Annotated in this window: 223 protein-coding genes, 4 tRNA genes and 1 riboswitch (1 of these 228 only partly in view); of the genes, 81 read left to right on the top strand and 146 right to left on the bottom strand. The window is 69.0% G+C overall.

Features of this window, described 5'->3' with window-relative positions:
* Nucleotides 1–2,170 carry the 5' portion of an ATP-binding protein gene (locus AC1Q87_RS01135; RefSeq protein ID WP_492607200.1) on the bottom strand. The gene continues 248 nt to the left of window position 1, outside the view, so 2,170 of the gene's 2,418 nt are visible here — the first part of the coding sequence; the start codon lies at nt 2,168–2,170; its stop codon lies beyond the left edge, outside the window.
* Between the two features lie 92 nt (nt 2,171–2,262).
* Nucleotides 2,263–3,240: a LysR family transcriptional regulator gene (locus AC1Q87_RS01130; RefSeq protein ID WP_492607199.1), complete on the bottom strand. Its 978-nt coding sequence runs from the start codon at nt 3,238–3,240 to the stop codon at nt 2,263–2,265.
* On the opposite strand from AC1Q87_RS01130, the gene AC1Q87_RS01125 reads away from it, so the two are divergent.
* From AC1Q87_RS01125 to AC1Q87_RS01105, 5 genes are all read left to right on the top strand, one after another.
* Complete coding sequence (locus tag AC1Q87_RS01125) at nt 3,217–3,903, top strand: hypothetical protein (RefSeq protein WP_492607198.1); 687 nt, start codon at nt 3,217–3,219, stop codon at nt 3,901–3,903. The genes AC1Q87_RS01130 and AC1Q87_RS01125 overlap by 24 nt on opposite strands.
* Nucleotides 3,903–4,535 (top strand): GNAT family N-acetyltransferase, encoded by a 633-nt coding sequence (locus tag AC1Q87_RS01120; RefSeq protein ID WP_492607197.1) that lies wholly within the window; start codon nt 3,903–3,905, stop codon nt 4,533–4,535. Before AC1Q87_RS01125 ends, AC1Q87_RS01120 begins: the two co-directional genes overlap by 1 nt.
* Nucleotides 4,532–5,065: a cysteine hydrolase family protein gene (locus AC1Q87_RS01115; protein ID WP_492607196.1), complete on the top strand. Its 534-nt coding sequence runs from the start codon at nt 4,532–4,534 to the stop codon at nt 5,063–5,065. The genes AC1Q87_RS01120 and AC1Q87_RS01115 overlap by 4 nt, the downstream gene beginning before the upstream one ends.
* On the top strand, nt 5,062–5,319 hold the full coding sequence (locus AC1Q87_RS01110; RefSeq protein ID WP_492607195.1) for a hypothetical protein: 258 nt from the start codon (nt 5,062–5,064) through the stop codon (nt 5,317–5,319). Before AC1Q87_RS01115 ends, AC1Q87_RS01110 begins: the two co-directional genes overlap by 4 nt.
* 163 nt (nt 5,320–5,482) lie before the next feature.
* On the top strand, nt 5,483–5,896 hold the full coding sequence (locus tag AC1Q87_RS01105; protein ID WP_492607194.1) for a helix-turn-helix domain-containing protein: 414 nt from the start codon (nt 5,483–5,485) through the stop codon (nt 5,894–5,896).
* Here the strand turns inward: AC1Q87_RS01105 and AC1Q87_RS01100 are convergent.
* The 3 genes from AC1Q87_RS01100 to AC1Q87_RS01090 all read right to left on the bottom strand — a co-directional run bounded on the left by AC1Q87_RS01100 (nt 5,893) and on the right by AC1Q87_RS01090 (nt 10,290).
* Complete coding sequence (locus AC1Q87_RS01100; RefSeq protein WP_492607193.1) at nt 5,893–6,651, bottom strand: TrmH family RNA methyltransferase; 759 nt, start codon at nt 6,649–6,651, stop codon at nt 5,893–5,895. The two genes, AC1Q87_RS01105 and AC1Q87_RS01100, sit on opposite strands and share 4 nt — an antisense overlap.
* Nucleotides 6,652–6,707: 56 nt before the next feature.
* A complete protein-coding gene (locus AC1Q87_RS01095) occupies nt 6,708–8,822 on the bottom strand; it encodes a M13 family metallopeptidase (protein ID WP_492607192.1) in 2,115 nt (704 codons plus the stop codon).
* Between the two features lie 118 nt (nt 8,823–8,940).
* A complete protein-coding gene (locus AC1Q87_RS01090; RefSeq protein ID WP_492607191.1) occupies nt 8,941–10,290 on the bottom strand; it encodes an FAD/NAD(P)-binding protein in 1,350 nt (449 codons plus the stop codon).
* A gap of 185 nt (nt 10,291–10,475) precedes the next feature.
* Here AC1Q87_RS01090 and AC1Q87_RS01085 point away from each other — a divergent pair, with 185 nt between their 5' ends.
* From AC1Q87_RS01085 to AC1Q87_RS01075, 3 genes are read left to right on the top strand one after another with little or no spacing between them, the layout of a single operon-like run.
* Nucleotides 10,476–11,732 (top strand): cytochrome P450, encoded by a 1,257-nt coding sequence (locus AC1Q87_RS01085; protein WP_492607190.1) that lies wholly within the window; start codon nt 10,476–10,478, stop codon nt 11,730–11,732.
* Nucleotides 11,733–11,789: 57 nt separating this feature from the next.
* Nucleotides 11,790–12,239 carry a nuclear transport factor 2 family protein gene (locus AC1Q87_RS01080; RefSeq protein ID WP_492607189.1) on the top strand — a complete coding sequence of 150 codons (450 nt, stop codon included), beginning with the start codon at nt 11,790–11,792 and terminating at the stop codon, nt 12,237–12,239.
* A 28-nt stretch (nt 12,240–12,267) separates the two neighbouring features.
* On the top strand, nt 12,268–13,083 hold the full coding sequence (locus AC1Q87_RS01075; RefSeq protein WP_492607188.1) for a phytanoyl-CoA dioxygenase family protein: 816 nt from the start codon (nt 12,268–12,270) through the stop codon (nt 13,081–13,083).
* Here the strand turns inward: AC1Q87_RS01075 and AC1Q87_RS01070 are convergent.
* Genes AC1Q87_RS01070 through AC1Q87_RS01060 form a run of 3 tightly spaced genes read right to left on the bottom strand, consistent with a single transcriptional unit; the run spans nt 13,080 to nt 15,167 of the window.
* Nucleotides 13,080–13,814, bottom strand: a complete 735-nt coding sequence (locus tag AC1Q87_RS01070; protein WP_492607187.1) for a dienelactone hydrolase family protein — start codon at nt 13,812–13,814, stop codon at nt 13,080–13,082. The genes AC1Q87_RS01075 and AC1Q87_RS01070 overlap by 4 nt on opposite strands.
* Nucleotides 13,811–14,386, bottom strand: coding sequence for a hypothetical protein (locus AC1Q87_RS01065; protein ID WP_492607186.1), 576 nt, complete (start codon nt 14,384–14,386; stop codon nt 13,811–13,813). Before AC1Q87_RS01065 ends, AC1Q87_RS01070 begins: the two co-directional genes overlap by 4 nt.
* Before the next feature lie 10 nt (nt 14,387–14,396).
* A complete protein-coding gene (locus AC1Q87_RS01060; protein WP_492607185.1) occupies nt 14,397–15,167 on the bottom strand; it encodes an SDR family NAD(P)-dependent oxidoreductase in 771 nt (256 codons plus the stop codon).
* 95 nt (nt 15,168–15,262) lie between these two features.
* Between AC1Q87_RS01060 and AC1Q87_RS01055 the strand changes: the two genes are divergently transcribed.
* Entirely contained in the window at nt 15,263–15,832 is a 570-nt protein-coding gene (locus AC1Q87_RS01055; RefSeq protein WP_492607184.1) for a TetR/AcrR family transcriptional regulator, read from the top strand.
* Here AC1Q87_RS01055 and AC1Q87_RS01050 read toward each other — a convergent pair.
* A complete protein-coding gene (locus AC1Q87_RS01050) occupies nt 15,829–16,833 on the bottom strand; it encodes a SphA family protein (RefSeq protein WP_492607183.1) in 1,005 nt (334 codons plus the stop codon). The two genes, AC1Q87_RS01055 and AC1Q87_RS01050, sit on opposite strands and share 4 nt — an antisense overlap.
* A gap of 169 nt (nt 16,834–17,002) precedes the next feature.
* Between AC1Q87_RS01050 and AC1Q87_RS01045 the strand changes: the two genes are divergently transcribed.
* Nucleotides 17,003–17,818: an alpha/beta fold hydrolase gene (locus AC1Q87_RS01045; RefSeq protein ID WP_492607182.1), complete on the top strand. Its 816-nt coding sequence runs from the start codon at nt 17,003–17,005 to the stop codon at nt 17,816–17,818.
* On the opposite strand, the gene AC1Q87_RS01040 is transcribed toward AC1Q87_RS01045, so the two are convergent.
* Nucleotides 17,793–18,317, bottom strand: a complete 525-nt coding sequence (locus AC1Q87_RS01040) for a GNAT family N-acetyltransferase (RefSeq protein ID WP_492607181.1) — start codon at nt 18,315–18,317, stop codon at nt 17,793–17,795. The genes AC1Q87_RS01045 and AC1Q87_RS01040 overlap by 26 nt on opposite strands.
* 159 nt (nt 18,318–18,476) lie before the next feature.
* Here AC1Q87_RS01040 and AC1Q87_RS01035 point away from each other — a divergent pair, with 159 nt between their 5' ends.
* Nucleotides 18,477–19,466, top strand: a complete 990-nt coding sequence (locus tag AC1Q87_RS01035; protein WP_492607180.1) for an aldo/keto reductase — start codon at nt 18,477–18,479, stop codon at nt 19,464–19,466.
* A gap of 40 nt (nt 19,467–19,506) precedes the next feature.
* Here the strand turns inward: AC1Q87_RS01035 and AC1Q87_RS01030 are convergent, their stop codons facing one another.
* On the bottom strand, nt 19,507–20,760 hold the full coding sequence (locus AC1Q87_RS01030) for an MFS transporter (RefSeq protein WP_492607179.1): 1,254 nt from the start codon (nt 20,758–20,760) through the stop codon (nt 19,507–19,509).
* A gap of 92 nt (nt 20,761–20,852) precedes the next feature.
* Between AC1Q87_RS01030 and AC1Q87_RS01025 the strand changes: the two genes are divergently transcribed.
* Nucleotides 20,853–21,620 (top strand): AraC family transcriptional regulator, encoded by a 768-nt coding sequence (locus AC1Q87_RS01025; RefSeq protein ID WP_492607178.1) that lies wholly within the window; start codon nt 20,853–20,855, stop codon nt 21,618–21,620.
* A gap of 108 nt (nt 21,621–21,728) precedes the next feature.
* Here AC1Q87_RS01025 and AC1Q87_RS01020 read toward each other — a convergent pair whose 3' ends face one another.
* The 3 genes from AC1Q87_RS01020 to AC1Q87_RS01010 form a co-directional block, all read right to left on the bottom strand.
* On the bottom strand, nt 21,729–22,556 hold the full coding sequence (locus AC1Q87_RS01020; protein ID WP_492607177.1) for an alpha/beta hydrolase: 828 nt from the start codon (nt 22,554–22,556) through the stop codon (nt 21,729–21,731).
* A 78-nt stretch (nt 22,557–22,634) separates the two neighbouring features.
* Nucleotides 22,635–24,035: an AMP-binding protein gene (locus tag AC1Q87_RS01015; RefSeq protein WP_492607176.1), complete on the bottom strand. Its 1,401-nt coding sequence runs from the start codon at nt 24,033–24,035 to the stop codon at nt 22,635–22,637.
* Nucleotides 24,036–24,206: 171 nt separating this feature from the next.
* The gene (locus AC1Q87_RS01010) at nt 24,207–24,671 is read right to left on the bottom strand and encodes an Lrp/AsnC family transcriptional regulator (protein WP_492607175.1); all 465 of its coding nucleotides are present in this window, start codon (nt 24,669–24,671) and stop codon (nt 24,207–24,209) included.
* Nucleotides 24,672–24,788: 117 nt separating this feature from the next.
* Between AC1Q87_RS01010 and AC1Q87_RS01005 the strand changes: the two genes are divergently transcribed.
* A complete protein-coding gene (locus tag AC1Q87_RS01005) occupies nt 24,789–25,025 on the top strand; it encodes a DUF6356 family protein (protein ID WP_492607174.1) in 237 nt (78 codons plus the stop codon).
* Entirely contained in the window at nt 25,022–26,020 is a 999-nt protein-coding gene (locus AC1Q87_RS01000; RefSeq protein WP_492607173.1) for a YeiH family protein, read from the top strand. Before AC1Q87_RS01005 ends, AC1Q87_RS01000 begins: the two co-directional genes overlap by 4 nt.
* 32 nt (nt 26,021–26,052) lie before the next feature.
* On the opposite strand, the gene AC1Q87_RS00995 is transcribed toward AC1Q87_RS01000, so the two are convergent.
* From AC1Q87_RS00995 to AC1Q87_RS00985, 3 genes are read right to left on the bottom strand one after another with little or no spacing between them, the layout of a single operon-like run.
* Complete coding sequence (locus AC1Q87_RS00995; RefSeq protein WP_492607172.1) at nt 26,053–27,327, bottom strand: N-succinylarginine dihydrolase; 1,275 nt, start codon at nt 27,325–27,327, stop codon at nt 26,053–26,055.
* Complete coding sequence (gene astD, locus AC1Q87_RS00990) at nt 27,324–28,733, bottom strand: succinylglutamate-semialdehyde dehydrogenase (protein WP_492607171.1); 1,410 nt, start codon at nt 28,731–28,733, stop codon at nt 27,324–27,326. Before astD ends, AC1Q87_RS00995 begins: the two co-directional genes overlap by 4 nt.
* A complete protein-coding gene (locus tag AC1Q87_RS00985) occupies nt 28,720–29,733 on the bottom strand; it encodes an arginine N-succinyltransferase (protein WP_492607170.1) in 1,014 nt (337 codons plus the stop codon). The genes astD and AC1Q87_RS00985 overlap by 14 nt, the downstream gene beginning before the upstream one ends.
* A 114-nt stretch (nt 29,734–29,847) precedes the next feature.
* Between AC1Q87_RS00985 and AC1Q87_RS00980 the strand changes: the two genes are divergently transcribed.
* From AC1Q87_RS00980 to AC1Q87_RS00960, 5 genes are all read left to right on the top strand, one after another.
* Nucleotides 29,848–30,333 (top strand): Lrp/AsnC family transcriptional regulator, encoded by a 486-nt coding sequence (locus tag AC1Q87_RS00980; protein WP_492607169.1) that lies wholly within the window; start codon nt 29,848–29,850, stop codon nt 30,331–30,333.
* A gap of 451 nt (nt 30,334–30,784) precedes the next feature.
* Nucleotides 30,785–32,212 carry a CoA transferase gene (locus AC1Q87_RS00975; protein WP_492607168.1) on the top strand — a complete coding sequence of 476 codons (1,428 nt, stop codon included), beginning with the start codon at nt 30,785–30,787 and terminating at the stop codon, nt 32,210–32,212.
* Nucleotides 32,212–33,543 carry a carbohydrate porin gene (locus tag AC1Q87_RS00970; RefSeq protein WP_492607167.1) on the top strand — a complete coding sequence of 444 codons (1,332 nt, stop codon included), beginning with the start codon at nt 32,212–32,214 and terminating at the stop codon, nt 33,541–33,543. The genes AC1Q87_RS00975 and AC1Q87_RS00970 overlap by 1 nt, the downstream gene beginning before the upstream one ends.
* Before the next feature lie 97 nt (nt 33,544–33,640).
* Nucleotides 33,641–34,945, top strand: a complete 1,305-nt coding sequence (locus tag AC1Q87_RS00965; protein ID WP_492607166.1) for a tetratricopeptide repeat protein — start codon at nt 33,641–33,643, stop codon at nt 34,943–34,945.
* A 133-nt stretch (nt 34,946–35,078) separates the two neighbouring features.
* Entirely contained in the window at nt 35,079–37,478 is a 2,400-nt protein-coding gene (locus AC1Q87_RS00960) for an ATP-binding protein (RefSeq protein ID WP_492607165.1), read from the top strand.
* A gap of 2 nt (nt 37,479–37,480) precedes the next feature.
* On the opposite strand, the gene AC1Q87_RS00955 is transcribed toward AC1Q87_RS00960, so the two are convergent.
* Nucleotides 37,481–38,242 carry a GNAT family N-acetyltransferase gene (locus AC1Q87_RS00955; protein WP_492607164.1) on the bottom strand — a complete coding sequence of 254 codons (762 nt, stop codon included), beginning with the start codon at nt 38,240–38,242 and terminating at the stop codon, nt 37,481–37,483.
* Between the two features lie 21 nt (nt 38,243–38,263).
* Nucleotides 38,264–38,605 carry a DUF2200 domain-containing protein gene (locus AC1Q87_RS00950; protein ID WP_492607163.1) on the bottom strand — a complete coding sequence of 114 codons (342 nt, stop codon included), beginning with the start codon at nt 38,603–38,605 and terminating at the stop codon, nt 38,264–38,266.
* A gap of 110 nt (nt 38,606–38,715) precedes the next feature.
* Between AC1Q87_RS00950 and AC1Q87_RS00945 the strand changes: the two genes are divergently transcribed.
* Nucleotides 38,716–39,603 (top strand): DMT family transporter, encoded by an 888-nt coding sequence (locus AC1Q87_RS00945; protein ID WP_492607162.1) that lies wholly within the window; start codon nt 38,716–38,718, stop codon nt 39,601–39,603.
* 9 nt (nt 39,604–39,612) lie between these two features.
* On the opposite strand, the gene AC1Q87_RS00940 is transcribed toward AC1Q87_RS00945, so the two are convergent.
* The 5 genes from AC1Q87_RS00940 to AC1Q87_RS00920 form a co-directional block, all read right to left on the bottom strand.
* The gene (locus AC1Q87_RS00940; RefSeq protein WP_492607161.1) at nt 39,613–40,539 is read right to left on the bottom strand and encodes an aminoglycoside phosphotransferase family protein; all 927 of its coding nucleotides are present in this window, start codon (nt 40,537–40,539) and stop codon (nt 39,613–39,615) included.
* A 50-nt stretch (nt 40,540–40,589) separates the two neighbouring features.
* On the bottom strand, nt 40,590–41,384 hold the full coding sequence (locus AC1Q87_RS00935; protein ID WP_492607160.1) for a TSUP family transporter: 795 nt from the start codon (nt 41,382–41,384) through the stop codon (nt 40,590–40,592).
* A 181-nt stretch (nt 41,385–41,565) separates the two neighbouring features.
* Nucleotides 41,566–41,940: a VOC family protein gene (locus tag AC1Q87_RS00930; RefSeq protein WP_492607159.1), complete on the bottom strand. Its 375-nt coding sequence runs from the start codon at nt 41,938–41,940 to the stop codon at nt 41,566–41,568.
* Nucleotides 41,941–42,023: 83 nt separating this feature from the next.
* Entirely contained in the window at nt 42,024–42,683 is a 660-nt protein-coding gene (locus AC1Q87_RS00925; RefSeq protein WP_492607158.1) for a peroxiredoxin, read from the bottom strand.
* A 142-nt stretch (nt 42,684–42,825) separates the two neighbouring features.
* Entirely contained in the window at nt 42,826–43,479 is a 654-nt protein-coding gene (locus tag AC1Q87_RS00920; RefSeq protein WP_492607157.1) for a Crp/Fnr family transcriptional regulator, read from the bottom strand.
* Nucleotides 43,480–43,580: 101 nt separating this feature from the next.
* On the opposite strand from AC1Q87_RS00920, the gene AC1Q87_RS00915 reads away from it, so the two are divergent.
* A complete protein-coding gene (locus AC1Q87_RS00915; protein ID WP_492607156.1) occupies nt 43,581–44,366 on the top strand; it encodes a class II aldolase/adducin family protein in 786 nt (261 codons plus the stop codon).
* 38 nt (nt 44,367–44,404) lie between these two features.
* Here AC1Q87_RS00915 and AC1Q87_RS00910 read toward each other — a convergent pair whose 3' ends face one another.
* Nucleotides 44,405–45,793 carry an MFS transporter gene (locus AC1Q87_RS00910; protein WP_492607155.1) on the bottom strand — a complete coding sequence of 463 codons (1,389 nt, stop codon included), beginning with the start codon at nt 45,791–45,793 and terminating at the stop codon, nt 44,405–44,407.
* Between the two features lie 186 nt (nt 45,794–45,979).
* Here AC1Q87_RS00910 and AC1Q87_RS00905 point away from each other — a divergent pair, with 186 nt between their 5' ends.
* The gene (locus tag AC1Q87_RS00905) at nt 45,980–46,117 is read left to right on the top strand and encodes a hypothetical protein (protein WP_492607154.1); all 138 of its coding nucleotides are present in this window, start codon (nt 45,980–45,982) and stop codon (nt 46,115–46,117) included.
* Nucleotides 46,118–46,160: 43 nt separating this feature from the next.
* Here the strand turns inward: AC1Q87_RS00905 and AC1Q87_RS00900 are convergent, their stop codons facing one another.
* Entirely contained in the window at nt 46,161–46,526 is a 366-nt protein-coding gene (locus tag AC1Q87_RS00900) for a hypothetical protein (RefSeq protein ID WP_492607153.1), read from the bottom strand.
* Nucleotides 46,527–46,602: 76 nt separating this feature from the next.
* Nucleotides 46,603–47,082, bottom strand: coding sequence for a hypothetical protein (locus tag AC1Q87_RS00895; protein WP_492607152.1), 480 nt, complete (start codon nt 47,080–47,082; stop codon nt 46,603–46,605).
* A 207-nt stretch (nt 47,083–47,289) separates the two neighbouring features.
* Here AC1Q87_RS00895 and AC1Q87_RS00890 point away from each other — a divergent pair, with 207 nt between their 5' ends.
* Complete coding sequence (locus tag AC1Q87_RS00890; RefSeq protein ID WP_492607151.1) at nt 47,290–47,544, top strand: hypothetical protein; 255 nt, start codon at nt 47,290–47,292, stop codon at nt 47,542–47,544.
* 132 nt (nt 47,545–47,676) lie between these two features.
* Here AC1Q87_RS00890 and AC1Q87_RS00885 read toward each other — a convergent pair whose 3' ends face one another.
* Nucleotides 47,677–48,918, bottom strand: coding sequence for a hydrolase (locus AC1Q87_RS00885; RefSeq protein ID WP_492607150.1), 1,242 nt, complete (start codon nt 48,916–48,918; stop codon nt 47,677–47,679).
* A gap of 65 nt (nt 48,919–48,983) precedes the next feature.
* Here AC1Q87_RS00885 and AC1Q87_RS00880 point away from each other — a divergent pair, with 65 nt between their 5' ends.
* Entirely contained in the window at nt 48,984–49,868 is an 885-nt protein-coding gene (locus tag AC1Q87_RS00880; protein ID WP_492607149.1) for a 2-hydroxyacid dehydrogenase, read from the top strand.
* A gap of 68 nt (nt 49,869–49,936) precedes the next feature.
* Here the strand turns inward: AC1Q87_RS00880 and AC1Q87_RS00875 are convergent, their stop codons facing one another.
* Nucleotides 49,937–50,419 (bottom strand): Lrp/AsnC ligand binding domain-containing protein, encoded by a 483-nt coding sequence (locus tag AC1Q87_RS00875; protein WP_492608261.1) that lies wholly within the window; start codon nt 50,417–50,419, stop codon nt 49,937–49,939.
* Nucleotides 50,420–50,521: 102 nt separating this feature from the next.
* On the opposite strand from AC1Q87_RS00875, the gene putA reads away from it, so the two are divergent.
* Complete coding sequence (putA, locus tag AC1Q87_RS00870) at nt 50,522–53,599, top strand: bifunctional proline dehydrogenase/L-glutamate gamma-semialdehyde dehydrogenase PutA (protein WP_492607148.1); 3,078 nt, start codon at nt 50,522–50,524, stop codon at nt 53,597–53,599.
* 65 nt (nt 53,600–53,664) lie between these two features.
* Here putA and AC1Q87_RS00865 read toward each other — a convergent pair.
* The 4 genes from AC1Q87_RS00865 to exbB all read right to left on the bottom strand — a co-directional run bounded on the left by AC1Q87_RS00865 (nt 53,665) and on the right by exbB (nt 55,972).
* Nucleotides 53,665–53,741: transfer RNA gene (locus AC1Q87_RS00865), tRNA-His, on the bottom strand.
* Nucleotides 53,742–53,905: 164 nt separating this feature from the next.
* Entirely contained in the window at nt 53,906–54,610 is a 705-nt protein-coding gene (locus AC1Q87_RS00860; protein ID WP_492607147.1) for an energy transducer TonB, read from the bottom strand.
* 13 nt (nt 54,611–54,623) lie between these two features.
* Nucleotides 54,624–55,055: a biopolymer transporter ExbD gene (locus AC1Q87_RS00855; protein WP_492607146.1), complete on the bottom strand. Its 432-nt coding sequence runs from the start codon at nt 55,053–55,055 to the stop codon at nt 54,624–54,626.
* Nucleotides 55,056–55,060: 5 nt separating this feature from the next.
* On the bottom strand, nt 55,061–55,972 hold the full coding sequence (gene exbB / locus AC1Q87_RS00850) for a tonB-system energizer ExbB (RefSeq protein WP_492607145.1): 912 nt from the start codon (nt 55,970–55,972) through the stop codon (nt 55,061–55,063).
* Between the two features lie 821 nt (nt 55,973–56,793).
* Here exbB and AC1Q87_RS00845 point away from each other — a divergent pair.
* Nucleotides 56,794–57,303 (top strand): DNA-deoxyinosine glycosylase, encoded by a 510-nt coding sequence (locus AC1Q87_RS00845; RefSeq protein ID WP_492607144.1) that lies wholly within the window; start codon nt 56,794–56,796, stop codon nt 57,301–57,303.
* Nucleotides 57,304–57,313: 10 nt separating this feature from the next.
* Here the strand turns inward: AC1Q87_RS00845 and AC1Q87_RS00840 are convergent, their stop codons facing one another.
* From AC1Q87_RS00840 to AC1Q87_RS00770, 15 genes are all read right to left on the bottom strand, one after another.
* Nucleotides 57,314–57,613, bottom strand: a complete 300-nt coding sequence (locus AC1Q87_RS00840) for a hypothetical protein (RefSeq protein WP_492607143.1) — start codon at nt 57,611–57,613, stop codon at nt 57,314–57,316.
* A 36-nt stretch (nt 57,614–57,649) separates the two neighbouring features.
* Complete coding sequence (locus AC1Q87_RS00835) at nt 57,650–58,633, bottom strand: hypothetical protein (protein ID WP_492607142.1); 984 nt, start codon at nt 58,631–58,633, stop codon at nt 57,650–57,652.
* Nucleotides 58,634–58,779: 146 nt separating this feature from the next.
* Nucleotides 58,780–58,855, bottom strand: a tRNA-Phe gene (locus AC1Q87_RS00830).
* A gap of 98 nt (nt 58,856–58,953) precedes the next feature.
* Nucleotides 58,954–59,118, bottom strand: a complete 165-nt coding sequence (gene yacG / locus AC1Q87_RS00825; protein ID WP_267232264.1) for a DNA gyrase inhibitor YacG — start codon at nt 59,116–59,118, stop codon at nt 58,954–58,956.
* On the bottom strand, nt 59,115–60,152 hold the full coding sequence (locus AC1Q87_RS00820; protein WP_492607141.1) for a ribonuclease E/G: 1,038 nt from the start codon (nt 60,150–60,152) through the stop codon (nt 59,115–59,117). Before AC1Q87_RS00820 ends, yacG begins: the two co-directional genes overlap by 4 nt.
* A complete protein-coding gene (locus tag AC1Q87_RS00815; protein WP_492607140.1) occupies nt 60,149–60,739 on the bottom strand; it encodes a Maf family protein in 591 nt (196 codons plus the stop codon). Before AC1Q87_RS00815 ends, AC1Q87_RS00820 begins: the two co-directional genes overlap by 4 nt.
* 5 nt (nt 60,740–60,744) lie before the next feature.
* Entirely contained in the window at nt 60,745–60,963 is a 219-nt protein-coding gene (infA, locus tag AC1Q87_RS00810; RefSeq protein ID WP_012522747.1) for a translation initiation factor IF-1, read from the bottom strand.
* Between the two features lie 120 nt (nt 60,964–61,083).
* Nucleotides 61,084–61,545, bottom strand: coding sequence for an arsenate-mycothiol transferase ArsC (locus tag AC1Q87_RS00805; RefSeq protein WP_492607139.1), 462 nt, complete (start codon nt 61,543–61,545; stop codon nt 61,084–61,086).
* Between the two features lie 2 nt (nt 61,546–61,547).
* Entirely contained in the window at nt 61,548–62,027 is a 480-nt protein-coding gene (locus AC1Q87_RS00800) for a UPF0262 family protein (protein WP_436060790.1), read from the bottom strand.
* A gap of 142 nt (nt 62,028–62,169) precedes the next feature.
* Nucleotides 62,170–62,805 carry an SH3 domain-containing protein gene (locus tag AC1Q87_RS00795; protein WP_492607138.1) on the bottom strand — a complete coding sequence of 212 codons (636 nt, stop codon included), beginning with the start codon at nt 62,803–62,805 and terminating at the stop codon, nt 62,170–62,172.
* Nucleotides 62,806–62,933: 128 nt separating this feature from the next.
* Nucleotides 62,934–64,214, bottom strand: coding sequence for a histidinol dehydrogenase (gene hisD, locus AC1Q87_RS00790; protein ID WP_492607137.1), 1,281 nt, complete (start codon nt 64,212–64,214; stop codon nt 62,934–62,936).
* A 158-nt stretch (nt 64,215–64,372) separates the two neighbouring features.
* Nucleotides 64,373–65,020 carry a hypothetical protein gene (locus AC1Q87_RS00785; protein ID WP_492607136.1) on the bottom strand — a complete coding sequence of 216 codons (648 nt, stop codon included), beginning with the start codon at nt 65,018–65,020 and terminating at the stop codon, nt 64,373–64,375.
* 21 nt (nt 65,021–65,041) lie between these two features.
* Nucleotides 65,042–65,467 (bottom strand): DUF2948 family protein, encoded by a 426-nt coding sequence (locus AC1Q87_RS00780; protein ID WP_492607135.1) that lies wholly within the window; start codon nt 65,465–65,467, stop codon nt 65,042–65,044.
* A gap of 1 nt (nt 65,468) precedes the next feature.
* On the bottom strand, nt 65,469–66,758 hold the full coding sequence (gene murA / locus AC1Q87_RS00775) for a UDP-N-acetylglucosamine 1-carboxyvinyltransferase (protein WP_492607134.1): 1,290 nt from the start codon (nt 66,756–66,758) through the stop codon (nt 65,469–65,471).
* Nucleotides 66,759–66,856: 98 nt separating this feature from the next.
* Nucleotides 66,857–66,979 carry a hypothetical protein gene (locus AC1Q87_RS00770; RefSeq protein ID WP_492607133.1) on the bottom strand — a complete coding sequence of 41 codons (123 nt, stop codon included), beginning with the start codon at nt 66,977–66,979 and terminating at the stop codon, nt 66,857–66,859.
* Between the two features lie 125 nt (nt 66,980–67,104).
* Between AC1Q87_RS00770 and AC1Q87_RS00765 the strand changes: the two genes are divergently transcribed.
* Nucleotides 67,105–67,179: transfer RNA gene (locus tag AC1Q87_RS00765), tRNA-Thr, on the top strand.
* A 64-nt stretch (nt 67,180–67,243) separates the two neighbouring features.
* Here AC1Q87_RS00765 and AC1Q87_RS00760 read toward each other — a convergent pair.
* The 8 genes from AC1Q87_RS00760 to AC1Q87_RS00725 all read right to left on the bottom strand — a co-directional run bounded on the left by AC1Q87_RS00760 (nt 67,244) and on the right by AC1Q87_RS00725 (nt 78,389).
* A complete protein-coding gene (locus AC1Q87_RS00760; protein WP_492607132.1) occupies nt 67,244–68,680 on the bottom strand; it encodes a basic amino acid/polyamine antiporter in 1,437 nt (478 codons plus the stop codon).
* 15 nt (nt 68,681–68,695) lie between these two features.
* Nucleotides 68,696–69,550, bottom strand: coding sequence for a hypothetical protein (locus tag AC1Q87_RS00755; RefSeq protein WP_492607131.1), 855 nt, complete (start codon nt 69,548–69,550; stop codon nt 68,696–68,698).
* Nucleotides 69,551–69,556: 6 nt separating this feature from the next.
* Nucleotides 69,557–70,798 (bottom strand): arginine deiminase, encoded by a 1,242-nt coding sequence (locus AC1Q87_RS00750; protein ID WP_492607130.1) that lies wholly within the window; start codon nt 70,796–70,798, stop codon nt 69,557–69,559.
* Nucleotides 70,799–70,822: 24 nt separating this feature from the next.
* Nucleotides 70,823–72,244, bottom strand: a complete 1,422-nt coding sequence (locus tag AC1Q87_RS00745; RefSeq protein ID WP_492607129.1) for a basic amino acid/polyamine antiporter — start codon at nt 72,242–72,244, stop codon at nt 70,823–70,825.
* 149 nt (nt 72,245–72,393) lie between these two features.
* On the bottom strand, nt 72,394–73,458 hold the full coding sequence (locus AC1Q87_RS00740) for an AI-2E family transporter (RefSeq protein ID WP_492607128.1): 1,065 nt from the start codon (nt 73,456–73,458) through the stop codon (nt 72,394–72,396).
* Nucleotides 73,459–73,628: 170 nt separating this feature from the next.
* Nucleotides 73,629–75,839 (bottom strand): Ig-like domain-containing protein, encoded by a 2,211-nt coding sequence (locus tag AC1Q87_RS00735; protein ID WP_492607127.1) that lies wholly within the window; start codon nt 75,837–75,839, stop codon nt 73,629–73,631.
* 161 nt (nt 75,840–76,000) lie between these two features.
* Entirely contained in the window at nt 76,001–77,173 is a 1,173-nt protein-coding gene (locus tag AC1Q87_RS00730) for a carboxynorspermidine decarboxylase (protein ID WP_492607126.1), read from the bottom strand.
* Nucleotides 77,174–77,183: 10 nt separating this feature from the next.
* The gene (locus AC1Q87_RS00725) at nt 77,184–78,389 is read right to left on the bottom strand and encodes a saccharopine dehydrogenase family protein (protein WP_492607125.1); all 1,206 of its coding nucleotides are present in this window, start codon (nt 78,387–78,389) and stop codon (nt 77,184–77,186) included.
* Nucleotides 78,390–78,645: 256 nt separating this feature from the next.
* Here AC1Q87_RS00725 and AC1Q87_RS00720 point away from each other — a divergent pair, with 256 nt between their 5' ends.
* Together AC1Q87_RS00720 and AC1Q87_RS00715 are read left to right on the top strand one after the other, a co-directional pair.
* Nucleotides 78,646–79,107: an outer membrane lipoprotein gene (locus AC1Q87_RS00720; RefSeq protein WP_492607124.1), complete on the top strand. Its 462-nt coding sequence runs from the start codon at nt 78,646–78,648 to the stop codon at nt 79,105–79,107.
* An 80-nt stretch (nt 79,108–79,187) separates the two neighbouring features.
* Nucleotides 79,188–80,813, top strand: a complete 1,626-nt coding sequence (locus AC1Q87_RS00715) for an alpha/beta hydrolase (RefSeq protein WP_492607123.1) — start codon at nt 79,188–79,190, stop codon at nt 80,811–80,813.
* Here the strand turns inward: AC1Q87_RS00715 and AC1Q87_RS00710 are convergent.
* The 5 genes from AC1Q87_RS00710 to AC1Q87_RS00690 form a co-directional block, all read right to left on the bottom strand.
* On the bottom strand, nt 80,810–81,940 hold the full coding sequence (locus AC1Q87_RS00710; RefSeq protein WP_492607122.1) for a PepSY-associated TM helix domain-containing protein: 1,131 nt from the start codon (nt 81,938–81,940) through the stop codon (nt 80,810–80,812). The two genes, AC1Q87_RS00715 and AC1Q87_RS00710, sit on opposite strands and share 4 nt — an antisense overlap.
* 2 nt (nt 81,941–81,942) lie before the next feature.
* Nucleotides 81,943–84,270: a TonB-dependent receptor gene (locus AC1Q87_RS00705; protein WP_492607121.1), complete on the bottom strand. Its 2,328-nt coding sequence runs from the start codon at nt 84,268–84,270 to the stop codon at nt 81,943–81,945.
* A 70-nt stretch (nt 84,271–84,340) separates the two neighbouring features.
* On the bottom strand, nt 84,341–85,285 hold the full coding sequence (locus AC1Q87_RS00700) for a FecR family protein (RefSeq protein ID WP_492607120.1): 945 nt from the start codon (nt 85,283–85,285) through the stop codon (nt 84,341–84,343).
* Nucleotides 85,285–85,800 carry a sigma-70 family RNA polymerase sigma factor gene (locus AC1Q87_RS00695; RefSeq protein ID WP_492607119.1) on the bottom strand — a complete coding sequence of 172 codons (516 nt, stop codon included), beginning with the start codon at nt 85,798–85,800 and terminating at the stop codon, nt 85,285–85,287. Before AC1Q87_RS00695 ends, AC1Q87_RS00700 begins: the two co-directional genes overlap by 1 nt.
* 87 nt (nt 85,801–85,887) lie before the next feature.
* Nucleotides 85,888–86,088, bottom strand: coding sequence for a hypothetical protein (locus tag AC1Q87_RS00690; RefSeq protein WP_492607118.1), 201 nt, complete (start codon nt 86,086–86,088; stop codon nt 85,888–85,890).
* A 608-nt stretch (nt 86,089–86,696) separates the two neighbouring features.
* Here AC1Q87_RS00690 and AC1Q87_RS00685 point away from each other — a divergent pair.
* Nucleotides 86,697–86,972 carry an HU family DNA-binding protein gene (locus AC1Q87_RS00685; protein WP_293406690.1) on the top strand — a complete coding sequence of 92 codons (276 nt, stop codon included), beginning with the start codon at nt 86,697–86,699 and terminating at the stop codon, nt 86,970–86,972.
* Nucleotides 86,973–86,998: 26 nt separating this feature from the next.
* A complete protein-coding gene (locus tag AC1Q87_RS00680; protein ID WP_492607117.1) occupies nt 86,999–87,727 on the top strand; it encodes a phytanoyl-CoA dioxygenase family protein in 729 nt (242 codons plus the stop codon).
* A 12-nt stretch (nt 87,728–87,739) separates the two neighbouring features.
* Here the strand turns inward: AC1Q87_RS00680 and AC1Q87_RS00675 are convergent, their stop codons facing one another.
* A complete protein-coding gene (locus AC1Q87_RS00675) occupies nt 87,740–88,477 on the bottom strand; it encodes an IclR family transcriptional regulator (RefSeq protein ID WP_492607116.1) in 738 nt (245 codons plus the stop codon).
* A gap of 172 nt (nt 88,478–88,649) precedes the next feature.
* On the opposite strand from AC1Q87_RS00675, the gene AC1Q87_RS00670 reads away from it, so the two are divergent.
* The 6 genes from AC1Q87_RS00670 to AC1Q87_RS00645 all read left to right on the top strand — a co-directional run bounded on the left by AC1Q87_RS00670 (nt 88,650) and on the right by AC1Q87_RS00645 (nt 97,810).
* A complete protein-coding gene (locus AC1Q87_RS00670) occupies nt 88,650–91,622 on the top strand; it encodes a TonB-dependent receptor (protein WP_492607115.1) in 2,973 nt (990 codons plus the stop codon).
* 157 nt (nt 91,623–91,779) lie between these two features.
* Nucleotides 91,780–92,499 carry an IclR family transcriptional regulator gene (locus AC1Q87_RS00665; protein WP_492607114.1) on the top strand — a complete coding sequence of 240 codons (720 nt, stop codon included), beginning with the start codon at nt 91,780–91,782 and terminating at the stop codon, nt 92,497–92,499.
* Nucleotides 92,496–93,884, top strand: coding sequence for an MmgE/PrpD family protein (locus tag AC1Q87_RS00660; protein WP_492607113.1), 1,389 nt, complete (start codon nt 92,496–92,498; stop codon nt 93,882–93,884). The genes AC1Q87_RS00665 and AC1Q87_RS00660 overlap by 4 nt, the downstream gene beginning before the upstream one ends.
* A gap of 10 nt (nt 93,885–93,894) precedes the next feature.
* Nucleotides 93,895–95,415 (top strand): carboxylesterase/lipase family protein, encoded by a 1,521-nt coding sequence (locus tag AC1Q87_RS00655; protein WP_492607112.1) that lies wholly within the window; start codon nt 93,895–93,897, stop codon nt 95,413–95,415.
* 20 nt (nt 95,416–95,435) lie between these two features.
* Nucleotides 95,436–97,040: a carboxylesterase/lipase family protein gene (locus AC1Q87_RS00650; protein ID WP_492607111.1), complete on the top strand. Its 1,605-nt coding sequence runs from the start codon at nt 95,436–95,438 to the stop codon at nt 97,038–97,040.
* A 5-nt stretch (nt 97,041–97,045) separates the two neighbouring features.
* Nucleotides 97,046–97,810: an alpha/beta hydrolase family protein gene (locus AC1Q87_RS00645; RefSeq protein WP_492607110.1), complete on the top strand. Its 765-nt coding sequence runs from the start codon at nt 97,046–97,048 to the stop codon at nt 97,808–97,810.
* Nucleotides 97,811–97,817: 7 nt separating this feature from the next.
* Here AC1Q87_RS00645 and AC1Q87_RS00640 read toward each other — a convergent pair whose 3' ends face one another.
* A complete protein-coding gene (locus AC1Q87_RS00640) occupies nt 97,818–98,816 on the bottom strand; it encodes an asparaginase (protein ID WP_492607109.1) in 999 nt (332 codons plus the stop codon).
* Between the two features lie 185 nt (nt 98,817–99,001).
* On the opposite strand from AC1Q87_RS00640, the gene AC1Q87_RS00635 reads away from it, so the two are divergent.
* Together AC1Q87_RS00635 and AC1Q87_RS00630 are read left to right on the top strand one after the other, a co-directional pair.
* Nucleotides 99,002–99,196 carry a hypothetical protein gene (locus tag AC1Q87_RS00635; protein ID WP_492607108.1) on the top strand — a complete coding sequence of 65 codons (195 nt, stop codon included), beginning with the start codon at nt 99,002–99,004 and terminating at the stop codon, nt 99,194–99,196.
* 101 nt (nt 99,197–99,297) lie between these two features.
* Nucleotides 99,298–99,510, top strand: coding sequence for a hypothetical protein (locus tag AC1Q87_RS00630; RefSeq protein ID WP_492607107.1), 213 nt, complete (start codon nt 99,298–99,300; stop codon nt 99,508–99,510).
* A 134-nt stretch (nt 99,511–99,644) separates the two neighbouring features.
* Here the strand turns inward: AC1Q87_RS00630 and nagE are convergent, their stop codons facing one another.
* From nagE to AC1Q87_RS00610, 4 genes are all read right to left on the bottom strand, one after another.
* Nucleotides 99,645–101,324, bottom strand: a complete 1,680-nt coding sequence (gene nagE / locus AC1Q87_RS00625; RefSeq protein ID WP_492607106.1) for an N-acetylglucosamine-specific PTS transporter subunit IIBC — start codon at nt 101,322–101,324, stop codon at nt 99,645–99,647.
* A complete protein-coding gene (gene ptsP / locus AC1Q87_RS00620; RefSeq protein ID WP_492607105.1) occupies nt 101,324–103,831 on the bottom strand; it encodes a phosphoenolpyruvate--protein phosphotransferase in 2,508 nt (835 codons plus the stop codon). The genes nagE and ptsP overlap by 1 nt, the downstream gene beginning before the upstream one ends.
* Entirely contained in the window at nt 103,821–106,115 is a 2,295-nt protein-coding gene (locus AC1Q87_RS00615; protein WP_492607104.1) for a family 20 glycosylhydrolase, read from the bottom strand. Before AC1Q87_RS00615 ends, ptsP begins: the two co-directional genes overlap by 11 nt.
* Before the next feature lie 236 nt (nt 106,116–106,351).
* Complete coding sequence (locus AC1Q87_RS00610) at nt 106,352–109,003, bottom strand: TonB-dependent receptor (protein WP_492607103.1); 2,652 nt, start codon at nt 109,001–109,003, stop codon at nt 106,352–106,354.
* 245 nt (nt 109,004–109,248) lie between these two features.
* Between AC1Q87_RS00610 and AC1Q87_RS00605 the strand changes: the two genes are divergently transcribed.
* The 4 genes from AC1Q87_RS00605 to AC1Q87_RS00590 all read left to right on the top strand — a co-directional run bounded on the left by AC1Q87_RS00605 (nt 109,249) and on the right by AC1Q87_RS00590 (nt 113,116).
* Entirely contained in the window at nt 109,249–109,986 is a 738-nt protein-coding gene (locus AC1Q87_RS00605; protein WP_492607102.1) for a GntR family transcriptional regulator, read from the top strand.
* A 70-nt stretch (nt 109,987–110,056) separates the two neighbouring features.
* Complete coding sequence (locus AC1Q87_RS00600) at nt 110,057–111,052, top strand: SIS domain-containing protein (protein WP_492608260.1); 996 nt, start codon at nt 110,057–110,059, stop codon at nt 111,050–111,052.
* Entirely contained in the window at nt 111,052–112,170 is a 1,119-nt protein-coding gene (nagA, locus tag AC1Q87_RS00595) for an N-acetylglucosamine-6-phosphate deacetylase (protein WP_492607101.1), read from the top strand. The genes AC1Q87_RS00600 and nagA overlap by 1 nt, the downstream gene beginning before the upstream one ends.
* A gap of 37 nt (nt 112,171–112,207) precedes the next feature.
* Nucleotides 112,208–113,116 (top strand): siderophore-interacting protein, encoded by a 909-nt coding sequence (locus AC1Q87_RS00590; protein WP_492607100.1) that lies wholly within the window; start codon nt 112,208–112,210, stop codon nt 113,114–113,116.
* A gap of 3 nt (nt 113,117–113,119) precedes the next feature.
* Here AC1Q87_RS00590 and AC1Q87_RS00585 read toward each other — a convergent pair whose 3' ends face one another.
* From AC1Q87_RS00585 to AC1Q87_RS00545, 9 genes are all read right to left on the bottom strand, one after another.
* Entirely contained in the window at nt 113,120–114,244 is a 1,125-nt protein-coding gene (locus AC1Q87_RS00585; RefSeq protein WP_492607099.1) for an AAA family ATPase, read from the bottom strand.
* Nucleotides 114,245–114,290: 46 nt separating this feature from the next.
* The gene (locus AC1Q87_RS00580; RefSeq protein ID WP_492607098.1) at nt 114,291–115,352 is read right to left on the bottom strand and encodes a threonine aldolase family protein; all 1,062 of its coding nucleotides are present in this window, start codon (nt 115,350–115,352) and stop codon (nt 114,291–114,293) included.
* 24 nt (nt 115,353–115,376) lie between these two features.
* A riboswitch (SAM-I-IV-variant riboswitch) is annotated at nt 115,377–115,484 on the bottom strand.
* An 89-nt stretch (nt 115,485–115,573) separates the two neighbouring features.
* On the bottom strand, nt 115,574–115,771 hold the full coding sequence (locus tag AC1Q87_RS00575; RefSeq protein ID WP_492607097.1) for an SHOCT domain-containing protein: 198 nt from the start codon (nt 115,769–115,771) through the stop codon (nt 115,574–115,576).
* A gap of 88 nt (nt 115,772–115,859) precedes the next feature.
* A complete protein-coding gene (locus tag AC1Q87_RS00570; protein ID WP_492607096.1) occupies nt 115,860–117,161 on the bottom strand; it encodes an O-acetylhomoserine aminocarboxypropyltransferase in 1,302 nt (433 codons plus the stop codon).
* A 217-nt stretch (nt 117,162–117,378) separates the two neighbouring features.
* A complete protein-coding gene (locus AC1Q87_RS00565; RefSeq protein ID WP_492607095.1) occupies nt 117,379–117,750 on the bottom strand; it encodes a Rieske (2Fe-2S) protein in 372 nt (123 codons plus the stop codon).
* A complete protein-coding gene (gene fahA, locus AC1Q87_RS00560) occupies nt 117,747–119,042 on the bottom strand; it encodes a fumarylacetoacetase (protein WP_492607094.1) in 1,296 nt (431 codons plus the stop codon). Before fahA ends, AC1Q87_RS00565 begins: the two co-directional genes overlap by 4 nt.
* Nucleotides 119,039–120,334: a homogentisate 1,2-dioxygenase gene (hmgA, locus tag AC1Q87_RS00555; RefSeq protein ID WP_492607093.1), complete on the bottom strand. Its 1,296-nt coding sequence runs from the start codon at nt 120,332–120,334 to the stop codon at nt 119,039–119,041. The genes fahA and hmgA overlap by 4 nt, the downstream gene beginning before the upstream one ends.
* A gap of 142 nt (nt 120,335–120,476) precedes the next feature.
* The gene (gene hppD, locus AC1Q87_RS00550) at nt 120,477–121,550 is read right to left on the bottom strand and encodes a 4-hydroxyphenylpyruvate dioxygenase (RefSeq protein ID WP_492607092.1); all 1,074 of its coding nucleotides are present in this window, start codon (nt 121,548–121,550) and stop codon (nt 120,477–120,479) included.
* Between the two features lies 1 nt (nt 121,551).
* Entirely contained in the window at nt 121,552–122,751 is a 1,200-nt protein-coding gene (locus tag AC1Q87_RS00545; protein WP_492607091.1) for an amino acid aminotransferase, read from the bottom strand.
* Nucleotides 122,752–122,865: 114 nt separating this feature from the next.
* Between AC1Q87_RS00545 and AC1Q87_RS00540 the strand changes: the two genes are divergently transcribed.
* The 6 genes from AC1Q87_RS00540 (at nt 122,866) to AC1Q87_RS00515 (ending at nt 125,728) form a co-directional block, all read left to right on the top strand.
* The gene (locus AC1Q87_RS00540; RefSeq protein ID WP_492607090.1) at nt 122,866–123,336 is read left to right on the top strand and encodes an Lrp/AsnC family transcriptional regulator; all 471 of its coding nucleotides are present in this window, start codon (nt 122,866–122,868) and stop codon (nt 123,334–123,336) included.
* A gap of 58 nt (nt 123,337–123,394) precedes the next feature.
* A complete protein-coding gene (locus tag AC1Q87_RS00535) occupies nt 123,395–124,264 on the top strand; it encodes an alpha/beta hydrolase family protein (RefSeq protein ID WP_492607089.1) in 870 nt (289 codons plus the stop codon).
* A gap of 76 nt (nt 124,265–124,340) precedes the next feature.
* Complete coding sequence (locus tag AC1Q87_RS00530) at nt 124,341–124,664, top strand: ArsR/SmtB family transcription factor (RefSeq protein ID WP_492607088.1); 324 nt, start codon at nt 124,341–124,343, stop codon at nt 124,662–124,664.
* Nucleotides 124,661–125,071: an SRPBCC family protein gene (locus AC1Q87_RS00525; RefSeq protein WP_492607087.1), complete on the top strand. Its 411-nt coding sequence runs from the start codon at nt 124,661–124,663 to the stop codon at nt 125,069–125,071. Before AC1Q87_RS00530 ends, AC1Q87_RS00525 begins: the two co-directional genes overlap by 4 nt.
* 23 nt (nt 125,072–125,094) lie before the next feature.
* Complete coding sequence (locus AC1Q87_RS00520; protein ID WP_492607086.1) at nt 125,095–125,331, top strand: hypothetical protein; 237 nt, start codon at nt 125,095–125,097, stop codon at nt 125,329–125,331.
* On the top strand, nt 125,318–125,728 hold the full coding sequence (locus AC1Q87_RS00515; protein WP_492607085.1) for a DUF1801 domain-containing protein: 411 nt from the start codon (nt 125,318–125,320) through the stop codon (nt 125,726–125,728). Before AC1Q87_RS00520 ends, AC1Q87_RS00515 begins: the two co-directional genes overlap by 14 nt.
* Before the next feature lie 7 nt (nt 125,729–125,735).
* Here AC1Q87_RS00515 and AC1Q87_RS00510 read toward each other — a convergent pair whose 3' ends face one another.
* Nucleotides 125,736–126,098 carry a hypothetical protein gene (locus AC1Q87_RS00510; RefSeq protein WP_492607084.1) on the bottom strand — a complete coding sequence of 121 codons (363 nt, stop codon included), beginning with the start codon at nt 126,096–126,098 and terminating at the stop codon, nt 125,736–125,738.
* 203 nt (nt 126,099–126,301) lie between these two features.
* On the opposite strand from AC1Q87_RS00510, the gene AC1Q87_RS00505 reads away from it, so the two are divergent.
* Nucleotides 126,302–127,324 carry a methyltransferase gene (locus AC1Q87_RS00505; protein ID WP_492607083.1) on the top strand — a complete coding sequence of 341 codons (1,023 nt, stop codon included), beginning with the start codon at nt 126,302–126,304 and terminating at the stop codon, nt 127,322–127,324.
* Nucleotides 127,325–127,327: 3 nt separating this feature from the next.
* Here the strand turns inward: AC1Q87_RS00505 and AC1Q87_RS00500 are convergent, their stop codons facing one another.
* The gene (locus AC1Q87_RS00500; RefSeq protein ID WP_492607082.1) at nt 127,328–127,780 is read right to left on the bottom strand and encodes a GFA family protein; all 453 of its coding nucleotides are present in this window, start codon (nt 127,778–127,780) and stop codon (nt 127,328–127,330) included.
* A gap of 135 nt (nt 127,781–127,915) precedes the next feature.
* Between AC1Q87_RS00500 and AC1Q87_RS00495 the strand changes: the two genes are divergently transcribed.
* Complete coding sequence (locus AC1Q87_RS00495) at nt 127,916–128,560, top strand: FABP family protein (protein WP_492607081.1); 645 nt, start codon at nt 127,916–127,918, stop codon at nt 128,558–128,560.
* Between the two features lie 4 nt (nt 128,561–128,564).
* On the opposite strand, the gene AC1Q87_RS00490 is transcribed toward AC1Q87_RS00495, so the two are convergent.
* Genes AC1Q87_RS00490 through AC1Q87_RS00480 form a run of 3 tightly spaced genes read right to left on the bottom strand, consistent with a single transcriptional unit; the run spans nt 128,565 to nt 132,146 of the window.
* Nucleotides 128,565–130,004 carry a cryptochrome/photolyase family protein gene (locus tag AC1Q87_RS00490; RefSeq protein WP_492607080.1) on the bottom strand — a complete coding sequence of 480 codons (1,440 nt, stop codon included), beginning with the start codon at nt 130,002–130,004 and terminating at the stop codon, nt 128,565–128,567.
* Between the two features lie 37 nt (nt 130,005–130,041).
* A complete protein-coding gene (hutC, locus tag AC1Q87_RS00485; protein WP_492607079.1) occupies nt 130,042–130,779 on the bottom strand; it encodes a histidine utilization transcriptional repressor HutC in 738 nt (245 codons plus the stop codon).
* Entirely contained in the window at nt 130,776–132,146 is a 1,371-nt protein-coding gene (locus tag AC1Q87_RS00480) for a formimidoylglutamate deiminase (protein ID WP_492607078.1), read from the bottom strand. The genes hutC and AC1Q87_RS00480 overlap by 4 nt, the downstream gene beginning before the upstream one ends.
* A gap of 65 nt (nt 132,147–132,211) precedes the next feature.
* On the opposite strand from AC1Q87_RS00480, the gene hutI reads away from it, so the two are divergent.
* The 5 genes from hutI to AC1Q87_RS00455 are packed head-to-tail and all read left to right on the top strand — an operon-like array spanning nt 132,212 to nt 137,976.
* Complete coding sequence (gene hutI, locus AC1Q87_RS00475; RefSeq protein WP_492607077.1) at nt 132,212–133,417, top strand: imidazolonepropionase; 1,206 nt, start codon at nt 132,212–132,214, stop codon at nt 133,415–133,417.
* A complete protein-coding gene (gene hutH / locus AC1Q87_RS00470; RefSeq protein WP_492607076.1) occupies nt 133,414–134,946 on the top strand; it encodes a histidine ammonia-lyase in 1,533 nt (510 codons plus the stop codon). Before hutI ends, hutH begins: the two co-directional genes overlap by 4 nt.
* Nucleotides 134,946–135,755 (top strand): N-formylglutamate deformylase, encoded by an 810-nt coding sequence (gene hutG / locus AC1Q87_RS00465; RefSeq protein ID WP_492607075.1) that lies wholly within the window; start codon nt 134,946–134,948, stop codon nt 135,753–135,755. Before hutH ends, hutG begins: the two co-directional genes overlap by 1 nt.
* A gap of 8 nt (nt 135,756–135,763) precedes the next feature.
* A complete protein-coding gene (gene hutU / locus AC1Q87_RS00460; protein WP_492607074.1) occupies nt 135,764–137,431 on the top strand; it encodes a urocanate hydratase in 1,668 nt (555 codons plus the stop codon).
* Nucleotides 137,431–137,976 (top strand): HutD/Ves family protein, encoded by a 546-nt coding sequence (locus tag AC1Q87_RS00455; RefSeq protein WP_492607073.1) that lies wholly within the window; start codon nt 137,431–137,433, stop codon nt 137,974–137,976. Before hutU ends, AC1Q87_RS00455 begins: the two co-directional genes overlap by 1 nt.
* On the opposite strand, the gene AC1Q87_RS00450 is transcribed toward AC1Q87_RS00455, so the two are convergent.
* Together AC1Q87_RS00450 and AC1Q87_RS00445 are read right to left on the bottom strand one after the other, a co-directional pair.
* Nucleotides 137,973–138,416 (bottom strand): FKBP-type peptidyl-prolyl cis-trans isomerase, encoded by a 444-nt coding sequence (locus tag AC1Q87_RS00450; RefSeq protein WP_492607072.1) that lies wholly within the window; start codon nt 138,414–138,416, stop codon nt 137,973–137,975. The two genes, AC1Q87_RS00455 and AC1Q87_RS00450, sit on opposite strands and share 4 nt — an antisense overlap.
* A gap of 12 nt (nt 138,417–138,428) precedes the next feature.
* The gene (locus AC1Q87_RS00445; RefSeq protein WP_492607071.1) at nt 138,429–140,306 is read right to left on the bottom strand and encodes a M1 family metallopeptidase; all 1,878 of its coding nucleotides are present in this window, start codon (nt 140,304–140,306) and stop codon (nt 138,429–138,431) included.
* 171 nt (nt 140,307–140,477) lie between these two features.
* Here AC1Q87_RS00445 and AC1Q87_RS00440 point away from each other — a divergent pair, with 171 nt between their 5' ends.
* A complete protein-coding gene (locus AC1Q87_RS00440) occupies nt 140,478–141,032 on the top strand; it encodes a DUF2239 family protein (protein WP_492607070.1) in 555 nt (184 codons plus the stop codon).
* A 181-nt stretch (nt 141,033–141,213) separates the two neighbouring features.
* Here AC1Q87_RS00440 and AC1Q87_RS00435 read toward each other — a convergent pair whose 3' ends face one another.
* The 16 genes from AC1Q87_RS00435 to AC1Q87_RS00360 form a co-directional block, all read right to left on the bottom strand.
* Nucleotides 141,214–141,558 carry a hypothetical protein gene (locus AC1Q87_RS00435; protein WP_492607069.1) on the bottom strand — a complete coding sequence of 115 codons (345 nt, stop codon included), beginning with the start codon at nt 141,556–141,558 and terminating at the stop codon, nt 141,214–141,216.
* A gap of 50 nt (nt 141,559–141,608) precedes the next feature.
* The gene (locus tag AC1Q87_RS00430) at nt 141,609–141,986 is read right to left on the bottom strand and encodes a hypothetical protein (protein WP_492607068.1); all 378 of its coding nucleotides are present in this window, start codon (nt 141,984–141,986) and stop codon (nt 141,609–141,611) included.
* Complete coding sequence (locus AC1Q87_RS00425; protein WP_492607067.1) at nt 141,974–142,168, bottom strand: hypothetical protein; 195 nt, start codon at nt 142,166–142,168, stop codon at nt 141,974–141,976. Before AC1Q87_RS00425 ends, AC1Q87_RS00430 begins: the two co-directional genes overlap by 13 nt.
* Before the next feature lie 58 nt (nt 142,169–142,226).
* The gene (locus AC1Q87_RS00420; protein WP_492607066.1) at nt 142,227–143,153 is read right to left on the bottom strand and encodes a hypothetical protein; all 927 of its coding nucleotides are present in this window, start codon (nt 143,151–143,153) and stop codon (nt 142,227–142,229) included.
* Nucleotides 143,153–143,485, bottom strand: a complete 333-nt coding sequence (locus AC1Q87_RS00415) for a hypothetical protein (RefSeq protein WP_492607065.1) — start codon at nt 143,483–143,485, stop codon at nt 143,153–143,155. The genes AC1Q87_RS00420 and AC1Q87_RS00415 overlap by 1 nt, the downstream gene beginning before the upstream one ends.
* Nucleotides 143,482–145,503, bottom strand: a complete 2,022-nt coding sequence (locus AC1Q87_RS00410) for a hypothetical protein (RefSeq protein ID WP_492607064.1) — start codon at nt 145,501–145,503, stop codon at nt 143,482–143,484. Before AC1Q87_RS00410 ends, AC1Q87_RS00415 begins: the two co-directional genes overlap by 4 nt.
* Nucleotides 145,503–146,270 carry a hypothetical protein gene (locus tag AC1Q87_RS00405; protein ID WP_492607063.1) on the bottom strand — a complete coding sequence of 256 codons (768 nt, stop codon included), beginning with the start codon at nt 146,268–146,270 and terminating at the stop codon, nt 145,503–145,505. The genes AC1Q87_RS00410 and AC1Q87_RS00405 overlap by 1 nt, the downstream gene beginning before the upstream one ends.
* Nucleotides 146,270–147,262: a hypothetical protein gene (locus AC1Q87_RS00400; protein ID WP_492607062.1), complete on the bottom strand. Its 993-nt coding sequence runs from the start codon at nt 147,260–147,262 to the stop codon at nt 146,270–146,272. Before AC1Q87_RS00400 ends, AC1Q87_RS00405 begins: the two co-directional genes overlap by 1 nt.
* Entirely contained in the window at nt 147,262–147,501 is a 240-nt protein-coding gene (locus tag AC1Q87_RS00395; RefSeq protein WP_492607061.1) for a hypothetical protein, read from the bottom strand. The genes AC1Q87_RS00400 and AC1Q87_RS00395 overlap by 1 nt, the downstream gene beginning before the upstream one ends.
* 3 nt (nt 147,502–147,504) lie before the next feature.
* Nucleotides 147,505–148,794 carry a hypothetical protein gene (locus AC1Q87_RS00390; RefSeq protein WP_492607060.1) on the bottom strand — a complete coding sequence of 430 codons (1,290 nt, stop codon included), beginning with the start codon at nt 148,792–148,794 and terminating at the stop codon, nt 147,505–147,507.
* Nucleotides 148,795–148,798: 4 nt separating this feature from the next.
* A complete protein-coding gene (locus AC1Q87_RS00385) occupies nt 148,799–149,224 on the bottom strand; it encodes a hypothetical protein (protein WP_492607059.1) in 426 nt (141 codons plus the stop codon).
* Between the two features lie 18 nt (nt 149,225–149,242).
* Nucleotides 149,243–149,878, bottom strand: a complete 636-nt coding sequence (locus tag AC1Q87_RS00380; RefSeq protein WP_492607058.1) for a phage adaptor protein — start codon at nt 149,876–149,878, stop codon at nt 149,243–149,245.
* 77 nt (nt 149,879–149,955) lie between these two features.
* A complete protein-coding gene (locus AC1Q87_RS00375) occupies nt 149,956–151,140 on the bottom strand; it encodes a P22 phage major capsid protein family protein (RefSeq protein WP_492607057.1) in 1,185 nt (394 codons plus the stop codon).
* A gap of 140 nt (nt 151,141–151,280) precedes the next feature.
* Complete coding sequence (locus tag AC1Q87_RS00370; protein WP_492607056.1) at nt 151,281–151,556, bottom strand: hypothetical protein; 276 nt, start codon at nt 151,554–151,556, stop codon at nt 151,281–151,283.
* 42 nt (nt 151,557–151,598) lie between these two features.
* The gene (locus AC1Q87_RS00365; protein WP_492607055.1) at nt 151,599–151,805 is read right to left on the bottom strand and encodes a hypothetical protein; all 207 of its coding nucleotides are present in this window, start codon (nt 151,803–151,805) and stop codon (nt 151,599–151,601) included.
* Complete coding sequence (locus tag AC1Q87_RS00360) at nt 151,805–152,563, bottom strand: hypothetical protein (RefSeq protein ID WP_492607054.1); 759 nt, start codon at nt 152,561–152,563, stop codon at nt 151,805–151,807. Before AC1Q87_RS00360 ends, AC1Q87_RS00365 begins: the two co-directional genes overlap by 1 nt.
* A gap of 268 nt (nt 152,564–152,831) precedes the next feature.
* Here AC1Q87_RS00360 and AC1Q87_RS00355 point away from each other — a divergent pair, with 268 nt between their 5' ends.
* The gene (locus AC1Q87_RS00355) at nt 152,832–153,239 is read left to right on the top strand and encodes a hypothetical protein (RefSeq protein ID WP_492607053.1); all 408 of its coding nucleotides are present in this window, start codon (nt 152,832–152,834) and stop codon (nt 153,237–153,239) included.
* Here the strand turns inward: AC1Q87_RS00355 and AC1Q87_RS00350 are convergent.
* From AC1Q87_RS00350 to AC1Q87_RS00275, 16 genes are all read right to left on the bottom strand, one after another.
* Nucleotides 153,233–153,937, bottom strand: coding sequence for a hypothetical protein (locus tag AC1Q87_RS00350; protein ID WP_492607052.1), 705 nt, complete (start codon nt 153,935–153,937; stop codon nt 153,233–153,235). The genes AC1Q87_RS00355 and AC1Q87_RS00350 overlap by 7 nt on opposite strands.
* 91 nt (nt 153,938–154,028) lie before the next feature.
* A complete protein-coding gene (locus tag AC1Q87_RS00345; protein ID WP_492607051.1) occupies nt 154,029–155,918 on the bottom strand; it encodes a portal protein in 1,890 nt (629 codons plus the stop codon).
* A gap of 160 nt (nt 155,919–156,078) precedes the next feature.
* Nucleotides 156,079–156,771, bottom strand: a complete 693-nt coding sequence (locus tag AC1Q87_RS00340; protein ID WP_492607050.1) for an RES family NAD+ phosphorylase — start codon at nt 156,769–156,771, stop codon at nt 156,079–156,081.
* Nucleotides 156,768–157,205, bottom strand: coding sequence for an antitoxin Xre-like helix-turn-helix domain-containing protein (locus AC1Q87_RS00335; protein WP_492607049.1), 438 nt, complete (start codon nt 157,203–157,205; stop codon nt 156,768–156,770). The genes AC1Q87_RS00340 and AC1Q87_RS00335 overlap by 4 nt, the downstream gene beginning before the upstream one ends.
* 65 nt (nt 157,206–157,270) lie before the next feature.
* A complete protein-coding gene (locus AC1Q87_RS00330; RefSeq protein WP_492607048.1) occupies nt 157,271–157,591 on the bottom strand; it encodes a hypothetical protein in 321 nt (106 codons plus the stop codon).
* A 45-nt stretch (nt 157,592–157,636) separates the two neighbouring features.
* Nucleotides 157,637–158,341 carry a hypothetical protein gene (locus tag AC1Q87_RS00325; RefSeq protein ID WP_492607047.1) on the bottom strand — a complete coding sequence of 235 codons (705 nt, stop codon included), beginning with the start codon at nt 158,339–158,341 and terminating at the stop codon, nt 157,637–157,639.
* The gene (locus AC1Q87_RS00320; protein ID WP_267232195.1) at nt 158,338–158,643 is read right to left on the bottom strand and encodes a hypothetical protein; all 306 of its coding nucleotides are present in this window, start codon (nt 158,641–158,643) and stop codon (nt 158,338–158,340) included. Before AC1Q87_RS00320 ends, AC1Q87_RS00325 begins: the two co-directional genes overlap by 4 nt.
* Before the next feature lie 39 nt (nt 158,644–158,682).
* A complete protein-coding gene (locus tag AC1Q87_RS00315; RefSeq protein WP_492607046.1) occupies nt 158,683–158,871 on the bottom strand; it encodes a hypothetical protein in 189 nt (62 codons plus the stop codon).
* A 417-nt stretch (nt 158,872–159,288) separates the two neighbouring features.
* Entirely contained in the window at nt 159,289–159,873 is a 585-nt protein-coding gene (locus tag AC1Q87_RS00310) for a hypothetical protein (RefSeq protein WP_492607045.1), read from the bottom strand.
* A gap of 32 nt (nt 159,874–159,905) precedes the next feature.
* On the bottom strand, nt 159,906–161,234 hold the full coding sequence (locus tag AC1Q87_RS00305; protein WP_492607044.1) for a hypothetical protein: 1,329 nt from the start codon (nt 161,232–161,234) through the stop codon (nt 159,906–159,908).
* 106 nt (nt 161,235–161,340) lie between these two features.
* Nucleotides 161,341–161,472: a hypothetical protein gene (locus AC1Q87_RS00300; RefSeq protein ID WP_492607043.1), complete on the bottom strand. Its 132-nt coding sequence runs from the start codon at nt 161,470–161,472 to the stop codon at nt 161,341–161,343.
* A gap of 14 nt (nt 161,473–161,486) precedes the next feature.
* A complete protein-coding gene (locus AC1Q87_RS00295) occupies nt 161,487–162,107 on the bottom strand; it encodes a terminase small subunit-like protein (protein ID WP_492607042.1) in 621 nt (206 codons plus the stop codon).
* Between the two features lie 62 nt (nt 162,108–162,169).
* Complete coding sequence (locus AC1Q87_RS00290; RefSeq protein ID WP_492607041.1) at nt 162,170–165,754, bottom strand: Ig domain-containing protein; 3,585 nt, start codon at nt 165,752–165,754, stop codon at nt 162,170–162,172.
* 785 nt (nt 165,755–166,539) lie between these two features.
* Nucleotides 166,540–167,121, bottom strand: coding sequence for a hypothetical protein (locus AC1Q87_RS00285; protein WP_492607040.1), 582 nt, complete (start codon nt 167,119–167,121; stop codon nt 166,540–166,542).
* Complete coding sequence (locus AC1Q87_RS00280) at nt 167,118–167,333, bottom strand: hypothetical protein (RefSeq protein WP_492607039.1); 216 nt, start codon at nt 167,331–167,333, stop codon at nt 167,118–167,120. The genes AC1Q87_RS00285 and AC1Q87_RS00280 overlap by 4 nt, the downstream gene beginning before the upstream one ends.
* On the bottom strand, nt 167,330–167,548 hold the full coding sequence (locus AC1Q87_RS00275) for a hypothetical protein (protein WP_492607038.1): 219 nt from the start codon (nt 167,546–167,548) through the stop codon (nt 167,330–167,332). The genes AC1Q87_RS00280 and AC1Q87_RS00275 overlap by 4 nt, the downstream gene beginning before the upstream one ends.
* 169 nt (nt 167,549–167,717) lie before the next feature.
* Between AC1Q87_RS00275 and AC1Q87_RS00270 the strand changes: the two genes are divergently transcribed.
* The gene (locus tag AC1Q87_RS00270; protein ID WP_492607037.1) at nt 167,718–168,362 is read left to right on the top strand and encodes a S24 family peptidase; all 645 of its coding nucleotides are present in this window, start codon (nt 167,718–167,720) and stop codon (nt 168,360–168,362) included.
* Between the two features lie 53 nt (nt 168,363–168,415).
* Nucleotides 168,416–168,817 (top strand): hypothetical protein, encoded by a 402-nt coding sequence (locus AC1Q87_RS00265; RefSeq protein ID WP_492607036.1) that lies wholly within the window; start codon nt 168,416–168,418, stop codon nt 168,815–168,817.
* On the opposite strand, the gene AC1Q87_RS00260 is transcribed toward AC1Q87_RS00265, so the two are convergent.
* Nucleotides 168,814–169,002: a hypothetical protein gene (locus tag AC1Q87_RS00260; RefSeq protein WP_492607035.1), complete on the bottom strand. Its 189-nt coding sequence runs from the start codon at nt 169,000–169,002 to the stop codon at nt 168,814–168,816. The genes AC1Q87_RS00265 and AC1Q87_RS00260 overlap by 4 nt on opposite strands.
* A gap of 116 nt (nt 169,003–169,118) precedes the next feature.
* Here AC1Q87_RS00260 and AC1Q87_RS00255 point away from each other — a divergent pair, with 116 nt between their 5' ends.
* From AC1Q87_RS00255 to AC1Q87_RS00245, 3 genes are all read left to right on the top strand, one after another.
* On the top strand, nt 169,119–169,556 hold the full coding sequence (locus tag AC1Q87_RS00255; RefSeq protein WP_492607034.1) for a MarR family winged helix-turn-helix transcriptional regulator: 438 nt from the start codon (nt 169,119–169,121) through the stop codon (nt 169,554–169,556).
* Nucleotides 169,553–170,980, top strand: a complete 1,428-nt coding sequence (locus AC1Q87_RS00250) for an MFS transporter (RefSeq protein ID WP_492607033.1) — start codon at nt 169,553–169,555, stop codon at nt 170,978–170,980. Before AC1Q87_RS00255 ends, AC1Q87_RS00250 begins: the two co-directional genes overlap by 4 nt.
* Before the next feature lie 61 nt (nt 170,981–171,041).
* Nucleotides 171,042–171,467 (top strand): OsmC family protein, encoded by a 426-nt coding sequence (locus AC1Q87_RS00245; protein WP_492607032.1) that lies wholly within the window; start codon nt 171,042–171,044, stop codon nt 171,465–171,467.
* On the opposite strand, the gene AC1Q87_RS00240 is transcribed toward AC1Q87_RS00245, so the two are convergent.
* Both AC1Q87_RS00240 and AC1Q87_RS00235 read right to left on the bottom strand, forming a co-directional pair.
* Nucleotides 171,464–172,849, bottom strand: a complete 1,386-nt coding sequence (locus AC1Q87_RS00240) for a sensor histidine kinase (RefSeq protein ID WP_492607031.1) — start codon at nt 172,847–172,849, stop codon at nt 171,464–171,466. The two genes, AC1Q87_RS00245 and AC1Q87_RS00240, sit on opposite strands and share 4 nt — an antisense overlap.
* A 69-nt stretch (nt 172,850–172,918) precedes the next feature.
* A complete protein-coding gene (locus AC1Q87_RS00235) occupies nt 172,919–174,271 on the bottom strand; it encodes a dicarboxylate/amino acid:cation symporter (protein ID WP_492607030.1) in 1,353 nt (450 codons plus the stop codon).
* Nucleotides 174,272–174,640: 369 nt separating this feature from the next.
* On the opposite strand from AC1Q87_RS00235, the gene AC1Q87_RS00230 reads away from it, so the two are divergent.
* Nucleotides 174,641–175,474, top strand: coding sequence for a flagellin (locus AC1Q87_RS00230; RefSeq protein WP_492607029.1), 834 nt, complete (start codon nt 174,641–174,643; stop codon nt 175,472–175,474).
* A 70-nt stretch (nt 175,475–175,544) separates the two neighbouring features.
* Here the strand turns inward: AC1Q87_RS00230 and AC1Q87_RS00225 are convergent, their stop codons facing one another.
* Complete coding sequence (locus AC1Q87_RS00225) at nt 175,545–176,552, bottom strand: NAD(P)H-dependent flavin oxidoreductase (RefSeq protein WP_492607028.1); 1,008 nt, start codon at nt 176,550–176,552, stop codon at nt 175,545–175,547.
* 134 nt (nt 176,553–176,686) lie between these two features.
* Between AC1Q87_RS00225 and AC1Q87_RS00220 the strand changes: the two genes are divergently transcribed.
* From AC1Q87_RS00220 to hmuQ, 3 genes are all read left to right on the top strand, one after another.
* On the top strand, nt 176,687–178,117 hold the full coding sequence (locus tag AC1Q87_RS00220) for a methylmalonyl-CoA mutase family protein (RefSeq protein ID WP_492607027.1): 1,431 nt from the start codon (nt 176,687–176,689) through the stop codon (nt 178,115–178,117).
* Nucleotides 178,114–180,264, top strand: coding sequence for a methylmalonyl-CoA mutase (gene scpA, locus AC1Q87_RS00215; RefSeq protein ID WP_492607026.1), 2,151 nt, complete (start codon nt 178,114–178,116; stop codon nt 180,262–180,264). The genes AC1Q87_RS00220 and scpA overlap by 4 nt, the downstream gene beginning before the upstream one ends.
* Before the next feature lie 65 nt (nt 180,265–180,329).
* Nucleotides 180,330–180,653 carry a heme-degrading protein HmuQ gene (gene hmuQ / locus AC1Q87_RS00210; RefSeq protein WP_492607025.1) on the top strand — a complete coding sequence of 108 codons (324 nt, stop codon included), beginning with the start codon at nt 180,330–180,332 and terminating at the stop codon, nt 180,651–180,653.
* Here hmuQ and AC1Q87_RS00205 read toward each other — a convergent pair.
* The 7 genes from AC1Q87_RS00205 to AC1Q87_RS00175 form a co-directional block, all read right to left on the bottom strand.
* Nucleotides 180,650–181,018 carry a VOC family protein gene (locus AC1Q87_RS00205; RefSeq protein ID WP_492607024.1) on the bottom strand — a complete coding sequence of 123 codons (369 nt, stop codon included), beginning with the start codon at nt 181,016–181,018 and terminating at the stop codon, nt 180,650–180,652. The genes hmuQ and AC1Q87_RS00205 overlap by 4 nt on opposite strands.
* Before the next feature lie 18 nt (nt 181,019–181,036).
* Nucleotides 181,037–181,468, bottom strand: a complete 432-nt coding sequence (locus AC1Q87_RS00200; RefSeq protein WP_492607023.1) for a DUF4112 domain-containing protein — start codon at nt 181,466–181,468, stop codon at nt 181,037–181,039.
* Nucleotides 181,469–181,507: 39 nt separating this feature from the next.
* A complete protein-coding gene (dgcA, locus tag AC1Q87_RS00195; protein ID WP_492607022.1) occupies nt 181,508–182,491 on the bottom strand; it encodes an N-acetyl-D-Glu racemase DgcA in 984 nt (327 codons plus the stop codon).
* Nucleotides 182,488–185,013, bottom strand: coding sequence for a coiled-coil domain-containing protein (locus AC1Q87_RS00190; protein WP_492607021.1), 2,526 nt, complete (start codon nt 185,011–185,013; stop codon nt 182,488–182,490). Before AC1Q87_RS00190 ends, dgcA begins: the two co-directional genes overlap by 4 nt.
* A gap of 139 nt (nt 185,014–185,152) precedes the next feature.
* Complete coding sequence (locus tag AC1Q87_RS00185) at nt 185,153–185,404, bottom strand: hypothetical protein (RefSeq protein ID WP_436060700.1); 252 nt, start codon at nt 185,402–185,404, stop codon at nt 185,153–185,155.
* 107 nt (nt 185,405–185,511) lie between these two features.
* Nucleotides 185,512–186,039, bottom strand: a complete 528-nt coding sequence (locus tag AC1Q87_RS00180; protein ID WP_492607020.1) for a methylated-DNA--[protein]-cysteine S-methyltransferase — start codon at nt 186,037–186,039, stop codon at nt 185,512–185,514.
* Nucleotides 186,023–187,519: a DNA-3-methyladenine glycosylase 2 family protein gene (locus tag AC1Q87_RS00175; RefSeq protein WP_492607019.1), complete on the bottom strand. Its 1,497-nt coding sequence runs from the start codon at nt 187,517–187,519 to the stop codon at nt 186,023–186,025. Before AC1Q87_RS00175 ends, AC1Q87_RS00180 begins: the two co-directional genes overlap by 17 nt.
* Before the next feature lie 251 nt (nt 187,520–187,770).
* On the opposite strand from AC1Q87_RS00175, the gene cysD reads away from it, so the two are divergent.
* Complete coding sequence (gene cysD / locus AC1Q87_RS00170) at nt 187,771–188,700, top strand: sulfate adenylyltransferase subunit CysD (protein ID WP_492608259.1); 930 nt, start codon at nt 187,771–187,773, stop codon at nt 188,698–188,700.
* Nucleotides 188,700–190,604, top strand: coding sequence for a sulfate adenylyltransferase subunit CysN (cysN, locus tag AC1Q87_RS00165; protein ID WP_492607018.1), 1,905 nt, complete (start codon nt 188,700–188,702; stop codon nt 190,602–190,604). The genes cysD and cysN overlap by 1 nt, the downstream gene beginning before the upstream one ends.
* A 35-nt stretch (nt 190,605–190,639) precedes the next feature.
* On the opposite strand, the gene AC1Q87_RS00160 is transcribed toward cysN, so the two are convergent.
* A complete protein-coding gene (locus tag AC1Q87_RS00160) occupies nt 190,640–191,125 on the bottom strand; it encodes a hypothetical protein (RefSeq protein ID WP_492607017.1) in 486 nt (161 codons plus the stop codon).
* Between the two features lie 126 nt (nt 191,126–191,251).
* Between AC1Q87_RS00160 and AC1Q87_RS00155 the strand changes: the two genes are divergently transcribed.
* Nucleotides 191,252–192,811, top strand: coding sequence for a DUF389 domain-containing protein (locus AC1Q87_RS00155; RefSeq protein ID WP_492607016.1), 1,560 nt, complete (start codon nt 191,252–191,254; stop codon nt 192,809–192,811).
* Here AC1Q87_RS00155 and gdhA read toward each other — a convergent pair.
* Nucleotides 192,808–194,151, bottom strand: a complete 1,344-nt coding sequence (gdhA, locus tag AC1Q87_RS00150; protein WP_492607015.1) for an NADP-specific glutamate dehydrogenase — start codon at nt 194,149–194,151, stop codon at nt 192,808–192,810. The genes AC1Q87_RS00155 and gdhA overlap by 4 nt on opposite strands.
* A 179-nt stretch (nt 194,152–194,330) precedes the next feature.
* Here gdhA and AC1Q87_RS00145 point away from each other — a divergent pair, with 179 nt between their 5' ends.
* A complete protein-coding gene (locus tag AC1Q87_RS00145; RefSeq protein WP_492607014.1) occupies nt 194,331–194,753 on the top strand; it encodes a CBS domain-containing protein in 423 nt (140 codons plus the stop codon).
* Nucleotides 194,754–194,806: 53 nt separating this feature from the next.
* On the opposite strand, the gene AC1Q87_RS00140 is transcribed toward AC1Q87_RS00145, so the two are convergent.
* The 4 genes from AC1Q87_RS00140 to AC1Q87_RS00125 all read right to left on the bottom strand — a co-directional run bounded on the left by AC1Q87_RS00140 (nt 194,807) and on the right by AC1Q87_RS00125 (nt 198,258).
* Complete coding sequence (locus tag AC1Q87_RS00140; protein ID WP_492607013.1) at nt 194,807–195,445, bottom strand: carboxymuconolactone decarboxylase family protein; 639 nt, start codon at nt 195,443–195,445, stop codon at nt 194,807–194,809.
* 5 nt (nt 195,446–195,450) lie between these two features.
* Nucleotides 195,451–195,981, bottom strand: coding sequence for a VOC family protein (locus AC1Q87_RS00135; protein WP_492607012.1), 531 nt, complete (start codon nt 195,979–195,981; stop codon nt 195,451–195,453).
* Between the two features lie 14 nt (nt 195,982–195,995).
* The gene (locus tag AC1Q87_RS00130; protein ID WP_492607011.1) at nt 195,996–197,015 is read right to left on the bottom strand and encodes a zinc-dependent alcohol dehydrogenase family protein; all 1,020 of its coding nucleotides are present in this window, start codon (nt 197,013–197,015) and stop codon (nt 195,996–195,998) included.
* 82 nt (nt 197,016–197,097) lie between these two features.
* Nucleotides 197,098–198,258 (bottom strand): MFS transporter, encoded by a 1,161-nt coding sequence (locus AC1Q87_RS00125; protein ID WP_492607010.1) that lies wholly within the window; start codon nt 198,256–198,258, stop codon nt 197,098–197,100.
* Between the two features lie 111 nt (nt 198,259–198,369).
* On the opposite strand from AC1Q87_RS00125, the gene AC1Q87_RS00120 reads away from it, so the two are divergent.
* Nucleotides 198,370–198,993, top strand: coding sequence for an exopolysaccharide biosynthesis protein (locus tag AC1Q87_RS00120; protein WP_436060688.1), 624 nt, complete (start codon nt 198,370–198,372; stop codon nt 198,991–198,993).
* Here AC1Q87_RS00120 and AC1Q87_RS00115 read toward each other — a convergent pair whose 3' ends face one another.
* On the bottom strand, nt 198,994–200,004 hold the full coding sequence (locus AC1Q87_RS00115; protein ID WP_492607009.1) for a DUF1176 domain-containing protein: 1,011 nt from the start codon (nt 200,002–200,004) through the stop codon (nt 198,994–198,996).
* A 75-nt stretch (nt 200,005–200,079) separates the two neighbouring features.
* Between AC1Q87_RS00115 and AC1Q87_RS00110 the strand changes: the two genes are divergently transcribed.
* From AC1Q87_RS00110 to AC1Q87_RS00100, 3 genes are read left to right on the top strand one after another with little or no spacing between them, the layout of a single operon-like run.
* Nucleotides 200,080–201,351, top strand: a complete 1,272-nt coding sequence (locus tag AC1Q87_RS00110) for an aminotransferase class III-fold pyridoxal phosphate-dependent enzyme (protein WP_492607008.1) — start codon at nt 200,080–200,082, stop codon at nt 201,349–201,351.
* A 22-nt stretch (nt 201,352–201,373) separates the two neighbouring features.
* Nucleotides 201,374–202,798, top strand: a complete 1,425-nt coding sequence (locus AC1Q87_RS00105; protein WP_492607007.1) for an amidase — start codon at nt 201,374–201,376, stop codon at nt 202,796–202,798.
* A 52-nt stretch (nt 202,799–202,850) separates the two neighbouring features.
* On the top strand, nt 202,851–203,183 hold the full coding sequence (locus AC1Q87_RS00100) for a hypothetical protein (protein ID WP_492607006.1): 333 nt from the start codon (nt 202,851–202,853) through the stop codon (nt 203,181–203,183).
* Nucleotides 203,184–203,330: 147 nt separating this feature from the next.
* On the opposite strand, the gene AC1Q87_RS00095 is transcribed toward AC1Q87_RS00100, so the two are convergent.
* The 6 genes from AC1Q87_RS00095 to rlmJ form a co-directional block, all read right to left on the bottom strand.
* Nucleotides 203,331–204,002, bottom strand: a complete 672-nt coding sequence (locus AC1Q87_RS00095; protein ID WP_492607005.1) for a cytochrome b/b6 domain-containing protein — start codon at nt 204,000–204,002, stop codon at nt 203,331–203,333.
* A gap of 2 nt (nt 204,003–204,004) precedes the next feature.
* Nucleotides 204,005–204,469, bottom strand: coding sequence for a c-type cytochrome (locus AC1Q87_RS00090; protein ID WP_492607004.1), 465 nt, complete (start codon nt 204,467–204,469; stop codon nt 204,005–204,007).
* 91 nt (nt 204,470–204,560) lie between these two features.
* Nucleotides 204,561–206,570 (bottom strand): AsmA family protein, encoded by a 2,010-nt coding sequence (locus AC1Q87_RS00085; protein ID WP_492607003.1) that lies wholly within the window; start codon nt 206,568–206,570, stop codon nt 204,561–204,563.
* A 64-nt stretch (nt 206,571–206,634) separates the two neighbouring features.
* Entirely contained in the window at nt 206,635–207,198 is a 564-nt protein-coding gene (locus AC1Q87_RS00080; protein ID WP_492607002.1) for a sugar transferase, read from the bottom strand.
* A 73-nt stretch (nt 207,199–207,271) separates the two neighbouring features.
* The gene (locus AC1Q87_RS00075) at nt 207,272–207,769 is read right to left on the bottom strand and encodes a hypothetical protein (RefSeq protein WP_492607001.1); all 498 of its coding nucleotides are present in this window, start codon (nt 207,767–207,769) and stop codon (nt 207,272–207,274) included.
* A 79-nt stretch (nt 207,770–207,848) separates the two neighbouring features.
* Nucleotides 207,849–208,670 (bottom strand): 23S rRNA (adenine(2030)-N(6))-methyltransferase RlmJ, encoded by an 822-nt coding sequence (gene rlmJ / locus AC1Q87_RS00070; protein WP_492607000.1) that lies wholly within the window; start codon nt 208,668–208,670, stop codon nt 207,849–207,851.
* A 95-nt stretch (nt 208,671–208,765) separates the two neighbouring features.
* Here rlmJ and AC1Q87_RS00065 point away from each other — a divergent pair, with 95 nt between their 5' ends.
* The 4 genes from AC1Q87_RS00065 to AC1Q87_RS00050 all read left to right on the top strand — a co-directional run bounded on the left by AC1Q87_RS00065 (nt 208,766) and on the right by AC1Q87_RS00050 (nt 212,191).
* Nucleotides 208,766–209,785, top strand: a complete 1,020-nt coding sequence (locus AC1Q87_RS00065) for a DNA topoisomerase IB (protein WP_492606999.1) — start codon at nt 208,766–208,768, stop codon at nt 209,783–209,785.
* Nucleotides 209,786–209,856: 71 nt separating this feature from the next.
* Entirely contained in the window at nt 209,857–211,074 is a 1,218-nt protein-coding gene (locus tag AC1Q87_RS00060; RefSeq protein ID WP_492606998.1) for an LLM class flavin-dependent oxidoreductase, read from the top strand.
* Between the two features lie 2 nt (nt 211,075–211,076).
* Nucleotides 211,077–211,889 carry an arylamine N-acetyltransferase family protein gene (locus tag AC1Q87_RS00055; protein ID WP_492606997.1) on the top strand — a complete coding sequence of 271 codons (813 nt, stop codon included), beginning with the start codon at nt 211,077–211,079 and terminating at the stop codon, nt 211,887–211,889.
* Nucleotides 211,890–211,981: 92 nt separating this feature from the next.
* A complete protein-coding gene (locus tag AC1Q87_RS00050) occupies nt 211,982–212,191 on the top strand; it encodes a hypothetical protein (RefSeq protein ID WP_492606996.1) in 210 nt (69 codons plus the stop codon).
* Here AC1Q87_RS00050 and AC1Q87_RS00045 read toward each other — a convergent pair.
* Together AC1Q87_RS00045 and AC1Q87_RS00040 are read right to left on the bottom strand one after the other, a co-directional pair.
* Complete coding sequence (locus tag AC1Q87_RS00045) at nt 212,188–213,168, bottom strand: aldo/keto reductase (RefSeq protein WP_492606995.1); 981 nt, start codon at nt 213,166–213,168, stop codon at nt 212,188–212,190. The two genes, AC1Q87_RS00050 and AC1Q87_RS00045, sit on opposite strands and share 4 nt — an antisense overlap.
* A gap of 67 nt (nt 213,169–213,235) precedes the next feature.
* The gene (locus AC1Q87_RS00040) at nt 213,236–213,508 is read right to left on the bottom strand and encodes a hypothetical protein (RefSeq protein WP_492606994.1); all 273 of its coding nucleotides are present in this window, start codon (nt 213,506–213,508) and stop codon (nt 213,236–213,238) included.
* 324 nt (nt 213,509–213,832) lie between these two features.
* On the opposite strand from AC1Q87_RS00040, the gene AC1Q87_RS00035 reads away from it, so the two are divergent.
* Nucleotides 213,833–214,108 (top strand): hypothetical protein, encoded by a 276-nt coding sequence (locus AC1Q87_RS00035; protein ID WP_267233152.1) that lies wholly within the window; start codon nt 213,833–213,835, stop codon nt 214,106–214,108.
* A 57-nt stretch (nt 214,109–214,165) separates the two neighbouring features.
* Here the strand turns inward: AC1Q87_RS00035 and AC1Q87_RS00030 are convergent, their stop codons facing one another.
* Both AC1Q87_RS00030 and AC1Q87_RS00025 read right to left on the bottom strand, forming a co-directional pair.
* Entirely contained in the window at nt 214,166–214,375 is a 210-nt protein-coding gene (locus AC1Q87_RS00030) for a YbdD/YjiX family protein (protein ID WP_183777152.1), read from the bottom strand.
* Between the two features lie 5 nt (nt 214,376–214,380).
* Nucleotides 214,381–216,438 carry a carbon starvation CstA family protein gene (locus tag AC1Q87_RS00025; RefSeq protein WP_492606993.1) on the bottom strand — a complete coding sequence of 686 codons (2,058 nt, stop codon included), beginning with the start codon at nt 216,436–216,438 and terminating at the stop codon, nt 214,381–214,383.
* Nucleotides 216,439–216,529: 91 nt separating this feature from the next.
* On the opposite strand from AC1Q87_RS00025, the gene AC1Q87_RS00020 reads away from it, so the two are divergent.
* Complete coding sequence (locus AC1Q87_RS00020; RefSeq protein ID WP_492606992.1) at nt 216,530–217,000, top strand: hypothetical protein; 471 nt, start codon at nt 216,530–216,532, stop codon at nt 216,998–217,000.
* Here the strand turns inward: AC1Q87_RS00020 and AC1Q87_RS00015 are convergent.
* From AC1Q87_RS00015 to AC1Q87_RS00005, 3 genes are all read right to left on the bottom strand, one after another.
* Nucleotides 216,997–217,803 (bottom strand): acyl-CoA thioesterase, encoded by an 807-nt coding sequence (locus AC1Q87_RS00015; RefSeq protein ID WP_492606991.1) that lies wholly within the window; start codon nt 217,801–217,803, stop codon nt 216,997–216,999. The genes AC1Q87_RS00020 and AC1Q87_RS00015 overlap by 4 nt on opposite strands.
* 47 nt (nt 217,804–217,850) lie before the next feature.
* Nucleotides 217,851–218,321, bottom strand: a complete 471-nt coding sequence (locus AC1Q87_RS00010) for a hypothetical protein (RefSeq protein ID WP_492606990.1) — start codon at nt 218,319–218,321, stop codon at nt 217,851–217,853.
* Nucleotides 218,322–218,483: 162 nt separating this feature from the next.
* Nucleotides 218,484–218,560: transfer RNA gene (locus tag AC1Q87_RS00005), tRNA-Met, on the bottom strand.
* Nucleotides 218,561–218,649: the final 89 nt, after the last annotated feature.

Raw genomic sequence — 218,649 nt, 5'->3', positions numbered from 1 at the left:
GGATCACGTCCCACTCTCCGCTTTCCCAGGCGCGGACGGCCTCGACACCGTTCTCGACGATGTGCGGGTCAACGCCGATCTGGTGCAGCAGGGTCTTCAGGACCAGTTGGTTGACGGTGTTGTCCTCGGCCGCCAGCACCCGCAGCGCCGAACAGGCGCAGGCTTCGATCTGCTGGGCCTCGGCGCTCGGCGGCGTCGGCAGCGCCGCGCTCGCCCCGACCCAGTTCAGCGGCAGGGTGACCACGAAGGTAGTGCCCGCGCCGACCTCGCTGGTCGCCTCGATCGCCCCGCCCATCAGCCCGGCCAGTTCGCGGCAGATCGCCAGCCCCAGACCCGTGCCGCCATAGCGCCGGGTGGTCGAGGCGTCTGCCTGCTCGAACTTCTGAAAGAGCGCGGTCAGGCGATGGGACGGAATGCCGATCCCGGTGTCCGACACGCTCAGCCGCAGGCCTCCCGCGTCGCGGTCAACGCTGACCCGCACCTCGCCCTGCTCGGTGAACTTCAGGGCGTTGGAGACCAGGTTGTAGAGGATCTGCCGCACGCGGGTGGAATCCCCGCGATAGACGCCCAGCGCCGCCGGTTCGATGCCCAGCGCGAACGACAGGCCCTTCTTGTTGGCGATGGCGGTGAAGGCCGCATGCGCCCCGCGCGCCAGGGCGGCGACGTCGAAGTCCGCCTCCTCCAACTCCAGCTTGCCTGCCTCGATCTTCGACAGGTCGAGCACGTCGTTGAGGATCGCCAGCAGCGTCTCGCCCGACTGGCGGATCACTTCCAGCCGCTCGCGCTGGATGTCCGACAGCCCGTTCTCGGCCGCCATCGCCTGGGCCATGCCCAGCACCCCGTTCAGCGGCGTGCGGATCTCGTGGCTCATGGTCGCCAGGAAGGTGGACTTGGCCCGATTGGCGGCCTCCGCGTCTTCCTTGGCCTGGACCAGGGCGCGCTCGGCGGCCTTGCGCTCGCTGATGTTCTGCAACGCGCCGATCACCCGCAACGGCCGGCCGCGCTCGTCGGCGATCAACCGCGTCGAACCCATGGCCCAGACCTCGCGATCGTCGCGGCGGACCAACCGGTACTCGGGGCTGTACGGCTCGCCGGTGCGTAGGTGCTCGCGCCACGCCTCCTCGACCCGCACGCGGTCGCGCGGATCGATGGTTCCGAAGATGTCGCGGTGCAGTTCGTCGTATGTCTTGGGTTCGGTGAAGAAGGTGTCCTCGGCCCCGGTCTTGATCAGCTCGCGGCGCGAATAGTCCATCTCGAAGACATGGATGTCGGCGATCTCCATCGCCAGCATCAGTCGCTGCTCGGAGCGTTCGGTCGCCTCCAGCGCCTCGACCATGTCGGTGATGTCGTAGCTGGCGATGATCAGACCGCCGACGCCGCCGTCGGCGGCGTACCAGGGCGCCAGCTCAGCTCGAAACCAGCGGACCGCGCCGCTGGGCTCGTTCACCTGGATGCGATCGGCCTTGATGCTCTCGCCGCAAAGCACGCGGTCGTAGGCTTCCTGCCAGCGCGCATACATGTGCGGCGCCAGTTCCTGGATCGTGTGGCCGTAGACGATCGGCTGCCCCAGCTCGAGCGTGCGGATCCAGCGTGGGCTGGCGCCGATCACGCGCATCTCGCGATCGGTCAGCACCAGCGCGACCGGCATGGCCTCGACGATGGCGGCCAGGGTCGATTGAATGGCGTCGCGTTCGCGGCGGCTCTGCTCGCGCGCATGGCTGGCCTGGGCGCGCGACCACTCGTCGGCGACGAACTCCGCCAGGTCGCCCAGCCGCCCGGCCAGGCCGGCGTCGAATGCGCGCGGCGCATCGCCGAACACCGCCAGGACGCCCGGCGTCGTGCCGTCGGCCAGGCGGATCGGAACCCCGACATAGGACCTCAGATAGGGCGGGCCCACCACCGCCGGGCTGTCGGCGAAGCGCGGATCAAGGTGCGCGTCCTCGATCCACAACAGCTCGCCGCTGGCCTGCACCAGCTCGGCGGCCTTGTCGCGCTGGCGCACGATCTTCGAGTCCGGATCGCGACTGCGCCAGACCTCGCCGTCTTTCAGGAAAATGATCTGCGCCTCGAGCGCACAAAACATGGTCTTCGCGAGCCGCGTCGCGCGGTCGCAAACCGCCTGGGAGATCTCCAGGCCAAACGGACGCGACTCGGCCGTGCCGCCCGCCATGCTGATCCCCCCGTTTCGTTTTTGATATCAGCGGGATGAGCGTGAGGGACTAAAGTTAAGGCTCAATTGAAGCGGTTGTGACGCGCTGGCGCTCAACCGCGGGCCGTCGCCGCCGGCCAGGCCCAGTCGCGGAACTCGCTGGGATGGATGAACTCGGGTCGGAACCACGGGCGCTCGCGGGCGTCGAAGATCGAGCCCAGCCATTCGGCGACCCGCGCCACGCGGCCGGTCTTGGCCGTTTCGCGGTGATGGCAGAGCCACACTGTGGAACTGGCCAGCGGTGGGATGTCCAGCATCACCAGATCCGGCGCCACCGCCACGATGGCGGTCGGAATGGCCCCGATCCCGGCGCCGCGCTGGATGGCGTGCAGCATCACCGTCGACGAATTGACGACCATCGCCGGCTCGGCCAGCTCCATGAACGCCGAGGTTTTCGCGCCCCAGCGCCCGCGTTTGCTGACCTGCGCCGAGTGATAGATGAACCTGTGGCCTACCGCCGCCTCGATCCGCGTGGGGGCCCCATACGTGTCGAGGTACTCACGCGAGGCGAACAGCGCGTAATGCAGCGTCGCCAGGGGCGAAGCGGTCAATTCCGGCACCCCGCTGGCGTCCATCAGCTGGATCGAGAGGTCCACCTGACTGTCGACCGGGTTCTCAGGATAGAATCCGCAGTCCAGGCCCAGCTTGATGCCGGGGTTCTCGCGGACGAAGTCGGCGACCTCCAGGCCGGTCACGTAGCCGCCGATCCCCTCGGGCATCGCCACGGTCACTTCACCCGCATCGGGGGTCTCGTGGTCCAGGCTCAGGCGCTCGATATCCTGCGACGCGCGCTGCATGGTCAACGCCCGGTCGTAAACCATCTCGCCGGCCCGGGTCAGTGAAACCCCGCGCAGTCCACGGTCGAACAGCTTGGCCCCGAGGCGAAGCTCCAGGTCGTCGATACGGCGTGTGACCGTGGGTTGAGTCGTCTTCAGGCGGCGGGCCGCGGCGCCGAAACTACCCGTCTGAGCAGCCGCTACGAAGGTTTTGATATCGTCCCAGTCGGCATGTCCGCCGTCGCCATTGTCCATCCGGCACCCAAAAGGCCGTGGGGCCCCCATACGAACTTCGAGGCTGCACACTCGAACATTGACGCTCTACCAAATCACATCTTCGCACAAGAAGGCGATGTGATGATGAACATTCGCGATTTCGCCGAACGCTGTCATCGAGGACTGAGCGAACTCGGTATGACTCTCGCCACCCACGACGACATCGTCGAGGGCCGCGCACTCGCCGCCCGGACTGTCAGTCCGAACATCGCCACGGTCGAAACCCTTGCGCAGCTACAGGATCTCACCCAGGCGTCCTCGTTTACCTTCCGTGGCGTCAATGGGCAACTCGCCGGGGTCATCGCGGTCATCCCGCTGACCCCCGCGGCGCTGCCCGGCCTCGCGGCGGGCGTGTTCGATGGCGTCAATCCACCGCAGGATCAGGCCGCCCGTCCGGGGGAGCCGGTCGTCGCCATCTACGGCTGGGGAATGGCGGGGACCACGCTGCGCGGTCGTGCGACGGTGATGGCCGGGGCGGTGAAGCTGCACCGCGACCTCTTCCCGACCATCCCGTTGTATGGCCGCGCAGCGACGCCGGGCGGCGAGCGCACGCTCCTCAAGCGCATCGGCGCCCGGCCGGTCCCCGGCCCCGGCGGCCTGGTCGTCGCCGACGCCTGGGCCCGCATCGGGAGGGCCGCCTAATGAACGCCAACGTCCGCATGCCGATGGACGCCCGCGCCGTCACAGACATCGACGACGCCGAGCTCGAAATCGTCATCTGCCGCACCCTGCCCGACATCATGCAGGCGATGGCGGTCCGCTCGCTGGTCTACCTGGGGGAACAGGCCTGCCCGTATGACGAGGAGTACGACGGCAACGACTTCGCCGGGACGACGCACCTGGTCCTGCGCCGCAACGGCGAGCCCATCGGGACGCTGCGGGTGCGTTGGTTCGCCGAGTTCGCCAAGGTCGAGCGGGTCGCCGTACGGCGCGAGTATCGCGGCGGGCGCGCGACCTTGATGCTGATCCTCGCCGCCAAGCGCCTGGCCGAAAAGAAGAACTACCGGCAGATCCTCGGCTACGGCCAGGTCCGGCTGATCCCGTTCTGGGAACAGTACTTCAACGCTCGCATCCGTCCTGGCCGCGAGGGCTTCGCCTTCTCGGACCACGACTATGTCGAAATGGTCGTCGAGGGCGCGCCGCCGCCCGACGCCCTGACCCTCGAGAGCGATCCCATGGTGCTGCTGCGCCCCGAAGGCGCCTGGGACGAGGCCGGCGTCCTCGATCGCTCGGTCGCCCGTCCCGCCACCAATCTCGGCGCGCACGCCCGATGAGTTCACCGCCACCTGCGGCCCTGGTCTGCCTCGACCTGCAGCGCGCCCGGCTTTCCGCCGCTCCCAGCGCGGCCGACGTCGCCACGGCGTGTCGACGGGTGCTGGAACAGGCCAGGGCGCGCGGCTGGCCCGTGCTACACGTCCACCGCCGCGAAGGCGCCCCCGAAGCCGCCCGGCCGATCGCCGGCCTGGAGCCGCTGCCGTCCGAGCCGGTCTATGTGCGACCTGGCCCCTCGGCCTTCTCGCACCCGGCCTTCGCCCGCCACGCCCGGGGGCTAGGCGGCCCGCTGGCGCTGATCGGCTTTTCGATGGCCGATGCTGTGCTGGCCACCGCCTTCGCCGCGGCCGACCTGCGGCTGCCCGTCGAGGTGTTGAGCGACGCGGTCGCCACCGGCGGCGACGACGCCCCCGACCTGCGCCGCGCGCTCTGCACGCCGCTGACTTCGCTTTTCCCCCTTTGTCGGCTCATCGCGGCCGACGACCTGTTGAAAGAGGAGGCCGCGGCGTACGCTGCGGCCAATGCGCCATGAGTGAGATCAAGATCACCCAGACCGATCGCGAGGCCGGCGACTTCCGCCGCATTCTCGACGGCGACGAGCGCATGGATCCCGACGCCCGCGAGCTGCTGCAGATGGCCGCCCTGCTCGGGCCGCGCGACCGCGTCGCGCTCAGCCACATCATCAAACGCGCCGGAGAGATCTGCGACCAGCAGGGCGAGGACGTCGCCCTGGCCGTGCTCGATCAGATCGAAGCCATCCTCCAGGGCCGCAAGGCCGACGCCTGACCCGCGCCAAGCGAGTTGACGCAACCAAGACTCGCGCCATAAGCGAAGATTAACTTTCTGTTGCAGTGCAGCGGCCGTTTCACGATATAGGTGTGGCGGGGCGCGATACGCCTATGGCAGATAGCCAATGTGCGTTTTGGTACGTGATTAGGGACGTTTTTCAGTGAACGAGAACTCCGAGGACCAAGGACCGGACCCGATCGACGTTGCGGTGGGTCACCGCATTCGTGTGCGTCGCAAGTGGCTCGGCATTTCCCAATCGACCCTCGCCGACCACCTGGGGGTGAGTTTCCAGCAGGTGCAGAAGTATGAGCGCGGGGCCAACCGCGTCTCGGCGTCGATGCTGGTGCGCATCGCTCAGAAGCTCGACACCACTGTCGGCGAACTGGTCGGCGAGACCCCGACCCCGATGAGCGACGAGAGCCTGTTCGAAAAGTTAGCCGTGCCTGGCGCGGTGCAACTGCTCGAGGCCTTCGCCAGCGTTCAGCAGCCCTCGATGCGCACGGCGATCCTGAACCTGACGCGCTCGCTGATCGAGGACTCCGAAGAGACCGTCGGCATCCGCCGCGCCCGCTAGTCGGGCGCGCGCCTCGCCGCAAAGGCGAGGTGATGCAGCACCACCCCAGCGGTCACCGCTACGTTCAGCGAGTCGAAGCCGTCCGCCATCGGAATGCGGACGGTTTTCGCGCATTCCAGCAACGCCTTCGACAAGCCAGGCCCCTCGGCCCCCAGCACCACCGCGGTGCGCGGCGCGCGCGCGGTCTGCGCCAGGGTCGTCTCGCCGGCCGGGCTGAGCGCCAAGGGCTGAAAGCCGCGGCGCTCCAGCACCTGGAGCAGGTCCTCGCCCTCCCCCAGCCGCGCGAACGGCTTGAGCAGCGCGGCCCCGACCGACACCCGGATCGCCTTGCGGTACAACGGATCGCAGCAGGTCGGGTCCAGGATCACCGCATCGGCCCCGAACGCCGCGGCGTTGCGGAACAGCCCGCCCATGTTGTCGTGGTTGGCGATGCCGCTCAGCACCAGCACCAGCGCGTCGGCCGGCAGACCGGCCAGCAGTTCGTCGGCGCTCGGCTCGGCCGCGCGCCGGCCCAGCGCCAGGATGCCGCGGTGGATCGGGAAACCCACCACCGCGTCCATCACCGCCTGGCCGGCGGCGTAGACCGGTACGTCGTCGGGTATCGCCGCGATCACGTCGGACAGCGCCGCCACGCGCTTGTCGGCCAGCAACAGCGACTGCGGGCGAACCAGCGGCGAGCGCGCCAGCACCCGGACCACCACCTCGCCCTCGGCCACGAACAGGCCCTGGCGGCCCACGAGGTCACGCTCGCGCACATCGCGATAGGCCGCGATGCGCGCGTCGTTCGGATCCTCGATCGTGACGACTTGAGCTACCAGATCTTTACCCGCTGCTCAGGCGCCAGGTAGAGGCCCTGCCCCGGCTTCACCTCGAAGGCCGGATACCACGGATCGAGATTGCGCACCGTTTGCGCTCGGTATTCGCCCGGCGAGTGCACGCCCGACAGCACGTTGCGGCGCAGAGAGGCCTCACGGAACTTGCTGCGATAGTTCTGCGCCCAGCCGAAATAGAACCGCTGGTCGGCGGTGAAGCCGTCGATCACCGGCGCGGGCTGCCCCTTCAGCGACAGGTGGTAGGCGTCGTAGGCGCTGGCCAGGCCGGCCAGATCGGCGATGTTCTCGCCCAGCACCTGGTTGCCGTTCAGGTGCAGGCCCGGCAGCGGCTCATAAGCGCTGTACTGCGCCGCCAGCGCCTGACCGCGGGCCTTGAACTGGGCCATGTCGGCTGGCGTCCACCAGTTCTTCAGATCACCCTTCACGTCGAACAGCGCCCCGGTGTCGTCGAACCCGTGAACGATCTCGTGGCCGATCACCCCGCCGATGGCGCCGTAGTTCACCGCCGCGTCGGCGTTGGGGTCGAAGAAGGTCGGCTCCAGGATCGCAGCCGGGAACACGATCATGTTCTGCATCGGCAGGTTCAGGGCGTTGACCGTCTGCGGCGTCATCCACCACTCGTCGTGGTCGACCGGCCCCTTCAACTTGGCGACGTTGCGCTGGTAGTCGAACAGTTCGCCGCGCCGCCAGTTGCCGTAGGCGTCGCCGCGCACGATCTGCAGGCCCGAATAGTCGCGCCACTTGTCGGGATAGCCGACCCCGACGCGGAACACCGCCAGCTTCTCCTTGGCCTTGGCCTTGGTCTCGGCGCTCATCCAGTCCAGCCGATCGATGCGCGCGTCGAAGGCGGTGAGAATGTTCTTCACCATCTCCTGCATCTGCGCCTTCGCCTCCGGGGTGAAGTGACGCTCGACATAGAGCTGGCCGACCGCGTCGCCCAGGGCGGCGTTGGCGTTGTCCACTCCACGCTTCCAGCGCTCGCGCTGCTGCGGCGTGCCGGCCAGCCCCGTGCCGTTGAAGGCGAAGTGCTCGTCGGCGAACGCCTTGGAGAGATAGGGCGCGCCGCGCTCGATGGCGTGGAACGCCAGATAGTCCTTCCAGGTCTCGATCGGCTGGCCGCCGACCAACTGGGCGATGCCGGCGATGGCGCTGGGCTGCCAGGCGCCGAAGGTCGGCTGCTCGCTCATCCCCGCGCCCTGAAGCCAGGCGGTCCAGTCAATGCCGGGCGCCTTCTTCTGCAGGTCGGCGCGGGTCCAGACGTTGTTGGCCTTGGCCACGTCGCCGGTCTCGTCGACGGAGAGGTGCGTCTTGGCGATCGCCGTCTCCAGCGCCAGGATCCTGGCCGCCCGCGCCTCACCGTCGGAATAGCCGGCCAGCGCGAACATCGCGGCGATGTGCGCCTTGTACTTGGCCCGCAGGTCCTGGAAGCGCGCGCTGTCGTCCAGGTAATAGGCGCGGTCGGGCAGCCCCAGCCCGCCCTGCATGATGTAGGGCCGGTACTTGGACGTATCGTTCATGTCCTCGGCGACCCACAGGCCGAACAGCCGGTCGGTCGTGTAGTCGGTCATGTTCAGGGCGTCGACGTCGGCCCGCAGGGTCGCGCCCAACTCACGCGACAGGTCGGCGCGCGTCTTGATCGCCGCGATCGCCGCCAGTTCGGGCTTCAGCGGCGCGGCGCCGGCCGCTTCGATCGCCGCCTCGTCCATGAAGCTGGCGTAGTAGTCGCCGATCTTGCGGGCGTTCGTGCCGGCCGCCGCCTCGGACTTGGCCGCGTCCTCCAGGATCGCGCGGGTCCGCTCGGCGGCCAGGTCGCGCAGCACGGCGAAAGTAGCGTAGCTGCCGCTGTCGGCCGGGATCTCGGTGGTCTTCATCCAGCCGCCGTTGGCGTAGGCGTAGAAGTCGTCGCCAGGCGCGACCGATGTATCCATACCCGCCACGTCGAAGCCGAACGTGCCGTACTTGGGCTTGGGCTTGGCCGCCTCGGCGACCGAGGCCGGGGCGGCCTCGGGAGCAGGCGTCGGCGTTGTCGTCGCGCAGGCGGCCAGCACCAGCGGCGCGCACGCGCCCAGCAGCAGAGTCTTCCAGGTGTTCATCGAGCGCTCCCATACCCGGCGCCGTTCCCCGGCGCCGCAGCCTTTGGAGCCCTTATGACACTTGCCGCCGGCCAGCGTAGCGGCCAACGCATTAAACTTACGTCATATGTGACGCTTGTTACGCCGCCCGCGCGCGCCGCACGCCGCTGAGGATGGTCTGCGCCGCGCCGGCCGCCTGGCTGCGGATGTCCGGAACCGAGGTGATCTCCCAGAACGCCCCGCGGGTCAGCGGCCCCACGGCGAACAGGCCCGGCTCGGCCCGTCCGCTGGCCCCGATCAGCCGCGAACCGACGTCGACCTCGGCGCCGAGCCGACAGGGGTCGGGGCGGATCAAGCCGCGCGCCAGCAGCTTCCGCAACAGCGGTTCGCTGGCCCGCTCCAGGTCGCCGAGCAATCCGGCGCAGTTGACCACCGCCGACACGCTCAGCCGCCGCATCAGATGGCCGCCGCGCGGACGCCACGCCACCTCGACATTGTCGCGGGTTAGGGTCAGCGAAGTCACCTCCCCGGCCCGCACGACCAGTTCGCGCCCCCGCATCAGCAGCCCGATCCGCCGCGCCACGCTGGGCGCAAGCCGGTGGCGGTGCACGTCCCACCAGGGCCGCAGGTGGCGCAGGAAGGCCTGCCGCTCGGCTTGGCTCCAGCCGAGCCAGATCGCCTGCACATGCGGCCGCAGGCTGTCGATCGCTTCTCGCCAGCGCCCGCCGTCCGACGCCTCGCGGATCGCCGCCAGCAGCTCGCGCGGCGTTCCCCTCGGAGCGACCTCGCCCCCGTGCTCGCTCGTCGGGGCGTGCTGGCGCGGGGTCAGGCCGCGGCGCGAAATCGCCCAGAACCGGCGCCCCGGACGCCACAGGCTGACCGCCGCGTCGACCATCGTCAGGCCGGTCCCGAGCAGAAGGACGTCGTCCCACTCCGGATCCAGCTTGGCCTTCGGATCCCAGGGGTCGCCGATGTAGCGGGCCGAGGACAGCAGCGTCTCACCCGCCGTGGCCGGGGCCGCCGGCCGCAGCACGCCTAGGGCCAACACGACGGCCGAAGCGTCGAGCTCGCGGCCGAGCGCCAGCCGCACCCGCCACCCCTCGCCCGCCCGTTGCACGTCCACCGCCTCGTCCTGCTCCAGCAACAGACGCCCCGGCGCCATCGTCTCCAGCGCTTCGCGCAGCAGGTCCTGCAAATAGTCGCCATAGACGCCGCGGGTCACGAAGCCGCCGTGCGAACTCCAGCCCTCGTGCCGCGCCAGCCAGCGGGTGAAATGCTCGGCGTCGTCCGGATAGGCGCTCATGTTCGCCACCCGCACGTTCAGCAGGTGATCGGGATTTGCCGTGGAATAGGCCGCGCCGCGACCGAACGCCTTGGCGCGCTCGATCAGCCGCACCGTCGGCCCATCGGGATCGGCGGCCAGATGCAGGGCCGTCAGCAGTCCCGAAAACCCTGCTCCGATCACCACCACTGTGGGCCGCTGACTCATTGATCCGAACTCCAAAATACGTAGGCCGACTTAATTCCTATCACTTTTATGGAGTTTAAAACGACAGAAAAACTGCATTCGAACGCAGATCGGATGAGACGGCTGTGGAAAGTCGCGCTAAAACTTGACGCCTGCGTCATCTTTGGCTGAGACCGAGGGCGCAATCGGACTGGAGGAGGATTCACATGAGCGACGGCAATATCGATCTGAGCAAGGACGCCCGCGCGCTGGCCTATTCGACGCCGCTCGACCAGATCAATCCGGCCCAGCCGGCTCTCTTCCAGTCGAACGAGATGTGGTGGAACTTCGAGCGCCTGCGCAAGGAGGACCCGGTCCACTACACCGCCGAGAGCGAGTACGGCCCGTACTGGTCGATCACCAAGTACAACGACATCATGGCGGTCGACACGAACCACCAGGCGTTCTCGTCGGAGCCGGGCATCACCATCGCCGACCAGAACGGCGACGAAGGCCCGCTGCCGATGTTCATCGCCATGGACCCGCCCAAGCACGACATCCAGCGCAAGACGGTCAGCCCGGCGGTCGCGCCAGCCAACCTCGCCATCCTCGGCCCGCTGATCCGCGAACGCGCCGCCGCGATCCTCGACTCCCTGCCGATCGGCGAGGAGTTCGACTGGGTCGACAAGGTCTCGATGGAACTGACGGCCATGACCTTGGCCACCCTGTTCGGCATCGACCAGGCCGACCGCCGCAAGCTGACCTACTGGTCGGACGTGGTGACCGCGGTCCCCGGCCACGGCCTGATCGACACCCTCGAGCAGAAGATGCAGATCTTCCTCGAGTACCACGGCTACTTCACCGAGCGCTGGAACGAGCGGGTCAACGCCGAACCGACCGGTGACCTGATCTCCATGCTGGCTCACGGCAAGGACACGCGGGACATGTCGCCCCGCGAGTACTTCGGGAACGTCGTGCTGCTGACCGTCGGCGGCAACGACACCACCCGCAACACCATCTCCGGCTCGATCCTGGCGCTGAACCAAAACCCGGATCAGTACAAGAAGCTGCGCGAGAACCCCGACCTGATCCCGTCGATGGTCTCTGAGACCATCCGCTGGCAGACGCCGCTGGCCCACATGCGCCGCCGCGCCACCCAGGACATCGAGATCGGCGGCAAGCTGATCCGCAAGGAAGACAAGGTCGTCATGTGGTACGTCTCGGGCAACCGCGACGAAGAGGTCATCGAGCGGCCGAACGACTACATCATCGACCGCGCCCGCCCGCGGAACCACATGTCGTTCGGCTTCGGCATCCACCGCTGCGTCGGCAATCGCCTGGCCGAGCTTCAGCTGCAGATCATCTGGGAAGAGATCATGAAGCGCTTCCCCGACATCCAACTCGTGGAAGAGCCCAAGCGCATCTACTCGACCTTCGTGAAGGGCTACGAGTCGATGAAGGTGGTCATTCCGAAGCGCGCCTGACCGCTTTCGTCGCGCGACGATTGGAGAGCCTGGGCCCCGCGCCTAGGCTCTCTTCGTATGAGAACCCTGCCCTTCGACCCCACCGACATCGGCGCCGTCGTCGACGCCATGTACGCCATGATCTCCGGCCCCCAGGGCCCTCGCGACTGGGCGCTGCAGGCCGAGATCTTCCATCCCGACGCCCGCCAGATGCGCACCTGGATCGGGGAGGACAGGCGTCCGAACATCAAGATCATGGACCCCGCCGCCTACCAGGCCGACGTCGAACCGTTCTTCGCCGCGCACGACTTCTATGAGGTCGAGATCGCCCGCCGCATCGACGTGTTCGGCAACATGGCCCAGGTCTGGAGCGCCTACGAGGCGCGCACCGAGCCCGGCGAGGCCCCGCCCGACCGGCGCGGGATCAACTCCATCCAGCTCTACTGCGAGGCCGATGGCCGCTGGCGCATCGTCTCGATGATCTGGGACAACGAGCGTCCTGGACTTGCCCTTCCGTCATTCGAGTAGACACTCGCCTCCAAACAGGGAGGCGGCCATGTCCGAGCCGTTCGACATCGAAGCCCACGTCCGGCGTCTGACCGACGACGGCTACACCGTGATCGAGGACTTCGCCGACGCCGCCGCCTTGACCGCCGCACGCGCGGCCCTGGCCCCGCACCTCGGCTCCCATCACGGCCGCAACGCCTTCGAAGGCTTCTCGACCGAGCGCGTCTACACCCTGGTCGCGCGCGGCAGGGTGTTCGAGCACCTGACCGCCGAGCCTCGCCTGCTCGCCCTGCTCGACCGCTTCCTACAGCCGAGCTACCTGCTGACCGCCAGCCAGGCGATCTGCATCTACCCAGGCGAGGCGGCCCAGGCGCTGCACACCGACGACGGCTTCTACCGCCAGCCGCGTCCGCGCCCGGCCATCAGCCTTTCGCTGATCGGCGCGATCGACGCCTTCACCGACACCAACGGCGCGACCGACATCATTCCGGGCAGCCATCGCTGGAGCGACGCCGACATCGCCGCCCTCTCGCCGGAGAAGGCTCTGTCGATGCTGCGGCCTGTCGTCATGCCCGCCGGCGGCGCCATCGTCTTCCAGGGGACGCTCGTGCACCGCGGCGGGGCCAACCGCAGCGACGCCCCGCGTCTGGCCTTCACCAACCAGTACTGCGAGCCCTGGGGCCGCACGCAGGAGAACTTCTATCTCGGCGTCCCGCGCGAACGCGTGCAGGCGATGTCGCCGCGCCTGCAGGACCTGCTCGGCTACAACATCTGGCCGCCGTTCATGGGCCAGGTCACCGGCTCGCACCCGCTCAAGAGCCTCGAGGACGACTGGGTGGCGCCGGTGGAGCGCCAGGCCCTCTAGCCGAGGTTGCGGCGGTAGAGCGCATTCAGCCGCTCCCAGTGCCGCTCGGCGCCCTGCTTCTGGTAGAGCGCCCGCTGCGGGAAGGTGAAGCCGTGCTCGGCGCCCGGATAGATCTCGACCTCGGCCCGCGCCCTGTCGGCCTTCAGCGCTTTGGCCAGCGCCGCCACCGTTTCCAGCGGCGCCCAGCGGTCGGTCTCGGCGCAGGCGAAGTAGAGCTCGGCCGAGCTCTTGCGCGCCGCCAGATGCGGGCTGTCCTCGGCCTCGGTGACCAGATAGGTGCCGTGGATCGAAGCGGCGGCCTTCACCTGCGGCACGCGCACCGCCGCATTGATCGCGAACTGTCCGCTCATGCAGTAGCCGACCGTGCCGATGCGGCTGGCGTCGGCGCCCAGCTGGCCGGATGCGAACGCGACCATCGCCTCGACGTCGTCCATCACCATCGGGATGGTGAGCCCGTTCATCAGGCCCATCATCCGCTCGCGCAAGGCGTCGTCCATCGCCCCGCCCGGCGGGACCAGCTCCAGCACGCCGGCCCGGTAGTAGAGGTTGGGCAGCATCACGTAGTAGCCGGCGCTCGCGAGCCGCCGGGCCATGTCGCGCAGCTCCTCGCGGATGCCCGGCGCGTCCATCAGAAACAGGATCAGCGGATGGGGCCCGTCACGCTCGGGATGAACGATGAAGGTCGTGCTCGCCCCGTCGCTCAGCGGGATTTCCAGCGTCTGCTCGATCATTTGCCCACCTCCCTCGGCATCAGCACGCAGGCCCGCGCCAGCGACACCCGCGTCAGTTCGCGCCGCCGCAGGAACACGGCCATCGCATCGGTGGTCGGGTCCCGCGACGTCTGCCATTCGCCGAGATCCCGATAGCGGGTCATCAGCAGCAGCCGGCGCGCGCCGGCCTCGCGGTCGGCCTCGTCCTCCTCGGCCAGGAACAGGCCGAAGATCTTGGTCTCGAACCGCGCCTCGAAGTCGGGCCAGGCCTCGCCCGACAGCCGTACGAACTCCTCGACCGCGCCGCCGTCGATCGTGAACCAGTTGTGGACGTAGATCCCGCCCAGCTCCGGCGGCGTCTCGTCGACCGGCCGCAAGGTCGGCGTCAGCCGCACCCGGTCGCTGGCCACGATGCCCGGCGTGAACGAGACCCGGGTCCCGGCCGCAGCCAAGACCAGCGCCTGGTCGGACGCGAACCCCAGCAGCGGCGCGAACACCGCCCGCACGCCGGCCGAGCCGTAGAGGTGATCGGCCAGCACCCGCTGGGCCGCGCGCTCGCGCCCCAGCGTCAGCTGAAAATAATCGTATTCCAATGACTTGGCCCTAGTAGTTGACGCGCGTGGAGATCGCGCCATCGACCAGCATGTTGATCCCGGTCGTGAAGGCCGAGCGCGGGCTGGCCAGGAACACGGTCGCCGCCGCCACCTCTTCCGGCGTCGCCATCCGGCCGGTCGGATTGCGCTTGATCATCTGGTCGAAGAAGCCCGGCATCCCGGCCTTGACGTTGCCCCAGACGCCGCCTTCGAAGAACACGGTGCCAGGCGAGACGACATTGGCGCGGATGTGCTTGGCCGCGTTCTCGCGCGCCAGGCCCTTGGCGTAATGGATCAGCGCCGCCTTCATCGCCCCGTAGGACGAGGCGTTCGAGGCCTCGGCCGCCGACACCGACGAGGTGATCAGGAACGCCGCGTCGCCGTGCGTCTCGCCGGCCTTCTCCAGGAACGGCCGCGCCGCCTCGAACGTCCGCACCGCGCCCAGGATGTCGATCTCGAACATCGCGCGCCACTCGTCCTCGCCGGCGCCCTGCACCAGGGCGCTGGCGTTCGAAACCATGACGTCTATGCCGCCCAGCGCTTCGCCGGCCGCCGCGACGAAGGCGCGGATCGCCGGGCCGTCGGCGATGTCCACGGCCTGACCGAAGGCCTTCACGCCCTTGGCTTCCAACGCCTTGACGGCTTCAGCCACCTGGTCGGCGTTGCGCGCGCAGATCGCGACGTCCGCGCCCTCGTCGGCCAGCAGGTCGGCGATCGCCCGCCCGATGCCGCGCGATCCGCCGGTGACGACCGCCTTCTTGCCCTTCAAACCCAGATCCATGTCCCGCTCCCTTGTTCGTTGGACGCTGTTCTAACCTGAAGCTGCGACGCTTGCGCAGACTTGACAGAAGGTCTCGCCCGACAATTTGTGAGCCGATGCTCACGACGCCTGCCTCGACCAAGGACAAGCTGGTGCGCGCGGCCCTGGAAATCGGCGCGCAGGACGGCCTGGAATCCGCCACCACCGCGGCCATCGCCGCGCGCGCCGGCGTGGCCGAAGGCACGCTCTATCGGCACTTCCCGTCCAAGGACGACCTGCTGATCGAGGTCTATCGCGGCATCAAGCGGCGCATCTTCGAGGCCATCATCGACGGCGAAGACAGCGACGAGGCTCCCGACGCCCGCCTCAAACGGGTCTGGCGTCTGCTCTACGAGGCCTACCGGGCCGACACCCTGTCGTTCATGTTCGGCCAGCGCTTCGCCGAGTCCTCGCTATCCAAGCGCGAGGGCGGCGCCGCCCACGAGCAGATCTCCTCCGCCGTCGGCCGGCTGCGCCGCGATGGGATCGAGAGGGGCGTCTTCAAGAACCTGCCCAGCGACCTGATGGCCAGCCTGTTCTTCGCCCCGGTCGGCTACATGCTGAAGTCGGAGCTCAAGGGACGCACCTGGACCGATGCCGAACTCGACGCCGCGGCCGAGGCGGTGCTGGACTCGATCCGGGCCTAGGAGCCCGCGCCGGGCGGCATGTTCACCCAGAGCGGCATGCTGAAGTCGAGGAAGATCGACTCGCCCTCGAGGCGGTTCCTCGCCTCGAACTCCTTGATTGCGTGCAGCCGCAGGGTCGCCGGCGCCTTGCCGAACAGCAGGAAGTTGTAGGCCCCGGTCACGCCCAGGCCCGCCACCCGGCCCTTGAAGGATCCGAGCCTGGCGCCCGCGCCGGAGTCGCCGCTGACCTGTTCGAAATAGTAGCCCTGCACGCCGGCCGACCAGGTCTTGTTGAACTTCTTCTCGACCGCCGCCTCGGCGTGGAACTCGGTTCCGGTCTCGTAGCTCGTGTAGTCGTTCTCGCCGTTGAAGGTGAAGCCGGCCTTGCCAGAGACGTCCCAGCCCGCCTCCTCGTCCAGATAGGTCCCCGCCAGCGACACGTCGGCCGCCCAGCGATGGAAGGCCAGGTTGGCCAGCTTGTCCTTGCGGTACTGGCCGACGGGTACGTTGATCAGGGTGCTGGCGGCGATATGGGTCTTGCCGCTCTTCCAGCCCCAGATCGCGGTCAGCAGCGGATCGCCCATCACGAAGGCGGAGTCGCTCTTGCTGCGCTCGATCTGCCGTCCGCCCGGCCCGGTCAGGGTCGCGGACACCTCGACGTCCGGGCCGCCGATCGGCAGCGCCAGCCCCACCGCCAGCGTGCCGCCGGCGAGGTCGGTGGTCGGCACCCACAGGACGGTGGCGAAGTTCGCATTGACCGTGGCGTCCAGCCCGGCGACCACGTTGCCGCCGATCACGAACTCCCGTTCGCCGCCGGCTTCGCCGCTGTAATAATATTGGGTGTCGGCCAGGAAAACGCCCTCGATCGGCGGCACGATCGCCGCGCCCGGCCCGCCCGATCCCAGCAGATAGACACTAGCCCCGCCCTCCGAGGCCTCGGCATGACCGGCCACGAACGCCAGCGCGACGCCGCTCGCGGCGGCGGCGATCCACCGCGCCCTCGTCCTCTTTGAATTGCCCATCGCGACTTCCCCTTGTGGCGGCGATCCTGGGCGGTGATCGTGGCGGCGGGGTCCGACGGCGCCCATGAGGTGAAACCCGCGGTTGCTCCTCGGCAGACCAATGACGCGCCATTGTCGGAATTGGCCGGCTGACGACGTCCTTGGGGTAGGCGAACCTCGGAGATCTGCGATGCAACCAACCAGCGGCCATGCGTCCCGCGCCGGCCTCAACGTCTACTACGAGATCCACGGCGGACCGCTGCGCGCCGACGCAACGCCTTTTGTGCTGCTGCACGGCGGGCTGATGACCGTCGAGATCGGCTTCGCCGGCCGGCTGCTGCCGGCGCTGGCCGCCCTCGCCCCGGTCATCGCCGTCGAGCTCCAGTGTCATGGCCACACGGGCGACCGTGAAGGTCCTATGCGCATGGACGACCTCGCCGACGACGTCGCCGCGGTGCTCGATCATCTGAAGGTCCCCGCCGCCCACCTGGCCGGCTTCAGCCTCGGAGCCATGGTCGCCTTCGGCGTGGCGATCCGCCATCCGGCGAGGGTCGCCAGCCTCTCGGCGCTCGGTGCGTCCTACACCTTCGACGGCATGCAACACGACCTGATCAGGCTGCAGCGCGAGCCCGGACATATCCCGTCCGAAGCGCTGATCCCGCTGCTGCCGACCGAAGAGGACTTCGCTTCGTGGCGGGCTAGCTTCGAGGCTGTCGCCCCCGATCCCACCGCCTTCGACCGCAGCGTCGAGCGCATCAACGTCATGGTCTCGAGCTGGGAGGGCTGGGCGAAGGCCGAGGTCGCGGCCATCGCCGTCCCGGCCCTGCTGGCCATCGGCGACAACGACTTCGTGCGCATCGACCACGCCGCCGAGACGGTCGCCCTCTTGCCCGACGCACGGCTCGCCGTCCTGCCCGGAACCACCCACACCGGCCTGCTCGACCGCGGCGACTGGCTGGTCCCGATGATCGCCGAGCGGATTACAGCGCCTTTTCCAGCACGATGAACTCTAGGTCGTCGCGCGCCGGCTGGCCGAAGCGCAGGTCCGCATAGGGGAACGGCCGCGTCTCCCCCGTGCGGGCGTAGCCGCGCCGCTCGTACCAGGCGATCAGCGTGTCGCGGATCTGGATGACCGTCATCCGCACCCGCTGCGCGCCCAGCTCGCGCACGTGCGTCTCGGCCGCCGCCAGCATGGTCCGTCCCAACTGGCGGTCCTGCAGGTCCGGGCGCACCGTCAGCATGCCCAGGTACCAGGCCCCGCCGTCGGTCGGCTCCAGCCAGACGCAGCCCACTAGCGGTGCGCCGGCCTCGTCGCGCAAGGTCATCACCATCGCCTGCGGATTGGCGGCCAGGTCGCCGGCCAAGGTCTGCGCGTCGGTGCGCTGGCCGTCCAGATAGTCGGCCTCGGTGGTCCAGCCCTGGCGCGAACTCTCGCCCCGATAGGCGGAGTTCACCAGCGCGGCGATGGCAGGCAGTTCGGACGGATCGGCGGGAGCAAAATGCATGGCCTTCGGTAATCCATAAGCTGCGCCTTCCCGCCAGCCGAAACTTCCGGGCCCTGTCGGAAGGCCGTCGATCGCTTGACGCTTTCCACGCCAGCGCCTAATTATCCGCATGTGAGTGAACGCTCACAACACCCCACAATCCAATCTGCGGAGTTCCCCATGATCCGTCGCCAGATCGGCCGTACCGGCCGGGACGTGAATGCTATCGGCCTGGGCTGCATGGGCATGTCGATCGCCTATGGCGAGCCGATGAACGAAGCCGACGCCGTCAAGCTGCTGCACGAAGCGCTGGACCTCGGCGTCGACCACTTCGACACCGCCGAGCTCTACGGCTTCGGCCACAACGAGAACCTGCTGGGCGCGGCTTTCCACGACCGCCGCGACAAGGCGTTCATCGCCACCAAGTTCGGCCCGGTCGCCGACCTCGCCACCCGCACGATCACCGGCGTCGACGGCTCGGAAGCCAACATGCGCCGCGCCGTCGAGCAGTCGTTGCGCATGCTGCGGACCGACCACATCGACCTCTACTACCTGCACCGCAAGGATCAGAGCCGCCCGATCGAAGAGACGGTCGAGGCCATGGCCAAGCTGGTCAAGGAGGGCAAGGTCAAGGCCATCGGCCTCTCCGAGGTCAGCGCCGACACCCTGCGCCGCGCCCAGACGGTGCACCCGATCGCCGCCGTCCAGTCGGAGTACTCGATCTTCACCCGCGACATCGAGCAGGACGTGCTGCCGCTCTGCCAGGAGACCGGCGTGACCCTGGTCGCCTACTCGCCGCTCGGCCGCGGCATGCTGACCGGCGCCTTCTCCCGCGACAACCGCCCGACCGGAACCGACTATCGCGCCGGCCAGTCCCCGCGCTTCCAGGGCGAGGCCTACGAGGCCAACTTGGCCCTGGTCGAGGAGATCGAGAAGCTCGCCAAGGCCCGAGGCGCGGCCGCCTCGCAGGTGGCCCTGGCCTGGGTGCTGGCGGCCAGGCCCAACGTCGTCGCCATTCCCGGCACCACGCGGCTGGCGAACCTGAAATCCAACCTCGGCGCTGCCGACGTCGCCCTGACGGCCGCCGAGACCGCCGGCCTCGACGCCCTGGCCGCCAAGGTCGCCGGCATGCGCTACACCGAACGCGGCATGACCATGGTCAACGCCTGACCGGAGTTCGCCTCCGCCCTCGCGGGCGGAGGCGTCCGTCCTAGACCGCTTCCGGCTCGAGCCCCGGCGGGGTCGGCGGCAGCGGCGGATGCTTCTCGATCTTCGGCAGGAACGCCGCCAACAGGCCGATGGCCGGCAGGAAGGCGCACAGCCGGTAGACCGTCTCGATGCCGGTCTTGTCGGCCAGCACGCCCAGGATCGCCGCGCCCAGGCCGCCCATTCCGAACGAGAACCCGAACAGCATCCCCGACATCATGCCCACCTTGCCGGGCGCCAGCTCCTGGGCGAACACCACGATCGCCGGGAAGGCCGAGGCCAGGATCAGCCCGATGATCACCACCAGCGGCCCGGTCCAGAACGCGCCGGCGAATGGCAGCAGCAGGCTGAACGGCAGCACGCCCAGGATCGAGAACCAGATCACGTACTTGCGCCCGAACCGGTCGCCCAGCGGGCCGCCGGCCACCGTCCCGGCCGCCACCGCGCCCAGGAACAGGAACAGGTGCATCTGCGCGCCCTGCACCGACGAGCCGAACTTCTCCATCATGTAGAAGGTCAGGTAGTTGGTCAGGCTGGCCAGGTAGACGTACTTCGAGAAGATCAGCGCCAGCAGGATCGAGACCCCGACGACCACCTGGCGGCTCGGCGGCGCGACCGGCTGCGGGCCCTTGGCCGCCGCGCGCATCCGCGCCAGCCCTTGGGTGCGATACCACTGGGCCACGTTCCACAGAATGCCGCCGGCCAGCAGCGCCAGCAGCGCGAAGAACATCAGGCTCGACTGCCCCCAGCGCACGACGACGACCGCCGCCGCCAGCGGCCCCAGGGCCGAGCCGGCGTTGCCGCCGACCTGGAACAGCGACTGCGCCAGGCCATGCCGGCCGCCCGCCGCCATCCGCGCCACGCGGCTGCTCTCGGGGTGGAACACCGACGAGCCCATGCCCAGCAGGCAGGCCCCGACGACCACCAGGCCGTAGGTGTGCGCCACCGACAGCACGGCCAGCCCGGCCAGCGAGAACAGCGTCCCGAACGGCAGCGCCATCGGGGTCGGCCGCTTGTCGGCATAGAGCCCGATCATCGGCTGAAGGATCGAGGCGGTCACCTGATAGGCCAGGGTTACGATCCCGATCTGCCCGAAGGTCAGCCCTAGCTCGGCCTTGAGGTTCGGATAGATGGCCGGAAGCAGCGCCTGCATCATGTCGTTGAGCAGGTGGCAGAAGCTGATCGCCAGGATCACCCCGAATGCCGTCTCGCTAGTCGCCTGAACCTGTCTGTTCGCCGTGATCGTCCGTCCGCCCATCTGAGCTGCTCCATACTTCGAGCGGCCCGGATAGGCGCTTCGCCGCGCGCCCGCATTCCTGTATGGGTCTTTCACTTTCGCGAGTGGGACACATGGCCGTTTGGATCGATCCCGGTGACGTCGAGGACACGCCCCGCCCCGTCGTGGCCATCGCCAACGACTACCCGCCGCACTTCGAGCTGGAATGGCACCGCCACCGCCGCGGGCAGCTGCTCTACGCCGCCAAGGGCGTCGTCGTCGTCTCGACGCCGCACGGGACCTGGGTTGCCCCGCCCGAGCGCGCGGTCTGGACACCGCCCACGGTCATGCATGCGGTGAAAATGGTCGGTTCGGTCAGCACCCGTGGCATCCTGATCGAGCCGGGCGGTTGCGACGCGCTCGGCGACGCCAGCCGGGTGATCGAAGTCTCGCCCCTGCTCCGCAGCCTTTTGCTCGCGGCCAGCGAACTGCCGCGCGAGTATGACCGCGACGGCCGCGACGGCCTGGTCATCGAGCTGTTGCTGGCCGAACTCGGCCGCGCGCCGGTGGTCCCGCTGGCCGCGCCGTTCCCGCAAAGTCCGGCGCTCGCCGCCAAGTGCCGCGCCTTCCTCGAGGCCCCCAGCCCGCACGACACCATCGACCGCTGGAGCGACGACCTCGGCATGGGCCGGCGCGCCTTTACCCGCGCCTTCCGCCGCGAGACAGGCATGAGCTTCGCCGAATGGCGCCAGCAGGCCTGCGTCCTCGTCGCCCTGCCCCGTCTGGCGGCCGGCGACCAGGTCACCGCCATCGCCCTCGACCTCGGCTACGAAAGTCCCGCCGCCTTCGCCACCATGTTCAAGCGCCTCGTCGGCGTGGCGCCCAGCAAGCACCAGGGGTGACCCCGCAAACCGCTCGTCCCGGCGAAAGCCGGGGCCCAAGCGGGATGTCGGCGCCGCGAGCGGTTGCTCAGCTTGGATCCCGGCTTTCGCCGGGACGAGCGGACTTGATCAAATCCGCGCCTCGATCCAACCGACGATATCCCCCAGCACGCCCTCCTTGCCGATGTCGGCCAGCAGGTCGTGATAGTGGCCCTCGTACAGCTTCAGCGTCTTATCCTTCGACCCGGCGTGGTCATAGAAGAACTGGCTGCCCTTCGGCAGGGTCGCCTTGTCCTCGGTCCCGTGCATGATCAGCACCGGCAGGGTGATTGTCGGGATCTCCTTGGTCAGCCGCTCGTCGGCCCGCTGCAGCGCCGCCACCGTAATGCTCGGCTGGGTCTCGTCGTGGATCAGCGGATCCTCGTTCATCGCCTTCACCACCGCCGGATCGCGCGAGAAGTCGACGTTCTTCAGCTTCAGGATCGGAATGTCCGGCGCGATGTGGCTGACGCCCTTGATCACCTGCAGGGCGATGTCCGGCGCCGGCACCCGGAAGGCGAAACTCTCGCAGACCAGCCCGGCGATGTCGGCTTGGTGGTCCAGGGCGTAGGTGCTGGCGATCACCCCGCCGGCGCTGTGACCCAGCACATAGACCGGCAGCCCCGGATCGCGCGCCTTGGCGATGCCCACCACCTGCACCAGGTCGCCGACATATTCGTCGACGTGCTCGACGTGGAACCGCTCGCCTTCCGACAGGCCGCGCCCGCGATAGTCGTGTGCGTAGACCGCAAAGCCCTTGGCCGCCAGCTGCTCGGCGACCCAGGCGTACTGGCCGCTGTGCGAGTTGAACCCGTGGCTGATGACCACGATCGCCTTGGGCGCGCCGACCGGCCGCCACGAGCGCATGAAGATCTTGAGGCCGCCGGCCCCTTCGAAAGTTTCTTCCTTCGGTGCCATTGAGCCCTCGCTGAGTTGAGGGGCGCAACCTAACCTCGAAACGACGAACGCCGCTATCCGAAAGAACCTGGAGCCCGGCTACCCCGCGAACGTGCCCGCATAACGTTCACGCAGCAGGTTCTTCTGCACCTTGCCCATGGCGTTGCGCGGCAGCTCGTCGACGAAGAACACCTTCTTCGGCGTCTTGAACGCCGCCAGCTTCTCGCGCAGCGCGGCGATCATCGCCGCCTCGTCGCCCGAGCCGATCACCACCGCCGCCACCGCCTCGCCGAAATCCGGGTGCGGCAGGCCGATCACCGCGCTCTCGGTCACGCCGTCCATCTCGTCGAGGATCAATTCGATCTCCTTGGGATAGACGTTGAAGCCGCCGGAAATGATCAGGTCCTTGGCCCGGCCGCTGATCCACACCCGGCCGTCGGCGTCCTGGCGCCCAACGTCGCCGGTCTTGAAGAACCCATCGGCCGTGAATTCCTCGGCGGTTTTCTCCGGCATCTGCCAGTAGCCGCTGAACACGCTCGGCCCCTTGATCTCGATGACCCCGGTCGCCTCGCCCCCGCCGATCCGCAGCTCCACGCCCGGCAGCGGATAGCCGACGCTGCCGGCGATCCGCTCGCCCTCCAGCGGATTGGAGGTGATGATCACCGCCTCGCTCATGCCGTAGCGTTCCAGGATGCGCTGCCCCGTCCGGGCCTCGAACTCGGCGAAGGTCGATTCCAGCAGCGGCGCCGAGCCGCTGATGAACACCCGCATGTGCGCAGAGGCCTCGCGGGTGAAGGCCCGATTTGCCAGCAGCCGGGTGTAGAAGGTCGGCACCCCCATCATCACGGTCGACTTCGGCAAGCCGGCCAGCACCTGTGCATCGTCGTACTTGGCCAGCCACACCATCGGCGCGCCCGACAGGAACGCGCAGTGCAGCGCCACGAACAGCCCGTGGACATGGAAGATCGGCAGGGCGTGCAGCAGCACGTCGTCTTCGCTGAACCCCCAGGCCGCATGCAGCGCCAGCGCATTGGCCGCCAGGTTGCCGTGGCTCAGCATCGCCCCCTTCGAGCGCCCGGTGGTGCCCGAGGTGTAGATGATCGAGGCGAGGTCGTCCTCGCTGCGCGCCAGCGTCTCAGCCAGCGGCTGACGGCTGCGCGCGTCGGCGACCAGCTCCACCGCGTCCTCGACGAACAGCACCGGCTGCGCGTCGTCGATGAAGTAGTCGATCTCAGCTTCGGTATAGGCGGTGTTCAGCGGCAGGAAGACCGCCCCGACCTTCAGCGTCGCCAGGTAGACGACCACCGCCTCGACGCTCTTCTCGGACTGCAGCCCCACCCGGTCGCCGGGCTCGACCTCATGCTCGACCAGCAGCGCCGCCGTCCGCGCCACATCGTCCTCCAGCGCCTCATACGACACCTCCCGCCCGTCCGGCAGGATGAACGCCGGCTTGGACCGATCGGCGGGGAAACGCGAAGCGAGCAGCTCGTAGAGGTTCATGGCTCCTGCCTAGCGGGTCTCATGAACCGCGAGAAGCCCCACCCCATACGCTCGTCATCCTCGGCCGCGTCAGCCTGCCGGGGATCCATACGCACCGGCGATGTCGGAGAGGGCTGAGAGTATGGATGACCGGGACCTGCCGGCCCGGCCATGACGAGCTTTTGGGCAGTCCTAAACCGGCAGCGCCGTCGTGAACTTGATCTGCTCCATCGCGAAGGCCGAGCTCACGTCGTTCAGCGGCGCGGCGGCGATCAGGCGCTTGTAGAACCGGTCATAGGCCGCGATGTCCGAGACCACGACCTTCAGCAGGTAATCGGTCTCGCCGGCCAGCCGGTAGATCTCCACCACCTCGGCCAGGGCTGAGGCTCCCTTCGCGAACTGGGCCAGCCACTCCTCGTCGTGACGGCTGGTCTTCAGCGACACGAATACTACCAGCCCCAGGTCGAGCTTCTCGCGGTTGAGCAGCGCCACCTTGCGGTCGATCACCCCCTCGTCGGTCAGCCGCTTGACCCGCTTCCAGCACGGCGTCTGCGATAGCCCCACGCGCTCGGCCAGCTCGGCCACCGGGATCGTGGCGTCGGCCTGCAGCTCGCGCAGGATTCGCCGATCCGTCGCATCCAGGAGAACAGAACCCACAATCGACACCCCTCAGGAAGAACAGTCTTCTCCACATTGGCCGAATGACGACAACTTCGACAACGCCTTTCTCCCCTCCAGCGGCCATCCTGACGGTCGATAGCGTGGGAGAGTTTCATGTTGGACGCGTTCAACCGGCATCCGAGTTCCATCGGCGAGAGCTATGGCGAGCACCTCGCCCAGGCCTCGGGCTTCGGCATGACCATGATCACCGCCGGTGCGGCCTGCCTCGTGCACGCGATCTTCCCGTTCTGGTTCGAGAAGACCGCCAGCCACTGCGTCCAGCGGCTGCACGCCCAGATGGCCGCCCGCGGCCGCGCCGATACGTCCGCTTCCAAGGCGCTGCAGGCGTGACCCACCTCCCGCTCACCGCGGGACACGTGCGCCATCCGCTGGTCGGCTTACTGGGGCTTGGCCTGATCGCGCTCTGCGCCCTCATGCTCGGCCGTGCGACGGGCTTTCCGGCGCCGGTGATCGCCGCCGTCGCCGGCATGGGCCTTGGCCTCGCCGGCTGGTCAGCCGCGCTGGGCCCGGCGCTCTGCTGGTGGTCGAAGCCTGGCCTGAAAACCGGTGTCGCGCTGCTGGGCGCCCAGATCGCCTTCGCCGAACTCGCCGCGCTCGGCCTGCCGGTCGCGCTGGCCAGCGGCGGCGTGGTGATGGCCAGCCTCGGCGCAGGCACCGGCATCGGCCTGCTCGCCGGCCTGCCGCTGGTGGAGGCGCTGATCGCCGCCAGCGCCGTCTCCATCTGCGGCGCCTCGGCGGCCATGGCCGCGTCCAGCGCCCTGCCCGACAGCGACGCCAGCCGCCGCACCACCGCCCTGGTCGTCGTCGGCGTGAACCTGCTCTCGACCCTCGCCATGGTCGCCTATCCGCTGATCGCCCGGCATTTCGGCTTCAGCGAGCGGCAGACCGGCGTCTTCCTCGGCCTCTCGATCCACGACGTCGCCCAGGTGGTCGCCGCCGGCCAGTCGGTCTCGCCGGGCGCTGAGGCCTCGGCCGCGCTCTCCAAGCTCTCGCGCATCCTCTGGCTCGGCCCGGTGATCGTCGCCGTGGGGCTGTCGATGGGCATGCAGGCGCGTTCGCGCCGCCTGCCGCTGCCGCCGCTGTTCGTCTGGGCCTTCGCCGCGCTGATGGCCGCGCGCAGCTTCGGCCTGATCCCGGCGGCCCTGCTGCCGGCCCTGACCCTGACCTCGCAGCTGCTGCTGCTCGGCGGCGTCGCCGCCATCAGCGCCCAGGTCGCGCCGCGCGACCTGCTGCGCATCGAGCCGAAGCTCGCCTGGACGCTCGTCGCCGCCACCGGCGTCATCGCCCTGCTCGCCGCCGCGACCAGTCTGACGCTGGTGCATTAGGCCAACAGATGCTCCCCCGCTGGGGGAGCATCTCAAGAGATCGCCGCCTCCAGCGCCGCATGCGCCTCACGCGCCTGGGCCCACAGCTCGGGCTTCGTCAGGTCCTCCGGCGCGATCTTCTCGGGCCAGTGCGAAACGACCACCTTGGCCAGGCTCGTCCAGCGCGCCTCGTCCAGAATGAAGCGCGGATCGATCCCCGCCAGCCCCGGCCCGTCGACCGGAACCCGCAGCCGCAGGCACGCCGGTCCGCCGCCGTTGCGCATGCTCTCGCGCACGTCGACCACCACCGCCCGCGTGATCGGATTGTCGCCGGCCAGCACCGCCTCGACCGCCGCCCAGGCAGCCGTGCTCTCCTGCGCGTCCGACGGCAGGATCAGCGCCATGCCGCCATCGGGAAGGCTCACCAGCTGCGAATTGAACAGATAGGACGACACCGCGTCGGCCAGGCCGACCCCGAAGGTTTCGACCACATGCAGGTTCGGCAGCCGCCCGCGCAGCTCGCGATAGAGCCGGGCCGGATCGGCGAAGGCCTGCGGATGGGCCAGCAGCACATTGGCGTTGGCGACCGCCACCACGTCGTTGTGGAAGGCGCCGGCCTGCACCGCGCCCTCGTTCTGCAACGCATAGAAGGTCCGCTCGCCTGACAGGCCGCTCAGCCGCGCGACCGCCTGGCTGGCCCGCAGGCTCTGGCGCTCGGGGAACACCCCGCCGCGGCTCGGCTCGCCATGCACGAACACGTTCAGGCCCGGCGCGCCGTGGCTGGCGGCCAGCCGCATGTGGTTGGCCGCGCCTTCGTCGCCGAAGTGCCGCCCGCTCGGCAGCGGCCCGTGCACGGCGAACCGGTCCTGGCTGGCGAAGACCCGCTTCAGCAGCGCGAAGGTCTCCGCGCCCTCGAAGCTCCGGTGCAGCATCCCGCCCAGGTTCGCGGCCACCAGATGCACGCGCCCATCGGCCGTGTCCGGCGCGGCGAGCACGGTCGCCGCATTGGCCCGCCACATGCTCGAGGCCGAGCATGCGGCCCGGAACAGCGCCAGGTCCTGCTCCGCCGCCGCCGCCAGCACTTCATCGTCGGATCCGGAGAAGCCGAACCCGCGCAACGCCTGCGCCGCCGGGCGCAGGGGCGGCGGCAGGAAGCCCTGGGTCAGGCCCAGTTCCATCATCGTTCGCATCTTGGCCAAGCCCTGCAGGGCCGCGGCGCGCGGATACGAGACCTCGCCGAAGTTGTTCTGGCTGGCGACGTTGCCGACCGACAGGCCCGCATAGTTGTGGGTCGGTCCGGGCAGTCCGTCGAAATTGACCTCGATCACGCGGTCAGCCCCGTGGAGATGCGGAATTCCGCCTGGCCCGCCTCCATGCTCGCCACCGGATAGGCGCAGTAGTCGGCGGCGTAGTAGGCGCTGGGACGATGATTGCCCGACAGGCCCGGCCCGCCGAACGGCGCGGTCGCCGCCGCCCCGGTGGTCGGCCGGTTCCAGTTGACGATGCCGGCCCGCGCCCGGCTCCAGAAGTCGCGATAGCGCGCCTCGTCGTCGCTCAGCAGCCCGGCCGCCAGCCCGAACCGCGTGGCGTTCGCCGCCGCGATCGCGCTGTCCCAGTCGGCCGCGCGGGTGACCTGCAACAACGGCCCGAAGTTCTCGCTGTCAGGAACCGCCAGGCCGGTCACATCGACCAGGCCCGGGGTCAGGAACGGCCTGCCGGCCGCCAGCCGCCGCATGTGGCGGATCGCCTTGCCGCCGAGCCGCCCCTGCGCGTCCAGCAGCCCTTGCGCGCTGACCATGTCGATCACCGGGCCCATGAACGGTTGCGGCTCGTCGAACGGCGCCCCGACTACGACGCGGTCGATCAGGACGGCCAGCGCCTCGACCACCCGCTCGCCGTCCGCGCCCTGCGGCACGATCAGCCGGCGTGCGCACGAGCAGCGCTGGCCGGCCGAGACATAGGCCGACTGCACGATCAGGTGCGCGGCGCTCTCGGCGTCGGCCACGTCCCAGACCACCAGCGGATTATTGCCGCCCAGCTCCAGGGCCACGATCTTCTGCGGTTGGTCGGCCAGGGCCATGTGGATCGCCCGCCCAGCCGCGACGCCGCCGGTGAACAGCACCCCGTCGATCCCGTCATGAGCGACCAGCGCCTTGGCTGTATCCGCGGCCCCGATCACCACCTGCAGCGCCTCGTCAGGCACGCCCGCCTCACGCCACAGGTGGGCCAGCAGCAGGCCGCTGGCCGGCGTCTTCTCGCTCGGCTTGAACACCACTGCATTGCCGGCGATCAGCGCCGGGGCGATGTGCCCGTTCGGCAGATGCATCGGAAAGTTGAACGGCCCGATCACCGCCAGCACGCCGTGCGGCCGGTGCGCCAGCCGCGCCTGGCCGCCGGGAATATCGCTGCTCCGCTCGCCGGCCCGCTCGGCCTGGGCGCGGATGGAAACCTCGACCTTGCCGGCGACGGTGTCGGCCTCGGTCAGGGTCTCCCAGAACGGCTTGCCGGTCTCCTGGCTCAGCAGCCGGGCGATCTCCTCGCGCCGCGCCTTGGCCATGTCGGCGAACGCGCGCGCCACCGCATGGCGCTCCTCCAGCGGCCGGCGCGACCAAGCTTCGAAGCCGGCTCGCGCCCGCGCCAGTACGCCGTCCAGCGTCGCCGGATCGGCGGCCGGACCGCGCCAGATCACTTCGCCGGTGCAGGGATCGGTGGAGACGATCTCAGAATTCGACATGACGGATGACGTCTCCTGCTTGCACGTTCAGAACGGCCGCCAGCTCGGGACTGATCCGCAGCCCCGCCTCGCCGACCAGCACCCGCCCGCGCGAGGCCCGAAAGCCCTCGACCGCGCCGGCGCAGGCCAGCACCTCGACGCCGTCGTCGCAGGGTCCGATCTCACCGATCGTTCCGAACCGGCTGTCGCGGACGGCTTTCAGGCTGTCGATGTCGGCGACCATGGTCGGACCGGCGTCGAAGATGTCGATGCAGCCCTCGAACTTGAAACCTTCCTCGGTCAGCAGCGCATGGGCCCGCGCACCGTCCGGATGGAACTGGCCCACCGACAGCGCCGCGTCGGTCGGCAGCAGGTTCAGGTACAGCGGGTACTTCGGCCCCAGGTCGGCGATGACCTGCTTGCCGGCGCCGACGCTGATCCGGTCGGCCTCTTTGAACTCCAGGCCGTAGAACTTGCGGCCCACCGCTTCCCAGAACGGCGAGCGGCCGTCGGCGTCCTGATAGCCGCGCAGCTCCGACACCACCCGGTCGCCGAACCAGTCGCGATGCTCGGCCATGAACAGATAGCGCGAGCGCGCCATCAGCCGCCCGCCAGCCAGTCCGCGCAGCCCCGGCCGCACGAACAGCCCGCCGACCTCGGCCGAGCCGTCATAGTCGTTCACCGGCGTCAGGATGGTGTTCTCGACCACCTTGCCCAGCGCCTGCGAGGTCTGGCGCAGGCGGCCGATCCGGTACGAGTAGAACGGCCAATCTCCGCCCACGCTCGGGAAGATACAGCCCGTGCCCACCACCTCGCCGCCCGCTTCCATCACCAGCAGGATCTGGCTGCCGGCCTTGCGGTTTCCGGCCAGCGCGTCGGCGCTGGCGTTCAGCAGGCCGAGCAGGCGCTCGCGGCAGGGCGGCAGATTGGTCATGCCCAGCCCGGCGCTAAGCGCCAGGGCGTGCAGGGACTCAAGGTCGGTAAGGGCGGCCGGGCGGATAACGACGCCGGGATTGATCATGGCATCCTCCGCAGAAATCATCGAAGCCTTAGCCTCTTATTGTGCTAGGGATTCTGCGAAATGGGCGGCGGAAGACCAGGTCTTGCCCCGCAGATACTGCGGCGGGAACAGGCCTTGGACGGATATCCTTCGCTCGATCGGATCGACCTCAAGATCCTGGCGAATCTCCAGGCCGACGGCCGCATCACCAACCAGGCCCTGGCCGACAAGGTCGCCCTCTCGCCCAGCGCCTGTCTGGCCCGCGTACGGCGACTGGAGGCGGAAAAATTGATCCTCGGCTATCACGCCCGCCTGGACATCGAGCGCATCCGCCCGACCGTCACCATCTACGGCGAGGTCACGCTCAAGAGCCACCGCCCCGCCGACCTGCTGCACTTCGAGGCCGTGCTCTCGGAAATCCCCGAAGTGGTCGAGGCCGCCCAGGTCTCGGGGCCCTTCGACTACCTGATCAAGGCCGTCTGCCCCGACGTCCGCGCCTGGGGCGAACTGGCCGACCGCCTCCTCCAGGAAGGCCTCGGCGTCGACAAGATCGCCTCCCACATCCTGATGAAGGACGCCAAGCCGTTCGCTGGCGCCCCGGTGTCAGCGGGCAAGCGCTAGGCGCTCATCCATGCAAGATCGGAACTCACGGCTCCGCCCAAGTATAATTTGAACTGGAACGCGGCCGCCAAGAGCAGCACTTGGCGCCGCGCTGCATAGGGCGACCCGCGCACCGCATGCTCAAGGTTGAGCAAATAGTCAGAAATTCATACAATAGTATTATATTTCAATTGCATAAGCTTGAGCAATTCCCCTCAGGTCAATGCCTGATAGTCGATATATTGCATTGACGCGTGCAATGCACAGACATCCCTAATCTCTGAAATCGGGGACGCCGACGGAGAGTCTGATGTCTCAATCAAGCGATTTGTCCCGCCGTTTTGTTGTTCAAACCGGCGCGCTTGCATTGGCCGCGGGGACCTCTGCCTTGACGTCCACATCGCAGGCGGCTGATCGCGACTTCGATATCCAGCGAACATTCGCCGAGTTCATGCGCGATATTGGCGGCGATGTGTCCGATGCCGGCGGACGCGTCACCTTCACCGGCGCCGATCCAATCATCCGCAGTCACTTTCGGGTCGGATCCTGCATGGCGATCGCCGCCATGGGTGCGGGGCTGGGCGCGGCGGCGATCTGGCGCGAACGGACCGGCGAGAGCCAGGATCTGACCGTCGATCTTCGCGAGGCAGTCTACAACGTCAATCCGCTGATCGGAGCCATCCTCCTGATGGCCCAGCGCGACGGTACGATCCCCGCCGCCGATCCGGTGCCGCGCGACTTCGTCATTCCGACGGTGAACGGCCTCATGCTCCAGGCTCCATTGGGCCTCGGCAATCCGCTGACCTTCGTGCCCTTCGAAACGCGAGACGGCCGATACCTGAACGTGACCGGCGCCTATCCCCACCTGGAGGCGCGCGCCCTCAAGACGATGAAGTCTCTCCCCGGCCGCGAGAACATCGTGAAGGCGCTCAAGCAGGTGAACGCCTTCGAATTCGAGGAAGAACTGAACGCGGCAGGCGGCGTCGGAGTCGTCCACCGCACCAAGGAAGAATGGCTGGCGCATCCAGAAGGTCAGGTGCTGGCCCGCACGCCCCTGATCGAAATCATCAAGCTCGCCGACGGCGCGCCGGTTCCGTGGGCTGCGGCTCCCGCCGCCCAGCCCCTGTCAGGCCTTCGCGTGCTCTCCAACACCCACGTGATCGCCGGCACCTGCTCGTCGCGCACCTTGGCGGAGTATGGGGCCAACGTGCTGCATGTGGCGCGCGATCAGTCCTTCGAGCACGAAGCTCTGGTCGTCGACGTCAATGTCGGCATGCGCTCGACCTTCGTCGACCTTCGCAACCCCGACCAGAACAAGCGGCTCAAGGCGCTCACGCCCCAGGCGGACGTGTTCGTGGAGAACTACCGCGTCGGCGCGCTCGATCGCCTCGGCTTCGGGCCTGCGGAGCTCGCAAGCGGGCATCGCGGGCTCATCTACCTGTCCTGCAACGCCAACAGCGCGACAGGACCTTGGGCGAACCGCGGCGGCTTCGACATGGAAGGCTTGTCCGTCTCGGGGTTCACCATCGCCGAGGGGGCCGGAGGCGTGCCGCGCTTTCCGCCGACCTTGGTGATGAACGACTACATCGCCGGCTATCTCGGAGCGTGCGGCGTCATCGCCGCCCTGCGCCGGCGCGCCAAGGAAGGCGGCAGCTACCACGTCCGGGTCAGCCTCACGCGTGCGGCCATGTGGTACGCCAGCCTCGGCCGCTTCCCGAACACCCAGTTCGACCTGTCAGGCCCCCAGAACCGGCTGATCACGCCCGAACTCCTGGTCGCCCAAACCCCCTATGGCGAGGTGCGCCGCCTTGGTCCGCAAGTGAAGCTCAGCCGCACGCCAGGTCGTTGGCGCACGCCGTTGGTCGCGGTGCGCGGGTCGGACAAGGTGGCCTGGGTGTGATGCGCGCGCCTCTGATCGCACTGGCCTTTTTCGCGACGGCCGCGGCCGCCCAGGCGCAAACCCCGGCCGCCGAACCTGCACCCGCAGACGAAGCCGAACTCGGCCCCTACCCGGAACTGTTGGAGACCCCGCTGTCGACCGAGGGCGACATCGCCGAGGACAAGCGCCTGGCGCAGGCGGCGTCCGACACCCCTGAGCTACAGCCCTGGTTCGCCTTCAAGCAACGGTTCGAGGACCGCACCGGGATCAGCTTCGGCGGCTCCTACGGCATCCTGGCCCAAAGCTATTCCGACAGCCTGGTCGACCAAGACTGGGCCGCCGGCCACAAGTTCACCTTCAACGCCTCGGCCGCCCTGCTCGATCGCGGCCAGCCGAACGCGCTGCACTTCGACATCACGGTCGAGGACAGACGGCCGATATTCGGGTCGGACCGCGCGCCGCTGGCGGCCGGCGTGCTGGCGGGGTCGGGCGTTCCGACGGCGGCGACCTGGGGCGACTTCGAGCTCGGGATCACCCAGGCCTATCTACGCCAAACCCTTGCCGGCGGCCGGTTCCAGTACACGATCGGCAAGGTGTTCGCGCCGAACTTCGTGAACCCTTACCCCTTCTTCGACGACAATCGCCAGTTCCTGAGCCTGGCCTTTTCGACCAGCCCGACCATCGCGGTGCCGCTTCGCGGGGCGGGCGCGGTCGCGGCGGTCTATCCCGGCAAGGGCAATCTCTACATCAAAGGCGGCGTGTTCACCGCCAACTCCAGCGACACCGGCTGGACGGTCGATGACTTCTTCGGCCGCAACGAACGCTTCTATTTCGTCGAGGTCGGCTCAACCAGTTTCGCCCGGCGGCCCATCCCGATCCACGCCCGCGGTCCCATGGACGCCAACAACTTCCACGTCACCTTCTGGTATCGCGACCCGCTGGAGCGCCGCAGCCCGCAAGACATCACCCGCCCGCAGGACGAGGCCTACGGCGTCGCCTTCAACATCAACCAGATGGCGGGCGAGAACATCATGTGGTTCGTGCGCGGCGGTCTTGGGACCGGCGGCTTTGCGAAGGTGAACCTGACGGCCGGAATGGGCTACCGGCCGCCCGCACGCCAGGCCGACCTGTTCGGCTTCGGCGTCGGCTGGTCCAAGCCGGACGACGCCCAACTCCCGCAACAGCTTCCGTTGAACCTGCGAGACCAGGCCACGGTGGAGGCCTTCTACAGGTTCGCCCTGACGCCCAACGTCGCGATCACGCCGGTCTACCAGCTCGTGGTCAATCCCAGCCTCAACCCGACCGTGGACACGCTTTCCGTATTCAGCTTCCGGGCGCGGCTGGCGTTCTGAGATCGCCTCCTCCATCCTCACGAAGGACGCCAAGCCGTTCACCAGCGCCCTGGCGGGCGCGGGAAACGCCACACCTCATGCCTGCAGTCTCCGGCCCATGCTTTTCGACACCCACGACCTGCCGCTTTCGACCGCCTCCGCCGAGGCAGCGGAGCGCTATCGCAACGGCGTGCGGCTGATCCTGGCCACCTGGCCCGGGGCCGACGTCGAACTCGACCTTGCGATCGCCGCCGATCCGGACTTCGCGATGGCCCACGCCGCCCGCGCACGCGTCCACGCGCTGAGCGCCCAGCCGCGGCAGGCCCACGAACGGGTCGCCGCGGCCCGCAGCCTGGCCGCACGACACGGGACGGAACGCGAGCAGAGCCACATCGACGTCCTCGACCTCGCCTTCTCTGGCCGCTCGGCCGAGGCGCTGAGCGCGGCCCTCGCCCACACCGACCGCTGGCCGCGCGACGTGCTCGTGCTCGCCATGCCGCTCGGCGCCTTCGGCTTGTTCGCGTTCTCGGGGATGGCCGATCACGATCAGGCCCGCGTCGATCTCTGCGGGCGCCACGCCGCTCACTTCGCCGACGACGACTGGTGGTTCCTGACCAGCCACGGCTGGGCTCTGGCCGAGAATGGCGAGGTCGCCCGCGGCCGCGCGATGATCGAGCGGGCATTCGCGCTGCACAGCGCCAACGCCAACACCGTCCACGCCCTGGCCCACGCCCTCTTCGAGGGCGGCGCCGGCGACGAGGCCGAGGCCTTGATCTCCGGCTGGCTGCCCTCCTACGACCGCGCCGGCGTCCTGCACGGCCACCTCGCCTGGCACGCCGCCCTGGCCGCCCTGGAACGCGGCGACGCGGCGACCGCGCTCGGCATCTACGAGGCTCAGGTTCGTCCGGGCGTCTCCCAGGGGTTGCCGATCAACATCGTCAGCGACGCGGCCTCGTTCCTCTGGCGGCTCGATCTCTACGGCCACGGCGCGCCGCAGGCCGGCTGGGACCAGATCGCGCGCTATGCCCGCGACGCCTTCCCCCGCCCCGGCCACGCCTTCGTCGACGCCCACTTGGCGCTCATCGAGGCGGCGACCGACGGCCGCAAGGCGTTGGACCGCCGCATCGCCAGTCTGGAGGCTGGCCAGGGCGGCGTCGCCCTGGCCGAAGTGGTCCCCGCCGTCGGCCGCGCCGCCAGGGCATTCGCCCAGGCCGACTACGACGCCTGCGTCCGGACGCTCGAGCCGGTTGCGGGCGCCGTCGTCCGGATCGGCGGCAGCGGCGCCCAGCGCGAAGTGATCGAGGACACGCTGCTGGTGGCGCTCATGCGCGCCGGCCAGGCCGCCAAGGCCCAGGCCCTGCTCGAGCGCCGGCTGCACCGCCGCCCCTCCCCGCGCGACGCCGCCTGGCTGGCCGCGCTCTAGGCCTCGGCCGCCGGCAGCCTCGATTGTAACGCAGCCTTCCGCGCGCCGGCGCGTTCCTGGCCTAACTTGACCGGGGAGGTGCAGCTTGATTGATCGCAGCGTCGCAATGCGGGTCTTTCCGGGCGACAGCGCGATGGCCGATCTCATGCGCGAGACCGACTGGTCGGCCTCGCCGCTGGGTCCGCCCGAAGCCTGGCCCCAGGGCCTCACCACCCCGCTGGCGATGATGCTCACCTCTCGCTTCGAGATGTGGCTCGGCTGGGGCGACGATCTCCGCTTCTTCTACAACGACGCCTACATCCCCACGCTCGGAAGCAAGCACCCGGCCTCGCTGGGACAGCCGTTCCGCGACGTCTGGCGCGAGGTCTACGCCGACGTCGAGGACCAGGTCCACTCGGTCATGGTCGAGGGCAAGGCCACCTGGAACAAGGCGTTGCTGCTGCTTCTGGAGCGCAACAACTACCCGGAGGAGACCTACCACACCTTCTCCTACAGCCCGCTGCGCGACGGCGAGGCCATCCGCGGGATGATGTGCATCGTCACCGAGGAGACCGAGCACGTCATCAGCGAGCGTCGGTTGGAGACCCTGCGCCGCCTGAGCGAGAGCCTGATCGAGGCGCCGTCGCAGGAGGCGGTGATCCAGGGCCTGTGCGACGCCCTGGCGGCCAACACGCAGGACTTTCCCTTCGCCCTGGCCTACGTGCAGGACCCGCTTGGCGGCTGGGTCGGTTGTTCGGCCACCGCCCCGGGGCGCGGCCTGCTGAACCTCCCCTGGCCGCTGGAGCAGGCGGTCGACGGCTGCCAGGACTTTCCGCTCGATCCACAGGTCGACTACCCCACCGGCGCCTGGTCCATCCCGCCGGCCCGAGCCTTGATCCTGCCCATCCCCGGCCTCCATGGCGCGCCGGCCGCCACTCTGGTGCTGGGCCTTAACCCGCATCGGCGCGGCGACGTCGGCCTGCACGATCTGGCCAATCTCGTCGCCGATCGCGCCGCCGGCGCATTCGCCCAGGCCCACAGCGTCGAGGCCGAGCGCCGTCGCTCGGACCGCATCTGGACCAACGCCCGCGACCTTATGGTGGTCGTCGATGGCGAAGGTCTTTTCCGCGCGGTCAGCCCGGCATGGACTCGGATCCTCGGGCACCCGGTCGAGGAGGTTGTCGGCCGCCCGATGTCGGCCTTCGTTCCCGAGGAGGAGCACGACGCCACCTACGCCGCCCATGCCAGCGTGCTGCACGGCGAGCAGGTCACGGGCTTCGAGAACCGCTACCGCACCAAGGACGGCGGCTGGCGCTGGATCTCCTGGAACACCGCCGTCGAAGACGGCTTGATCTACGGCTATGGCCGCGACGTCACCGAGGAAAAGCAGCAGGCCCGACAACTCAACGAGGCCGAGGAAGCCCTGCGCCACGCCCAGAAGATGGAGGCGATCGGCCAGCTCACCGGCGGCGTCGCCCACGACTTCAACAACCTGCTGACCATCATCCGCTCCTCGGCTGACCTGCTTCGCAAACGCGAATTGCAGCCCGAGCGCCGGCGGCGCTATCTCGACGCGATCTCCGACACCGCCGACCGTGCCGCGAAGCTCACGGCGCAGTTGCTCGCCTTCTCGCGGCGCCAGGCGCTGAAGCCCGAACGCTTCGACGTCGCGGCCAAGGTCGACGCCCTGACCGACATGCTGCGCTCGGTGCTGGGCGCCCGCATCCGCCTCGACATCCTGGTCGATTGCGAGAACTGCGTCGTCGAGGCCGACGTCGCCCAGTTCGAAACCGCCCTGATCAATCTGTCGGTCAACGCCCGCGACGCCATGGAGGGCGCAGGGACGCTGGCGATCCGCATCAACACCGCCGAGACGATCCCCGCCCTGCGCGGCCACATCGCCAGTCCCGGCGAGTTCGTGACCATCACGGTCATCGACCACGGATCAGGCATCGAAGACGACGATCTCGCGAAGATCTTCGAGCCGTTCTTCACCACCAAGGAGGTCGGCCGGGGCACGGGCCTCGGGCTCAGCCAAGTCTACGGCTTCGCCAAACAGTCCGGCGGCGACGTCGATGTCCACAGCCGTCCCGGCGAAGGCTCGACCTTTACGCTCTTCCTGCCGCGGTCGCGTGGGCCGCTCGCGCCGCCCGGCCCATCGTCGGAAACGCCGCAGACCTATCACAGGGGCCGCATCCTGGTGGTCGAGGACAACGCCGCGATCGGCGAGTTCGCGACCCAGCTGCTGTCGGACCTGGGCTACCGGACCGAATGGGCCGCAAACGCCGCCGACGCACTGGACCGGCTGGAACAGGACAGCGACTTCGACGTCGTGTTCAGCGACGTTGTGATGCCGGGGCTCGGCGGCGTGGAGCTCGCCCGCGCGATTCAGAGCCGCTGGCCCGGGACGCCGATCGTGCTCACCAGCGGCTACAGCCATGTCCTGGCCACAGACGCACGGCACGGCTTTCCCTTGCTGCACAAGCCCTACTCGGTTGAAGAGCTTGCGCGGATACTCCGCCAGGTCGCCTTGGCTCCGGCGAAGACGCCGTAGACCTAGTCCTCGGCGGCCAGCAGCCAGACCGGCAACTCGGCGACCGTCCGGAAGCCCAGGCTCTCATAGAGCGGCAGGCCCGCCTCGGTGGCGCCGAGATGGAACCGCCGGATGCCGCGCCGACGATAGTCGTTGATCACCTGGCTCAGCAGCGCGCGGCCCAGGCCCTTTCGTTGGTGTTCCGGCGGCGTGGCCATCAGCGAGATCGCGCCCGTGTCGCCGGTCGGCGTCACCGAGACGGTGCCCATCGCCCCGTCGTCGCCATACCCGACATAGGTCTCGACGCCCGAGGTTCGCGTCATGCCGACATCGATGTACCGGGCGATGACCTCCCGCGGCTCGTCGAAGGCCGCCGCGATCAGATCGCCGGCGATGGCGACCACCTGCGGCTCCAGCGCGCGAACGACCTTCAAAGGGCGGCTAACCCCGACGGAAACGTCCGGGTCGAGCACCATGAGCGGCGAAGACCCGACCTCCGCAAAGCCCAGCCGCGTGATGACCGGCGCCAGAGTCCGCCCCGCCCGAGGGCTCGTCGTCGCCACCAGCGGCCGGCGCCGTTCCTTCGCCCGCGCCACGGCCCGCACCAGAAAGCCTTCGGCGTCGGCGTCGGCGCCCAGGATCAACCGGTTGAAGTCGGCCAGCGGCTCGTCGGTCAGCCCCAGAACGCAGCCGCGGGTCACGCGCAGCTCGACGCCCGGCGCCGCGATCATCTGTGAGACCAGCGCGCGCACGCACAGCTCGATCAGCTCGTCGGCCTCGTCCATATCCGCCGCCCCCAAACGCCGCTAGGCCCGCAAGATCTTCGCCATCGCCTTGCCCTTAGCGAGTTCGTCGACGAGCTTATCGAGATAGCGGATCTCGCGCATGGTCGGCTCCTCGACGTTCTCCACCCGCACGCCGCAGACCACCCCCGTGATCAGCGCGCGCGCCGGGTTCATCGCCGGCGCCTGGGCGAAGAAGTCCTCGAAGCTGGCCTTCATCGGCTCCTCCAGCGCTTCGGCGTCATGCCCGGTCAGCCAGGCGATGATCTCGTCGACCTCCGCCTTCGTGCGCCCCTTCTTCTCGGCCTTGGCGACATAGTGCGGGTAAACGCTGGCCACGCTCACGGCGTAGATCCGATGGCTCATGCTGGTCTCCCGAGGATTTCGCCGGCCAGCCTAGCGGTTCGCGGACATGGTTGTCGCGCCCCGGGCAAGACCTCTCGCCTTCGCCCCGCGAATAGGGCACGAAGCGCCGCATGAAGCGCCTCGCCTTTCTCGCTCTTTTCGCCGCGGGCGCATTCTGGGGGTTGGGTTTCCCTCTCGGCAAACTGGCCCTGCGCGAGACCGACGCCGCCCACATGGTGCTGCTGCGCTTTGCAGTCGCGGCGCTCGCCGCCGCCCCGTTCGCGTTCCGCGACGCCCAGACCCGGGCGCTGTTCCGCTCGCCGCCGGTGCTGGCGGCCGGCGCGCTCTATGGCGTGGCCTTCATGGTCCAGTTCGAGGGCCTGGCGCATGTCAGCGTCACCCTGGCGGCGCTGCTGGTCGGGGCCATGCCGGCCCTGATCGCGGTCTCCGCCCGCCTGCTCGGCGAAAAGGTCAGCCGCGCCTCCTGGGCCGGGGTCGCGGCCGCCACCCTCGGCGCGGCCCTGATCGCCGGCAAGCCGGACGCCGGCTCCTCGCCGTTCGGCGTCGCCCTGTCGCTGTTCGCCCTGCTGATCTTCCTGGCTTGGCTGCTGGTCCTGCGGCGCGCGCCCAAAGCGGCCGGCCCGATGGCGATCCCGGCCGTCACCGTGGTCGTCGCCGCCCTGACCATCCTGCCGATCGCGATCGTCATGCACGGCCCGCCACGACTCGACCTCAGCGGCGCGGCCTGGGCCGGCATCGTCGGCCAGGGCGTGCTCTCGACCCTCGTCGCCACCGCCGCCTGGCAGTTCGGTTCGGCCCGCGTCGGCGCGGCCAGCGCCGGGGTGTTCATCAACATCGAGCCGCTGATGGGGGCCGGCATCGGCGTGGCGCTCTTCGGCGACCACCTCACCTACGCCCTCGCCGCCGGCGGACTGCTGATCGTCGTCGGCAGCTTGGCCGTCGTGCTCGGCGAGCGCTCGACCCCGGCCATCGACACTCCCGCCCCGACGCCGGCCTAGCCAAAGACCCTAGTCTGCCAGCCCGCCCGCCCCCCAGGCGTCAGCCACGGCCAGCATCTCGCGCCCCTCGGCTATGCCGAGCTTCAGCGCCATCAGGCCCGTCGAGGTCCGCTCCATGAAGCCCCATTGCCAGATCGGCTCGGGCTCGACCCCGGTCAGCTCCGCCAGCCGCGCGCAGCGCCGGGCGCCCAGCCCGATCGGATCGCCGGCCAGCAGGTCCTGCGCCCACTCGCGCATCGCGATCCCCAGGTCGTAGGCCGGCTCGATGAACAACCCGTCGGGGTCGACGAACTTGAAACCCTCGGCGCCGGGGACCTTCAGCGCATTCCAGGCGTGGGCGTCGCCGTGCCCCAGCACCGCCCGGGCCGGATCGAACGCCGCCTCACGCAGGCCTGCATAGCTGAGCGCGGTCTCAATAGTCCGTTCGGCGCAGGGCCGGCCCAACTCCTCCCAGGTCTGCACCGTGAACGCCGCCAAGTCGCGCGCCTTCCCGGCCCCGGTCTGGAAGCCGGCGCCGCTGGCCGGAACCGACCAGGCCGTCTTCAACGTCTCGCAGAGCGCCGCGATCTGGCGCGCGACGCTCCAGCCCATCTGCGCCAGCTGCGGCCCCAGCCGTTCCAGCAGCAGCGCCCCGCGCGCTTCATCATGGGCGTAGACCTGCGCATAGCCGCGTCCGCCCGCCGCCAGCAGCACCGCCAGTTCCTGCGCCTGGCTCCCAGGCGGAAACAGCTTTAGCACCGCCTCGCGCCCATCGGCCATCCGCGCCTCGCGCACCAGCGCCTCCGTGCCGCCGCCCAGCGAGCCGCCCAACGTCAGCTCCCACTCGCGCGCCAGATCGGCGGCCAGGCCGGGCAGCGCCCCAAGCCAGGCCTGGCCTTGCGCGCCGCCTGCGTTCGCCCGCGCCAGGGCCGCCGCCGAGAGATCATGCTCGCTCATGACGCCTACCCCGCCACGCGGCGGGGCTGCGCGCAACTGCGGCGAGCCGCCTAGCCCAGCAGGCCTGCGATCATCTCGCGCAGCGGATTGGCTGGATCGGCCAGCAGCTTGGCGGTCATGGCCAGCGAGATCGCCACCAGCAGCGGCCGGATCAGCCGCGGCCCCCAGCGCATCGCGGCGCGCGAGCCCAGCCGCCCTCCGATGAACTGGCCGACCGCCATCGCCCCGCCCAGCGCCCACAGCACGTGGCCGCCCAGGCCCAGCACCACCACCGAAACCAGGTTGCTGGTCAGGTTCAGCACCTTGGTGTGCGCCGTCGCCCGCACCAGCCCCATGCCCAGCAGGGTCACCAGGCTGAGCGTGTAGAACGATCCCGCGCCGGGACCGAAAAAGCCGTCGTAGAAGCCGATCCCGCCGGCCACCAACCCGTAGCCCAAGGCGCTCAGCCGCGCGTGCTGGTCCTGCTCGCCGATCTTCGGCCCCAGCAGGAAGTAGAGCGCGATCGCGACCAGCATGATCGGCAGCAGCAGCATCAGCCAGCGGGTGTCGACCACCATCACCGCCAGCGCGCCTGCGACCGCGCCGACCAGCGCCATGACCAGCGCGACCTTGATCGCCTGCAGGTCGATCCGTCCGGCCCGCCAGAAGGTCCAGGTCGCCGAAGCGGTGCCGACGCTGCCCTGCACCTTGTTGGTCGCGATCGCCGTGACCGGATCGACGCCGGCGGCCAGCAGCGCCGGCACGGTGATCAGCCCGCCGCCGCCTGCGATCGCATCGACGAACCCCGCCGCCAGCGCCGCGACGCACAACAGCGCCACGGCCTGCGGCCCCAACTCAGCAAACAAACCGGCCCCTCCGAGAGGCCGCTGCTATAGGCCCGCGACGGCTGGGCCTCAAGTTGCTCCCCCGCTGGGGGGCTGTCAGCGAAGCTGACTGAGGGGGACTTAGACTCCCGCAGGCGCCGTCCCCCTCCGTCTCGATGCAGTGCATCGATCCACCTCCCCCAAGAGGGGAGGATCTAGTGTCCTACATTCGGTGCAGGGCGCAGAGCTTGTTGCCGTCCGGATCGCGCAGGTAAGCCAGGTAGAGCTTGCCCGTCGTGCCCGAGCGCACGCCCGGCGGCTCCTCGATGCTGACCCCGCCGGCGGCCACGCCCGCGGCGTGCCAAGCGTCGGCCTGTTCGGAGCTGGCGCAATTGAAACCGACGGTGCTGCCGTTGCCGATGGTGGCCGCCTCGCCGTCGATCGGCAGCGACACCGCGAACACCCCGGTCGGGGTCATGTAGAACACCCGGTGGCCGTCGACGAAACCGGGCGACACGCCCAGCGCGCCCAGCAGCGAGTCATAGAAACCCTTGGCGCGGTCGAGGTCGTTGGTGCCGACCATCACGTGCGAAAACATTGGCGTTCTCCCCTTTTCGATTCCGGCTCACCGGCCGGCGGCGGACGCTATCACCACCGCCTGCAAGAGGAGAAGGCCGCCCGCTACTGCGGCTGCGGCACGATCCGCAGATACGGCCGCGGGGCGTCCCAGCCGTCGGGATAAAGGGTCTTGGCCTCGTCGTCCGACACCGAGCCGGCGATGATCACCTTCTCGCCGGACTTCCAGTTCACCGGCGTCGCCACCCGATGCTTGGCGGTCAGTTGCATGGAATCCAGCACCCGCAGGATCTCGTCGAAGTTCCGGCCCGTGGTCATCGGATAGGCCAGCATCAGTTTGATCTTCTTGTCGGGGCCGATGATGAACACCGTGCGCACCGTGGCGTTGTCGGCGGCCGTGCGCCCGTCCGACCCGCCGGCCGTCTCCTCTGGCAGCATGTTGTAGAGCTTGGAGACCGCCAGGTCGGTGTCGCCGATCATCGGATAGTTCGGCGCCGTGCCTTGCGTCTCGGCGATGTCCTGCGCCCAGCGCGCGTGGTTTTCGACCGGGTCGACCGACAGGCCGATGACCTTGGTGTTGCGCTTGTCGAACTCGGGCTTCAGCTTGGCCATGTAGCCCAGCTCGGTCGTGCAGACCGGCGTGAAGTCCTTGGGGTGAGAGAACAGGATCGCCCAGCTGTCGCCGATCCAGTCGTGGAAGTTGATCTTCCCTTCGGTGGTCTCGGCGGTGAAGTTCGGCGCCTCGCCGTTGATACGCAGTGACATCGCCCGTTCCTTTCGTTGAGCCCGAGGCAGCTCGCGGCTCCCCGACATGCCCTGCCAATGCCGCCCGCGAGTCAAGACCGACGGCGGGCGTTCAGCTAAGGACGCGGCCAAAGCGCGACTATGCAATTCCCGCATGAAACCCTCAGGCTTCGCCGACCGTGCGCAGCCGTTGGGCGTCGCGCACCACGATCCGCCCATAGGCCAGCTGCACCATCCCGGCCCGCTCCAGCGCCTTCAGCTCCTTGTTGATGGTCTGTCGTGAGACCCCGATCATCGCGGCCAGGTCCTCCTGGCGCACATGCAGCTCCGAGCCGCCGGAACTGCGCGCCGCCCCGGCCAGGGTGCGGGCCAACCGCACCCCGATCGGCTGGGCGATGCTGTGGGCCATGAAGTTCAGCGCCGAACGCTGGCGCGAACAGATCAGCACGCCGAGGTCGCGGTAGAGCAGCGGGTGCGCCTGGGCCACCTGCTCGACCGCCGCCAGCCCGACGTGCAGCAGCCGCGCCGGCTTGACCACCACGGCGTCGTGCGGCCGCGGCCCGCCATCGATCACCGACAGCTCGCCGAACCAGGCGCCGGGCCCCAGGATCATCGCCACCGACTCCATGCCGACGGCCGGATACGACACCAGACGCACCTCGCCTTCGGCCACCGCCCACAACCCGTCCGGCGGATCGCCCAGGCCGTAGACCCGCGCCCCGGCCCCCGCCGTGCTGGCCCGCGCCCGCGCCAGCAGCGCCTCGCGACGCGCGGCCGGCAGCGATGAGAACCAGGGATCGGGCGGCAGGTCGGTCATGGCGCGAAAAGATCGCGCAGCGCCGCCAATTGTCAATTCGGCGACAATCTGCGCCCCGCGCCCGTGCGAGGACTGACGCCAACAGAAGGAGGAGACTGGCCATGATGACCATGACCGAGACGTGCGAAGGCCCGTCGATCCGCGACCAGGTGTCGGAGGAAGAATGGGCGCTGCGCGTCGATCTCGCCGCCGCCTACCGCCTGGTGGCGCACTATGGCTGGGACGACCTGATCTTCACCCACCTGTCGGCGCGGGTGCCGGGTCCGGAACACCACTTCCTGATCAATCCCTACACCCACATGTTCGACGAGATCACCGCCTCGTCGCTGGTCAAGATCGACGTCGACGGCAACCGGGTGATGGAAGCGCGCCAGCCGGTGAACAAGGCCGGCTTCGTGATCCACTCGGCGATCCACATGGGCCGCGACGACGCCCACGCCGTCCTGCACCTGCACACCCCGCACGGCCAGGCGGTCTCGGCCATGGCCGAGGGCCTGCTGCCGCACACCCAGACCGCGATGATCGCCCGTCACGACGTCGCCTATCATGACTTCGAGGGCATCGCGACGGACCTGGATGAGCGCGAGCGCCTGGTCGCCGACCTCGGGACCAAGAACGCCATGATCCTGCGCAACCACGGCACCCTGACCGTCGGCGAGAGCGTCGCCCACGCCTTCCTGCGCATGTACTACCTGGAGCGCGCCTGCGAGGCCCAGGTGCTGATGCTCAGCGCCGGCCGCGACGGGCTCTACAACCCGCCGCAGGGCGTCGAGGAAAAGGTCGAGCACCAGACCGCGCCGGCCGGCATGAAGCGCCTGGCCGAGGGCCTGGCCTGGCCGGCCCTGCTGCGCAAGCTGGACCGCATCGACCCCAGCTACCGCAACTGACGACCGGTTCCGATGCGCCGCCCCGCGGCGCATCGGCGCTAGGCCGCCGCCGGCTGCTCCTCGCCCTCGGCGTAGGCCCGCGTCAGCTGGCGGTAGTAGTTGGAATTGAACGCCATCAGCGTCACGATCACCCCGGCCACCCCGGCCAGGGTGAAGACCAGCGCGATGCCGCGGTCCTCCCCGCGCCCGAACCAATCGCCGATCGCGTCGGCGCCGGCCCCCGTGGTCATCAGCGGAATGAAGATGAATTGGGTCAGCGGCCCGATCAGGAAGGCGGTCAGCGGCGAGGCCGCCTGCTCCACCGACTGGGCGAAGCCGAACACCCGCCCCTGGCGCTCGAACGGCACCACCTTCTGCAAGGTCGTCTGCTCGGCCGCCTCGGCGTAGGGGCCCAGGAACATCCAGACGAAACAGCCGGCGATCAGCAGCCAGATCGACGGCTGCAGGGTGAACACGCAGCACACCGCCCAGCTGATCAGGTTGACCAGCAGCAGCGTGCGCAGCGGGCTGCGCCCCAGACCAGTGCGCGCGATCAGCAGGCCGCTGATGATGAACGCCGTCGACAGCAGCCCCCAGAGCAGCCCCCAGGTCTGCACGTTCACCAGCGACAGGCCGTAGGCGTCCATCAACGCCATGAAGATCCCGCCGAGGAAGTTGTTGAAGGTCGCAAAGAAGATCAGCGCGAACAGCCCCGGCACCGCGGCGATCACCTTGATGGTGCCGGCCAGGTCGACCTTCCGGTGCTCGTGCGGCGTGGCCGGCGCGGCCGCGTCCTCGTCCAGCCGCACGAACAGCAGGTGCGCGAACACCGCGGCCGTGAACACCAGCGCGAACACCAGGGTCGAGACCATGCCCCCCCAGGCGACCAGGAAGCCGCTGATCACCGAAGTGGTCAGGAAACCGACGCCCGAGACCATGCCGACCAGCCCGTTGGCCTTGTCGCGCCGATCCTCGGGGATCATCAGCGTCACCAGGGTCGGCAGCGCGATGCCGCGGATGTTGCCGGCGATGACGCCCAGCATGACCAGCGACACCAGGATCCACACCGGCGCGCCGTAGGGATCGGCCAGGCTGCCCTTCGGCGCCAGGCCATAGGCGGCGAACGCCAGGGCGTAGAGCCCGAACGAGACCGCGCTCGAGGCCAGCATCACCGTCCGCTTGCGGTGATGATCGACCAGGCTGCCGAACCAGATGCCGGTGCTGGCCGTCAGCACCAGATAGATCCCCGCCACCATGCCGGTCGCGAACACCGACTTGGTCTCCAGATAGATCCAGAAGGTCAGCGCGAACCACACCGTGAAATTGGTGACGTTGGCGACCAGATTGTTGGCCAGCAGCTGATAGAAGCGGTTCACCGCGCGGCCCTCTGCGTACCGCGAGACGCGCCGCGGAGCCTGTGACTTAGGCGCCGGCGGGCTCCGGCTCAAGCCCGCCGCCCGCAACCAGCAGACGAGCCAGTTTGCCAAGCCCCCGGCATGGTCGTACGGACATCGGGCAGCACCTCCCTCCCCGCTCGGCGAGGACGTGCGCGAGGGGCCGCGCCCGGAGGTCGATCCCGCCCTGCGCAGCATGCTCGCCCGCGGCGCGCTCGGAGCATCACCACGGCCGACCGTATGTCGTTCGGCTATCCGCCGGGCGCGTTCAAGCCCGACGGCAACACCGACTTCGTACTGCGCCTCGATTACCTGGTCCCGAGCTCGGCCGTGCCCGAACCGGCGACCTGGGCGATGATGATCGCCGGTTCGGCCTGACCGGCGCGGCGCTGCGCCGGCGGCGCCTGGCGATCGACGCCGCCTAGCGCCCCTGCCGATACACGATGTCCGACGTCACCGAGCTGAAGCTGGCGACCTTCTCGGACTTGGCGGCCGCGCTCAGGCTGCGGTCGTCGCGGATCACCGGGCAGAACATCGCCGTCAGGTAGTTCACCGTATCGGCGTCGGAAAAGCCGTGCTCGCGGAAGAGGCCCACGGCGCGGGTCAGTCCGTCGACGTCGTTGAGCGCTCGCGGGTCCGGGACTAGGTCGGACGCAAGCTTCCCGCTGGCGTCTGGGCCGAGCTTGGACAGGACCGGGCACTCCAGCGGCTCGGCGGCGAACGCGGCGTGCGGCGCGGTCAGGACGAACATCCCGGCCAAGACCGCGATCAGAGACTGCTGCTGCATGTCTGGCCCTCGAGGCAGGCTCGGAGTTATGCGCCCCCGGCCGACGCCGCCTCAAGTCACACGCCCGCGATTGGCTTCAGAACACCTCGATCCAGCGCTCGTTGTCGGCGTCGGGGTTCGATTTGCCGCGGCAGACCAGGCCGTCCCGCGTCCTGGTCTCCTTGCCGCGCGTCAGCTCCCAGCGCAGCTGCTTGCAGGCGAACGGCCCCACCGCGTCGGCGCTGATCGCGGTTATCTTCCCGACCCCGGCGCGGCCGCGCCAGTTCAGCGATTGACCGACGTCCAGCCCGCCCAGCGCGCTGTCGAACGCCCACATGTCCCGCAGACCGAGGAACTTCTTCGCCGCGGTGTCGAAGCTCACCCCGCCCTCGCAGTCGTTGCACGACACCTCGCCGAACTTCCGGAAAGCGTCCGTCTGCGCCTCCAGCGCCGGATCGAACTTCAGCTGGCCCGGGCGCTTCAGCTTCGGATCGCCCAGATTGATCGGCTGCGGCGCGGCGGCGTGCGCGGCCGACGCGGCCAAGGCGACCACGGCCGCCAACATGAAACCCTTCACGAAAACCTCCTCGGAATTGCCCATGGAGGTTGCGCCAGCCGGGAGCCCGACGCCCGCGCCCATCGACAGACGCCGCCCACAATCGACCGAGCGACGAAGGCGGCCCAGGGGTCGTTGAAGTCGCCTCGCGCCTAGGCTTGGCCCCCCAACGTGTTGATCTACACTCCCCGCGAGTGCTGAACCTTCAACGAGCAAGGGGATCTGCGCGTGGCGAATGCTGCGATCTATATTGCGCTGGTCGCCGCGATGGCGGCGGCGAACCCGGCCTTTGCGTGCCGGACCGCAAGCTCCCAGACAGGCTACTTCCATCCGCAGAGCGGCGCTCCGGCGCCCGGCTTTGTCGCGGCCGAGGTCGAAATCATCGCCAAGCCTGCGCCCATGGTGTTCGAGGCGAAGATCCTCAGGACCATTTGGGGCGACGCCCCAAAGCGGACACGATGCTCATCCGCCCGTCGCTGGTGACGAGTTGCGATGTGCTCCCAAGAGTCAGGCAGCGCGGGATCATCATCGGTCGCTGGACGCCATCGACTGACGGTTCACTGACGATCGATCCCGTCTCCGCTCCAACAGCGCCCGAAGTTGAACCGCGCGAGATCAGCCCATCGCCGCCTTGATCTGCGCCGCCGGGATCTCGCCGCTGGCCAGCTTGGCGAGGATCAGCGCCGACAGTTGCGCGCGTTCGACGAAGCTCTCGGGCCAGGCGTATTCGTCGTGCGAATGGATGTCCCCGCCGCGCACCCCGAGCGTGTCGACATTGGGCAGGCCGGCCGCGAACAGATTGTTGCCCTCGCAGACCCCGCCCGACGGCGCCCAGGTGATCTGCTGGCCGATCAGGGCGCCGGCGTCCTTCACCGCTCCGAACAGCTGCTGCTGGGCCGGCGTGAACGGCTTGGCCGGGCGCGTGAAGCCGCCGTGCAGCTCCGCCGCGATCCCGTCGGCGGCCGTCGCGGCGACCTCGCGCTGCACATGGCCCAGCGCCCAGGCGGCGGCCTCGGCGTCGGGCAGACGGATGTTGAAGCGCACCACGGCCACGTCCGGCACCATGTTCAGCGGCCCGCCGCCGTCGATGCGCGCCACGTTCAAGGTCACGCCCTCGCGCTGACCGTTGGCCGCCGCCAGTCTCACCGCCAGGTCGGCCGCCGCGGCGATGGCGTTGCGGCCCTTGTCGAAGTCGCGCCCGGCATGGGCCGCGCGCCCCCGCACCACCGCGTGGAAGTTGCCCGAGCCCTTGCGCTGGGCGGCCAGAGCCCCGCCGGCCATCGCCGGCTCGTAGGTCAGGCCGACATGCCCGCCGGCCGCCAGCCGCGCCAGCACCGGCCCCGAGGCCAGCGAGCCGATCTCCTCGTCGGGCGAGAGCAGCACCCTGTAGCCGACCTCGCCCTTGTCCGGATGGTCCTCGAACGCCCGCAGCGCCGCCAGCATGACGCTGATCCCGCCCTTCATGTCGGCCAGGCCCGGCCCGTTCAGGGCCCCGTCGGCGCGTTTGCTCACCGTCGTGAACGGCGTCCCAGCCGGATAGACCGTGTCGTAGTGGCCGGTCAGCACCACCTGCACCGAGGCCTGCGGGCGCACGGTCAGCATCAGCGCGTCGGGATGCGCCTGGGCCGAAAGGCTGCCGTCGGCGGCGACCTCGTGGCTGTCGGCCAGCGCCACGTTCTCCACCTCGCCCGGCAGTCGGCTCATCACGCCTTCCAGCACGGCGCGCTGCGCCTCCAGTCCCGGCAGGTTGCGGCTGCCTGACGATAAGGCGCACCATTCCACGGCGCGGCCCAGAATGTCGTCTTCTTCGCCGGCTAGACGGCCAAGCATGGATGAATCTTGCGCGGTGAGTTTCATGTGCGCGAGCCTCGCCCCCAAAACCGCGCTCGCGCAAGGCCCCTTCGGGAGGTTACTGGAAGCCCATGGCCATAACCTTCCTGAATCGCCTCTCCCCCGACGCCCAGAGCCGCTGGCTGGAGGCGCTGCGCGCGGCCCTGCCGGGCGAAACGATCGGGACCGATCCCTCGCCCCAGACCGAGATCGCCATCGTCGCCAATCCGGGCCGCGGCGTGCTGGCCAGCCTGCCGAACCTCGCCTTCGTGCAGTCGGCCTGGGCCGGCGTCGACAGCCTGCTCGACGACCCGTCGCTGCCGCGCGTGCCGCTGGCCCGGCTCATCGATCCCGGCCTCGCCGCCCAGATGGCCCAAGCGACCGCCGCCCACGTGCTCTACCTGCACCGCCAGGTTCCGGCCTACGCCGCCCAGCAGCGCCGGGGCCTCTGGCGCCAGCTGCCGCAGCCGGCCGCCGCCGAGCGCCAGGTCGGCTTCCTGGGCTATGGCGAGCTGGCCGGCGTCGCCGCCAACCTTCTGGAATCCATCGGCTTTCGGACCTACGGCTGGAGCCGCCGGCTCGGCGACCTCGACACCCTGCTGGCCACCAGCGACATCATCGTCAACCTGCTGCCGCTGACCGACCGCACCCGCGGCATCCTCAGCGCCCCGGCCTTCGAGCGCATGAAGCGCGGCGCGGCGATCGTCAATCTGGCGCGCGGCGCCCATGTCGTGGAAGACGACCTGATCGCCGCCCTCGACGCCGGCCAGCTGTCGCATGCGGTGCTCGACGTCTTCGAGGCCGAGCCGCTGGAGCGCAAGCACCCGTTCTGGTCCCACCCGCAGATCACCGTCACACCGCACGTGGCGGCGATCACCGACCCGGTCAGCGCCAGCGCCGTCATCGCCGCCAACATCGCCCGCTTCCGCGCCAGCCAGCCGGTCGAAGGCCTGGTCAACCGCAAGGCGGGGTACTGAACCGAACCAGTTGCTCCCCCTCTGGGGGAGCTGTCGGCCCCTGGCCGAATGAGGGGGACTTTGACTCCCTACACCGGCAACTCGGTCACCGACTTCACTTCTTCCAGCACCGCATAGGTCCGGGTCTCACGCACGCCTGGCATGGCGACCAGCACCTCGCCGAGGAACCGGCGATAGGCCTCCATATCGCTGACCCGCGCCTTGATCAGATAGTCGAAGCCGCCCGCCACCATGTGGCACTCGAGGATTTCCGGCGTGCGCTGCGCGGACTGGGCGAACTCGCTGAAGGTGTCGCCCGTTGTACGGTCGAGCTGAACCTCCACGAAGATCAGGAGCGCGCGGTCGATGGCCTTCGGATCGAGGATCGCCGCAAATCCGGTGATCACCCCGCGCTCGCGCAGCCGCCGCACCCGGTCCGAACAGGCCGACGGCGACAGGTGGCATTGCTGGGCCAGGTCCAGGTTGCTGATCCGCCCATCCCGCTGCAGCACGCGAAGCAGCCGCCGGTCAGTATCGTCCAACTGCACAGTCTCCGCCACATCGCCCTCCATGGACGTTTCCATCCGGCCAAGATGCCAAAGGTCCGTCGGACATCCGACATCATAAGCGATACGCCGGACGACAGGAAACAACCCCCACGAAGGCCCGCCGCCATGACCTCCTGGACCGCCCTGGACGATCCCGCCGCCAAGTACCGCGACGAAACCGAGGCCGTGACCGCCCTGCTCGCCGCCCGGCCCTTGAGCGCCGACCAGCAGATCGCCGTCCGCGCCCAGGCCGAACACCTGGTCCGCACCGCCCGCAAGGCCGCCAACCGCCAGGGCGTGGTCGAGAGCTTCCTGCAGGAATTCAGCCTCGGCACCCGCGAGGGCCTGGCCCTGATGTGCTTGGCCGAAGCGCTGCTGCGCACGCCCGACGCCGAGACCCGCGACCGGCTGATCGCCGAGAAGATCGGCGGCGCCGACTGGGCCAGCCACCTCGGCCAGTCCGAGAGCCTGTTCGTCAACGCCTCGACCTGGGGCCTGATGCTGACCGGCCGCTTCGTGGAGGTCGACGACGAAGCCCGCCGCGATCCGCCGGGCTTCCTGCGCCGGCTGGTCGAGCGGATCGGCGAGCCGGTCGTGCGCCGCGCCGTCGCCCAGGCGATCGGCATCATGGGCGAGCAGTTCGTGCTCGGTCGCACCATCGAGGCGGCCTTGAAGCGCGCGGCCAAGGAAGGCCAGGTCTGCTCGTTCGACATGCTGGGCGAAGGCGCCCGCACCGCGGCCGACGCCGCCCGCTACGAGCAGGCCTACGCCGAGGCGCTGGAAGCGGTCGGCAAACACGGCAAGGGCGCGGGCCCTGAGGCCGGCCACGGCGTCTCGGTCAAGCTCTCGGCCCTGTCGCCGCGCTACGAGGCCACGCACGAGGACCGGGTCTGGACCGAGCTCTATCCCCGCCTCAAGCGGCTGGCGCTGATCGCTGCGCGCCACGACCTCAACTTCACCATCGACGCCGAGGAGGCCGATCGCCTGGTCATCTCGCTGAAGCTGCTGGAGCGGCTGGCCGGCGAGAAGGAGCTGGGCGACTGGCGCGGCCTTGGCCTCGCGGTTCAGGCCTATCAAAAGCGCGGAACCCTCGCGGTCGCCCGCGTCGCCGAGATCGCTCGCGCGACCGGCCGGCGGCTGATGGTCCGCCTGGTCAAGGGCGCCTACTGGGACTCGGAGATCAAGCGCGCCCAGGTGGGCGGGCGGCCCGACTACCCAGTCTACACGACCAAGGCCGCCACCGACCTGTCTTACCTCGTCTGCGCCCGTGCGCTGATCGAGGCCAGCCCGCACGTCTTCACCCAGTTCGCCACCCACAACGCCCACACCTTGGCGGCCGTCCACGCCATGGCCCAGGCGGCCGGCGTGAAGATCGAGTTCCAGCGCCTGCACGGCATGGGCGAGGCGCTGTACCGCGCCGCCGACACCCTGCGCGAGGGCGCCGTGGTGCGCACCTACGCTCCCGTCGGCGGCCATGAGGACCTGCTGCCCTACCTGGTCCGCCGGCTGCTCGAGAACGGCGCCAACACCTCGTTCGTCCACGCCCTGCTCGACGAGAGCGTGCCGGCCGAAGACGTGGTCGTCGATCCGATCGTCGCAGTCGAGAAGGCCGGCGTCGGCCCGCACCCGAAGATCCCGCGCCCGGCCGACATCTACGGGGCCGAGCGCCGGAACTCCGCCGGCTTCGACCTCTCGATCCCCGAGGAGGCCGCCCGCCTGCACCACGCCGCCCGCGCCCTGGCCCCGCTCAGCGCCGGCCCCCCTGCCGGCGACGCGCAGCAGGTGCTCAGCCCCTCCGAGACCGGCGTCGTCGTCGGCCAGGTGCGCGAGGCTTCGGTCGCCGAGATCGACGCCGCCTTCGCCGCCGCCAAGGCCGCCCAGGGCGCCTGGGACGCCCTCGGCGGCTTCCGCCGCGCCGAGGTCCTGCGGGACATGGCCGACGCCCTGGAGGCGAACGCCGAGCGTCTGATCGCCATCTGCGCGCGCGAGGCCGGCAAGACCCTGGCCGACGGCGTCGCCGAGGTGCGCGAGGCCGTCGACTTCTGCCGCTACTACGCGCACCTCGCCCAGACGAAGTTCGCCGGTCCCGAAACCCTCAAGGGTCCGGTCGGCGAGACCAACAGCCTGGAACTGCACGGCCGCGGGGTCTTCGTCTGCATCAGCCCTTGGAACTTCCCGCTGGCGATCTTCACCGGTCAGGTCGCCGCCGCCCTCGCGGCCGGCAACGCCGTGCTCGCCAAGCCGGCCGAGCAGACGCCGCTGATCGCCGCCCAGGCCGTGGCGCTGTTCCACGAGGCCGGCCTACCCCCGGCCCTGCTGGCTCTGTTGCCCGGCCGGGGCGAGACAGTCGGCGCGGCCCTGACCGCCCACCCGCACTGCGACGGCGTCGCCTTCACTGGCGGGACCGACACCGCGCGACGGATCAACCAGACCCTCGCCGCCCGTCAGGGACCGATCATTCCGTTCATCGCCGAGACCGGCGGGCTCAACGGCATGTTCGTCGACACCACGGCGCTGAAGGAACAGGTCGTCGACGACGTGGTGCTCTCGGCTTTCGGGTCGGCCGGCCAGCGCTGCTCGGCCCTGCGCATCCTGTTCCTGCCGCACGACACCGCCGACCTGGTCATCGAGACCATCAAGGGGGCCATGGACGCTCTGGTGATCGGCGATCCGGCCGATCCGGCCGTCGACGTCGGCCCGGTGATCGACGAGGAGGCCCGCGAGACCCTGGCCGCGCACCTGCAGCGCCTGGAGCGCGAGGCCAAGGTGCTGCACCGCCTGGCCGCCCCCGAGGCCGGGACCTTCTTCGGGCCCGTGCTCGCCGAGATCCCTTCGGCGAAGTTTCTCGAGCGCGAGGTGTTCGGCCCCATCCTGCACGTGGTCCGCTACGAACCGTCCGAGCTCGCCAAGGTCGCCAGCGAGCTGGCCGGCCAGGGCTACGGCCTGACGCTCGGGGTGCACTCGCGGATCGACGCCTTCGCCGGGGAAGTCCGCGAGCTGGTCCCGGCCGGCAACGTCTACGTCAATCGCTCGATCATCGGGGCGGTGGTCGGCGTCCAGCCGTTCGGCGGCGAAGGCCTGTCGGGCACCGGGCCCAAGGCCGGCGGTCCCAACTCGTTGTCGCGCTACGCGATCGAGCGGGCGCTCAGCGTCAACATCACCGCCCAGGGCGGCGACCCCGCCCTGCTGAACCTCAGCCTCTAGCGCGGGTCCATGCCTGAAACGAAGAAGCCCGGGGCTCGCGCCCCGGGCTTTTTCACATCCGGCGATGGTACCACCTCTCGGATTCGAACCGAGGACCTCTAGAGCCACAATCTAGCGCTCTAACCAACTGAGCTAAGGCGGCGCATCGCGGAGCGGCCGTTCTAGTCGCACCGCGCCCCGCGATCAAGGGCTCCGGCCTGCGGCCATGCGTTCTCCCCGAAAGATTTTCGCAAGCCCGCGTTTCGGCAAAGAAAAAGCCCCGGAGCCGAAGCTCCGGGGCCTGATCTTAGGCGTATCCGAGAGGGCTTAGCCCTTCGGCAGGTTGAAGCGGATCGGGATCCGCACGCTGCCGCCTTCGACGGGCGCGCCGTCTTGGGTCTTCGGACGCATCCGGAAGAGCTTGCTCATCCGGAGGGCCGCTTCACCGAAGCCCATGTCGGCAGGCTCTTCAGACTGCACGTCACAGGATTCAAGCGTCCCTTTCGCCGTAACCGTGCAGCTGATCGTCGCACGGCCTTCCACGTTCATCCGCATCGCACGATCCGGGAAGTACCGCGCCATGTCCTCAGCCGAGGGACGACGGGCCCAGTCCGGGTTCGTGATGACCGACGGACGCGGCGGGGCCGGCGGGGCGGCCTTCGGCGGTTCCGGGGTCTCGATCCGCTTTTCAACCGGCGGAACCGGCAGCGGAGGGATAGTCGGCAGATCCGCCGGCACGTTCACCGGAGGCCGCGGTTGCAGCTTCGGCGGAGGCGGAGGCGGAGTGTTCGGCGGCGGCGGCGGGGGCGGCGGCGGCGGCGGCGGAGCGGGCTTGATGATAGCCACGTCCGTGACGTCGTCCGTGTATTCCCGATACTTGGGCTCGAACTTGTTCTTGTACAGATAGTAACCGAGGACAGCGTGGACGATGATCGAGCCAACAATGGCCGCGGTCACCGCCGGGTTACGCTTCTTCTTCGGCGCGTCGAAGACACTGCGATGTTCGTGGGTAGTGTCGGTGGTTTCAGCCATTCGTCACCCCCTTCTAGTTCTTATCTTCGCCGATCAGGGCCACGCTGTAGAAACCGTTGTCCTGAAGCATGTTCATCACACCCATGAAGTCCCCGTAGAGGACGTCCTTGTCGGCGCGGATGAAGATGCGTTCCTTCTCCGGATTACGTTGCCCGATCGTGCTGCGCAGATTGTCTCCGATGTCCGCCAGCTCCACGTTGGTGTCGCCGATGTAGATCGAGCCACCTGGTTGGATGCTGATGTAAACGGGTTTCGGAGGGTTCGTAGAAGGTTTGGCGACCGCGGGCGGAAGATTAACTTTCACAGTCACGGCGGCCATGGGCGCCGCAACCATGAAGATGATCAGGAGCACCAACATAACGTCCACAAAGGGCGTCACGTTGATTTCGCTGTTCGCCTCGACCGCGTACTTGCCACCCCCAGAACCTGAGAGTTTGGCTCCCATGTGGGTTACGCCCCTTTGTCGAGCTGCCGGGAAATGGCGTTCATCAGTTCAGCAACGAAGCCTTCCGTACGAGCACCAAAAGCCGAGATGCGGGTCTGGAAGTAGTTGTAGAAGATAACGGCCGGGATAGCGGCGAACAGACCAATACCGGTGGCGAGCAGCGCTTCGGCGATGCCGGGGGCGACGACGGCCAGGTTGGTCGTGTTGGTGTTCGCGATGCCGATGAAGGAGTTCATGATCCCGTAAACGGTACCGAACAGACCGATGAACGGACCCGACGAACCGACCGAGGCCAGGAACTGCATGCCGCCCGACAGGCGCTTGGCCATCAGGGCTTGCACCGCGCCGACCGCGGCTTCAGCCCGGTGCAGCGTGGTTTCGCGGTGAGCGCCCGAGACGGCCAGGCCGGCTTGACGCGACAGTTCGACTTCTTGGGTCGCCGCAGCGGTCATGTCCGCCAGCGGGTTGCCTTCGTACTCGTCAGCCATCGCGATGCGGTTCATCTCGGTGACCGACTTGGCGCCGCGGAAGGCTTCGATGAAGCGGTCCGAGGTGCGGTTCAGCGAGCCGAACTCGAGCAGCTTGGTGACCAGCAGGGTCCAGGAGAGGATCGAGGACAGCACCAGGCCGATCATCACGACCTTAACGACCGGGTCGGCGTCCATGAACATCTGCATGACGGTCAGCTTGCCGGCATGTTCGATGGTGGCCGGAGCTTCGTCAGCGGCCGGAGCGGCCGGGGCGGCGGCGTCAGCGGCCGGAGCGGCGGCGGCGTCAGCAGCCGGGGCGGCCGCGGCGTCGGCGGCGGCCGGAGCAGCCGGAGCGGCCGCGTCCTGCGCGAACGCCGGCGCGCTCGCCATCAGCGCGACGGCGCCGATGAGAGCGATGAAAGGGGTCTTTCGTTTATTGTCGAGCATCTGTCGCCAGTTCCTGATTGGTCTAGCACGTTTGGACCGAAGGGTCGTCGCGCGAGAGCGTCTCCTACCCTAACTAAATAGCCCGTCGCCCTGTCTGGTCGCCCAGTCAAAGCGCGAGAGCCGCTTCGCTGCGCCCGACCCTTGCGCCGACTTCCACGTACGTGAAACCGGGCGTTCGGATACGGGAGCGAAATCGAGCTTCCCGAGGGGAACCCGAATTCTTACCGCAATGTTAGACGTGCGGCAGGGGTCCTTTGGCAACCCCTATTCCAAGCGTCAAGAGGCCATGCAGAGGGGTGCGACCCCAAGAAGTCTGGGGTGAGACGCGCTTTGCTGCGACGCACAACGGCCCAGCCAAGCAAAGCGCGGCGATTTTTCATTTTTGGCGGCGATTTTGCGCTGCATCGCAGCAATCGTCGCGGAACACGGATCTCAAAATAACCGGCGCCAGCCTGCCCTTTCGGCGCCGGCCAGCACGAATTTCGGTCATCGAACTGTCGCGCCGGGGAAATGAGAGTCCGCGCCCCCCGAGTCAACCAAGGTTCGGCGTTTGCAGGCCAATCACGCGCAGGGCGTGTCCCTGGCGCCATGGCTGCGCTCTGCCCTAGGGTTTCGCGCGAATTCACCGATTCCGGCCCATAACCGCCGCGACTGCCCCATTGCGGAAACGGAAACCGCCCTCGCAGGCGCCAAAACGCAAACTTGGCCGCCGGAATCGCTGCGGGTGCGGCCTTTTGGGCCGCCGGCTAGAATCGAACCCGGACCGGATAGCGCCCCGCGCAGCACTGGCGTCATCGGATCTGGCGGGCCACTATCGCCCCATGACCTCGCCCGCCGACGCCGGCCGCAAGGCCTCGTTCGCCCCCGTGGCCGACGCCCGCACCCGCCTGCTCGTGCTCGGCAGCCTCCCGGGCGAGAAGTCGCTGGCCGCCGCTCAATACTACGCCAACCCGCAAAACCAGTTCTGGCGGCTGATGCAGGCGGTGACCGGCTCGCCGCTGCTCTCCCTGCCCTATGGCGAGCGGCTGGAGCTGCTGCTCGCCGCCGGCGTCGGCCTCTGGGACGTGGTCGGCTCGGCGGTCCGGCCCGGCAGCCTCGACACCGCCATCCGCGACCACCAGCCCAACGCCCTGCCCGAACTCTGCGCCAGCCTCCCGGGTCTGCGCGCCGTCGCCTTCAACGGCGGCAAGGCGGCCAAGCTCGGGGTCAAGATCCTCGCCGACCACCCCGGCCTCGCCCTCATCCCCCTCCCCTCCAGCAGTCCGGCCCACGCCGTCCGTTTCGAGCGCAAGCTGGCGGCCTGGGAGGTGCTGGGCGTGCACCTCGACTGAGGCGGATGCGTCAGGCCGCCTCGTAGTCGGTGCGGACCAGCGTCTTCAGATAGTACTCGACGCGGACCGGCGCGGCCGTCCGTAGCTCGAACCAATAGGTGTCGCCACAGAGCGCCTGCGTCCCGCGGGTCAGGCCGCTCAACCGCCACCCCGCCCCGTCGCGTTCGCACACTTCAACTTTCCAGCGCAGCACGCCGCCAGGCAGCCGCGCCTCGACCTCGCCTTCGTCGCCGTTCGGCGTGAAGGCCAGCTCGTACAGTCCGTGCGGCCCCGTCATCCGCGCCGCGAACGGCTCAGGCTGCTCGACCAACAGCTTCTCCCTCTCCAGAAGGTCGACCGCCCGACCTCACTCGTTGGGCTCCGCATACGCGGCCGCGCGTTCGGGCTTCACGACATAGGCCTCGCCGGTCCAAACCAGATCGTCCGCCGACGGCAGGCTGCCGCTCGGCATCACGGGCACGTCGCGGGCGTCCGGCCACCGCGCCCTGATCTTCGCCTGGAGCCGGAGCCGCGCGCCGGTCGCCACGTCGGGTCGCTCGCCTCGGAAGAACATCAACCAAGGGCGCCCCTGGTGGCCGCCGTCGTCCACCGACACTTCCTGGTCCTTGTCGTCCCGATCGCGCCAGACGCTCGCATAGATGGTCTTGTTGAGCGGGCTGGAGGCTTCACGGTGTTTGGAATCGAGGTCTCGCTGAAACGCGATCCACTCTTCGCTCCCGTCGTCCACATGCTGCCCCTCCTCGCTCGCGTGCGCGTGGAGCATGGCGAGCAGGTCCGCCCGATCGGTCGCGCTGCGTAGGGGGACCTCGACGACGGCGACCACGCGGCTGCTTTCGGACCTCCCACGGGGAAGAAGCCATTGCGCCAGCACGACGAGCACGCCGAGGATCAGCAGACCGGCGACCGCGTAGCGCCCGATGCGCCGATAGCGCTTGGGAAGCAGGCGCATCGACGCCCGCTGGGCCTTGACCAGCGCCCAGACAAGCAAGGCCCCGACAAGACCGAACCCGAGAACGGCGCCAGCCGCCGCTAGCGGCCCTGTGGCCAGCGCGCCCAAGGCGAGGGGCGCGGCGAGGCCGGCTCCCCAGGCCATGGCCGCAAGCGGCCCATGGTGCCCGCGCGCGCGGGCGATCGTCGCAGCCGGCCACGCCACGATCAGACCGACGAACAGAAGCAGCAGCGGGACGGCGCCGGCGACGATCGGGCTTATCCCTCTCGAGACCGCGATGCCCAACCCGAGCGAGATCGTCGCGATCACCGCGCCGTCCCCGAGGAAGACGGAGCCGCTCAAACCGCGATCGTGCGAGGCGTCAGCCGACGAAATCGTCACCTCCCCAAGCTTGGCCTTACAAGCCTAGACCGCTCGGCCGCGCGGCCGCCAGCCTTTCCGCCGCGATCTGGCGGGAGATCGCCACCCACGCACGGCGAAGATCGGCCGGAGTCGGACCGCATGACATCAAGGATTGGGGAGAAAAATGGTGCCTGGGGGCGGATTCGAACCACCGACACGCGGATTTTCAATCCGCTGCTCTACCAACTGAGCTACCCAGGCGCCGGGCCGTTCCGATCAAATCGGAGGGCGAAGCGAGGTCCCGCCTGCGCGGGAGCCGCGTCTATAGAAGAGGCGTTCGCCCCTGTCCAGCGGCGGATTCAGTCTTCTTCGCTTCCGTCGCCTTCCGCCTCGTCGTCGGTCGAGGGAATGGCGTAGCGGCCGCTCAGCCAGCGCTGCAGGTCGACGTCCGCGCAACGCTTGGAGCAGAAGGGCCGGTACTCCTGCTGGGCTGGCTTGCCGCAGATCGGACAGGGCGCGCTCACGCCGTCCTCACGTCGAAGCGGGTGCGGGCCAGGCCGTCCTGCGGCGTGATCGTAAAGCGCGCGCCGATCTTGCCGGCCAGCCGCTCGGCATAGGGCGCGGCGGCCTTGGCGGTCGCCGGATGGCAGCGGGCTGCCAGCCGCGCGCCCGGCTGGCTGGCGCCCTCCGTCTCGATCGCCCGGATCAGGCGCAGCGCCAGCGTCAGGTCGCTGAGGCCGCCGCCGGCGTCGCAAAAAATGTCGGTCAGCGCCGCGGTCCGGCGCGGAATGGTCATCTCCATGGTGCCGAAACGCCCGACCGGGCCGATCGCGACACCGGGATTGTCGGGGCCGAACGCGGCCCGCGCCGCGGTCAGCAGCGCATTGCCGTCATGGCCGCGCCCGACCAGGTCGAAAACCACGATGCCGCCCAGGCCTTTCAGCCGCAGCAGCCGCGCGCCCTGGGCCAGCGCCGCATGGTTGGCCGCGCGGGTCACGCGCTTGACGTCGTTGCCCTTGCGCTCGCCGATGTCGACGTCGATGGCGACCAGCGCCCGAGTCGGCTCGATGGCGATGTCGCCGCCGCCAGGCAGCTTGTGAACCACCGCCAGCGCCTCGTCCTGCGCCTCGTCGGCGACCAGCCGCGCCTCGCGGCCGAGGGTGATCTCGGCGTCCCGCGCAAAGGCGGCCAGTTGTTCTTCCAACGCCGGCGCGGCGGCCAGCAGCTTCGGCGCGCCCTGCGCCGGGCCCAGCACCCGCACGGTCGCCAGCTTGCCATCGCGCGGCTCGCTGCGGATTTCGACTTCCAGCGACGACCCTTCGACCGGCCGCGCGTCCGGCTTGAACGACAGCATCGCCTCGACGCCGCCGAGGTCGACGAAGGCCGAGGCGAAGGCCGGCTCGACCTTGCGCACCCGCGCCACGTGCCGCGCGCCCAGCCGGGTGCGGGCGTCGTCGCCGTCGCGGACGATCAGCAACCGCTCGGGCGCGCCGTCCAGCAGCACCACCCCGCGGCTCTCGCCGATCCCACGATCCAGGAAAAGAGTGCGCTCGCTCATGCCGTCGCGAATCCCACGCCGCGCAGAAGGTTCAGGGTCTCGTAGAGCGGCAGCCCGACCACCGCCGGATACGATCCCTGGATCGACATGACGAAGGCGCCCGCATGGCCCTGGATCCCATATCCGCCGGCCTTGCCGACGCCCTCGCCGCCGTCGAGATAGGCCTCGATCTCGGCGTTCGTCAGGCGCTTGAAGTGCAGACGCGTCTCGACCAGCCGGCTGGCGGTCCTGCCGCCCGGACCATGCGCGGCCACGCCGGTCAGCACCTTGTGGGCGCGGCCCGACAGCAGCTGCAGGCAGCGGCGGCCCTCCTCTCGGGTCTCCACCTTGGGCAGGATGCGGGTCCCGACCGCGACCACCGTGTCGGCGGCCAGCACGAAGTCGTCCGGACACGCCTGCGCCACCTTCGCGGCCTTGCCGACCGCGAGGCGCAGCGCCGTGCGGCGCGGGGTCTCGTCTTTGAGCGGGGTCTCGTCGATCTCCGCGGCGATGATCGCGTCGGGCTCGAGCCCGACCTGGCGCAGGAGATCCAGCCGCCTGGGACTTGCTGAAGCCAGCACCAGGCGCTGAAGGGGCGGCGTGGCCAAGCGGCCTAGCGGACGCGGAAGGTGATGCGGCCCTTGGTCAGGTCGTAGGGCGTCATCTCGACCAGCACCTTGTCCCCAGCCGAGACGCGGATGCGGTTCTTGCGCATCTTGCCGGCGGTGTGGGCGATGATCTCGTGGTCGTTCTCGAGTTTCACGCGGAAGGTCGCGTTGGGCAGGACTTCGCTGACCACGCCCGGAAACTCCAAAAGCTCTTCTTTAGCCATGCAGGCTCCCAAGTGGTGTTTATCGAATCACCAACGGCCCGCGCAGTGGGTCTCGGCGCGAGCCGCGGCGTGCAATCCAATTATAGCGCGTTGCCCTTTACGCCCTCACAGCCCGGAAGGCTAGCGCGGGAAGCGCTCGGCGATCCGCTTGGCCAGATGGTCCCGCACCTCGCGATAGGCGGCCAGCCGCGCCTCGCGCGATCCTTCGGCCAGGGTCGGGTCGAAGGTCGGCCAGTACTCGATCTCGGCCGCGCGGCCGCGGGTCATCTCCACCGCCCGGTGCTGCGCCTCCGGCGTCAGCGAGATGACCAGGTCGAAAGAGGCGTCCTCCAGCTGATCGAAGGTCTTGGGCGCGTGGCGGGCCAGGTCGACGGAGATCTCCTCCATCACCGAGCGTACGAACGGGTCGGCCCCCTCGCCCGCCTCGCCGGGCTCCTGTTTGAGGCCGCAGCTGTCGACATAGACCCGGTCGCCCAGCGCCCGCTTCAGCAGCGCCTCAGCCATCGGCGAGCGCACCCGGTTGAAGTTGCATGCGAACAGGACCGCGCCCGGCAGCGGCGCGCGTGTCGAAGCTGACGCCACCGCTAGCCTCGCCAGTGCAGGGCGCAGATCAGCGTGAACAGCCGGCGCGAGGTGTCGAGGTCGGTCTCGATCTTGCCCGCCAGCCGCGTGCGCAGCAGTTCGGACGCCTCGTTGTGCAGCCCCCGCCGGCCCATGTCCAAGGCCTCGATCTGCTGGGGCGAGGAGTTGCGGATCGCCTGGTAGTAGCTCTCGCAGATCATGAAGTAGTCTTTGATCAGCCCGCGGAACGGCGACAGCGACAGGATGTGGCGCTTCTCGTAGGCCGGGCCGTGGACGTCCAGCACCAGCCGGTTCTCCATGAGCCCCATGCGCAGGTCATAGGGGCCGGCCTCGGCGCCTTCCGGATAGAAATAGTTCGCCTCCAGCAGGTCGAAGATCGCGATCTGCCGTTCCTGCTCTTGGTCGCGCGAAACCGCGGCGAGGGACTCCTCGTCGATCTCGACAGACTGCAGTCGATGCTTGGTACGGTCTTCGTCGGCCATGGCGCTGCGGGAGAGGCTTGCCCCGAGCTTTATTGCAAACCAACCCCTAACGTCATCCTGCCGCGTGCGATCTTGTGGGCTGTGCACAAGAAAAGACGCCCGGCGTGGCCGCCGGGCGTCAGTGCTCTCCATTTTTCCGCTTTTAGTAGCGGGCGTACTGGTAGCTGCCGGCCGGCCGGACATAGGCGCCGTGGACGTAGCCGACGCCGACGCCGTTCTGGCCGACCAGGATCCAGTCGGTGCCGCGCACCCGGGCCAGGGCCTGGAAGCCCTCGCCGGCCCGCAGCGAGCCCACGCGGGCCGAGCTGGTGGTCGGCGCAGCGCGCAGGTTCAGCGTCGAGTTGGCGACAAAGGCGCCGCCGTCACGCTGGAAGTTGGCCGGGGCGATGTCGCCGCTCAGGCGATAGCCGTTCTGGCTGTAGGTCGCCGGGCGATACGAACCGCCGCCCTGCTGGGCGTAGCCGGCCCGGACCGCGTCGTCCCGCTGCATCTTGCAGCCGACATATGAACCGGTGGCCGCGCCGGCGACGGCGCCGATGGCGGTGCCGGTGCCACGGTCGTTCTTGGCCAGGTTCGAGCCGGCCGCCGCGCCCAGCAGGGCGCCGATCAGCGCGCCGCCGACTTGCTTGTTGCCTTGGGCGTCGCAGCTGACGATCGAGCCCGGCCCGCCGCCGGTCGGCGTGCGGTACTGCTGGGCGTTGGCGGTTCCAACAGCGCCCGCCGCGATCACGCCGGCCAGGGCGACCACAGCCATCTTGCTGTTCATCAGGTTGCGCATTGCGGGTCTCCGTTCTTCATCTCGTTGGGGCCGCTGCGGCCCCGATGAAGGAGACCCTAGAGGGCGCTACCTGAACGGCCTCCGGGACGGAATTGACAGGAACTGTTCAGCTTCGTTTTCAGCGGTTCCTACTGACCCAGCCGGATCGCCGCCGAACGGGCGTGCGCCGGCAGGCCCTCGGATTCGGCCAGCGCCACGGTGTGCGGCCCCAGCACCGCGAACGAGGCGGCGTCGCACTTCACGATCGAGGTGCGCTTGATGAAGTCGTACAGCGACAGCCCCGATGAGAACCGCGCCGCGCGGCTGGTCGGCAGCACGTGATTGGAGCCGGCCACATAGTCGCCGATCGCCTCGGGCGTCACCCGGCCCAGGAAGATCGCCCCGGCGTGGCGTACGCGGTCCGACAGCCGCTCGGGATTCTCCATCGCGAACTCGACGTGCTCGGGCGCGATCAGGTCGACCAGGCGCGGGGCCTCGTCCAGCGGCGCGATCACCACCGCCCCGTGGTCGCGCCACGAGGCCGCGGCGTCCTCCCCGGTGCTCAGGGTCGCCAGTTGCGCCTGGACCTCCGCCTCGACCTTGGCGGCGAAGGCTTCGTCGTCGGTGATCAGGATCGATTGCGCGGCCGGATCGTGCTCGGCCTGGCTCAGCAGGTCGGCGGCGATCCAGTCGGCGCGGTTGTCCCCGTCGGCCACCACCACGATCTCGGACGGACCGGCCAGGGCGTCGATGCCCACCGTGCCGTAGACCCGCCGCTTGGCGGCCGTGACATAGGCGTTGCCCGGCCCGACGATCTTGTCGACCGGCTTGATCGGGCCCGCGCCATAGGCCAGCGCCGCCACCGCCTGGGCCCCGCCCACGCGCCAGATCTCGGTGACGCCGGCTTCCTTCGCCGCGGCCAGCACCGCCGGCTGCAGGCGTCCGGGCGGGGTCACCATGGCGATGCGCTCGACGCCGGCCACCTTGGCCGGCACGGCGTTCATCAGCACTGTCGAGGGATAGGCCGCGCGCCCGCCGGGCACATAGATCCCGACCGCCTCCAGCGCCGTCCAGCGCCAGCCCAGCTCGACCCCGGCCTCGTCGGTGAACGCCTGGTCGGTCGGCCTTTGGCGGGCGTGATAGGCGCCGATCCGCGCGGCGGCGAAGGCGATGGCCTCGCGAACCTGGGCCGGGCACTGGGCCGCGCCCTCTTCGATCTCGTCGGCCGAAACGCGGATGTTGCTCTCGTCGATCTCGACCTTGTCGAACTGCCGGGCGAAGCGCAGCAGCGCCTTCAGCCCCTCGGCCCGCACCGCGGCCAGCACGTCGCGCACGGCGGCGTCGACCTCTTCCGGCGTCTCGCGACGCTCGTCGATGAAGGCGGCGAAAGCGGCCTCGAAGCCGGGATCGGAGAAGGAGAAACGGCGCATGGGCGCTCTTTAAACGCCGGGGCCTTACGGCGCTAGGGCCGCCGCCCTCCCCCGCTCATCCCGGCGAAGGCCGGGACCCAAGCGGAATCGCAAACAAGCCAGCGACGATCCCGCGAGCCCGCCTTCGTCGGGACGAGCGAATGGGACGCCGATAGAGTTCACTCGACCCAAACTTGGAAACCGAAGCAGCCGTTCTCGCGCCGCGAGAGCGCCAATATCTCGGCCACGTCCCGCCCGGCCTGCTCAATGCGTTGGCGGACCGGCAGCGCCTCCTCCTCGTCAGCACCGTAGATGCCTAGGTCGATCCGCGGAATCTGCATCACTCCGCGCAATTCGTACGTTTCCACGAACGTGACCGCGCTGTTGCGGCTCGCCGCGTATCCGACCAGGTGGTCTAGCTCCACGCTACTGATCAATCTTGAGCCGCGAGCGGTTTCGGCCTCGGCGAAGACCGCCGCCAAATCGAACGGTCGGCGCTCGTAGCGCAACCGCCCCTCGACGGAGCTATTCACCCGTCCCTCATGCAGGGCAGGAGAAGTTGGCGGAAAGTGGAACTTCCTGACCTCCACGACGCCAGAATCCGCCCAGCCAGTTCCAGCGCCTACCAGGACAAGATGAAGACCGACATCGTCGTCGAGACCACAGACCGGGGATGCAACAAGGCGAACCACAAATGCAGCGTCTTCAACGCCCAGGATCGCAACGACGCGCGCCTCGACTTCCGCATCCGCCGGAAACCACGTCGGAGCATCACCCGCCCCCCTCAGCACCAGCGGGTCTCGGGCCGTCAAATAGCGCCAGGCCATGTCGTTCGCGCCGCCCGCCGCCTAAACCTCGTGCTTCGGCGTCCGCGGCGTCGCCCAGGGGGCGCTGACGTCGGCCAGCACCACGTCCAGGCACTCGACTTGCGCGCGCAGATCGCCGCCGCCGGCGAAGGTGAAGATCACGGCGCCGCCGGGCGCCTCGCCGGGCTCGAAGGCGACGTCCAGCAGTTCGACCACCGCGTCCTTGGCCGTGCGCCGCAGCTTGCGGGCCTGGACCTTCTGCACCGACCCCAGCTGCAGCGCCGCGCGCACCCGCTCGGAGCCCTTGGCCTCCCAGCGATAGCGGTTGAGCGCCAGGGTCAGCCGCCGGGCCGCCGGCTCGTAGGAGATGTCGCCGATCTTGCCGACGGCGTCCTGCAAGGCCGCCGCGATGACCTTCAGGTCTTCGGCGTCTTCAGCCAGCAGCCTCAGCGGAGCAACGCGCGTCATCTCAATCCTCGGGCTCGCCGTCGCCGACGATCCGGCGGACGTTCGCGCCACAGGCGCTCAGCTTCTCTTCCAGCCGCTCGAAGCCTCTGTCCAGATGATAGACGCGGCTGACGGTGGTTTCCCCATGCGCGGCCAGGGCGGCGATCACCAGGCTGACCGAAGCGCGCAGGTCGGTGGCCATGACCTGCGCGCCTTCCAGCGCCTCGACGCCGGACACCCGAGCCTCGCCGCCTTGCACGGCGATCTCGGCGCCCAGCCGCGACAGTTCCGGGGCGTGCATGAAGCGGTTCTCGAAGATGGTCTCCTTGATCACGCTCTCGCCGTCGGCCAGCGTCATCAGCGCCATGAACTGCGCCTGCAGGTCGGTGGCGAAGCCCGGATAGGGGTCGGTCTCGACCTCGACCGCCTTCAGCCGCGACCCGTTGCGTCGGATGGTCATGCCGTCGGCATGGCGTTCGACCTCGACCCCGGCCTCCTCCATCTTGATCAGCAACGCGTCGATGAAGTCGGTGCGGGTCTTGGTCAGCCGCACCTCGCCGCCGGCCATCGCCGCGGCCAGGGCGTAGGTGCCGGTCTCGATGCGGTCGGGGATCACCGAATGCGTCGCCCCGTGCAGGCGCTCCACGCCCTCGATGACGATGGTCGAGGTCCCCGCCCCCGACACCTTCGCGCCCATGGCGTTCAGGCAGTCGGCCAGGTCGCCCAGCTCCGGCTCGCAGGCGGCGTTCTTCAGCACGCTGGTCCCCTTGGCCAGCACCGCGGCCAGCATGGCGTGCTCGGTCGCCCCGACCGAGACGAACGGAAAGACGATCTCCGCCCCGATCAGCCCGCGCGGCGCCTGGGCGTAGACGTAGCCCTCGTGCAGGTCGATCGACGCGCCCAGCGCGCGCAGCGCTTCCAGGTGCAGGTCCACCGGCCGGGCCCCGATGGTGCAGCCGCCGGGCAGCGAGACCTTGGCGTGGCCGGTGCGCGCGATCAGCGGCCCCAGCACGTTGAACGAGGCCCGCATCTGACGGACCAGGTCGTAGGGAGCCAGGGCGCTGACGATCTCGCGGGTGTGCAGCACCGTCTCGGGGCCGTCTTCCCCGTCCTGCTCGACGACCTCGGTCCCCAGCCGCCGCAGCAGCCGCGCCAGCAGCCGGGTGTCGGCCAGCCGGGGCATGTTGGTCAGGCGCAGCGGTTCGTCGGTAAGCAGACTGGCCGCCATCAGCTTGATGGCGGAATTCTTGGCGCCGCTGATGGGGATTTCGCCCATCAGCCGTGCGCCGCCGGTGATGGCGATGCGATCCAAACGTGTCCCTCGGCGGGTCCTGGCGCGATGCTCGCGCTTGTCGAACCCTTTGGGCGCTATCTATCGCGCTGCTGCGGCGCCGAAAAGCGGGCGGCCCATCACGAGACCTTGTCCGAATCGTCCGTCTTCGGCGCGGGCGATTGCGCCGGTTTCGGCGCAGCTTTGCGTCGGCGCAGGTTGGCGCGCAGCGCCGCCGCCAGTTTCGCCTCGCGCTCGTTCACCGGGGTTTTGTCGTGCTTTCCCATCTAATCCGGGGGTGCGGCGAGACGCTCCACAGGTCAAGGACAGTTTCTTCAGATTGGGGCTTTCCACCGGCCACGGGTTTGGCTATAGCCCGCGCCTCGTCGCCGCCGTAGCTCAGTGGTAGAGCGCATCCTTGGTAAGGCTGAGGTCGGCAGTTCAATCCTGCCCGGCGGCACCATCACCCCCCAGTCCAGCGAAGGGCTGGGGGGTGACCACACTCTCCAGACATCACAGACGACCGTTCAGAGCGTGATCGCGCCTGTCGATAGCCCATAGGCGCCGACGGCCGCTCCGACGACGATCAGGCCGAACAGCAGCAGCTCCACCCGGCTGAACACCCTCATCTTCTGCTCGCGCATCGCGTGGAAGAACAGGATCGTGGCCGGCAGGTAGAGCAGCGTCGAAAGCACCACGTACTTGCTGCCGCCGACGACGATGATCAGCGCGATGTAGACCGTGGCCACGAGGCTGCGGATCAGGTCCTGCCGCCGCGACGTCGAGCCGGCTTCATAGGTCCGGCCGCTCCAGGCCAGTTGAAGTCCGTAGGCGGCGACCAGCAGGTACGGGATCAGCACCATCGCGCTCGTCATCTTCAGGGCCATGACGAAGGCCTGCTCGGCGAACCACGAGATGATCAGGAACAGCTGGATCACGCCGTTGCTGAACCACAGCGCCGCGGCCGGCGCCCCGGCGGCGTTCTCCTTGCCGAGATAGGACGGCAGCGTCCCATCCTGGGCGGCGACGTGCATCACCTCCGCCGACAGCAGGCACCAGGACAGGTAGTTGCCCAGCACCGAGATCAGGAGGCCGATGCTGACCAGCAACGCGCCCCAGGGCCCGAGCAGGTAGTCCATGATCCCGGCCATCGACGGCTCGGCCAGCGCCGCCAGGTCAGGCCGCAGCATGACCCCGAACGACAGCAGGGTGACCAGCACCAGAAGGCAGAGCACGCCGAGGAAGCCGAGCACCGTGGCGACGCCGACGTCCTCGCGCCGCTTGGCGTAGCGCGAATAGACGCTGGCCCCTTCCAGCCCGACGAAGACGAAAACCGTCAGCATGAGCGTGGCCCGCACTTGGCTGGCCAGGGTTCCGAGCCCGGGGGGCTCGCCGCCCCAGAAGTTGAGCGCGAAGATGTCGGCCCGGACGCCGGTGACGATGACCAGCAGGAACAGCCCGATCGGGATCATCTTGGCGTAGGTGGCGATGGTGTTGAGCAGCGCCGCGCTCTTCACCCCGCGCAGCACCAGGAAGTGGACGGCCCAGACGATCAGCGAGGCGCTGATGATCGCCACCACCGTGGTCCCGTCGCCGAACACCGGGAAATAGATCCCCAGCGTGGACTTGATCAGGATCAGGCACGCGGTGTCGGCGAAGCAGGCGCCGATCCAGTAGCCGATCGCGGCGATGAAGCCGAGATAACGGCCGAAGCCAGCCTTGGCGTAGGCGAAGATCCCCGCCTCCAGATCCGGCCGGCGCTGCGCCAGCGACTGGAAGACGAACGCCAGCATCAGCATGCCGACGCCGGAGATCGCCCACGCGACCATCGCACCCGCGCCGCCGGTCGTGCGCGCGAACGTGGCCGGCAGCGCGAAGATGCCCGCACCGATCATCGAGCCGATCACCAGGGCGATCAGCGCCTTCAGCGACAGTTTCTGGTCGGCGGCGGGGTCGGGCGTCATGGCGGACCTGTCGGGTTAGAAGGCCTTTGCAATCTCGACCCCCACGTCCAAGGCGGTGAAGCGGGACCGCTCGCGGTTGGAAAAGCGGTTTACGAACGCCGCCTCCCAGGTCAGCGAGACGCCCCGGCCCAGTTCGCGCTCGGCGCTCAGCACCAGCGCGGCGGTCACGTCGTTGCGGTTGGTGTTCGCCCCGCTCGTGAAGTCGGAAAACGCCAGGTCGCCCTCGATGGTGATCTCGTGGCCCAGCTGCGGTTCGGCCAGGGTGTGCCCGATCATCGCGGTGAGCCGCGTGCGGCGCAGCTCCGGCACGTCGGAGTCCTGGTATTCGGCCGACACGTCGGCGTCGATCGCGCCCAGGCTGGCGCTGTAGGTCATGTCGAAGATCTGCAGGTCGAAGTCGTGGTCCGAAAAATCGTTCTCATAGGTTCCGACATAGATGAACTCGGCCGTGAAGGTCCCCGCGCCCAGCGGCCGCTCGGCGAAGACGAACGCCTCGGCGCGCCCCTGCCCCAAGTCGTCGTCATAGTCGCTGGAATAGTAGTCGCCATCGACCATCGCCCCGCCCCCGACCTCCCAGCCGGCGACGGGGACCGGCGTGACGCTCAGGCCCAGCGCCGGCGTCACGTATCCGGTCTCGACGCGGTCCCAACGGCTCGTCCCGGCGTTGGTCGAGAGCGTCCCGCCCACCGACGCGTCGAACGTCACGGCCCGCCCGCGGGCCGCCTCGACGCTCGGCAGCTCGGACACGTCGTGCGGGCGGCGATGCAGGGCGTCGTCGATGTCGTACCGGGCGCTGGGATCACGCTCCTGCGCCTGAGCGCCCGCAGACGCGCAGAAGGCGGCCGCGGCGAGGGCTGCCGCAACGCGCATGGCGCCCTAGAACTCCACCGCGTCGCGCTGCAGTGGGCAAGTCATGCAGTGCCCGCCGCCGCGCCCGCGCCCGAGCTCGGCTCCGGCGATGGTGATCACCTCGATCCCGGCCTTGCGCAGCAGGGTGTTGGTGTAGGTGTTCCGGTCGTAGGCGTAGACCACGCCCGGTGAGGCGCAGACCAGGTTCGCGCCGCTGTCCCACTGGGTGCGCTCGCGCTGGTAGGCGGTGCCGCCGGTCTCGACGACCCGCATCGCCTTGACGCCCAGGGCCTCGCCGATGGTCTCGACCAGGGTGCCGCTGTCGCGCCGCAGGTCCAGCGTCCCGGCCTTGTCGCCCGGCCGATAGGAGTAGGCGTGGATGTTGTCGACGATGTCCGGATAGATCAGCAGGCAGTCGCGGTCTGCGAACGTCAGCACCGTGTCCAGGTGCATGGCCGCGCGCAGCTTGGGCATGGCCGCCACGACCACCCGCGTCGCCGCGCCCTCCTCGAACAGCCGCGTCGCCAGCTGGCCGATCGCCTGGCGCGAGGTGCGCTCGCTCATCCCGATCAGCACATTGCCCTTGCCGATCGGCATGACGTCGCCGCCTTCCAGCGTCGCCAGCCCCCAGTCGGCGGTCGGATCGCCCCACCACACCTTCACCTTGCCGGCGAAGTCCGGATGGAACTTGTAGATCGCCGTCGTGAGGATCGTCTCCTCGTGCCGCGCCGGCCAGTAGAGCGGGTTGAGCGTCACCCCGCCATAGATCCAGCAGGTCGTGTCGCGCGTGTAGAGCGTGTTGGGCAGCGGCGGCAGCAAGTACTCCGCGACCCCGGCCGCGTCGCGGATCAGCGGCAGCATCGCCCCGCCGTGCTCGACGGGAAACTCCTCGGTCGACAAGCCGCCGATCAGCACCTCGGCCAGCTCGCGGTCCGGCAGACCGTCGAGATAGCTCCGCACCTCGCCCAGCAGTTCGACCCCGACCTGGTTGGCGATCACCTGGTTGTCGAGGATCCAGGCCCGCCCCTCCGGGATCCCCGCCACCGTGGTCAGGAGATTGTGCATCTCCAGCACCTCGATTCCCCGGTCGCGCATCTTCTGGGTGAAGTCGAAATGGTCGCGCTTGGCGTTCTCGACCCACAATACGTCGTCGAACAGCAGGTCGTCGCAATTGCTGGGGGTCAGCCGCTGATGGGCGCGGCCCGGGGCGCAGACCATGACCTTGCGCAGCTGGCCGACTTCGGAATGGACGCCGTACTCGCCTGCCATGAGGAATGCCTCCGTTCAGCGTTTTCAGAGAGTGATCCGGCCGGAAATCAGGGCGTAGACGCCGTAGGCGGCGCCGATGACGGCGATGGCCAGCAGCGCCCAGTCGAGCCCGCGGAACACCTGCCGGCCCTGCTCGCGCCGGGCCCAGAGGTAGAGCAGCGTGCCCGGGGCGTAGAGCACCGCCGACAGCAGCAGGAACTTCAGCCCGCCGGCCAGGATCATGAAGATCGTGTAGAGCGTCGCGATCCCGGCGAAGATCAGGTCGCGGTTCCGCTCCTGCGGCCGCGTCTCGTAGGTCAGCCGCCCGCGCGCCAGCTTCAGCCCGTAGGCGGCCACCAGCATGTAGGGGATCAGCGACATCGCGCTGGTCAGGCTGAGCATCAGCGCGAAGGCGTCGCTGGACCAATAGGTGCTGATCACGAACAGCTGCACGACGGCGTTGGTCATCCAGAGCGCCGCGGCCGGGACCTGGTTCTGGTTCTCGGTCGCGAAGACCTTGGGCATGTCCTGGTTCTTCGCGGCGACGAACAGCACCTCGGCGGCGATCAGCGACCAGGCCAGGTAGGCGCCCAGCACCGACACCACCAGGCCGACGCTGACGAACACCGCGCCCCACGGCCCGACCACGGCCTCGAGCAGCGCGGCCATCGACGGCTGGCGCATCTCGGCGATCTCCGCCCGCGGCAGGACGGCGAACGGCAGCATGGTCACCAGCACCATCAGGGCGGTCACGCCGATGAAGCCGATAATGGTCGCTGCGCCGACATGCGAGCGCTTCTGCGCGTACCGCGAATAGACGCTGGCCCCTTCGATGCCGAGAAACACGAACACCGTGACCAGCATGGTGGCGCGGACCTGCTCGAACAGGCTGGTCTGCGGCATGCCGACGCCGCCCCAGAAGTTCTCGCGGAACATCCCCGCCTTGATCGAGAAGGCCAGCACGACGACGAACACCAGGATCGGGACGATCTTGGCGACGGTGACGACGGTGTTGACCAGGGCCGCGTTCTTCACGCCGCGCAGGATCATGAAGTGGAACAGCCAGATGCCGACGGACGCGACGACGATCGCCGTCACCGTGTTGCCGTCGCCGAACACCGGGAAGAACGCGCCCAGCGTGGCCTTGATCAGCACCCAGTACGAGACATTGCCGATGCAGCTGCCGATCCAGTAGCCGAACGCCGACAGGAAGCCCGGATAGTCGCCGAACCCGGCCTTGGCGTAGGCGAACACCCCGGCGTCGAGATCGGGCTTGCGCTCGGCCAGAGCCTGGAAGACGCGCGCCAGCATGTACATGCCGCCGCCGGCGATGGCCCAGGTGATCAGCACCCCGACCGGCCCCGACGCGGCGCCGAAGGTGCGCGGCAGCGAGAAGATGCCGGCTCCGACCATCGACCCGACCACCATCGCGGTCAGCGCCGGCAGGGACAGCTTCTGTGACGACATGGCGGCTCCCAGGCGAGCCGCAACGCGCGCCGGCGCACGCGATTGCGGGTCGTTTCCACCGTCGGGGTCGGGCCCGGCGCTGCCCATCGGGCTTTAACCCCAACTTCGGCTTTGGGGGGGCCTGAGGCCGGCCAAGCTCGATCGCGCGCTCAGCCGTGCTCCGGCCCGTCGCTTGCGTCGTCCATCTCCGGCAGCGGGTCGCCGTCGTTCGACATGAGAATCGCCAGCCATTTCAGGCGGTTGGAGCCGGCCAGCATGTAGATCAGCGCCAGGGTCAGCGGGATCGCCAGGAACGCGCCCGGCAGCCCCCAGAGGATGCTCCACACCCCAACCGCGATCAGTCCCGCGCAGGGGTCGATGTTCTGCTGCGAGGCCTGCATCTTCGGCGCGATCAGATTGCCGACCACGAAGGCGATGACCTGGATCCCGAGAAAGATCACCAGGCCGGGCATCGGCGACGGGAACTGGATCAGCGCGAACAGCGCCGGCCCGACGCTGCCGACCGCGACGCCCAGGAACGGGATGTAGGACAGCAGAAACAACGCCACCGACCAGAACAGCCAATGGTCGAGCCCCACCGCGGCCATGACCAGCGCGGACGCCCCGCCGTTCATCACCCCTGTGACGGTTTGGATCCACATGTACGACTCCACCCCGCGGATGGAGCGTTGCAGCACCTGGATCGGCGCCTCGCCGTGCGGCTCAGCCGCCAGGCGGACCCGGCGCGCGATGGTGTTGCGCATGGCCAGCAGGAACACCAGGAACAGCGCCGTCAGCACGAAGCCGGAGGTCAGGCCGCGAAGGCTGCTCAGCCCCCAGGACGCGACGAGCCGCAGGTCCAGCCCGCCGATCAGCCCCCCGACCGTGACCGGGTGCTCCATCCCGAACCGTTCGCTGCCCGCGATCAGCAGGCGGTCGAGCCGCTGCTGCAGCAGGGGCGCCTCGCCGCCGAGCGCCGTCAGGCTCGGCAGCATGAACAGCCCCGCCGCCAGCAGCAGCCCCAGCATCGCCAAGCTGCAAAGGATCAGGGCGACCTGCTGGTTCACCCACGGAAACAGTCGGATGACGGGGCGGACGAAGGCGTCGATCAGGACCGCCATCACTACCGCGAAGGCGAACGGCCAGAGGATCGAGCGGAAGACGTAGAGCAACGCCACCGCCGCGGCCGCACCGACCAGGTCCATGGCCACGCTGTCGTTTGGTCGACCTCGCATGGCGGGCCCCTTGCTGCCTGAGCCCGCCATGCTGGTTGTCGCCGCTGGCGGCCGCAATCAGGCGGCCACCTGAGTGAGCGGCGCTGGCCTCGACGCTGCTCGAACCATCGCGCAGGCAGATGCCGGATCGCCTCGCACCAGGCCGCGGCGAACCCCCGGAGCATCGGCCGTCAGCTGAACAGGAAGTCCTGCGCGGTGAGGCTGCCCATCGAGACGCCCGCCAGCACGATGGTCTGCGCGCCAAGGCTGATGACGGTGTCGGCGCCGACCATCGCCATCTTCGCGGCCAGGGCCTGGAAGTTGGCGACTTGGCTGGTCGACAGCACGATGACGTCGCCCTCGGCGCTGCTGAAGTCCGTCACGACGTCGCGCCCGCCGCCATCCCGGAAATAGAACAGGTCGCCCCCCGCGCCGCCGGTCAGCACGTCGTCGCCGAGGTCGCCGGACAGCAGGTCCCTGCCCTCGCCGCCCTGGATCACGTCGTCGCCTTGCCCGCCGAGCAGACTGTCGTCGCCGAGATCGCCGATCAACACGTCGTCGCCGGCGTTGCCGTGCAGGAAGTCGTTCCCCTGCCCGCCGGCGACGCTGTCGCGGCCCATGTCGCCGAAGATGACGTCATCGCCCTGGTTGCCGTGCAGGAAGTCGGCCCCCTGGCCGCCCAGCACGGTGTCGGCGCCCTGACCGCCGAGGATGTAGTCGTCGCCCTGGTTGCCGTGCAGCAGGTCGGCGTGCTCGCCGCCATAGACCCGGTCGTCGCCGGCGCCGCCGGACACCCTGGCCGGGGCCATCCCTCCCACCAGGATGATGTTGGCGGTCGCATCGCCCGTGTAGATCGTCGCGCTCGGCGTCACGTCGACGACGACGCTCGGCGGCGGAGGCTCAGGCTGCGGAGCGACCGTTCCCTCGATGGTCACCGACAGGGCGCCGCTGGCGACCGACACGTTGCCGGCCGCATCGAACGCCTTGGCTGTGATGGTGTGGGCCCCCGCCGACAGCGTCGACGACGTGATCGACCAGGTCCCCCCGGTGGCGACGGTCGAGCCCAGGACCGTCGTCCCGTCGGTGTCGTACAGCCGGACGGTGGCGCCGGCCTCCGCCGTACCGGTGAACGTCGGCGTGTTGACCGTGGTGACGTCGTCGGCGGCCGACGCCCCGTCGTCGGACGCCGCGTCCAGGTCCGGCGTCGACGGCGCGGTCGGCGCCAGCGTGTCGAAGGTCAGCGACGGCGAGGCCCCAGCGCCGCCGGCGTTGCCCGCCGCATCGGCGTAGCTGCCCGCCGCGACGGAGATGCTGGCCACGCCGCTGTTGACCCCCGTCGTGGGCGTGAAGGTCGCGGTGTAGACCACGCCTGACCCCGACAAGGCGCTCAGCGTCCCGCCAGCTACCGAAATGTCGCCGATGTCGAAGTCCGAGGGAGCCTCGCTAAAGGTGAAGCTGATGGTCGCGCTCTCGCCCGCCTTCAGGATGGAGGCGCTGCTGGTGATCGCCAGCGTCGGAGCGGTGGTGTCGATACTGACCTGCAGTCCGGAACCGGCGACCGAAGTGTTGCCGGCCGCGTCGGTCGCCTTGGCCGTGAGCGTGTGCGTTCCTTGGCTCAGCGCCACACTGGTGATCGACCAGGTCCCGCCCGTGGCGACGGCCGATCCCAGCACTGTCGTCCCGTCGGTGTCATAGAGAACCACCGTCGAGCCGGCCTCCGCCGTCCCGGCGAAGGTCGGCGCGGCGGTCTTGGTGATGTTGTCGGTGCTGTAGGTTCCGCTGTCGCTGCCGGAGGTCATGTCCGGCGCCGAGGGCGCCGCCGGCGAACTCGTGTCGATCATCACGACCAGCCCCGCCGAAAGCGGACTGGCGCTGCTGGCGCCGTCGACCTGAACGACCTTGAGCGTATGAGATCCCTGGCTCAGCGCGCTCGAGGTGATGCTCCAGGCGCCGGAGCCGTTCGCCGTGGTGGTCCCCAGCAGCGTCGTCCCGTCCGTGTCGTAGAGCTTGACGGTGTTGTACGCGCCCGCGGTTCCGCTGACGGTCGGGGTCGTGTCGTTGGTGATCCCGTCGCCCAGGACCCCGCTGTCGCTGCCGGCGTCCAACGTCGGCGCGGCCGGTGCAGACGGTCCGGGACGCCCGATGGAGGCGATCAACGACAGGCTGAAGTCGCCGGCGTCCGTCCCATCGAGGCCCTGGATGGCGAGGAGGTCGTCGCCCGCGGTCGGATCCGTATAGACGACATCGACGATATCGCCGGCCAATAGGCCGCCGCCGGAGAAGCCCACCTTCACCGCCTGCGCGTCAGTGTCGGCGACGACGCTCGTGACGGTGACGCCCGTTCCATTGACCAGCACCTGGAACGCCGACGCATTCGGCAGGGCGCCGCCGTCGATCGGCACATCGAACTTAAGCGTTACAAACGACTCGCCGATATAGCCATTCGAACTCGAATACGCGGGACCAGGCACTAGACGCTCCACTGGAAACTAGATCACTCGTTTCGAGCAGGCATCGCACGCGAGGGTTAAGAGCTCCCAACTTTCGCAACTTTAGCGAGACGTCAGGACAGCCGGTCGCGGAAGGCGGCGTAGTCGAACTGGCGCACCAGCCGCAGCGCGTCGGTCTGGCTGTTCCACAGGGCGATGGCCGGCAGCGGCACGCCGTTGAAGGTCGTCGTCTTGACCATCGAATAGTGGGCCTGGTCCAGGAACGCGATCCGCGTGCCCGGCGCCGGCGACGCCGCGAACCGGTAGTCGCCGATGACGTCGCCCGCCAGGCAGCTCGGCCCGCCCAGCCGCACCTCTACGCCGGCGTCCGCTTCGTTCAGCATCGCCGGCCGATAGGGCGCCTCCAGCACGTCGGGCATGTGGCAGGTCGCCGAGATGTCGGTGATCGCGACGTGCACGCCGTTGTCGAAGACGTCGAGCACCTCGCCGACCAGGATCCCGGCGTCCAGCGCGATCGCCTCGCCCGGCTCCAGATAGACGTCGATCCTGTGTCGCTCGCGGATCTCGCGCAGGAAGCCGATCAGCTCCTCGCGTTCGTAGTCGGCGCGGGTGACATGGTGGCCGCCGCCGAGGTTCACCCACTTCAGCCCCGCCAGCAGCGGCCCGAGCCGCGGCTCCACCGCGTTCCAGATCCGCTGCAGCGGCGCGAAATTCTGTTCGCAGAGGGCGTGGATGTGCACGCCGTCCACGCCGTCCAGGTGCTCCGGCCGCAGCTGCGACACCGGAAAGCCCAGCCGCGATCCGGTGCAGCACGGGTCGTACTTGGCGACCTCGGCCTCGCTCCACTCCGGGTTCAGCCGCAGCCCCACCTCGAAGACCTCGCCCTGCGCGCGGGCCTCGGCGATCAGGCCCGCGAAGCGCGCGATCTGCGCCGGCGAGTTGAAGATCACCGTGTCGGACAGGCGCAGGATTTCGGGCAGGTCCTCGGCGCGATAGGCCGGCGAATAGGTCGTCAGCTCGCCGCTATAGTGCTCGCGCGCCAGCCGGGCCTCCCACAGCCCCGAGGCGCAGGTCCCATGCAGATGCTCGCCGACGAGATCGGCGACCGCCCACATCGAGAACGCCTTCAGCGCCAGCAGCACCTTGGCGCCGCTGGCGTCGGCGATGTCCTTCAGGACGATTAGGTTGCGGCGCACCGCCGCCTCGTCGACGACGAAACAGGGCGACGGCACGCGGCCGAGGTCGAATTGGGCGAAGGCGCCCGGGCCGCCGGCTTGGGTCTCCATGAGGCGGCGATCAGAAGGCCAGCGGCGCGGGCAAGGTCTCGACCTTCCAGGGCAGGCCCTGGCTGTTCATGAGGGCCATGAACGGATCCGGGTCGAGTTGCTCCATGTTGAACACGCCGGCCCCCTTCCAGGCGCCGCTCAGCATCAGCGAGGCGCCGATCATCGCCGGCACGCCCGTGGTGTAGCTGACCGCCTGGTTGCCGGTCTCGGCATAGGCCTCTTCGTGGTCGCAGACGTTGTAGACGTAGACGGTCTTCTGCGCGCCGTCCTTCTGGCCGGTGGCGATGACCCCGATGTTGGTCTTGCCGCGCGTCACCGCGCCCAGCGTCGAGGGCTCGGGCAGCAGCGCCTTCAGGAACTGCAGCGGGATGATCTCGACGCCCTGGAACTTGACCGGGTCGATGCGGGTCATGCCCACATTGCCAAGCACTTCCAGGTGCTTCAGGTAGCTGTCGCCGAAGGTCATCCAGAAGCGGATCCGCTTGATTTCCGGATAGAATTTGGCCAGCGACTCCAGCTCCTCGTGGTACATCAGGTACATGTTGCGGGTGCCGACTTCGGCGAAGTCGAACGGCTGCTTGTGGGCCAGGGCCGGCCCCTCGACCCACTGGCCGTTCTCCCAATGGCGGGACGGCGCGGTGACCTCGCGCAGATTGATCTCGGGATTGAAGTTGGTGGCGAACGGGTGGCCGTGGTCGCCGCCGTTGCAGTCGAGGATGTCGAGCGTGTCGATGCGGTCCAGCAGGTGTTTGCGGACATAGGTGGCGAACACCGACGTCGCGCCGGGGTCGAAGCCGCAGCCGAGCACCGCCATCAGGCCGGCGTCCTTGAACCGATCCTGGTACGCCCACTGCCAGCTGTATTCGAACTTCGCCTCGTCCCGCGGCTCGTAGTTGGCGGTGTCGAGATAGTTCGCGCCCGCCTTCAGGCAGGCGTCCATGATCGACAGGTCCTGGTAGGGCAGCGCCAGGTTTACGACGAGCCCGGGCTTCACCTGCTCGATCAGCGCGGCGGTCGCGGCGACGTCGTCGGCGTCCAGTTCGGCCGTGCGCACGTCGACGCCGGTGCGCGCCTTCACCGACGCGGCGATCGCATCGCACTTCGAAAGCGTACGGCTCGCCAACGTGATCTGCGAGAACACGTCGGGGTTCATCGCCATCTTGTGGACCGCAACCGAGCCCACGCCACCGGCTCCGATCACAAGCACCGTGCTCATTTCTATGTAACTCCGACCTCAATATCGCTGGCGACGGGCCCATTCCGCTGCGTCGCCGCGCGCTTATACGTGGTCCGAACGGGCCGTGCCCAGACTCGTTGCAACTGCAAGCATTCCTGCGCCTCGCCGCCGGGCGGCGGGCTTCCGGATTCAACCTGATAGCGTCCTGCGCCTACCTGCGGTCCAATTCGGCTCGGGGATAACCAGCGCCGCAATCGTCAGACCCGGCCACAGCCCGTCCTGGAGACGCGCCGAAATGACCAAGTATCAATATCTTAGCCTGCCTCTCCTCGCATCCGTCGCCCTGCTCGGCGCCTGCACGCCGCAACCCACGCCCAACAGCTACAGCCGCACCGAGACGATGCGTCCGCAGACCGTCGAACTCGGCACGCTGCAGAGCATCCGGCCGGTCAACATCCGGCCTGGCGAAACCCGGCTGGGCATGGGCACGGGCGCGATCCTGGGCGGCATCGCCGGCAGCCAGATCGGCGGTGGGACGGCGGCGAACGTCGCCGGCGGCGTCGCCGGCGCGGTCGCGGGCGGCGCGCTGGGCAGCGCGCTTCAGGGCTCGCAGAGCACGGCCGGCCTGGAGCTGACCGTCCAGCTCGACTCCGGCCGCCTGATCGCCATCGTGCAGCCCGGCGGCCCGAACGACTTCCGGATCGGCGACCGCGTGCGCGTCGTCGGCAACGGCGAGAACACCCGCGTCACCCGCTAGGCCGCGCGTCCTACGCAGCTGGCGATTGCGTCTGACAAGCGTTTGCAGGACCCTGGGCTGAACACCCGGGGGACGCTGACGTGACTGCTACCGACATCCTGCTGACCGCCGCCCTGGCGGCGTTCGTCCTGGCCGTGTGGCTGCCGCGGCTGCCGGGCCGCGGCCGGGTGCTGTTCGGCGCGGCCCTGGCGGCGCTGGCCGTCGGCGTCGTCGGCGTGCTGGACGCGCGCTGGCAGAGCGCGCTCGGCGTCGTGGTCGCCCTGCTCCTGTTGGCCGGCCTTTGGATCGCCCGCCTGCGCCGCCGCCCCGCCTCCGGCCGCGTGGCCTACGTGTCGGGCGTGCTCTCGGCGCTGCTGGCCGGCCTGGCGGTCGCCCCCCTGGTCCTGTTCCCCGTCGGCGCCCTGCCCCGGCCCAGCGGCGAGCGCCCGGTCGGCGTGCGCACCTTCGAGGTGACCGACGCCAGCCGTCCTGGCCTGCTGGCCGCCCCCGCCGGCCAGCCGCGACGCCTGCTGGTCCGGGTCTGGTATCCGGCCGGCGACACGCGCGGGCTCAAGCCCCGCCCCTACTTCACCGACGAAGAGGCCCGCACCACCGGCGCCAGCCTGGGCGCGCTGTTCAAGTTCCCGCCCTTCTTCACCTACCTCAAGCACGTGCGCACCAACTCGTACGAGGACGCGCCGCTGGCCCCCGGCGCGGCCGCCCTGCCGGTGGTCATCTACAGCCACGGCTTCACCTCGTTCCTCGGCCAGAACACCGTGCTGATGGAGGAGCTGGCCAGCCACGGCTACGTCGTGTTCTCGCTGCAGCACACCTACGACTCGGCCGCGACGCTGTTCCCCGACGGGACGCTCGCCCCGATGGATCCCGACCTGTTCAAGCGCGACGAAGACGCCGCGGCCCCCGCCCAGGCCCAGATCGACGCCATCGCCGGCAAGGATCTCGACGCCCGCCTCGAAGGCCAGTTGCAGCTTCGCGAAGCCGGGCTCGCAAAGGCCGAGCGCATCACCCGCAGCGGGGTGATCTGGGCCGCCGACCGCATCTTCCTGCACGACCAGCTGCAGGCCGGCCGCGTTCCCGACGCCATCAAGCCGATCCTGGCCGCCAGCGACCTGAACCGGGTCGGCGAGATGGGCATGTCGTTCGGCGGCGCGACCTCGGGCAGCGTCTGCATGGTCGACCGCCGCTGCGCCGCCGGCATCAACCTCGACGGCGCCGACTTCCCGTTCCAGGCGTTCGATGCGGCCATGCCGGTCCCGTTCCTGATGTTCCACTCGGACATGCGCACGATCTATCAGGCCATGGGCGTGGAGCCGCCCGGCGGCCAGGCGCGGGCCTTCAACGACTTCTCCTACGAGACCTTCGCCACGGCCGGGACCGACCCCAAGGTCCATCGCCTGCAGCTGCGCGAGGCCAAGCACCTGGGGCTGTCGGACTTCTCGCTGTTCATCCGCCGGCCCGTGCGCGACCCGCTGCTGGGCTCCACGCCCGCCAGGGTGATGATCGGCGCCCAGAACGACTACGTCCGGGCCTTCTTCGACCGCCACCTGCGCGGCCGCAACGCCGTCGACCTGCCGTCGAAGACCTACGCCGAGTGGATCCTGCCGGCCGACAACAGCGACGTGCGCACCTGGTGGGGCGGCAAGAGCCCGGCCGAGCAGCAGGCCATCGAGGCGCGGATCGCGCGGCTGCGCGGCGTGACGCCCTAGCGGCGGGAGGGGCGTCGGCGCGCGAACAGCCAGATCCCCGTCGCGCAGAGCGCCGCCGTCGCCAGTCCGCCGGCGAACACCAGCCAGCGGCCGGCCATGCCCAGGCCCTTGCCCGAGTGCAACGGATACTGCCAAGCGAAGAACGCGTCGCCCGGCCCCTCGCCGTTGTCGTGCCGCTGGCCGACGATCGATCCGTCGGCCATGGCGACGTAGGTCCACAGCCGCCCCATGCCGTCGATGTCGCGCGCATCGAAGCTGCGCACGCCGTAGACGCCCAGCCGGCGCAGGACGAGCACGCTGTCGGCCGCCGCCCCGGTGCGCGCCGCCGCGCTCGCCAGCGCCGCGTCCAGGCCGATAGGTTCGGCGACCTCGACCTCCGGAAACGTCTCGTGCAGCCGCTCGGAGACCGGCGTCACCAGCCGCGCCGCCGCCCGCGTCTCCTCGTGCCAAGCCAGGGTCACGCCGGTGAACGCCAACACCAGGGTGACCGGAAAGAACCAGACCCCCGGCGCGCGATGCAGGTCGAAGATCCGCCGCAGGTTCAGGCCCCGTCCGGCGACGAGGAACGACTCACGCCACTTGGCGATCCGCGGAAAGGCCAGCACCGCCGCGGCGATGTGGTCCAGCGTCCAGGCCAGGGCCACCAGCCCGAGGAACCACGCCATCGCCTCGCCCAGCATCAGGTCGATGTGCAGCCCATAGAGCGTGTCCATCAGGTGCCGGCGGTCGAAGGCCGCCACTTCGCTGCGCCGCCAGCCCAGCAGCTCGCCGGTGGCGGGATGGCTGAACACCTGGACGGACGCGACCTCGCCGCCCGGCCCGAGCGGCGCGGTTCCCAGCGTCATGATCGACTGGCCAGGCCCGTTGGGCAGGTCCACGAACCGCGGCTCGAAGCCCAGCGCCGCGTGCGCTTTGGCCAGGGCGACGTCCGCCGCGACCGGCCCGCCGGCATGGCTGCTGGTCCGCCAGTCCGGGTTCAGCCAGGTGTCGAGCTCGTCATAGAACGTGATCGGCGCCCCGGTCAGCGCCAGCGCCAGCAGCCACAGCGCCGCCGCCAGCCCGAACCATCGGTGCCAGACGCGCAGCGCCTTGCGGACCGCCGCCGACGCTCTGCCCGGCGCTCCCACCGCTAGAAGCGGAAGGCCGCCGTCACCCGGATGTCGCGGCCGGGCTCGTAGACCCCGGCGACGCCCTCATAGTCCGGGATCGCGCCGTAGTCGGCGACGCTGGAATGGCTGCGATAACGCTCGTCGAACAGGTTGTAGACCGCGGCCAGCAGGGTCAGGCGCTCGTCGCCGAACGGCCGCCAGCTCGCGACCAGGTCGACCACCGTATAGCCGGGCTTGTCCACGAACTGGGTGCGGTCGATCCAGCCGATCTCCACGTTCCGCTGCAGCACCTCGATGTCGTTCAGCGGCGCATAGTGGGTCACGCTCGCTTCCAGGCGCACGTTCGAGGTCGGCTCGTAGCCGCCGGTCAGGTTCCAGTTGTCGCCGACCGAGTTGGCCAGGCCGATGTGCTCATAGCCTTCGACCGTGTTCCCGTTCAGCTCGGAGCGGTAGTGGTTGTAATAGGCGTCGACCGAAAACGGCCCCGACGCATAGCCAGCGCGCAGCTCCACCCCGTCGGCTTTGAACTTGCCGACGTTCTCGTAATAGACGGCGTCCTGCGGCGGGCGGCCCGACCCGATCTGGTCGAAGATCACGTCGTCGATGGTCATCGTGTAGTAGACCGCCGAGGCGCGCCACGGACCACGGTCATAGGTGAAGCCGACCTCGTAGTTGTCGACCCGTTCGGGCTTCAGGCCCGGCGCGATCGAGATGCGGCCCGGACGCTTCTCCAGCGTGAAGGCGTCGCCGATCTCCTTGCCGCGGAAGGCCTGGGCGAAGCCGGCGTTCAGCACCACCGCGTCGGTCAGCCGATAGTCGAAGCCGGCGTTGAAGCTGAAGCCGTCGCTCTTGGTCCCGTTGTCATAGGTCCGCTGGTGCACCTCGTAGCGGTCGTAGCGGCCGCCGAGACTAATCAGCAGCGCCTCGCTCGCCTGCCAGTGGTCCTGCACATAGAGGCCGAAAACCTCGCCCTTCTCGCTGAAGCGGCCGATCGCCGGGGTCCAGGCCCAGGGCTGCCAGCGCGCCGGCTCGTCCAGGTACTGGCTCATCACCCGGTCGTTGCGATACTCGGCGCCCGCCGTCACGTCGTGCTGCCCCAGGGCCATGCGGCCGCGCAGGTCGACGCCATAGGTCTCGATCTCGGCGCCGTAGAGGCCCCAGCGGTCGGTCCGGTCCTGGGTGAACTTCGAGCGCGTCCAGTAGCCGGTCGCCTCCAGCGAGGCGGCCTCGGTGACGTCGTAGCCATAGTTCAGCACCGCCGTCTGGCGAGTGCCCTCGGCCGGGAACAGCGGGTTGCTGGCCAGCACCGGCCAGTTCGGGCGCTGGGCGAAGGCGGCCTTCTCCTCGCGCTGCTCGTAGCTGACCATGAACCGGTGGCCGCCGCCCAGATCGCCGCCGACCTTCAGGTAGCCCAGCTGCTGCTTGGCGTCGGTGCCCAGCAACTTGTCGCCGCCGCCGTCCTTCATGTCGTTGCGGTCGACATGCACCAGCGAGCCGACGAAGCCGACGTCGCCGAACAGCTGGCCGAACACCGTGCCGCTGAGCTTGTAGCCGTCGTTCGAGAAGTAGCCCGCCTTCAGGATGCCGCCGAATTTCTGGCCGGGCTCCAGCAGATCCTGGGCGTCCTTGGTGCGGAACCGGATCGCGCCGCCGATGGCCCCGAAGCCCGCGGTCGCCTCGCCCGCGCCGGCCTGCACGTCCACGGTCTTCAGCAGCTCAGGCTCGATCGAGACGCGGCCGATGTGGTGGAACAGGGTGCCGCGCTGCGGCGCGCCGTCCACCGTCACGTTCAGCATCGAGTCCTCGAGACCGCGGACATAGATCTTCTGGGCGATGCCCACCGACCCGCCCACCGACACCGACGGCACGTCGCGGAAGATGTCGGCCAGGTCGTTGGCCTGGCGGAACTCGAGCTCGGCGCCGACGACCTCGACGTCGGTCAGCGCGCCGACCACCACCAGCGCGTCCAGATCGGTAGCGGTCGAGACGGCGTCGGTCCCGCGCACGACGACCGGCGGCGCCGCCGCCGCGGGCTGCGCCACCACGCGGAAGCCTCCGCGCCCGTCGCTCTGCGCGGCCAGCGGCTGCCCGGCCAGCAGCCGCTCCAGCGCCTGTTCGGTGGTGAACTGGCCCTTCAGCCCGGGCGTGCTGCGGCCGCGGACCAGGCTGGCCTCGGCGGTGACCACCGCCCCGCCCTGCCGGCCCACGCGCGCGATCGCCGCGCCCAGCGATCCGGAGGGAATGTCGAAGCTGCGCGCCGCCGCCGCCTGGGCGTAGGCGCTCGGCGCGGCCCCCAGGGCGACGGCCAGCGCGGCCACGGCGGTCAGGCTCAGTCTGTTGCAGATCATCGGAAATCCCCCGGCTACGTGTCGTCTTGCCTGTGGGACGGACGAGATCTCGAAACGGGCCAGATTATTTTCAGCGGCCGACGCGCAGGCTACCGTCCGGCCCGCGCATGACGCGCAGCCCCGCCGCCTGGGCGATGCTCTCGGCGGCCCGGTCGGTGTCGCCCAGCGGATAGGCGCCGCTCACCCGCGCCCCGCCCAACGCCTGCGCCTCGAAGGCGATCGGCTCGGCGCGATAACGGTTCAGCTCGGCCAGGACCTGGGCGGCCGGCAGGTCGTCGGCCTCCAGCCAGCCGCTGGCCCAGCCGCCCGCCGACGCCGGCTCGACCGGCGCCAGCCGCGTCACCCGCCCTGCGTCGACCCGCGCCCGCTCGCCGGCTGTCAGCACCTCGCAGCCCTCGTCGGTCCGGCGCGGACAGACCCGCACGGTCGACTCCGTCACCGTCACCAGCATCGAGGCCCCCTCGTCGCGGACCAGGTAGGCGGTGCCCAGCGCCGTGGCCCGCCCGTGCCGGGTCTCGACCACGAACGGCGCGCCCGGAACGACGTGCACAAGCGCCTCGCCGCGATAGAGCGTGACCCGCCGTCGGCCGCCATGGGTGTCGAAGTCCGCGATCGAGCCGGCGTCGAGATCCAGGCGCGATCCGTCCGGCAGCGTCAGGTGCGCGACCTTGGTCTGCGTCGCATGGTCGGCGAACGGCTGGCGCAGGGTCATGCTCTGGCTGCCCGCCCATCCGGCGATCACCAGCATCAGCGCCAGCGCCGCCGCGCCCGCCGCACGTCGGCGACCGTCGGCGCGACGCGCCAAAGTCCGGCGCAGCACCCGACGCCCGGCCCGGTCCAGCCGCTCCAGCCGGTCGTCCAGTCCCAGCATCCGCTCCAGCACCAGCCGGTGGCGAGGATCGCGCGCGCACCAGTCCTCGCAGGCGCGGCGGCGCGCGTCGCTCACCTGCCCGCCGTCGAGCTCGGCGGCCCATCGCGCGGCGGCCGCGACCATGGCGGGGGTCGGCGCCTCCATCAGACCCGCCCGTCCGGATAGGCCAGCAGGTAGCAGCGCTGATAGGCGTCGGCGACGCGGCGCTTGACCGTGCGCAGCGAAACGCCCAGCCGCTTGGCGATGTCCTCGTGGCTGAGCCCCTCCAGCCGCCGCAGCAGGAACGCCTCGCGGGTGGCCGCCGGCAACTGCGCCAGCAGCGCGACCAGGCCGTCCAGCAGTTGCACGGCCTCCAGCACCCGCTCGGGCGTGCGCAGATCTTCCAGGTCCTCGGCGACCAGCGCCGCCAGATAGGCCCGCTCCAGTTCGCGGCGACGGACGTCGTCGACCAGCAGCCGCCGCGCCACCGTCGCCAGATAGCGGCGCGGATCGTCGAGGCTGGGCAGGTGCTCGCGCTCCAGCAGCCGGCAGAAGGTGTCGTGCGCCAGGTCGTCGGCGCGGTCGCGGCAGGCCGTGCGCCGCACCAGCCAGCCGCTCAGCCAGCGGCCGTGCTCGCTGTAGAGCTGCCCGATAGAGAAGTTGATCGCCGCCTGGCCCATCTGCGCCCCTGGCCCCGCGGGCCGCTCCAGGCCTTATCGCACATGCGATACATTCGCAACTACTGCGGCAGGGGCCAGGGACGCGCCCTAGCGGCGATAGGCGGCGCCGGCCGGTTCGCCGGTCAGGAGATCGGCCGCGCCGCGCGCGCCGCGGGCGCGAAGCCGGCGCACGACCTCGCCAAGCTGCGCTCGCCCGTTCGGGTGGGTGGAAATGGTCTCCACCAGGGCCTGCAGGACGACCTCGAGGTCGTCCAATCGCTGCTGGTGGTCATAGAGGGTCATCGCCATGCGAGGCTCCTGATCAGGGATTTGGACCGCCCGCGCGCAGGAGCCGCCAGGCGCACGCAGGGCGTCACGCGGCCGACTCAGGGCTGGTTTTTGCAGGCGGATTCGGGATTCGGCCGGCGGCCGAACCGCGGAAGCGGGGCGAAATCGCCCCGCGCTGGTGACCCCGGACCGTGGCGAGCGCGCCTAGACCCGGGGGTTATTGCCTTCGACGCGAAGGCGCGCGCGGCTGGCGCGACAGAATTCCCGCAAGTTCGACATGCCCCCAGCATGCCCGAATGGCTCAATAAGTCAAAACGTTCGGAAAACGCACTAACCCGCGACAGGAACGTCGCTCGTCGTCGCAGGCATTTTTAGAAAAACGTTCCATCCCCAGTTACTTCACTTCTCTTGCTCGAGCCCGATTTGCACACGAAGGTTGTTTTTCGGGCGCGCTCGCGCCGCATGACAGTTTTTCAATCTCGAAATATTTACTGACGGCTGACGAACCCCGTGACGCGCCCGCTGGCCCGCCGCGCGCGCTGGTCTGCGACAGCTCCTTCCAAGCGCGGATGGACAGCGGCGGCCGCGCGGTGAAACCTCCCCTCACCGATTCCGTAGGAGAGCACTGCATGAACACCACCGATCTCGCCGAGCGGCTCGCCGCCGACGGCAAGCTCACCAAGGCTCAGGCCCGCGAAGCCGTCGACACCCTGCTGGGCGCCGTGCGCGAAGCCCTCGTGCTTGGTCACGAAGTCAACCTGCCCGGCTTCGGCAAGTTCAAGGTCCAGGACAAGCCCGCGCGCACCGGCCGCAACCCGGCCACCGGCGCGGCGATCGAAATCGCCGCCTCCAAGAAGGTGGCGTTCGCGGCGGCCAAGGCCCTCAAGGACGCCGTCGCCGGCTGACGTTCCGGTCGCATCGCGGCGACGCGATGCGACCCACCTTTTTCTGTCGGATTACAGCCCTGACCTACGACTACGCCCAGGACGGCTATGCAGTCGCCCCGGTGTTCGCCGCCGACGAGGTGCGCGCCGCCCAGGCCGACATCACCGAGCAGCTCGACCGGGTCGCCCGGGCCCTGCACCACCCCTTCGAACACAGCCGCCCGGACCTGCCGCTCGTCGAGCGGCTCGACGCGGTCGCCGCCAAGGAGAAGGCCTACGCCAACCTCCTGCGCCTGGCGGTGCTGACCGACGCCCACCGCGGCCCGCGCCTCACCCGCCTCGCCGAGAGCCCGCAGCTGCGCGCCGCCGCCGAACGCCTCGCCGGCCGCCCGCTGCAGGAGAGCGGCCACACCATCCGCCTGCGCGCCAGCTTCGCGGGCTTTCCCGAGCACTGGCACAACTGGCACTCCGACGTCGCCATCGACGACGGAACCGAGTGCGGCCGGCTCAACGTCGCCGCCTGGATCCCGCTGATGGACGCCGGCCCGAACCAGGGCGGGCTGGAGATCGCCGTCGGCCGCCAGCCGGCGCCGTTCCCCCATGTCCGCGCCGCCGACTTCCACATTCCGCCGGCCGACCTCCACCACCTGCCGCGGGCGACGCCGTCGTGCCCGGCCGGCGACGTGCTGTTTCTCGACCGCTTCACGCCGCATCGCACGCTGCCGAACAGCGGCGCGGCGCGCTTCGCCCTCGTCGTCTGGCTGAAGGCGGCCTGAGGCCGCCCGGCCTCAGCCGTCGCCCAGCACCCCGATCTCGTTGGAGATCGCCAGCAGCGCCTCGGAAACATCGCGCAGGTGCGCGCCGCTCATGCGCTCGGCCATGGCCGAGACCGAGATCGCCCCCACCGGCGCGCCGTCAGGCCCCTCGATCGGGGCCGAGACCGAGCGCGAGCCCGGCAACAGGCCGCCGTCCAGCACCGCCAGGCCGCTCGCGCGCACCTCCGCCAGCCCCGCCGTCACGCTCTCGGCGCTGAAGTCGCGGTCGGCCGGGTGCTCGGCCAGGCCCCTGGCGATCGCCGGCGCCGGATCGCTCATCGCGCTCAGGAAGACGCGGCCGGCCGCGGTCAGCGTCATCGGCGCCCGCGTCCCGTTCATCGGCGTGTAGCGCAGCGCCCGCGCCGGCGCGACGCGGTCGAGGAACAGCACTTCGTGCCCCACCGGCGCGGCCAGCAGGACAGTGTCCTGGGTCTGCTGGTGCAGTTTCTGGAGATAGGGCGAGACCGTGCGGCGCAGGCTGTTGGTCGAGATGATCGCCACGCCCAGCTCCCACGCCTTCAGCGACGCGAAGTAGCGCGCGGTCTCGGCGTCCTTCTCGACATAGCCGAGCTCGATCAGCGTGCTCAGCAGCCGATGGACGTTGGATTTCTGCAGTCCCAGCGCCTCGGTCAGCGCGCTCAGCCGCATGGGCCGTTTGGCGCGCGCCAAGACTTCCAGGACCGCAAAGCCCTTCGCGACCGTGGTGTCCATCGAGCCCCTCCGACGGCGCAGCCTAGCTGATCCGTTCCAAATACTGAAACGTACATTTGTTCCATATAATGGAACATTGATCTATTATGTAGACGCTCGATCTGATCGCTGCCTATCCTGCCGCATAACTTCCGTCACCGAATGACGGTCGGCCAATGCATTAGGGGGCACCATGTTGAAGACCGAACGCCTTTGCGGCGTCTCGGCCCTGGCGATCATGCTCGGGCTCGCGACCACCAGCCACGCGCAGGACAAGCCCGGCGAAGTCGCCGAGGTCATCGTCACCGGCTCCTTCATCCGCGGCACGCCCGAGGACGCCGCCCTGCCCGTCGACGTGCTCTCGGCCCAGGACCTCCAGAAGCAGGGCGCGCCGGCCATGGTCGACGTGATCAAGGCCATTCCCGGCGTGCAGAGCGTGCTCGGCGAAACTAACCAGTTCGCCAGTCAGGCCACCACCGGCTCGGGCAACGTCAACCTGCGCGGCCTCGGCGCGGTCCGCACCCTGGTGCTGCTCAACGGCCGGCGCCTGACCAGTTCGCCGGGCGGCTCGGGGGTCGACACCAACCTGCTGCCCACCGCCGCCATCGGCCGTATCGAGGTGCTCAAGGACGGCGCGGCCGCCACCTACGGCTCGGACGCCATCGGCGGGGTGGTCAACTTCATCACCCGCAGCGACCTGAACGGCCTCGAGGTCAACGCCGGCTACACCTTCATCGACGGCTCGGACGGCGACTATACGCTCAGCGCCAACTACGGCTGGGTCGGCGATCGCGGCGACGCCCTGATCTCGGTCGGCTATCGCCACCGCTCCGAACTCGACACGCTCGAGCGGGACTGGGCGGTCAACAGCTACCTGGAGAACCCCAACGGCAGCTGGTCGGGCTTCGGCAATCCCGGGACCTACATCTCGGGCACGACCCGCTTCATCGATCCGGGCTGCACGGCGCTGGGCAACACCATCGTCACCGCCGCCGCCGGCACCCAGAGCTGCTACTTCCAGTTCGGCCGCTTCAACAACCTGGTCGAGGAAGAAGAGCACTACCAGATCTACGGCCAGTTCAACTGGGACCTGACCGACAAGACCCGCTTCCACGCCGAGGCGCTCTACGCCGCCCACGACGTGCCGCATGAAGGCACCTCGCCCTCCTACGGCCCGACCCAGGCCTTCGGCCCCGGCGCGGCTTCCGGCTCGTTCATCATCCCGCGCACCAATCCGGGCCTCTGCGGGACCGCGGGTCTCGCGACCTGCCTGCCCGGCAGCCTGCTCCCGCAGTTGACCGCCGCCCAGCAGGCCGCCGTCAACACCGCCGGCTTCACCGCCGCCAACATCCTGCTCTGGCGGCCCTACGGCGTCGGCGGCAACCCGCTGACCGGCGACTCCAAGCCCGACCAGCGGTTCTTCGAAGGCTTCCGGGTCTCGGCCGGGCTCAACGGCGAATTCGACAACGGCATCGGCTGGGACGTCGCCGTCACCCACATGATCAACCGCAGCGACATCGTCACCTACGACATCCCGGTCGCGCGGCTCTACTACGCGCTCAACGGCCTCGGCGGTCCCGGCTGCGACACCGATCCGGTGACCCCGGGCGTCCAGGGCGGCGTCGCCGGCGTCGGCGCCTGCCTCTACTACAACCCGTTCTCGACCGGCGTCGCGGCCAACGCCGCCTCGGGCGAGACCAACCCGAACTACGTCGCCGGGTCGGCCGCCGCCAACGCCAACAGCCGCGCCATCGGCCAATGGCTGTTCCAGCCCTACGGCTATCAGTCCGAGACCACGCTCACCGTCGTCGACGCGGTGATCAACGGGCAGTCGAACCTCGACTTCGGCGGCGGCCCGATCGGCTGGGCGGCCGGCGCCCAGTACCGCGACAACACCTTCAGCCGCGCGGTGAACGACATCAACAACATCGCCCTGAACCCCTGCCCCGAGGAGAACGTCACCACCTGCGCCACCGGCCGCGGCAACGGCGTGTTCGGCTTCCTCGGCCCGCTCTCGGAGCAGGATCTCGGCAGCGACGTCTGGGCGGTGTTCGCCGAAGCCCAGGTCCCGATCACCGACACCCTCTCGTTCCAGCTCGCCGTCCGCCACGAGGACTACGGCGGCGCAGTCGGCGCCACAACCAATCCCAAGCTGGCGGTCCGCTGGCAGGCGACCGACTGGCTGGCGTTCCGCGCCTCGGCCGGGACCACGTTCCGCGCCCCGACCGACCTCAACCTGGTGCCGGACGCCAACACCACCCAGGCCTTCATCACCCAGACCAGCGGCTACCGCGCCTTCGACACCACCGGCAATCCGAACCTGAAGCCCGAGACCGCCGACACCCTGAACATCGGCGCCATCGTCGACTTCGGGGCCTTCAAGGCGACGGTCGACTACTGGTCGTTCGACTTCCAGGACACCATCGAGGCGGAGTCCGGCTCGGGCCTGCTCTCGACCGTGTTCCCGAACGGCTCCTCGACCACCCTGCCGAACGGCTGCGCCAACCCGGCGCTGGCGCCGCTGGTCGCCCGCTTCGTGTTCCAGGGCGGGATCTGCGCGCCCGGCACGATCCAGCGCGTGCGGCTGAACACCATCAACGGCACCGGGACCAAGACCTCTGGCGTCGACTTCTCGGCGACCTTCCGCGCGGCCGAAGTCTGGGGCGGGGCGATGAACTTCGGCCTCGATGGCTCGTACCTGCTGAAGTACGACACCGGCCCGGCCTTCATCGAAGGCATCCAGGTCGAGGCGGGCCAGGAACTGGCCGGGACCCACGGCGGCACGGCGGGCGGGACCTCCTATCCCAAGCTCCGCGCCAACCTCTACGCCGAGTACGCCCGCGACGTGCACAACCTGCGCCTCACGCTGCGCTACATCGACAGCATGGCCGACGTGCGCGACGGCCGGTTCGGCGGCACCAACATCTTCGGCCCGAACGGCGCGGTGTTCGGCTACATCCTGCCCCAGGGCGCCAAGCTCGACGCCTTCGTCACCCTCGACGCCGCTTACCGCGTGCTGCTGCCGTGGGACACCACCGCCACGCTGACGGTCGGCAACCTGCTCGACACCGATCCGCCGTTCGCCCGCCGCGACCTCAGCTACGACCCGGCCACCGCCAACCCGCTCGGCCGCACCTTCAAGCTGGGCGTGACCAAGCGCTTCTGACGGAGACGTTTCCTTCCCACCCTCCCCTGGCCGTCCCGTTCTCGGGACGGCCTTCTTTTTGCGCGAAGATGTTCCGCACAGCGGAACATCATTTCATATATTGGAACAACACGAATATCTGTGGCATAGCTGGCGCACCACGAGGGCGGCGGCGACCATGGACCGGGCGGTTACGCGCAGTTTCGAAATCCTGGAGTGCCTGGCCCGCGCCCGCCAGCCGATCCGGCTGTCCGACGTCGCCGCGGCGACCGGCCTGCAGAAGAGCACCGTCCACCGCATCCTCGGCACGCTCTGCGCGCTCGGCCACGCCCGCCAGGACGACAACGGCCGCTACGGCCCCACCCTGCGCGCCTGGGAGCTGGGCGCCGGCGTGGTCTCGGCGATGCCGATCTACCAGGTCGCCTCCGGCTATCTGCAGGCCCTGCATCGGGCCACGTCCGAGACCGTCAGCCTGACCATCCTGTCGGGCGACGACGTGCTCTATCTCGAGAAGATCGTCGCCGCCCGGCCGGTGCGCTTCCACACCCGCGTCGGGTCGCGCGCGCCGGCCCCGCTGACCGCCAGCGGCAAGGCGATGCTCGCCTTCCGGCCCGACGCCCGATCCGTCGTGGACCGCCTCGCCGCGGTCCGCGAACTAGATGTCCCCGCACTGATGACGGAACTCTCGCAGGTCCGTCAGCGGGGCTACGCGCTCTCCGGCTACAGCCCCGGCGTCACGAGCATCGGCGCCGCGGTTGCAGCCGGAGGCGCACCCCCTTCCGCGGCGCTGTCGATTTCCGCGCCCACCGAACGCCTGACCGCCCGCAAGCGCGAGGCGTTCATCGACGCCCTGCTCGAAACCCGCGCCCGCATGACCGAGGCCTTGGACCAGGCATGACAACCCAGGCCTTCATCCCGGTCGGCGACGCGCTCGCCGCCTACGTCGCAGGCGCCCTGACGACGCCGGCCAGCGCCGGCGACCGTGAGCTCGGCCGCCTGCATATCCTCGACACCCTGGCCTCGATCGTCGCCTGCCGCGACCTCGAACCGGCCGTGCTGGCCCGCGACTACGCGCTGTCGCTGAGCGGCGGGGCCGAGCGCAACGCCGCCACCATCCTCGGCACGCATCTGCGCGCCGGGATCGTCGACGCCGCCTTCGCCGGCGCGATGACCGGCCACGGCGCCGAGATCAACGACTTCATCCCCTCGGCCTTCGTCCAGCCCGGCCCGGCCGTGCTCAGCGTCGCCCTGGCGGTGGCCGAGACCCGCGGCGCGAGCGGGGCCGAACTGCTTGCCGCGGTCATCGCCGGCTACGAGATGGCCGGGCGCATGCCCAAGGCGCTCGGCGTCGACAATCTGCGCCGCGCCGGGATCGCCAATCACGGGATCGGCCCGCAGTTCGGGGCGGCGACCGCCGCCGCGATCCTGCTGCGCCTGCCGCGCGCGATGATCGCCGACGTCTTCACCTTCTGCGCCCAGCAGGCCTCCGGCTCCTGGCAGTGGCTGCTCGACGTCGAGCACATCGAGAAGGCCTTCGTCTTCGCTGGCATGGGCGCGCGCGACGGCCTGCACGCCGCCCTGATGGCCGCTGCTGGCTTCCGTGGCGTGCGCGAGGCGCTGGACCATCCCGGCGGCTGGATGCGCGGCCCGCTGTTCGCCGGCGGCGACGCCGACCGCGCCTATCTGGTCGAGGACCTCGGCGCGCGCTCGGAACTGCCGCACACCGCCTTCAAGCGCTATCCGGTCGGCGGCCCGACCCAGCCGGCGGTCGAGGCGCTGCTCGACCTGACGAAAGAGGTCGCCGGCGCCGAGGTCGCCTCGGTGCAGATCGAGATGCCGGGCCGCTGGCAGGCGTTCCGCGACGCCGCGATGCCGGCGCTGAACCTGCGCTACCTCGCCGCGATCATCCTGCTGGACGGCCGCCTGGACTTCGTCGGCGCCCAGAGCCTGCAACGGATGGGCGGGGACGCCGCCGCCCGCGCCCTGATGGACAAGGTCGAGATCCGCCACGACCCGGCCCAGGAGGCCGCGCCCGGCCAGCCGCGCACTGAGTCCGCCCGCGTCGCCGTCCTCCTGGCCGACGGCCGGCGGCTCGAGCGCTACGTCCCGCACGTGCTCGGCTTCCCGTCGCATCCGATGAGCGCCGCCGACGTCGAGGCCAAGGCCGCCGAGCTGATGGCCCCAGCCCTGGGTCAGGCGCGCGCGAGCGCCGTGATCGAGGCCGTCCGCGACCTCGAAGCCCTGCCCGACGCCGGCGCGCTCATCGGCCTGATCGCCCGCTGAGGAGACCGCGATGAGCGAGAGCACCGCCCCCGTCGCCACCGCCCACGGCCTAGTCCGCGGCCTGCGCAAGGCCGGCGTCAGCGTCTTCAAGGGTCTGCGCTACGGGGCCGACACCGGCGGCGGCGCCCGCTTCCGCCCGCCCCAGCCGCTCGCGCCCTGGACCGGTGTGCAGGACGCCTTCGACTTCGGTCCGCAATCGCCGCAGATGCGCAGCCCGCTCGCCGACAAGGGACCGATGAGCGAGGACTGCCTGCGGCTCAACATCTTCACCCCGGCCGCCGACGCCGCCGCCCGCCCGGTCATGGTCTGGTTCCACGGCGGCGGCTTCGAGGCCGGCTCCGGCTCGCAGAAGCTCTATGACGGCACCGCCCTGGCGCTGCGCGGCGACGTCGTCATGGTCAGCCTCAACCACCGCCTCAACGTCTTCGGCCACTGCTATCTCGGCGAGCGGCTGGGCGAGGCCTACGCCCAGGCCGGCAATGTCGGCTATCTCGACCTGATCGCAGCCCTGCGCTGGGTGCGCGAGAACATCGCCGCGTTCGGCGGCGACCCCGCCAACGTCACCATCTTCGGCCAGTCCGGCGGCGGCCGGAAGGTCAGTCTCTGCTACGCCGGCGAGGACGCCCGCGGCCTCTTCCAGCGCGGCGTCGTGCAGAGCGGCTCGCACCTGCGCGTCCAGGCGCCCGAGGAAGCCGCCCGTCTGACGAGCGCCCTGCTCGCCGCCCTCGACCTCGGCCCCGGCGACGCCGCCCGGCTGCTGGAGGTTCCGATGGACGCCCTCAGCGTCGCCCAGCTGAAGGTCATGCGCGAGACCCGCTCGCGCTTCTCGCCGGTGCTCGACGGCCTGGCGTTCAAGGACCACCCGTTCCTGCCGAACGCCCCGGCGATCTCGAACCATCTGCCGATGATGGTCGGGACCACCCGCACCGAGCTTTCCAACCAGCTCGGCTACGAGCCCGGCGCCTTCGAGCTCGACATGCCCGAGCTGCGCAAGCGGCTGGTCCGCCACGTCGGCGAGGCCGACGTCGAGGCCGCGATCGCCGAGTTCAGGACCAGCAACCCGGCCGCCTCGCCGTCCGAGCTCTACTTCCTGATCACCTCGGCCCGCGGCTACATCCTCGACCAGACGCTGATGGCGGAGCAGCGGGTCAAGGCCGGCGGCGCCCCGACCTATGTCTACCAGCTCACCTGGCGCTCGCCGGCCGAGGATGGCCGCCGCATCAGCCAGCACACCCTCGACCTGCCGTTCATGTTCGACAACGTCGCCGCCGCGCCGCACCTGACCGGGCCGCAGACCGACGACACCCGCGCCCTGGCCCAGGCCATGTCCGAGACCTGGCTCGCCTTCGCGCGCACCGGCGATCCGAACAACGCCGCCATCCCGGCCTGGACGCCCTACGACCTCGCGGATCGGCCGATGATGCTGTTCGACGTCCCGGCCCGCCTGGCCGACGACCCGTTCGCCGGCGAGCGCGCCTTCATGAGCCGCTTCCCGACCCAGCAGATGGGCAAGACCCTGCACCGCCAATAGTTCAGCCCGGAGGAAACGCCATGACCTCAGACCGCCGACAATTCCTCGCCGCGGGCGGCGCGGCCCTCGGCCTGGCCGCCGCCGGCCCCGTGCGCGCGGCCGAAGCCGACCTGTTCCCCATCGTCGAGACCGCCGAGGGCAAGCTGCGCGGCCTGGCCAGCGGCGGGATCAGCGTCTTCAAGGGCGTCCGCTACGGCGCCGACTCCGCCGGCGCCAACCGCTTCCGCCCGCCCCAGCCGGTCCAGCCCTGGAGCGGCGTGCGCGACGCCCTCGACTACGGCAACATCTCGCCGCAGATCCCCGGCAGCCGCCGCCACGCCTATGCCGACCTGATCCTCAACGACCTCCAGCCCAGCGGCATGGGCGAGGACTGCCTGGTCCTGAACCTCTGGACCCCCGACCCCAGCCGCCGCGCCAAACGCCCGGTCATCGTCCGCTTCCACGGCGGCGGCTTCTACGGCGGCTCCAGCAACAACCCCGGCGGCGACGGCGAGATGCTGTCGCGGTTCGGCGACTGCGTGGTGGTGACGGTCAACCACCGCCTCAGCGCGCTCGGCTACCTCTACCTCGGCGACGACGGCGAGTTCGCCGACTCCGGCGCGGCCGGCATCCAGGACCTCGTCGCCGCCCTGCAATGGGTGTCGCGCAACGTCGAGGCGTTCGGCGGCGATCCGAAACGGGTGCTGATCGTCGGCCAGTCGGGCGGCGGGGCCAAGGTCAGCCATCTGATGGGCATGCCCGGCGCCAAGGGCCTGTTCTCCAGCGCCGGGGTGATGAGCGGCTCGCGCCTCAACGCCATGACCCGCGAGGAGGCGCTCAAGGCCTCCGACCAGCTGCTGGCCCAGCTCGGCCTGCGCCGCGACCAGATCCGCGAGCTGCAGCAGGTCCCCTACACCACCCTGCTCGCCGCCCAGGCCCAGGTCGAAGCGGGCGACCGCGCCCGTGGCGAGGCCCCCCGCTCCTTCGCCCCGGTGCTCGGCGCGGCCATCCCGCACCATCCGTTCGCGCCGGGCGCGCCGGTCGAAAGCCGCGACGTGCCGCTGGTCGTCTCGACCGCCCTCGACGAGCGCGCCTATCGCGAAGTGAAGTTCGACATGACCTGGGAGGAGGTCCAGCAGCGACTCGAAAAGCGGGTCGGCAAGGACGCCCCGGCCCTGCTCGCCGCCTATCGCGACGAGGATCCCAAGGCCACGCCCTTCATCATCAACGCCCGCATCGTCAGCGACGGCTCGTTCCGGCTCGGCGCCGACATCATGCTGGAGCGGCGAGCCGCAGCCGGGGGCGCCAAGACTTGGTCCTACCTCTGGACCAGCCCTAGCCCGGCCTTCGGCGGCCGCTATGGCGCGGTGCACGGAATCGACGTCGCCTACTCGATGCACGACATCCGCTTCCCGTTGGCCGGCCCGACCGCCGACAACCTGCGGCTGGCCGACGAGATCGCCTCGGCCTGGGTGGCGCTGGCCGCCGCCGGCGATCCGAACAACCCCAAGACCCCTGCCTGGGCGCCCTACGACATGACCGACCGCACGACCCTGGTGTTCGGCCCGACCACCGCCGCCGTGAACGACCCGCGCCGCTACTTCCGCGAATACTGGGCCGCGCGCACCGCCGCCCGGTCGGCGTAACGGTCATGGAGTTCATCGCCGAGAAGAGCGCCGACGGCGTCACCCGCCGCGAATTCCGCCTGGAGGTCGCCGGCGACCTCGTCCCCGGCTGCCTCTGGCATCCGCAGGGCGCCGTGGGCGCCCGGCCGCTGATCCTGCTCGGTCACGGCGGCTCGCAGCACAAGAAGACCGCCAACATAGCCGAGGCCGCGACCAGCCACGCCCGCGAGCTCGGCTTCGCCACCCTGGCCATCGATGCCCCCGGCCACGGCGACCGCATCACCCGCGAGGAGGCCCAGGCCGCCCGCGCCGCCGCGCTCGAAGCCGGCCGCCGGGCGCGCGAAGGCGCCACCGCGCCGGCCCGGGTCTCGCGCATCCCCGGCAATGCGCCCAAGGCGGTCGCCGAATGGCGCGCGGCCCTCGCCGCCGTGCAACAGCTAGACGTCGTCGGCGACCATCACCGCGTCGGCTATTGGGGCGTCTCGATGGGAACCCGCTTCGGCGTCCCCTTCGTCGCGCAAGAGCCGAAGATCGCCTGCGCCATCTTCGGCCTGTTCGGGGTGTTTCCGGGCCTGGAGGACCACCGCGCCGCCGCCGCGCAGATCCACGTCCCGCTGATGTTCGTGTTCCAGTGGGACGACGAGCTGATGACCCGCCAGCAGGGCATGGACCTGTTCGACGCCTTCGGCTCGGCCGACAAGACTATGCACGTCAATCCGGGCGGCCACGTCGGCGTCCCGGCCCGCGAGCGCGAGGCCTGGCTGGCGTTCTGGAAACGCCACCTCAGCTGAAGGCCGCCTAGGCGCTGGCGCGGGCGAAGGTCGCGGCGATCTCCTCGCGGCTGGCGCCTGCCCCGAGCAGCAGGCTCAGCAGCAGCCGCGCCTTGCGCGCGTCCAGCACGCCGGCCCCGATCAGGCCGCGGCCCAGCAGGTCGATTTCGCCCCCGCCGTAGCCGTAGGTCTTCGTCAACGTCTCGCCCGCCCCGGCGCGCGTGGCCAGCACCACCGGGATCTTCGCGGCCAGCTCGCCCAGCGGTTCGACCATGCTGGACGGCGCGTGGCCGCCGCCGACCGCCTCGACCACCATCCCGGCCAGCGGCCCGCGGCTCAGGTCGTGCAGGCTCTGGAGGTCGCCGCCGAACACGATCGGCAGCACGGCCACCCGCGGCGGCGCGCCCTTCCAGGCGATCGTCGGCGAACGCTCGGCCGGACGGAACGCGATCCGCACCCGGTCCTCGACGACCCAGCCCAGCGGGCCGGCGGTCTCCGACCCGAACGCCGAGGTCTTGTGGGTATGGCGCTTGGCCACGTAGCGGGCGGCGTGCACCTCGTCGTTCATCACCGCCACCACGCCGAGGCCGCGGGCCGCCGGGCTGGCGGCGACGCGGATCGCCGCGGCGAGATTGGCCGGCCCTTCCGCGCCCGCCTTGGTCGGATCGCGCATCGCGCCGGTCACCACCACCGGTTCGGCCAGGTCCAGCAGCAGGTCGAGCAGATAGGCCGTCTCCTCCAGGGTGTCGGTGCCCTGGGTGACGACCACGCCGGCCGCGCCGCCCGCGACCGCGGCTCGGATCCGCTCGGCCAGGACGGCGATATCGGCGAAGCCGAGCTCGACGCTGGCGGCCTTCGACACCGTCTCGCCGGCGACCTGGGCCACCGCCGCCAGATGCGGGAGTCCGGCCAGTAGATCGTTCGCGTCCAGCTTGGGGACCACGCCGGAGCCCGCGCCGCCTTCCATGGAGATCGTGCCGCCCAGCGAGAAGAGCGTGATGCGCGGGCGTTGGGGGGCGGACTGCAAGAGGGACCTCGGGGGACAGGTGCTGAACGGCTCTCTTGGCGCGCTTGAGGCTGACGCGCCAGCCCTGATGCGTCGCCGCAGGACAAGACCCGATGCGCGCGGCTCGGCCCTCCGCGGCCGTCTTCGTCTGCTATGATGGACTATCGCTCCCCGGCCGCTCCAGGGCGGCGCCTCAGGACGATCCCATGCCGAGGGAACTGCACTACATCGGTCGCCAGGATCACGAGCCGATCGACGACGCCCGCCACTTCCACGTCTGCGCCCGCTGCGGCCAGCCGGTCGACAAGCGCGACCCTGGGGCGGTCGCCCGGCACGAGGCTCGCGGTCACGATCCGCCGCCCCGCGAGACCGCCGCTCCGCCGCCCTCGCCCGCCAACTGAAATAGGCACGCGCGATGTCGGCATCTTGCCGCCGCCCCGGGCAGGCCGTACTATTGAGGCCTCCCCCGATCATGCGCCGCAACCGCGGCGATCGGGGTCGTATGCGCATCTATTCCTTTTCCCTGGTCAATCATCTCGGCGAGCGGTTCGGCACGCGCACCGCGGCCTGCGCCGACGATGCGGCCGCCATCGCCCATGGCCGGAGCTTCGAGTCCGACGGCTATCCCGTCGAGGTCCACATCGAGGGCCGTCGCCTGGCGCTGTCATCGACGCCCTCCTGGAGCGCCGAGCCCTGGCTGCGCCACCTGCTCTGATCGGCATCGGCAGGTTAGCGGCCCCGAACCTGCCGATGGTGACGATAGACCCGCCTTTTCGGGCCTCTGAACCCGCCGCGCTGACCCTACCGTGAGTATTCCTGCAAGGCGCGGGCGGAAAATCTGCCGATAGCCTAGCTCGGACGCAGCAGAATCTGCACTTCTCCGCCCGGCAGCCGCGCCACGCCGCGCGCCCCGCGGGCCAGCAACAGCGCCTCGTCCAGCGCCGCCGGATCGACCAGCCGCGCGCAGACCCGGCCGGCCTTCAGCCCGGCCTCGACGACATTGCCCGCCCCGCCCAGGCCGGCCAGCCAGGGCCCGACGTCGAACGCCGCCTGGGGCGCGGCAACCGCCGGCGCCGCAAGGGTTTGCCCGCCGGCGATGGCGGCCCGGATCTCGCCCGCCACCTGGTCGGCGATCGGGCCCAGCACCACCTGCAGCGCCTTGTCCGAGGGCCGCACCATGCCGCGCGAGCCCAGGGCCTTCAGCGCCGCCTCGTCGACCGCGCACTGGTCGGCCACCACCAGCCGCAGCCGCGTCGTGCAGGCGTCGACCCCGATCAGGTTGCCCGCCCCGCCGAGCGCGACGACGAAGTCCTCGCCGCGCTTGCCGCTCAAGGGCCTGGCCGCCGCCGCCGCCGCGGGCTCGGCGTCGCGGCCGGGCGTCTTGAGGTCGAAGCGCGCGATCGCCCAGCGGAAGACCACGTAGTAGAGCGCGAAGTACGCCGCCCCGATCGGCAGCAAATACAACGGGTTGGTCGCCTTTCCGAAGTTCAGCGCATAGTCGAAGAAGCCGGCCGAGAACCCGAAGCCGAGCTTCACGTCGAGCAGGCCCATGACGATGAACGACAGCCCGGTCAGCAGCGCGTGGATCGCGTAGAGCACCGGCGCCAGGAACATGAAGCTGAACTCGATCGGCTCGGTCACCCCGGTCAGGAAGGTGGTCAGCGCCATCGAGCCGAGCATCCCGCCCACCGCCTTGCGCCGGTGCGGCGGCGCGGCGTGATACATCGCCAGGCACGCCGCCGGCAGCCCGAACATCATCACCGGGAAGAATCCGGCCATGAAGGACCCGGCGCTCGGATCGCCGGCGAAGAACCGGTTCAGGTCTCCCGTCGCGCCGTGGAAATCGCCGACGATGAACCAGGCGATGTTGTTGAGGATGTGGTGGAGCCCGGTGATGATCAGCGCCCGGTTCAGCACCCCGTAGATGAACAGCCCCGCCTCGCCCGAGCCGACGATGGCCCGGCTCGCCGCGTCCATCCCGGCGTCGAGGCCCTCATAGGTGAAGCCGACCAGCGCCCCGAGGATCAGGCCGGCCAGTCCGGCGACGATCGGCACGAACCGCCGGCCGCCGAAAAAGGCGAGATATTCCGGCAGCTTGACGTTCGAAAACCGGTTGTAGAACTGCCCGCCGATCAGCCCCGATAGGATGCCGATCGGCACCGAGACCTTGGCGATCGCCTTCTCCTTGAAGGCCGCCGTGGCTAGGCCCACGGCGTCGCCGGCCATGCCCTTCAGCACGTCGGGCGGTACGTGCAACAGCACCTCGGCGCTGCGCGTGGCGATCAGAAAGCAGACCACCCCGGCCAGGCCGGCCGCGCCGTTGTTGTCCCGCGCCAGCCCCACCGCCACGCCGGCCGCGAACAGCAGGCCGAGGTTGGCGAAGATCGCCTCGCCCGCCGCGGCCATGAACGGCACGTCGAGCAGGTCGGGCTGGCCCAGCCGCAGCAGTAGGCCGGCGGCCGGCAGCACGGCGATGGGCAGCATCAGCGCCCGTCCGAGGGACTGCAGCGCTTCGAGGGGCGAGGCCATCAGGCTTCTCCGGTCAGGAAGGTGTTCGACAGGGCGCGCACCGCCTCAGCCGACGGTTCGTCCAGCGCCTTGCGAGCGAGGTCGGCGCAGGCCTGCGGCGACAGGGTGCGGATCAGGGCCTTGGCCTCGGGAATCGCCGCCGAGGGCATCGAGAGCTCGCTGACCCCCAGGCCGATCAGGATCGGTACGGCCGCGAGGTCGCCGGCCAGGCCGCCGCAGACCCCGGTCCAGAGGGCGTGCTTGCGGCCGCCTTCGCTGGCCTGGGCGATCATCCGCAGCACCGCCGGATGCAGGGCGTCGATCTCTCCGGCCAGGTCGGGATTGCCGCGGTCCATGGCCAGCGCGTACTGGGTCAGGTCGTTGGTGCCGACCGAGAGGAAGTCGGCTTCGGCGGCCAGCAGGTCGGCGATCGCCGCCGCCGCCGGGGTCTCGATCATCACTCCGAGATCGGAGCGACCGACCCGGCCCATCTCGCGCCGGGCCTCGTCCAGGGCGGCGCGCACGGCGCGCAACTCCGACAGGCTGGCGACCATCGGGACCATGATCTTGGCGTGCGGCGCGCCGCGCAGGATGGCCCGCAACTGGGTCTTCAGCACGTGCGGACGACGCATCAGCACCCGCACGCCGCGCACCCCCAGGGCCGGATTTTCTTCAGGCCCGATAGGCAGATAGCTCGCTGTCTTGTCACCGCCGACATCGAGCAGGCGGATGATCAGCGGCCGCCCGCCGATCGCCGCGGCGATGGCGCCGTAGCGCTCAGCCTGCTCGTCCTCGTCGGGCGCGGTCTCGCGTTCCAGGAACAGGAACTCGGTGCGCAGCAGGCCGCAGCCTTCCGCGCCGGCGGCTTCGGCCGCCTCAGCGTCGGCGACCGAACCAAGGTTCGCATAGACCTTGATGCGCGTGCCGTCGGCCATGCGGCAGTCCTCGCGCGAGGCGAGCCGGGCGGCCGCCCTGCGCTCGGCGCGAACCGCCAGCGTGGTCTGCGCCGCCTCCAGCGCCTTGGCGTCCGGCGCGACGTGCAGCAGGCCGGCGTCGGCGTCGAGGATCAGACTGGTCCCCTCATTGATCGCCGCCACGCCCTCCCCGGCCGCCACCACCGCCGGCACGCCCATCGAGGCGGCGAGAATGGCGACGTGCGAGGTCGGCCCGCCCCTGGCCGTACAGATGCCCGCCAACCGGCCGGCGTCCAGGCCCATCAGCTGCGAGGGCAGCAGTTCCTCGGCCAGCAGGATCGCTCCGGGCGGCAGGTCGGGCCCGCGGTCCTCCTCGCCGGCCAGCACCAGCAGCACCCGCCGCTCAAGGTCCAGCAGGTCGTCGACGCGCTCGGCGATGCGCCGGTCGCCCAGGCCGCGCAGCGCCTCGACATAGGCCCCGATGGCCGCGCGCCACGCATAGCCGGCGCTCTTTCCCTCGCCGATCAGCCGCGCGGCCTGGCCGGTCAGCTCGGGATCTTCGAGAAACGCCGCGTGCGCGCCGAGGATCGCGCGCCGCGCCTGGCCCTCGCCGCTCTCGGCCTCGCGGGCGATGCGGCCGGCGACGGCGGCGATCGCCGCGTCCAGGGCCGCACGCTCGTGCGCCGCGCCCTGGCCGGTTTCCACGACGGCCAGCTCCTCGACGAACAGCCGCACGGCCTTGCCGACCGCCAGTCCGGGCGAGGCCATGACGCCCTTCAGCTGCGCCAGGCCCGCCCGCCTGGCAGGCGCGCTCTCGGGCGTCGGCGCGGCAGCCGCCTTGCGGATCGGCGCGCCCTCGCCCATGCCGCCTTCGATCAGTTCGGCCAGCGCCTCCAGCGCCGCGGCCGCATCGGGGCCGGCGGCGGCCAGGGTGGCGCTGTCGCCGTGGCGCAGGCCCAGCGACATGATCCCCACCGGACTGCGAGCGTTGGCGCGGCGGTTGAGCGCCAGCAGCGAGACCTCGGCCTGGAAGCGCTTGGCGACTTCCGCCACCCGCGCCGCCGGCCGTGCGTGCAGCCCGTGGACCAGCGGCACGACGATGGCGCGGGTCAGCTCCGGGCCGGCCACAGCGGCTGTCTCCACGACGCCCGCAGGCGCCGACAAGGTCAGTAAGGGTTCCCCGACCTTGACCGCAGTCCCGGTGGTCCGCGCCGCGATCGTGCGCCCGGCCGCGTCGGTGACGACGATCGGCGTGATCAGGCTCTTGGCGCCCTCGGCCAGCACCGCCAGGTCGAAGGAGATCAGCCGCTCGCCGGCCCGAACCGCCTGGCCCTCGACGACGTGGGCCTCAAAGCCCCTCCCGCCCAGAGTCACGGTGTCGAGCCCGACATGCATCAGAAGCTCCACCCCGCCCTCGGCCCGCAGGCTTACGGCATGGCGCGCGGCGTGGACCGAGATGACCACCCCGTCGCACGGCGCGTGCAGCACCGAGCCGGTCGGGTCGATGGCGGCGCCGTCGCCCAGCATAGCCTGCGCGAACACCGGATCGGGAACCTCCGCGAGCGGCGCGGCCCAGCCGTCGAGCGGCGCAAGCAGGATCAGGTCAGCGGACATCGGCGCCTCCCGCGACCAGGGTGACCCGGTCGATCACCCACATCGGCTCGACGGCCTTCTGGGTGAAGGTGAAGCAGAGGTCCTGCGGTCCCGCCGCGCCGGCGATCTTGCCCGTCAGGACAGTAACGCCCTGCGAGCGGGTCGCCGGGGCCAGCGGCAGGGTGGCGACCACCGCGCCCTGGCAGGAGCCCTGGCGGATCTCCAGCTCGCCCTCGGGCGTCGCCGGCGGCCGGAACTTGATCTTCTCGATGTCCTTGCCGATCTGGAAATTGAACGGGATCTGGCCGACCGCGACCTCGATCTGCGAGACCCCGGCCAGGTCGGCGCCTTCGTAGAGCCAGCAGGGGCTGAGGATATCGACCAGGAAGCGGGCCCGCTCGCCCTGGATCGGGGCGTCGTCCTCGAGGTTCAGCACCAGCGCCCCGTGGCAGCTCTTCAGCTCCTGGCTGGCGCGCGTGCGGATGCTGCGCGCGTCGACGGCGATGTCGGACGCCGCCGCCAGCGGCTGGCCGCCGCGGAACGCCTGGGCCCGGATGCGGGTCCCCAGCGGCGTCTCGAACGGACCGCTGTAGAGCGTCGCGCCGGCGCCGGGCGCCGAGCCGTCCAACGTGTAGCGGATCTCGCCGACCTGCTCGGCGCCCAGCAGCGAGACGCGGGCCCCGGCGCCCTGCGGCGCGCTCAGGGCCCGCACCTTCAGCGGGGTCTCGTCGAAGGTCAGGCCCAGCGCGCGATAGCGGCCGAGTTCGGCCGGCAGGCGGTCGGCGAAGCTCTTCCAGTCCTTGTTCGCGGGCGGCGACCAGGCGGTCTCGGCGACCGCCGCGACACGCGGGAACAGCATCTTGGAGACCCGCTCCTCGGTCCGAGCGTGCTCGGTCCAGATGTTGCCCTGCATGCCCAGCACGTGTCGCTGCTCGTCGGGATTGAGCGCCGCCGGCATCGGCTCGTAGTCGTAGACGTCCTTCAGCGTCACCACCCCGCCTCGGCCCGGCGGCTCGTCTGGCGCGGCGCTCTGGCGGTAGTTCAGGTACATCATCGGCTCGGGGCTGAGGATCGTGTCGTGACCCAGCTTGGCGGCGATGATCGCCCCGTCGATCCCGCGCCAGGACGTCACCGTCGCCGTCTCCGCGACGCCACCCTCGAGGATCTCGTCCCAACCGATCAGCCGGCGGCCCTTGGCGTGCAGCATCTGCTCGACGCGCGAGATGAACCAGCCCTGGAGCTGGCGCTCGCTGGCGATATGGAGCTCCTTCATCCGCGCCTGCACGGCGGGATTGGTCTTCCACTGGTCCTTCACCGCCTCGTCGCCGCCGACGTGGACGTAGGTCCCCGGGAACAAGGCCACAACCTCGGTCAGCACATCGTCGAGGAAGGCGAAGGTCTGCTCATCGACATTGTAGAGATACGGGAAGACGCCCCAGTCCGAGGACGTCGCGGTCGGCGGCGTGGCGGCCGAACCCAGCTGCGGATAGGCGACGATCGGCGCATGAGCGTGGCCCGGCGTCTCGATCTCCGGGACGATGGTCACGTGCCGGGCGGCGGCATAGGCGACGATGTCGCGGACCTGATCCTGGGTGTAGTAGCCGCCGATGACCCGCGGCTTGCCGGTCTTGGGATCGATGTCGGCCGCGGCGGCCGGGCCAGCCGGCACGCGCCAGGCGCCGATTTCGGTCAGCTTCGGATACTTCTTGATCTCCAGACGCCAGCCCTGATCGTCGGTCAGGTGCCAGTGCAGGGTGTTGAGCTTGGCCAGCGCCATGCGGTCGATCAGGCCCTTCACATAGTCGACGCTCTGGAAGTGGCGGGCGCTGTCGAGCATCACCCCGCGCCAGCCGAACCGCGGCGCGTCGTCGATCTGGCGGGCCCAGATCACGGCCGGTCCCTTGCCGGCTTCGGCGGTCGCCAGCTGCCAGGCGCTGACGGCGCCGTAGAACAGCCCCGCGTCGCCGGCCGAGGCGATGGTGATGCGCTGAACGCCGACGTCCAGCTTGTAGGCTTCGCCGGACGGTCCCTGGCGGCTGAGCACGATCGCCCGCTCGCCGGTCTTGGGGGCGCGGATCGCGAGCTTCAGCCCACGGCCGCGCTCCAGGAGATCGGCCAGGTATCTGGCGCTGGCCAGGGCCTGGCCGTCATCGGCCGGGACGCTGATCACCGTGCGCGCGTCGAGCTGGAAGGCCCCTTCGCGGGGCGTGTCGGACACCGGCGCGGGAATGATCGGGGCGGCGGCGAACGCGGTCCCGGCGACCATCGCCGCGGCGGCCGTGGCCAGGAGTAGAGAACGGATCATCGGCCGGACTCGCACAAAAATAAGGGCGGAGCGGCAAGCCGCCCCGCCCAGTGGCCTCGACGAGGCGGGGTTCGGGGGAATCTCGGCGCGGCGGGTCATCATGGACGCATCCTGTACCGGCCGAGGCGGGAAGCGAAGGCGCGGACGGGGCTCCCGGGCATGGGCTCCCCGTCCGCCGCGGGCGCAGCTCAGAGACCGAGCTGCTTCCACGTTGGGGCTTCGCGCTCTCGCGCGGATCAGAAGCTCAGGCTGACCGTCGCCATGTACTTACGGCCCGTGCGGTACGACGCGCGCGGCATCGCCTCGACATTGGCGTAGGCGTAGTACTCGGAGTCGGTGAGGTTCATCCCGGCCAGGGTCAGGCTGACATTGTCGGTGAAGTTGTAGGTTCCCGAGATGTCGAGGTTGTCCGAGTCCTTGACATACATGTTGTCGCCGCGGTCGACGCCGGTGAAGTACTCCGAACGCCAGGTGTAGGTGGCGCGCAGCTGGACCGGACCGTTCTCGTAGAACGGGCTGACGTTGATCTGGTGCTTGGAGTTAAAGGGCAGATCCTGGCCCTCGCTGCCGTTGCCGTCGGCATAGGTGTAGTTGGCCAGCAGGCCGAAGCCGTAGGCGTAGTTCTGCTGGTAGGCGATCGACACGCCCTTGATGTCGGCCGTGCCGGCGTTGTGCGGACGGCTGATCTGGTAGGTCGTGACCCGGCCCTGCGACTGGTTGAAGTACTGCTCCGGCGCGGTCTGCTGCAGGATGTAGTTGCTGATGTCCTTGTAGAAGAACTCGACCGCCACGATGGCTTCCGGCTGGAAGTACCACTCCGCCGACATGTTGAAGTTGCTGGACTTGTAGGGATCCAGATTCGGGTTGCCGCCCGACCCGATCAGGATGCCGTCCGACAGCTGGAAGAAGTTGGTCATGTCGGCGTAGTTCGGCCGCGCAATCACCTGAGCGGCCGCGAAGCGCAGCAGCAGGTCGTCACGGACGGTGTAGACGAGGTTCACGCTCGGCAGGAAGTTGTCGTAGCTCTTCTGCGAGGACTTCCAGGTCCAATCGGCCGGAGCCGAGCAGGCCGAGCCCGGGTTGCAGACGTAACCGGCGCTGTCGACGTCGGTGTAGACGTAGCGAACGCCGAAGTTGCCGCGCAGCTGGCCTGAGTCGATCTCGGCCTGGGCGTAGAGGGCGTTGATGTCCTCCTGGATCGCCCAGTTGCCGGCCGTGAACTCGGGCGCCGCGAAGATCGAGGGCGTCGGCATGGCCCGGCCGGGGGCCAGCCAGGTCCCGCCTTCGACGTAGCTGACCATCGCCCCGCCATCGATGCGGAAGCGGTTCTTCATCTGCTGGTTGGAGTTGAAGCCGTCGAGATAGTTGCCAGGCACGGTCGACGGGTTGAACAGGCTGGCCGGAGCCGAGACCCCGGTGACCGCGATGCCCGCATATTGCTGGGTCGTCTCGTGGCGGCGGAACTTGTAGCCGACCTGGACGCGCTTGATGACGCCGTCGAGGTCATAGCCGAAGTCGGCCTGAGCGTACTTCTCTTCGTCGGTCGTCGGCTTTTCGACCAGGTTGCCGCTCCAGCCCGGATCGGTGGCGAAGGCGGCCGGATTGCCCTGGACGTTGTTGGCGTAGGTCAGCTGGCCGGGCACGCCGCCGATGTCGACGGTGTAGTCGGCCCAATTGAGGAACTCGAGGAACACCTGCTTCTTGGTGCCGCCGTCGGCCTTCGAGAAGCCGACCGCGCCCGACAGATCCCAGCCCTCGCCCTGATACTTCCCGCGGAAGTCATAGGTGTCGGAGTTCATCTCGGCTTCGCGGGACTGGACGTCCAGCACGCTGAGGGCGTTGTGGAAGCTGGCCGACGTGACGATGCCGTTGTTGACCGTGATGCCGGTGAGCGCGCCAAGGCTGTTCCAGGTGTTGCCCTGGAAGGCGTACATCGACTGGTTCAGGTTGTCGTAGTTCGCCTGGATCTTCAGCCAGTTGAACTCCAGCTCGATCTCTTCCGTCGGACGGAACTGCAGCGAGGCGGTGTAGCTGGTGCGGTCGCGTTCCTGCTCGAAGAACGAGGTGCCGAAGGCGTTCGGGCTGCGCGCGTTGAGGTTGTTGCCCAGCGTCGTCGCGCAGGCGCCCGTGCAGCCGAAGTTGCGCGAGTCGACCGGATTATCGGGATTGCCGCCGGCCCAGTTGCTGGCCGCCATGGTGCCGTAGGTCTCGATGCCGTCGCGGCGCAGCTGGTCGGTGGCCTTCTGGACCGACAGGGCGATGCCGAAGGTCTCGGCCTCGTTCTTCCAGCTGCCCATCAGGGCGCCCTGGAGGTCGCCCTCTTCCGAGCGGTCATTATAGAGGTAGCCGATCGAGCCGGCGGCCAGCATCGGCTTCATGTCGAGCGGGCGGCGGGTGATGACGTTGACCGTGCCGCCGATGCTGCCTTCGTCGATGCGGGCTTCCGGCGTCTTGTAGATGTCGACGCGGCCGACGATCTGCGGCGCCAGCAGGGCGTAGTTGAAGGTCCGGCCCGGCGAGTCGAGGATGAACCAGTCGGCCGAGGCGACGGTCTGGCCGTTGAGCAAGGTGCGGTTCAGCGCCGGGTCGGTGCCCAGGATGCTGACCTTTTCGCCCTGGCCGAACTGGCGGTCGACGGTGACGCCGGGCACCATGGTCAGGGCTTCGGCGACGTTGGTGTTCGGGAACTTGCCGACGTCTTCGGCGGTGACCGAGTCGACGATGCCGTCGGCGGCGCGCTTGGTCTCCAGCGATTGCTGCAACGAGGCGCGAATGCCGGTGACGACCAGTTCGTCGACCTGGGTGTCCTGCGCGAAGGCCGGGCTTGCGCCGACGACGGCCAACAGGCTCGCGGACGCGATCAAAATGGATTTGCGATGCGTGTTCACTCGGCTTCTCCCCTATTTCCGGGCTTCCCCCCGGAGCCGACGCGAGCCCAATGTGATACCAATTCTTCGCAAACGCCTGCGAAGACCGGTGTTACATCGACCCTGCGAAGCCGATCTGTGCGCAGTTTCATAAAATTGACAAGCCCAAAAAGAGACCAATTGCGCAGTCGGTACATATTGGTATCTAAATGGTCTCAAGACCCGTCGGCGGGATATCGGCCGGCGATCGACGCGGAGAGACGCCTTTGACCTTTTCCGAGCGCATCGGCCAATTGGACGCCAAGGACCATGCGCCCCTCTACCGCCAGCTTCAGAAGGTGCTGCGCGAGGCGATCGCCAACCAGGTGCTCGGCCCGGACGACGCCCTGCCGGCCGAGCGGGACTTCGCCGAGGAACTGGGCGTCTCGAGAATCACGGTCCGCAAGGCGCTGGACGGGCTGGTCAGCGAAGGCCTGCTGGTCCGCCGCCAAGGCGCCGGAACCTTCGTCGCCGCCCGGGTCGAGAAGAACTTCTCCAAGCTGTCGTCGTTCACCGAGGACATGATCGCGCGCGGCCGCATCCCGCACTCTGCCTGGCTCTCGCGCACCGAGGGCCTGGTGACGCCGGAAGAGTCGCTGACGCTCGGCCTGTCGCCCGGCGCGCCGGTCTATCGCTTCAACCGGATCCGCTTCGCCGACGGCGCGCCGATGGCGCTCGAGTACTCGACGCTGGCGGCGTTCTGCATGCCGAGCCCCGAGTTCGTCGAGACCTCGCTCTACGAGGCGCTGGAGAAGACCGGCCATCGCCCGGTGCGGGCCCTGCAGCGGCTGCGGGCCGTTCTCTTCACCGACGAGCAGGCCGAACTGCTGGGCGTGGCGCCGCGCGACGCCGGCCTGCTGATCGAGCGCCGCGGGTTCCTGAAGGACGGGCGCGCGGTCGAAGTCACCCAGTCCTATTATCGCGGCGACGCCTACGACTTCGTCGCCGAACTGAACGCTCTTTGAGACAAGACCCGTGGCCCGGAGAAAACGCGTGACCGCAAAGCCCCCTGCCCTGCGCCCCGAGGCTACGCGCATGTTCCAGGAGGCCGCCGAGGCGCCCGCGGTCGTGGCCCGGATGCTGGCCGCCAATCGCGAGGCGGCGCAGGCGCTGGGCGCCGAGTTGCGCGCCCATCCGCCCAAGGCCGTGGTCACCTGCGCGCGCGGCTCGTCCGACCACGCGGCCACCTACGCCAAGTACCTGATCGAGACCGGCACGGGGGTCGTCACCTCGTCGGCGGCGCTGTCGGTGAGCTCGGTCTACGCCGCCGAGCCCAAGCTCGACGGCATGCTCTATCTCGCCATCTCGCAGTCGGGAAAGAGCCCGGATCTGCTGGCCGCGGTCGAGGCCGCCAAGCAGGGCGGCGCGCGCACCGTGGCGCTGGTCAACGACGAGACCTCGCCGCTGGCGAAACTGGCCGACCGGGTGCTGCCGCTGCACGCCGGCCCGGAAGTCAGCGTCGCAGCGACGAAGTCCTATATCGCCGCCTTGGCCGGCATCGCCCAACTGGTCGCCGCCTGGACCCAGGACGCGGCGCTGGACAAGGGCCTGGCCGACCTGCCGGCGATCCTCGAGAAGGCCTGGCCGCTCGACTGGAGCCCGGCCGCCGAGCGCCTGAAGAGCGCCCGCAATCTCTATGTGCTGGCCCGCGGCGTCGGCTTCGGCGTCGCTCAGGAGGCGGCGCTCAAGTTCAAGGAGACCTGCGGCCTGCACGCCGAGGCCTTCAGCGCCGCCGAGGTGCTGCACGGACCGATGGCGCTGGTGCAGGAAGGCTTCCCGGTGCTGGTCTTCGCCCAGGACGACCAGAGCCAGGAGAGCGTCGTGGCCCTGGCCAAGGACCTGGCCGCGCGCGGCGCTGACGTGATGCTGGCCGGCGGCGGCGGCGACCTGCCGACCCTGAGCGCCCATCCGGTCCTCGAGCCGATCGTGCGGGTGCAGGGCTTCTACCGGATGGCCAACCAGCTCTCGATCCTGCGCGGCCACGATCCCGACCGGCCGCCGCACCTCAACAAGGTGACCGAGACCGTCTGATGACCATCGCGTTCGTCAACGGCCAGGTGCTGACCGACCAGGGCCTGCAAGCCACCAGCGTCGTCATCGACGGCGCACGTATCGTCGCGCTCGGCGAGCGCGCGGCCGATCGCACCGTCGATCTGGAGGGCGGCTACCTGCTGCCCGGCTTCATCGACACCCAGGTCAACGGCGGCGGCGGGGTGCTGTTCAACGACTCCCCGACCCTGGAGGCCGTGGCCACCATCGGCGCGGCCCACCGGACCTATGGTACGACCGGCTTCCTGCCGACCCTGATCAGCGACGACCTTTCGACCGTCGCCAAGGCCATCGCCGCGGTCGACGCGGCGATCCAGGCCGGCGTGCCGGGCGTGCTGGGCATCCACATCGAAGGCCCGTTCCTGAGCGAACAGCGCAAGGGCGTGCACGACGCCTCCAAGTTCCGCACCCTGGACGAGGCGGCGCTGGAGCTGCTGACCTCGGCCAAACACGGCCGGACCCTGGTCACTCTGGCGCCCGAAACCACGACCCCGCAGATGATCGCCCGCCTTGCGAAGGCGGGCGTGACGGTCGCCGCCGGCCACACCAACGCCACCTACGAGGCGATCACCCAGGCGCTGGAGAGCGGCGTCACCGGCTTCACCCACCTGTTCAACGCCATGTCGCCGCTGACCAGCCGCGCGCCGGGCGCGGTCGGCGCGGCGCTCGAGAACCAGGACAGCTGGTGCGGCATCATCGCCGACGGCCGCCACATCCACCCGGCGGTGCTGCGCATCGCCTTCGCCGCCAAGCGCCGCGACCGCTTCATGCTGGTCACCGACGCCATGCCCAGCGTCGGCATGACCGACAAGAGCTTCACCATCCAGGGCCGGCCGATACGGGTGGTGGACGGCGTCTGCGTCGATGCGAACGGCACCCTGGCCGGCTCGGACCTCGACATGGCCGGTGCGGTCGCCAACGCCATGCGGATGGCGGGGCTAAGCCTGGAGGACGCGGCGCGCATGGCCTCGGCCAGCCCGGCGGCATTCCTCGGCCTGAAAGGCGACTACGGCGTCGTCGCGCCGGGCGCGCGCGCCGACCTCGTGCTGCTGGACCAGGACTTGAAAGCCAAGCGGACTTGGATCGGCGGAGCTGAATGATATTGCGAGTCGTTCGCAGCTATGATGTTGTGAACCCATGTCGCAGCCTGCCGCCTCCCCCGCCTCGCCCTATCAGCTGTTCGACGTCGCCCTGAAGGCCAAGACGACGCTGTCGCCGCATCTCTCGCGGCTGACCTTCGAAGGCCCGCAGGTCCGCCAGATGGCGACCCTGGCGCCCGACCAGCGCATCAAGATCTTCTTCCCCGATCCGCAGGGCCGCCCGCCGGCCATGGCCATCACCCCGGACTGGTACGCCCGCTACAAGAAGCAGGACGTCGAGACCCGCCCGTCGATGCGCACCTACACGATCCGCGCCCTGCGCGCGGAAGCCGGCGAGGTCGACGTCGACTTCGTGTTGCACGGCGAGACCGGCCCCGCGTCGACCTGGGCGACGCGCGCGCAGCCGGGAGAGCGTCTGCAGATCATGGCCCCCAACGCCGCGTTCGAGGGCGACGGCGGCGGCTATGAGTGGAAGCCGCCCCAGGGCCTGAAGCGTCTGCTGTTGATCGCCGACGAGACCGCCCTTCCGGCCGTGGCCGGCATCCTGGAGGAGTTGGCCGCTCTGCCCGAGCCTCCGCAGACTCAGCTGTTCATCGAGATCCCGGACCAGGACGACGAGATCGCGATCGCCGCTTGGCCCGGCCTGGCGGTCGAATGGATGCCGCGCAAGCTCGGCGCGCCCGGGGGCCTGATGATCGCGGCCGCCCAACGCGCAGCGGTCCCAGTCGCTGCGCCCAAGCCGGTTCCGGTGCTGGCCGACGTGGACGTCGACGAGGCGATCTTGTGGGACGTCTCCGCCCCCGGAGACGCCGGCTTCTACGGCTGGGTCGCCGGCGAGGCGGCCGCCGTGCTCGCCATCCGCCGCCTGCTGGTCACCGAGCGCAAGGTCGACAAGGCCTCGCTGAACCTTATGGGCTATTGGCGCGAAGGCCGCGTGCTCGACTAGCGCCTACTCCGCAAACTCCCCGGTCAACTTCAGCCCCTCGATCCAGGTCGCGCCGTCCCGCTTGATCACCGTGCGCACCTGGCCGGCGCCCGATTGCTCGACCGCGTCGGCCAACGCTTGCGAGTGCGTGACCAGCCAGACCTGCGAACGCTCCGAAGCGCGCGCGACCATCCGCGCCAGCGGGGCCATGAGTTGCGGATGCAGGCTGGCCTCCGGCTCGTTCAGCGCTACCAGCGGCGGCAACCGGTAGGCCAGCAGCGCCCCGGCCAGGCCGAGAAACCGCAGGGTGCCGTCGGACAACTCTTCCGGCTCGAACACCCGGTCGGGGAACTCGGCGAAGACCATGCCGAAGCGGGCCGTCCGCTCGGGCGGCGGAACGACTAGCCGTGCGCCGGGAAACGCCTCGGCGACCGCCTCGTCCAGGTCGCGGGTGTCCTGGCGGATGTGGGCGAGGGTCGCGAACGTCGCCGCCAGGTTCGCGCCGTCAGACGCCAGGGTCGGGGTCGCCACCGCCGGGCACGGCCGGCGCAGCGGCGAGCCGGCGTCGGTGCGCAGGTCGTGATAGAAGCGCCATTCCAGCAAGGTTCGTCGAACCAGGTCGAGCATCGGATAGCGGCTAGGATCCTGCAGTCGGCCGAGCACGGTCTCCGAAGCCAGCAGATCGATGTCGATCTCCGCCGGGCGGCCGTCCTCGTCCCGCGCCATCACCGACGGCCCACGCCGGTCCAGCAGCCGCACCTGTCGACCGCCGCCGTCGTAGGAGAGCTGCTCCTCCTTGATCTGCGGCTCGAGGTCGAAGGCCGCGGCCACGCCGCGCTGCGGGAAGCCGATTTCGACCCGGTAGCGATAGCGCCCCCGGCCGCCCGGTTCGGCGAGGCTGACCTCCAGCTCGATCCGCTGTGCGCCGGCCCGCCGCGGCCCGGCCCAGAAGGCGGCGGCCATGCCTTCCTGCGCCAGCTGACGACCGAGGCTGTTGTCGGCCGCCGCGGCGACCAGTTCCAGGGCCCGGTAGAGATTGGTCTTGCCGACCCCGTTGCCGCCGACGAACACCTCAAGGTCCGAAACCGGGCAGCTGATCTTGCGCAGCGACCGATAACCGGCGGCGGAGAAATCGCGGACGCGGAGCAAGGGCTCTCCCGATGCAGCCAATGGCTCCGCGAGCCTAGCGCCGAACCTAGGCGCCGAACACCGCCTCCATGTCGGCGGCCAGGGCGTCGACGCGGCCCATGTCAGCGTCCCAGGAGAACATGAACCGGGCTCCGCCGCCGATGAAGGTGTAGAAGCGCCAGCCCCGGGCGCGCAGGGCGTCCAGCCGGTCCTCGGGCGCGGCGACGAACACCGCATTGGCCTGCACCGGGAACATCAGCGACGCGCCCGGCAGGCCCGCGATCCTATCGGCGAGACGGCGCGCGCAGGCGTTGGCGTGCGCGGCGTTGGAGAGCCAAGCGCCGCCCTCCAACATGCCGGTCCACGGCGCGGCCAGGAACCGCATCTTCGAGGCCAACTGACCGGCCTGCTTGCAGCGGTAGTCGAAGTCCTCGGCCAGGGCGCGGTCGAAGAACAGAATCGCTTCGCCCACCGCCATGCCGTTCTTGGTGCCGCCGAAGCAGAGCACGTCGACCCCGGCCTTCCAGGTGATGTCGGCCGGCTCGCAGCCCAGGTGCGCGCAGGCGTTGGCGAACCGCGCGCCGTCCATGTGCAGGCGCAGGCCCAGCTCGCGGCACACGGCCGAGATCGCCTGTACCTCGTCCGCCGAATAGACCTGCCCGGTCTCGGTCGGCTGGGTGATCGTTACGACGCGGGGCTTGGGATAGTGGATGTCGCTGCGCTTGCCGGCGATCTCGCGGATCGCGGCCGGGGTCAGCTTGCCGTCCGGACTGGGCGCGACCAGCAGCTTGGAGCCATTGGAAAAGAACTCGGGCGCGCCGCACTCGTCGGTCTCGACGTGGGCCGTCTCCGCGCAGATGACGCTGTGATAGGACTGACAGAGGGCGGCCAGGGCCATGGAGTTGGCGGCGGTGCCGTTGAAGGCGAAGAACACCTCGCAATCGGAGGCGAACAGGGCGCGGAAAGCGTCGGCGGCGGCCTGGGTCCACGGATCCTCGCCATAGGCCGGCGCATGGCCGCGATTGGCGGCGTCCATGGCCGCCCAGGCCTGCGGACAAATGCCGGCGTAGTTGTCGCTGGCGAACTGCTGGATGTTGGACATGCGTCCCTCGGCAATGCGGTTGCGCATCTGGAGGCTGAATGACGCTGAGGCTTCGTCCCGTTTCGTTGCCGGACCGGCCACATCCCTCCCGAAGGAGGCGCCACCTTGCTCGGGAGCAGGTTGGCGTTTGAGCGTCGGCTCAAACTCTTGATGCTATTGAGGCGCTGGGTAGCGGGGATCGGCGCGCAGGGCAAGGGGAGCCGACCTCTCTCTCCCCCCCCAGGTTGGAGAGGTCGCGCGAGCCTCCCCTACTTGCGGAGGATGTCCTTCCGCTTGCGCTCGTACTCGGACTTGCTGATTACGCCTTCGTCCAGAGCGCGCTTGAGGTCGATGAGCTGCTGGCCCGTCGTGGCGGTGTCGACCTGGGTGGTCGCGGTGCTGCCGCAGGCGGCGAGCGGGGCGGCGGCGAGGCTGAGAATGAGGGCGGCGGCGAGCGTACGGGTCATTAAGCGTCCTACTGTCTTGAGCCCCCGCCCCATCTTGGCGCGGAGCGCCCGGCGCGCGCAACCCTGCGTCGCGCGCGCCGGGCTCGGGTCAGAGGCCCGCGAAGGCCTGTTCGAGGTCGGCGATCAGGTCGGCGACGTTCTCGATGCCGACCGACAGACGGATGACGTCCGGGCCGGCGCCGGCGGCGACCTGGTTCTTCTCGTCCAGCTGGCGGTGGGTGGTCGAGGCCGGGTGGATGATCAGGCTGCGGGTGTCGCCAAGGTTGGCCAGGTGCGAGAACAACTTCACGCCGCCGACCAGCTTGACGCCCGCCTGATAGCCGCCCTTGAGCCCGAACGAGAACACCGAGCCGGCGCCGTTCGGCGTGTAGCGCTTGGCCAGGGCGTTGTACGGATTGCCGTCGAGACCGGCGTAGGAGACCCAGGCGACCTTGTCGCTGGCTTCCAGCCACTTGGCGACGGCCAGGGCGTTGTCGACATGGCGCTGCATGCGCAGCGGCAGGGTCTCGATGCCGGTCAGGATCATGAAGGCGTTGAACGGCGAGATCGACGGGCCAAGGTCGCGCAGGCCGAGCGCGCGGCAGGCGACGATGAAGGCGGCCGGGCCGAACGCCTCGGTGAAGACCTTGCCGTGATAGCTCGGGTTCGGCTGCGAGAGGTAGCCGAACTTGCCCGAGGCGGCCCAGTCGAAGCGGCCGGAATCGATGATCGCCCCGCCCATCGAGTTGCCGTGGCCGCCGAGGAACTTGGTCAGCGAGTGGACGATGATGTCGGCGCCGTGCTCGAACGGCCGGCAGAGGTAGGGCGTGGCCAGGGTGTTGTCGACGACCAGCGGCACGCCGGCGTCATGGGCAACCTTGGCGATGGCGGCGATGTCGGTGATCACGCCGCCCGGATTGGCGATCGACTCGACGAAGACCGCGCGGGTCTTGTCGTTGATGGCCGCCGCGTAGTCGGCCGGATTGTCGCTGTCGATGAAGGTGGTTTCCCAGCCCATCCGCTTGAACGACTGGCCGAGCTGGTTGATCGAGCCGCCGTAGAGCTTGCGTGAGGCGACGATGTTGCAGCCCGGCTCCATCAGCGAGTGGAAGGCCAGGAACTGGGCGGCGTGGCCGCTGCCGACAGCCAGGGCCGCGACGCCGCCTTCGAGGTCGGCGATTCGCGCTTCCAGCACGCCGGTCGTGGGGTTGCCCAGGCGGGTGTAGATGTTGCCCGGCGCTTCGAGATTGAAGAGGTTCGCCGCATGGTCGGCGTCGTCGAATACGAAGGCCGTGGTCTGGTAGATCGGGGTGATCCGGGCCTTGGTCGTGGGATCGGGCGCAGCGCCGGCGTGAATGGCGCGGGTCTCGAAGTTCTGGGTCATGCGGGCGTCCTCTACGTCTCGTTGCATGCGACCTAGCCCGCCAGACGTGGCGCGGTCCAGCCTGGGAGACTACGGAGCGTCCTCAGAATTGCTGCGGGAGAGCGTAGTCGCGCAGGCCGAACGCCCCCTCCGTCTGGATGCTGCGCATCGATCCACCTCCCCCAAAGGGGGAAGATCTGATGCGCCGAGATGCTCCCCCTCTGGGTGAGCTGGCAGCCGAAGGCTGACTGAGGGGGCGTCGGCGCTAGGCCGTGCGGATCCAACCGTCCGCCACCACCACCGGCCACGGCCGCAGCGACGCGCCCGCGCAGGGACCGCCGACGCAGGAGCCGCTGTCGATGTCGAACAGGGCGCCGTGCCAAGAGCAGGCGATCAGGTCGCCCGTGGGCGTGAGATAGTCGTCGAGCTTCTGGGCCAACGGCAGGCCGGCGTGCGGGCAGCGGTCGACATAGCCCCTCACCTCTTCGCCGCGGCGGACCACGAAGCCGTGGAAAAAGCCCTCGCCGATCTGCAGCACGAAGTTGCGCGCCGCGCCGTCGGCGATCAGGCCGAGCGGGCCGAGCTTCACGCCGGCGGGCGTGGAGAACAGCCGCGGCTGAGGCGTCTCCTCGTTCACCCGAGGACGGTTCCGGTGCAGGGACCGAAGCCGATGGCGACATAGTCGTCGGCGCGGGCATGGCCGGCGATCGAGAGCTCATCGCCGTCCTGCAGAAAGGCGCGGGTTTCGCCGCTCGGCAGGGTGACCGGCTGGGCCCCGCCGCGGGTCAGCTCCAGCAGGCTGCCCAGACCGCTGTCGTCGGGCGTCGAGATTGTGCCGGTGCCCAGCAGGTCCCCGGGATTGAGGTCGCAGCCGCCGACGGTGTGGTGGGTCACCATCTGGGCCGCGGTCCAGTAGAGGTGGCGCGCGGTGCTCGCCGAGATGCGGACCGGAGCGGTTCCCTGCGCGCGCATCTGGGCGGTGGACAGGAAGACCTCGAGGTCGAGGGCATAGGCCCCAGAGGCCTGGTCGGCCTCGTCGGTCAGATAGGCCATCGGCGCGGGGTCGCCTTCCGGCCGGGCCGGCTGAGCGATGCGGAACGGGGCCAGGGCTTCGCTGGTGACGATCCACGGCGAGATCGTGGTCATGAAGTTCTTGGCCAGGAACGGACCGAGCGGCTGGTACTCCCAGGCCTGCAGGTCGCGGGCCGACCAGTCGTTGAGAAGGCAGAGTCCGGCAATGTGCGCGGACGCCTGGCCGATGGGTATGGGCTGGCCAAGTTGGTTGCCCTGGCCGATCCAGACGCCGAGCTCCAGCTCCAAGTCGAGGCGGGCGGAGGGGCCGAAGGTCGGCGCCTCGGCGTCGGGGGCCTTCTTCTGGCCGCTGGGGCGGCGGACCTGCGCGCCCGAGACGCGGATCGACGAGGCGCGGCCGTGATAGCCGATCGGCACGTGCTTGTAGTTGGGCAGCAGCGGGTTATCGGGACGGAACTGACGACCGACGTTCAAGGCGTGATGAATGCCGGCGTAGAAGTCGGTGTAGTCGCCGATGGTCGCCGGCAGGTGCAGGGTGCAGGACGCCGCGGGATAGAGCCAGGTCTCGACCTCGGCGCGATCGGGCGCGGCCGCGGCCAGCAGTTCCGACAGCCGCCGGCGCAGGGCGCGGCGAGCCGAGGCGGCCAGGCCGAGCATCGGATTGAGGCTGCCCCCCGCCCCCGCCTCGGCGGCGGCCTTAGCCTCCCCGCTCAGCAGCGGCGAGCGGGCGGCCAGCGACAGGTCGAGGATCAGGTCGCCGATCGCGACGCCGCCGCGCGGCGCCCCGCCGCTCGGTGAGAAGACGCCGAAGGGCAGATTCTGGATTGGAAAGTCGTCATGGCCGTTGGCGCTCGACACCCAGCTGGTACGCGCCGGGTCGTGGGTCTCGTCGATCATGTGTTGGGAACTTGCGCCTTGGTGAAGCCGGTCCAGCAGTCGTCGTAGTCGAGCTGGTGAAGCGGGGTCTCGGTTGCGAACTTGGTCGGACGGATCACCCAGCGGCTCTCGAACATGAAGGCCATGGTGTTCTCGATCTTGTGCGGCGCGAGGTTGGACGCGACCGCCTTCTCGTAGCTCTCGCGGTCGGGGCCGTGGCCGCTCATGCAGTTGTGCAGCGAGGCGCCGCCGGGCGCGAAACCGCCGGCCTTGGCGTCGTAGGCGCCGTGGATCAGGCCCATGAACTCGCTCATCACGTTGCGATGGAACCACGGCGGGCGGAACGTGTGCTCGGCCACCATCCAGCGCGGCGGGAAGATCACGAAATCGCAGTTGGCAGTGCCGGGCACGTCCGACGGCGAGGTCAGGACCGTGAAGATCGACGGATCAGGGTGGTCGTAGCTGACTGTGCTGATCGTGTTGAAGCGGTCCAGATCGTATTTGTAGGGCGCGAGCGTGCCGTGCCAGGCGACGACGTCGAGCGGGCTGTGATCGAGCGTCGTGGTCCACAGCGCGCCCTGGAATTTCTGAACGACTTCCGTGGGTTCGTCGCGATCTTCGAACCATGCCGTCGGCGCAAGGAAGTCGCGGGCGTTGGCCAGGCCGTTGGCGCCGATGGGGCCGAGCTCGGGCAGGCGGAAGGCCGCGCCGTAATTCTCGCAGACATAGCCGCGCGCGGTCGGACCGGTCAGTTCGACGCGGAAGCGCACGCCGCGCGGCACCACCGCGATTTCGCCAGGCTTGAGCTCCAGACGGCCGAACTCCGTGGCGAGCAGCAACTCGCCCTCCTGCGGCACGATCAACAACTCGCCGTCGGCGTCATAGAACACCCGCCCCTGCATCGAGCGGTTGGCGACGTAAAGGTGGATGGCGATGCCGGCGAAGGTCCCGACGTCGCCGTTGCCGGCGTAGGTGGTGAGACCGTCGACGAAATCGGTAGGCTCGGCCAGGATCGGCAGCGGGTCCCAGCGCAGGCGGTTGGGGCTGGGCGGAGCCTCGTCGAAGGGGGCCGAGCGCAGCAGCCTGCCGCCGGCATACGGCGAGAACGGCGAATGGCTGGCGGTGGGGCGAAGGCGGTAGAGCCAGGAGCGCTTGTTCTCATGACGCGGCGCGGTGAAGGCGCTGCCCGAGAGCTGCTCGGCGAACAGGCCGAACGGCGTCTGCTGCGGCGAGTTCTGGCCGACCGGCAGCGCGCCGGCGACCGCTTCCGTCGCGAAGCTGTTTCCGAAGCCGGACATGTAGTTCAGCGGCATGGTTTTCTCCACGGCCGGTTTCCCCCTCCGTCGCGCTACGCGCGCCACCTCCCCCAGAAGGGGAGGATCTGAAGACCAAGATGCTCCCCCTTTGGGGGAGCTGTCAGCCACAGGCTGACTGAGGGGGCTTTCGCCCCCACACCTACTCGGCCGCGTCGACCTTGATGACGCCGCGGCGGATCTGGTCGAGTTCGATGGACTCGAACAGCGCCTGGAAGTTGCCGTTGCCGAAGCCTTCGTTGCCCTTGCGCTGGATGATCTCGAAGAAGATCGGGCCGAACAGGTTCTCGGTGAAGATCTGCAGCAGGATGCCTTCGTCCCCGACATTGCCGTCGATCAGGATGCGGTTCTTGCGCAGACGCTCGAGGTCCTCGCCGTGGCCAGGGACGCGCTTGTTCACCAGCTCGTAGTAGGTCTCGATGGTGTCCTGCAGATTCACGCCGCGGGCGCGCAGGGCCTCGACCGTCTCGAAGATGTTGTCGGTCGTGAAGGCCAGGTGCTGAATGCCCTCGCCGTTGTACTCGCGGATGAACTCTTCGATCTGGGACTTGTCGTCCTGGCTCTCGTTCAGCGGGATGCGGATGGCCTTGTCGGGCGCGATCATCGCCTGGCTGAACAGGCCGGTCGCCTGGCCCTTGATGTCGAAGTACTTCTGCTCTTCGAAGCCGAAGATCTGGTTGTAGAAGCTCGACCAGGTGCGCATCTGGCCGCGCTTGACGTTGTGGGTCAGGTGATCGAGCAGGTCGAGGCCGACGGCGTTCTTGGCCTCGGCCTCCGCCGCGCCGGGGATCTGCTCCCAGGCGTCGTAGATCGTGCCTTTGTCGCCGAAGCGGTCGACCAGATAGAGCAGCGAGCCGCCGATGCCTTCCAGCACGTAGGTGTCCGGCAGCGCCGAGGTCGAGGCGTCGGCCGGCTTCGCGCCGCGCGAGAGCGCCAGTTCATAGGCCGCCTTCGCGTCGGCCACGCGGAAGGCCATGCCATTGGCGGACGGGCCGTGGGCGCCGCGGAAGTCGGCGGCCTGGCCGGCCTGCTCCTGGTTGACGAGCAGGTTGGTGCGGCCCTGCTTGTAGCGGACGATCGCCTTGGTCGGATGCTTGGAATAGGCGGTGAAGCCAAGTTGCTCGATCAAGGCGGCCATCTTGGCCGGATCGGGGCTGGTGAACTCGACGAATTCGAAGCCGTCGAGGCCAATCGGATTTTCCGGGGTCACGGTCATGTCAGGCGTCTCCCTTGAGGCAGGCGGCGAGCGCCTGCACGAATGGCTGGATGGTGTCGGCCTTCAGGCCGGCGATGTTGATGCGGCCGGAACCGGCCATGTAGACGGCGTGATCGCGGCGCATGGCCTCCACCTGGGCGGGGCTCAACGGCAGCAGAGCGAACAGGCCGTGCTGGTCGCGCAGCGGCTCCAGGCGCGGATCAGCCTCGGCCAGCGCCGCGCGCACTTCGTTCAAACGCGTACGCATGGCGTCCAGTTCGGCCCGCCATTGGGTGGTGAGCGCAGGATCCTCAAGGATCACCCGCACCGCGGCCGCGCCGTGGTCCGGCGGCATCGACCAGGCGCAACGCGCCAGTTGCAGGATATTGGAGCGGACGACGTCTTCGTGGCCGCGGGCGCGGACAAACAGCGCGCCGGTCCGCTCGCGGTAGAGGCCGAAGTTCTTGTCGCAGGAATAGGCGACGATCGCGGTCTCGCTGGCTGCCATGACCAGCCGCATGCCGGCGGCGTCCTCATCGAGCCCGGCGCCCAGCCCCTGATAGGCCAGGTCGATCAGCGGCACGGCGCCGCGCGCATTCAGCAGGGCGGCGACCTCGGCCCATTGGGCCAGCGACAGATCGGCGCCGGTCGGGTTGTGGCAAGCGCCGTGCAGCAACACCAGGTCGCCTGCCGCAACCTTGGCCAGGGCAGCCATCATCTCGTCGAAGCAGATGCGCTGGGTGACCGGGTCGAAGTAGCGGAAGGTCTCCACGACCATGCCGGCCTGACGGAAGATCGGAGCGTGGATCGGCCAGGACGGCGTGCCCATCCAGATGCGCGCGCCGGGCGTGCCGGCGTTGGCGAGTTCGGCCGCCAGGCGCAGCGCGCCGGTGCCGCCCGGGGTCTGGACCGCGAACAGCCCCTCGCCCGCCGCGCCGTCGCCGAACACCACCGGGGCGATGGTTTCCAGGAAGCCGAAGTCGCCTTCCGGACCGAGATAGGCCTTGGTCGGCTGGGTTTGCAGCAGAACCTGCTCGGCGCCCTTCATCGCGCCGAACACCGGGGTGTCGCCGGCCGCGTCGCGATAGACGCCGACGCCGAGGTCGAGCTTATGGGCCCGCGGATCGTTCTTGTAGAGCGCGATGAGGGACAGCAACGGATCGGGCGCCTGAGCCTTCAATCCAGCGAACAGCGAGCGCGGCGGTGCGATCACGTCGGTCATGCAGCTTCCTCCTCCATCTGAGAAGAAAGTTACGCGCGCGCCGCGATGAATGGCTTTCAATCTCGCGGCGTTTTGACGATCTTATGGCGATCTGTTTCAGCAATTGGCCGCGACATGAAAGAAATTCATCAACTCGACGAGATCGACCGCAAGCTGCTTCGCGCGCTGCAGGCCGACGCCTCCCAGAGTCACGCCGCGCTAGCCGAGCAGGTCGGCGCCTCGCCGGCCTCCTGCTGGCGGCGGATCAAGGCGCTGGAGACCGCCGGCGTCCTGCGCGAGAACGTGCGCCTCGTCGACGCCGAGCGCGTCGGCCGCGGGGTGAACGTCATGTGCCAGCTGCGGATGAAGTCGCACGCGACCGTCCAGCGCCAGGAGTTTGAGGCCTTCCTGCGCACCCGTCCGGAGATCATGGAGTGCCACTCGATGTCCGGCGAGTGGGACTATCTGATGCGCGTGGTGGTCGCCGACGTCGCCGGTTACGAGAGGTTCCTGATGGGCGTGGTGCTAAACCATCCCAACGTCGCCACCGCCGCCTCTCACTTCGCACTCAGCCAGGTGAAATACACCACCGCCATGCCCGTCTGAGCCGGTGACAACCCCGCGTCGGCCCGCATAGTCTTCACCCGCTCAGAGGGAAACGCGGATGAAGAGTCTGCTGCTGTCGATCGCGCTGCTGGCGCCGGCCTCCATCAGCGCCGCGCAGGCGCCCCCGCCGCAGGCGGTGATCGCCGACCCAGCGCCCGATAAGGACTTCCCCGCGCACCTGCACCAGACCCGCTATCACACGGCCGGCGTCGATGCGCCCGCCCGATGGTTTACCGCGGCGGGCAAGGGGCAGCACCCGACGGTCTTGCTGCTGCACGGCTTTCCGGGAACCGAGCTGAACCTCGACCTGGCGAGGTCGATCCAGCGCGCCGGCTGGAACGTCTTGGCGATCCACTATCGCGGCGTATGGGGCGCGCCCGGCCAATTCAGCTTCGGCAACACGATCGAGGACGCCCGCGCCGCCCTGACCTGGCTGCGCCACACGTCGAACAGCGACAAGGTCGACGCCGCCCGGATCGTAGTGCTGGGCCACAGCATGGGCGGCTTCGACACCGTGATGCTGGGCGACGAGCCGGTAGCGGGCTTCGTGGTCATCTCGGCGGCGGACCTGGCGGGCATGGCCGCCGGGCTCGACACACAGACCGGAATGGCCGAGGCGATCATGGCGCTGACCGACGATGCGCGGTTCACCAACGCCGCGCCGACCGCGCTGGCCGAAGAAGTGCGAGAAAACGCCCAGGCCTGGGACTGGCGGACCAACGCCGCCGAAATGGCCGGACGGCCGGCGCTGATCATCAGCTCAGACGACGGCAACGAGCCGGCCGATCAGGCGGTGGCCGACGCCATCGAGGCGACCGGAGGCCCCAAGCCCGCACGCATCCGGTTTCCGACCGACCACAGCTACAACGACCACCGCATCGCGCTGCAGGCGGCGGTGGTCAATTGGCTGCAAGCGACCTTTCCGTAGCCCCGTCACAGGAGCTTGACAAACCCATAACCGCGCAGATATGGATTAATTCATAGCCAATGGGTTATTGATCGAAATGCACGACGCCCAGGACCTGCTCTTCAGAACGCTCGCAGACCCGACCCGTCGGGCGATCTTTGAACGTCTTTGCCGCGAAGGCGAACAGACGGTCGGAGCGCTGACGGCCCAGGCCGGCGTCTCGCAGCCGGCTGTCTCGAAGCATCTGGCGGCGCTGAAGCTGGCCGGACTGGTTCGCGACCGACCTGAAGGCCGGCAGACGCACTATCGCGCCCAGATCGAGGCTTTGGCCCCGCTGGTCGATTGGACCCGGCAAATGAACGACTTTTGGGAAAGTCGGTTCGATCAACTCGAAGACCTGCTCAGGAGGATGGACCAGTGAGCGCCACCACGACTCAAGCCCGCACCGTCGTCGTCGAACGCGAGATCCCGTTCGCCCCCGAAAAGATCTGGCGTGCGCTGACCCAGCCGCACCTGATCGCCGAATGGCTGATGAAGAACGACTTCCAGCCCGTGGTGGGACACGGCTTCAGCCTGAGCGCCGAGTGGGGCGCGGTGAACTGCGAGGTCCTGGCGGTCGAGCCCCCGAGCTCGCTGGCCTACACCTGGGCCGGAATGGGGCTGGAGAGCGTCGTCACCTGGACGTTGACGCCGACGGCGGCCGGCACGCGGCTGCGCATGGAGCAGTCTGGGTTCGGGCCCGACCAGGAAATGGCGTTCCGCGGCGCCACGGCCGGCTGGCCGAGGTTCTTCGCGGCGATGGAAGAGGTCTTGGGCCGGCTCGACTGAGCCGCGCCTGCGAGGAGACGCACATGAACTGGAACAAGTGGATCCGAACGGTGCATCGCTGGGTCTCCGTCGCCTTCACGGCGGCGGTGATCCTGAACGTCGTCGCCATGGTGCAGAAGTCGTCCGCGACCTGGATCGGCTTGCTGGCGTTGGCGCCGCTGATCCTGCTGCTGCCGACCGGGCTCTATCTCTTCCTGCTGCCCTATGCCGCCGAGCGGCGCACCGGCGTAGGCACGGGCGAGCGCGATGACCTCGCCTAAACTGCTGTCGGGCGGCAACCCGCAGATCGCCAAGGGCGACGGCGACGGGCCGGTGCAGGCGTACATCGCCGCCATGCCCGGCTGGAAGAGTGCGCTTGGCCGACGACTGGACGCCGTCGTCATGGCGACCGTTCCGAACGCACGAAAGGGCGTGCGGTGGAACTCGCCGTTCTATGGCTCGGAAGGCGGCGGCTGGTTCGTCTCGTTCCACGTCCTGACCAAGTACGTGAAGGTCACCTTCTTCGACGGACTGTCGCTGGATCCGATCCCGCCGGGCGGCACCGCCAAAAGCGGCCAGTCGCGCTGGATCGACATCTACGAAGCCGACGACCTGGACGAAGCGCAGATGGCCGACTGGATCCGGCAGGCCGCCGCCCTGCCCGGCTGGACGCCCTAGTCGAAGGTCAGAGGCCAGGAACCTTCGGCGGCTGGAAGCCGCCCGGCGACTGCGCCGGCGGCGCCTTGCGCGGCTCCCACGGATCGGAGACCCGGCCCCAGGCCTCGCGCCGCAGGATCGGCGAATTGCGGATCATGCTGTCGGGCGGCGTGATCCCGCGGCCGTGGCCGTCGGACGTACCCCACCGGCGCGGGTCGGTGGACGTCGTTCGCGCACCGCCCTCGCCATCGGGACGGCGTTCCGTCACATGCCCGTCGATCTCCTTGCAGCGCCAGCCGCCGTCGATCGTCGTCCTGCACTTCGGCGACTCTGCGTTGGCGGGTGTCGCCAGCACGAGAGCTGCAATAGCCGAGATCAATACCGCGCGCATTCCAGCGCTCCCTCACGGCGCATCGAACACCACGCCTGGTAGAACCATAACGCCTCAGCAGAAGCCGGGTCACCCTTATTCCGGACCACCCGGCGACGAAGCCGCCCCCCTTCCGCCGAACACATTCGATGATCAGCCCTTGACGAGTTTGCGTCACCGGGCGGACCGTCCACGCTGGTCGGGGCTGGCCAGGGAGGCTAGGCATGGACGACGCGCGCCCGATCACCCCCGAGGCGATCATGCAATTGGGCTGGGGCTTCTGGGGATCCAAGGCGCTGCTCAGCGCCGTCGAGCTCGGCGTGTTCACGCAGCTGGGCGGCGGCCCGCGGTCGCTGGAGGAATTGACCAAGAGCCTGAAGCTGCACCCGCGCGCCGCCCGCGACTTCTTTGACGTTCTGGTGGCGCTGGGCGTGCTCGAGCGAAGCGAGGACGGGCTCTACGCCAATACGCCGGAGACGAGCCTCTTCCTGGACCGGGCCAAGCCTTCCTATGTCGGCGGCATCCTGGAAATGGCCAACAAGCGGCTCTACCGCTTCTGGGATGGGCTGACTGAGGCGCTACAAACTGGGCAGCCACAGAACGAGGCCAAGGACGGCGGCGAGGATCTGTTCGGCGTCATCTACGCCGATCCGGTGATCCTCGAGAGCTTCCTGCGCGGCATGACCGGGGTCAGCCTCCCGGCGGCGCTGGCGATGGCGGAGCTGTTCCCGTGGAACGAGGCGACGTCGTTCGTTGACGTCGGCTGCGCCCAGGGCGGCGCGACCGCGGCGATCGCAGCAGCGCATCCGCACCTGACGGCCATCGGTTTCGACCTGCCGGCGGTGCAACCGGTGTTCGAGGCCTATGTGAGGGAGAAGGGCCTGGAGGGCCGCGTGCGCTTCGAAGCCGGCGACTTCTTCGCCGGCGGACTGCCGACCGCGGACGTCATCATCATGGGCCACATCCTGCACGACTGGGATCTGGAGCAGAAGCGCGCCCTACTGGCCAAGGCCTATGCCGCCCTTCCCGACGGCGGCCGGCTGATCGTCTACGACGCGATCATCGACGACGACCGGCGAAGCAACGCCTTTGGCCTGCTGATGAGCCTGAACATGCTGATCGAGACCAACGGCGGGTTCGACTACACCGGCGCCGACTGCGTCGGCTGGATGAAGGAGGCAGGGTTCCGCGACGCCGAGGTCCGGCCGTTGGTCGGTCCGGACTCGATGGTGATCGGAAGTAAGTAGCCGCTAGCCCGCGCGGCCGGCCGCGAAGGCCGCCATCATAGGCGAATAGGCCTCGACCGGCGGGAAACCCTCGAAGCTCTCGACTGCCGGCGTGACCGCCCAAGGCAGCTTCTCGGCGGTCATGGTCTCCATGTAGGGATCGAGGCCGCTCGGATCGTCCAGCAGGGTGGTGCGCACATTGACCAGATGCTCGGCCCCATCCGGGCGGGTGAACATCCAGCTCTTGCAGTGCGGGCAGAAGAAATGCCGCGTGGCGCCGTGCAGGCCGCCGATCACGGGCTCGCCCTCGGTGACGGCGAAGCCGGCGCTGGTGGTCAGGACGCTGAGAGAGAAGGCGCTGGACGTCATCTTCTGACAGCCGGTGCAATGGCAGGCCATGGTTATCAGCGGCGGCGCAGAGAGCCTGAACCGCACTTGGCCGCAGCGGCAGCCGCCTTCCCTCGCGAACTCGCCCATGGACCGGTCTCCGCCTTGTGTTTCGAGGCTGCTGTTATGGCAGCTTCGTCCACGGGGTCCAATGCGGCCGAGCTTGACCGTGACTGGCGCGGCTTGGCATGGCTGGATCTGCGGCACAGACGCGAGGAGGCGCCCGTGAACCCATTCCCCGACGACATTTTCACTGAGCCGGAGAACGTGGATCCAGACGGCCTCGCGAACCTGGGGCCGCTGCGGCGCCTGGCGGGGGTATGGGAAGGTCGCAAGGGTCTCGACGTGAACCCCAAGGCCGACGGGCCGGAGCGGCGAGAGTACGTCGAGCGCATCGTGATGCGGCCGATCGATCCGCAGGCCAACGGGCCGCAGCTGTTCTACGGCCTGCGCTACCACGTGCGGATTATCGCCGTGGGCGAGGAGACCACCTTCCACGACCAGGTCGGGTACTGGCTCTACGAGCCGGCGACGGGGCTGATCCTGCAGTCGCTGGCGATCCCGCGTGGGCAGACGGCGCTGGCCGGCGGCGCGGCGACTGATAGCGGCATCGTGGTGAAAGCGACTCGCGGCGACACCCAGCACGGCATCAGCTCGACCGCCTTCCTCGAGCACGCCTTCCGGACCGACAGCTATCAGCTGGAGATCACCTTCCACGATGACGGCAGCTGGAGCTACGTGTCGGACACCATGCTCGCGGTGCGCGGTCAGGAGGGACTTTTCCAGCATCGTGACCGCAACACCCTGACCAGGGTGGCCGAGCCGATGGGCAATCCGTTGATGCGCCGTGAGAGCGGACTGGATCTCTGATCTGCTAGGCCCGCGTCGAGGCGTAGGCCTCGAGGGCCCGTGCGCGGGCCCTCGCGTGATCGACAATCGGAGCGGGATAGTCGACGCCCAGCCGAACGCCGGCGTCGGCCAGTTCAATCGACCGCGCCGCCCATGGCGCATGCAGCAGATTGTCGGGAAGGTTTGCGAGTTCGGGGACCCAGCGGCGGACATACGCGCCGTCGGGGTCGAACTTCTGCCCTTGGGTGACCGGATTGAAGATCCGGAAGTAGGGCGATGCGTCTGCCCCCGAGCCCGCCACCCACTGCCAGCTAGCGGCGTTGTTAGCCAAGTCTGCGTCGACCAGCGTATCCCAGAACCAAGCCTGCCCTTCGCGCCAATCGATCAGCAGATGCTTGATCAGGAACGACGCGACGATCATGCGCACACGGTTATGCATCCAGCCAGTGGTCCAGAGCTGGCGCATGCCGGCGTCGACGATCGGATAACCGGTCTTTCCCTCCCGCCAGGCCGCCAGCCCGGCCGGATCGCTGGCCCAGGGAAAGGCGGCGAACTCCGGTCGCAGGGGCTGCTCGGGAAGGTTCGGCGCGCTGAACAACAGGTGGTGGGAGAATTCGCGCCAGGCGATCTCCGACAAGAAGACCTCGACGCCCGATGGCATCAGATCGCCGGTCTCCGCCAGCGCCGCAGCGGTCAGCGCTCGCCAGACCTGGCGCGGGCCGAGCTCGCCGAAATGCAGATGCGGCGACAGCCGCGAGGTCCCTTCCCTTCCCGGCAGATTGCGCGCCTCGCCGTACTCCAAGCTGACACGGCCTGCGAAGGCGTCGAGCCGCTCGTGCGCGCCGGCCTCTCCCGGCGTCCAAGTTTCGCGCAGACCGCCAGCCCAATCGGGACGCGAGGGCGTCAGCGACCAGTCGGCCAAGACCTCGGTCTCTGGCCAGATATCCGGCGCAGCGATCTGTTGTGGAGCCGCGATCGGGGCCGGCAGCTCGAGGCCGGTTCGGAGCGCCCGCCAGAACGGGGTGAACACACGATAGGGCTCGCCCTTGCCGTTCATCACCTCCCACGGCTCGCGCAGCAGACCGGCGTTGCAGCTGCGCGCGGCGACGCCCCGTTCCTTGAGCGCCGCCTTGAGGCGCTCGTCGCGCGCTACGGCCCAGGGCTCATAGCGGCGGTTCCAAACGACGGCGTCGGCGTCGGTCTCGACCAGGAGGCGCCCGATCTCGCGCTCCGCCGGACCGCGCCGCAGGATCAACCGTGATCCCCGCGCCGCAAGATCGCTGGCCAACGCCGCGAGCGAGTGATGCAGCCACCACCGCGAGGCGCTGCCAGCCCGCCAGCGGCCCGCGTCCTCATCGTCGAGGATGAACACCGGCACGACGCGGCCGCCATTCGCCAGCGCCGCGGCAAGTGCAGGATTGTCGGCGAGGCGCAGGTCGCCGCGGAACCAGAGGAGCGTCGTCACCCCACCGACTTCGCCCGGGCGGACGGTCTTGGCAAGCTCAGCCGCGCGACGGCCCGAACCGCGCGACGAGATCGTAGGCCTCACCGGGGAACAACTGGCGCACGCGCGTGACGCCGACTCCAGCGCGCCAAGTCCTGCGCTCGACCGCCAGGCAGGCGGTCTTCGGTGGAACCGCCAACAGACGCGCCGCTTCCGCATCCGCGGCGAGGGCCGAAATGCGGTTCTCGGCTTCCGTCCATGGGATGTGCTCCAGCAGCCAGGCGCCGGGGGATATCTCAGCGAAGTCGATGCGGGCCGCCTCTGGCGCCGCGCGCAAGCTGATCAGCCGATCCTCCAGCGAAAACGGCCTCGTGTCGGCGAAGTGCACGCCGCGCAGCGCCAACAGCGTGCGTCCGCCGGCGAGTTCCGCCTCATCAGCGCCGTCGGCGGCGCGCTGAACACAGGCGATCAACTCGAACCGGTAGGCCTGGCCGCGACCTTCGATTTCGGCGCGCAGATCCGGAATATCGAGAACCGCCGAATGCACACGTGGTCGCGCCACGAATGAACCGGCGCGACGTCGACGCTCGATCAGTCCGGCCTCTGCCAGGGCGGAGATCGCCTTGCTGACTGTCATGCGCGAACATCCGTATTGGATCGTCAGCTCATGCTCGAACGGGATTCGATCTCCCGGCCCCAGTTCGCCCGAGAGAATCTTGGCCTCGATATCGGTGCGGATCCGTTGGTGCAGGGCGGCCGGAGCATCGGCCTCCCCGACGGAAGCGGGCTTGGTCACGCGAGCACGTACTCCAGGGCCTTGCGATAGCGAACCGCGATCTCGGCCCGCCGGTGATGGCGGCCATTAGTGACTAGCTTCGCGCCCGCCCGCCAGACGCCGTCGATCAGGTCCCTGCGGCCGGCGAAGACGTAGCTGTCGAGGACCGCGTCCTCACTGCGTGCGGCCAGAGCCGGATGGTTCGGATCAAGGCTGACGATGTCCGCTGGCGCGCCCTCGGCGAGCACTGCCGCCCCTCGCCCGAGCGCCTGCGCGCCACCGGAGGCGGCCGCGCGATAGATGTCGGCCCCAGTGGCGCTTCCGGCGTCGGCGGCCAGCACGTTGCGGGTGCGCCGGGTCAGCCGCTGGCCGTACTCCAGCAGCCGCAGTTCCTCGGCCGCATCGATCAGCACGTTGGAGTCCGAGCCGACGCCGTAGCGACCGCCCGCCGCCCGAAACTCGACTGCGGGAAAGATCCCGTCGCCAAGATTGGCTTCAGTGATCGGACAAAGCCCCGCAACCGCGCCGCTGCGGGCCATCGAGCGGGTTTCGGCCAAGGTCATGTGAGTGGCATGGACGAGGCACCAGTTCTCGCCGACAGGGGCATTCTCGAGCAGCCATTCAACCGGCCTCGCCCGCGACCAGGCGAGGCAATCGTCAACCTCCTTGGTCTGCTCGGCGATGTGGATATGGATCGGGGCCGCGCCTGCCAGGCGGGCCAACGCCGTTAGTTCATCCGGCGTCACGGCGCGGAGGCTGTGCGGCGCCACGCCGACGACTCCGTGGGTCAGCGATGCGACCGCGGTCCGGCTGGCCTCAAGCAAGCGCGCGAAGGTGTCGAGATCGTTGATGAAGCGCGCCTGCCCGGCCGTCGGCGACGCGCCGCCAAATCCCGCATGGGCGTAAAACACCGGCAGCAGCGTCAATCCTACGCCGCTCTCCCCTGCCGCCGCGACGATCGCCAGCGCCATCTCGGCCGGACTGTCGAACGGAACGCCGCCGGCGGCGTGATGGAGGTAGTGAAACTCCCCGACTCGCGTGAAGCCCCCCTCAAGCATCTCGACATAGGCCTGCGCGGCGATCGCCTGCATGTCTTCGGGACGCAGACGCTCGGTGAATCGGTACATAACTTCGCGCCACGTCCAGAAGCTGTCAGCCGACGGCCCGCGAACCTCCGCAAGGCCCGCCATGCCCCGCTGAAACGCGTGGCTATGCAGGTTCGGCAGTCCCGGCAATGCCGGGCCATAGGCCTGCTCATCGGCATCGCGCTCAACATCGGTCTCGACCCGCACGATGAGGCCGTCCCGCACGGACAGGCGGACGTTCCGCGCCCAGCCCGCCTCTAGCAACGCGCTTTCGAACCAGATCGTTTGAGAGTGATCAGCCACTGGACAAGCCTCCTCGCTCGGACATATGTCTATACATAATTGGAGCAAAGGGGAAGGAGGCGAACATGCGATGCGACCGGCTCTGGACCAACGCCCGGCTGGCGACTCTGGCGCCCGATCGCCCGGGAGTCGGCGAGATCGAAGGCGGCGTCATCGCCTCGCACGACGGCCGCATACTTTACGCCGGCCGCGCCGCGGACGCCCCGGCGATAACCCCTGACGAAACGGTCGACTGCGAAGGTCGTTGGATCACGCCGGGCTTGATCGATCCGCACACGCATCTGGTCTTCGGCGGCGACCGCGCGCAGGAATTCGAGATGCGGCTCGCCGGGGCGTCCTACGAAGACATCGCCCGCGCTGGAGGCGGCATTGTCTCAACGATGCGCGCCACCCGGACCGCAAGCGAAGACGATCTCGTGGCCGCCGCACTGCCACGCCTCGACGCACTGATCGCGGAAGGCGCGACGACCGTCGAGGTGAAGTCCGGCTACGGCCTGTCGCTCGAGCACGAAATCAAATGTCTGCGCGCCGCCAGGCGGCTCGCGACCGAGCGGCCGGCGCGGATCGTCACCACCTTTCTCGGCGCGCACGCCCTACCGCCCGAGTGGTCGGGCGACGCCGACGGCTACATCCAGCATGTTTGCGAACGCATGATTCCCGCCGTCGCGGCTGAGGGCCTCGCCGACGCAGTCGATGCGTTCTGCGAAGGCATTGGCTTCACGCCCGCCCAGACGCGCCGGGTTTTCGAGGCCGCGCGCGCCCACGGCCTGCCGGTGAAGCTGCATGCCGAGCAGCTCTCGAACCAGCAGGGAGCCGCCCTGGCAGCTCAGTTCGGGGCCCTTTCGGCCGATCACCTGGAGCACCTGGATCTGGATGGGGTCGCCGCGATGGCGCGCGCGGGCGTCGTCGCGACCCTGCTGCCCGGCGCCTTCTACTTCGTCCGCGAAACTCGCCTGCCCCCGATCGACGACCTGCGCGGCGCCGGCGTGCCGATCGCCCTGGCGAGCGACTGCAATCCGGGCACCTCGCCCCTCACCTCGCTGCTGCTGACCATGAACATGGCCGCCACGCTGTTTCGCCTGACCGTCGACGAGTGTCTGGCCGGCGTGACCCGTGAGGCCGCGCGCGCGCTTGGACTGCTCGGCGAGACCGGAACCTTGGAGTCCGGCAAGGCCTGCGATCTCGCCATCTGGGACATCGAGCGCCCAGCCGAACTTGTCTATCGCATGGGGTTCAACCCGCTCCATGCGCGCGTGTGGAGCGGAAAATGAACTGTGTGGTGCTGCGCCCGGCCGACGTGAGCCTAGCCGAATGGCGCGAGATATATCGCGGCGCCGAAGTGCGTCTGGACCCTGCTTCGGAGACGGCGATCGCGCAAAGCGCCGCGGCCGTCGAGCGCATCCTGGCCAAGGGCGAGCCCGTCTACGGCATCAACACCGGCTTTGGAAAACTGGCCAGCGTCCGCATCGAGGCCGCCGACCTCGAGACCTTGCAGCGGAACATCGTGCTCTCGCACGCCGCCGGCGTCGGTGAGCCGTCCCCAATCGCGGTCATCCGCCTGATGCTCGCCCTCAAGCTCGCCAGCCTTGCGCAGGGAGCCTCCGGCGTTCGGCCCGCCACCACAGCCCTGCTCGAAGCCATGCTGACAAAGGGGCTGACCCCTGTCGTTCCGGCGCAAGGGTCCGTAGGTGCGTCCGGCGACCTGGCGCCGCTGGCGCACATGGCCGCGACCATGATCGGCGTCGGGGAAATCTTCGTTGCCGGCGCGCGTCGTCCCGCGCGCGAAGCCTTGGCCGAAGCTGGTCTCGCCCCCCTCACCCTTGGCCCCAAGGAGGGCCTGGCGTTGCTGAACGGAACACAGTTCTCGACGGCCAACGCGCTCGCCGGTCTGTTTGAAGCCGAATTGCTGTTCCAGACCGCGCTCGTCACGGGCGCCCTGTCGACGGAGGCCGCGAAGGGCTCCGACACCCCATTCGATCACCGTATCCATGCCTTGCGCCGGCACGCCGGTCAGATCGAGACGGCCGACGCCCTTCGCTCGCTAATGGCCGGCTCTGCAATCCGTGCCTCGCATCTGAGGGACGATGAGCGGGTGCAGGACCCCTACTGCCTCCGCTGCCAGCCCCAGGTCATGGGCGCGGCGCTCGACATTCTTCGCCAGGCGGCATCGACGCTTGCGACTGAGGCGAACGGCGTGTCCGACAATCCTCTGATCTTCCCGGACACGGACGAGGCCCTATCGGGCGGCAACTTCCACGCCGAACCGGTCGCGTTCGCCGCCGACATGATCGCCCTGGCGATCTGCGAGATCGGATCACTCTCCGAGCGCCGGGTCGCCATGCTCGTCGACCCGGCGCTCTCGGGCCTGCCGGCGTTTCTGACGCCCAAGCCTGGCCTGAACTCAGGCTTCATGATCCCGCAGGTGACCGCGGCCGCGCTCGTGTCGGAGAACAAGCAAAGGGCCTATCCGGCCAGCGTCGACTCCATCCCCACTTCCGCCAACCAGGAAGATCACGTCTCGATGGCCGCGCATGGCGCGCGACGGCTGCTGGGGATGGCGGAGAACGTCGTCGGCGTATTGGGGATCGAGCTGCTGGCCAGCGCCCAGGGCTGCGACTTTCATACCCATCTTGCGTCAAGCCTGACGCTCGAAGCTGTCCGCGCCACCCTGCGGGCGCGGGTTCCGCACCTCGGTGATGACCGCCACTTCCACCCCGACATGCAGGCGGCGAACGACCTCGTGCGTTCGGGCGCCGTCGTCGCGGCCGCCGGCCCTGTCGGCCTGCCGGGCGTCGGCTGATGGACTGGCTGGAGGTTCGGCGCGGCGAGGCGCCGTTGATTTTGAGCTTTCCCCACACGGGCACGGATGTTCCCGCCAACGTCGAAGCGCAGCTGACGTCCCCGTGGCTGGCGCGGAAGGACGCCGACTGGTGGATCCATCGTCTCTACGATTTCGCCCAGGACCTGGGCGCGACGACCGTCCGAACAGCGATCAGCCGCAGCGTCATCGACGTGAACCGCGATCCCACCGGCGCTTCGCTGTATCCGGGCCAGGCCACCACCGAACTTTGCCCGACGACGACGTTCGACGGTGAACCGCTTTACCGACACGGGGAGCCGAGCGAGGCCGAGATCGCCCGCCGCCGCACCGCCTACTTCGAGCCCTACCATACGATGCTGGCCCAAGAGATTGAGCGGATAAGGCAGGCTCACAGAACCGTTGTCCTCTACGAGGCCCACTCGATCCGCTCGCGCATTCCACGACTGTTCGAAGGCGAGCTGCCCAACTTCAATATCGGCACCAACTCCGGTGCAAGTTGCTCTCCAGGCCTTGCGGCAGCGGTCGAGACTGCCTGCACAAGTCCCCGGTTCACACAGGTGACCAACGGCCGCTTCAAAGGCGGCTGGACCACCCGGCACTATGGCCGCCCCGAGGCCGGCGTACACGCGATCCAGATGGAGCTCGCCTGCCGCGGCTACATGGACGACCCAGCCGAGCCGCCGACTCCCGCCAACTGGCCCGCGCCCTACTCGCCGATCCAGGCCGAGCCTATGCGCGCCGTTCTGACCAACGCCCTGAAGGCCTGCATCGCCTTCGCCCAAGCCTGAGCACCCAAATGACCCGCCTCGACAAGACCCGCTTGATCCGTCCCGCGACCGGAACCGATCTATCTGCCAAGAGCTGGCTGACCGAAGCGCCGCTGCGCATGTTGATGAACAACCTGCATCCCGACGTCGCCGAACGTCCTGAGGAGTTGGTGGTCTACGGCGGCATCGGACGCGCGGCACGCGACTGGGAGAGCTTCGACAAGATCGTCGAGACCCTTCGCCGCCTCGAAGACGATCAAACGCTGCTGGTCCAGAGCGGCAAGCCGGTGGGCGTGTTTCGCACCCATGCAGATGCGCCGCGCGTGCTGATCGCCAACTCGAACCTGGTGCCTCGCTGGGCGACCTGGGACCATTTCAACGAGCTCGATCGCAAGGGCCTGGCGATGTACGGCCAGATGACCGCCGGCTCGTGGATCTACATCGGCGCTCAGGGCATCGTGCAGGGCACCTACGAGACTTTCGTGGAGATGGGCCGCCAGCACTATGGCGGCGACCTGGCGGGCCGCTGGTTGCTCACCGCGGGTCTGGGCGGCATGGGCGGAGCGCAGCCGCTCGCCGCGGTCATGGCAGGCGCGTCCTGCCTTGCCATCGAGTGCCAGCCGTCCAGCATCGAAATGCGCCTTCGCACAGGCTACCTCGATCGCTCGACTGACAACCTCGACGAGGCACTGTCCTGGATCGAGCAGTCGTGCGCCGACAAGACTCCGATCTCGGTCGGACTGCTGGGCAACGCCGCTGAATTGCTACCCAAATTGCTGGCGCGCGGTGTGCGGCCGGACCTGCTGACGGACCAAACCTCGGCCCACGACCCCGTGAACGGCTATCTGCCGAAAGGCTGGAGCCTCGAGCGTTGGTACGCCATGCGCGACCAAGATCCCAAACAGGTCGAGGAAGCCGCTCGCGCGTCCATGGCCGAGCACGTCCAGGCGATGCTCGACTTCCAGGCCGCCGGCGTCCCGACCGTCGACTACGGCAACAACATCCGCCAGATGGCCAAGGAAGAGGGCGTCGCCAACGCCTTCGATTTCCCCGGCTTCGTTCCTGCGTACATCCGCCCGCTGTTTTGCCGCGGCGTCGGCCCCTTCCGATGGGCCGCGCTCTCCGGGGATCCAGAGGACATCTACAAGACCGACGCCAAGGTGAAGGAGCTCATCCCGGACAACGCCCATCTGCACAACTGGCTCGACATGGCGGCCCAGAAGATCAAGTTCCAGGGCCTGCCCGCCCGGATCTGCTGGGTCGGGCTCGGCGATCGCCACCGCCTCGGCCTCGCCTTCAACGAGATGGTCGCGAACGGCGAGCTCAAGGCGCCGGTCGTCATCGGCCGCGATCATCTGGACTCTGGCTCCGTCGCCTCCCCCAACCGTGAGACCGAAGCGATGCGCGACGGCTCCGACGCGGTCTCTGACTGGCCGCTGCTCAACGCGCTGCTGAATACCGCATCCGGCGCCACCTGGGTCTCGCTCCACCATGGCGGCGGAGTGGGGATGGGCTTCTCCCAGCACGCGGGCATGGTCATCGTCTGCGACGGCACGGACGCAGCAGCCAAGCGCATTGAACGCGTGCTCTGGAACGACCCGGCGACCGGTGTGATGCGGCATGCGGACGCCGGCTACGACATCGCGCTCGATGTCGCGCGCGAGAAGTCCCTCGACCTGCCGGGCATCCTTGGCTGATGCGTATTCTTCGCGCCGCAGACCGCACACCGACCCCATGGAAAAACGGCGGAGGCCTCACCTGGGAGGTCGCCGCCTCGCCCTCAGGCGCATCGCTCCCCGACTTCGAGTGGCGCGCTAGCATCGCCGAGGTGACTTCGGACGGGCCGTTCTCAGGTTTCGATCGCGTCGACCGCGTGATCACGGTGCTTGAAGGGGCAGGCCTGGAACTGCGGTTCGAGGGACGCAAGGCGGTCAGAGTCGACACCTCGGCCGCTCCGCTCGCTTTCCCGGGCGATGAGCCCTGCTTCGCCGCCCTCGTCGGCGGAACGGTGCGCGACTTCAACGTGATGGTTCGGCGAGGCCGCTGGATCGCTCACGTTCGGAGAGTCGATGCGCCGACGACGCTGCACATGCAGGCGGAGGTCACCATCCTTCTCGCCCGCACCTCGGCTTCATTGGACGCCAATCGCCTCCAGCCGGAGGACGCGGTGTTCATCGAAGGGGAGCACAAGGCGGACCTCGTCCACGGCGCGTGGCTCGTGGCGGAACTGACGCGCGCCTAGTCGACAACCTCGACAAGTTCGATGCGGAACTCGAGCGGCGTGTTGGCCGGGATCATATCCTTGCCCGCCGCCCCATAGGCGTATTCTGGCGGCATGTAGATCACCCACTCGTCACCTGGCCGCATGAGCGGCAGCACGGTCACCCAGCCCGGGATCAGCTTGCCGAGCGGAAACGTCACCGCACCCTCAGGATCGTTCTTCGACGAGTCGAACACGCGACCGTCAAGGAACTTGCCCTCGTAGCGCACCTTGATCGTGGAGGACCGCTTCGGGTGCGCGCCCGTCTCAGGTCCTGACTTGAGGACCTTGTACTGAATGCCCGGGATCGCCTTGACGCCCGGGGCCTGCGCGTTGCGCGCGAAGAACTCCGCGTTCCCATCCTGCGCCGTCGCAGGGGCGGTCAGCGCGAAGGCCAGAAGGACGCCGATCAGATTTTGCATTCGCCGCTCCGGTCAGCCGCCAGACACAAGACGTTCGAGACTCGACGCTACGGTCGGATGATATGTCGGTTTCGCTTCCTGGAAGATGCGAACTGCGATCGGACGGCCCCAGTCGCCCTGCTTCATCAGGCCAGCGTAGAGGGGGCGCAGGAAGAGCCCGCGACCGACCGAAGTGAGGAACTCTTCGAGGGCCGGAACCGCCGGTTCGTATCGATTGGCGATCGCGAGCTCCAGCCAGGCCGATCGGATGTAGCTGTTCGTCGAGGCGGAGAGCTTGAGGGTTCCGTCCAGGTCGTCGAGCTGCGCCTTCGACAGCTGCCGCGGAAGGCTGTTCAGGAACCGCAACCACTCCTGGGTCGTCCAGGCCGATGTCGTCAGCTGCGATGCCGGAGCCCCCTGCTTGAATGCGGCGACCTGGGCGTCGACGCGCGCAAGCGCCTCTGATTTGACGTGCACCGCATTGTCGGGAAGGCCAGCTGCGTACGCCCAGCGGTCAAGCTGGAGCTTCTCCTCCAAACCCTTGTCGCCCTTGATGAGATTGGCGCGCAAGTCCTTCAGGAAGCCGGCCGTGGTTTGCGGCTGGAACGCGTGGCGCTCGAAGTACGAGGTCAGATAGGCGTCCCAGCGCTCCCGCCCGACCGTCTTCTCGATCGTCCGCAAGAAGGTCGCGCCCTTGAAGTAGGCCAGCTGCCCGCCGACGTCCCCGTAGAGCTTGGTGGCTTCGGCGGTCGGACCACCGACCTCGGCGATGTCCGCCTGCATCCCGTCCCAATCGAGATCGGCTTCCATCTGCGCCCGCGGCGCGCCGTACTGCGCCTCCATGATGCGGTTCTCGAAATAGGTCGTGAAACCCTCGTTCAGCCAGCTGTCCGGCCAGGTCGCGTTGGTCACCAGATTGCCGGACCAGCTGTGCGCCAACTCGTGCGCGACGAGGCCGACATTGGCCCGGTCGCCGGTGATGAAGGTCGGGGTCAGGAAGGTGAGGGTCGGGTTCTCCATCCCTCCGAAGGGGAACGACGGCGGCAGCACGAGGACATCATAGCGGCCCCAGCGATAGGGTCCGTAGAGCGCCTCCGCGGTAGTCACCATCTTCTCGGTGTCGACCAGTTCCGCCGCCGCCCGATCCATCATCGACGGCTCGGTGTAGACGCCAGTGCGCGGGCCAAGCTCCTGGAAGGTCAGGTCGCCGACGGCCAGGGCGATCAGATACGGCGGCACCGAGTTGTCCATCCGGAAGCGATACGCGTGCTTGCCCTCCCCCGCCGGCTCGCCGTGCGGCGTCAGGCGCGCGCCGCTCATCACCGCAATGAGGTCGCTCGGAACAACGATCCGCGCCGTCCAGGTTTGCCGAATCCCAGGGCTGTCCTGCGTCGGGATCCAGCTGCGGTTGTTGATGTCTTGGCCTTGGCTGAAGAGGTAGGGCTTGGCCTTCCCTGCAGTCAGGGACGGCGGCAGCCACTGAAGCGCGCGCGCGCCAGGGCTGGATACATAGTGGACCACGATCCGCTTGGCGCCGTTCAGTTGCACGGTGAGCGGCGCCCCAAGCTCCGTATCCGATGCGCCAAGCTTCCAGGCCAGATCACGTCCGGCCCCATCCGTCACCTTGCTGACGGTCAGCCCCAGCGTATCGAGCACGATCTCCTTGGCCCCGGGCGCCGCGAGCACGTCCATGGCGGCCTGCCCGCTCACGGTCTTCGTATCGAAGTCTGCCGTCAGATCGAGATCAACGTGCGTCACCCGCGCGACGAGCGGCCGTGCGTAAGAACGCACATCCTTGGCGTCCGGAGTCGTGAGCACAGGGGCGACAGGTGTAGCCGCCAGGGTGTTCGTCGCAACGCCGGCCACGGACAACGCCGAAGCGAGAAGAATGGCCCGTAGGAAAATGCGCATGCTGACGCCCCCAGGAAAGCACAGGCCCGCACGGCAGGCCGAGTCGTTGTCATCCTAGCCGCCGGTCGAGGCAATTCTTGCCTTTGTCGCGCCCGATGGCGCATCACCTACGCTCGCAACACCCCCACTTCCTATTTATGCCCGGGTGATTTTGTGACAAACGCTTGAACGATGTCCGACACGCATACTGCATTCGCCGGCGCCCGTAAGCTCGCCTCTGGGTCGCTATCCGCCATCGCGCCGGCAGTAAAGTCTGCCTTCGATGCCGGCGAGTCCCACGTATTGATCTTCAACGACACGTCTGGCTGGCAAGTCGAACTCGATCTACGGGGCAGTTTGACCGAAGCACTCGAGCGTCTGGCGGCGTCGCCTGAACAACCGCCCCGCGCTGCAGCACGTGGACGACCCAAGCTCGGCGTCACGGCCCGAGAAGTCACGCTCCTGCCCTCACATTGGGAATGGCTTGCGAACCAGCCGGGCGGCGCTTCAGCGGCCCTGCGCCGACTAGTCGATCAGGCCCGCAGGTCGGGCGGCGACGACAAGCGTCAAGCACAGGAAGCCGCCCATCGCATCATGTTCGCGCTGGCCGGCGACCTCCGAGATTTCGAAGAGGCGACGCGAGCCGTCTACGCGGGCGATCAAGACCGCATTCTCACCCTCAGCGAAGGCTGGCCGATCGATATTCGCGACTACGTGCGACAGGTGACCGCGCGCGCCATCGCTTGATATTCATCGCTGCGCGGAAGCCTTCTGCAGATCAAGCAGGGTGTCGACCGCCAACTGGCGCGCAAGATTGCAGGCGGCCACGTCTGATCCGCGGATCACATAGCCTGCCTCGAGATCGCCGATCGTCGGGTTAGGCGGCAGTTGATGCAGGCGGCAGGCGCGCCGGGCCGCATCAGGAACCTCAACGCGCGGAAGCGCAGCCGTCCAGATTTGGCGCGAGCGCGCACAGCTCGCGGTCAGCATTGTGCAGGCGAGCAGCCCGCTCAGCAGCAAGCGGCACCTTAGCGTCTTCTGCATTCAAGGCCTCGATGGAGTTTTGACGGGCAAGAGCCGCGCCGTCCTCTTGGCGGCGAACGACCGTGTCCATGCGCGCAGCCGCTCCGCGCGCGAGTTCAGCCTCGATCATTGCGGTCTCAGCCCGCGTCTGGGCGATCTCGGTCTTACGGCGCTCGACGTCGACGCCGTGGCTGCGGCCCTTCCAGTAGATTGCAGCGAGCAAGACCGCGATCGCCGCGATACCGCCCAAGCTGAGCCACGTACGCAATGTCATCGGTGTGGGGCCTAGGAAATTTTTGATCACTTGAGCCCGCCGGCACGCAACCCGACGCCGGCTGCAAATGCCGCCAGTCCGGCCGCGAGCCACGGTCCGCAACGGGCCAGCCAGGTCCAAAACGCCGCGACGCCTTCGACGCGATCACGCTGCGCTTCAAGCAGGTCGATTCGTCCAAGGGCAGCACGAAGCTCAACCCGCAGCGCCTCCACCAGTTTGCCGGCCTCTTGCGCCTCAAGTCGCGCCAGGCGTTCTCGGACGTCGTCGACCTTGCTGGTGAGACCCTCCAGTCGCTTGGTCTGCGCCGCGACGTTGTCGCCGATCTGCCGCAGGGTAAGGATCTGCGCTTGATGAAGCGCCTCCGCGAGGCTCGTCGCGTCGTCAGATGCGGTCACGATCGCCACCATCGTCTTTGGTTGCCGCCGACGCCGCCGACGCCCCCACCTCGCGACGACGGCAATGCGGGCGGCGGCAGAAAGTCAGCTGCTTCGTGCGCGGCTCCAGTCCACGCCGGTTCGGCCAGTATCTTGTTGATCTTCTGAAGATGATCGGCGCGGGTCAGTCCGTCTTCCAGCGGCGTATTCATATACTGGCTAGTCCGAGACCAAGTGGATTTGAGAGTCGATCCCAATTTGAAGGACATCTCACGTGGCTCCTGGCGGCTTCTTGCCGATGGAGGCCGCGGTGCTGGCGATGTCGGCGATCTGCCCAAGCATGTCGAGGAAGCTCGGCGTGTGAGATGTTTTGCTGTTCGACGTTCCCGTCGATGTCGAGGTCTGGCCCTGGAACAACTGCAACGGCAGTCCCGAGAACATGTCGATCTGAGTGCCGAGCTGCGTCATCGGCGCGTTGCGGATCTGCTGATCCACGCCGCGCAATTGCGCGCCGAGCGACGACTGTGCGGCGACGTTGGCGCGCAATGAGTTGTCCCGCTCCAGCGCCAGCTGACCACGCATCTGCCGATCCTGAAGCGCGTTCTGAGCGTTGGCGAGAGAGGCCTGCTGCCGGCGATCCGCATCCTGGCTGGCCAAGCCCGCGCTCGTCGTGAACATGTCCTTGAGCAAGTTGGCGCTGACCGAGCTGCGGCCCTGGTTGAGCTGACGCTCAGTCATGCTGCGCGTCAGCGCCGAACCGGAGCTGTTGAAAGCGCTGTTTCCCGCCAGCTCAAGGTCCTGCGTCGCGCGAGTGCTGTCCGCGCCATAGTCATAGTCTGCAAGCGCCGCATCTACGACCTGACTGCGATACGGGTTCTGATAAGCATCTAGATTGTCGAGCAGACTCGCTGCGCCAACCGTCGGCGTCGGCTGCGCCAGCAGGTTTGCGAACCACTCGTCGCCTCCGACCTTTTGCGCGCCGCTGCCGAAGCCGGATCCCAGTTGCGCCGCACCAGCGGCCGCTTGACGCTCAAGATCCGAGAGCGGCGCCACGAGCGAGTACGGATCCGCGCCCCCGAAACTTTGAATACCCGTGTTCAGGCTTTGCGCCGTGTGCGTCACCCACTCAGGATTGTTCGGTGTCGTAGATGAAGTGCTGCTCGTACTCGTTTGACTGGTGGATTTTCGCTTACCCATCAAAGTGTCCTTTTGAGCTCGCGCCCTGACAGGCGGTAGCCATGTCGACGCAGCATCCGGATCCAGCCGGGCCGCCCGTCGATCGTGATGCATGTGCAGCCCTGCCCGCGGGCCCAGGCCTCGAGTCCCGGTCGCAAGCCGAGGATGTCTTCCAGACGTCCGCCCGCGAGCCAGATGTGCAGGCATCGCTCGCCGTCCTGCCCGACGAGTTCCGTGACCAGCGCCCCACGCTCACCGAGCCAGAGTTGGGCCCTGCCCGACGCGAGCTCGGCGATCAACTCGTCAACGGTCGCGTCAGTGAGCGCCGGCCTTAGCCAATCGAGATAGGTCAACGTTCCCCAGCGAGCGCCAATTCGACGGCGATCTGACCAAACCGCGCGAAGCTCGGCAGCGACGATCCCTGGAACCGGACCCGGAAGAGCCGTCCGCTGGCCCGAAAGTCCACCCGGTCCTGATCGGCGACCATCGGGAACGGCCCCTTGGTCGTCTCGTCGCCCTGCGGCTTGAAACGGCTGACGATCGACACGTTCACCGGTCCGACCTGGCGCATGATGTCCGGCCAGATGCCACGCACGAGCGCGGTCTGCTCCTCGCTGACGTACTGGTCCGCGGTTTCAATCGACCAGGCAAGCGCCTGGCCGTCCGCGGCCTGGCCGCGCTCGTGCCAGTAGACCTTCCCCGCCGCAGTCACGCCGATGGGGTCCTGAGAAGGACCGGCGTCCACCATCGCGGTGCGGGCCATCTTGCCGCGATACCAGCCCTGCCCGACCAACGAGAGCGCCACGTAGCGGCTGTTCTCGGTTCCATCGCGGGCGTCGGGGTAATCCCAACGGACTTCGCTGAAGCGCGAGGTCGAGGAGGCGGTGATCTTGTCCGCCTGCGAGACCGCGATGTTGTTGAAGAGATCGTCGCGGATCGGACACGGGATCGGCTCGACGCCGCCGCCCAGGCCATAGCGGTAGAACTGGCCGTCAACACCCAGCCAGTAGGCGGCTTGGTTGACCACGACCGCGGCGTTCGGCCCGATCAGACCGCAGTTCGCGGCGACACGGTCGAAGCGCCAGGGCTGGGCCAAAGAGCCAATGTAAGTCCCGAGGAACAGGCTGTGATTGGTCCAGACCAGCAGGCTGGAGCCGATCACCCGACCGGCGACAATGCGTCCGCCCCCCGGCAGCACATATTCCCGCGCCGTCGTCCCCGCCGCCGTATGCCACTCGGTATTCTTGCGCACCGAGGAGTGACGGATACAGAGCGGATCGAAGGCGCCGGAGACCTCCTGATTGCAGCCGAGCGCGAAGACCATGTCCTGCGGCGCGACCAGCATGTACATCACCTTGGTCGGAGCGTTGGTCAGCGGGACCACGTTGTCGGCCGTGACGTTGGCCCAACTGTAGATCGTCCCGCCGCGCGGATTGGCGACCAGTTGCTGGCCCCACGCAGCCAGGGCCCAGGTGCGCGGGAAAAAGTCGGCAGTAGACGATTCGCTGTAGCCGCCGACGCTATAGGCTCCGGTGCCATAGCCGGCCCCGCCCGTGCCATCGATCGCGCCAGTAGCGAAGGCCGCTTGCGGGGCGAAGGTCATGCCTATCCCGCCCGTGGCCGGAACCGCCACCGCGACCGCCGCTCCACCGCCAGTGGCCGTGCTCGTCGCGCCGGAGGTGAAGTTGAACTTGTAGCTATTGGCGTCGATGCGCGTGGCGACGAAGGTCCCGTTCGGTGTGATCCCGCCGACCGCCGACGCGCCGCTGACCGTGACGCTGGTCCCGCTACTGATGTTGTGGCCGGCCTCGGTCACAGTGACGCTCGGCGAGCCGTTGGTCACCGCCAGCGGATTGTTCCCCAGCGTCTTTGAGAGCTGCGCATTCGCTCCGGCGGTGATCGTGAAGGTGTTCGCGTCGGTAACCGTGACTGTGTAGGGACCGGCGGGGACCAGGCGGCCGACGGCGATTCCGCCGCTGATCACGACGCTGTCGCCGCTCGTCAGGCCGTGGGCCGTCTTTACGGCGGTGATGGTCGGCGCCCCGTTAGTGACCACGGCGTCGGCGCCGATCAGCGCGAAGGCTGGCATCGCCAGCGTCGGTGTGACGTCGTAAAGCCCGCCGCCAACCCAGATCTGCAACGCCGAGTGCGTGCCAAAGGCGACGTTGAGGGTCGGTTGCGCATCAGTCCACTGGAATGCTGTCCGGCAAACGCCTGCAAGCAGGCTCGCGGTCAGACTCTCCCAGCCGCCGATCGACTGCGGAAAGCCTTCGACGAACCGCACGTTGTCGCTGTCGGCCCAATGGCCGGACGCCGCATAGGTGGTGTCATCCGAGCGCAGGCCCGGAGGGAGCTTGAGCGGAACGCGCATCAGATATCCCTCGCATTGCTCGGATAGCTGCGCCCCCCCCCCCAGACAATTCGAACGCCGCCGGGGCGCGCGTCGAAGGCGAATGATCCGTTCCCGCACTGCGTCCCGATTGCAGAGCCGTAGGCGCCGGTCAGACCATGTAGTCCGACGCCCTCGCCATTTCGGAATTGCCATCCGCCCGCAATATCGTTCGGGCCGCCTGGCGTCGAGCCGCCGCGACCGGCGCCGTCGGACGCCCCACCCGGAGGCAGGTTGGCCCCCGCGCCACTGGCGGTCGAATAGTTTTCCCCGTTGCCACCGGCTCCACCGTAACCGCCAGCACCGCCGCCGAGGCCGCCGTCGCCGCCGCCGAAGGCGGCCCCGCCCTTACCGCCATTGCCACCGCCACCGCCAAGTGTTCCGGCATAGGTAAGCCCAACGAGCGTTGCGAGATTGCCGCCGCCCGCGCGCAAAAGGAATGTGGCGCCACGCGCAACATAGCTCTCCAGCCCTGCAGCATTGGGGCTGCCATAGATCCCGCCGCGGCCAACGATGATATCCAGCGACTCACCTGGCAGCACCGGCACATCATTGCGCCAATGCAACCCGCCGCCAGCGCCGCCTTCGAACGGATCACCGCCACGACCACAGCTCCCCCCACCTACAACAACTGCGGAGATGGCGTAGACTCCCGCCGGAACCACAAACGTCGTCGTGCCCGCCGTCGTCTTCTCCCACTGGCCGAAGACGTCGGAACTCGCGATCGGCGCGACCGGAAATGGAAACATCAGCTGAAGTTCCGAGCTGGCGAAATGTCGATGTAGGAGCTCGACCAGACGAAATAGTAGAGTCGGTCGCTTGCATGGGCGGTCGGCGTCAGCGACAGGGCGCCGCCTGGCCTCTTCAAGTTGGAACCGACCGAAAGCACGCGCCCCCCCGTCGCGTCCTGCACCAGCCGAATAGTCCCGCTCTGCCCCGGCTTGGCGTTCGCGAAGTTCGCCAGGGTCAGATTTCCTGCCAGCGCGCCAATGTCGAAATTGACGCCAGCATCGAGGTCCAATGTGACGGTCGCGGCATAGGCCACGGAGATTGGGGCGACCGCGCCGAACAGCCCCGCCGGCGGAATGAATCTGTCTGTCAACACCCCGTCAATGGTTTGCGACGTCGAAGCCGGCGTCAGCGCCGCAGCCAAGCCGGTAACGTCCGCGATCTCAACCGGCTGCCATGTGGCGTTCGCGCCATCGGACTGGATGAACCGCGCGACGGTTCCCACCCCCTGCCCTGGCAGATCCACGCCGCCGAAGGCTTGCGCGTCGACATAGGACTTCGTGGCCGCGTCGGTGTTGTTCACCGGCGCTCCCAAGTCCGTCAGCCGCCCGCCCGCCATGTCCGTAGCCTGCACACGCCGCACGTTCGCCGCGTCGCATGTCACCAGCACCGCCTCGCCCGGCTTCACCAGCCCAACGGCGCCGCCACCGGTCGTCACGGTCACATCGCCTGACGCCCCGTTGCGCACGACGTAGAGTTTCTCGACCGCCGGGATGGTAATCGTGCCGCCCGAGCCGCTGGTGACGTCGAGGAACGCGCAGCGGGCCTCATCGTCGGAGCCGTTCGCCGTCGTCAGCGTCTTGGCCCCCGACAGCGCGAACGCGACGCGTTTGGCCGTCGTATCTTCCAGCAGCTGGAAGACGCTGGAATTGAGGACTGAGCCCCAGGTGTTGAGGCTGTCACCCGGCGACTGAAGATTCAGGCGCAAGCGCGACGTATAGGTCGAAGGCATCAGATCGGTCCTCCAGTGTCTTGCCTGATCCAGGCGACGCCGTTCGAAACGGCGAGGATGTCGAGATCGGAGACCCGCAGGACTCCGTTGGGCCAGCGCCCAGCCGGCGGCAGGCTGGCCTTGGGCACAGCGGCGACGGTCACCGGCTTATTGGGTTGCTGCAGCTCGCGGAGCGCGTCGGCCACGGCATGGTAAAAGGGTAACGGATCCGTCTTTAGATCGACCGGCGCGATCAGCATGGTTCAGCTCCAGACTTCCGGGGTGTCGCCGACCGGCGTCCATGTTTCTGATGGGCTGGACATGGGCGCCCACCTGTCGGGCGCGCCTGGGATGGGCTGCCAGCCCTGTTCGCCGCTGTAGCGCAGCTTCGCCGACCACCCGGTGTGACCGACGCTCGCACGTTCGGGCTTCAGAATGTGCGTCCAGCCCCAGTCAATCGCAGCACCAGCGAACGAGAATGCCCCCGACATCGCGACTATCCGGCGCGACCAACGCAGGCCGGCGGCGAGGCGCGCCCAAGGGTAGCTCTCGACCGTCGTGCGCAGCTTTCGCCTCGCCCTCGCCCCGGCCTGGCGGCCGGTGAGGCTGACGTTCGCGAACACCGCGCTGACCATGCGCCCTGCAATCGTGCGAGGCAGCGTCGCGGCGAACCCCTCCAGTGCGAATGACGTCGACGCTCCAGTCAGGCGCAGGCCTCGCCTAGGCGCGGTCGCATGCCCCGTGAGAGGGTAGCCGCGCGCGTCCGCCCTCACACGATAGCCCCGGCGAACCGCCGCATTGATCCTGGCCAAGGTGCAGCTGCGCGCCATTGTCGGCAGCTGGCGCGTCGCCTTCGTCGTGGCGGCCTTGCCGGCAAGCGCCAGGCCCCCGGCTGCAGCGGTCAGCGTAGGACCGCTCGCGCTCGCCGCCTTGATCGCAAGCCAGTTCCCTGACCAGCTCTGGCTGGCGCTTAGCGTTGGCGCATAGGTGTCCGCCGCCGTCGTCGCCATCGCCTTGGCGGCGACGTGGAACTTTCGATTGTCGGCGATGACCTCATCTTGGAACGACCACGACGCATCCTCGGTGATCGTCGCCGCCGGCGAGGTCACGAACAGCCAGGACAGCACAGTTTCGCCCGCCTGGGCCTGCGGTCCGGTATTCACGATCGGGGCAGCGCCGGTTCCCGTCTGCGCGGGCGAGCCTTGGGCGTCGATGTAGCTGGCCGCCGCACCGTCCACCATGAGCGCCACGACAAACCGCCGAGACGCCGTCCCCGAAAACGCGGCGTAAATCTTGTCGCCCGCCGCCAGGCCGGTCGCCACCGATGCGTGGACCCAATAGCCGTTTCCCTGCGCGGAGTTTGCAGCGCTCTGGGCGGTGTAACTGTTCGACTTGTCGTCGGTGACACCGGTCAAGGTGACGATCGACGTGGCGTAGGCCGCCAGCACCAGCACCTTGCCGCTCGGAACGGCCCGGATCAGCGTGACCTCGACCGCCCCCGTCGCGTTCTGGATTTTGACCCCTGAACCAACGGGTGTCAGCGCAATCGCCACCGACCTAGGCCAGGGTCAGGACGCCGTTCGTCGCATCGAAATCGATGGTCAGCGTCTCGGTGTCGGCGAGCGTGATCGACGAGCCGTAGTCATACCAGCCGATGAGCGGGTCTGCCGGCGAGGTCGGCGTGTCGTTATAGAGCACGGCGTAGCGGAAGGGGCCGATCGAACCGGCCGAGGCTGTGAACACGACGTCGTCCAGGACCAGCTTGTAGACGCCGGACGATTGCGTTGAGCTTGCGACAGTCGCCTGGGCGCCGCCGGCCACATAGCCGTTGCCGGCCGAGATTTCGGTCAGGTCCGCCTTCACGCTGTTGGTCGCCAGCGGCGTCGTATTGGTCAACATCACCTTGAGCGTATCGCTCTGCAGGTTGTGCACCTTCTCCGCCAGGTGCTCGACGAAGGCATTGATCTTGTTGAAGGCGGCCATGGATCCTCGTTGATCGCTCTAGTCAGTCGGAAGGGCGAACGCGGCCGGCCGATGCAGTTCGGGCTCCGTCCGCAGCGGGCCGACCGAGGTTCGGCGTGCTTGGCGCAGCTCCTCCACGGCGGTTCGGTACTTGGTCTCGAACGTGGCGGTCAGGGACGCATCGCGCAGGAACGGCGCGGCTTCCTTGAGGGCGCCGAATAGGTAGAGGTCCGGGTGCGCGACCAGCAGCCAGTTGGTCGGCCGGCCGTCGCCCAGGGGCGGGACGCGTACGTAGTAGGTCAGCGTCGCCGTATATTCGCGGTCTGGCGCGGGATGATAGCGAAGCTCGCCGCCGACCAGGGCCCAGAAACGGGGTCGCCCAGCCTCCTCGGATGCAGCCGCGTCCAGCAGCTCCAATGGCGCAGGCGTCAACCGCCAACGCTCTAAGCCGTCGCTCAAGACGAGACTGCGCACCTCGAGCAAGTCGCTCGGAGCCGCCGACAGCGGATCGCCAATCGGCGCGCTTGCCCGGCGCGTCATCTCGCGCTCGCGCAGCACGCGGTCGATCTGGCTTTCCGCCAACCGGATGAAGTCCGGAATTCGCGGCGCCAGGTCAGCCCGCTCGAGCCAGTCGGCGATCGCCGACGTCAGCTCGCCATAGGTGGATAGGGTCATCAGGAATGTGCTCGCGCTCTCGCCGATCAGGCGGGCCTCGGCGGGGCGGCGAAACGCCCGCCGAGGCGCAGCTCGAACTAGGTCGGCAGGCGATTGGCCAGGCGGCAGGCCAGTTGCGGGCGCAGCGCCTTGTAGCCGTAGAGCACGTCCAGCCGGCAGGGGAACTTGTCGCTGTTGATGTCGTACTGGCGTACGATCCGCATCGAGACGCCGTCGAACACCTCCCGCGCCGCGAAGTCCACGCCTCTCGGCATGACCATGTCGGCCGAGGCGAAGGCGAAGGCGCTCTTGTGATAAGCCATCGAGATGCCGTGCGGAGCGGAGGCGGTCCCCGCGATGGTCACCGGCGCGTTGTCGGCCGGGGCGTTGCTGACATTCTGGCCGGCGCCGGTCGTGACAATCGCTGGCGAGATGCTCCACGAGGTGGCGGTCGCCGCCGGCCCGACAACGAACTGCTGCAGGGTGCCGGTCGTGGCCTTCGTCTCGGGATGCACCCGATAGACGCCCTGGATCGTGAAGACATCACCTTCGATCGGGGCGGTCGTGCCGGTATCGACGGTCAAGGTCGCGCCCGTCTGGTTGGCGCCGTTGATGAGGTAGCCGGTGGCGACCGCCGCGCCGCGCACGTGCGACGGCCACAGCGTGTTCTCCATGAAGTCGAAGCCGGCGGTGCGGCCCATGAAGCCTTCGCGGTGCTGGCGCGAGATCGTCGCGCGGTCGTTGAAGAGGCCCTTCAGGGCGTCGACGAGATCGACATTGTCCTGGGTGTTGAGATTGCAGGTCCGACCGGCCAGCGGCGCCAGATTGTCGACCAGGATCTTGCGCCCCTGAAGCACCTTGGCGAACGTCGCCGGCGAGCCTTGGTTGTCCACCTGGTTCCAGACTTTGCGGTACATGCTCATGGCGTCGGCCTCGATGGTCGCCGCCAGCACCGACATCGCCGGTTCCAGGATCCGCTCCGAGAAGTCGTCGAGCGACAGAGTCAGGTCGACCGAGGTGAAGTTCAGGTCGACGCCCTTCTGGTTGTCGACCTTCAGATCGACGCTGGTCTCAGAGGTCTCCTGAGCCGCAAGGTTCGCACCGCTGCGAACTGTGTACTGGTTCGGCAGCCGGACCTTCAGGGTGTCGCCGATCTTGGCGCCCTGGCGCGAAAAGCTGTCGTCGTACTCGCGGGTGATCGAGCCGACAAAGTTGAGTTTCTGATGCAGCACCCGCAGCGCCTCACGGGTCACCGAGGTGGGGGAAAGCAGCGTATTGGCCATACTGTCCTTTTCGATAGGCACGCCGAAGCGCAGGACGGCCAGCGGCGGTCCCGTGAACTTCGGTAGGTTGTGAGAAAGGGCGCCGGCGGGCGCCGTCGCGGTCTAGATGTTCCGGCGCTTGCCGGGCTTGATCCCGTTGATCAGCCCGGACCAGAACCGGGCTGCAGGACCCCTGGCCGGCGATAGCCTGAATAGGGATTGGGATCGGCGTCGTCGATATGCTGCGACATCTCCATCAAAGTCCGATCAGCCAGCCCGGGCGGCGCGGGCCCTTCGACAGGTGTTGCCGCACGATCTGAGGTCAGCCGAGCCAGGTGCGTGGGCTCGGGCTCGGCCGGTTCGATGCGAACGGTATAGGTGTCCCATAGCGCCTCCATTTTTAGGAGCCGTCCTTCGCTGTCGTGGGTGGCGCGCAAGGCGGAAGAACACGGCCGATCCCCTGCCCTTCCTTGCTGACCTCATTCACGAGCGCAGCGCACGCCCTCGACGGCGGCGATCGCCGCCGCCGGCGCGAGTGCAGGAATGGCCATCCACGCGTTGTCTCGAGATACGCGCCGCCGCTCGTCATCGAAGGCCCGTTGCCGAGGCGTCAGGTAGTCGCCCTTGCGCGGCGCGCTAGCCAAGGCGGCCTGGTCTTGCCGGGTCAGTATCGCCGCTCCGGCCATCAACGCCCCCGCAGAGCTTGGTCGTTGCGGCGCTGCATCCACTCACGGGTGCCCAGTTCGTCGCGCACACCGCCGCCGGAGGCGCCCGCGCCGCTGACCTGTACCGCAGGGCGAACCGCCTGCAGCTGCTCGGTCTGCCGCATGGCTTCCTGGCGCTTGGCCGCTTCGTCGCCGAGGTGGGCCCGATGCAGGATCTTCCAGAGCCGCGGATCCGCGACCTCGCGCAGTTCATCCAGCGTCACACCGAACGCGGCGGCGTACTCGACCAACTTGGTCGCGACTTCCGGCGACCAGCCATCGATTTCGGCAGCCAGCACCTTGCCGGTCGCCATCATCTGCTCCGCCACCTCGCGCTCGGCCTGCTGGCGGGCGCGATGCTCGTTCTGGGTCAGCGACCAGGCGAAACGCTCGCGGGCTTCAGCCAGACGCTGATACTGCGCCCAGAGGATCTGGGCGGTCTGCGGATCTTCCTCGCCAAACGCGTCCCAATCGACGCCCTCCAAGTCCTCGAGCTGGCTGTCGATCGCCGCCAGGTTGGCGCGGTCGGCCAGCGTGGCCTGCATCAGCTCGGCCTGCAGGGCCAAGCCTTGGCGGTCGCGGTCCACACCCTGACGGCCCTCGGTCAGTTCCTGCAGCTTGCGGGCGTAGTCGGCGTTGGCCATGAAGGCCCCCGAGAGCGCGCGCGGGATGCGGTAGAAGCGCCCTTCATGTTCGACCTCTTCGGTCTCGTCTTGCAGGTCCGGCGCCTCGCCCGCCATCTGGGCACGCGAAAGCCCGCCGAAAATCGACGCGTCGTCTGTTTGCATATTTGTCCTCGGGGTGCCGCCTCGGGTTTGCGAGGCTGTTATCGGGCGGGTCGGCCCGCGCCAGGTCGGTCGGCGAAGCAGCAGAAGTCAGCGCGGACGCACGCGCCGCGACCGTCGAAAAGCAACCTCCACTTGTCGAGCTTCGGCCGCGGGTGATAGAACAATACGAAAACACAAGCGCGCGCGAGCCGCTTGTTCTCGACGTGTCAGGACGCGACAGATGAAGCCTTTCCACGTCCCGCTACTCTGCGCAGCTGCGTTCATCGCCTTGTTCTCGATGATATTTTGGGCGCCGGTGGAGCAAAGCGGCGCGCCTGCCTTTCAACTTTGGACGTCCGGCTTGGCGGCCCTCGTGATCGCGACGGCCGTCACCTTGATCAAGGCCGTATCCGGCCGCGTCCGAGGAAATCGGGTCAAACGTATTGCCCTATGGATCCTCACAACGCCGACGATCATCGCCGCGGCCTTGCTCGGCTTGATGGGACTGTTGAGCGGAGTGTTCGGTCACGATGAATTCGGCGCCATGCTGCTCATCATGCTTGCGCTGTTCGGGGTCGTCAGCGGCGGGATGGCCATGCTGCTGATCCTCGCCGCTCTGCCGTCTAAGGCGACCGAGACCGCTCAGTAGCCGTATAGGCTTCGACCGCCCAATCGCTCGCCCACGTCGTCGGCGACCTTGGAGATCGCTAGGCCCAGGCCTGTGGAGCCCAGGCCCGGTCCAAGGAGCTTTCGCGCACGCTGAAGATCGAGCGGCAGTTCGCCGTCGCCCAAGCGGGTGTTGTGCCCCCAAAGCTGTGGAGCGCCAGGCCGACGCCCCGTAGACGCCTCATGCGCGTCGCCGGCGAAGCTGTTCGAGTTTGTCCGGGCCCCGTAGAGGTTCTGGCCACGATTGACCCCAGCGGCGATCCTCTCGGCCGGTCTGGCCACTTCCCGTGCTGTCCTGCCCGGAATGAACGTCTCCGAGATCAGCTTCGTGCCCTGCCCATTGTCGATGCTGCGCACCGCTGGCGTGACCTCGCCGACCACCCGAAGCCTTCCGCCAACGGCGTCATTGATGAAGCCGCCCGCCTTCGAAGGACCGCCTCGTGCAATGAGCCGATCCCGCCCGTCGTCGTATTGGACGTACGCATGATCAGGTAGAGCTCTCTCTATGATCGGCGGCAACCTAACGCCGCTCTTACTTTCAACGATGTCGTAACTGCGCATTTGCACCCGCGTCCCGCCTGGAGCCGGCTTGGTTTCAGGCAAGGGCGCTCGGCTCTTCCACTGCAGCGCGGCGCTCAGGTCCAACGGCGTCAGCAGGATGTCCTTCAGAGAATTCGCCATCAGGCCTCACTCGTTTGGGAATATTCGGTCGCCGGGCGTCGACGTCCCAGGCATCGGGCGGAGTAAGCGGCTCCGATCTTGTCGGCCGGGCTCACCCCGCGTCTTTGGCGACAGTCCGCATCCGATTTGTCTCGGCCTCGAAGGCCTCGATCTCCAGCCTTCGCGCCTCATGGGCGCGGTCCTGCTCCAGGGCCGCGATTTTGGCGTTGGCGGCCTGCAGCGCCTGGACCAGCTTGCCCATCTGCGCCTTGGCCTGTTCGATCTCCGGCGGCGGCCCCTTTATTGGCGCCGGCAGCATCGCCGCCAGCCGCTTGGCGATCTCGTCGGCGCCCGGCCAATCCAGGTTCTTGGCCAGCAGATCGCCGATCATCGGCGCTGCCGGCGGGTAGGCGCGGATCAGCTCGATCATCTGCGTCGCGGCCTCTTCACGACGGCTGGTGAAGCTCGGCCCCGACCGAACCGTCAGGTCATACTTTCCCGCGCCCAGGTCGTAGATCTTCTCGATCTTGCGGATCTGTCCCGCCGCGTCGGCGACCTGCGCGGCGAAGCGCTGGTTGACCGGAGCCATCTGCGCGTCGCCGCTCGGGCCCAGCACCCGCAGCACCCGCGGCGTCGCATAGACCTTCGGGATCAGGTCGATAAGGATGCGGCCCGCGTGCCGGATCGCCCGGCTCAGATTGTCGATGTAGTGGAAGGTCGAGACGTCCCCTTCCCGCTGCCGCGCCATGATCGCCCGGCCTGACGTCTCGTTGGACCTCGCGCCCAGGCTGGCGTCGTGCAGCCCCATGATGTTCTTCATGTCGTCGCCGGCGTGCAGCGCTTCCTGGATGGCTCCCACGGGCGTGCTGGCGAACGATTGGCGTTGCGGCGGCTCGGGCCCGTCGTACTCGATGAAGGCATGGGTCTGGACGTTCGCCGTCGCCCACTTGGCCGCATCGGTCTCGAATGCGCCTTTGCGCCCGATGAACGGCGTCTTCGGCGCCAGCGCCACCAGCTCGGTCGAGGTGGTGCGCCAGTAGTTGAACATGCGCTGCGGATCCTTGGCGTCCCGCACCAGGCTGCGCAGCCGGCGCTTGCCGTCGACATGCAGTTCCTCGCCGTAGACCGGCACGATCGGGATGTACTTGCCGGCCCAGTCGACGGTCTCCAGCACCTCGGCGCCGGTCATGATCCGCTGTACGACCTTGTGGCTCGCCACGGGACGAGGCTGGCCCACCACCTGGGCGCCGATCGCGTCGAACAACGCCTTCTGCTTCTCATAGACCTCCAGCGTCACGACCTGGCCGTCGGACAGGGCGACGATCTGCCGAACCACCGCCTCGCGCCGCCAGTATTCAGCGACCATCACCCGCTCGCCCTCGACCCAGGGCCCGCCGAGACCCGCATAAGCGTCGGCCTCCCAATCCACAGGCTGTGCACCCTTCCAGCGCGCCGCGAACTCGTCCTTCGACATCGTGTCGACCACGAAGGCGGTGTTCCAATCCGATGAGTCGGCCGCGCTCGAGGCCGGATCGCCGTAGATCGAGAACGGGTTGGCCACCCGCTCGATCACCAGGTCCTGGTCGAAGGCGTCGTCGCGCGCATAGCGGGTGTTGATCCGGAAGTAGCCGAAGCCCCCGGTGACCGCGAAGTCCAGCGCGGTGTCGTAGGCGACCTCCGCGTCCGAACTCTGCTCGATGTTGCGGATCAGGCCATTGAAGATTTCCGCCGTCTCGGGATCGGCCCCGCTGTCGACCGGATGGCAGACGATGACCGGCTTGTTCAGGCGCGCGTCGTTGACCACCTGGCGGATGAAGGCCGGCAGCCGGTTAATCGTCAGGCATGGCCGGCCGTCCAGTTCGCGGTCGCGGCGGATCTTGGCCGGCCACTGCTCGCCTAGCCGCGCGAAGCGGATGTCGTCCAGCGCCTCGCGCCGGTTCTCCGCCTCGTGGTCGCGCGCGAGTTCGAACGCCTCGCGGGCGTCCTTCAGAATGTCGGTCATGAGGTTCCTTCGGCGGCGCGCCAGGCGCCCAGTCGATACGGCGCCGACCAGCGTCGCCGTCGCTCAATCCATCGTCGGGCGGCGCCGCGAGGCGCACTGATCACCAATACCCAGACTGTCGCTCATTCCCCGGGGAATGTCAAGAACAAAACAGGAACAATTACCGCTTGACCAAACTGATCTTCAGCACCGTCAGCTCGCCGTCCGCGCCCCAGACATACTCGTAGTGGTCGCCCTGCCGGATCGGCAGCGGCAGCGCCGCCGGACGGAAGACGACCACATTGGTCCCGCCCTCGCGCCGAACGCTGTCGAACACGAAGCCGTCCTCGCCGTCTTCGACGAACGGCCAGCGGCGCTCGCGCGCGAACTCCTGGGAGGCCGCGTACTCGTCGCGGTCGTAGAGCTCGGGCCGCTCGCTGGCCCGGCCGCGCAGATCCAGCAGATCGCCGTCCAGCCGCACGACCAGTTCGCGCATCTGGATCCGGCAGGGAAATCCCCCGGCCGAGGCCCGCAGCCGCCGCTCGTGGTGATGCACCGTCTCGGCGATCGCGGTCGGCAGTTCCAGCGCCGCGTACCATGCGCCGAGCTCGCCGTCCGAGAACCGCCCGCCTTCCTCGGCGCAATGCACGAAGGCCGCCATGGCGATCGATGCGCTCGCGCCCGACGGCACGCTGCCGGGCGGCAGCGCGTCCAGCCGCTCCTGACTGCGACGGTTGGTCAGGTCCTCGAGTAGGAAGGCGACGCGTAGTTCCTCTTCGCTGGCGGCGATGTCATCGAACACGCCGATCGTCGGGAAGCGCGAGGCGATCAGCCGATGGGTGCGGGCCGCGACCCGCGCATGCGCGAAACTCACTTCACCCCGCGCCAGGCGTCGAGATAGCGGCGCACGTCGTAGAGCCCGCTCATTCCGCCTTCGGTCATCAGGAGCAGCGGCGCGCGGCCGCGAAACGGCGTATCGGTATTGTCCGCCTTCAACCAGCGCACGCCTTGCGCATCCTCGGCGAACACTAGGCGAAGCCCCTTGAGCACGCCCAGCACCAGCGAGATCCGCTCGAGCTGATCGCGGCTCAGCGCCCCGACCTTGCCGGCCTTCCAGTTGTGATAGGTCTGGCGCGATATCCCGCCTAGGATCGCCATCCGATCCTCGACCTTCAGGTCCCAGAGATCGCAGGTGCGCAGGAACAGCGCCACCGCCGGCGGAGACAGCCGTCGGCGCGCCTCAGGATCGCGCAGCGCGTCGGCGCCGTATCCGGCGTCCTCCTCGAACTTCAGGGCTGCGTTGGCCATTCAAGCCTCATCGAGATTTGGACTCTATGTAAACCTCTTTACAGGTTCCGCAAGGCGGTACGGTTTCACTTGCCGCCTTCCACATATCGGCTGTCTTCGATGACCTTCTGCGCCACGCGCCAGGCGCCAACGCACGCGGCGAGCGCGAACATCCCGATCATGTGGGCCATGAAGAACCAATCGATCATCATCGATTCTCGCGTGACGAAGACAACGCCTGTCGCCGCCTTGCCCGGCCTCCGCATCGGGTAGATCTCGCCCGTTACGAAGTTCGGCTCAGACTGCCCCCATCCGGCGAGGACAAACTGGATCGGGATGCCGACTATCGAGATGGCGAGAAGATAGTAGATCAGCCACCGCAGAGGTCGCTGGTACTTCTCGGGCATGGCTGGCGGGTCTGAGCGATCCATTTGTCCGAAACTGCGTGCCTGTCACGCGAGGCTATCCACTCGCCATCCCCCAGCCAACAACGCGTTCTGGAACGTCTCCGCGTAGCCGGCGATCAACTCGGCCCGATCGGTTCCGTTGACGATCTTGCGGGCGGCGGCGAACTGGTCGCGCCGCGCGACCCCAGGCAAATAGAGCCGCAGCCCCTTTCCGGTGAACCAGCCGCCTTCCATGCCTGCGACCAGCACCCGGGCCGAGACCTGCGGGTCCAGCGCCAGGTCGTAGTTGGCGATCATCGCGCCGTTCAACCCCAGCTCGCGGTCGGCCCGCTCGTAGTTCTCGTCCCAGGTCAGTTGCACGTCGCCGCGGCCATAGGCGACCTGCCCGCCGTTGCGGCCAGGCTTGCCATAGACCCGCCCCGCCCCCTTGCCGTACTCGCGCACGGGAGCCATCGCGCCCGCCGTCTCATGGACGCAGGTGGCCAGCGCATAGGCCGTCCAGGCCGGCGGAAAGCCGGCGCTGGCGCAGGCCGCCAGGATGCGCTCGCAGCCGGCGACCTCCCCTTGCGACAGGGCCGGGCCCAGCGGCGGACGGCTGCGCAGATGTTCGAAGAACCGCGCCGGCTCGGCCAGTCCCCTGGCCGGCGTCGGGGCGTCCGCCGGCGGCGCCTCGCGCATGAAAAAGGCCTCCAGCGCGTCGGCGGAGGCCCGGATCTTCGCCAGTTCGGCGAGGGCGAGGTCCCGGCTCATCGTCGCACCTGCTGGTCGGCCGGCAGTTCGCCCTCGGCCCGCAGGCCTCGCGCCGCGGCCGCCAGCTTGGCCCAGTCGGTCACCGTCGCCCCGGCCAAGTACAGCGTCGCCAGGACGACGTTGGAGCCGATCAGCGCCAGCGCGATCCATTTCAGGGCCTGCGGATCATCAAGCTTGGCGAGAGCCGCGCCGACGCCGCAGAGATTCAGCAGGGTGCCAAAGTAGGTGTAGAGCCGGCGAAACAGCCAGCCGCGTTCAGGCGGCGTGGGATCCTCGCCGGGCGCGCAGGCGTCCGGGCTCATGTCGGTATCTCCAGATTTTCAGTGAAGGCTGACGCGCGCCTAGTCGCTCAGGGCCGCGACGTCGAACGTCGTCCCGTTCCAGAAGTAGACGACCTGCGCCGCCTCGAAGGTGGTCACGGCCACGCCAGGCGACTTCAGAGTCACGCTCGGACTGCACCCGGCCTCGTCAGGCTCACGCCGGCCGCAGAAGGTGCGATGGACGCCCGGCGCCAGAACGCCAAGCTCCATGTTCGCAAGTTCGCCTCGCGGTCTTGCTTCACCGAGCCGGCGCGCCTGTCCGTCGCCACCGAGCACAATGACCGCATAGCTCTCGCGGTTCACACGGATCACGGCGCGATCGCGCTGACCATCGCCATCGAAGTCCGCGACCGCCTCCCGGCGCGGCGGCGCTCTTAACCAGGGGTTCTGCGCCAAGGACTGCCGGTCCAGCGCCGCTGTCTCATCCGTAGTAAGCGAACGCCAGCCACCGTCTCGAGCGGAACAGGCCGTCATCAGAACAGCTACGGCTATGCATGCCGGTATCCGCATTCCCCCGCCTCGCCCCACGCCGCAGCATCAAGGCCGAACAAACCACCCGACCGCTCTAGAGATAGCACCGATCCAGAACAAACAGCAAACATTGAGGGCGTGAGTTGTAGCGCGGCCTTAGCGCCGCTTGGGTTTAGGATCATACTCGACGTGGATGTGGTTCCGGCGCGGATCGTTGGGGAACGTCTCGTAGACAACATCGTAATCCGCACCTGCGTGCTCCTGTAGCCGCCTGCGGATTTCCTCCGCTTTAGTCGCGTCAATGTTGTTGCCGCGCAAGTCGATGGCATGGTTCGAGTAGTGCCGGGAGCCTCGTCTGTGCTTGCCGTCATTGCCCGAGGTGATGACGGGCCGAGGCCCGCCTGCGCCCTGCCACGCGTCAACGACGCCAGAGTAAAGTCTGGTCATCTCTGGAGACAGTCCGTCCAGTCTTACGCTGTTGTCCTTGATCTCAATGTCGGAGCCGCTCCCAACTGGGCCCAGCCGGATGGCCGCCGGCGGTGGAACAGGTTCCGGCTGCACCGGTCCGCGCAGTTTCGGCGCTTCCTTCAGTCGAACCAGCACCTTGAGTCGCTCGGGCAGCACATTAAAAACGGCGGACCGCGTCTGACTCTCGGCTGCCAAACGTCTGTCGCTCATTTGGCCATAGGCCCGCCCGAATTCATCGACCTGCCCCTTGGCCCAACCAGCGGCCTTGTCCAACCACGTCATCTCTCGCCTCTTCTATTTGATGTTCACGCCATCCAGCCCAGGCCCTCGCCACGGCCTCGCGTCGCCGGCCGTGGCGTCGCCGCTCCCTGACGATTGACCGCGAACTCGCCGAAGGCGTCGGCGCCATGGCTGGCGGCGTCGTGCAGCGGGCCGCCATAGCTGGCCGTCGCCTTGCTCCAGCGCTTGCGATAGGCGCGCAGCCGGTCGAGCCCGACCGCGCAGCGGCCGGCGTCGAACCAGGTCATCGCGATCATCTGGCGCGCGGCGTTGATGCGGTCCTCGGGATCGCCGGCCACGCCGACGCCGATCGGCCTCACGCCGAGCCCGCCCAGGGTCTCGAACCGCGAGCGGCCCGCCGCGCCCAGCTCGCGCACCATCACGTCGTGCGGCAGGTAGTGAGTCCCGTACACATAGGGCTTGGCCGCGATCGCCTCGCGCACGATCGACTGTAGTCCCTCGCCCGAGGTCTCGAAGTAGTCGATCGCGCGGACCTCGCGGCCGACCTGCTGGAAGAACCAGATCGCCGTATAGTCGTCGATCCCGAGGTCCCAGGCCGTGTCGACCTTCAGCGCCGGATCATACGGCACGCGCCCGATCCGCCTCTGCTCGCCCGCCTCGCGCAGCAACGCCCCGTAGTAGGCGCCCGGCGCGGCGGCGTCGAAATCGACCAGATACTCCGTCGCAAAGCGGGCCTCCCCCTCCTCGGCCGATCCCGCCTCGGCGACCAGTTCGGCCTTCTCGCGGGCCAGCTGCTCGGGCGTGAAGACGTCGGTGGCGGTCGCCGGCGATTTCAGGGTGAACCAGGCCGGGTCGGCGGCGCGGGCCTCGAAACTGCGGGTGGCGTGGTTGCGGCCGCGCGGAGTCCACAGGAACAACGCCCAGCCGTCGTTCTCGGCCAGGATCGGGCGCAGATAGGTCCAGGCCTCGGGCTTGGCGAGCGCCCATTCCGACAGCACCACGCCTACCGGCGGCGCGCCGACCAGGCTGTCATAGTTGTCCGAACCCAGCACCTGCCAGACCGAGCCGTTCTTCAGCTCGATCCGCATCTCGCTGTCCAGCGTCCGCTCCCGAATCGCCCGGGGGAAGGCCTCGTCGATACGCTTTCGGCCGCTGTGCGGGTTGACCGCCGTCCAGATCGCACGCCGCGCCTGGCCGGCCTCGGGCAGCATGTGCCAGTAAAGTCCTGGCTTCTGCACGGCGCAGAACGCGGCCCAGTGCAGGGCCACCTCGTCCTTGCCCCAGCGCCGGTGCGCGGCCACGTCGGCGCGCTTGCCGCCGCTCGCCAGATAGGTCCAGAGGTCACGCTGATAGGCCCGCGGCCCCCAGCGATTGGGAATCTGCGGTTTGTCCACGTTTCACCGATGTTGAAGGCTTCGGCCCCCGAAGGGCCAGGGCGGGACTACTGCACCCGCCCGACCTCCCGGCCCCCGGCGGTCAGCACGCCCCAGTCATCCAGGGTCACCAGATAGGGCTGGGCGCACCTGCCTGCGCCTCGGGCAGGCTCACTTCACCGACTTCGACGCTGAGCTTCAGCTTGCCGCCGTCACGGGCCAGGCTATCGCCGCCGCCCGAGAGCAGAGAGTGGTCCAAAGCAATAGGTCGGCTCAATCTTGTCCCGGGATTTCCGCCACAGGTGCGGGCAAGAAGTTCACCACCTCGATGGCGAAGGGCTGTGGTCCGTCCGAGGCCTCACGGGCCTTCTCGCCGGCCTTCGGCCCCAGCCGCGCGGCCTGCCATTGGATCGCGGCGATCCGCAGCTTGGCGACCTGCAGCGTCTCGGCCGTCGCGGCGTCGGCGATCTCCCGGACCTCGTCGAACAGCCGGTAGGCCTGGATCTCCCGGGCCACCGCGTACATCTCCGCGAACTCAGGATACTTGTGCAGCCACAGGTAAAACCCGCTCTGCGAGGGCATGTCCGGATCGCGGCAGATCATGTGCAGCGCCTCGCCCTCGCCCAGCCGCCGGCAGAGCTCGACCGCGGCCTTGACGCTGTAGCCGCTGGGCCGCCCGCCTCTCGCCGGTCCGCCGGCCGCCGACTGGGCCGCAGCGAACGCCTCGCCGAAGTCCGGATAGAAGCCCTTCCAGGCATCGACCGTCGACCGCGGCGGCATGCCATGCTCACGGCAGATCGCCGCCAGACTCTCACCCTTGGCGATCCGCGCGCAGATGCCCTCAGCCAGATCGGGGCTGTAGCGGCCGACCACCCGCATTCGCTTGCTTTGCATCCCAGCCTCCAACGCTTGCGTCGGTTGGACGCCTGGCCTCACGACCAGGCGTCCTCCGTCCGTTAGATCACCTCGACAACGATGGTCGTGTCGTGGGTCTGGGTCCCGCCCCCGATCAGGTCGGGGTGGCTGCTGGTCTGGCGCACGACCAGCTCATAGGAGCCCGCCGCCGGCGCCGAGCCGACGAAGTGCACCGTGCCCCGATCCAGGCCGAACATCGCGTTGTCGCCCAGGCCCGACGGCAGGCTGATCGCACAGCCCGGCGCGGTGGCGACGATGCTGCTCAGCGCGAGCCGCGGACGCGCGCCGGCCCGGAACGTGGTGGTGGTCAGGGCGCACTCGGCCAGGGCGTGCGCCTGCCCCCAAGCCGGGACCAGCCACGGCTTTTCGCCCGGTCCGGACAACGGCCCCAGAGTCCTGGCCGTGAACGTCTCGGTGTCGCCGTTGCGGGTCAGCACCTTCTGGATCTTCTGGGTGATCGTGCCGTCCCAGGGCTCGGTCCCGCTCGCGACTTCGACGCGGTACGAGGCGGGATCCAGTTGAGCCAGCTTCGTAGAGTTGACGCCCGGCGAGGACGGCGTGTCGCCCAGGATCAGCACGTTCTGCCAGATGCGGCCGGTCAGCTGCGCGGCGTTGACGTTGCTGAACACGCAGTTGCGGACCACTTGGCCGGTGGATGGCGCGCCGGAGGGGTTCGAACCGCTCATCAGCGCATCGCCCATCACCGCGAGCACGCCTTCGAAGACCGAGCTCGATTCACCGTCCAGCACCTGCATCGTGTAGCGGGTGCCGTCGACCGACCCCGGCACGCCGTAGGTCTCGTTGGTCGTGCCCGGCCAGGGCGGACAGCAGCTCAGCACTGAGTTCTTCAGCGCGTTGGTCTTCACCACGGCCGCGTTGTCCGTCTGGGCGGTGTAGGCCAGCACGTGGTTCATGATGAACCCCTGGACGAACTGGTTGTCGTGGGCGACCTGGTAGATGGACGCCCCGTTGCCGTGCAGGCTGAAGTTGTCGGAGAAGTCGAAATCCTCGACCAGGTTGTTCGCCGAGGCCCCCCCGAAGTAGGCGCTGGTGCGGCCGGAGTCGCGGTGACGTACGCCCTTGATGTGGCTGCCGCTCGCCGACATCTGCATCATGCCGACGCGGCTGGTGTCGAACGCGTCGACGTTCTCGATCGTGAAATCTGCCGCCGGCGAGCCCGCCGGGCGGAAGACGCCGTTACCCGAGACGTTGTTGCAGGCCCGCCAAGCGCCGTTGGCGATCTTCAAGCCGACGCGCGCATTGCCGAAATCGCGCGCCGCGCCGCCGTAGTCGACACCGAAGGCCTGGAAGTCGATCCCGTCAAACTCGACGTGGTCGCGATTGAAGGTCACGCCGTATTCGATCCGACTGATCGAACGCTCGCTGGCGCCGCGGAACCAGCCGTAAACCGACTTCAGGTCAGCGCTGTAGGCGTACTGCCCCTTGCGACGGATATCGAAGGGATGGCCGCGGACCGCCCACAGCCAGTTCGCCGCCGAGGCGGCGCTCGAGGCGTTCAGGCTGAGGTTCTCATCGTTGGTGATCTTCCAGGCGACATAGCCCGTCGTCGGATTGTGGTCGGAGATCGTCCACTCCCCGATGCGGTTGCCGTTCATCCGACAGACGAAGAGATAGCCGGTCAGATTGATGTTCTCAGGACCGTAGCGCGAGGCCAAGATCGAACTCGTGAACGTGCAAAGCCGATAGCCGGTCCCGCCCGAGTTGGTCGCACCCTCCACGATTGACGCCGCGTTGAATTCGGCGACCGTCATTTCGACGAATGCGTCGCTGCCGATGTACGGCAGGTTGAAGGCCCCCGCCTCGCTCGGTTCGGGAAACTGGGCCGGATAGAGCGAGCGGCCGCCCTCGTGGATCGTCTGACTGAACATCAGCGCCGGGAAAGCCGCGATGGAAGCCTTCTGGATGTTCGCCGCATTGGGGTTGTTCTTGACCTCCCCCGCGGTGACCGCCGCCCAGCCGCCGATGACCTCCGAGCCGTCCAGCACCGCATTTCCGCCGCCGTACGAAGTGAAGCGTATGGGTTGCCCCGATGCGCCCGAGCGCTTCAGCGGGACGAGCGTTTCGGCATAGGCCTTTACGCTCGAGCCGGCGGGATGCGCGAACTTCAGCGGCGCCGACAGGCTCGTGGTAACGCCGCCGGCGCTGGACCCGATGACCTTGACCGCCTCGGTCACATCCCCCGCGGCGTCGCACAGATAGACCCAGCGGCCGGACACCGCGCCCATGCCGGGACAGGTGAACGTGGTCGCGCCGGCCGAGACGGCGGCGCTCAGCGTACCGAGCACGCCCGTCGTATTCACCAGCGGCCGCGGCAGCCGGTAAGGCGTGCCGGTGCTCTTCAGCCGGACTTCACCGCCCGCCAGCACGTCGAAACCGCCGAGCACGCCCGGCGCGGTGGGATCGCCCGGCAGGCTCGCCCAGGGCCGGGTGAGCGAGCCGTCGCCAGTCGCGTCGCTGCCCGTCCCGTCGTTGGCGACGTAGAACGGTCCGACGCCGGCGCTGACGATGTCTAGGCTTGGATAGGCGACCTCGATCGCCCGGAGGCCGCACACGCCGTTCGCCGGCTTGCGGAAGTAGATCCAGCCCGTCGCCGAGGTCACGTTCAGCCAGGCCCCGGCGTGCAGCCAGTCGGCGGCGGCGATCTCAACGCCGTTGAATTGCAGGACGTTGCCGACCGCCTGGCTGCGGTTTTCGATGTTGGCGAACACGGTCGCCGTCGGCGTCGCCCCGTCGTCGATCTTGACGCCGGTGTTGGAGGCCGAGGCGTTGACCAAGCCGCCAAGCGCCACACGCACCTTCAGCGCGGTGTTGGCCGGGACCTTCACGGCGCAGTAGGCGTTCGACCCCGACATCGTCTCGACGCCGCGCAGATAGGGTGGATGGCTTTCGGTGCCGCCGGTCGACGTGTGCGAACCATTGCCCGACTTGAAGACGTACCCGGCGAAGCCCGAGGGCGAGCCCGCCGGGACCCGCGTGCGCTCAACGTCGCCGTTGTCGGTGTTGGTCACCGTGATCCAGCGGTCGGCCGTCACGGCCGTGTCGGCGCGCATCATGATCCGCGCCAGCAGGCCGTTGACCACCGTCGGCAGCACATTGCTGGTCGAAGTCGCCGAACCGGCCGCGCTGGTCGCGGTCTCACGGTACGACGGCGCCTTCCCGATGTCGGCGAACATCAGTTTGTAGGTCGAGCCCGTCGCGCCCAGGACCGGCGCGCCGTCCATCAGCCATTGGCCCGCGACGCTGTCGGCGCCGGTCCAGACGCCCGCCGTGGCCGTGAGCACCGAGCCCTCGGTGGCGCCGCCGGCAATCGCCGGCGGCGTCTGGATCTCAGGCAGGGTCACCCCGATCCGCAGCGTCATCGCCGGCAGGTCGAAGCTGGCCGAGGCCGCGTCGCTCGCGCGGATGACGATGTCGGAATAGACGCCCGCAGTGGTCGGAACGCCCGACACCAGGCCCGAGGACGGGTCCAGGGTCAGACCGGCCGGCAGAGCCCCCGATCCCAGGCTATAGGCATAGGGCGACGTCCCGCCGAACGCCGCGGCCCGCAGAGGCGGAAACGCGACGTCTTCGGGTACGTCCAGTACAAGCTTCGCATTAAGCGGCATGCAGTCTCCTGTTGTGGGTGGTGGAAAGCGGCAAGCGCAGGTCGGCGCAGAACGCGCGCGACAACGGGCCGCTCAGCTCCCCGCTGAACGGTAGACGCCTGTAGAGAATGGTTTGGTCGGGTTAGACGCAGCCGTCCGTACGGCTACCGAAATTCGATGCGACTGATCAGCGTCGCGGCAGGCCTAAGGCCACGTGACCGACTGCTGAACGCGCTCCAGCGCGCCGCCCGCTGTGAAGACAAACGTGGTCGCCTAGGGATCGCCCCAGCCGGGCGCGAAGCAGCCGCCCAGATCCCACGCATAGCCCCTCCACTCACTGAAAATTTAGAGAACGCCCGTTCGACAGATCAATCCATTCCGCCGACCTCCTTCGCGGGCATGCAGTCTCCAATCTGGCTGCCGCTCTCACGCCGGCCGACAAACGATTTCCAGGACGGCCAAACACCCCCGCGCCCGGTCCGCCCGCCTCGCAAGGCGCGGCTCGGAACCTGGGGCGCGGGGGGCCTGGACGCGCGCGGTCGGATCCAGGCTCAGTCGGCCGGCGGACGCCCCTCGTCGGAGGGGGAGGACCCGAGGGGCGGCGCCGTCTGCGGCGCGAGCGCGCGGGTCGGCGCGCATCTGAGCGCCGTGCCGTCTCTGAACCTTGGAAATCAGGCCCCTCGCGCCTCGCAGGGAGAGGAACCGAGGCGGGAGCCTTGCCGAACCGTCGCGCGCTGCAGACGCAATGACGACCGATACCTAGAGCCTATCAAAATCCCCGGACGGGTCAAGAACAAAGTAGGAACTTAAGCCGGCTTCTCGGCCGCCAACATGTCCAAGGCCACCTCCAGCATCGCCTCGAGCCGGTAGATATCCCGGTCCCCGCCACGTACGGCCTCGCGCGGGGTCAGCTCCTCGCCGCAGATCATGTCGCAGGCGGCGACCAGCGACGGTTGGCGCCGCAAGGTTTCGCGATAGAAGTTCAGCGCGTCCCGCGCCCGCGCATTGGCTTCGGCGCGCGCGATCACCGCGGTCAGCGGCGTCTCGGCCGCGCCGCCCGGCCTGACGTCCAGCGTCGAGGCGATGGCCACCTCGCCCTGCGCCACGCGATAGCAGCGTCCGTAGCGCTCGCCGGCCGCCTTCTGGGCGGTGGTCAACCGCCCCTTGCGCGACAGCCACTCCAGCCCGGCCAGCCGGCGATAAGGGCGCTGTCGCTCCCCGCACGCCGACGGCGGCGCTTCGAATTCCGCGCCGCGCGCGGACGACAGCGCGATGGTCTCGGCCACGCCTTCGGCGACCTCGCGGGTCTCCAGCCGCGCCCTGCCCTGCTGCGCCACTCGCGCCAGGCGCTCGCGCTCCAGACGGGCCAGATATGCTGCTCGGCTCATCCCTCTCTCCCTCTGTGTTCGGATTGCTCGGCGCCGACCCCGACGACGGCGTCGGCCAGGCGGTAGACCGCCTCGCCGCAGGCGCGCTCGCCCTCCAGCGCCGTCAGGCCCGCCGCGGCGGTCGCCATCAGGTCGCGCAGAAAGCGCCCGCGCGTCTCCGGCGGCAGGGTGCGCAGCGCGTGCGCCACCACGTCGGCGATGGCCGCGCTCATTCCGGCCACGTCAGCGGCAGGCAGACCGCCATGCCGCCCTTGCCGATACGACGCTCGGAAAACGCGCAGAACCCGCCCTGCGCCATCACGTCGGCCACATGCCGGTCATGGCGGGCGAAGCGGGGAACCTGCAGGTCGCCGCCCCAAGCCGGTCGGGCGCGGAAGTGAGCTTCCAGTCGCTGCGCGTCTCGCGGCGCAACGCCGAGCTCTACCATGGCGCGCGTCGGCGACGTCCCGATTTGTCGTAGGGTTGTATATTCTTGGCCCGTGGGGGCGCCTCTCGGCTGCGTTTCGTGTCCCATGGCGAAAATGTATGGAACATACAGTGAACGGGCAAGCGGATTCTGTATTTATTTTACACACAGGCTCGGCTAGAAGCCGGCTATGGACGATCGCTTCCAGCGCCTGCGGCTGGCCCGCACCGAGCAAGGTTTTGAAACGGCGGCGGCCGCCGCCGAGGCGTTCGGCTGGAACCGCAACACCTACTCGTCCAACGAAAACGGCAACGCCCCCTTCTCCTATCGCCGCGCCAAAGAGTATGCCGCCGCCTTCGGCGTTCGCCCAGAATGGCTCTACGACGCCGCTGGTCCGATGCGCTCGACGGGATCGGAGGGTCTCGCCCCGATCATCGGACGGGTGGGCGCCAACCCCGAAGGCGACGTCCTGCTGGCCACAGGCCAAGGCAGCGGAGAGCTTGCCCCTATCCCGCCTGGCGGCACGGAGAAGGCCGTGGCGCTAAGGGTTTCCGGACACTCGATGCGCGGACTGGCCGACGATGGGGCCCTGATCTATTTCGAGGATCAGCGCAGTTCGCCCAGCCTCGACATGCTGGGCCACGTGGTCGTCGTCGAGACCGACACCGACGAGGTGTTGGTCAAGCGCCTGTTGCGCGGTTCGGGACCCGGCCTCTACGACCTGGAGAGCCTCGCCGGCCCGACCCGCCGCGATGCGCGCCTGCGCTGGGCGGCCCATATCACCGCGATCATCCCGCCCTTCCAGGCGCGCCGGATCATCATCAGCGAGGGCTGAGGAGCGCTCTAGGTTTCGGTTGCGAGTATGTGTATGTAGTGTACATTTTCTACATGACCGAACTCGAATGGCTGATCGACGCGGAGGCCGCCGCCGAGGCGGCGCGGATGACGGTCGCAGAACGCGAACTGGCCCGCGGCCGGGGTGTCGCTTGGTCGGGAATGACGCCGGAAGCGCCTGCAGCCTGCCCGCCGGCGACGCTGCGCGTCCGCGCCCAGGCGCGTCTTGCGGCGCGGCAGGCGTGGCGCGCCAGCACAGAAGGCGGGTTCGTGGCCGCAGTAGCCGATTGCCAGACCGCAGCCCGCGAGGCCTTCACCACCGCCGAGCGCGCCCGCGCCGGCGCCGCCCGCGGAGAGGCGGCTGAGTGGCGACTCCAGATCCTCGACGAACTATCGGCCCAGGCCCGCGCGCTCGCCGCTGGCGTGCGCCAGGCCCGTCGGGCGCTCACGTCTTAGCAGCGGCCAGCTGCCCGTCCCCGCGTCGGTCGCCAGGATCGCAGCTCCCGGCGCGCCCGAATCTCGTCGTGCAGCATGTCCGCCAGATCCAGCACCTGTTCACGCGACATGCGCCGCGTCGCACCGCGCACTTCCGCGGCAAGGCGGTACATCAGGTCGGACGGTATGCCTTGATTGGCGCTCATCGTCTTGCCTCACGCTAGCCCTCAACCAGCCGACTCCCTCAATTCGCGAGCACATCAACTCGTTCCCGTTAATCGTGTGTTTGACATAGATAGTTCGCCAACCTAACTACATCGCCATGCCGAACTCGCCCGAGACCCTGGCCCTCGCCGACAATCTGCGCGCGCCGCTGCTGCGTGTGGCGCGCCGCCTGCGCCAGGAGGCCCAGCGCGCCGGCAGTTCGGCGCTCGACGCCCTGATCCTCGGTCACATCCGCCGGCACCCCGGCGTCGGGGTCAGCGAACTCGCACAGGCCGAACAGATCTCGCGCCCCAGCATGAGCGGCCACATTAAGCGCCTCGAAGCAGCCGGCTGGATCCTGCGCGTCGAAGATGCGCAGGACGGGCGCCGCTCGGGACTGCGCATCACGCCGCTGGGCGAGGCGCAGGTCGACGCCGTCCGTCAGCGGCGCAACGACTGGCTGGCCGACCGCCTGGCGCGCCTATCGCCCGCGGACCGCTCGGCCCTGGCCGCCGCGGGCGCGCCGTTGCTGAAACTCCTGGAGTGCGAACCGTGAGCCCCGTCGACCAACCGATCCAGGAGAGCGGCTCCACGGCGACGACCCGCGGCTGGGTGATCCCGGCGATCATCGGGTCGGCCATGCTCATGCAGACCATGAATGCGACGGTGATCGCCAACGCCCTGCCGACCATGGCGGTGGCCCTGGGCGAACCGCCGCTGCGGCTGAACCTCGCCATCACCATGTTCCTGCTGGCTTCGGCGGTTTTCCTGCCGATTAGCGGCTGGGTCGCCGACAAGTTCGGGGCCAAGCGGGTCTTCATGGTCTCGATGGTTCTGTTCGCGCTGGCGTCGGCCGCGTGCGGCTTCGCCCAGGACCTGACCCAGCTGGTCATCGCGCGGATCTTCCAGGGCATGGGCGGGGCGATGATGATGCCCGTCGGCCGGCTCGTCCTGCTGCGCACCACGCCCAAGGAGGAACTGGTCGGCGCGATGTCGGTGATGACCATGCCGGCCCTGCTCGGCCCGGTCATCGGCCCGATCGTCGGCGGCGCGATCGTCACCTTCGCCGACTGGCGCTGGATCTTCTTCCTGAGCATCCCGGTGGCCGTCGTCGGCGTGCTGCTGGTCATGCGCTACGTGCCCAACGTCAAGGAGCAGGAGGTCTCGCCCATCGACTGGAAGGGCACCCTGCTCACCGGCCTCGGCCTCGCCGGCCTGATCTTCGGCTTCGAGAACCTCGGCCGCGGCCTGCTGCCCGACTTTCTGGTCGCATCGATGTTCTTCGGCGGACTGGCCGCGCTGGTCGTCTACTGGCGTCACGCCCGCGGCAATCCGCACGCCATCCTCGACCTATCGGTCTTCCGGCTGCAGACCTTCCGCGCCTCGGTCATCGGCGGCGCGTTCATGCGCATCGCGATGGGCGCCACCCCGTTCATGCTGGCCATGCTGCTGCAGGTGGGCTTCGGCCTTTCGGCGATCCAGGCCGGCCTGATGACCTTCATCTCCGCGGCCGGCGCCCTGGTCATGAAGACCGCCGCCCCGCCGATCCTGCGCCGCTTCGGGTTCCGCTCGGTGCTGATCGTCAACGCCCTGATCGTCGCCGTCAGCTTCGTCGCCTACGGCCTGTTCACGCCGACCACGCCGCACTGGCTGATCCTGCTGATCCTCGGCGTCGGCGGCTTCTTCCGCTCGCTGCACTTCACCAGCCTCAACGGCCTCGCCTTCGCCGACATCGACCAGGCCCGGATGAGCCGGGCCTCGACCACTTCCTCGATGGTCCAGCAGCTGGTGCAGTCGATCGGCATCGGGTTGGCTGCGTCGCTGATGCACTTCTTCATGGTCGCACGTGGCGAAGATCAGCTGACGGCGGCGGCCATCTCTCCGGCCTTCGTCGTCACCGGCCTGATCACGCTGATCTCGCTGGCCTTCTTCATCCCCCTCCCCCGCAACGCCGGCGACGAGATGAACGGGCGCCGGTGATCCAATCGCCGCGTTCGGCGTTATCCGCTCGCCAGGGGCGATCCCATTCAGGAGGCGAGCAATGATCCGCAAGGCGCGCGCGGTTTGGCGTGGAACCGGCCGTGACGGCGACGGCGACCTGACCACCGATTCCGGGGTCCTGTCGGCCACGCCCTACAGCTTCAAGACCCGTTTCGAGGACACCCCCGGGACCAACCCGGAGGAACTGATCGCCGCGGCCCATGCCGGCTGCTTCACGATGCAGCTCGCCTTCCTCATCCAGCGCGCCGGCTTGGCGGCCGAAGAGCTGACCACAGAGGCGGCGGTATCCCTGGTCCCGGATGGAGAGGGCTTCAAGATCGAGCGCTCGGCGCTGACGCTCCAAGCTAAGGTTCCCGGGATCAATCAGGTCAAGTTCGACGAGCTCGCGCGCACGGCCGAGAAGAACTGCCCGGTCTCGCGGCTGCTCAACGCCGAGATCACCCTGCAGGCGACGCTGGTCTCCTAGCGACGGGCCAGCACCGCGGTCATCCGGCATTCCGCCCCTTCGGGTGGGAAGCCCAGCTCGACCGTGCCGCCATAGGCCTGCAGCGCGCTCAGCGTCAGGCGAGTGCCGAAGCCCGTGCGCTTGGGCGGCTCCACCGGCGGGCCGCCGCGTTCGCGCCAATGCAGCTTCAGGCGCTCGCCGTCGACGCCCCAGTCGATCGAAACCCGGCCCGCGCCTGACAACGCGCCGTACTTGGCCGCGTTGGTGGCCAGTTCGTTCAACACCATCACCAGGTTGACCGCCATTTCGGGATCCAGCGGCGCGGGCGCCTCGGGCCCGGAGATCGCAAATCCTTCCGCCGCGAACGGGGCCAAGGCTGCCTCGATCACGTCGCGCAGGTCGGCCGCTTCCCAGACGTTGCGGGTCAACAGGTCGTGGCCGCGGGCCAGCGACTGCAGGCGGCTGTCGAAGGCGGCGCGGAACGCTACGGGATCGTCGGGCGCCCCGCGCAGGGTCTGCGAGGCGATCGCCTGCACCGCCGCCATGTTGTTCTTCACCCGGTGGTTCAGTTCTCCGAGCAACAGGTTCTGGCGCTCGCGCGCCGCGACCTGCGCCGAGATGTCCTGTGAGGTGCCGATCACGTGCACCGGCCGCCCCTGAGCATCGAACGACACCCGCGCCGCGCCGCGCACCCAGACCGCCGAGCCGCCTTCGCCGGCCGCGGTCGTGCGATGCTCGACGACATAGTGGCCGTCGTTCTCCCCGGCCATCGCCGCCTCGTAGGCGGACCGGGTGGCGGGGAAATCCTCGAAGTGAACCGCGGCGGCATAGGTGGCGTAGTTGAGGTCGCCCTCGGGCGGCATGCCGAACATGCGGCGCGTCTGCCCGTCCCAGTCGACCCGGTCGGCGGCGACGTCGTACTCCCACAGGCCCAGTTCGGTCGCATTGAGCGCCAAGGTCAACCGCGCGCCCTGCCGCTCGGCTTCGACCTGCGCGACGTGCTGCTCGGTGATGTCGATGATGATGAACACCACCTGCCCCGCCGCGCCGGCGAACGGCGTGAAGGTCCCGAGGAACCAACCCTGATGGCCGTTGGGAAAGCGGAACGAATACTCGATGGTCTCCGGCGCGCCGTTGGCCAGCACCCGGCGCAGCACCTCCAGCCGTCCCTGGACTTGTTCCGGCGTCACGCCCAGGTCGCGGCCTGTGCGGCCGCTCAAGGTCCCCGGCGCGCAGCCATAGAATTCACAGGCTCCGCGGTTGGCCAGGAGGAACCGGTAGTCGTCCTCCAATGGCTCCACGACGCCGGCCAACATCGACGAGGCGTCGAGCATCGCCTGAAGCAGCGCTTCGCCGCCGGCGCTGGCGCTCGGCCAGTCGCCCTTTCGCTGCTCGTCGCCCATAAGCCCTCCGCCCCGTAACAGCTGCGATCCTAGGGCCGGAATCCGCGGCTGGACAGACGGCGATCAGCCTCAGGCCGCACGCTGCGTCGTTTCGTCCGGCTCGGCCGGCAAGTCGCCCGACGCGGCGTTGTAGATCTCCATGTCGAGCATGCCCTGCTGCTTGGCCACCAGGGTCGGGACCAGCGCCTGGCCAGCGACATTTGTCGCGGTTCGCCCCATGTCGAGGATCGGGTCGATGGCCAGCAGCAGCCCGACGCCTTCGAGCGGCAGCCCCAACGTCGACAACGTCAGGGTCAGCATCACCACCGCACCGGTCAGGCCGGCCGTCGCCGCCGACCCGATCACCGAAACGAAGACGATCAGGAAGTAGTCACTGAGCGCCAACGGCACATTGTAGAACTGCGCCACGAAGATCGCGGCGACCGCCGGATAGATCGCCGCGCAACCGTCCATCTTGGTCGTCGCGCCGAGCGGCACCGCAAAGGCGGCGTACGACCGCGGCACGCCCAGCGCGCTCTCGGCGACGGTCTGGGTCACCGGCAAGGTCCCGATCGACGAGCGCGAGACGAAGCCGAGCTGGATCGCCGGCCATGCGCCGGCAAAGAACTTGAGCGGATTCAAACCATTGACGGCCAGCAGGGTCGGATAGACGACGAACATCACCAAACCCAGCCCGACATAGACCGCCACCGCGAACGCCCCGAGCTGGGCGAGCGCGTCCCAGCCGTAGTGGGCCACCGCGTTGCCGAACAGGCCGATGGTGCCGATCGGGGTCAGACGGATCACCCACCAGAGGATCTTGCGGACGATGGCCAACGCCGAGGCGTTGAACGCCAGGAACGGCTCCGCCGCCGCGCCTGCCTTGAGCGCCGCGATCCCGGTGACCAGCGAGATGACCACGATCTGCAGCACGTTGAACGACAGGGTCGTCTTGGCGCCGTCTTCCGCCAGGGTCGTGGACGCCGCCAGCCCCAGCATGTTCGAAGGGACGAGGCCGGTCAGGAAGTCCAACCACGACCCGCTGGTGTGCGGCGCCTCGGCGACCGCCGCCGCCACGGTGGTGTTGAGCCCAGGCTTCAGCACCAGGCCCAGGACGATGCCGATGGTCACCGCGATCAGCGCGGTCGCCGCGAACCACAGCAAGGTCCGCCAGACGAGAGCCGCAGCGTTCTGGAGCTGGCGCAGATTGGCGATGCTGGCGACGATGGCCGTGAACACCAGCGGCGGCACCAGCACGCGCAGCAGTTGGACGAAGGTCGATCCGGCCAGCCGCAGGGCTTCGGACAAGCCATGACCGGCCTGCCCCGCCTCGGAGCCCAGCTCGCGCGCCAGCAGGCCGAGCCCCAGCCCGAGCGCCATGCCGGCCAGGACCTGGAACCCGAATGAGGCGAAGATGCCGCCGCGTTTGCGCGCCTGCGCCATGGAAAGCTCCTACTGAAAGTCGCGCGGAGCATGGTCGGGGCTATGCCCCCACGCCAGCGGTTTGAGCTTTTCATGTCGTTAGAAAAGCTGAAGGCGGTCGGATCGGCTGCGTCCTCGGCGCCGACCGGCAGATCCTGCCCACCTCAGCGCGCACTTTTTGCCGCTCCTGGCCGGCAAGATTTACCGTGTTTGACGGTCGCCGGCCGCCGCAAACACCCGCCGCTAACGGCGGTCGGCGAAAAAGCTCAAGCGCATCAACGAAAAGGGGTTAACGGCCAAAACTGGCCCGACCCTTGCTCAGGAGTCTCGCAGGCAAAACGCCTCCGGCAGTCAAAATGACGTCGGTCTCCGAGAAAAGGAAACACGTGTATGTCGCTGAATTCGGTCAACACGAACAAGGGCGCGATGATCGCGCTCCAAAACCTGAACGCCACTAACAAGGACCTTGGCACCGTTCAGAACCGGATCAACACCGGTCAGAAGATCGCCACCGCCAAGGACAACGGCGCCATCTGGGCCATCGCCCAGAACCAGCGCGCTGAATCTGCCTCGCTCAATTCGGTCATCTCGTCGCTGCAACGCGGCCAGTCGGTGGCCGACGTCGCTATGTCGGCCGGCACCGCCATCTCGGACATTCTCGTCCAGATGAAGGAAAAGGTCCTGGCGGCGACTGAAGCGGGTCTGTCGACCGCCTCCAAGCAGGCGCTCAGCGATGAATACACCTCGCTGCGCGATCAGATCGACACGATCGCGAACAACGCCACCTTCGACGGCGTCAACCTGATCGCGCGCCCCTCGGTCAACAGCTCGAGCATCAAGTCGATCGCTAACGCCGACGCCACCGCGACCATCGACATCGACCACGTCGACCTGTCGAAGTCGAACGCCAAGATCGCTGCGACGCTCTCGTCGCTGACCGGCACGGTGAACTCGGCAGACGTGAAGGAAGTGGAAGATGCCATCCAGGACATCTCCTCGGCCCTCTCGAAGCTCGGCACGGGCGCCAAGGCGCTCGACACCCACATGACCAACGTCATGAAGCTCCAGGACACCCTGGACGCCGGTGTCGGCAACCTGGTCGACGCCGACCTGGCGAAGGAAAGCGCGAAGCTGCAAGCGCTGCAGACCAAGCAACAGCTTGGCGTGCAGGCCCTCAGCATCGCCAACCAGTCGTCGAGCACTCTGCTCGGACTGTTCCGATAAGACTGACGAACACTCTGCGTTCAACGACGGCGGCGGGAAGGGAAACCTTCCCGCCGCTTTCGTTTGCGCGCTACTCGGCGGCCATCGCCAGCGCGCTGCCGCGGGTCAGCGAGGTCTTCGCCGCCAGCGCGGCCTTCGCCGCTTCGTATTCCGCCGCCAGGCGGTCGATCATGTCGCCGGCGCTGGGAATCTCCTTCACCGCGCCGATGCCCTGGCCGCAGCCCCAGATGTCCTTCCAGGCCTTGGCCTTCTGATTGCCGCCCGAGCCGAAGCTCATTTTCGACGGATCCGACTCCGGCAGGTTGTCCGGGTCCAGGCCAGCCGCTTCGATCGACGGGCGCAGGTAGTTGCCGTGCACGCCGGTGAACAGGTTCGAGTAGACGATGTCGTCGCCGCTGCTGGCCACGATCATGTCCTTGTAGCCCTGCTGAGCGTTGGCTTCCTTCGTCGCAATGAAGGCCGAGCCGATGTAGGCGAGGTCCGCCCCCATCGCCTGAGCGCCCAGGATCGCCGCGCCGTTGGCGATCGAACCCGACAGCGCGATCGGGCCATCGAACCACTCGCGCAGTTCCTGCACAAGGGCGAAGGGCGACAGGTGGCCGGCGTGACCGCCGGCGCCGGCCGCCACCGGGATCAGGCCATCGGCGCCCTTCTCCACCGCCTTGCGGGCGAAGCGGTCGTTGATGACGTCGTGCAGCACCACGCCGCCGTAGGAGTGGATCGCCTGGTTCACGTCTTCGCGCGCGCCCAGCGAGGTGATGGTCACCGGCACCTTGTACTTCACAGCCATCTCGACATCGTGCTCGAGGCGGTCGTTGGTCTTGTGGACGATCTGGTTCATCGCGAACGGCGCCGACGGACGGTCCGGATTTTTGCGGTCCCAGTCAGCCAGTTCCTCGGTGATCTGGGCCAGCCATTCGTCGAGCTGGCTCGCCGGGCGCGCGTTCAGCGCCGGGAACGAGCCGACGATCCCCGCCTTGCATTGCGCGATCACCAGCTCCGGGCCGGAGATGATGAACAGCGGCGAACCGATCACCGGGATACGCAGGCGCTCTGCGAGAATGGGGGGCAAGGCCATGGAGTCGTCCTTATGAGATGGGTCGATCTAATTTTTACAGCGTACACACAAAAATTCGCGACACGCAAGCACCGCCGCCGCATGACCCCGCGTGAACTTGACGCGTCGGTTCGACAGGTCGCAATGACAGGCTGATGACCGACACTTCGATCGCTTCCGGCGCCTTCCCGCCCGCCACCGCCGCCGACTGGCGCGTCCTGGTGGAAAAGACCCTGAAGGACGCGCCCTTCGAGAGCCTTCAGCGCACCACCCTCGAGGGTCTGCCCATCGCCCCGCTCTACGAAGCGGCGGCCGACGGAGCCCGGTTCGCGCCGCGGCCGCACGACGCCGATCGGCCCTGGGATCTGCGCGCCGCCGTCGCTCATCCTGACCCGGCGCGGGCCCGCGCCGACATGTTAGCCGACCTCGAGGGCGGCGCGGCGTCGGGACTGATCCGCCTCGATCCCACCGGCCAGCAGGGCGTGGCCGTCGGTTCGGCCGCCGACCTGGCCCGCGTGCTCGACGGCGTGCTGCTGGAACTGGCCCCGGTGGCGCTGGACGCCGGCTTCCTGGGACCGAAGGCGGCCGACTGGCTGGCCGCCGCCGCCAAGGGGTCGCCCACCGCCCTGCTTCTTTTCCACATGGATCCGCTCGGCGCCTTCGCGCAGGCAGGCGAAAGCCCCGGGCCGGTTGAAAGCCACCTGGTATCCGCCGCGACGGTCGCCGCGCGGCTGGCCGAATCCTATCCCAAGGCCGGCCTGTTCCTCGCCTCCGGGCGGGTGATCCACGAAGCCGGCGGCGGCGAGGCCGGCGAACTGGCCTTCGCGCTGGCATCCGCCCTCGCCTACGCCAAGGCGCTGGTCCGCGCCGGCCTGACCATGGAGCAGGCGTTCGCGGGCATCCATCTCGGCCTCTCCGCCGACGCCGACTACTTCGCCACGATCGCCAAGCTCCGCGCCGCCCGGGTGCTCTGGGCGCAATTGACCAAGGCCTGCGGCGTCACCTTGCCGGCCCAGATCGAAGCCCGCTCCTCGCAGCGCATGCTCGCCGTGCAGGATCCGTGGACCAACATGCTGCGCCTGACCTCGGCGGGGTTCGGGGCTGCGGTCGGCGGCGCCGACGCCGTGGTGCTCGGCGCCTTCACCGACGCCATCGGCCTGGCGACTGCGTTCGCCCGCCGCCAGAGCCGCAACGCCCAGCTGGTGCTGATGGAAGAAGCCCATCTCGGCCGCGTCGGCGACCCGGCCGCCGGCTCCGGCTACATCGAAGCGCTCACCGACGAGATGGCCCGCGCCGCCTGGACGCAGTTCCAGGCGATCGAGGCCCAGGGCGGCGCCGTGGCGGCGTTGGCCTCCGGCCATGTCGCCGGCCAGGTCGCCGCGGTGCGCGCGGCCCGCGAGGCCGCGGGCACGCCCAAGATCGTCGGCGTCACCGCTTTCCCACCGACCCAGGACGCGCCAGTCGAGGTCGAGCGCCCATCCCCGGTCGCGGCCGAGGCTCCCTCGCCCAGGCTGCCCGGCCCCGACGGCCGCTGCCCGCCGCTCGCCCCTATCCGTATCGCCGCGCCGCACGAGGCCGCACGATGAGCCAGTTCCCCGACTTCGCCGCCCTGCCCTTCGACGCCTCGGGCGTTGCAACGCCGCTCGCGACGGGCGCCGCCTGGGAGACGCCCGAAGGCATCGCCGTCCGCCCGGCCTACGGCCTCGCCGACATCGAAGGCCTGACCACCGGCTATCCGGGCCTGGCGCCGTTCGTGCGCGGGCCCTATCCGACCATGTACCTGACCAACCCGTGGACGATCCGCCAGTATGCGGGCTTCTCCACGGCCGAGGACTCCAACGCCTTCTATCGGCGCAATCTGGCCGCCGGTCAGATGGGCCTCTCGGTCGCCTTCGACCTCGCCACCCACCGCGGCTACGACAGCGATCACCCGCGGGTGAAGGGCGACGTCGGCATGGCGGGCGTCGCCATCGACTCCATCCTCGACATGCGCACGCTGTTCGACGGCATCCCGCTCGACAAGATGAGCGTCTCGATGACCATGAACGGCGCGGTCCTGCCGATCCTGGCGCTCTACATCGTGGCCGCCGAGGAACAGGGCGTGCCGCACGCCAAGCTGTCGGGCACGATCCAGAACGACATCCTCAAGGAGTTCCTGGTCAGGAACACCTACATCTATCCCCCATCGCCCTCGATGCGGATCATTTCCGACATCTTTTCATATACTTCGAGCGAAATGCCGAAGTTCAACTCGATCTCGATCAGCGGCTATCACATCCAGGAGGCCGGCGCGACGCTGGACCTGGAGCTGGCCTACACCCTGGCCGACGGCATCGAGTACGTGCGCGCGGGCGTCGCCGCCGGCATGACCGTCGACCAGTTCGCGCCGCGCCTGTCGTTCTTCTGGAACGCCGGCATGAACGCCTTCATGGAGATCGCCAAGCAGCGCGCCGGCCGCCTGCTGTGGGCCAAGCTGATGAAGGACGAGTTCGATCCCAAGGACTCGCGCTCGCTCTCCTTGCGCGCCCACACCCAGACCAGCGGCTGGAGCCTGGCCGCGCACGACGTCTACAACAACGTGCCCCGCACCCTGGTCGAGGCGATCGCCGCCACCGGCGGCCAGACCCAGAGCCTGCACACCAACTCGCTCGACGAGGCCCTGGCCCTTCCAACCGACTTCTCGGCCCGGATCGCCCGCAACACCCAGCTCTTCCTGCAGCTTGAGAGCGGCCAGACCCGCGTCGTCGATCCGTGGGGCGGCTCGTACTATGTCGAGCGCCTGACCGCCGACCTCGCCGCTCGCGCCCTGGAGCATATCGCCGAGGTCGAAGCTCTGGGCGGCATGGCCAAGGCGATCGAGGACGGCCTGCCCAAGCGCCGTATCGAAGAAGCCTCGGCCCGCACTCAGGCGCGCATCGACGCCGGCCGCCAGAGCGTCGTCGGCGTGAACCGCTACAAGCCCGAGGTCGCCGACGAGATCCCCGTGCTCAAGGTCGACAACACCGCCGTGCGCGAACGCCAGCTCGAAAAGCTGCAGCGCCTGCGCGCCGACCGCGATCCGGTCGCCGTCGAAGCCGCCCTCACCGCCCTGACCAACGGCGCGGCGGGCAACGGCAACCTGCTCGAGCTTTCCGTCAACGCCGCCCGCGCCAAGGCCACGGTCGGCGAGATCAGCCTGGCGCTCGAAAAGGTGTTCGGCCGCCACGCCGCCGAGGCCTCGGCCGTGACCGGCGTCTATCTGCGCGAGTCGGGCGCCACGCCCCAGGCCCAGCGCGCCAAGGCGATGACCGACGCCTTCCGCCAGGCCGACGGCCGCAAACCGCGGGTGATGATCGCCAAGATGGGCCAGGACGGCCACGACCGCGGCCAGAAGGTGATCGCCTCGGGCTTCGCCGACCTCGGCTTCGACGTCGACATCGGCAACCTGTTCCAGACCCCGGCCGAGGCCGCGGCCCAGGCCGTGGCCGAGAACGTGCACGTCGTGGGCGCCAGTTCGCTCGCCGCCGGCCACCTGACGCTGGTGCCGGAGCTCAAGGACGAACTCGCCAAGCTTGGCCGCCCAGATATCCTGGTCGTGGTCGGCGGCGTCATCCCGCCCGAGGATTTCCAGGCGCTGCGCGACGCCGGCGTCGCCGCGATCTTCACCCCCGGCACGGTGGTGCCCGAGGCCGCGATCGAGGTGCTCGACCGGCTCAACGAGCAGATGGGCTACGCCCAGCTGGAAAAAGCCTGACCGAGGCGGCGCTGGCGCGCCCTGCGCTTCCAAGGCAGACTGGCGAGCCAGAGCAGGAGTACGCCATGTTCATCGCCATGAACCGCTTCCAGGTCCTGCGCGGACAGGAAAGCGCCTTCGAAGCCGTCTGGCTCTCGCGTGAGACGCATCTGGAGCAGGTGCCCGGTTTCCTCGGCTTCAGCCTGCTGCGCGGCCCAGAGCGCGAGGATCACACGCTCTACGCCTCGCACTCGCGCTGGGCGTCGAAAGCGGCGTTCGAGGGCTGGACGAAGTCGGAAGCCTTCCGGCTCGCGCACCGCGGCGCCGGCGACAACAAGCCGCTCTACATGGGCCATCCCCAGTTCGAGGGCTTCGAAGTGCTTCAGAGCGTCGCCCCGGCCGCGGCCTAGCCCGTCCCGATCATCACCAGGTTGCCCTCGCTGTCGCGCAGCAGGGCGTAGCGTTCCTTGGGCGACCAGGGCGCATCGATCGGCTCCTGGTCGAACACCACGCCGCGGCCGCTGAGCTCGCCGAAGGCCTGGTCCAGATCCGAGACGACGAGGATCAGGCTCGGCTGCTCGCCCGGCGCTTCGTTCGCGCGTTTCTCGAAGAGGATCTTGGTCGGCGAGCCCGGCACTTCGAACTCGATCCAGCGCCACCCGCTGCCGTAGTGTTGGTCCGCCGCCAAGACCAGACCCATCACGTCGCGATAGAAGGCGACAGCTCGATCCTGGTCGCTCACCGGCAGTCCTGCGAACTTCACGTGCTTGAACATCGCCGTGTCTCCGCCGTCCTAGATCGTCCTGGGCGTGATCCTCACCGGCTTCGCGCGCCGTCCCGACTTGCCGTACCAGCTCGCCGGCAGCTCCGAAGGGCCGTGCCGCGCCTCGATATCCTTCTGCAGGGCGCCGGCCGCCATCAGGTGGCCGGGGAACAGGGCGTCCACCGCCCACCCGATCACCGGCGGCACGGAAGCGGCCGAGTCGAGGAGCACATAGGCCGCCATCCTCGCCAGCGTCGGCAAAGACGCCCCTGCCACGACGCCCTGATAGAGCAACAAGCCTCCCGCCCCGAGGCTGTAGGCGGTTCCTGCCACCGGCACCCAGGCCAGCACGCCATCCAGACCGATGCCCACAGGCCCGATCCCGACCAGCCGGTCTGAGAGGCGTTTGATGCGCTCGGCGGCCCGCCAGGCCCCGTGCGCGCGTTCCTTATCGTCAGCCATCACGTTCCCACGTCATCGCCAGAATATAGGAACTACAGCCTAGCCCCAAAGCTCCGCCGTCGGCGGAAAAATCAGCGAGCCGTCAAACACCAGTCCCGGCTCACGGTCCTTGGCCAGGAGCAGCGGCCCGTCCAGGTCGGCCACCTCAGCCCCCTGGGCGATGATCATCGCCGGCGCCATGGCCAGCGACGTCGCCACCATGCATCCAGCCATCAGGTCCAAACCCAGGGCCCGCGCCTCGGCCGCCACCGCCAACGCCTCGGTCAGCCCACCGGCCTTGTCGAGCTTGACGTTGACCGCGCCGTAGCGCCGCGCGCAGCTCGCCAGTTCGCGGCGCGTATGCAGGCTCTCGTCGGCGCAGAGCATGACCGGGCTCGTCCACCCCTCCAGCGCCTCATCGGCGTCGGCGTGCAGCGGCTGCTCGATCATCTTGACGTCCAGCCGCGCGAACTCCGGGGCCAGCCGGACCAGATCGTCGAAACTCAGCCCCTCATTGCCGTCGACGATCAGCCGGGTCTTGGGCGCGGCAGCGCGCACCGCCGCCACGCGGTCCAGATCATCGGGGCCGCCGATCTTCAGCTTCAGGAACGGGCGCCGCGCCATCGGCCGCGCCGCCTCCGCCATCGCCTCGGGGGTGTCCAGACTGATGGTGTAGCAGGTCTTCACCGGGTCCATGCGCGCCCGGCCCGCGGCCCGCCAGGCCGACACGCCGCTCAGCTTGGCCTCCAGATCCCAGAGCGCGCAATCCAGGGCGTTGCGGGCGGCCCCGGGCGGCAGCGCGTCTTGCAGCGCCTGGCGGGTCAGTCCCGCCTCCACCGCCGCCCGTGCGGCTTCGATCCGCGCGACTTCGCCCTCGACCGTCTCGCCATAGCGCGCGTAGGGCACCGCCTCGCCGCGGCCGGTCGCGCCGCCCTCGCTAATCTCGGCGACGATGACGTGAGCCTCGGTCTTGGCCCCCCGCGCGATCACGAAGGCGCCCGCCAGCGGCCAGCGCTCGTCCCGGACCGTCAGGCGCCGCGTCAAGCCAGGTCGCCGGCCGCCGCGTCGAACAGCAGGTAGGTTCGGCCGGCCTCCGAGCTCAGCAGCGTCTCGACGACGAAGCCCTCGGCGTCGCGCTCGGCCGCGTCCTCCAGAAGTTCGTTGTAGCGGGCGAGATAGGTCATCACCTGGCGCTTCAGCGGCTCATCTGTGAACAGCTTGCGGGTCAGGCGCCGGGTGGCGGCCGGCGCCAGCTTGCGCACCACCGCCCGCGCACCGTCGACGTCGCGGACCTGGAGCGCCACGGCCAGTTCATGGATGCGGCTGCGCGGCAATAGCGCCGTCGGGTCGATGCCCATGGCGCTGATCTCGCCGGCCAGGATCTCTTCCAGCGGCCGCGACGCCGCCTCGACTTCGGCCTCCGCGCCTTCGTCGTGCTCCTCGAGCGAAGACAGCAGGTCCTTCCAGGTCCAGCCGTCGGCGGCGGGTTCTTCCTGACGTCCGCCGGCCTGCTCGAAGACATGCGAGAACTCGGCGTCGGTCGCGGTCGGGGTCAGCCGCAGGCGCGGCCGGCCGCGCTCGCCGCCCTCCTCGGCGGGCAGCGGCTCGTTGAGCTCCAGCTCTTCAGGCTCGGCGGCCGGCTCGGGCGCCGGTTCAGGTTCGGGGGCCGCGACCGGCGCAGGAGTCTTGGTCAGGCTGGCGCGCAGCGACACCCGCTCGGGGCGCGCAGCCGCGGGCGCGGGCGCGCTGGCCGTCGCCACCGAGCCCATCAGCCGCACGGCCTCGCTCAGCATGTCGTAGTTGCGCCGCACGCGGTCCTGGAACGCGTCGTCGATCGCCTGGGTCTCGTCGGCCGTGCGCCGCGCGTGATCCATCAGTTCGTCGATGCTCTCGGCCACGGCCATGCGGACTTCTTCGGCCCGGTCGCGGGCCGCGGCAGGCAGCTTGGTCGCGCGCTCCTCGATGTCGCCGAGCATGCTGGTCAGCTCGTCCAGCGTCGCGCGGGCCGCTCGCGCGCCCTCGTCCAGCTTGCTGATGGTGGCGGCGCCGGCCTGTTCGACCATCTTCGCCGACTGCTCGATCAACGCGCGTGCTTCGTCCAGCCGGGCCTCGAACACCTTGTTGGCCTGCTGGCCGGCGGTGAAGGCCGCTTCCGACAGCTGATCCACCTGGTCGCGCGCGGTCTCGGCGTGGCGCGCGGCGACCTGGCGGGTGTCCTCGGCCGCTTGGGTCATGGCGGTGATGGCGGCGCGGGTCTGCTCCTCAAGGCGCGCACGCTCGTTGGCGGCCGCCTGGGCCACAGCTTCCACCGAGTGCAGGGTCGACTGCCCGAATTCGTCGCGTTCGGCCTTGGCGGTCTCGGCCAACTCGCGGAACTGCGCGGTCGCCTCGGCCATGAGCTGGCGCAGAGCCTCGCCGCCCTTCACAGCGCGATCGCCCATCTCAGCGGCCGACATCCGAGCCTGGCCGATGAATTCCGCCAGCTGCGCGGTCTGGGTCTCGGACTGGGCCGCGAAGCCCTCCTGGTCGGCGCGCAACGCATGGGCCGCGGTGACGAGGCCGGCGCGCTGCTCGGCCAGGCCCTTCTCGACCGCGCCGATCTGCTCGGTGACGCCGAGGCCGGCGGTCTCCAGGCGGGCGATGTGGCGGGTCAGGTCCTCGGCGGCGACACGCGCGGCGTCGCTGGTCTCGCCAGCGGCGGCGGCCAGGTCGGCGGCGCGCGCGGCGAGCGAGGCCTCGGCCTCGCGCAGCTGCGCCTCGGCCAGGTCAGAAGCCTCGCCGACCATCTTGGCCTGGCGGGTGATGGCGTCGGCGACGGCGGTCGCCTGGGAGTCGAGCGTCTGGGCCAGCCCGCCCAGTTCGCTGCGCTCGCGACCGAGGGTTTCGGACAGCCCCTGGGCGGTGCGCGCGGCGTTGGCGGCGGCGGCGGCCAGCTCCTCGCTCTCGCCGGCCAGCGCCTGGCGCAGGACGATGATCGTGTCGCGCGCTTCCTGCGCCGCGGCGCCGGCGCGGGCGATCTCATCACGCATGGCGTGGACCAGATCGACGGTCTGGGCGCCCGCGGCCATGGCCGGGGTGACCATCTCGTCGGCCAGCGCCTTGGTGCGCCGCGCCTCGGCGCCCAGCAGCTGGCCTTGGCGCACCATATAGGCGAGGGCCCAGACCAGGGCCGCCGGGCCGATGGCGAGCGCCGCGAACACCGCGACCGCGAATGGCTCGAAGTCAAACGGCGCGACGGATCGGCGATAGCCCCAGGCGAAGGCGATCGGTGCGCAGGCCCACAGCACCGACACCACCAGGGCGACCATGTAGATCGTCCAACCCGACGAGGGCGCCACTGTCGTGGTCCGGGTGACCGGAATGCGCGGCGCCAAGCCCGACGCCGGTGCACCGGCTGGCGTTGAGGTCTTGCCCTCCACGGCCAGGTCGCCGGACGGCGGCGGGGCGAAGGCGAAGGCCTGATCGGCCGCGGCGGCCTCGGCCGTATCGACGGGCTCAGGCGTCGGCGCGCCTTCTCCGTCAAGCGATTGCAGGTCGACCGGTTGATGCCGCTTCTTGATCTTCATGGCCCGTCGTAAGCGGCCTTCCACCCCAGCCGGCGAGCGCGCAAACACACGCGCGCCACGTCATTGCACCCAGGATCGAAGGATTACCGGCGAACGCCCGCGAGGCAAAGCACTGATCGGCGGCCGCGGGCCGGCGCCCCTAGGTCCGCAGCAGCTTGGCGCGGGTCTCGGGACAGATTTCACGGACCATGGTCGGGCCCTTGCCGGACTTGGCGATCACCCGCGGCGCCGGAGCGGAGGCGGCCTTTCGGCTGGTCGTGCGCGCGACCGTACGCTCCGCCGGAACAGGCTTTTCGACCTGCTGGGCGTCCAGCGTCACGCCGAAATGCGAATAGGCCGCAGCGGATGACGACACCACCACGGCAGCCACGATCTCGGTAAAGGTCTGCATCGGAACTCTCCCGTACGTCCGATACGATTCCAGCGAGCGACGTTATACGATGGCCGCTGTCATCGGGCGATGTGTCGCAACATGAAATTTCAGTCATGAAGCGTCGATCACTTGTCGACGAAAGCCGCTCCCTCGTGGCTGAGCAGCCAATGCTTGCGATCAAGCCCGCCGCCGTAGCCGGTCAAGGTCCCGTCCGCGCCGATCACCCGATGGCAGGGCACCACGATCGAGACCGGATTGGAGCCGTTCGCCAGGCCGACCGCCCGGACCGCCTTCGGCCGGCCGATCCGCTCGGCCAGCCCCTTGTAGGTCAGGGTCTCGCCCGCCGGGATCGAGCACAGGGCGCTCCAGACCGAACGCTGGAACTCTGTGCCTCCCGTGCGCCACGCGATCGCGCCTAGCGCCGTCAGGTCCCCGCCGAAATAGGCCTCGAGCGCCGCCCGCGTCGCCGCGGGGGCCGAGCCCTCGACAAGGTCGGTCGGCGGGTTCTGGCGCCGCAGCAGCGTCGTCAGCCGCGTCTCGTGCGTGGTCCAGTCGAAGGCGCGCAGGCAGCCGTCGGCGTCGGTCACCAGCAGCCCCTCGCCGAGCGGCGTCGCCATGCGGTCGAGCGTCAGGACTTCAGGCGGCCTTGGCATGCTTGCTCTCCGAGGGGTTTTTCGGGTCGGCCGCCCAGAGGTGCGAGGCCGCATAGGCCCGCCACGGACGCCAGCGCTCGGCCCGCGCCAGGAGTTCGACCGCTGTCGGCCGCACGCCGTCCGGGCCTTCCAGCGCCCGCATCAGGCCGATGTCGGCGCTGGGGAAGGCGTCAGGTTCGCGCAGCGCCCGCATGGCGATGTACTGCGCCGTCCACTCCCCGATCCCCGGCAACGCCCGCAGCGCGGCGACCGCCTCATCGAGGCTCCGGCGCATGCCGAACAGCTCAGGATCGGCCGCCGCCGCGGCGGCGAGCCCGACCAAGGCGCGGCCACGAGCCCTCGGCATCGCCAGGGTCTCGACGTCGACCAGCGCCAGCACCGCCGGCTCGGGAAAGAAGTGGGTCAGGCCGAGGGCATTGGCCGCCTCGTCCTCGAGCCGTGCGCCGTGCTCGGCGGTGATCTTGCCGGCCAGAACCCGGGCGGCCTGCACGGTGATCTGCTGGCCAAGCACCGCGCGCACGGCCAGCTCGAACCCGTCCCAGGCGCCGGGCGCGCGCAGGCCGGGCCTGGCCGCCACCAGCGGCGCCAGATCCGAGTCCTCCGACAAGTGCGCCTCGATGACCGCAGGATCGGCCGCGAGATCGAACACCCTGCGGATCCGGGCGATGACGGCGGGCCACACCTCGACCTTCGGGAAGCGCAAGGTGACCTTCAGATAGTCGCCGTCGCCAGGCTCGATCATCACCACCCCGCGCGCCTGACCGACGCTCAGGGTCCGCGCGTAGCGGCCGCCACGGACGATCTCGACGCCGGGAATGGCCCGCGCCGTCAGGAAAGCCTGCATCGCCGGCCAGTCGTAGGGCGCACGATAGGGCAGCCGGATCGTCGCCGCGCCGCCCTCGCCTGCCGCGACCTCGGCGCCGCCCAGCCGGCGCAGCTTGGCGGGCGGACGGTCGAACAGCTGCTGGAAGGTCTCGTTGAAACGCCGCACGCTGCCGAAACCGGCGGCCAACGCCACCTCGGCCATCGGCATCCGCGTCTCGTGCAGCAGTTGCTTGGCCAGCAACACGCGCCGGGTCTGGGCGACAGCGACCGGCGAAGCGCCGACATGCTGCTGGAACAGCCGCCGCAGCTGGCGTTCACCGACCCCCAGCCGCTCGGCCAGACTGTCGACATCGCCGTTGTCGAGCGCTCCGGCCTCGATCAAGCCCAAGGCGCGCGAGACGGTGTTGGAGGTCCCGCGCCAGGATCCAAGATCCGGCGAGGTCTCGGGTCGGCAGCGCAGGCACGGCCGGAACCCGGCTTCCTGCGCGGCGGCGGCCGAGCGATAGAAGCGCATGTTCTCGCGCTTGGGCGTGCGGGCCGGACAGATCGGCCGGCAGTAGATCCCGGTGCTCGTCACGCCGCTGAAGATGCGTCCGTCGAAGCGGGCGTCGCGCATCTGGAAGGCGCGGTAGCAGGCGTCGTCATCCATATCCATGGCGCGATGATCGGCCTATGAGCGGCGCATGTCTCGCGGTTTTCGGACATGACCGGTCTAGCTTTGGCGGTTTTCGGACGGCTCCATTTTCCTCGGCGGCCTGTCAGTAAATCTCTATCGTCATCGGTCCTCGTGTCCCTTAAGCCGTCGCTCAGGGCCAATCCGCGCGGCGCGTCAGCAGCGACGGGCGGACTTTTTCGTTGTTAGAATTCAGGGTGAGGCCCGAGGTTCACGTGCAAGGTACAGCCCTGATGCAGGCCAAGGCGCCGGCGATCGCCCCCGAAACGCTGACACATCTTCAGCGCCTGGAGGCCGAGAGCATCCACATCATGCGCGAGGTGGCGGCCGAGGCCGAACGCCCGGTGATGCTCTATTCGATCGGCAAGGACTCCGCCGTGATGCTGCACCTCGCGGCCAAGGCGTTCTATCCGTCCAAGCCGCCCTTCCCGCTGCTGCACGTCGACACGACCTGGAAGTTCCGGGCGATGTACGAGATGCGCGAGCGGATGGCCAAGGAGCTCGGCTTCGAGCTGCTGGTCCACAAGAACCCCGAGGCCGTCGAGCGGAACATCAACCCGTTCGACCACGGCAGCGCGCTGCACACCGACATCTGGAAGACCGAGGGCCTGAAGCAGGCGCTCGACAAGTACGGCTTCGACGCAGCCTTCGGCGGCGCGCGCCGCGACGAGGAAAAGAGCCGCGCCAAGGAGCGCATCTTCTCGTTCCGCTCGGCCCAGCATCGTTGGGATCCCAAGAACCAGCGCCCCGAACTCTGGCGGCTCTACAACACCCGCAAGAACCCCGGCGAGAGCATCCGGGTGTTCCCGATCTCCAACTGGACCGAGCTGGACATCTGGCAATACATCCACCTGGAGAACATCCCGATCGTGCCGCTGTACTTCTCGGAAGTGCGGCCGGTGGTGGAGCGCGACGGCGCGCTGATCATGGTCGACGACGACCGGATGCCGCTGCGGCCAGGCGAGGTTCCGATGCAGAAGTCCGTGCGCTTCCGCACCCTCGGCTGCTACCCGCTGACCGGCGCCGTGGAGTCCACAGCCGCTACGCTGCCTGAAATCATTCAGGAAATGCTGCTCACCACCACCTCGGAGCGCCAGGGTCGGATGATCGATCACGACCAGGCCGCGTCGATGGAGAAGAAGAAGCAAGAGGGCTACTTCTGATGGCCCACCAGTCCGCACTCATCGCCGAGGACATCGAGGCGTACCTGTCCGCGCACGAGCGCAAGAGCCTGCTGCGGTTCCTGACCTGCGGCTCGGTGGACGACGGCAAATCGACGCTGATCGGCCGCCTGCTCTATGACTCGAAGATGATCTTCGAGGACCAGCTGGCCGCGCTCGAAGCAGACTCGAAGAAGGTCGGCACCCAGGGCGGCGACATCGACTTCGCGCTGCTGGTCGACGGCCTGGCCGCCGAGCGCGAGCAAGGCATCACCATTGACGTCGCCTACCGCTTCTTCTCGACCGACAAGCGCAAGTTCATCGTCGCCGACACGCCCGGCCACGAGCAGTACACGCGCAACATGGTCACCGGCGCCTCGACCGCCGACGCCGCGGTCATCCTGATCGACGCGCGCAAAGGCGTGCTGACCCAGACCCGCCGGCACTCCTACCTGGTCTCGCTGCTGGGCATCCGGCACGTGGTTCTGGCCGTCAACAAGATGGATCTGGTGGGCTGGGACCGGCAGGTTTACGACGCGATCCTTCAGGAATATGCCGATTTCGCCGCCCAGATCGGCATCAAGGACTACACCGCAATCCCCATGTCCGCCTTGAAAGGCGACAACATCACCAGCCGCAGCGAAGCTGCGCCCTGGTATGAGGGACCGGCCCTGATGCAGTTGCTGGAGACCCTGCCGGTCGAGGACGATCTGCGCGAGCAGCCATTCCGCATGCCGGTGCAGTGGGTCAACCGCCCGAACCTGGATTTCCGTGGTTTTTCAGGCCTGATCTCGACCGGGACGGTGCGTCCGGGCGACAAGATCAAGGCTCTGCCCTCAGGCCGCGAAAGCACTATCGACCGTATCGTCACGTTCCGCGGCGACCTTGACGAAGCGGTGGCCGGACAGTCGGTCACCCTGACCCTGAAGGACGAGATCGACATCTCGCGCGGGGACGTCATCTCCGAGGCCGGATCGCCGCCGCCCGTCGCCGACCAGTTCGAGGCGACCATCGTCTGGATGGACGACGAGGCGATGCTGCCGGGCCGCCCCTACCTGCTCAAGGTCGGCACGCGCGTCGTGTCGGCCCAGATCACCGAGCCGAAGTACAAGGTCAATGTGAACACCCTCGAGCACTTGGCCGCCAAACGGCTGGAGCTCAACGAGATCGGGGTCTGCAACCTGTCGCTCGACGCGGCCATCGCCTTCGACGCCTATGCCGAGAACCACGACCTCGGCGGCTTCATCCTGATCGACCGGATCAGCAACCGGACCGTCGGCGCCGGCATGCTGCACTTCGCCCTGCGCCGCAGCCAGAACATCCACTGGCAGGCGCTGGACGTCGACAAGGCCTCGCGCGCCGCCCTCAAGGGCCAGCGCGGCCGGGTGGTCTGGCTGACCGGGCTGTCCGGCTCGGGCAAGTCGACGATCGCCAACCTCGTCGAAAAGCGGCTGCACGCCGACGGCCGCCACACCTACCTGCTCGACGGCGACAATGTCCGCCACGGCCTGAACAAGGACCTTGGCTTCACCGACGAAGACCGGGTCGAGAACATCCGCCGGGTGGCCGAGGTCTCCAAGCTGATGGTCGACGCCGGCCTGATCGTGCTGGTCTCGTTCATCTCGCCGTTCCGGGCCGAGCGCCGGCTGGCGCGCGACCTGCAGGCCGAGGGCGATTTCGTCGAGGTCTTCGTCGACACGCCGCTGGCGGTCGCCGAGCAGCGCGACGTGAAGGGCCTCTACAAGAAGGCCCGGGCCGGCGAGCTCAAGAACTTCACCGGCATCGACAGCCCCTACGAGGCGCCGGAGAACGCCGAGATCGTCATCGACACCACCGCGATGTCGCCGGCCGACGCGGCGGAGAAGATCGTCGCCTGGCTGGAAGGCGAGCTCGATTACTCGATCTGACAGCGATCGCGGCAGCCGAGCGTTCGGCCGCCGCGCTAGCGCAGGATTTCGACCAGCAGCACCCAGCTGTTCTGCAGCGCCACGACGAAACTGACGACGACGCCGCACCCGACCCAATAGGGGCCGGCCGGGTCGCCCGCGAGCAGCAAGGCGCCCCCGACGACATAGGGCACGATGGCGACCGCCGGCCCGACCAGGCCCGTCAGGCGCCGGCTTGACGAGAGGTCGGGGTCGGGATGGGTCAGGACGGCCCACGCCACCATGCTCCCCGAGAGCAGGAGCAGGCCGCCTATCGCCAGGGCGAACCAGCCGAGCACGACGGGCGAGGTCCACGGCATGAGATTGAAGCCCGCGACCACCAGCCCGCTGCCGACGATCGCCAGGGTGTTCCCCGCCCGCGTCGGCAAGGTCGGCTGCGCCAAGATCCGGGCGATGTTGATCGAGATCGCGACCAGCAAGGTGCCCGACAAGGCGGCCGATGCGCCGGTCGCGGCGATGAAGAAATCGGACCAGCCCTCCAAGAGCCCCTCCTAGAGCGACGATGCTCGGACCGGAACGCCGCAACGATCGGCGTCGATCCACGTTCGACGCTCCCCTGGCCGAGCCTGCGCCGCACGCTATGGTGGGCGAGAGGCTGGAGGCGCGGCATGGCGACATCGAACTCGGCGTTGGCGGAGCTGGCGCATGCGGTCCGCGAAGCGGTGTCCCCGCCGGCGCGGCTGCTGACCGACGCCGACCGCAGCGTCGCGGCCGCCGAGATCTACGAGGCCGGCCAACTGACCCCGGCCTACGCCTTCATGCTGTTCAGCGCCTGCGGCATCGCCGCGCTCGGCCTGCTGCAGTCGTCGGTGGCGGTGATCATCGGGGCGATGCTGATCTCGCCGCTGATGGGGCCGATCATGGCGATGGGCATGGCGCTGGCCCGGCTCGACACCCGCGCCTTTCGGGCCGCCGCCGCCACCCTGGCGATCGGCGCGGCGCTGTCGGTGGCCGCCTCAATCCTGATCGTCTGGATCTCGCCGCTGAAGGACGCGACGCCGGAGATCCTGTCGCGCACGCGCCCCACCCTGCTGGACCTGATCGTCGCGCTGCTGTCGGGGTTCGTCGGGGCCTATCTGACCGTGAACCGCAAAGGCGGCGCGATCGCCGGGGTCGCCATCGCCACCGCCCTGATGCCGCCTCTGGCGGTGGTGGGCTACGGCTTGGCCACGGCCGCCTGGCAGATCGCCGGCGGGGCCATGCTGCTGTTCCTGACCAACGTGGTCTCGATCCTCGGGGCGGTCTATGGCGTGGCCCGGCGCTACGGCTTCCGGCCGCAGGCGCGCGAGGGGCGGGCCTGGGAGACCTGGGCGCTGCTCGCGGTCATGGTGGCGCTGTGCGTGCCGCTGGCGGTGTCGCTGCGCAGCATCGTCATCGAGGCCCGCGAGACCGCCCGCGTGCGCGGCGTCGTCACCGATGCGTTCGCCGGCGCCTCGCCGCATATCACCGAACTGGTGGTCGAGACCGGCCGCGGCGGGGCCAGCGCCGTGCAGGCGGTGGTGGTCACGCGCAAGTACGTGCCCGGCGCCCAGGCGCAGGTCGCCCGTCACCTCAAGGCCGGCGCCGACGTCGAGATCGAGCAGATCGTCACCACCACCGGCGTGCCGGCGGTCGCGGGCAGCGGCGGCGCCTTGGGCAACCGCGTCACCCCGACCAGCGCGCCGGCCGGGCCCGAGCAGAAGCTGCACGCCATGCTGTCCGGGGTCGGCCAGGTCGAGTTCGTCCGGCGCAACGGCGCGGCCGTGGAGGCCGCCGTGGTGCTGAACGGGTCGCCGAGCCTCGCCGACTATCGCGCCGCCGAGCAGGCCGCCCAGCGCTTCCTGCCGGAAACGACGGTGCGGCTGACGCCGCCGTTGGCGCCGCTGCCGAGCGTGACGTTCGCCTATGGGTCGAGCGCCCTGGACGCCGAGGGCCGGCGGAGCGCCGAGACCATCGCCTGGGCGCTGAACCGATGGGGCCTGAAGGCGGCCAAGGTCGAAGGCCTGGCGACGCCCGGCGCCCGTGGCGCTCGCGCCGCCGACACCCGCGTGGCCAAGGCGCGGGGCGAGGCGGTGGCGAGCGTGCTGCGCGAGCGCGGGATCGACGTCAGCGTCAGCGCCAGCGTGCCGGACGCCGTCGAGGGCGACCCGGCGCAGTACCTGGCCGCGCGGGTGACCGCCGCCCCCTAGATCACACCCTGCGCCGTCATGGCGTCGGCGACCTTCACGAAGCCGGCGATGTTCGCGCCGTCGACATAGCTGACCGTGCCGTCGGCCCGCTCGCCGTAGCGCAGGCAGGAGGCGTGGATGCCGCGCATGATCTCGAGCAACCGGCGGTCCACCTCCTCGCGCGGCCACGAAAGCCGCATGGCGTTCTGGCTCATCTCCAGCCCCGAGGTCGCCACGCCGCCGGCGTTGGCCGCCTTGCCGGGCCCAAACAGCACGCCGGCCTCCTCGAAGGCCTTCACCGCCTCGATGGTCGAGGGCATGTTCGCGCCCTCGGCGACGCAGAAGACGCCGTTGGCGATCAAGGCCTCGGCGTCCTCGCGGCCGAGTTCGTTCTGGGTGGCGCAGGGCAGCGCCACATCGCAGGGCACGCTCCAGGGCCGGATCCCCGCCTCGAACCGCAGGCCGAGCTTGGCCGCGTAGTCCGACACCCGGCCGAAGTAGTGGTTCTTCACCTCCATGAGCTCGGCGAGCTTCTCGGGCGTGAAGCCCTCCTCGTCGATCACCGTGCCGCTGGAATCGGAGACCGTGATCACCCGCGCGCCCATCTGCATCGCCTTCTCGACGGCGTACTGCGCGACATTGCCCGAGCCGGAGACGCAGACGCGCTGGCCCTCCATGGAACGGCCTGCGTGGTTCAGCATCTCCTCGGCGAAGTAGACCGTGCCGTAGCCGGTCGCCTCCGGGCGGATCAGCGAGCCGCCGAAGCTCAGGCCCTTGCCGGTGAACACCGCGTCGGCGCGATTGGTGAGCTTCTTCATCATGCCGGCCATGTAGCCGACCTCACGGCCGCCGACGCCGATGTCGCCGGCCGGCACGTCGGTGTCGGCGCCGATGTGCCGGAAGAGCTCGGAGATGAACGCCTGGCAGAAGCGCATCGTCTCGCCCCGGCTGCGCCCCTTGGGGTCGAAGTTGGAGCCGCCCTTGCCGCCGCCCATCGGCAGGGTGGTCAGGGCGTTCTTGAAGGTCTGCTCGAAGGCCAGGAACTTCAGGACCGAGAGGTTCACGGTCGGGTGGAAGCGGATGCCGCCCTTGTAGGGCCCGATGGCCGAGCTGTGCTGGATGCGGTAGCCGCGGTTGACGTGCACCTCGCCCTTGTCGTCCACCCACGGCACCCGGAAGATGATGACGCGCTCGGGTTCGACGAGCCGGTGGATCAGCCCCTGTTCGGCATAGGCCGGGTTGCGCTCGATGAACGGCCAGAGGCTGGTCATCACCTCGGTCACCGCCTGAAGGAACTCGGGCTGTCCTTCGTTGTCGGCCGCGACGGTATTGAGGCAGTCCTCCAGGCTCTTGAACTTCATCGGATCCTCGCGACCTATGCTTTAAAGAATGCTGCGGTCTAGGGCCTCGATCCTGGCTGCACAATCAGGAGTGCGGCCTCCACCACCCTTGGTGAGTAACGCCTTCGCGAGCTTCCCCAAGGGGAACGGACGGCGCCGGCCGGGGTTCAAGCACCTCCATCCACGGAAGGAGAGCTGTCTTGAAAGTCAGCGAAGTCATGACCGCCCAGGTCGTCACCGCCAAACCGAAGACCTCCATCAAGGAGATCGCCCGCATGATGTCGGAGATCGACAGCGGCGTGATCCCGGTCGCCGAGGACGGCAAAGTTCTGGGAGTGGTGACCGACCGCGACATCGTCGTGCGGGTGGTCGCCGACGGCGGTGCGCTGGATGCGCCTGTCTCCGACATCATGACCGACGACGTGCAGTCCTGCCACGCCGACGACAACCTCGCCGACGCGACCGCCAAGATGGGCGCGCATCAGGTCCGGCGCCTGCTGGTCTACAGCGACGGCCGCCTGGCCGGGATCCTGTCGCTGGGCGACGTGGCCCTGGACTACGGCGCCAAGGCGGTCGGCAAGACCCTCGAAGAGATTTCGGCCGAACCGGCGCACCAGCAGTAGGTGCGCAATCCGAGAGTCGGCTTCGGTCCCGGCTTTCGCCGGGATGAGCGGGGTTAGGACCGCCGGCCGATGTCGAGGAAGTCGGCGCCGCTGAAATCCTCGGGCGCGGCGACCTCGACGATGGGGTCGTCGCGGTCGTCCCACTCTGTGCGCAGGGCCCGGCTCATCACCGCGTGCATGTCGTACATGCAGGTGATGTAAGTCAGCTCGAGGATCTCGTGGTCGCTGAGGAACGACTTCAGAGCCGCGAACACCGGCTCGGGCGTGCGACCGGCCTGCAGCGACAGGCAGTCGGCATAGGCCAGCACGGCCCGTTCCTGTGCCGAATAGCAGTCGGCCACCTGCCAGTGCGGCACGGCGGCGATGCGGTCCTCGGAGACCTTGAGGCCGCGCAGCGACTTGCAGTGCTGCGAGAACACGAACTGGCTGGCCTTGTTGAAGCCGACCCGGGTCTGGGCCAGTTCGCGCAGCACCGGGTCGAGCTTGCGGTCCGGGCTGCGATAGAGCGCAAAGCCGCGGTTGCAGTGCTCCAGCACGTCCGGAACGTTGGCGAAGACGGTCCACCAATCGCCCGGCGTGCCAGTGCTGGTCCCCGGCTGCGCGACCGGGTCGCGGTCGCCGAACAGCAGGTCGTAGCTGCGCAGGACCTTGGGGTCGGCCTCGGCGCGTGGGACTTGGCGCAGGCGCGGCATGGCCCCTAAGCCTCCGCCCGGACGGCGCGGGCCGGCGTGTGCCTGACGTCGCCCGGACCGAAGGCCCGGGTCGTCGCGGCCAGCTCCAGCATGATGCCGTTGGGGTCGGTGAAGTAGACCGAGCGGAAGAAGACCCCCTCGTGGTTCTCGGCGCTGACGCCCATCGGGCTGTCGTCGTGATTGACCACCATGTTCGGCAGCACCTTCACGCCTGCGTCGACCAGCCGCTGGCGGTACTCGTCGAGCTTGTCCTCGGGCACGTTGAACGCCACGTGGTTCATCGAGCCGATCGCCGACCGCGGCTCCTCGGGGAACTGTTTGACCGAGGCGATCCCCGGCGCGGCGGGCGGCGCGTCCGGCCACCAGAAAAAGGCGACCGAGTCCCCGCCCCCGCAGTCGAAGAAGAAATGCTGGCCGCCGTCCGGCAGGGCGACGGTCTTGTAGAGCGGCATGCCGAGGATCTCGCTGTAGAAGCGGACCGTCTCCTCCATGTCCCGGCAGACCAGCGCCAGGTGGTTGATGCCCGTCGTACGCATCGCCACGCCTCCGTCTAGAACTGCAGGACGATCTTTCCGAAATGCTCCCCGCCCTGCATGGCGGCGAACGCCTTGCCGACGTCCGTCCAGGGGAAAACCTTGTCCACCACCGGTTCGATCCGGTGCAGTTCGATGGCCCGGCACATGGCCTCGAACATCTCGCGCGAGCCGACCGAGAGGCCTTGCAGCCGCGCGCTGTTGCCGATCAGGACGCCGGGATGGACGCCCTCGGCCCCGCCGGCGACGACGCCGATGATGGCGATGTGGCCGCCGATGCGGACCGCCTTCAGGCTCTGCTGGATGGTGCCCGAACCGCCGACCTCCATCACGAAGTCCGCCCCGACGCCGCCGGTCGCTTGGCGCACCGCCGCAGCCCAGTCCTCGGTGGTGCGATAGTTGACCAGATGGTCGGCGCCGAGCGCCTTGGCCCGGGCCAGCTTCTCGTCCGAGGACGATGTGATCACCGTCCGGTAGCCCGCCGCCTTGGCGAACTGCAGGCCGAAGATCGAAACGCCGCCGGTGCCCTGCAGCACCACCGTGTCGCCCGGCTCGAGCCGCGCGTCCTCGAAGAGGCCGCGCCAGGCGGTCAGCGCCGCGCACGGCAGGGTCGCGACCTGCTGGTCGGTCAGGAAGTCGGGGACCTTGGAGACGCCTTCCTGGCTGAACACGCCCAGTTCGCGGCCCGCGCCGGGGACCGGAAAGCCGAGCGCCGAGCTGAGCTTTTCCAGGGTAGGCCTGCCCGAGGTCCAATTCTGGAAGAACAGGGTGGCGACCCGGTCGCCGACCGCGACGCGGGTGACGCCAGGGCCGACGGCCTCGACCACGCCGCAGCCGTCGGAGAACGGGGTGATGGTTCCGCCGGCCGTCGACGATCCGCGGCTGTACATGCCGTTGACCATCAGCATGTCGCGATAGTTCAGCGACACCGCCTTCATGCGGACCAGCACTTCGCCATGACCCGGCGTCGGATCGGGCGCCTCGACCACCTTCAGGGCGTCGAACCCCCACGGCGCGGCGACTTCCAGAGCCCGCATGCATCCTCCCTTGGATAGTTTGCGGGGATTAGCCGCCGCTTCCACGCGGGCCGCAAGACTGTCGTGGCGGAAGGGCCGAGGGCTAAGGGTCGAGCCGCCTGACCCCGTAGAGCCGCAAGGCGCCGACCAGCCCCAGCGCCGACATCACCGCCATGGCCAGGTAGCCCTTGGCCCCGACCAGGTCGAACAGCCAGCCCGAGCCGATGGTCGCCGCCCCCATCAGCAGCCCGCCCGAGAGCGCCGAGTTGATGGTCTGGGCGGCCGAGGCGTTGGCCGGGGTCGACAGCTTCTCGACCAGCTGCAGCGAAGCGAGGAACGTCGCGGCATAGGTGAAGGTGTGCAGCGCCTGCATCGGCAGCAGCAGCCAGAGCGGCGGCGAGAAGGCCAGCACCGTCCAGCGGACCAGCGCGGCGGTCCCGCCGATGACCAGCAGGTTGCGCGGGCCGATGCGGCGCCGCCACGGCTCCATGAACCACATGAAGCCGACCTCGACCGCGACGGCCAAGCCCCAGAACAGGCCGGTGGCGCTTTCGGGCAGGCCCTGGTGTTTCCACGAGAGCGTCGAGAACGAGTAGTAGAAGGCGTGGGCCGACTGAATCAGGCCGACCGAGACCACCGCCAGCATGAAGTTGCGGTCGCGCAGCAGCTCGCCGAGACCGGCGAGGCGTTCGGAGAGGCGGCTGCTCGCCCCGCCCTCGCGCACCGGATCGGGCGGCAGCAGGCCGCGCGCGGCGCCGGCCGCCAGCATGGCCGAGGCGGCGATCCAGACCAGGACCGGATCGGGCGAGTAGCGAGCGAGCAGCGCGCCGACCACGACGTTGGCGATAATGAAGGCGACCGAGCCGATGCCGCGCGGCCAGCCGTAGTTGAAGCCGTCCCTGCCCGCCCGGCGAAAGACGATGACGTCGGTCAGCGGGATCATCGTCGAGAGGATGGTGTTGGCCAGGAACCAGATCCCGAACCACCAGGCGAAACCGAACGGCGCGGCCAGCAGGCTGTAGGCCAAGGCTACGGCCAGCCCCATCAGGATCAGCGGCGTGCGGCGCAGGGCGAAACTGTCGGCCCACATGGCGATGGCCGGCGCGGTGACCGCCCGCGCCAGCATCGGGGCCGAGAGGATCAGGCCGATCTCTGCGCCCGAGAGCCCGCGGGAAGCGAACCAGACCGGGATGTACGGCGAGCTCGCCCCCGTTCCGACGAACAGGGCCGCGTAGAACAGGCCAAGGCGGAGCGGCTGTGACATCTGCCCGACCGGCTTAAGCGAGTCGCCGCCAACAATCGCGTGAGTTCAGGCGATTTGGGCGCGGCTTTTCCTTCCGCAACGGCGCCATGCCGTGCTAGCGCGAAGCTTGAAATGTCCGAACACCGTAAAGCCGCGAGCGTATCCGAACTCCTCGACCTGATCGCGGAGCGTCCGGACCGCGAGGTGTCGGTCGGCGACCTTCTCGACACCTTCGGCGATCGCGCCTTCGGGGCGCTGATGTTCGTGTTCGCAGCGCCGCTGGTGCTGCCGATGCCGCCCGGCGTCTCGGCGCTGCTGGGCGCGCCGCTGATCTTCATCACCTTCCAGTGGACGATGGGCCGCAAGACCTTGTGGCTGCCCAAGGTGATGCTGTCGCGGACCATGAGCATGGCCGACTTCCGCGCCCTGACGGTGAAGCTGAAGCCGCACCTGGCGCGGCTGGAGCGGCGGCTGCGGCCGCGGCTGACCTTCATGTACAACCCGCTGGGCGACCGGCTGGTCGGGGCGCTGTGCTTCGTGCTGTCGCTGATCGTGTTCCTGCCGATCCCGTTCGGGAACATGCTGCCGAGCTTCGCGATCGCCGCCTTCGCCATCGGCGGGGCCGAGCGCGACGGGCTGGCGGCGCTGATCGGCTGGATCGCGGCGATCCTGTCGGTGGTGGTGCTGATCGTGCTGTCGAAGGCGATCGTCGCGGCGATTCTGGCCTTCTTCGCGACCCTGCTCGGGATGTTCTGACTACTTGGCGCGCGTGCGCCAGGTGGTGACCCAGTCGTCCGGCGACACCCCGCGGCACTCGCCCATCAGATCCTGCGCGGTCGGCGCGAACTCCCTGCCGTCCCAGACCCAGACGTTGGCCGCGCCGCAATCGCCGATCCCCCGGCCCTTCTCGAAATTGGAGAGGGTCTGAGTCGCCGGATCGTAGGCGACGTTCATCAGGTCGGTCGCGGTTTCCGTCCCGTTCGCATAGCGGATCGAGAGCGGGCGGGCCGCGCCCTTCGCGTCCACCACCGTGAAGCTGTAGATCATGTTGTAGGCGCCGCGGCTGCACAGCGGGGCCCAGAGCGTCAGATCGGCCGAGAGCCGGCCAGAGATCGGCTCGGCGGCAAGGTCGCCGATGTCGTCGTCGCAGTCCTTCATCAGCGCCATGACCGAGGCCGGCGGCTTCTTCGGCAGCCCGGCCTGCGACACGGCCGGCGCGGCCTGGACCAGCGGCGGGACCGGCGGCGCGGGCACCGCCGAAGCCGGGGCCGGCCCCTTGGCGACCAGGGCGGTGACGCCGCCGGCCCGCTTCTGCTGATCGTCGATCCAGCGCAGGGCCGCCGAGCTGCCGGCCAGGGAGATCGCGCCGATCGGCTTGCCGCCGGCGGACACCTGCAACGCCTGGCCATTGGCGGCGGCGGCGAGGACAGCGGACGACTGGGCCGAGGTCAGGGCCGCGGCGGCGCGGCCGTCGCCGTCTTCGCTGGCCGCCGTGACGGTGGCGACCGGCTTGCCGTCGACCGCCAGCGACCAGGAACCGGGCGCCCCCTCCATCACAAGCCTGGCCTCAGGCCCATCGGCCGCGCCGGCGCCGCGCTCGACCTTCAGGTAGCCGGACATCTCGAACGCCTCGCCGGCGAAGCCGAAGGCGGCGCACTCGCGGGTGTTGTCGCAGGCGACCCACCAGTCCTTGAAGGTCTCGTTGGCCATGGCCGGCGCGGCGGCCGCCATCGCCAGGCCCGCCAGGGCCAGAACCTTCGCCGTCATCGCCCGCTCCCCGGTTGCCGAACTGCGTTCGCAGCGTAAGGTCTGCGTACGGCCTTCGTCGACGGAGAACTCCCCATGACGCGTAGCCACGACCGAGCCCTGCGCGATCGCGCCGCGGCGGTGATCCCCGGCGGGATGTACGGCCACCAAGCGGTGGGCCTGCTGCCCGACGACTATCCGCAGTTCTTCAGCCGCGCCGAGGGCGCGCATATCTGGGACGCCGACGGCAAGCGCTATCTCGACCTGATGTGCGCCTACGGGCCCAACCTGTTCGGCTATGGCCAGCCCGAGATCGACGCGGCCTATGTGCGCCAGCTCGGGCTCGGCGACACCCTGACCGGACCGACCGAGCTGATGGTGCGGCTGGCCGAGGAGATGACCCTGCTGGTCAACCACGCCGACTGGGCGATGTTCTGCAAGAACGGCACCGACGCCACGACCATGGCGCTGATGACCGCGCGCGCCCACACCCGGCGCAAGACCATCGTGCGGGCCAAGGGCGCCTATCACGGCGCCGCGCCGTGGTGCACGCCGCGGCCGGCCGGCACCACCGACACCGACCGCGCGCACCAGATCTTCTGCGACTACAACGACGTGGCCAGCCTGGAGGCGGCGGTGGCGCAGGCGGGCGACGACCTGGCCGCGATCTTCGCCGCCCCGTTCAAGCACGACGCCTTCATCGACCAGGCCGCGCCGGACGCCGCCTACGCCCGCCGCTGCCGCGAGCTGGCCGACCAGACCGGGGCGCTGCTGATCGTCGACGACGTACGCGCCGGCCTGCGGATGGCCCGCGACTGCTCGTGGTCGGTGGTGGGGGTGGAGCCCGACCTCTCGACCTGGGGCAAATGCATCGCCAACGGCCACCCGATCTCGGCGCTGCTGGGCTCGGAGAAGGCGCGCAAGGGTGCGGCCTCGATCTATGTCACCGGCTCGTTCTGGTACCAGGCCGCGCCGATGGCCGCGGCGCTGGAGACGCTGCGGCTGGTGCGCACCACCGACTATCTGGAGCGGCTGATCGGCATGGGCGCGCGGCTGTCGGCGGGCCTGACCGAGCGCGCGGCGGCGGCGGGGTTCGGCCTGCGCTGCACCGGGCCGGGGCAGATGCCGCTCTACCTGTTCGACGACGACCCGGACCTGCGCAAGGGGTTCTTCTTCGTCTCGCAGATGCTTCAACGCGGGGTCTACCTGCACCCCTGGCATAACATGTTCCTGTGCGCGGCGATGACCGAGGCCGACATCGACGGTGTGCTGAACGCGGCCGAGGACTCGCTGGCAGCGCTGAAGCGCGAGGCCGGCGGCCTGGCTCCGGTCGAGAAGCTGGCCTTCCTGGCCGGCGGCCAAAGATAAGAAAATTCAAAGGGTAGGAACGATGGACGATTTCTCCGAGCACGACGGACTGGCGCTGGCCGCCCTGGTGGCCAAGGGCGAGGTGACGCCGCTGGAGCTGGTGGACGCGGCCATCGAGCGGATCGAACGGCACAATCCCTCGCTGAACGCCGTGGTCTACAAGGCCTATGACGAGGCGCGGAAGACCGCCCAGGGTCCCCTGCCCGACGGACCGTTCAAGGGCGTGCCGTTCCTGATCAAGGACCTGGGCGTGCCGGTCGCCGGGTGGCCGCGCAGCTATGGCAGCCGCTTCGCCGCCGGCTGGGTGGACAAGGACGATTGCGGCCTGACCCGGCGTTATCGCGAAGCCGGCGTGGTGCTGGTCGGCAAGACCAACACGCCGGAGTACGGCATCACCGGGGTGACCGAGGGCGCCTATCTGGGCGCCTGCCGCAATCCCTGGAACCCTGACCACGTCTCGGGCGGGTCGTCGGGCGGGGCGGCCTCGGCGGTGGCGAGCGGGATGGTGCCCCTGGCCCACGCCAGCGACGGGCTGGGTTCGATCCGTATCCCGGCCGCCTGCTGCGGGCTGGTCGGCCTCAAAGTCACCCGCGACCGAACCCCCAACCTGCCGGACGGCGACAACTACGCCATGGGCTTTTCCGTCGACCACGTGGTGACGCGGACCGTACGCGACAGCGCCGCCATGCTGGACGCCACCGGCCGCCCCGAACCGGGCGCGCCGTTCGAGGCGCCGCACAAGGAGCGGCCCTACATGGAGGAGATCGAGCGCAGCCCCGGCAAACTGCGCATCGCCTGGTCGTCGGAGACCCCGTCGGGCCGGCCGATCGAACCGCAGATCCAGGCGGCGCTGGAACGCACCGCCGCCCTGCTCAAAGGTCTAGGCCACGAGGTGGTCGAGAAGGGCCTGGGCATCGACTACCGCGCCCTCTACACGGCCCGCGCGCCGGTCTCCGGCGCCAACTTCGCGGCCAACATCGCCCGGCTGGCGGCCATGCTCGGCCGCGAACCGCAGGAGCACGAGCTGGAGCCGCTGACCTGGGCGGCGCTGAAGAGCGGGCGCAAGGTCACCGGCGAGCAGGCGTTCCGCGGCTGGCAGGACCTGCGCGACCTGAACCGCAAGACGCTGATGTTCTTCGAGGACGTCGACGTCTACCTGTGCCCGGTGCTGGGCACCTCGGTGCCGCCGGTCGGGCTGATCGACCCGGTGGCCGTCGATCCGCAGGAGCTGAACAAGCGCCAGAGCAAGGCCTTCCCCTACACCCCGCCGTTCAATTTCTCGGGCCAGCCGTCGCTGTCGCTGCCGCTGGAGATGGACGACGACGGCCTGCCGATCGGCATGATGTTCACCGCCCGCTTCGCCGACGAGGCGACGCTGCTGCGGCTGGCGGCGCAATTGGAGAAGGAAGCGCCCTGGAAGGGCCGTCGTCCCGCGCTCTGGGGGTAGAAAGCGCCATCCCTCCCGCGTTAGCTTGGGCCCAGGATTCTAGGAGTATTCCATGAGCGACCGGATCGAACGGCCCTGGGCCCTGATGCGCCACCACGCGGGCTGGGCCGACGTCTTCCACATCGAGAACGAGACGGCCGACTCGATCACCGGCTTCTATCCCGACCGCGAGACGGTCGGCCCGCCGGTGAACTACAGCGTGCGCGCGGTGCTGGCGCGCTTCCCGACCATGGAAGCGGCCCGTGCGGCGCGCGAGGGCGCGGTGCTGGAATGGCGCAAGCACGACGCCGGCGTGCGCGAAGCCGAAGACAAGCTGCGCGCGGCCGAGAAGGCGCGTGAAGACGCGTGGCTGACCTGCCTGCGCGGCGCGGCCGACGGCAAGTAAGACGAACGAGATGCTCTCCCTTTGGGGGAGCTGTCGGCCGCAAGGCCGGCTGAGGGGGATTTTGATGCTCTGCTCAAGAGCAGTCCCCCTCCGTCTCGGCGCTGTGCGCCGAGCCGCCTCTCCCAAGAGGGGAGGATCTGAAAGTCGCTAGAACCTCAGCCCCTTGGCGATCGCCCAGGCCGCCGCGACGGCCAAGACCAGACCAACCAGCAGCCGCCAGAGGGCGGCGGGACGCAGGGCCTCGCCCTGGAATGGGCGCTTGCCGGTGATCATCGCGCCGACCAGGTTCTGGCGCTTCCAAACCCAGTAGAAGCCGACGGCCACGATGTGCAGCGCGACCAGCGCCTGCAGCACGCGGAACACGGTCTCGTGCAGATCGGCGGCGACGCGGCTGGCGTCGAAGCTGACCAGATGCGACAGCGGCCCGGATTCCAGTCCGTCGAGGTCGCTGGCGAACAGGCCCAGGCCCACTTGGACCAGCATTACCGCCAGCATGGCCAAGACGCTCCAGGCGCCGAGCGGATTGTGGCCCGGGCCGTCGCTGGGGCGGCGGGCGCCGAGCGTGCTCATGTAGGCCAGCGTCGCGCCCGGCCCCTTCAGGAAATGTGCGAACCGCGCCGTCGAGCCGCCGGCCACGCCCCACCAGAGGCGGAAGACCAGCAGGCCGATGATCGCGTAGCCCGACCAGCGGTGGACCTGCATGTTCTCGCCGGCCGAGAACCAGGACACCAGCAGCAGCACCACCAGCGACCAGTGCACGATCCGGGTCGGCAGATCCCAGAGCGGGCGCGGCGGTCCCGCCGCGACGTCCGAGGCCATGGCTACTTCTCGACGCGGTAGACGTCGTGACAGGCCTTGCAGGTCCCGCCGGTGGCGCGGAACTGGGCCTTGATCGCCTCCACGTCGCCGGCCGCGGCCACCGTCTGCAGCTTGCCGGCCTGGGTCTGGAAGTTGGCGGCGGCGGCCCCGAACTTGGCTCCGTCGGTCCAGATGTTCGGCTTGGCTTCGGTCTTGAAGCCGGCTTCCGGGCCCGAGCCCTTGGGGAACCACTTGGTGACCTGGGCGGCCTGGGCGTTCACCACCGCGGCGTTGGCGGCGATCAGCTTGGTGTCGGGCGAGCCCTTCTTGAGCTCGTCGCTGATCGCCTTGAAGGACGCGCCGATCTTCTTGTAGCCGGCCTGGCGCGTGGCGATCGCGGTCTCGGCGGCGGAGGCGGCGATCGCGCCGGTGGCGCCGAGCGCCAGGACGAGCGCGATGGCGAGGGGCTTGGCGGGGCGGAAAGGCATCGTCGAACCTCTGCTTGGTTGATCGGGTCAGAGTGGGCGCCCGGCCTGCGGGCGTCAATCGGCGATGACCAGCGCTGATTGCGAGAGGATCTCAGGTGCGCGGCTTGGCGACGGGCGCGCCCTGGCGGCCGGCCTGGGCGATGAGCGCGCCGCACGAGGCGTCTTCGGCCAGGCCGAGGTCGACAAACGGCAGCACCGCGGCCAGCGGCGCGACCAGGGCGCCGAGCGCGGCGGCCATGCCGCCCTGGGCCAAGGCGCCGGAAGGCTCGACCCCAAGCTTGGGCTTGACGATCGGTCCCTCGATCGTCACCGGCGCCGTGAGGCGGACCAGCCGGGGCTGCTTGGCGTGGCCAGTCATGCGCAGGTTCATCGTTTCGTCCCGAAGGTCGATGCGTCCCTCCCCCGTGCTCAGCACCGGGGTGGTGTCGAGGATGATCCGGTTGGCGGTCAGCACCCCGTCCTTGGCCTGGAAGTGGGCGACGGCGCAGCGCAGATCGGTCTTGCTCTGATCCTTGGCCAGCATCAGGCCGAGCCCCTTGGTCACGTTGACCCCCATCAGTTCGGCGAAGGCCGCACGGATTTCGCCGCCGGGGACGACGAACAGCGCCTGGCCGTCGGCATGAGCCGCGGCCTCGCGCACCGAGGCGCCGGCCCCCGTCAGCTTGACGCGGCCGACCAGCGAGCCGGTGATCGGCGCGGCGCCGCCGCTGCGGATGGGGATCAACTCTTCCAGCCGCGCACGTGACAGCCGCAGGTCGATGCTGGTGACCGGAACGTCGCGCCGCGCGTCGAGCTTGGCTCCGCCGGCGAGCGCGCCCTGCTTGAGGTCGAGGCGCAGCGGATCGGCGTCGAGCACGCCGTCCTTCAGCTTGATGTGCACCGAGCCGGCGCGCACCGGGAAGCGCGGCGAGACGATAGTGGCCGCGGCGTACTTCACGTCCGCGTCCATGGCGCGGATTCGCGAGACGTCGAGCCTGGCGTCAGGCAACAGCCGGCGCTGGGCCGCCATCTGCCGGCCGATGGCCTGCTGGCCGGGCGAGGCCGTCTCGCCGCCGTCCCGCGCCGGCGCCCCGCCGAACACCGCGGCGAGATCGTCGAAGTCGAGGCGGCGCGAGCGCAGTTCGGCGGTCAGGAAGGGCCGCTCGCCGGCGGTGTTGACCGACAGGTCGCCGGCCATGTCGCTGTCGCCGACGCGGCCGCCCACCTTGTTCACGCGCCAAAGCCGCTGCTCGCGCGAGAGCTGGCCCGACAGTCGGTAGGGTGGCGAGTTCGGGAACGCGACGCCCGTGAGTTCGTAGAGATCGGCCAGGTCCGGGCCGCTGGCGGTGACCTGCGCCTGGAACCGGCCAAGGTCGAACGGCCGGTCGATCTGGCCCTTGGCCACGATCCGAGTGGCGCCCGCCCGCACGTCGGCGTCGAACGGATAGGGACGACCGGCGCGGACATTGACCAACGGCCCGCCAGTCAGCGCCAAGCTGAACGGGGCGCCGTTGATCGCGCCCTTTCCCGACATGACGAAGCGCGCGTTCGCCGCGCCGCGACGCTCGGCGGCGTCCATGCTCGCCTCCAGGCTCAACCGGCGGCGGGCGTCCTTGAACGACATCCGCCCGTCTTCGATGCGGAAATCCTGAATCGGGGGCAGGCGCAGCGGCTTGGGCGGAGCGCCCGGGTGCAGCGACCAGTTGGCCCGCCCCTTGGCGTCGCGCAGCAGCACGATATTGGGACGGGTGATTTCGAGCCGGCGAAACACCAGCTGACCGCGCAGCAGCCGCAGCGCTTCGATCTGCAGGTCGAGCCGCTCGATCTCGACCATCTGCCCCGCGCCGGCCCAGGCCGGCTGGCCGATCTGCAGGCGCCCGACGGTGGCGCTGGGATTGAAGCTGAACGGCCTCACGTCGAGGTCGCCGAGAATGGCCACTTCGCGGTCGAGACGCGCCGAGGCGAACCGCGAGATCGGGCCGCGAAGCTGGTTCCAATCGAGCAAGGCCAGCGTCACGGCGGCGCCGCCGATCACCACCGCCACCGAGCCGGCCGCAATGGCCAGCCCTTTGCGATGGGCTCTGATCCAATGTCGTGGCCCGCGCTGGGGCTTGTCGCTCATGTCCTTCGGCAAGGGCTCGCTCCGGAAGGATCCAGAACGCGCCAGTCGCCGAGCGGTGGCGCCGCTAGTGGCGCACGCCCCGCCCCGAGAACGCCGCGACCAGGGTAATGACGATGATCCGGATGTCGAGCAAAAGGCCGTTGCGGGCCAAATAGTCGGCGTCGAGCCGCGCCTTCTCGGTGTTGGGCAGGTCGTCGCGGCCGTTGATCTGGGCCCAGCCGGTGACCCCGGGACGCAGGGCCTCGACGCCGGCGGCGGTGCGCAGCGCCACGAGGTCGTCCTGGTTGAACAGGGCCGGGCGCGGTCCGACCAGGCTCATGTCGCCGACCAGCACGCTCCAGAGTTGGGGCAGCTCATCGAGGCTCGAGCGGCGCAGGAACCGGCCCAGCGGCGTGATCCAGGCGTCGGGATCGGTGAGCAGATGGGTCGCGACGTTCGGCGCGCCGGCCTTCATGGTCCGGAACTTCGGCATCTTGAAGAGCTGGTTGTAGCGGCCGACGCGGCTGGACCAGTGCAGAGCCGGCCCTGGGCTGTCGATGCGCACGGCCAGCGCGATCACCGCCATGACGGGGGCGAGCACGATCAGTCCGGCCAGGGCCGCCAGGATATCGAAGGCCCGCTTGGCCACGCGTGCTGTCCCCTCGCCGTCTGCAACGGGTCAGGGATAGACCGCTGCGGGCGTCCGCGCCAAGCGTCAGGCGTCAGGCGTCGGCCGGCGGATCGCCCGCGGGACGCGTCTTGACGCGCGGCTTGGCGGCCGGCTCGGACACGGGCTCGACGATCGGATCGGGAGCGGCTTCGACGACGGCGTCCGGGACGATTTCAGCGACCGGATCGCGCGCGGCCTCCGCGTGCGGGGGAACGATCGCGTCCAGCGTCGCGGCGGCGACGTCCGCGCCCGCTTGCAGCGCCTGCTCGACCATGGCCCCGGCGACGGCCGAGGCCTCGGCCACCGCGGCGAGCGGTTCCGGCGGCACGGCGTCGGAGGCGGGCGCCGGCAGGGTCGCAGCGGGGGACGGCGCCAGCAGCGCCTCGAGATTGGCGCGGTCGGCCCAGCGGGTCATCCACCAGTAGGCGACGCCGGCCGAGGCCGCGCCCGCGAACAGGAACCAGAGCGGCGAGGCCGCGCCGACGGGGATGTAGAGCGCTTTCTGCGGATCGAGGGACGCCGGCCCCTCTGCGAATACGGTGAGAGCCATGGGTACGCCTCCAAACAGCCGGGGCTTGTGCGATGCAACAAACCCTAACCCGACTTCTCGCAGGCGCAAAATGAAGCTTTCAGGCGCTCCAGACCTGGGCCTTGCCGCCCTGCCCCAGCCGCGAGACCGTCCACTCGCAGATCTCGGCCAGCGGCGCCTCGAAGGCGTCCGGGGCGTTGGCCAGCACCAGGGCGCAGCCGTTCATCTTCATCGGGTCGGTCAGCGGCCGCATGCGCGCCTCGGCCACCAGCAGCGGGCCGTCATAGACGTCCTCGGCCTCGCGCAGGAAGGCGTCGAAGGTCTCCAGATCCTTGAGCGGCATCCAGACCATGATCACCACGCCGGGGTTCCTGGCGGTGAGCGCGCCGAGCGCGGCGGCGCACCGCTCGTAGTCGTCGCTCTTCTCGAAGGGCGGATCGATCAGCACCAGAGCCGGGCCCTGCTTGGGCAGACGGGCGGCGACCTCGACATAGCCGTCGGCGCAGACGGTCTTGGCGGCCGGCCAACTGGCCAGGGTGTCTGAGAGCGCCGAGTGCTCGGGCGCCCGCAGCTCGCATCCTAGATAGCTGTCGCCCTTGCGCAGGGCCGCGGCGACCAGCAGCGGCGAGCCGGGATAGAGGTTGGCGACGTCGCCGCCGTTCAGCCGCACCACGGCCTGGCGCAGCGGCTGCATGGCCGGCGGCAGGTCGGGCGCCTGCATCAGCTGGGCGACGCCCGCCTTGGCTTCCCCCGAGCGCTGGGCTTCCTCGCCGGTCAGGTCATAAAGGCCGCGGCCGGCATGGGTGTCGAACACGGCCAGCGGCGCAGGCGCGGCCTGCAGCCGGGCCAGCAGGTCGAGCAGCGCCGCATGCTTGACCAGGTCGGCGAAGTTCCCGGCGTGGAAGGCGTGACGGTAGTTCAAGGCGGCGTCCTTGCGAGGGAACCGGGCCGCGGCGGGCCCTGTTGTGAGCGTCGGTGCTTCCTGCCACGTCCCGCCCGCATTGCCAAAGGCGCGCCATGCCCCGCGACACAGTTCCGCCGCCGGCGGCCGGCCTTGCCTATGTGAACGACCACGAGCCGGGCCTGTCGCGGACGGCGGGCGCGAGCGGGTTCAGCTATCGCGACGCAGATGGAAAGCCGGTGCGGGACGAGGCGACCCTGGACCGGATCCGCGCCCTGGTGCTGCCGCCGGCCTGGACCGACGTCTGGATTTGCGCCTCGCCGCGCGGGCACATCCAGGCGACCGGCCGCGACGCCCGCGGCCGCAAGCAGTACCGCTATCACGACGCCTGGAGCCAGGCGCAGGCCGGCGAGAAATTCGAGCGGCTGATCGCCTTCGGCCGGCTGCTGCCCAAGCTGCGCGCCCAGGTCGAACGCGACCTGCGCCGCCGCGGCCTGCCGCGGGAGAAGGTGCTGGCCGCGGTGGTGGCGCTGATGGAACTGACCCTGATCCGGGTCGGCAACAGCGAGTACGCCAAGACCAACAAGAGCTTCGGCCTGACCACGCTGCGCGACCGCCATGCCGAGATCACCAGCGGCGGGGCGGTGTTCGAGTTCCGCGGCAAGAGCGGCAAGGTGCATCGCACCGGCTTTCGCGACCGGCGGCTGGCGCGGATCGTCAAGGCCTGCCAGGACGTGCCCGGCCAGCGCCTGTTCCAGTATGTCGACGAGGCCGGCGAGCGCCGCGCGGTCGAGTCCAGCGACGTCAACGCCTACATCCGCGAGGTGATCGGCGAGGGTTTTTCGGCCAAGGACTTCCGCACCTGGGCCGGCACGCTCTACGCCGCGCGCGGGCTGGTCGAGCAACCGCCGGCTAAGGACGCCGCCGAGGCCAGGCGCCGCGTCGTGGTCACGGTGAAGGCCGCCGCCGCGCTGCTGGGCAACACCGCCGCGGTGTGCCGCAGCTCGTACATCCATCCGCTGGTGCTGGAGGCCTACGAGCGGGGCGCGTTGCCGCTGAAGCCGGGCCGCTCGCCGCGGGCCTTCGAGCTCTCGGTGCTGCGCTTTCTGGAGGCTGCACAAGAGGCCGCGCGCTGACGCGCCGTCACCCTGGCGTTGCTTGCGAAATGGGAGTTAGCCTCCGGTCAAACGGCCAAGGGAGGGCCACCATGCTCGGAAACAAGCTGCGCTTCGGGGCCTTCATCGCGCCGTTCCATCCGCTCGGCGACAACCCGACGCTGGCGATCCAGCGCGACCTGGAGCTGGTGCAGTGGCTCGATCAGCTGGGCTATGAGGAGGCCTGGATCGGCGAGCACCACTCGGCCGCCTACGAACTGATCGCCAGCCCCGAGGTGTTCATCGCCGCGGCCGCCGAACGCACTAAGCACATCCGGCTGGGCACCGGCGTCTCCTCCCTGCCCTATCACCACCCGATGATGCTGGCCGACCGCATCAACCAGCTCGACCACATGACCCGCGGGCGGGTGATGTTCGGGGTCGGACCGGGGGCGCTGGTCTCCGACGCCTTCATGATGGGCATTCCGGTCGCCAAGCAGCGCGACCGCATGGACGAGGCGCTGGACGTGCTGGTCCCGCTGCTGCGCGGCGAGGAAGTCACCCACGAGAGCGACTGGTTCAGCCTGGTCAACGCCCGTCTGCAGATGACCCCGTATTCGCGGCCGTCGGTGGAGATCGCGGTCGCCAGCCAAGTGTCGCCGACCGGGGCGCGGGCCGCCGGCAAGCACGGCGCGGGCCTGCTGTCGCTAGGCGCGACGACGAGCGCCGGCTTCAACTCGCTGGCCGCCAACTGGGGCATCGCCGAGGACATCGCCAAGGAGAACGGCCAGACCATGGACCGCAGCCGCTGGCGGCTGGTCGGCCAGATGCACATCGCCGAGACCAAGGACAAGGCGATCGAGCAGATCCGCTTCGGGCTGGAGAAGTGGATCTATTACTTCAAGGAGATCGCCAACCTGCCGATGGTGCCCGACGACTTCAGGGGCGACCCGGTGGAGGCCTATCTGGCGCTGGGCCAGGCGGTGGTCGGCACCCCCGACGACGCGATCGAGCGGCTGCAGCAGCTGGTCGACGAGAGCGGCGGCTTCGGGTGCTTCCTGCTGATGGCGCACAACTGGGCGCGGTGGGAGGACACCAAGCGCTCCTACGAGATGATCGCGCGTTATGTCGTGCCGCACTTCCAGCAGCTGAACGTCAATCGCGAGGCCTCGATGGACTGGGTGCGCAGCAACAAGACCGAATTCACCTCGCAGACGCGTGCGGCGGTGGGCGCCCGAATCGTCTCGCACATGATGGAAAAGGGCGCCGACAAGATCCGACCGGAGATCGTGGCGATGATCCAAGGCGCCGCGCCGCCGGCCAAGGAGTAGAGTTGAACCTTCAGGCTTATCTCGACCGCATCGGTTTCAGCGGCGTCCCGCGGGTGGACGTCGCGACGCTGCAGGCCATGCAGCGCCTGCACCTGCGCGCGATCCCCTACGAGAACTTCGACGTCGCCATGGGCCGGGCGATGACGCTCGATCCGCAGACGGCGTTCGACAAGCTGGTCACCCGGCGCCGTGGCGGCTGGTGTTACGAGATGAACGGCCTGCTGGCCGCGATGCTGCGTGAGGTCGGATTTCAGGTCACGGAGATGGCCGGCGCGGTGCTGCGCGGCGAACGCGGACCGGCCTCGCACGCCAACCACCTGGTGCTGCGGGTCGATCTCGACCGGCCGTACATCGCCGACGTCGGCTTCGGCGACGCGCTGCTTGAGGCCGCGCCGCTGACGTTCGGTCCGCATCACTGCGCGGGCTTCGACTTTTCGTTCGAGGCGCTGGACGACGGTTGGCTGCGCTTCCACAACCACCCGATGGGCGGGGCGGCGTACTACGATTTCCGCAACGAGCCGGCCGACCGCGAAGAACTGGCGGGCATGTGCCGCTGGTTGAGCACGTCGCCGGACTCGGTGTTCACCCAGACCGTCTTCGCCTTCCGCCACGAGACGGACGGCGTCGCCGTGCTGCGCGGCCGGACGATGAACTTCATCCGCCCCGGCGAGAAGAGCCTGCGGCTTATTGATTCTGCAGATGAATTCTCGACGATCCTGCGAGATCGCTTCGAGCTCGACATTCCTGGGGCGGGCGACCTGTGGCCCGCGGTTTGCGCCCGCCACGAGGAGCTGTTCGGCGCCCTGACCACCTAACGGTTCCCTACCGCGACGGTCATAAAAGCGTGCCTGGACATCCCTCGGTAGCGCGGTCAAATCCGACCAAGGGGGAATCCAGGAGAGACGCGATGACCGACCTTTCCCTGCCGCCCTCCGTCACCGTCAGCCCCACGATCGTCGGGGTGTCCGTGCTGACCGACGACGGGGTCACCGTCCAAGTCAGCCTGCCGCGGCCGCGCGGCCTGCACGACCTGCCGATCGAGGAGGTCGCCGACCGCGCCAGGCGGATGGCGCAGGACGCCCTGCGGGCGGCGGCGACCAGCCTCGGCTCAGCCTAGTCCTCGGTGTCGACCGAGGCCTGCATGGCCGGCGCATAGCGCGGGCCGCTCACGGTCTGCGGGTTCACCAGTTCCTCGACCTTGGCCATCACGTCGGCCGACAGCGCGACGGCGGCGGCGGCGGCGTTCTCACGCATGTGGTCGGGGTTGGTGGTGCCGGGAATCGGCACCAGCGTCGCATCCTTCTGCAGCAGCCAGGCCAGGCAGAGCTGCGCCGGGGTGCAACCCGCTTCCCGCGCCAGGGCCGCGAAGCTCTCGAAGATCTTGAGATTGGCGGCGAAGGCCTCACCCTGGAAGCGCGGCATGGCCTTGCGGAAGTCGCCGTCCTCCAGCGCCGCCGGATCGGGCACGCCGCCGGCCAGGAAGCCGCGGCCGACCGGGCTGAAGGCCACGAAGGTCACGCCCAGTTCGCGGCAAGCGTCGAGCACGGCGATCTCCGGATTGCGGGTCCAGGGCGAGTACTCGGTCTGCAGGGCGGTGATCGGGTGGGTCGCGTGGGCGCGGCGCAGGGTCGGAGCCGAGACTTCCGACAAGCCGATGGCGCGGATCTTCCCTTCCTTGACCAGGTCGGCCAGGGCGCCAACGCTGTCCTCGATCGGCACGCGCTTGTCCCAGCGGTGCAGGTAGTAGAGGTCGATGACGTCGGTCTGCAGGCGGCGCAGGCTGCCTTCGCAGGTCGCCTTCAGGACGTCCGGATGGCCGTTGAGCTCGCGTTGGTCGCCGTTGGTCAGGCCGCACTTCGAGGCCAGCACGTAGTCGCTGCGGCGATCCTTGAGGACCTCGCCGACCAAGGTCTCGTTATGGCCGACGCCATAGACCGCAGCGGTGTCGAGGAAGGTGTAGCCGGCGTCGAGGGAGCCCTTCAGCACCCGCTCGGCCTGTTCGCGCGGCGGCGGCGATCCGTAGGCGTGCGAGAGGCTCATGCAGCCCAGCCCGATGGCCGAGACTTCGAAGTCGCCCAGTTTGCGCTGGTCCATGCCGTTCTCCCGCTCCCTGTTCTTTGGGTCGGGAGAAGGCGTCAGACGCGAGGCGCGGTCAACCGCCTTACGGCGTGACGTTCATCTTGATGACGATGCGGCCGGGATTGGCCAGCGCGAAGGCCTCAGGAACCTCGACCTGGGCGGCCAGCTTCACGGCCTCCGCGGCCGGCGCGCCGTCGGCGTCGAGGGCCTTGCAGTCGGTGAGGTTCGCGCCGCTGACCTGGCAGTCGACCAGCACCGCCTGCTCGGCGGGCGGCGCGACCGGCGCGGCGACAGGCGCAGGAGCCGCGTAGGAGGTCGAGATCACGGCGGCGGCGGCGAGAGCGGACAGAAACATGGGACCTCGGCGTTAACGAAGGTTACTCAATGGTGAAGCCCCGTCGATGGCAAGTGTTTCATTTCGGGGCCGTCGGGGTTGTCCACCGCAATCGTCGTGCCCAAACCGGCGTCCCTGGCTCGGCTGCTGCAATCCAGGGCGCCGGCGCCCATCGCGGTTGCAGCGCACAACTGCGCTACTGCACCGCAGCAAAAACGCTTGAAACCTTGTCCGCCAAAGGGCAGGAAAAAGGTCAGGCGAAACGGTCACGCGAGAATTTGAACCGTCGCCAAGGGAAACGTCGGGAGGTGGTTGGCCCCAACCCCTTTCCGGGAACTAGTGATTATGATCCGTACTCTTGCTCTGACCGCCGTGGCCGTGTTCGCCATCACCGCTCCCGCTCAAGCCGCTTCGATCAGCGTTCCGCTGGCCGGCAAGAGCCAAGCCCAAGTCGAAGCCGATGTGGCCAAGGCCGCGCGCAACGTCTGCTTCCGCGCCACCCGCAACGAAACCCTGGCGCTCGACGCCTATTCGCGCTGCGTGAAGGCGACCGTGAAGGTCAGCCTCGACACCTACGCCACCGCCCAGGCCCCGACCAACTCGGCCCTGGCCGCGCGCTAAGCGCACACTCCCAGTTCTGTGTAGCAAAGGCCGGCGGAGACGCCGGCCTTTCGCATTTCAGCAGCAGCGAAAGCCGCCGCGACCGCCCGCGCCGTAGCGGGCGTCCTGGCGATCGCGGAAGAACTCCGTCCGGGTCATCGGAGCCTGTCCCGGATGGGTGCGGGCCATGTGCTCGACATAGGTCTCGTAGTTCGGCACCCCGACCATCAGCCGTGCGCCGTCGCAGACGCACTGGGCGAAGCGGGCGAAGGGGTTGGGCGAGGCCATGTCCCCTACTCCGCCGGAATGGCGTCGGGATTGATCTCCCGCGCCGTCCAGCCGTCGGCCCGATAGGCCTTCAGGCAGGCGGTGATCCCGAACCAGATCATGCTCAGCACGACGGCGATGAAGACCGCGCAGAGCACGGCGTCGATGCGGTCGTTCCAGACGATCTTGTTCATGTCGGCCATGCTCTTGGCCGGCGCCAGCACCTGGCCCGACGCCAGCGCGTCGCCGTACTTGCGCGCATGCGACAGGAAGCCGACCGCCGGATCGGTCGACAGCAGCTTCTGGAAGCCCGCCGTCAGGGTGCAGATGCACAGCCACACCGCCGGGATGATGGTCACGAACGCATACCGGTGCCGCTTCATCTTGAAGATCACCACGGTGGCCATGATCAGCGCGATCGCCGCCAGCATCTGGTTGGAGATGCCGAACAACGGCCAGAGCGTGTTCACCCCGCCGAGCGGGTCGGTCACGCCCTGGTGCAGGAAGAAGCCCCAGGCCGCAACGCAGAGGCCGGTGGCGGTCAGGTTCGCCGTCCACGACGAGGTGTCCTTGAACTTCGGGATGAAGGTCCCGAGCAGGTCCTGCAGCATGAAGCGTCCGGCCCGGGTGCCGGCGTCGACTGCGGTCAGGATGAACAGCGCCTCGAACAGGATCGCGAAGTGGTACCAGAAGGCCATCATCGCCTTGCCCCCCAGCACGTGGGAGAAGATGTGCGCCATGCCGACAGCCAACGTCGGGGCGCCGCCGGCGCGCGAGATGATGGTGGTCTCGCCCACGTCCCTGGCGGTCTGCTCGATCAGTTCCGGGGTGATCGGATGGCCCATGGCGCCGACCGCGGCCGAGGCGCTCTCAGCGGTGGTTCCCACCACGGCGGCCGGGCTGTTCATCGTGAAATAGACGCCGGGATCGAGGATCGAGGCGGCGATGATCGCCATGATCGCCACGAAGCTTTCCATCAGCATGCCGCCATAGCCGATGAAGCGGGCGTTGACCTCGTTGTCGATCAGCTTGGGCGTGGTGCCCGACGAAATCAGCGCGTGGAAGCCCGAGACCGCGCCGCAGGCGATGGTGATGAACAGGAACGGGAACAGCGTGCCCGACCAGACCGGCCCGCCGCCGGCGGCGAACTGGGTGATGGCCGGCATCTGCAGCTCGGGCCGCATGATGACGATGCCGATGGCCAGCGCCAGGATCGCGCCGATCTTGAGGAAGGTCGACAGGTAGTCGCGGGGCGCCAGCAGCAGCCAGACCGGCAGCACCGCGGCGACCGCGCCATAGCCGATCAGGATCCACGACAGCTGCAGCCCGGTCAGGGTGAACATGCCCGCCAGCTGCGGCGAGGCGGCGACCCACTGACCGGCGACGATGGCCAGGATCAGCATGACGAAGCCGAAGATCGACACCTCGGCGATGCGGCCCGGGCGGATGAAGCGCATGTAGACGCCCATGGCGATGGCGATCGGCACGGTCGCGGCGACCGTGAAGGTGCCCCAGGGGCTGGAGGTCAGCGCCTTGACCACGATCAGCGCCAGCACCGCCAGGATGATGACCATGATCATGAAGGCGCCGAAGAGCGCGATGACGCCGGGGATCGGGCCGAGCTCCTCGCGGATCAGCTCGCCCAGCGATTTGCCGTCGCGGCGCATGGAGATAACCAGGACGAGAAAGTCCTGGACGGCGCCGGCGAGCACCACGCCGGTCAGGATCCAGAGCACGCCCGGCAGGTAGCCCATCTGGGCGGCGAGCACCGGCCCGACCAGCGGTCCGGCGCCGGCGATAGCGGCGAAGTGGTGGCCGAACAGCACGTTCTTGTCGGTCGGGACGTAGTCGAGGCCGTCGTTGCGGGTCACCGCCGGGGTCGGCCGCGCCGGGTCCAGGCGCATGACCCGCTGGGCGATGTAGAGGCTGTAGTAGCGGTAGGCGACGAGGTAGACGCAGATCGCCGCGATCAGGATCCAAAGGGCGTTGACGTGTTCGCCGCGGGACGTGGCCAGGACGCCCAACGAGCCGGCGCCGATGGCGGCCAGCAGCGCCCAGAGCCCGTGTTTGCGCACCAGTTCCATTCGGCCGTCTCCTCCCCTGCCGCGCCAGCACTCGGCGCCCGCCTAGCTACAACCGATTGAGCCCCCGCGTGAACCTCTCTACGAGGCGGACATGACGAAGCTGGAGATCACGCAGCCGCTGGCGGCTACGCTGGATGTCGTGGCCGAGGGCTGCTCGGACCTGGCCGATCCCTGGTGGGTGTTCGGCAGCGCCGGCATGGCGCTGGTCGGCGTGCCCGGACTCAGCCCGCCGGACGTCGACCTGATCGTCAGCGAACGCGACGCGCGCACCCTGCTGAAGCGCTGGAACACCGCACCGCTCGAGGCGGCCGCATCCCCGCTGTTCCGGTCGCAGATCTTCGCCAAGGCGCAGGTCGCCCCGCTGCCGATCGAGGTCATGGCCGGGTTCGAGGCGTTCTCCGACGGGGCCTGGGCGGCGGTGAGCCCGGCGACGCGCCAAGCCGTCGACTGGAAGGGCGCGCGCCTGTTCACGCCCAGCGCCGCCGAGCAGGCGGCCATCTGCCGCCGCTTCGGCCGGCCGAAAGACCTGGCGCGGGTCGCCCTGCTGGACGCCTTGCTCTAGTCGCGCACGCGCACGATCAGCGACTGGCTGGCGGTGGCCATCAGCTCGCCGTCCTGGGCGAACAGGTACATCGCCCCATGGCCGAAGCCGCCGTGGACGCCGGTGATGCGGATGTCGCACAGCACCCACTCGGTCGCCACGATCCGGCGATAGCGGATGGTGTTGTCGAGGCTGTTGCCGCCGGCGTTGAGGCCCAGCGCATTGCCGACCGCGCCTGGAATGAAGTCGGCCATGATCGCCAGCATGCCGGCGTCGATCGCCACGCCGTCGCGCGGGCGGATCCACAGCAGCAGGCGCCCGTCCTCCGCCCCCTCGCCGGCGTCGGTGCCGCCGTAACGGCCCTTGGCGACGCGGACCTCGATGCGGCTGTGCAGATCATCGCCGCCGCCGCGCCAGTGGTCGGCCGGGGCGCAGTTCTCGGGCGCGTCCACTTCCGGCATGGTCAGCCACTGGCGGGAGATGTCGCTCGGCCGCGAGCCGAGCGCGGCGTTGACGGTCAGGATTTCCTTGTCGCCGACGTGGCTGATCACGCGGGCCTGGCTGTTGTACTTGCCGGCGGCCGGCACCCAGACGTCCAGGTCCACGACGCTGGGCGGCCGGGCGTAGGACAGGTACTGCGCCGTGGCCCAGATCACCGGCCGCTCGCAGGTCCGCTCCAGGGCGGTGATCGCCGAGGCCATGCCGACGCCGCCGAACATGAAGAGGTTGTCCCGCGATCCGACGCAGACCGCCGGCGTCAGCGGCAGGTACCAGCGGTGCGGGTTGTGGGTGGCTCGGAGGTCGAAGAACTGGGGCGCGCTCATGGCGCTCTCCATGAGAGCACCTGAGCTTCAGCGCAAGCCCGTTCGGATCAGCGGGAGGCTTCGGCCGCCTCCGCTTCGTTGTGGAGGCGCCGATCGGCCTCTTTCATGAGCGCTTCGGTCGACTGGTTGGCCGCCTCGCGGGCGCGGATCTCGTCGACCAGCCGCTGGTCGGCGTTCTGGCCGTGCAGCGCATAGAGGAAGGCGCCGAAGCCGCCGACCGCGGCGACCGTCAGCACCAGGGCGGCGATGGCGGCGATGCCGGTCCAGGTCTTGGACTCCTGCCCGGGAGGGGCCGGCTTCAGATAGGCCGCGCCGATGAACACACAGCCGGCCAGGAAGGTGGCGCAGCCGCCGGTGTGGATCATCGCCCGCTGGCCGACGAGGTCGACATTGGCGATCACGCTGGGCGCCAGGCCGATCAGCCGGTTGCCCTCGGTCAGCTGGGAGACCTCGATCGTCCCGGCGAAGACGACCTGGGCGAGGCCCAGGATGGCGAGAATCCATCCGGCGATGATCATGAAAACGCTCCCACGCAAGCTCGACGCACGGCGAATCCCGCCGAAGGTCAAAGTCTATGCTGTGCGCAAGAGATTGCGGCGAGGAAAGGACGCCGCAGGCGCGCCCTGTCGAGCGGGCAACAAAAAACCCTCCGGCGAAAGCAGGAGGGTCGAAAAGAACCTTGGGTGCGGGGACAGGATTTGAACCTGTGACCTTCAGGTTATGAGCCTGACGAGCTACCGGGCTGCTCCACCCCGCGTCAGGGTGTTTGGAGATTGTGTATTGAAGGGTTGTTTGACGTATCCGTTTGGTAGACCTGGCGGCGACCTACTCTCCCGCGCCTTAAGA

The organism is Phenylobacterium sp. GW823-FHT02A09 (genome assembly GCF_058797775.1).
This window is presented reverse-complemented; position numbering and strand designations above follow the sequence as displayed.

What these genes read in the sequence shown, in the direction of transcription:
- AC1Q87_RS01125 (WP_492607198.1), top strand. Translation starts at nt 3,217, where the DNA reads ATGTCCGCCGTCGCCATTGTCCATCCGGCACCCAAAAGGCCGTGGGGC.
- AC1Q87_RS01130 (WP_492607199.1), bottom strand. Translation starts at nt 3,240, where the DNA reads ATGGACAATGGCGACGGCGGACATGCCGACTGGGACGATATCAAAACC.
- AC1Q87_RS01120 (WP_492607197.1), top strand. Translation starts at nt 3,903, where the DNA reads ATGAACGCCAACGTCCGCATGCCGATGGACGCCCGCGCCGTCACAGAC.
- AC1Q87_RS01115 (WP_492607196.1), top strand. Translation starts at nt 4,532, where the DNA reads ATGAGTTCACCGCCACCTGCGGCCCTGGTCTGCCTCGACCTGCAGCGC.
- AC1Q87_RS01110 (WP_492607195.1), top strand. Translation starts at nt 5,062, where the DNA reads ATGAGTGAGATCAAGATCACCCAGACCGATCGCGAGGCCGGCGACTTC.
- AC1Q87_RS01095 (WP_492607192.1), bottom strand. Translation starts at nt 8,822, where the DNA reads ATGAACACCTGGAAGACTCTGCTGCTGGGCGCGTGCGCGCCGCTGGTG.
- AC1Q87_RS01090 (WP_492607191.1), bottom strand. Translation starts at nt 10,290, where the DNA reads ATGAGTCAGCGGCCCACAGTGGTGGTGATCGGAGCAGGGTTTTCGGGA.
- AC1Q87_RS01085 (WP_492607190.1), top strand. Translation starts at nt 10,476, where the DNA reads ATGAGCGACGGCAATATCGATCTGAGCAAGGACGCCCGCGCGCTGGCC.
- AC1Q87_RS01080 (WP_492607189.1), top strand. Translation starts at nt 11,790, where the DNA reads ATGAGAACCCTGCCCTTCGACCCCACCGACATCGGCGCCGTCGTCGAC.
- AC1Q87_RS01075 (WP_492607188.1), top strand. Translation starts at nt 12,268, where the DNA reads ATGTCCGAGCCGTTCGACATCGAAGCCCACGTCCGGCGTCTGACCGAC.
- AC1Q87_RS01070 (WP_492607187.1), bottom strand. Translation starts at nt 13,814, where the DNA reads ATGATCGAGCAGACGCTGGAAATCCCGCTGAGCGACGGGGCGAGCACG.
- AC1Q87_RS01060 (WP_492607185.1), bottom strand. Translation starts at nt 15,167, where the DNA reads ATGGATCTGGGTTTGAAGGGCAAGAAGGCGGTCGTCACCGGCGGATCG.
- AC1Q87_RS01055 (WP_492607184.1), top strand. Translation starts at nt 15,263, where the DNA reads ATGCTCACGACGCCTGCCTCGACCAAGGACAAGCTGGTGCGCGCGGCC.
- AC1Q87_RS01050 (WP_492607183.1), bottom strand. Translation starts at nt 16,833, where the DNA reads ATGGGCAATTCAAAGAGGACGAGGGCGCGGTGGATCGCCGCCGCCGCG.
- AC1Q87_RS01045 (WP_492607182.1), top strand. Translation starts at nt 17,003, where the DNA reads ATGCAACCAACCAGCGGCCATGCGTCCCGCGCCGGCCTCAACGTCTAC.
- AC1Q87_RS01040 (WP_492607181.1), bottom strand. Translation starts at nt 18,317, where the DNA reads ATGCATTTTGCTCCCGCCGATCCGTCCGAACTGCCTGCCATCGCCGCG.
- AC1Q87_RS01035 (WP_492607180.1), top strand. Translation starts at nt 18,477, where the DNA reads ATGATCCGTCGCCAGATCGGCCGTACCGGCCGGGACGTGAATGCTATC.
- AC1Q87_RS01030 (WP_492607179.1), bottom strand. Translation starts at nt 20,760, where the DNA reads ATGGGCGGACGGACGATCACGGCGAACAGACAGGTTCAGGCGACTAGC.
- AC1Q87_RS01025 (WP_492607178.1), top strand. Translation starts at nt 20,853, where the DNA reads ATGGCCGTTTGGATCGATCCCGGTGACGTCGAGGACACGCCCCGCCCC.
- AC1Q87_RS01020 (WP_492607177.1), bottom strand. Translation starts at nt 22,556, where the DNA reads ATGGCACCGAAGGAAGAAACTTTCGAAGGGGCCGGCGGCCTCAAGATC.
- AC1Q87_RS01015 (WP_492607176.1), bottom strand. Translation starts at nt 24,035, where the DNA reads ATGAACCTCTACGAGCTGCTCGCTTCGCGTTTCCCCGCCGATCGGTCC.
- AC1Q87_RS01005 (WP_492607174.1), top strand. Translation starts at nt 24,789, where the DNA reads ATGTTGGACGCGTTCAACCGGCATCCGAGTTCCATCGGCGAGAGCTAT.
- astD (WP_492607171.1), bottom strand. Translation starts at nt 28,733, where the DNA reads ATGTCGAATTCTGAGATCGTCTCCACCGATCCCTGCACCGGCGAAGTG.
- AC1Q87_RS00985 (WP_492607170.1), bottom strand. Translation starts at nt 29,733, where the DNA reads ATGATCAATCCCGGCGTCGTTATCCGCCCGGCCGCCCTTACCGACCTT.
- AC1Q87_RS00970 (WP_492607167.1), top strand. Translation starts at nt 32,212, where the DNA reads ATGCGCGCGCCTCTGATCGCACTGGCCTTTTTCGCGACGGCCGCGGCC.
- AC1Q87_RS00965 (WP_492607166.1), top strand. Translation starts at nt 33,641, where the DNA reads ATGCTTTTCGACACCCACGACCTGCCGCTTTCGACCGCCTCCGCCGAG.
- AC1Q87_RS00960 (WP_492607165.1), top strand. Translation starts at nt 35,079, where the DNA reads ATGGCCGATCTCATGCGCGAGACCGACTGGTCGGCCTCGCCGCTGGGT.
- AC1Q87_RS00955 (WP_492607164.1), bottom strand. Translation starts at nt 38,242, where the DNA reads ATGGACGAGGCCGACGAGCTGATCGAGCTGTGCGTGCGCGCGCTGGTC.
- AC1Q87_RS00950 (WP_492607163.1), bottom strand. Translation starts at nt 38,605, where the DNA reads ATGAGCCATCGGATCTACGCCGTGAGCGTGGCCAGCGTTTACCCGCAC.
- AC1Q87_RS00945 (WP_492607162.1), top strand. Translation starts at nt 38,716, where the DNA reads ATGAAGCGCCTCGCCTTTCTCGCTCTTTTCGCCGCGGGCGCATTCTGG.
- AC1Q87_RS00940 (WP_492607161.1), bottom strand. Translation starts at nt 40,539, where the DNA reads ATGAGCGAGCATGATCTCTCGGCGGCGGCCCTGGCGCGGGCGAACGCA.
- AC1Q87_RS00930 (WP_492607159.1), bottom strand. Translation starts at nt 41,940, where the DNA reads ATGTTTTCGCACGTGATGGTCGGCACCAACGACCTCGACCGCGCCAAG.
- AC1Q87_RS00925 (WP_492607158.1), bottom strand. Translation starts at nt 42,683, where the DNA reads ATGTCACTGCGTATCAACGGCGAGGCGCCGAACTTCACCGCCGAGACC.
- AC1Q87_RS00920 (WP_492607157.1), bottom strand. Translation starts at nt 43,479, where the DNA reads ATGACCGACCTGCCGCCCGATCCCTGGTTCTCATCGCTGCCGGCCGCG.
- AC1Q87_RS00915 (WP_492607156.1), top strand. Translation starts at nt 43,581, where the DNA reads ATGATGACCATGACCGAGACGTGCGAAGGCCCGTCGATCCGCGACCAG.
- AC1Q87_RS00905 (WP_492607154.1), top strand. Translation starts at nt 45,980, where the DNA reads ATGTCGTTCGGCTATCCGCCGGGCGCGTTCAAGCCCGACGGCAACACC.
- AC1Q87_RS00900 (WP_492607153.1), bottom strand. Translation starts at nt 46,526, where the DNA reads ATGCAGCAGCAGTCTCTGATCGCGGTCTTGGCCGGGATGTTCGTCCTG.
- AC1Q87_RS00885 (WP_492607150.1), bottom strand. Translation starts at nt 48,918, where the DNA reads ATGAAACTCACCGCGCAAGATTCATCCATGCTTGGCCGTCTAGCCGGC.
- AC1Q87_RS00880 (WP_492607149.1), top strand. Translation starts at nt 48,984, where the DNA reads ATGGCCATAACCTTCCTGAATCGCCTCTCCCCCGACGCCCAGAGCCGC.
- AC1Q87_RS00875 (WP_492608261.1), bottom strand. Translation starts at nt 50,419, where the DNA reads ATGGAGGGCGATGTGGCGGAGACTGTGCAGTTGGACGATACTGACCGG.
- putA (WP_492607148.1), top strand. Translation starts at nt 50,522, where the DNA reads ATGACCTCCTGGACCGCCCTGGACGATCCCGCCGCCAAGTACCGCGAC.
- AC1Q87_RS00860 (WP_492607147.1), bottom strand. Translation starts at nt 54,610, where the DNA reads ATGGCTGAAACCACCGACACTACCCACGAACATCGCAGTGTCTTCGAC.
- AC1Q87_RS00855 (WP_492607146.1), bottom strand. Translation starts at nt 55,055, where the DNA reads ATGGGAGCCAAACTCTCAGGTTCTGGGGGTGGCAAGTACGCGGTCGAG.
- exbB (WP_492607145.1), bottom strand. Translation starts at nt 55,972, where the DNA reads ATGCTCGACAATAAACGAAAGACCCCTTTCATCGCTCTCATCGGCGCC.
- AC1Q87_RS00845 (WP_492607144.1), top strand. Translation starts at nt 56,794, where the DNA reads ATGACCTCGCCCGCCGACGCCGGCCGCAAGGCCTCGTTCGCCCCCGTG.
- AC1Q87_RS00820 (WP_492607141.1), bottom strand. Translation starts at nt 60,152, where the DNA reads ATGAGCGAGCGCACTCTTTTCCTGGATCGTGGGATCGGCGAGAGCCGC.
- infA (WP_012522747.1), bottom strand. Translation starts at nt 60,963, where the DNA reads ATGGCTAAAGAAGAGCTTTTGGAGTTTCCGGGCGTGGTCAGCGAAGTC.
- AC1Q87_RS00800 (WP_436060790.1), bottom strand. Translation starts at nt 62,027, where the DNA reads ATGGCCGACGAAGACCGTACCAAGCATCGACTGCAGTCTGTCGAGATC.
- AC1Q87_RS00795 (WP_492607138.1), bottom strand. Translation starts at nt 62,805, where the DNA reads ATGCGCAACCTGATGAACAGCAAGATGGCTGTGGTCGCCCTGGCCGGC.
- hisD (WP_492607137.1), bottom strand. Translation starts at nt 64,214, where the DNA reads ATGCGCCGTTTCTCCTTCTCCGATCCCGGCTTCGAGGCCGCTTTCGCC.
- AC1Q87_RS00785 (WP_492607136.1), bottom strand. Translation starts at nt 65,020, where the DNA reads ATGGCCTGGCGCTATTTGACGGCCCGAGACCCGCTGGTGCTGAGGGGG.
- AC1Q87_RS00780 (WP_492607135.1), bottom strand. Translation starts at nt 65,467, where the DNA reads ATGACGCGCGTTGCTCCGCTGAGGCTGCTGGCTGAAGACGCCGAAGAC.
- AC1Q87_RS00760 (WP_492607132.1), bottom strand. Translation starts at nt 68,680, where the DNA reads ATGACGCCCGACCCCGCCGCCGACCAGAAACTGTCGCTGAAGGCGCTG.
- AC1Q87_RS00755 (WP_492607131.1), bottom strand. Translation starts at nt 69,550, where the DNA reads ATGCGCGTTGCGGCAGCCCTCGCCGCGGCCGCCTTCTGCGCGTCTGCG.
- AC1Q87_RS00750 (WP_492607130.1), bottom strand. Translation starts at nt 70,798, where the DNA reads ATGGCAGGCGAGTACGGCGTCCATTCCGAAGTCGGCCAGCTGCGCAAG.
- AC1Q87_RS00745 (WP_492607129.1), bottom strand. Translation starts at nt 72,244, where the DNA reads ATGTCGTCACAGAAGCTGTCCCTGCCGGCGCTGACCGCGATGGTGGTC.
- AC1Q87_RS00740 (WP_492607128.1), bottom strand. Translation starts at nt 73,458, where the DNA reads ATGCGAGGTCGACCAAACGACAGCGTGGCCATGGACCTGGTCGGTGCG.
- AC1Q87_RS00730 (WP_492607126.1), bottom strand. Translation starts at nt 77,173, where the DNA reads ATGGAGACCCAAGCCGGCGGCCCGGGCGCCTTCGCCCAATTCGACCTC.
- AC1Q87_RS00725 (WP_492607125.1), bottom strand. Translation starts at nt 78,389, where the DNA reads ATGAGCACGGTGCTTGTGATCGGAGCCGGTGGCGTGGGCTCGGTTGCG.
- AC1Q87_RS00720 (WP_492607124.1), top strand. Translation starts at nt 78,646, where the DNA reads ATGACCAAGTATCAATATCTTAGCCTGCCTCTCCTCGCATCCGTCGCC.
- AC1Q87_RS00705 (WP_492607121.1), bottom strand. Translation starts at nt 84,270, where the DNA reads ATGATCTGCAACAGACTGAGCCTGACCGCCGTGGCCGCGCTGGCCGTC.
- AC1Q87_RS00700 (WP_492607120.1), bottom strand. Translation starts at nt 85,285, where the DNA reads ATGGAGGCGCCGACCCCCGCCATGGTCGCGGCCGCCGCGCGATGGGCC.
- AC1Q87_RS00695 (WP_492607119.1), bottom strand. Translation starts at nt 85,800, where the DNA reads ATGGGCCAGGCGGCGATCAACTTCTCTATCGGGCAGCTCTACAGCGAG.
- AC1Q87_RS00690 (WP_492607118.1), bottom strand. Translation starts at nt 86,088, where the DNA reads ATGGCGATGACCCTCTATGACCACCAGCAGCGATTGGACGACCTCGAG.
- AC1Q87_RS00685 (WP_293406690.1), top strand. Translation starts at nt 86,697, where the DNA reads ATGAACACCACCGATCTCGCCGAGCGGCTCGCCGCCGACGGCAAGCTC.
- AC1Q87_RS00680 (WP_492607117.1), top strand. Translation starts at nt 86,999, where the DNA reads ATGCGACCCACCTTTTTCTGTCGGATTACAGCCCTGACCTACGACTAC.
- AC1Q87_RS00675 (WP_492607116.1), bottom strand. Translation starts at nt 88,477, where the DNA reads ATGGACACCACGGTCGCGAAGGGCTTTGCGGTCCTGGAAGTCTTGGCG.
- AC1Q87_RS00670 (WP_492607115.1), top strand. Translation starts at nt 88,650, where the DNA reads ATGTTGAAGACCGAACGCCTTTGCGGCGTCTCGGCCCTGGCGATCATG.
- AC1Q87_RS00665 (WP_492607114.1), top strand. Translation starts at nt 91,780, where the DNA reads ATGGACCGGGCGGTTACGCGCAGTTTCGAAATCCTGGAGTGCCTGGCC.
- AC1Q87_RS00660 (WP_492607113.1), top strand. Translation starts at nt 92,496, where the DNA reads ATGACAACCCAGGCCTTCATCCCGGTCGGCGACGCGCTCGCCGCCTAC.
- AC1Q87_RS00655 (WP_492607112.1), top strand. Translation starts at nt 93,895, where the DNA reads ATGAGCGAGAGCACCGCCCCCGTCGCCACCGCCCACGGCCTAGTCCGC.
- AC1Q87_RS00650 (WP_492607111.1), top strand. Translation starts at nt 95,436, where the DNA reads ATGACCTCAGACCGCCGACAATTCCTCGCCGCGGGCGGCGCGGCCCTC.
- AC1Q87_RS00645 (WP_492607110.1), top strand. Translation starts at nt 97,046, where the DNA reads ATGGAGTTCATCGCCGAGAAGAGCGCCGACGGCGTCACCCGCCGCGAA.
- AC1Q87_RS00635 (WP_492607108.1), top strand. Translation starts at nt 99,002, where the DNA reads ATGCCGAGGGAACTGCACTACATCGGTCGCCAGGATCACGAGCCGATC.
- AC1Q87_RS00630 (WP_492607107.1), top strand. Translation starts at nt 99,298, where the DNA reads ATGCGCATCTATTCCTTTTCCCTGGTCAATCATCTCGGCGAGCGGTTC.
- nagE (WP_492607106.1), bottom strand. Translation starts at nt 101,324, where the DNA reads ATGGCCTCGCCCCTCGAAGCGCTGCAGTCCCTCGGACGGGCGCTGATG.
- ptsP (WP_492607105.1), bottom strand. Translation starts at nt 103,831, where the DNA reads ATGTCCGCTGACCTGATCCTGCTTGCGCCGCTCGACGGCTGGGCCGCG.
- AC1Q87_RS00615 (WP_492607104.1), bottom strand. Translation starts at nt 106,115, where the DNA reads ATGATCCGTTCTCTACTCCTGGCCACGGCCGCCGCGGCGATGGTCGCC.
- AC1Q87_RS00600 (WP_492608260.1), top strand. Translation starts at nt 110,057, where the DNA reads ATGTTCCAGGAGGCCGCCGAGGCGCCCGCGGTCGTGGCCCGGATGCTG.
- nagA (WP_492607101.1), top strand. Translation starts at nt 111,052, where the DNA reads ATGACCATCGCGTTCGTCAACGGCCAGGTGCTGACCGACCAGGGCCTG.
- AC1Q87_RS00590 (WP_492607100.1), top strand. Translation starts at nt 112,208, where the DNA reads ATGTCGCAGCCTGCCGCCTCCCCCGCCTCGCCCTATCAGCTGTTCGAC.
- AC1Q87_RS00580 (WP_492607098.1), bottom strand. Translation starts at nt 115,352, where the DNA reads ATGCGCAACCGCATTGCCGAGGGACGCATGTCCAACATCCAGCAGTTC.
- AC1Q87_RS00575 (WP_492607097.1), bottom strand. Translation starts at nt 115,771, where the DNA reads ATGACCCGTACGCTCGCCGCCGCCCTCATTCTCAGCCTCGCCGCCGCC.
- AC1Q87_RS00570 (WP_492607096.1), bottom strand. Translation starts at nt 117,161, where the DNA reads ATGCAACGAGACGTAGAGGACGCCCGCATGACCCAGAACTTCGAGACC.
- fahA (WP_492607094.1), bottom strand. Translation starts at nt 119,042, where the DNA reads ATGATCGACGAGACCCACGACCCGGCGCGTACCAGCTGGGTGTCGAGC.
- hmgA (WP_492607093.1), bottom strand. Translation starts at nt 120,334, where the DNA reads ATGCCGCTGAACTACATGTCCGGCTTCGGAAACAGCTTCGCGACGGAA.
- hppD (WP_492607092.1), bottom strand. Translation starts at nt 121,550, where the DNA reads ATGACCGTGACCCCGGAAAATCCGATTGGCCTCGACGGCTTCGAATTC.
- AC1Q87_RS00545 (WP_492607091.1), bottom strand. Translation starts at nt 122,751, where the DNA reads ATGACCGACGTGATCGCACCGCCGCGCTCGCTGTTCGCTGGATTGAAG.
- AC1Q87_RS00540 (WP_492607090.1), top strand. Translation starts at nt 122,866, where the DNA reads ATGAAAGAAATTCATCAACTCGACGAGATCGACCGCAAGCTGCTTCGC.
- AC1Q87_RS00535 (WP_492607089.1), top strand. Translation starts at nt 123,395, where the DNA reads ATGAAGAGTCTGCTGCTGTCGATCGCGCTGCTGGCGCCGGCCTCCATC.
- AC1Q87_RS00530 (WP_492607088.1), top strand. Translation starts at nt 124,341, where the DNA reads ATGCACGACGCCCAGGACCTGCTCTTCAGAACGCTCGCAGACCCGACC.
- AC1Q87_RS00520 (WP_492607086.1), top strand. Translation starts at nt 125,095, where the DNA reads ATGAACTGGAACAAGTGGATCCGAACGGTGCATCGCTGGGTCTCCGTC.
- AC1Q87_RS00515 (WP_492607085.1), top strand. Translation starts at nt 125,318, where the DNA reads ATGACCTCGCCTAAACTGCTGTCGGGCGGCAACCCGCAGATCGCCAAG.
- AC1Q87_RS00510 (WP_492607084.1), bottom strand. Translation starts at nt 126,098, where the DNA reads ATGCGCGCGGTATTGATCTCGGCTATTGCAGCTCTCGTGCTGGCGACA.
- AC1Q87_RS00505 (WP_492607083.1), top strand. Translation starts at nt 126,302, where the DNA reads ATGGACGACGCGCGCCCGATCACCCCCGAGGCGATCATGCAATTGGGC.
- AC1Q87_RS00500 (WP_492607082.1), bottom strand. Translation starts at nt 127,780, where the DNA reads ATGGGCGAGTTCGCGAGGGAAGGCGGCTGCCGCTGCGGCCAAGTGCGG.
- hutI (WP_492607077.1), top strand. Translation starts at nt 132,212, where the DNA reads ATGCGATGCGACCGGCTCTGGACCAACGCCCGGCTGGCGACTCTGGCG.
- hutH (WP_492607076.1), top strand. Translation starts at nt 133,414, where the DNA reads ATGAACTGTGTGGTGCTGCGCCCGGCCGACGTGAGCCTAGCCGAATGG.
- hutG (WP_492607075.1), top strand. Translation starts at nt 134,946, where the DNA reads ATGGACTGGCTGGAGGTTCGGCGCGGCGAGGCGCCGTTGATTTTGAGC.
- hutU (WP_492607074.1), top strand. Translation starts at nt 135,764, where the DNA reads ATGACCCGCCTCGACAAGACCCGCTTGATCCGTCCCGCGACCGGAACC.
- AC1Q87_RS00455 (WP_492607073.1), top strand. Translation starts at nt 137,431, where the DNA reads ATGCGTATTCTTCGCGCCGCAGACCGCACACCGACCCCATGGAAAAAC.
- AC1Q87_RS00450 (WP_492607072.1), bottom strand. Translation starts at nt 138,416, where the DNA reads ATGCAAAATCTGATCGGCGTCCTTCTGGCCTTCGCGCTGACCGCCCCT.
- AC1Q87_RS00445 (WP_492607071.1), bottom strand. Translation starts at nt 140,306, where the DNA reads ATGCGCATTTTCCTACGGGCCATTCTTCTCGCTTCGGCGTTGTCCGTG.
- AC1Q87_RS00440 (WP_492607070.1), top strand. Translation starts at nt 140,478, where the DNA reads ATGTCCGACACGCATACTGCATTCGCCGGCGCCCGTAAGCTCGCCTCT.
- AC1Q87_RS00425 (WP_492607067.1), bottom strand. Translation starts at nt 142,168, where the DNA reads ATGAATACGCCGCTGGAAGACGGACTGACCCGCGCCGATCATCTTCAG.
- AC1Q87_RS00420 (WP_492607066.1), bottom strand. Translation starts at nt 143,153, where the DNA reads ATGGGTAAGCGAAAATCCACCAGTCAAACGAGTACGAGCAGCACTTCA.
- AC1Q87_RS00410 (WP_492607064.1), bottom strand. Translation starts at nt 145,503, where the DNA reads ATGCGCGTTCCGCTCAAGCTCCCTCCGGGCCTGCGCTCGGATGACACC.
- AC1Q87_RS00405 (WP_492607063.1), bottom strand. Translation starts at nt 146,270, where the DNA reads ATGTTTCCATTTCCGGTCGCGCCGATCGCGAGTTCCGACGTCTTCGGC.
- AC1Q87_RS00400 (WP_492607062.1), bottom strand. Translation starts at nt 147,262, where the DNA reads ATGCCTTCGACCTATACGTCGCGCTTGCGCCTGAATCTTCAGTCGCCG.
- AC1Q87_RS00395 (WP_492607061.1), bottom strand. Translation starts at nt 147,501, where the DNA reads ATGCTGATCGCGCCGGTCGATCTAAAGACGGATCCGTTACCCTTTTAC.
- AC1Q87_RS00385 (WP_492607059.1), bottom strand. Translation starts at nt 149,224, where the DNA reads ATGGCCGCCTTCAACAAGATCAATGCCTTCGTCGAGCACCTGGCGGAG.
- AC1Q87_RS00380 (WP_492607058.1), bottom strand. Translation starts at nt 149,878, where the DNA reads ATGACCCTATCCACCTATGGCGAGCTGACGTCGGCGATCGCCGACTGG.
- AC1Q87_RS00375 (WP_492607057.1), bottom strand. Translation starts at nt 151,140, where the DNA reads ATGGCCAATACGCTGCTTTCCCCCACCTCGGTGACCCGTGAGGCGCTG.
- AC1Q87_RS00365 (WP_492607055.1), bottom strand. Translation starts at nt 151,805, where the DNA reads ATGGCCGGAGCGGCGATACTGACCCGGCAAGACCAGGCCGCCTTGGCT.
- AC1Q87_RS00360 (WP_492607054.1), bottom strand. Translation starts at nt 152,563, where the DNA reads ATGGCGGGCGAGGCGCCGGACCTGCAAGACGAGACCGAAGAGGTCGAA.
- AC1Q87_RS00355 (WP_492607053.1), top strand. Translation starts at nt 152,832, where the DNA reads ATGAAGCCTTTCCACGTCCCGCTACTCTGCGCAGCTGCGTTCATCGCC.
- AC1Q87_RS00350 (WP_492607052.1), bottom strand. Translation starts at nt 153,937, where the DNA reads ATGGCGAATTCTCTGAAGGACATCCTGCTGACGCCGTTGGACCTGAGC.
- AC1Q87_RS00345 (WP_492607051.1), bottom strand. Translation starts at nt 155,918, where the DNA reads ATGACCGACATTCTGAAGGACGCCCGCGAGGCGTTCGAACTCGCGCGC.
- AC1Q87_RS00335 (WP_492607049.1), bottom strand. Translation starts at nt 157,205, where the DNA reads ATGGCCAACGCAGCCCTGAAGTTCGAGGAGGACGCCGGATACGGCGCC.
- AC1Q87_RS00330 (WP_492607048.1), bottom strand. Translation starts at nt 157,591, where the DNA reads ATGCCCGAGAAGTACCAGCGACCTCTGCGGTGGCTGATCTACTATCTT.
- AC1Q87_RS00325 (WP_492607047.1), bottom strand. Translation starts at nt 158,341, where the DNA reads ATGAGCCGGGACCTCGCCCTCGCCGAACTGGCGAAGATCCGGGCCTCC.
- AC1Q87_RS00320 (WP_267232195.1), bottom strand. Translation starts at nt 158,643, where the DNA reads ATGAGCCCGGACGCCTGCGCGCCCGGCGAGGATCCCACGCCGCCTGAA.
- AC1Q87_RS00315 (WP_492607046.1), bottom strand. Translation starts at nt 158,871, where the DNA reads ATGGAGCTTGGCGTTCTGGCGCCGGGCGTCCATCGCACCTTCTGCGGC.
- AC1Q87_RS00295 (WP_492607042.1), bottom strand. Translation starts at nt 162,107, where the DNA reads ATGCAAAGCAAGCGAATGCGGGTGGTCGGCCGCTACAGCCCCGATCTG.
- AC1Q87_RS00290 (WP_492607041.1), bottom strand. Translation starts at nt 165,754, where the DNA reads ATGCCGCTTAATGCGAAGCTTGTACTGGACGTACCCGAAGACGTCGCG.
- AC1Q87_RS00285 (WP_492607040.1), bottom strand. Translation starts at nt 167,121, where the DNA reads ATGAGCCGAGCAGCATATCTGGCCCGTCTGGAGCGCGAGCGCCTGGCG.
- AC1Q87_RS00280 (WP_492607039.1), bottom strand. Translation starts at nt 167,333, where the DNA reads ATGAGCGCGGCCATCGCCGACGTGGTGGCGCACGCGCTGCGCACCCTG.
- AC1Q87_RS00275 (WP_492607038.1), bottom strand. Translation starts at nt 167,548, where the DNA reads ATGGTAGAGCTCGGCGTTGCGCCGCGAGACGCGCAGCGACTGGAAGCT.
- AC1Q87_RS00270 (WP_492607037.1), top strand. Translation starts at nt 167,718, where the DNA reads ATGGACGATCGCTTCCAGCGCCTGCGGCTGGCCCGCACCGAGCAAGGT.
- AC1Q87_RS00265 (WP_492607036.1), top strand. Translation starts at nt 168,416, where the DNA reads ATGACCGAACTCGAATGGCTGATCGACGCGGAGGCCGCCGCCGAGGCG.
- AC1Q87_RS00260 (WP_492607035.1), bottom strand. Translation starts at nt 169,002, where the DNA reads ATGAGCGCCAATCAAGGCATACCGTCCGACCTGATGTACCGCCTTGCC.
- AC1Q87_RS00255 (WP_492607034.1), top strand. Translation starts at nt 169,119, where the DNA reads ATGCCGAACTCGCCCGAGACCCTGGCCCTCGCCGACAATCTGCGCGCG.
- AC1Q87_RS00245 (WP_492607032.1), top strand. Translation starts at nt 171,042, where the DNA reads ATGATCCGCAAGGCGCGCGCGGTTTGGCGTGGAACCGGCCGTGACGGC.
- AC1Q87_RS00240 (WP_492607031.1), bottom strand. Translation starts at nt 172,849, where the DNA reads ATGGGCGACGAGCAGCGAAAGGGCGACTGGCCGAGCGCCAGCGCCGGC.
- AC1Q87_RS00235 (WP_492607030.1), bottom strand. Translation starts at nt 174,271, where the DNA reads ATGGCGCAGGCGCGCAAACGCGGCGGCATCTTCGCCTCATTCGGGTTC.
- AC1Q87_RS00230 (WP_492607029.1), top strand. Translation starts at nt 174,641, where the DNA reads ATGTCGCTGAATTCGGTCAACACGAACAAGGGCGCGATGATCGCGCTC.
- AC1Q87_RS00225 (WP_492607028.1), bottom strand. Translation starts at nt 176,552, where the DNA reads ATGGCCTTGCCCCCCATTCTCGCAGAGCGCCTGCGTATCCCGGTGATC.
- AC1Q87_RS00220 (WP_492607027.1), top strand. Translation starts at nt 176,687, where the DNA reads ATGACCGACACTTCGATCGCTTCCGGCGCCTTCCCGCCCGCCACCGCC.
- scpA (WP_492607026.1), top strand. Translation starts at nt 178,114, where the DNA reads ATGAGCCAGTTCCCCGACTTCGCCGCCCTGCCCTTCGACGCCTCGGGC.
- hmuQ (WP_492607025.1), top strand. Translation starts at nt 180,330, where the DNA reads ATGTTCATCGCCATGAACCGCTTCCAGGTCCTGCGCGGACAGGAAAGC.
- AC1Q87_RS00205 (WP_492607024.1), bottom strand. Translation starts at nt 181,018, where the DNA reads ATGTTCAAGCACGTGAAGTTCGCAGGACTGCCGGTGAGCGACCAGGAT.
- AC1Q87_RS00200 (WP_492607023.1), bottom strand. Translation starts at nt 181,468, where the DNA reads ATGGCTGACGATAAGGAACGCGCGCACGGGGCCTGGCGGGCCGCCGAG.
- AC1Q87_RS00190 (WP_492607021.1), bottom strand. Translation starts at nt 185,013, where the DNA reads ATGAAGATCAAGAAGCGGCATCAACCGGTCGACCTGCAATCGCTTGAC.
- AC1Q87_RS00185 (WP_436060700.1), bottom strand. Translation starts at nt 185,404, where the DNA reads ATGCAGACCTTTACCGAGATCGTGGCTGCCGTGGTGGTGTCGTCATCC.
- AC1Q87_RS00180 (WP_492607020.1), bottom strand. Translation starts at nt 186,039, where the DNA reads ATGCCAAGGCCGCCTGAAGTCCTGACGCTCGACCGCATGGCGACGCCG.
- AC1Q87_RS00175 (WP_492607019.1), bottom strand. Translation starts at nt 187,519, where the DNA reads ATGGATATGGATGACGACGCCTGCTACCGCGCCTTCCAGATGCGCGAC.
- cysD (WP_492608259.1), top strand. Translation starts at nt 187,771, where the DNA reads ATGCAGGCCAAGGCGCCGGCGATCGCCCCCGAAACGCTGACACATCTT.
- cysN (WP_492607018.1), top strand. Translation starts at nt 188,700, where the DNA reads ATGGCCCACCAGTCCGCACTCATCGCCGAGGACATCGAGGCGTACCTG.
- AC1Q87_RS00155 (WP_492607016.1), top strand. Translation starts at nt 191,252, where the DNA reads ATGGCGACATCGAACTCGGCGTTGGCGGAGCTGGCGCATGCGGTCCGC.
- gdhA (WP_492607015.1), bottom strand. Translation starts at nt 194,151, where the DNA reads ATGAAGTTCAAGAGCCTGGAGGACTGCCTCAATACCGTCGCGGCCGAC.
- AC1Q87_RS00140 (WP_492607013.1), bottom strand. Translation starts at nt 195,445, where the DNA reads ATGCCGCGCCTGCGCCAAGTCCCACGCGCCGAGGCCGACCCCAAGGTC.
- AC1Q87_RS00135 (WP_492607012.1), bottom strand. Translation starts at nt 195,981, where the DNA reads ATGCGTACGACGGGCATCAACCACCTGGCGCTGGTCTGCCGGGACATG.
- AC1Q87_RS00130 (WP_492607011.1), bottom strand. Translation starts at nt 197,015, where the DNA reads ATGCGGGCTCTGGAAGTCGCCGCGCCGTGGGGGTTCGACGCCCTGAAG.
- AC1Q87_RS00125 (WP_492607010.1), bottom strand. Translation starts at nt 198,258, where the DNA reads ATGTCACAGCCGCTCCGCCTTGGCCTGTTCTACGCGGCCCTGTTCGTC.
- AC1Q87_RS00120 (WP_436060688.1), top strand. Translation starts at nt 198,370, where the DNA reads ATGTCCGAACACCGTAAAGCCGCGAGCGTATCCGAACTCCTCGACCTG.
- AC1Q87_RS00115 (WP_492607009.1), bottom strand. Translation starts at nt 200,004, where the DNA reads ATGACGGCGAAGGTTCTGGCCCTGGCGGGCCTGGCGATGGCGGCCGCC.
- AC1Q87_RS00110 (WP_492607008.1), top strand. Translation starts at nt 200,080, where the DNA reads ATGACGCGTAGCCACGACCGAGCCCTGCGCGATCGCGCCGCGGCGGTG.
- AC1Q87_RS00105 (WP_492607007.1), top strand. Translation starts at nt 201,374, where the DNA reads ATGGACGATTTCTCCGAGCACGACGGACTGGCGCTGGCCGCCCTGGTG.
- AC1Q87_RS00100 (WP_492607006.1), top strand. Translation starts at nt 202,851, where the DNA reads ATGAGCGACCGGATCGAACGGCCCTGGGCCCTGATGCGCCACCACGCG.
- AC1Q87_RS00095 (WP_492607005.1), bottom strand. Translation starts at nt 204,002, where the DNA reads ATGGCCTCGGACGTCGCGGCGGGACCGCCGCGCCCGCTCTGGGATCTG.
- AC1Q87_RS00090 (WP_492607004.1), bottom strand. Translation starts at nt 204,469, where the DNA reads ATGCCTTTCCGCCCCGCCAAGCCCCTCGCCATCGCGCTCGTCCTGGCG.
- AC1Q87_RS00085 (WP_492607003.1), bottom strand. Translation starts at nt 206,570, where the DNA reads ATGAGCGACAAGCCCCAGCGCGGGCCACGACATTGGATCAGAGCCCAT.
- AC1Q87_RS00075 (WP_492607001.1), bottom strand. Translation starts at nt 207,769, where the DNA reads ATGGCTCTCACCGTATTCGCAGAGGGGCCGGCGTCCCTCGATCCGCAG.
- AC1Q87_RS00065 (WP_492606999.1), top strand. Translation starts at nt 208,766, where the DNA reads ATGCCCCGCGACACAGTTCCGCCGCCGGCGGCCGGCCTTGCCTATGTG.
- AC1Q87_RS00060 (WP_492606998.1), top strand. Translation starts at nt 209,857, where the DNA reads ATGCTCGGAAACAAGCTGCGCTTCGGGGCCTTCATCGCGCCGTTCCAT.
- AC1Q87_RS00050 (WP_492606996.1), top strand. Translation starts at nt 211,982, where the DNA reads ATGACCGACCTTTCCCTGCCGCCCTCCGTCACCGTCAGCCCCACGATC.
- AC1Q87_RS00045 (WP_492606995.1), bottom strand. Translation starts at nt 213,168, where the DNA reads ATGGACCAGCGCAAACTGGGCGACTTCGAAGTCTCGGCCATCGGGCTG.
- AC1Q87_RS00040 (WP_492606994.1), bottom strand. Translation starts at nt 213,508, where the DNA reads ATGTTTCTGTCCGCTCTCGCCGCCGCCGCCGTGATCTCGACCTCCTAC.
- AC1Q87_RS00035 (WP_267233152.1), top strand. Translation starts at nt 213,833, where the DNA reads ATGATCCGTACTCTTGCTCTGACCGCCGTGGCCGTGTTCGCCATCACC.
- AC1Q87_RS00030 (WP_183777152.1), bottom strand. Translation starts at nt 214,375, where the DNA reads ATGGCCTCGCCCAACCCCTTCGCCCGCTTCGCCCAGTGCGTCTGCGAC.
- AC1Q87_RS00025 (WP_492606993.1), bottom strand. Translation starts at nt 216,438, where the DNA reads ATGGAACTGGTGCGCAAACACGGGCTCTGGGCGCTGCTGGCCGCCATC.
- AC1Q87_RS00020 (WP_492606992.1), top strand. Translation starts at nt 216,530, where the DNA reads ATGACGAAGCTGGAGATCACGCAGCCGCTGGCGGCTACGCTGGATGTC.
- AC1Q87_RS00015 (WP_492606991.1), bottom strand. Translation starts at nt 217,803, where the DNA reads ATGAGCGCGCCCCAGTTCTTCGACCTCCGAGCCACCCACAACCCGCAC.
- AC1Q87_RS00010 (WP_492606990.1), bottom strand. Translation starts at nt 218,321, where the DNA reads ATGATCATCGCCGGATGGATTCTCGCCATCCTGGGCCTCGCCCAGGTC.